The organism is Duganella sp. LjRoot269 (assembly GCF_964254095.1).
Taxonomy (GTDB): Bacteria; Pseudomonadota; Gammaproteobacteria; order Burkholderiales; family Burkholderiaceae_D; genus Rugamonas; species Rugamonas hordei.
The window spans coordinates 5,176,540-5,404,333 of sequence record NZ_CAXUSL020000001.1 but is presented as its reverse complement, the minus strand read 5'-3'; the positions used below and the strand labels follow the sequence as shown (position 1 = coordinate 5,404,333).

The following is a 227,794-nucleotide window of genomic DNA, read 5'->3' as shown; positions in this document are numbered from 1 at the left end:
CACGCTGGCATAACGCACCTGCGCCGCCGGCCTGCCGAAGGTGCTGAGGATGGTTTGCTTGTTGTCCTTGCGCGGCCGCACGGTGGCGAACTTCTCGCTGCTGAGCACCTGCTCGAACGAGACCAGCTTGCCGTCGGGACCGATGCGCGCCATATACGTGTATTGGCCGAACGGCCCCCTGGCGTATTCCAGCATCGTGTCGGTACCGCTGGCATAGGTGCCGGTGGGCTGGCCCAGCTTGGCCTTGACGGTTTCCACCGGCTCGCCGGGCGTCACGGGTGGGGCGCCGAGGCTGGCGCAAGCGCCCAGCAATACGGAAAAAATTGCCATAAATATCATTTTTTTCATCGCAAACCCTTGAAATTGGTCCGGTTGGTGGAAGAATTGTAGCCAACACAGGATACATCCGGCGCTTTTTCCGCTATACTTCCGGGTCTGGTCTTCGGATCAGTTTTTTTTGAAGTTCACGATGTGCAGGGTTACGACTCCGCGCACCGCATGTTAAAGGTAAATATCATGACCGTAGAAAACATCAACAAAGCCGCGATCATCGCGGACAACGCCCGTGGTCAAAAAGACACCGGCTCGCCAGAAGTTCAAGTTGCGCTGCTGACCGCACGCATCAACGAATTGAACGGCCACTTCAAGGCACACAGCAAGGATCACCACTCCCGTCGTGGTCTGATCATGATGGTTAACCGTCGTAAGAGCCTGCTGTCCTACCTGAAGGGCAAAGACGCTACCCGTTATCGCGATCTGATCGCCAAACTGGGCCTGCGTAAGTAATTTTTTTGCGTCATCCAGCTTAATCGAAATGCCTGCGCCAGTTTGCTGACGCGGGCATTTTGTCATTTTGCCGGTGTTAGTTGCAGCATGGAATTCCTGGTTTTTCAGCAGTAAGAAGCAAGCGTAGTAAAGGTGGCCGCACGGCTGCCTGTGGTGAGGTGAACGACAGCCCCTGAAAATCTGTCGGCAAATAGAAAGGGATTACCCATGTTTAATAAAGTTACGAAAACCTTCCAGTACGGTCAACACACCGTGACGCTGGAAACCGGCGAAATCGCTCGCCAGGCCTCCGGTGCAGTCATGGTATCGATTGAAGATACCGTGGTGCTGGCAACTGTCGTGGCGCGCAAAGACGCCAAGCCAGGCCAGGACTTCTTCCCGCTGACCGTCGACTACGTTGAAAAAACCTATGCTGCCGGTAAAATCCCGGGCGGTTTCTTCAAGCGTGAAGGTCGTCCTTCGGAAAAAGAAACACTGACATCCCGCCTGATCGACCGTCCTATCCGCCCTCTGTTCCCAGAAGGCTACCTGAATGAAGTGCAAGTGATCATTCACGTGTTGTCGGTCAACCCGGAAATCGATCCAGACATCGCCGCCATGATCGGCGCATCGGCCGCCCTGTGCGTGTCGGGCGTGCCGTTCAACGGCCCGGTCGGCGCGGCACGCGTCGGCTACGCCAACGGCCAGTACATCCTGAATCCTACCGTCGAACAACTGAAAACCTCGCAGATGGACCTGGTTGTCGCCGGTACCGAAACCGCCGTGCTGATGGTGGAATCGGAAGCGCAGCAGCTGTCCGAAGAAATCATGCTGGGCGCCGTGGTGTTCGGCCATACCGAAATGAAAGCAGTCATCGACGCGATCCACGACCTGGTGCGCGACGGCGGCAAGCCGGAAGTCGAGTGGGTTCCACCGGCGAAGAACGAAGCGCTGATCGGCCGCGTGGCGCATTTCGCCGCCAGCAAGATCAACGAAGCGTATCAGACCAAAGACAAGCAGGAACGTACCGCCAAGCTGAAGGCCGCCACCAGCGAAGTGCTGGCCGACCTGTCCGCTGAAGCGGCGGCATCCGGCGCCGCGCCGGTCGACGCAGCCGAAGTGAACAACATCCTGTTCGACATCGAAGCCAAGATCGTCCGCACCCAGATCCTGGACGGCGAGCCACGCATCGACGGCCGCGACACCCGCACCGTGCGTCCGATCTCGATCCGCACCTCGGTGCTGCCACGCACCCACGGTTCGGCGCTGTTCACCCGCGGCGAAACGCAGGCGCTGGTGGTTGCCACCCTGGGCACCGCACGCGACAGCCAGAAGATCGACGCGCTGATGGGCGAGTTCACCGACTCCTTCATGCTGCACTACAACATGCCACCGTTCGCCACCGGCGAAACCGGCCGCGTCGGCACGCCTAAGCGCCGCGAAATCGGCCACGGCCGTCTGGCCAAGCGCGCGCTGATCGCCGCGCTGCCATCGGCTGACGAGTTCAGCTACGCCGTGCGCCTGGTGTCGGAAATCACCGAATCGAACGGTTCGTCGTCGATGGCTTCGGTCTGCGGCGGCTGCCTGGCGCTGATGGACGCCGGCGTTCCAATGAAAGAGCACGTCGCCGGTATCGCGATGGGCCTGATCAAGGAAGGCGGCAAGTTCGCCGTGCTGTCGGACATCCTGGGCGATGAAGATCACCTGGGCGACATGGACTTCAAGGTTGCCGGTACCCGCAACGGTATCACCGCGCTGCAGATGGACATCAAGATCATGGGCATCACCAAGGAAATCATGCAAGTGGCGCTGGCGCAAGCCAAGGAAGGCCGCGAGCACATCCTGGGCGAAATGCAAAAAGCCATGCCGCACGTGAAGACCGAACTGTCGGACTTCGCACCGCGCCTGATCACCATCAAGATCAATCCTGAGAAAATCCGTGACGTGATCGGCAAGGGCGGCGCAGTCATTCGCGCGCTGACCGAAGAGACCGGCACCCAGATCGATATCAGCGACGAAGGCGTGGTCACCATCGCTTCCGTCGACGCTGCCGCCGGCCAGGAAGCCAAGCGCCGCATCGAAGAGCTGACCGCATCGGTCGAAGTAGGCAAGACCTACGACGGCGTGGTGCTGAAGCTGCTGGACTTCGGCGCGATCGTCCAGGTCATGCCGGGCAAGGATGGCCTGCTGCACATCTCGCAGATCGCCAACGAGCGCGTGAACGCCGTTGCCGACTACCTGAAAGAAGGTCAGGCAGTGCGCGTCAAGGTTCTGGAAACCGACGACCGCGGTCGCCTGAAACTGTCGATGAAAGCCGCCGCTGAAGAAGCCGCTGCCGCCGCCGTACAGTAATCTCGGACTAGTCTGATCGAAGCCGCACTGTGTGCATGCGATGGCCAAGGCCATCGCATTGCCACAGGGCGGCTTTTTTTCGCCTGAGCTTTCCGCGCTGTGCCCGGTCCAACCACATCATGGGCACCCTATACGAAGACGATTGACCACTGCCCAAAGCGCGCGAACGGGCTTTGAGCAGTTATATCGACGAATTATTTTCCGTCGTAAGTGACGCGATAAACACGTCCGCCGTAGTCGTCCGACACCAGCATCGACCCGTCGGCCAGCGTGGCCACGTCGACCGGGCGGCCCACCACTTCCTCGCCGCGCAGGAAGCCGTCGATGAAGGCGGTGTCGGTGACGACCTTGCTGTTGTACAGCGTAATCAGACGCACGCTGTAGCCGCTCTTGGTGCTGCGGTTCCACGAACCATGCTCGGCGATGTAGACGTTGTTGCGATACGCTTCAGGGAACTGCTTGCCGGTGTAGAACGTCAGTCCCAGCGGCGCCACGTGCGGGCCCAGCTTGGCGACCGGCGGTTCAAATTCCTCGCAGGTGCGGCCCTTGGCAAAATCCGGATCCGGCACCACGCCGCCGTGGCAGTAAGGGAAGCCGAAATGCATGCCGGCTTTGGGCGCCACGTTCAGCTCGCATGACGGCGTGTTGTCGCCCATCTCGTCGCGGCCGTTATCGGTGAACCACAAGACCTTGGTGGTCGGATGGAAGGCGAAGCCCACCGTGTTGCGCACGCCGCGCGCATACTCTTCCAGCTGGCTGCCGTCGGCGTTCATGCGGTAGATCTTCGAGCTCTTGGTGTCCTCGGTGTCGCAGACATTGCACGGCGCGCCGACCGGGATGTACAGCTTGCCGTCCGGCCCGGCCTTGATGACCTTCTCGCCATGCCACTTGTCGTTCGGCAGGCTGACCTTGACCACGTCATACGACGGCTTTTGCGCATAGCGCTTGTCGATATTGTCGAAGCGGATCACGCGGCCGATCTCGCCCACATACAGCGCGCCGTTCAGCAGCGTCACGCCGATCGGGTTTTCCAGGCCTTCGACGATGGTGACCACGTCGGCCGTCTGCTTGTCGGCGCGCGGCACCAGCGCGTAGACCTTGCCGGCCTTGCGCGAGCCGACATAGACGATGCCGCTGTCCGACACCACCATGCTGCGCGCGGTCGTGACCTGGTTGGCGTAGACGCTGATGTGGAAGCCCTTCGGCAGCTTGAAGCCGCTCAGGTCCGGCACGTTCTGCTGCGCCTTGGCCGCGGCCGCCGCAGCGGCTGCCGCCGGCGTCAGGGCGGGGGCGGCGGGCTTGCCGGCGTTGGTCGCGATCAGTTCAGCCAGCGACGCGATCTGCGCCGCGCTCAGGGTCGGCGACCAGGCCGGCATGTCCTTTTCCGGCACACCCTTGCTGATGACCTTGATCAGGTTGGCCTTGGTCGGCGCACCGTGCAGCCAGTTGTGCGCGCCGAGGGTCGGACCGACGGCGCCTTCCATCTTGGCGCCATGGCAGACGGCGCAGTTGGCCTGGTAGAGTTTTTCAGCGGCGGACAGCGCAGGCTCGGCCGCCTGGGCGGCTAGCGACGCGATGGCCAGGCACGCCAGGGCGGCGATGCGAAGGGCAGGATGTTTCATGGACGTTTCCTTTTGGTGGCGAATTAGTGGACTGTAACGCTTAAATCGGTAGCGCCTGCCGCGCAGGCAACGCGCATGGCTGCGTTGCAAATGCTCGCGATAGCTCGCTATCGCTGCGCTTTGCGCCTTGCCCTGCACGCCGCCTGCGCGTCCTTCGCTCCCAATTTAAACGTTACAGTCCACTGGTATTGTGCCAGTCTCTGCCGTGGATGGCCACGTTGCCAGGCACTATCCATGAAAAAAGCTTAGCGCGCCCCTATCCGCAGGCGCGGTTCGGACCCTGTGGTGCGCTGCGCCGCAGCCGGGCGCTGCCGCGCCGTAGTGATGGAACGCACGCCAGCCGTGTGGACCGGACCGTCGACCTTGAACACGCTGACCAGTTCGGCCAGATGGCTGGACTGGCCCTGCAGCGATTCCGCCGCCGCCGCGGCCTGTTCCACCAGGGCCGCGTTTTGCTGCGTCACGCCGTCCATTTCGATGATGGCCCGGTTGATCTGCTCGATGCCGGCTTCCTGCTCGGCGCCGGCGTGCATGATCTGCTGCATGATGTCGCTGACGCGCTTGACGCTGGAGACCATGTCGGTCATCGTCAGGCCGGCCTCGTCCACCAGCATGGCGCCGTTGGCGATGGTGTCGACCGACACGCCGATCAGGTGCTTGATGTCCTTGGCGGCGCTGGCCGAACGCTGCGCCAGGTTGCGCACCTCGGTGGCGACCACGGCAAAGCCGCGTCCCTGTTCGCCGGCGCGGGCTGCTTCCACCGCCGCGTTCAGCGCCAGGATATTGGTCTGGAACGCGATCCCGTCGATGACGCCGATGATGTCGACGATCTGCTTCGACGAAGCGGTGATCGATTCCATCGTCGTCACCACTTCCGCCACCACGTCGCCGCCGCGCGCGGCCACGCCGGAGGCGGCCGACGCCAGCTGGTTGGCCTGCCGCGCGAACTCGGCGTTCTGCTTGACGGTGGCGGTCAATTCCTCCATCGACGACGCCGTCTCCTCCAGAGAACCGGCCTGCTGCTCGGTGCGGGAGGACAGGTCCATATTGCCGCTGGCAATTTCGTCCGACGCGGTGGCGACGGCCTCGGTACCGGTGCGCACCTCGCTGACGATGGCCGCCAGCCGTTCGCGCATCGCGGCGATGCTGTGCAGCAGGCTGGAGCGGTCGCCAGGCAGCAGGTCGACCTGCACGGTCAGGTCGCCGGCGGCGATGCGGTCGGTGATGCCGGCGGCATAGGCTGGCTCGCCGCCCAGCTGTTTCAGCAGCGAACGGCTGATCAGCCAGCCCAGGCCCAGCGCCAGCAGCACAGAAGCCGTGCTCAGCACCAGGATGGTCCATGCCGAACCGGTGCTGCGGACATGGATGCCGGTGCCGATCTCATCGATCACAGCCTTCTGGCGCTCGATCAGCGCCGTCATGCCGGCCAGGTAGGCTTCGCTGGCGGGCATGAATTCCTGTTCGATGATCTGGCGGGTCTTGTCGGCGTCGCCGCCGGCTTTTTCCGCCAGCACGCGTTTGCGCACCGCCTGATATTGCAGGCGCTTTTCCAGGGCGGCGGCGAACAGCGTCTTGGCCGTCGGGTCCGTCAACAGCTCGCCGATTTGCCGCTGGTCTGCCTCGGCCTGTTTGGCGCTGCGGGCGATGCCGTCCTCAAAAAAACGCTGCACGGCCGGATCGCCCGCCTTGGCCGCCGCCAGCCCGCGCTGCAGGTTGGCCTCGACGATGGATTTCCAATGGGTGATCAAGCGTTCGACCTGCAGGCGCCGGGTCAGCAGGTTGTCGGTGTCGGCGGCGGTGCTGCTGATGCTGAGCCAGCTGGTGAGCGCTATCGCCAGCAGCAGTAGCAAGGTGGCGCCGAAGCCGATAGCCAGCCGCGTGCCGACCTTCATATCAGAAAATTTCATAGTTCATCCTTGCTTTAAACGGGACAGGCCGGGAAGGCGGGTAATGCGCGAGAACGTTGGATTGGATTGTAAGCAATATTAGTTTCGTTAATGCATTTTAATCTCTTTGATGAAAATGCGTTGGGGGCCGCCAGTTTTTTGATTTTGCAGATGTACAATGCCGTGCCAGCGTCTGGCGGAGGAGAAGAAGTGATCGTTGATTTTGATGTGGCGTTTGAAGACCATGTGCTGAAGGGCGACCAGTTTGTCGGCAGCGGCAGCAATCGCATCCTGTACCTGCACGGCGCGGGCGCGAGCAGCCGCCACGGCCATCGCCTGTTGCGCGGGGCATTGCAGCAGCGAGGCCTGGGCAGCACCTGCTTCGACTGCATCGGCCACGGCGAGACCGGCGGCGCGCTGGCGCAATCGTCGGTGGCCAGCCGCACGCGCCAGGCGCAGGCGGTGGCCGATGCGCGCGGCTTGCCGCAACCGCTGGCGGTGTTCGGCGCCAGCATGGGCGCCTACAACGCCATCCGCATGACGCAAAGCCATCGTGTCGATGCGCTGGTGCTGATCGTCCCCGGCGTCTACACGCCGGATGCGTACGAGGTGCCGTTCGGTCCCGCATTCTCGGCGGTGATACGGCGCGAGCGCAGCTGGGCCGACAGCGACGCGTGGGATATCCTGTCGCGCTTCGAAGGCCGGCTACTGGTTATCGCCGCCGAGAACGACGCCACCATCCCGCTCGAGATTCCCGAACGCCTGGTCGCCGCCGCCACGCGCGCGCAATCGCGCCAGCTGCACGTGGTGCAGGGCGCCGAGCACAATCGACTGTGGTCGCTGCTGGCGGAAGAGCCTTCCCGCTTCGAGAGCGCCGTCGATATGGTGGCTGCTATGCTTACGTAAGATCAATCCGCTGGTCGGGAAGCCGCTCTATTGTCGAGGGAATTCGTTTGTAAAACCTCGCTGGATAGGCTACTTTTACCATGATACGTTCGTTTGCGAGCCGAGAGACTGAAATGCTGTTTTTCAGCCGCCAAGTTCCGCGCTTCAAGAATATAGAGCGGGTGGCTCGTCGAAAACTTCAGATGCTACATGCCTCCAGCAGGCTGGAGGAGTTGCGTGTCCTGCCAGGGAGCAGGCTGGAGACGTTGTCGGGTGACCGGATTGGGCAGTTCAGTATCAGAGTTAGCGACCAATGGCGGATTTGTTTTCATTGGGTAGATGATGACGCCTACGACGTCGAAATCGTCGACCATCACTAGGAGGTTGATATGGATTCGCAGCCTCAAGAAATTCATCCCGGTGAAGTGCTGCGCGAGGAATTCATGCGCCCGCTGGCGTTGTCCGATGCGGAACTGGCGGTCGGCCTTGGGATTCCACTGCTACAGATTAGCGCAGTCATCGAAGGACGTGCACCGATCACCATGAATCTGGCAAGCCGAATGGCTGCTTATTTCAAAGTCAGCGCTCAGTTCTGGTTGAATCTGCAAACCGAGTATGACGCCCGGATGGCGGCGAAGTCTGCATCGAGATAAATGGCGGAAGGCAGTAGGAGTCGAACTTACAGGGGAGCGTCTGACGCCCCCCACCGGGTTTGAAGCCCGGCCCCATCACCGGATGGGTATGCCTTCCCTGGAACTAGTCGCCACTGTACGACCACACGGCGTTCGGTCGTATCAAGTGGATGTTACCCACGCGCCGAGTATAGCCGACGCGATCGAAGAACTCCAATATCTGTATAGCCCGCTTTCGACCCAGCCCGGTGGCGTCGCGGAACGATGACGCCTGTACTTCGGGCAGCGTCGCCACCAGCCGCGCCAGCTGATCCAGCGGCTGTGGATGATAAAACAGGTCCGGCACCAGCTGGCTGATCTCTCCCGTCTTGGAGAGCTTTAGCAGCAGGCGCCGCACCTCGGCTTCCGCTATGCCATGGTCGCGCGACAGATCGCGTACCCACGGCGGATCGAAGGCGCCCGCGAGCAGGGCGGCCAGCAATGGCGCGACCTGCGCCTTTTCTGTTTCGCTCAGCTCCACGCTGTGCGACGGCAGATGCAGGCTGCGTCCGCGCTGCTTCACCTGCCCGGCGGCGATCAGCGTCTCGATCAGGCGGCTCCACAGGCGGTCTTCCATCTCCGGCGCGACGATGCGCTTCAGTCGCCACAGTTCCGGGCCGGCGTCGTCCGGCGCGCGGGCGTGGAATTCGGCCAGTCCTCCGAGGATGCGTGTTTCCAGTACCCGCACTTCGGCAGCGGCGATCAGCAGCGCGTCGCCGCCTTGCAGCGCGACTTCGATGGTCTCCGCCGGCAAGGTGATTTGTTCCGCCGGCAGCTGCGACAAGCGCACCAGCGCCGACATGCGCAAGCCCAGCGGACTGCTTGCCAGCAGGGACGCGATGTCGCCGCTGGCGATGTATTCGGATAGCGCCTGCAGCCATGCCAGCCGCGCCGCGCTGCGCCGCTTGCGCGCCGGGCCGAACGGATCGATCACCATGCCACCGCCGATGGTGGCCGTCGCTTGCGCGTTGCGGATGACGAAGCGGTCGCCCGGCACCGCGTGCACCGGCGCATCGAGCACCAGTTGCACGCGGCCGGTCTGACCCGGCGTCAGCACGTCACCGTCCAGCATCACGACGTTGGCGGTATGGTGCGCGGCCCCCAGATGGACGTGCAGCGGCGACCAGGGCTTGAGCGTCTGGCCGCAGTCCGGCATCAGCGTCAATTCGGCGTCGAAACGCTCGGAGCACGCGACGAGGGCGGGAGCGACCACCCATGTACCGCGCTCGATCTCTTCTTTTGCGGCGCCGCCCAGGTTGAGCGCCAGGCGCTGTCCGGCGCGGCCGCTGTCGGCGTTGCGGTTCTGGGCGTGGATGCTGCGCACCCGTACCTGCTGACCGCCCGGCGCCAGCTGCAGCATGTCGCCGACGTGCACGCTGCCCGCCAGCGCGGTACCGGTCACGATGGTGCCCTGGCCGGATAGCGTGAATACGCGGTCCACGCCCAGCCGGAACAGGCGCCGCTCGACGCTGGACGGCAGCGCGGCGGCCATCTGCGATAGATGACGCAGAAGTGCCTTCACGCCGGCATCGCTCCCGTCGCTGGCGTTGGTGCGGAAGATCTGCGCACTGTGGAAATCGGTAGGCGCCAGCAGCGCGCGGATGTCCTGCTCCACCTGTTCGATGCGCGGCGTATCGACGCGGTCTATCTTGGTTAGCGCCACCGCGCCGCGCCGCACGCCCAGCAGGCGCAGAATGGCCAGATGCTCCAGCGTCTGCGGCATGATGCCGTCGTCGGCGGCGATCACCAGCAGCGCGGCGTCGATGCCGGTGACGCCGGCGGCCATCGTGCGGATGAATTTTTCGTGGCCGGGAACATCGATCACGCCGAGAATGTCGCCATTTTCCAAAGGCGCGTAAGCGTAGCCCAGTTCGATCGAGATGCCGCGCGCTTTTTCTTCCTTGAGCCTGTCGGTGTCGACGCCGGTGAGCGCGCGCGTGAGCGTGGTCTTGCCGTGGTCGATGTGGCCTGCGGTTCCGACGATCATATGGCCAGTAGCGCCAGTTGATCGGTGAAGTGCTGGCGCTGGTGGCCGTCCAGGCAGCGCAGGTCCAGCCACAGCGCATCCTGCGCAACGCGGCCTATCACCGGCAGCGGCAACGCGCGCAGGCGCTGCTCAAGAACGCCCAGTGCGTTGCTGATGCGGCCAGTGGCTGCGGCGCGTATCACCAGTCCGTGGCTGGGCAATTGGTCGACGGGCAGGGCGCCGCTGCCGATCTGGCTCATCATCGGTTCGGAGGCGACTTCGTAGCCGGTACCGAGCACCGCTTGCAGCTGCGGCTGCAACGCCTGTGCCAGCTCGCGCATGGCGGCGGCGGGACGAGTCAGCAGTTTCAGGGTGGTCAGGCGTTCCGGCAACAGGTCCGGTGCGCGGTATAGCGCGAGCACGGGCTCCAGAGCGGCCAGCGTCAGTTTGCCGACGCGCAGTGCGCGCTTCAGCGGGTTTTTCTTGATCTGCGCGATCAGGTCCGCACGGCCGACGATGATGCCGCATTGCGGGCCGCCGAGCAGCTTGTCGCCGCTGAAGGTGACCAGGTCGGCGCCGCCGGCGATGGTTTCGCGCACCGTGGTTTCGTGCGGCAGGCCGTATTGTTCAAGGTCGACCAGCGTGCCGCTGCCCAGATCGACGGCCAGCGGGATGCCATGCTTCTTCGACAGCGGGCCGAGCTCCGGCAGCTCGACGCTTTTGGTGAAGCCGGTGATGGCGTAGTTGGAGCAATGGACCTTCATCATCAGCGCGGTCTGCGGGCCAGCCGCTTCGGCGTAGTCCTTCAGGTGCGTGCGGTTGGTGCTGCCCACTTCGCGTAGCACCGCGCCGGCACGGGTCATGATGTCCGGAATGCGGAAGGCGCCGCCGATTTCCACAAGCTCGCCGCGCGAGACGATCACCTCCTTGCCTTGCGCGACGGTGTTCAGCATCAGCAGCACGGCGGCGGCGTTGTTGTTGACGATGGTGGCCGCTTCGGCGCCGGTCAGTTCCAGCAGCAGTTCCTCGATCAGGTTGTCACGGTCGCCGCGCTTGCCGGTGTCGATGTCCCACTCCAGGTTCATCGGCCAGCGCAGGGCTTCGGCCACGGCTTGCACGGCGCTGTCGGGCAGCAGGGCGCGGCCAAGGTTGGTGTGGAGGACGGTGCCGGTCAGGTTGAAGACGGGCCGCAGCGGTGAACGGTTGCGGTCGCGCAGACGGTCGTGCAGCATGGCCAGCAAGGCGGGGATGCCGGTGTCGATCGCCGGGGCGACTGGCACGCCGTCGCGGCGGCTTGCCAGCATGATGCCGCGTAGTTCGGCCAGCAGGACGCGGGCCGCTTCCAGCGTTTGCACGCGGCCGTATTCGGCGATCAGCGGCTCGCAGGCGGGAGCGGACAAGATCAGGTGGACGGCGGGGAGGTGGATGGCGCCTGCACCGGCAGCCGCGACTCCCGCATCGGCTGGCTGGGTGCTCATTCGGCGTTGAACCACAACAGGGGATTGCCGCTGGCGCGGGAATAGCCGGCTTCGCCGACCAGCAGGTCCAGCGCCAGGCTGGCCAGGTCGTCGGCCAGCGGTTCGACGTTGTAGTCATGCTCCTGGTTGAATATCTTGCGATAGGTATGGCAGTCGTCGCAGGTTTCGGCGCGCGCGACCTTGCTCGGATCGTTGGCCTTGTTAACCACCTCGGGCGCGGTGGTCGTCTCGTCGGATGGCGTCAGGCTCTGGTAGGCGATCTTCGACGTATGCTCGCAGCACGAGCACTTCACCCGCACCATATGCCACTCGCTGGCGCAGCAGCTGCATTGCAGATAGCGATAGCCTTGCGACTGCCCGCCGATGCGGATCACGCTCGCCACCGGATGCGCGCCGCACACCGGGCACAGGGTATTGGTCACCAGCGGCTGCACGCGTTGCGCATCCAGCTGGCTGGCGCGCATGGTCCAGACCACCTGCAGCGCCGCGGCCACAAACGGTGCATGCAATGGATTGACGCCATCGGTCAGTTCCGACAGCACGGCGTCGGCGCAGCCTTCCAGCTGCGCGCTTTCGAGCCCGCGCAGTTCGGCCAGCACGGCGGCGATCTGCGGCTGGTTCTCCACCACCGGCTCCAGATGATCGAGCAGCGCCGCGAACACCGAGCGCCACGACGGCGGACGCGCACCGCTGACCGGCAGCGGCGGCATATTGTGTTCGAGCGACAGCGCGATGTCGGCATCGTCCGGCAGCGCGAACGTCTGCTCCGGCAGCGAGCGGGTGGCGGCAGCCTGCGCGTCGACCAATGCCGCCATCAGCAGCAGATAGCCGCTCAGCGTTTCGCCGACGGGAATTCCCTGGATTTCGTTCTTGGCAAGCTGACGCAGGCGCGCGGCGCGCGCGGGGAAAAGACTGCGCGCTTGCGGCAGCAGCAGGCGGGGAATGGCGTTGTGATCGAGCGATTCGATCTCGCCGGGGGCAAGCAGGCGTTGTACCAAAAATGTCTCCCAGAGTACCGGCGGCGGGAGGGCCGCCGGCTCGGGAGCTATTTTAATCCTAAATGGCTGAGTCAATCACGCGATTTACGCGCCACTTCCTCGAACCACCGCTGATGATGTTTGCGCGCCCAGCCATACGTCACCGTGCCGCGCACCATCGCGCCGATCGAGCCCTTGACCCACAGGCCCGCATAGATGTGAACCACGATGGAGCAGATGATGACGAACGCGCAGAACGCGTGCAGCAGCGCGGCGAAGCGCACGATCTCGATCGGGAAGTAGAACGAGAAATAGGCGCGCCAGATCACCACGCCGGACAGCAGCAGGCCGCACATGCAGAAGATCAGCACGAAGAACAGCACCTTCTGCCCCGCGTTGTAGCGACCCACTTTCGGCAGCTTGTCTTCGCGGTTGTTGACGACGTCGCCGATCTGCTCCAGCCACTGCTTGTCGCCCGGTTCGAACTTGTTGTGATGCCAGAAGCGCAGCACCAGCAAGGCGAACGACACAAACATCACCAGCCCGATAAAAGGATGAAGGATGCGGGTCCACTGGCCGCCGCCCAGGAATACGGCCAGCCAGGCGGTCGCCGGATGGAACATCGCCAGCCCGGACACCGCCAGCAGGACGAAGCAGATGGCGGTGATCCAGTGGTTGCTGCGCTCATTGGGCGTGTAGCGTTCGATGAGCGGGTTGCCGTCCTTGTCGCGAAGATGGTTCATTTTTCGCCCTCCCTGATCCGGTTGGCCTCATGCAGCGCCTCGGCTTCCTCTTCCTTGCTGACCTCATTCGGGCCGACGCGGGAATAGTGGAACCATCCGGCCAGGGCGGTGACGGCGATGCCGGCCAGCGCCAAAGGTTTGGTCAAGCCCTTCCACAGTCCGACCATAGGACTGATGCTCGGATTCGCTTTCAGCCCGTGGTACAGGCCCGGCTGGTCCGCGTGGTGCAGCACATACATGACGTGGGTGCCGCCGACGCCGGCCGGATCGTACAGGCCCGCGTTCGCATAACCGCGCGACTTCAGGTCTTCGATACGTTCCGCCGCGTGTTCCTTCATGTCCTCCTTGGTGCCGAAGACGATCGCGCCGGTCGGGCAGGTCTTGACGCAGGCCGGTTCCTGGCCCACGGCGACGCGGTCCGAGCACAAGGTGCACTTGTAGGCGCGGTCGTCCTTCTTGGAGATGCGCGGCACGTCGAACGGACAGCCCGCCACGCAGTAGCCGCAGCCGATGCAGTTCTCCTGGTGGAAATCGACGATGCCGTTGGTGTACTGGACGATGGCACCCGGCGAGGGACAGGCCTTCAGGCAGCCCGGATCCTCGCAGTGCATGCAGCCGTCCTTGCGGATCAGCCATTCCAGGTTGCCGTCGTTGGTCTCGTGCTCCGAGAAGCGCATCACGGTCCACGACTGCGGCGACAGGTCGATCGGATTGTCGTACACGCCGGTGGTCTCGCCTACGTCGTCGCGCAGGTCGTTCCATTCCATGCAGGCCGTCTGGCATGCCTTGCAGCCGATGCACTTCGAAACGTCGATCAGCTTGGCCACGGTACCGGTGACCGGCGTGCGCGCCACCGGTTCCTGCACCGTGGTGGCCGACATGCGCTTGATATCAAGTGATTGCAGTGCCATGTTTTATTCTCCCCGGGCCGTCATGCTTTTTCCACTTTCACCAGGAAGGACTTGAATTCCGGTGTCTGCGAATTGCCATCACCAACCGTCGGCGTGAGGGTGTTGATCAGGTAGCCCGGTTTGGTGACTCCCTTGAACCCGAAGTGAATCGGCAGCCCGACCTGGTGGGTCTTCTTGCCGTCGATGGTCAATGCCTTGATACGCTTGGTCACCACTGCTTTCGCCACGATGACGCCGCGCTTGGAGCTGACCTTGACCCGGTCGCCGTGCGCCACGCCGATTTCCTTGCCCAGTTCCTCGCCGATCTCGACGAATTGCTCCGGCTGGATAATGGCGTTCAGGCGCGCGTGCTTGGTCCAGTAGTGGAAGTGTTCCGTCAGGCGGTAGCTGGTCGCCACGTGCGGGAAGTCCGCCGCCTTGCCCAGCTTGGCCCGATCGTTGGGGAACATGCGGCCGGCCGGATTGCTGGTGGCGCGCGGATTGGACGGATGCAGCGGGTTGTGGCCGATCGGCGTCTCGAACGGCTCGTAGTGCTCGGGGAAGGGGCCCTCGGCCATGGCGTCGCGCGAGAAGAAGCGCGCCACGCCCTCGGCCAGCATGATGAAGGGGCCCATGCCGTTTTCCGGCGGCTCGTCCGCCTTGAAGTCGGGGACGTCCGCGCCGCCCCAGGTGGTGCCGTTCCAGCTCACCAGCTTGCGGGTCGGGTCCCACGGCTTGCCTTTCGGGTCGCACGAGGCGCGGTTGTACAGCACGCGGCGGTTGGCCGGCCAAGCCCAGGCCCAGTTCAGCGTCTGGCCGATGCCGGTCGGATCGCTGTTGTCGCGCCGTCCCATCTGGTTGCCCGCCGCGGTCCAGCAGCCGGCGAAGATCCAGCAACCGCAAGCAGTGCTGCCGTCGTCGCGCAGCTGCGCGAAGCCGGCCACCTGTTCATTCTTCTTCAGGATGATCTTCGTCGCATCCTTTGGATCGGCGAGCTCCTTCAGCGCCTTGCCGTTGTACTCCATCGCCAGTTCTTCCGGCGTAGGGCTGAACGGCTTGGCGTAGGGCCAGGTCAGGTTGACGATCGGATCGGGGAACTTGCCGCCGTCGGTCTGGTACATTTTTTTGATGCGCAGGAAGATGCCGGACATGATCTCCAGGTCGCTCCTGGTCTGGCCCGGACCGTCGGCCCCTTGCCAGTGCCACTGCAGCACGCGCGAGGAGCTGACCAGCGAGCCGCGCTCCTCGGCAAAGCAGGTGGTCGGCAGGCGGAACACCTCGGTCTGGATCTTGGTCGGGTCGACCTGGTGGAACTCGCCGAACGGCCGCCAGAACTCGGCGGTTTCCACCGCCAGCGGGTCCATCACCACCAGGAACTTCAGCTTGGACAAGGCTTCCGTGATCTTCTGCTTGTCCGGCGCCGACGCCAGGATGTTGAAGCCCTGGCAGATGTAGCCGTTCATTTTCCCCTGATGCATAAGCTCGAAGGCCTGCATCATGTCGTACGGCTTGTCCAGCTTGGGCAGGTAGTCGAAGGCCCAGTTGTTTTCCTCCGTGGCTGCGTCGCCCCACCAGCACTTCATGAAGCTGACCAGGAACTTCTTCGCATTGCTGTAGTAGCTCAGCTGGTTCGGACGCAAGGGTTTCAGCGCGCGCTTGGCCGCATAAGCCTCGAAGTCCTGTTCCGCTTCGCCCGGCAAGGTCAGATAGCCCGGCAGCATATTGGTCAGCAGCCCCAGGTCGGTCAGGCCCTGGATGTTGGAGTGGCCGCGCAGCGCGTTCATGCCGCCGCCGGCGATGCCGATGTTCCCCAGCAGGAGCTGCACCATGGCGCCGGTGCGCAGCGTTTCCGCGCCGGTGGAGTGCTGCGTCCAGCCCAGCGCATACAGGATGGTGGCTGCGCGGCCCGGCACGGCGGTCGATGCCAGCATCTCGGCGACCTTGTGGAATTTCTCCGGCGGCACGCCGCAGGCTTTCTCCACCATCTCCGGCGTGTAGCGCGAGTAGTGCTTCTTCATCAGCTGGTAAACGCAGCGCGGATGTTCGAGCGTGGCGTCGATCTTGGCAAAGCCGTCATCGCCCATCTCGTAGTTCCAGCTGCTCTTGTCCGCGTACTTGCCGGCCTTGTCGTCCCAGCCCGAATACAGGCCGTCGTTAAAGGCGAAGTCCTCGCGGACGATGAACGGCATATCCGTGTAATTGCGGACGTACTCGTGCTGTATCTTGTCGTTCGTGAGCAGGTAGTTGATGATCCCGCCGAGGAAGACGATGTCCGCACCGGTGCGGGTAGGGACGTAATAGTCCGCCACCGAAGCGGTCCGGGTAAAGCGCGGGTCGACCACAATCAGCTTGGCGCCGCGATGCGCCTTCGCTTCCGTCACCCATTTGAATCCGCAGGGGTGTGCTTCCGCCGCGTTACCGCCCATGACCAGGATGACATCAGCGTTCTTGATGTCCACCCAGTGATTCGTCATCGCACCACGTCCAAATGTCGAGGCAAGACCTGCCACCGTCGGACCGTGTCATACACGCGCTTGATTGTCGAATGCCAGCATGCCCAGACTGCGCATGGTTTTATGGGTTAAGTAGCCTACCTCGTTGGTGGACGCCGACGCGCACAGCATGCCGGTCGTGGTCCATCGGTTGACGGTTTTTCCGTCCGCCGTCTTGTCGATGAAATTGGCGTCGCGGTCGGCCTTCATCAACTTGGCGATGCGGGTGAGCGCGTCGTCCCACGACATGGGGCTCCATTCCGTGGCGCCGGGCGCGCGGTATTCCGGCACCATCAAGCGATTTTCGGAGTGGATGAAGTCGATCAGGCTGGCGCCTTTCGGGCACAGCGTGCCGCGATTGACCGGATGGTCGGCATCGCCCTCGATGTGGATGATGCTGGCCTTGGCGTTTTTCGCGCCGTCGCCCAGACCGTACATGAGAATACCGCAGCCGACGGAGCAGTAGGGGCAGGTGTTGCGGGTTTCGGTGCTGCGCGCCAGCTTGTACTGACGGACTTCGGCCAGGGCCGATGCCGGCGCAAAGCCGAGGAGCGCGATGCTCGAACCCGCGATGGTTGCGCCAGTCACCCGAAGGAACTGTCGCCTGGACATCTGGTTCATGGGATAAGCCTCTCATCATATGAAAAGACCTACCAAGTCTATCACTATAAAAACCGAAGTTCCGTAACGAATTGAATTAAACGTTGTGTTTACAGCCAGTGCAATACCTACGGTATAGATCAATTGGCAATGTTGTAGCAACTGCGCAGGCGGGCGTAGTCATAGAAATGGCTGCCTGGAGCGACTTTCGCGTGGTCGCATGCCGGCTTGAAGTCGGTTTCCTTCTCGTTATAGAGCATGCGGAGCAGCGTGCGTTGGCCGTTTGTATAAACGTCCCACTGGATGTTGGCAGCCATCGGTGCGACGGCCGCGCCACGCCATGGGCTGTTTTCATAGCTGTAGGCTGTGGCGCGCGGCAGCTGTTCGGACATGCCGCGCAGGCCGAGGATGGCGGCCATTGGAATGACGATTTCAGCGTGGGCGAAGCGCAGCTTGGCGGCGTGGGACAGATCGCCTTTGGCGACGGCGTCCACCTCGCTGAAGAAATCATCGAGCAGGGTTTGCGCCATACGGTAATTGACGTCGCCGTTCTCGCGAATGCCGGGGCCCTTGGTGTAGAAGGCGATGGCGTCTTCGGTGGCGGCGAATACCGCCGCCTGCGGTGCAGGCATGTACGCGGCGAAGTCGGCTTGCAGCTCCACGCGCATGTCGGCGGCCGCCGCGTACAGTTCATACAGCGCTTGCGCCGCATCGACGGAGGACTGGATGACGGTGTCGCCGTCGCCGGTCAGCTTGTTGGTGAATTTGCCGTCGGCGCTGGTATAGCTGTATGTGCCGCTGTTGGCTGCGCGGTAGCGGCCTTGATCCAGTCCGGCGATGAAGGCCGGCGTAAACAAGCGCTCCATTACTGACCTGGCGGCCGCCGCGACTTGCGGCTGCGCCAGCACGACGGCCTCGCGCTTGCTCAGCTCATCGCTTTTGGCCCAGGCTTGGTAGGCCTGGCTGGCCTGGTAGGTGCCGTACAACGGGTCGCCACGGTCCGCCACCAGATCCTGCCTGGCACTCAGCTTGTGGAAGTAGAGCAGGAAGCGGTCGGTGCCGGCAGGACGGCTGTCATGGATCGTTTCAGCGCGTGGCGCCTTTGAAGGAGGGCGGATTATCAGTGGCTGCAGGTTGGGCTGCCGCGCCGCCAGCGCGCCGGCGAAGTAGTCGCCGCTGTCGACCGCGCGGTCCTTGCCTGACGTGACGAGGACGATCCGGCGCGGTGGACTCGCCGGGCCCCCGGGGGCGTCGCGGAACAACTCGGGTAGTCGACGTATCATGCGCTCGGCAAGCTGCTGGTGCTCGGCCACGCCCTGCATGGTCTCGTTGCCGTATCCGGGTTTGCCGATGCCGGCCACGCCGTAGCCGAGCAGCGCGTTGGCCCTCATCATCTGCAGGATGTCGGCACCCAGCTGCGTGCCGAGCGGCGTCAGCGCGCCTTCCTTGTCGGCCATCTGCCACAGCTTATACAGCGCCAGATCGGTCTTCATGCTGCTCAAGCCGCGCGAGCCGTGCCGCGCCAGTAGCTGGGTATGGATCGCATGGTAGCCTTGCGGCGGCGCTTCATAGCTGGCGCTGGTTTGCTGCGGTTGATACGGCGTCTTGGTCTGGTAAAACTGCTCGCCGAAAGCGTTCAACAACAGCAGGGACAGCGCGGCGCCAGCCGCAAGGCGTGGTGGTTTCATACCTTAGAAGTCTACCCGAACATTGACGCTCGCGGTGCGCGGCGAACCGACGTTCAGGTAGTTCTCCTGGTAGTAGGTCCAGTATTTGCGGTTGGCGATGTTCGAGATGTTGGCGCGTACGCTGACCATCTTGCCGAAGTAGCGGTGGCGGTAGTTGAAACCGGCGTCGAACAGCGTGGCGCCCGCCAGCGTGTTAACGTTGGCCGCATCCATCGGCAGCTCGCCCAGGTACTGGCTGCCGGCATGCAGCGCCAGGCCTGGCAACACTTCGCGCCAGGTCGCCTGCACCGACATCTGGCGGCGCGGCGCACCGACGGCGCGCTTGCCGCTGTATCCTGCGGCCGCGTTTTCCAGCGTCGCGTCCAGCAGCATGAGGCCACCTTCGATCGACAGGTTTTTCGCCGCCTGCACCACGGTGTTGAATTCGAAGCCCTGGTACTTGGTCTCGCCGTCTTCCACGAAGACGTTGGCGGCATTGGTGTATTGGGCGCCGCGCTTGATGTTGAACAGCGCCGCGCTGGCGTTCCAGAAGCTGCGCTCTGTCTTGATGCCAAATTCGGCCTGCTTGCTCTTGATCGGTGCGAAGGTCTGGTTGGCGTTGACGGTCGACGTAGGCGCGCTTGCCGCCTGCTCCATCGCTTCCACGTAGCTGCCGTAAATGGTGGTGTCGGCGGCCGGCTTGAACATCAGCGCCACGGTTGGCGTGGTTTTCTGTGCAGGCCAGTTGGCGGTGACCACGCCCTTGGTCGAGTAGGCGTTGTCGTTGTAACGGTTGTAGCGCGCGCCGGCCAGCACCGACCAGCTGTCGCTCAGCTTGACGGTATCGCTGGCGAAGGCCGCTTCCTGGCGCGTGGCTTCGTCGCGGTAGGTGCCGCCGCTCCAGTTGGTGGTCCAGACGTTGATGATGGTCGGCGCATACAGGTTGCCGGTGCCCAGGTAGACCTTCGGTGTGACAACCGACGAAGTCGATACCAGGTTCTGCGACATCACGCCTGCGACCACATCGTGCTCCAGGCCGAACGCCTTGAGATTGCCCTCGAAGCTGGCCTGCACCTGGTCGAAATGATAGCCGTGCAGCTCGGACGTCACGCGGTCCTTGTAGTCGGCCTTGTTGTTGGTGATGTAGTACTGGTCTTTCTTGTAGACGCGTGTCGAGTCCGAAGTGCGGTAGGACAGGTTGGCGATCCATTCCGGGTTCAGGCGGATCTCCATGCCGAGCGTGGACAGCGTGTATTCCACGTCGCTGCCGGCGCCGATGCTATTGAGTTTGCTATCGCCCGCTATCGGCGCAGGAATAGCGAACGACGGTGCAATCACCACGTCGGTGCCGCCCACGCTGCGGCGGCGCTGGTAGATCGCGTCGTAGGTCAGCGCCACGTCGTTGGTGATGCGCCATTCCAGGTTCAGGCCTGCGGCGTTGCGCTTGATCGAGCCGCTTTCCTCCTTCACGCCTCCATCTTCGTGCAGCAGGTTCAAGCGGTAGCCGAAGCCGCCTTCGTCACCCATGCGGCCGCCCATGTCGATGTGCTCCTTGATCGCGCCGCCCTCCTGGTAGCCCAGTGCAGCGCTGAAGCTCTTGTCCGTGGTCGGACGCTTGCTGACGTAGTTGACGACGCCGCCCGGCGAACCGAAGCCGTACATAAAGCCGCTCAAGCCTTTCAATACCTCGACGCTCTCGAACATCTCCAGCGGCATTTCTGTGCCGCGGTTGATGTTGGCCAGGCCGTTGACCTTGTAGCCGTTAAGGTCGTCGAGACGCAGGCCGCGCATCTGGATGGTGGCCGGATGGGTGCTGATCGGCGGGCTGATGGAGGTCACCGATGCGTCGTATTTCAATACTTCGGAGATGCTGGTGGCCAGCCGGTCCTCGATTTCGTCGCTGCTGACGGCCTTGGTGGAGAAAGGCGTATCCAGTTCCGACTTGCGGCCCAAAGCGCCGCCGCTGACGCTGTCGCCGAGCTTCTTCTTTTCGACCGTGGCCTTGATGACGACCTTGGACAGCGCGCCTTCGGCGGCATCTTCAGCGAAGGCGGCGCCGTGCAACGCGCACAGGCCGACGGCCGCGAGGGCCAGGTGCAAACGGGATTTGACGAAAGGAGTGGTCTTGGACATGTGAGCCTGAGTAAGAGTGCGGTGTAAAACCCGCAATCTTATCGGCTTGATATGACAAGGGTATGACGTTGCTACGGCAGCAGCGCTTCGATTTTCTCCAGCGACGGCGGCGATGCGCCAGGCGCGAGGCAGGCGGCTGCGCCGGCTGCCACGGCAAACTGCAGATGCTGCAAAGGCTGGTGCTGCGGGCGATGCATCATGCTCCACGCCAGTGCGGCGATGCTGGCGTCGCCCGCGCCGACGGTGTCGACGACGGCGATCTCCGGCGCAGCCAGGTGCCATTCGTCATCGCCAATATGCAGCGACGCGCCGTCGCCGCCCTTGGTGTACAAGTAGACCGCCGACGGATTCCAGCCGCGCAGCGTGGCAAAGGCGGACTCGATCTCGTCGGTGCGGAACAGGCCCGCGAGGTCCTCCTCGGATACCTTGACCACATCGGCCAGTTCGGTCATGCGGCGCAGCGTGGCGTCGTAGCGCTCATCCATCAGCAGCCGGTAGTTCGGGTCGTAGCTGATGCGCACGCCGTCCTGCTTGAGTTGTTCGGCCAGCGCCACCAGCTTGTCCGCCAACGGCCGGCGCGCCAGGCTGATGCCGCCAAAGTGCACCCACTTGCAATGCGCGCGCCAGCCTTGGGGCAGGGCCGCCGCATCGAACTGCAGGTCAGCGCTGTCGTCCCCGACGAAGAAGTAGGCCGGCGGATCGGTGCGGTGCACGATCGCCAGCAGCGGCGACTTGTCGGAACGCTGCAGGAAGCGCAGGTCCAGGCGCGCGGCCTCGCTGGCCTGCCACAGCGCGTCGCCGAAGACGTCGTTGCTGATGGCGCCGGCGAAGGCGGTCGGCACGTCCAGCTTCGCCATCGTGCGCGCCACGTTCCAGGTCGAGCCGCCGACCTGGCTGAGCCACTGGGTCTGCGCCGCGTCCCGCACGATCATGTCGGTCAGCGCTTCGCCTGCCGCGACGAATAGTGGAAAGGCAGCCATCTCAGTCCTTCAAAACGTTGAGCACTTCATAGCAGGCGCCCATGGTGTGGTAGTCCACTTTGCCGGCCGGGCTTTTCTCGTCGGTCAGCTTGCTGTTGTCGGCGCCGAGGATGCGGTACCACGCGCCGTGCCGGTGGTCGACGAAATGCTCCCAGCTGTAAGCCCAGATCTTGTCGTACCAGGTCCAGTAGCGCGCTTCGCCGGTGCGGGCGGCCAGCAGCGCGGCGGTGGCCAGGCTCTCTGCCTGTACCCAGAAGTATTTGAGGTCGTCGCAGATGCTGCCGTCCGGCGCGAAGCCGTAGTAGATGCCGCCGTGTTCATGATCCCATGCCTTGGCCAGCGCCGCGTCGAACAGTTCGGCGGCGCGCGGCAGCAGCCAGTTGGTGCCGCCCTCCAGCTGCGCACCGTGGCGTTCCAGCAGCAGCAACAGCTTGGCCCATTCGGTCAGGTGGCCCGGCTGATAGCCCCAGGGACGGAAGATATTGCTCTTGTCGTGGCGGTTGTATTCGGTGTCCACCGACCAGTCGGCATGGTAGTGCTCCCAAATCAGGTTGCCGGACAGCGCGGCCTGGCGCTGCGTGATATTGCGCGCCAGCGTTTCGGCGCGCAGCAGGTAGGCGCGCTCGCCGGTCGCCTCGAATGCGGCGATCAGCGCTTCGCAGGCGTGCATGTTGGCGTTCTGGCCGCGATACGGCGCCAGGTACGACCAGTCGGAGCTGGCTTCGTCGGCGTACAGGCCGTAATCCGGTTGCCAGAAGCGGCGCTCCATCAGCGCGAAGGTTTCGGCGATCCACTCGCGGGCCTGGATTTCGCCGGCCATCACGGCGTGGCTGTAGGCCAGCAGCACGAACGCCAGGCCGTAGCAGTGGTTGGTGCCATCGGTGACGCTGCCTGCGCCGTTGTTCCAGTCCAGTTGCCAGGCGTAGCCGCCGGTGTCCGGATTGCGGTGCGCATCGCGCAGGAAGGTCAGCGCGTGGCGCAGGCGCTGCTGGTCCGCGGCGTCGCCGAACTGGCGCCATGCCATCGCGTAGTTGAACACGAAGCGGGTGCTGCTGACCAGGTGGCGGGTATGCGTGTCATAGATTGTGCCATCGTCCTTGTAGAAGTGATACAGGCCGCCGCTGGGATCCGTGCAGCGGCTGTCGTAGAACTGTTTGGTGTGGCGGATGTGATCCAGCAGGGTGCTGCGCGATTGAAAATCTGGGGCCATTGTCAGGTCCGTTTATAAGTTGCGGGGTTCTTAGGGCGCCAGCCGTCAAACACGGTGCTGGCGCGTATGATTAATTCCACCGGTGCGATTTTCTCGACCGGTTCTTCGTGCGGGCCGTTGAGCAGCAGTTCCACGCCCAGCGCGCCCAGCGCCTTTTTATCGATGCGCAGCGTCGTCAGCGGCCGGTGTCCCAGCACGGCGGTCGAGATGTCGTCGAAGCCGACGATCGCGATATCGTGCGGTACCTTCAGCCCCTTGGCGAGGCAGCAGCGCATGGCCACCAGCGCCGCGCTGTCGTTGTAGCAGAACACCGCGTCCGGCGGATGGGGCAGGGCCAGCAACTGCTCCATCGCTTCCCACGCGCCGGTCTCCAGGTCGACGCCGTCCGGCAGACCGGCCTCCAGGCGTGGATCGGCGAGGATGCCCTCCTCGAACAGCGCCTGCCGGTAGCCGCGCGCGCGTTCGCGGATGCTGTAGTGAGACAGCGGGCCGGAGATGAATCCCACCCGCGTGCGGCCGGTGTCGATCAGGTGTTTGGTCGCCAGGTAGCCGCCCATCATATTGTCCGGGTTGACCGAGCTGTAGCCGCGCAGCTGCATATCGATCAGCACCAGCTGCTTGCCGGTCGAGCGCAGTGCGCTCAGCGTCTCCGGTTCGAAAAAGCCGGCGCAGACGATGCCGTCCGGCGCATGCATGCGAATCTGGTCGATCAATCCGTCCGCCGGTCCCACAGCCATGAACGACAGCACGATGCCTTGCTTGCGGCAAGCCTCCTCGGCGCCATGCAGCACCGGCGAGAAGAACGGGCTGCTGGACGCGGTGTTGTGCTGGCGATGGAGCAGGAACGTGAGGCGGCGCAGCCGCTTCGGCCGCAGTTTGCAAAAATCGTAGCCCAGTTCCCGTGCCGTCCCCAGCACCATCTGGCGCGTCGCTTCGGTCAGTCCGGGCTCGTTTTTCAGTGCGCGCGAAATGGTCCCAGCCGATACGCCTGCGACGCGGGCGATATCCCTTATCGTGACATTCGTGCCCATTCCAGTCTCCTTTTGTTATGAATGCAGTCTTGCATAGACGTCCAGCCATGGTCAAACGACCTGGCGACTTTCCTGAAAAGTTTAGCTCAATTTACTAAACATGCTAGTTTTAGCGGACGGTAAACCCGCCCGGGTGGTTGCATACCTGTATCGGCTTGTTTAGTGAAGATGGCTAAACTGAGGTCCAAAAACGCTTGTTGTTTGACCCGTTGGCGCCGGCCATGCAGAATCTTTTCATTAATATAAAACCATCCATACAGGAGACAGACCTATGGAACACGTTGCATCGGCAGCTTTGCGCCCCCACGACCATGCGGAACGGGGCAGCAATACCGTCCCGCTGGTCATCATTACGCTGCTGTTCTTCATGTGGGGCCTGCTAACGTCGCTAAACGACGTGCTGATTCCCCATCTTAAATCGATTTACACCCTTAACTACGTGCAGGCGATGCTGGTGCAGTTCTGCTTCTTCGGCGCCTATTTCATCGTCTCGCTGCCGGCTGGGATGCTGATCAAGCGGATCGGCTACCAGCGCGGCGCGGTCAGCGGCCTGGTACTGGCGGCGGGCGGCTGCGCGCTGTTCTACCCGGCGTCGATGAACGGCTATGCCCTGTTCCTGCTGGCGTTCTTCGTGCTCGCCAGCGGCATCACGATCCTGCAGGTAGCGGCCAATCCCTACGTGACGGTGCTCGGCGCGCCGGCCACAGCGTCCAGCCGGCTGACGCTGACGCAGGCCTTCAACTCGCTGGGCACCACCATCGCGCCGGCGCTGGGCGGCATGCTGATCCTGTCGGAGGGCGCGCCAGCCGTCGCCAACCTGGTCAAGACCAAGGCCGAGGAAGCCGCCGCGGTACAGGGGCCGTATCTGGCGCTGGCCGCCGCGCTGCTGGCGCTGGCGATCCTGTTCGCCCTGGTGCGCTTGCCGAAGATCGTCCACGCGGATGAGGAGGGCGGTGTCGCCGCGACCGTCGGCAAGTCCGTCCTGGCGCACCGCCACCTTGTGCTGGGCGCCATCGGCATCTTCGTGTACGTTGGCGGTGAAGTCAGCATCGGCAGCTTCCTGATCAATTTCCTCGGCGACGCCAATGTCGCCAGCCTGCCGGCAAGTACCGCCGCCCACTACGTCAGCTATTACTGGGGCGGCGCCATGATCGGCCGCTTCATCGGCTTCGGCGTGATGCGCTATGTCAGCCCGGGCAAGGCGCTGGCCTTCAATTCGGCCGCTTCCATCGTCCTGATACTGACGGCGATCTTCGGCAGCGGTCCGCTGGCGATGTGGTCCATCATTGCGGTCGGCCTGTTCAATTCCATCATGTTCCCGACCATCTTCAGCATGGCGCTGCACAAGCTGGGCAAACAGACCGGCCAGGGCTCCGGCATCCTGTGCATGGCCATCGTCGGCGGCGCGCTGGTGCCTTTCGCGCAAGGCCTGCTGGCCGATACCATCGGGTTGCAGTGGTCGTTCTTCGTGCCGGCCGCCTGCTACACCTTCATTCTTTACTTCGGCGTGAAGTATGCCGGCATGTATGCAACCGCAGAAAAGGGCTCAGTATGAATACCGGTTTGAAAATGCGCCCGCTGGCGATCGCGCTGGCACTGGCCACGGCATTGCCGTCGCACGCGGCTGAAACCGAGGCCGCGCCCGTGCCGCTTGCTGCCCGCACCTGGATGAATACCTCGCTGAGCGCCGACAAGCGCACCGAACTGGCGCTGCAAGCGATGACGCAGCAGGAAAAGCTGACCTGGGTGCTGGGGCACTTCGGCACCGACTTCGGCACCAAGACGAAGAAGCATCCCGCCGCGCTGCCGTCATCTGCGGGTTACGTTGCCGGCGTGCCGCGTCTCGGCCTGCCTGCCCTGTTCGAGACCGATGCCGGCTTGGGCGTCGCGACGCAGGCCACGAAGACGCCGCGCGAGCGGACATCGCTGCCATCCGGCCTGGCCACCGCCGCCACCTGGAACCGCGACCTGGCCTGGAAGGGCGGCGCCATGATCGGTGCGGAAGCGCGCGCTTCCGGCTTCAACGTGATGCTGGCCGGCGGCGTCAACCTGCTGCGCGAACCGCGCAACGGCCGCAATTTCGAATACGCCGGTGAAGATCCCCTGTTGGCCGGCACCATGGTGGCGCAGCAGGTCAAGGGCATCCAGTCCAATAACGTCATCGCGACGATGAAGCACTTCGCCGTCAACGACCAGGAGACGGGGCGCTTTGTGCTCGACAGCCGTATCGACGACGCCAGCAATCGCATGTCGGATCTGCTGGCCTTCCAGTTCCTGCTGGAGCAGGCCAATCCCGGCTCCGTCATGTGCTCCTACAACCGCCTGAACGGGGTCTACGCCTGCGAGAACGACTACCTGCTCAACCAGGTGCTGAAGAAGGACTGGGGCTTCAAGGGCTTTGTGATGTCCGACTGGGGCGCAACGCACAGCACCGTCGAAGCGGCCAACGGCGGCCTCGATCAGCAATCAGGCTGGGAGTTCGACAAGTCGCAGTACTTCGGCGGCGCGCTGGAGGAGGCTGTCGCCAACGGCCACGTGTCGCAGGCGCGTCTGGACAACATGGTGTTCCGCGTGCTGCGTGCCATGTTCGACAAGGGCGTGGTCGATCATCCGGTGGCCGAAGGCGGCGCCATCGATTTCGTCGCGCACACGCTGGTCAGCCGCGCCGATGCCGAGGAGGGCATCGTGTTGCTGAAGAATGCCGGCAACGTGCTGCCGCTGAAGGCCGGCGCGAAAAAGATCGTCGTCATCGGTGCCCACGCGGACGTCGGCGTGCTGGCCGGCGGCGGCTCGTCGCTGGTGTATCCGATCGGCGGCAACGCGGTGCCGGGCATCGTGCCAACCAGTTGGCCGGGTCCTGTGGTCTACCATCCATCCTCGCCGATGAAGGCGATCCGTGCGCGCGCGCCCGGCGCCACCGTGGTCTACAACGACGGCGCCGATCCGGCTGCCGCGGCGAAGCTCGCCGCCGGTGCCGACGTGGTGCTGGTGTTCGCGCAGCAGTGGGTGGGTGAAGCGCTGGATGCGGTGTCCCTGACGCTGCCGGACCAGCAGGACGCGCTGATCGCCGCAGTGGCCAAGGCCAATCCGAAGACGGTGGTGGTGCTGGAAACCGCCGGTCCCGTATTGATGCCGTGGGTGGAGCAGAGCGCCGCCATCCTGCAGGCCTGGTATGCCGGCAGCGGCGGCGGCGAGGCAATCGCCCGCGTGCTGTTTGGCGAAGTCAATCCGTCCGGCCACCTGCCAACCACTTTCCCCGTGTCGGAAAGCCAGCTGCCGCGTCCCAAGCTGGATGGCGATCCTAAGAACGAGGCGGTGCGCTTCGACGTCAACTATCACGAAGGTGCGGCCGTCGGTTACAAGTGGTTCGACCTGAAGGGCCTCAAGCCGCTGTTCCCGTTCGGCCACGGCCTGTCGTACACGCAGTTCTCGTATTCCGGACTGGCGGCCGACCAGAAGGATGGCAAGCTGCGCCTGAGCTTCAAGGTCACCAATACGGGCGCCGTCAAAGGCAAGGACGTGCCACAGTTGTACGTTGCGCCGCAAGGCGCAAGGTGGGAGGCGCCCAAGCGCCTGGCCGGCTGGGATAAGGTCGAGCTGGCGCCGGGCGAAAGCAAGGATGTCAGCGTGACCGTCGATCCGCGCCTGCTGGCGATGTTCGACAGCCGCAGCAAGACCTGGCGCATCGCCAAGGGCGGCTACAAGGTGCTGCTGGCGCATGACGCGGCGGATGCCAAGGCCGCCAGCATCACGGTACAGCTGCCGGCGCGCACGCTGGACGTCAACGGAAAATAAATAGAAAAGGAACGAGACAAATGAAGCAACTGTACAAATTCTGCGCCGCCGCCCTGATGATAGGTGCCTGCGGCATCGTCGAGGCGGCGCCTGCCGCCGGCAGCGATTTCGTCACCGTCAAGCATACCCACTTCGCCCGCAAGGGGCAGGCCTATTACATCGCCGGCGCCAACTTCTGGTACGGCGGCTACCTGGGCGCCGCCAGCGGCGTTGGCGAACGCGCCCGCCTGCTGAAGGAACTGGACAACATGCATGCGCTGGGCATCAACAACCTGCGTGTGCTGGCGGTGTCGGAAAAGACCGAGATGAAGAGCGCCGTGCGCCCCGCGACCACGTCGGCGCCGGGCCAGTACGACGAAGACCTGCTGGCAGGCCTGGACTTCCTGATGGCGGAAGTGGCCAAGCGCGACATGACCGTGGTGCTCTACCTGAACAACTTCTGGCAGTGGTCGGGCGGCATGACGCAGTACCTGAACTGGTTTGAAGGAACGCCTGCGCTGGACCCGAACGTCACTGGCGACTACGACACTTATATGCAAAAGACCGCCGGCTTTTACCGCAACGCCGCGGCGCAGACAGAGTACCGCAACGTCATCGCCAAGATCGTCAAGCGCGTGAACACCATCACCGGCAAGCCGTACTTCGAGGACCCCAACATCATGTCGTGGCAACTGGCCAACGAGCCGCGTCCTGGCAACGGCAAGGCTACGCCTGAAGAAAAGGCGGTATACGTCAAGTGGGTGGACGAAGTGGCTGGCTATATCCATAGCCTGGACAAGAACCACCTGGTCAGCAGCGGCAGCGAAGGGCTGGCCGGTTCCGCGCAGGACGCGCAACTGTATCTGGACGCGCACCGCACCAAGAATATCGACTACCTGACCTATCATCTGTGGCCGAAGAACTGGGGCTGGTTCGACTCCAAAAAACCGACCGGCAGTTGGGATGGCGCCATCGCCAAGAGCCGCGACTATCTGAACTCGCACATCGAGCTGGCCAAGAAACTGGGCAAACCCATCGTGCTGGAGGAGTTCGGCCTTGACCGTGATGGACCTTCGTTCAGCATCAAGGCCACCACCAAGATCCGCGACCGCTTCTACCGCGAAGTGTTCGACATCGTCGTCACCCGCGCCGCCAAGGGTGATCCTGTCGCCGGCTTCAATTTCTGGGCATGGGGTGGCGCCGGTCGCGCCGCCAACGCGGACTACTGGTGGAAACCGGGTAACGACTTCGTCGGCGATCCGCCGCAGGAAGAGCAGGGCCTGTACTCCGTGTTCGACTCCGATGTCAGCTCGCTGCTGCTGATCAAGGAATACGCCGACAAGTTGCACGCCATCAAACGCTAAGGAGCCCGCCGTATGAAACGCTTATGGCTGATTTTATTGGCGGTTGCCGCCTGCGTGAACGCCAATGCGCAGAAGTACGAAGGCCTGGCCGCCACGCCACAGATGGGCTGGAACAGCTGGAACACCTTCGCCTGCGACATCAACGAGCAACTGATCCGCGATACGGCGGATGCGATGGTGAAGCTGGGCCTGAAGGACGCCGGCTACGAATACGTCAACATCGACGACTGCTGGCACGGCAAGCGCGATGGGCAGGGTGTGATCCATCCCGACCCCGTGCGCTTCCCGTCCGGGATGAAGGCGCTGGCCGACTATGTGCACGGCAAGGGCCTCAAGCTGGGTATCTATTCCGACGTCGGCGCGACCACTTGCGGCGGCCATCCGGGCAGCCGTGGCCATGAGTACCAGGACGCCACTACCTATGCGGGATGGGGCATCGACTATGTCAAGTACGACTGGTGCGACAGCAAGGGCCTGAGTGCGGTCGGCGCCTACACCACCATGCGCGATGCCATCCGCAGCGCCGGGCGGCCGATGTTGTTCAGCATGTGCGAGTGGGGCGACAACAAACCTTGGGAATGGGCGGGCGATATCGGCCACTCGTGGCGCACCACGGCCGACATCTATCCGTGCTGGGATTGCGAGCTGAGTCACGATTCGTTTTCGCGTCTTGGCGTGATGCGTATCGTCGACAGGCAGGCCGGCCTGCGCAAGTACGCCGGACCGGGGCACTGGAACGACATGGACATGCTGGAAGTCGGCAATGGCATGACGGAGGACGAGGACCGCGCCCACTTTTCCTTGTGGGCGATGCTGGCGTCGCCGCTCATACTGGGCAATGACCTGCGCAATATGCCGGACGCCACGCGTCGTATTCTGAGCAACAGGGATGTCATCGCCGTCAGCCAGGACAAGCTGGGTATCCCGGCCTGGCGTTTCCTGGCGACGGGGCAGCTGGAGTATTGGGCCCGGCCGATGGCGGACGGCGAGTGGGCGCTGCTGGTGCTGAATCGCGGCGAGCAGGCGGTGACGCTGAACTACGACTGGAAGGCGCACTCCATCAGCGATGACCTGAGCAAGCGGGAGGTGGATTTCAAGAAGGCGGTCTACAACTGGCGCGAGATCTGGGGCGGCAAGTCCGGCGATACCAGCAGAAAGCTCGATGCCAAACTCGCGCCGCATAGCGTACTGTTGTTGCGCCTGAAGGCGCGTGGATGAGTGGGCATATGGCTTGTCGATTGTGGGCTGCGGGCGCTTTGTTCGCCGCCGCATTGCCGGCGGTGGCGGCGCCGATTACGGCGGCCGACGCGCATGTCGCCCGCATGGGGCGTGGTGAGCTTGCCGCCGATGGCAACGTGCGATTCGGCTATCCTGGCGTGAGCTTCTTCGTGGATTTCGAAGGCTCGCGCCTGAGCGCACAGGCCGACGCAAGTGGCGACAACAGCTACTTCGATGTGATCGTCGATGGCGGCGAGCCGCGCAAGCTGCATCTGGCAAAAGGCCAGCAGACGCTGGTTTTGCTCGAAGCGGGCAAGCCGGGAGGACACCGTGTGGAAATCGTCAACCGTTCCGAGACCTGGCACGGCACCGCCGCGCTGCGCAGCTTCGATACGGATGGCTCATGGCGGCCAGCACCCATGCTCCCGCAGCGCAAGCTGCTGGTGCTGGGCGACTCCGTCACCTGCGGCGAAGCCATCGACCGTGTTCCGGGCGCGAAGAAGGAACCGTCGTGGTGGAATCCCCGCGCCTCCTACGGCATGCTGATGGCGCGCGAGTTGAAGTCGCAAGTGCAGCTGGTCTGCTACGGCGGTCGCGGGCTGGTTCGCACCTGGGAGAACAAGACCGATGATCTCAACCTGATCGACTATTACCAGCTGGCGATCGCGGACAGGCAGCATCCGGTGCGATGGGATCAAAAGGACTACCAACCCGACGCGATCGTCAGCGCCATCGGCACCAACGACATGGCGCCCGGCGTTCCCGAGCGCGAACCTTACGTGGCGGCGTACGTCAAGCTGGTGCAAACGCTGTTGAAGGATCATCCGCACGCGCAGATCATGCTGACCGAGGGCGGCATCCTGAGCGGTGAGAAGCAGGCCGCGCTCACCGGCTACATCGCCGAGACGGTGCGCCGCGTCGGCGACCCGCGCGTGCACGCCATCGCCTCAACCGGCTATCCGGGCGACGCAATCGACGGTCATCCGACCAGGGAGCAGAACGTCAGGATGGCCAACGACCTGCTGCCGCAGATCCGCGCCATCATGCACTGGTAAGCAGGGTTCCAAGCAGGGGCGCCAGCAGCACCATCAGGATGCCGCTAAATATCATCGTCAGGCTGGCGACCGCACCTTCCTGTGGGCCGATCAGGCGCGCCTTGCTCAAGCCGAAACCGTGGGCCGCAGCACCGAGCGGCGCGCCCTTGGCAATGCGCATCCGCAGCGGCAGCAGGCCAAGCAGCAGCTGGCCGAGCAGGATGCCGAAGATTCCCGTGATGATGACAAACAGGCCGGTCAGCTGCGTCGAGCCGCCCAGGTGCTGCGTCGCCTCCAGCGCGAAGGGCGTGGACACCGAGCGCGCCAGCAGGCTTTGCGCCGTGCTGCCGTGGAGACCCAGCAGCCGGTCCAGCACCAGCGTACTGGCCAGCGATGCCGCGATACCCGCGCAACTGCCTATGCCGAGCGCCAGCCAGTGCTTGCGCACCAGTTCCCGGTATTGGTAGATCGGCAGCGCGAAGGCCACCGTCGCCGGGCCCAGTAGCCAGGACAGCCAGCGCGTATCGCCGAAATACTGCGGAAACGGCGTGGAGGACAGCTGCACCACGGCGATCAACAGCGCCGAGGTGGCGATCGCCGGCGTCAGCCAGAAATACGGAAAGCGCTTGTACAAGGCCTGGTTGGCATAGAACAGGCCCAGTGTCAGCAACAGGAAAAGCAGCGGCTTCACAGCGCGGCTCCGCGCAACGCGCGCAGACGGCGCAACCGCAGGCCGCGCTCCAGGCGGCATACCCACTCGACAGTGAATGCCGTCGCCATCAGCACGCAGATGAAGCCCAGCCCTATCGCGGCGCACAGCCGCAGGCCGTCGCTCTTCAACAGGCCGGTGAACTGCACCACCGACACCACCAGCGGCACGAAGAACAGCAGCATGTTCGACAGCAGCCAGTCGGCGCCATGCTCGATGGCGGCCGGACGCAGCACTCCGCCCAGCAGCAAGGCGACCATCACCAGCAGGCCGACCACACCGCCGGAGAAGGGCAGGTGCAGCCAGGCGGCCGCGCGGTCGGCAGCGTACCAGGTTGCGATCAGCCCCAGCACCTGCATCAGAGTGGAAAGAATGCGTTTCATGGGACCATTCTAGGCTGCGGTGGATAAAAGATAAAATGAATTAAAATTATGAAAATCATTCGAATTTGGAATAGATCATGGATATCCGCGCCTTGCGTTATTTCGTCGCTGTCGTCGAGCAGCAGAGCTTCAGCCGCGCCGCCGGGAGCCTGCATGTCACGCAGCCCACCGTCAGCAAGATGATCCAGCAGCTGGAACAGTCGCTCGACCTGGTGCTGCTGGACCGCGTCGGCAAGCGCTTCACGCTGACCGACGCCGGCAACGTGGTGCTGCAGCGCGGGCGCGCCTTGCTGGCGATGCACGAGGACATGGGCGTGGAGCTGGCGGATTTGCAGCAGCTGCGGCGCGGCGACTTGCGCATCGGCGTCACCCAGCAGGCGCATGCTCCGCTGGCGCCGCTGCTGGCGGCCTACCACCGCCGCCATCCGCAGATCGAACTCAAACTGTTTGAAGGCGGATCGCAATCGATCGAGACCGACCTGCGCAACGGCACGCTGGAAATGGGCACCATGCTCGATCACCCGGCCAATGCCGGCATCTGGCAGGAATTCGATTCCTTCCCGCTGGTGCGTTCGCCCCTATGCCTGCTGGCGCCCAAGGATTCTGCATGGCGCGGCCGCCGCAGCGTGGCGCTGCGCGAACTGGCGGAGAGCTCCTTCATCTTCTATGGGGAATCGTTCGCGCTGAACGAGATCGTCACCGATGCCTGCCTGCGCGAAGGCTTCACTCCGCGTATCAGCAGTCGCAGCGGCCAATGGGATTTCGTCGCTTCGCTGGTGAGGCTGGGCGTGGGTATCGCACTGCTGCCGAAGATCTTTTGCGACACCCTGCCCAAGGGGCAGTTTTCCGTGGCCACGCTGGAGCAACCGGCATTGGACTGGAACCTGATGCTGGCCTGGCGGCGCAGCGGACATCTTTCGTTCGCCGCGCGCGCCTGGCTGGAACTGGTCCGTACTGCGGTCTAGTAGTTGGCGCCCACGCGCACACCGAACATGCGCGGCTCGACGAAGTAAGACCGCATGAAGCCACCGAAGGCCGAATCGGTGCTGGTCTTGGCGTGGCTGTCGGAGATGTTACGCACATACAGCTCGGCGTGCCATTTGTCTTCCGGCGCTTCGAGGCGGATCGACGCATCGCCCATCGCATAAGCCTTCTGGTAACGGCCGACGTGGGCGAAGTCCGAATTCAGCAGGTCGAAGTAAGCCTTGCCGCGCCAGTTCACCTTCACGTACGGGATCACCTTGTAGCCGTTCTCCATCGCGAACTCCTGCGAGAAGTTGATGTTGAACTGGTACTTCGGCGTGTTCGGCAGGTGGTTGCCTTCGATGTTGGCCAGGCGGCGGCCCAGCAGCGTCTTGTCCGTGCCGTTGTAGACGGCGGGACAGGCCGGCAGTCCCAGCTCGGTGCGGACATCGCACTGGTAGTCGTCGCTGTACGAGTTGAAGTCGTGCACGCTGGTGTTGATGTAGGCGAAGCCGCCGCCGATGCGGCCGCCGCGCCACGGTTTGTAGTCCCATTCCAGTTCCAGGCCCGGGATGTTGACCTTGCCGACGTTGATGGTGCGCCAGGTTTCATACACGTCGCACTTGGGCTGGTCGGCCGGGCAGGGCAGGCCGTTGTCCGGGATGATCTGGTTGACGAAGTAGGTGCCGGTCAGCTGCATGCCCTTGTACTTCATGAAGAAGGCGGTGGCGGAAAGGCTCAGCCTGTTTTCCAGGAACTTGCCCTTGAATCCCAGCTCGTAGTTGGTCACGGTCTCCGGATCGTAAGGCAGGAAGGTCACCACGCCAGGCTTGCCGTCCGCGCACTTGTGGTAGTTGCAGCTGTCGGTCTTGTCGGCGAAGCCGCCGGCCTTGTAGCCGGTCGAGATGGAGCCGTACACCATCTTGTTGTTGTCGATCTGCTTTTGCAGGCCGAGGCGCCACGTGACCTTGTTCCACGTCTGCTTATGATCGTTCGAGGTCGGCGCGCCATACAGGCTGTAGGCACCGACGCTGCCGCCCATGCCCGGCGCCAGGTCGGTGCCGTCGTGGACGTGGAAGCCGGGTGTGCCCGGCGTACCTTGCGAGTACCAGCCGTTGTAGTAGGCCGGATTGCCGATCCAGTTGGCGCCATAGACTTCACCGCCCTTGTCCTCCTTGCTGTCGACACTGTAGCGCGCACCGGCGGTCGCGGTCCACGTCGGGATGAACTTCCAGTCGGCCTGCGCGAAGGCGGCCTTGGCGTCGACCTGGCGGTTAGGCTGGTGATACAGCACGCTGCCCACGTCGCCGTACGGCTTCTGGATGGTGTTGGTGATCTCGTAGTCGATGTTGTTCCGCTCGTGCATCCAGAACAGGCCGCCCACGTACTGCAGGTTGCCCAGTTGCTGCTTGAGCTGCGCTTCATGCACGGTCGACAGGTAGCGCGAATCGAGCGTGCGATGGAAGGAATCTGTCAACGGCCAGGTACCCCAGTTGCCGTCCACCGTGTTCGGATAGGAGCCGTTGATCTGGAACGGCGCCGCGTTCTGCAGGCCCTTGTCGTCGTCGGTGATTTCCGAGCGGCGCTGGTCGGCTACCTGGAAGGTGTAATCCAGGCTGGTGTGGTCGTTCAGATTCCAGTTCAAGCCAGTGCGCAGCGTGCGGATCTTCATGTCGATATGGCCAGGCACGTTGACGTTGATGTCCCATTTGCCCTGGTTGGTACAGGCATAGCGCGTGCCGGCACCGGCTTCGCAATCGCGGAAGGCGGCGCCGCCGGCGCTCGAATCCTGGAATTCCTCATAGGCCGCTTTCGCGGTCAGGTCCTTGTTCACCTTCAGCAGGGCGGAGATGCGTCCGGCCCATTCGTTCTGGTTGGTGTAGTACTCGCTGGGGCCGACCGCCTTGTTGAAGCGCTGGTCGACGTCCGGCTTGCCGTTCGGGATCCAGCCCAGAGCCGGCGCGTTTGCTTCGCTGACGTCGCGGGTTTGATGCGCGTAACCGTCGCGCTTCACTTTCATATAGGTGGCGCGCAGGGCCAGCGCGTCGTTGACGACGACGTTCTGCACCAGCGAGACCTGCTTCTTGTTGTAGTTGCCCAGGTCCAGATCGGCCTTGCCGTAATTGCCGGTCCAATCGGGCTTGGCCGGAATCACGTTGATGCTGCCGCCGGTGGAGTTACGCCCGAACAGCGTGCCTTGCGGGCCGCGCAGTACCTCGACCTGGTCCAGGTCGAACATCAGCGCCTGCGCGCCCTGCGGACGCGGCGAGTACATGCCGTCCACGTGGAAGCCAACCGCCGGGTCGCCGGTCTCGGTGAAGTTGGTCGAGGTGATGCCGCGGATGGTGATCTGCACGGCCGAATCGAGACCGGTGTTTTCAATGACCACGTTCGGCATCTCGCCGCTCAAGTCGCGCAGGCTGGTGGCGCCTTTCCGGGTCAGCTGGTCCTGGCTCAGCGCAGTGACGGCGAGCGGAGTTTTCAGCAGCGAGGTCGAATAGCGGGTCGCGGTCACCTTGATTTCGGGGATCTGGTCCGGATTGGTGATCACCGGTGCTGCGGCCGCAGCGGTGGTCGCGGTTGGGGCATCGCCGATTGCGCTGTCGCTTGCTTGTGCATGGGCGGCCATGTTCATGAAACCGCAGGCGCTGGCGACGGCCAGACTCATCAGAGTTCGTCTCGTTGGGTGCAGCATTTTGTCTCCTTGGATTTTTGGAATGGTGCGCAGTTGCCACGCCCCGAAGGCGGCCGCACTTCGGGTGTAGCAATCTGACAACTTCAGTATTGCACCCGAAAAGTTTGAGGGTCAAACGAATCCAAATCCGGCGCCGCAGTTTATTCAGCTTTACTAAACATGCCCTGCATGCTGCGCTTCCGTGTCTGCCAACAACAACGGCCGGACCTTTTTGTTAAGTTTTGTAAGCATTTCTTGCGAAGCGTTGCAGAGTGTCTTCGCCGCGCGCGGCCGCGTGCCCCGGCGCAGCCCGAACGGGGTTAGGAAATGTAACATCTCACGATGGAGGTAAAAACTTATCTGAATAAAATCAATGGCTTGGATGATAGTTTCTATTGGGTAACTTACTTGTCTGTCACAGAAAACCCGGTGCTAGAATCATTTCATCGTTGTAAATATAGCCATAAGGACTACACATGCAAGTACGCCGGATTGTTCGCCACGCCCTGTTGATGGCCATGTTTTCCGCCCAGGCTGCGCAGGCCGGTACGCTGGTGATCGAAAGCTGGCGGGTCGACGACAAGACGCTGTGGGAAAAGGTGCTGCTGCCGGCATTCGAGAAAAACCATCCCGGCATCGAGGTCAAGTTCGCACCGACCGCGCCCACCGAATACGACTCGAGCCTGGCCGCGCGGCTGGCCGGCGGCACGGCCGGGGACTTGATCGCCTGCCGCCCGTTCGACGTCTCGCTCTCGCTGTACAAGAAAGGCCACCTCGAAAGACTGGACGGCAAGCCGGGCATGCAGAACTTCGCGCCGACGGCTACTGTCGCCTGGCAGACCGACGACGCGAAGGAGACCTTCTGCATGCCGGTCGCCTCCGTGATCCACGGTTTTTTGTACAACAAGAAGATCTTCAAGAAGCTCAATTTGCAGCCGCCGAAAACGGTCGATGAATTCTTCGGCGTGCTCGATGCGCTGAAGCAGGGCGGGATCACTCCTCTGGCGCTGGGCACCGCAGATCAATGGGAATCGAGCCAAATGGTTTATACCAATATTGGCCCGAACTTCTGGCGCGGCGAGGAAGGGCGCAAGGCGCTCATCGCCGGCAAGGCCAAGCTGACCGACGCGCCGTTCGTCGAAGCACTACAGTTCGAGCAGAGGATGGGCACCTATTTGAGCAAGGGCGCCAGCGCCCAGACCTACGGCGACAGCCAGAACCAGTTCGCGCTGGGCCGCGCCGCCATCTATCCGACCGGCTCCTGGGACATCTCCTACTTCAGCCAGACGCCGGGCCTGGAACTGGGCGCGTTCCCGCCGCCGGTGCGCAAGGCGGGTGACCCCTGCTTCATCTCCGACCATATGGACATCGGCATCGGCATCAACAAGAAATCGAAGAACAAGGACGACGCCTACAAGTTCCTGGCCTGGGTCGGCTCGCAGGAGTTCGCGGACATTTACACCAACCGTGTGACCGGATTCTTTTCGCTGTCGAATCACTTGATCTCGGTGCGCGATCCGGTGGCCAAGCAGATGGCGGAATGGCGCGGCAGTTGCGCCTCGACGATACGTTTCAACGCACAGGTGCTCAACCGCGGCCGTCCGAGCATGGAGAGCGAACTTTGGAATGTCAATGCCCAGGTGTTGAACGGCAAGCTGGCCCCGAAGGATGCGGCGGCCAAGCTGCAGAATGGTTTTGCGAAGTGGTACAAGCCACCGCAAAAGTAGCATCACACTAATCCCTCCCCTTGATTGTGTGATTCTTTTTGGCCGGCGCCGGGCGCGGTGCCGGCCCTTTTTTTAGCCCGAATCTGGAGGCAGTCTTGAAACATGTAGTGAATACGGTGCGGCCCTGGCAGTTGATGCTGTTCCTGGCGCCAGCGGTACTGGTCTACTCGCTGTTCAGCGCGCTGCCGCTGCTGCAGACGCTGGGGCAGGGATTCTTCAGCGCCGACGACGGCGGCAAGGCCGTCTTTGTCGGCCTGGAGAACTTCCGCACGATATTGCTCGATCCCGACTGGTCGGCCGGCTTCTGGAATGCGATGGCCAACAACGCCAAATTCTTCTGCATCCACATGCTGCTGCAGAACCCCATCGGGCTGCTGCTGGCGACCCTGTTCAGCCTCAAGGGCCTGCGCGGCGCCCGTACCTACCGCACGCTGATCTTCCTGCCGACGCTGCTGTCGGTGGTGATCATCGGCTTTATCTGGCAGTTGATCCTGTCGCCGCTGTGGGGCGTGGGCGAGAAATTGATGGGTTTTGCCGGCCTGGCCGATTTCTTCGCACCCTGGATGGGGCAGGAGGAAACCGCGCTGACCACGCTGTCGATGATCTCCGTGTGGCAGTACATCGGCATGCCGATGATGCTGATCTACGCCGCGCTGCTGGCGGTGCCGGAAGAAATCGTCGAGGCGGCGCACGTGGAGGGCGCCGGCGCGCTGCGCATCTTCTGGCAGATCAAGCTGCCGCTGATCTATCCGACGCTGGGCCTGGTCACCATCCTGACCTTCGTCGCCAACTTCAACGCGTTTGACCTGATTTATTCGATCAAGGGCGCGCTGGCCGGCCCTAACTATTCGACCGACATCCTGGGCACGCTGTTCTACCGCACCTTCTTCGGCTACCAGGCGCAGGTAGGCAACGCGTATCTGGGCTCCGCCGTCGCCACGCTGATGTTCCTGGTGATCCTGGCCGGCGTGGGCGTTTATTTTGTCGGTGTCCAGCGCAGGCTGACCCGCTTCGCACTGTGAGGACCGCGCCATGACCGCTATCGCCCTGTATCCTCCCGCCACGCTGCCGCAGCGCTTCGACTTGGGCCGCCTGATGGTGCACGCCACGCTGATCGCCTATGCGGTGCTGGCCCTGTTCCCGATCGCGCTGATCCTGATTAACTCGGTCAAGAGCCGCGCCGCCATCTTCGACGATCCGCTGGCGCTGCCGACGATGGAATCGCTGACCTTTGTCGGTTTCCAGAAGGTCCTGGCCAGCACCAACTTCCTGCTCTACTTCGGCAACAGCCTGACCGTGACGCTGGTGGCGCTGCTGTGCATCGTGCTGTTCGGCGCGATGGCGGCGTGGGCGCTGTCCGAGTACAGCTTCATGGGCAACCGCGTGCTGACGCTGTTCCTCGCGCTCGGCATCATGATCCCGATCCGCCTCGGCACCGTGTCGATCCTGGAAATGATGGTGCGGCTGGACCTGGTCAACACGCTGTCCGCGCTGATCCTGGTGTACACGGCGCAGGGCCTGCCGCTGGCGGTGATGATCCTGTCCGAATTCATGCGCCAGGTGCCGGCGGAACTGAAGGACGCGGCCCGCTGCGATGGCGTCGGCGAAATGCGCATCTTCTTCCAGGTGATCCTGCCGCTGATCCGCCCGGCGATTGCGACGGTGGCCGTGTTCACCATGATCCCGGCGTGGAACGACCTGTGGTTCCCGCTGATCCTGGCGCCTTCCGAACGCACCAAGACCGTCACGCTGGGTGTGCAGCAGTTCATCGGCCAGTACGTCACCGACTGGAATTCCGTGCTGGCGGCGCTGTCGCTGGCGGTGATACCGATGCTGATCCTGTATGCGGTCTTCTCGCGTCAACTGATTCGTGGTCTGACCGCCGGCGCGGTCAAATAGAGAAAGAGGAAAAGTAATGGCAAGTGTCAGCCTGAAGCAACTGCGCAAGTCCTACGATGGCAAGACCGACGTCCTGGACGGCATCGACCTGGATATCGCGCATGGCGAATTCGTAGTCCTGGTCGGACCGTCCGGCTGCGGCAAGTCCACGCTGCTGCGCATGCTGTGCGGCCTGGAGAGCATCACCGGCGGCGCGATGGAAATCGGCGGCGACGTGGTCAACCACCTGCCGCCGGCGGAGCGCGGCATCGCCATGGTGTTCCAGAGCTATGCGCTGTATCCGCACATGACGGTGTACCAGAACATGGCGTTCGGCCTGAAGGTGGCGGACAAGGACAAGGTGGCGATCAGGGCGCGCATCAACCATGCCGCCGCCACGCTGAAGATCGAACATCTGCTGGAGCGCCTGCCGCGCGAGCTGTCCGGCGGCCAGCGGCAGCGCGTGGCGATCGGCCGCGCCATCGTGCGGGAGCCGCGCCTGTTCCTGTTCGACGAGCCCTTGTCCAACCTGGACGCGGCGCTGCGCGTGCAGACCCGCCTGGAGATCGCCAAGCTGCATCGTCAGCTGGACGCGACCATCGTCTACGTCACGCACGACCAGGTCGAGGCGATGACGCTGGGCGACAAGATCATCGTCATGCACGAAGGGAAAATCCAGCAGTCCGGAACGCCGCTGGATTTGTATCAACAGCCGCGCAACCTGTTCGTGGCGGGGTTTATCGGCTCGCCAAAAATGAATCTGATGGCAGGCACTGTCGCCGAAGCCCATGCCAACGGCGTGAAGGTGCTGCTGCAGGGCGGCGAGTCCGTGCGCGCGGCGGTGGACGGCAGCGCGCTGCGAGTCGGTAGCAAGGTCACGCTGGGTCTGCGGGCGGAGCACATCAGCGAATCGCGCGATGGTTCGGAAGTTTTTCACGGCGAGGTCAGTGTGGTCGAACACCTGGGCGAAGCCAATTACATCTACGTCAGCCGCAAGGGTGGCGAAGACGTCGTAATACGCGGGGACGGCGAACGTCATGTCGGGATCGGACAGTCCATCGTCTTCTCGGCCGACAGCACGGCTTTCCACGTGTTTGATGAAAAGGGCCAGGCGCTGCGGCGCCTGCGCCCCGGAAATATGGTGTCGGCCGCGCGCGGCATGATGCGCAGCGTTTGACACGAGTTGGACAACACGCGGTTCTTTACTTTTTAAAACAGGGGGAATTGAATGAACAAGCCGGTACTTAAGAAAAAAATACTACCTAACCTGATCGCGCTGGCGCTGGGTGGAGCGATTGCTCCGCACCTGTATGCGGCGGATCCGGCGACGGCCGACGCACAGACCAGCGAAGCTGTACCGGCTGGAGACACCGCAACCGTTGAAGTGCGCGGCATCCGCGAGCGCCTCAAGCGCAACCTGGCGGAGAAACGCGATGCCGGCAACGTCATCGACACCGTCACTGCCGAGGAAGTCGGCAAGTTCCCGGACAAGAACGTGGCCGATTCGCTGCAGCGCGTGCCGGGCATTTCGGTGGACCGCACCTGGGGCGAGGGCCGCGACATCTTCGTGCGCGGCACCGACAAGAACCTGAACCTGACGCAGCTGAACGGCCAGGCCGTGGCCTCCGGCTACTGGTGGAAGAACGACTCGCAAAGCCGCGGCTTCAACTACGACATCCTGGCGTCGGAACTGGTCGGCAGCATCGACGTCTACAAGAGCCCGTCGGCGGACCTGGACGAGGGCAGCATCGGCGGCCTGGTCAACGTCAAGACCCGCAAGCCGTTCCAACTGAAGCCGCTGGTGATACAGGGATCGGTGGAAGAGACCTACAGCGAACTGCCGAAGAAGACGGACCCGCAGTTCTCCGGCCTGCTGAGCTGGACCAACGACCAGAAAACCTTCGGCGCGCTGCTCGCCGTCAGCAAGCAGAAACGCACAATGCGCCGCGACGGCCTGGAGAACTTCACCGACGCGACCAAGTACAACATCGTCGACCAGAACGGCGCGGTGACGCCGGGTGCCTATGCATCCTGGGGCGGCGGCTCGGCGATCTTCCGCCAGGACCGCGAGCGCACCACCGGCAACCTGACCTTGCAGGCGCGCCCGAACGCCAATACCGACATCTCGCTGAACTACATGAACTCCGATATGAGCATGGACAACAGCAACCAGAACTACCTGTGGGAAGCGGGGGGGCTGGCGGATGCGAAGGGCAATATCCAGGTGACCAATCCAAAGTTCATCACCACCTCGGACGGCACCAAGGCGCTGGTCGGCGGCACCGTAGGCCCGACGGGCGGCGTGTCGTTCGAGCCTATCTTCCGCCAGTCCTACATCAAGTCGGAAGTGCTGGACCTGGAAGGCACCTACGATGCGGACACCTGGAAGTTCCACGGCCAGGCCGGCACCACCAAGGGTTCGGGCGGCAGCGACCATGACCGCAACTTCTGGTTCGTCGGGAACACCCGCACCACGTTCAACATCGCGCCGGACACCTACGAGGTCAAATACCTGGACATCAATCCGCTCGATCCGAAGGCGCTGACGCTGCAAAGTTCGCGCGACTGGATCCGCCGCATGGAGACCAAGGAGAACTACGCCCAGGGCGACCTGACCATCGACATCAACAACAACTTCTTCAAGGCGGTCAAGGTCGGCGCCAAGGTGCGCGACACCACGGTGCAGAACCGCCGCATCATCGGCACCGACGGCCCGGGCAATCCGGGTTGGCAGTCGTTCTCGCTGGCCGAGCTGTCGACCGGTCCTTCGCCGCTGCTGAGCCAGGAGGCCGCAACGGCGGGCTCGCTGACCCAGTATGCATGGGTGAACGACGGCCTGGCCTACTCGAAGGGCTTCCCGATGTACGACAAGGGCATGGTCTACGCGGAAGCGAAGGGCGAGTACTACAAGATCAAGGAGAAGATCTACGCGACCTATGCCCGCGCGGACTTCGCCACCGGTCCATGGCGCGGCGACTTCGGTGCCCGCATCGTCAAGACCGACCAGACCTCGGAAGCCTACCAGGACCTGAGCGGCAACGGCAACTACGTGCTGGGCAGCGTTTCGCGCAGCTATACCGACGTGCTGCCCAACCTGAACGCGGTCTACTCCGTCAACAAGGATCTGCTGGTGCGCGGCGCCGTGGCGCGGGTGATGGCCCGCAACACCTACAGCGATTTGAGCGCCAGTACGGAAGTCAGCGGCACCACCAATGCCGCCACGGCGGGCAATCCGCTGCTGAAGCCTTACCACGCCAACCAGGCCGAACTCGGCGCCGAGTGGTACTACGCCGATGCGTCGCTGTTGTCGGCCACCGTGTTTGCGAAGAAGCTCGATACCTTCATCTACACGCAAACGCAGCTGGAGAACGTGGCGGGCGTGATGCGTCCGGTCACCCGTCCGTACAACGCCAACAACGGCGAGACCGTCAACGGCCTGGAACTGCAGTGGCAGCAGGCGTTCAGCAGCGGCTTCGGCGCCATCGTCAACTACACTTACACCGATGCGAAGACCGGCGCCAACGCCAATGGCCAGAAGCTGAACGTGATCGGCAATTCGCGCAACCAGGCCAACCTGACCGGCTTCTTCGAGAAGAACGGCTACAGTGTGCGACTGTCGTACAACTACCGCTCCAAGTCCTACGGTGCGCTGGATGAGGGCGGCCAGGACGTGACCAGCGCCTACGGCCAGTGGGATGCGTCGGCCAGCTGGGACGTGACGCCGAAGGTCAGCGTCTACTTCACCGCCGTGAATATCGGGAATGAAGTCATCCGCACCAATACCACGGATGGCTTGCCGGTCGGCGTGTATGAAAACGGTGCCCGCTACAGTGTTGGGGTGAAAGCCAAGTTCTGATGCGCCACGAGGGGCGGACTTCGTGCGAAGTCTGCCCCTGCGGAGGCGGGGCACGGATCGAGAACCCTTGAGTGTCGCGGTGACGGATGCGGCCTTCTCCGTTATAATCATGTCACTGTTTTCTCCGGGATATTGAGTGATTGCGTCGATAGAAAAAGTAGCCTGGCCGCTGTTGGATTGGTTACCCTTTCGTTCGACAGCCCGCCGCTCGCCAACGGCACGCGCCTGGTCCTTCGGACTGCTGGCGGCGGCCTGCGCCTTCAATTGCGGCGCATTGTCGGCCACGACCTCGCCCGTGTCCCAGGCGCCATCCCCCCAGCAAGGCGCAGCCGCGCCGCAAGCGCCCCTCACCACGCTGCAGGTACTGCACTGGTGGACCTCCACCAGCGAACGCAAGGCCGCCAACGTGCTGGCGACGCGCATGGCCGACGAGGGCCTCGAATGGAAGGACGCCGCCATACCCGGCGGGGCGGGGCTGGGCGCCGGCAAGGTGCTGAAAAGCCGCGTGCTGGCCGGCGACGCGCCGGAAGTCACGCAGATCATCGGCGTCTCCGTCGCCGAATGGGCCGAACTTGGCCTGCTGCTGGAGATCGACAACGTGGCCAGCGCCGGCAACTGGAGCAGCATCCTGTTCCCGACCATACAAACGCTGATCCAGCACCGCAAGCACACGGTGGCGGCGCCGCTCGGCATCCACCGCGTCAACACGCTGTACTACAACCGCGCGCTGTTCGCTCAGCTCAAATTGACGCCGCCGCAAACCTGGGCGGACTTTCAGAACGTCGCGCTCAAACTCAAGGCGGCCGGCATCCAGCCGCTGGCGCAAAGCAGCGAAGCGTGGCAGGTCGCGGCGCTGTTCGAGAACCTGGTGCTGGCCGAAAGCGGTCCCGAGTTCTACCGCGAGCTGTTTGTGCGCCGCAGTCCCGCCGCCGCCGCCGACCGCCGCACCGCCGAGGCGCTGGAGCGGCTGCGCATCGTCAAGGGATGGATAGGCGGGCAGCTGGACGAGCGTCCGTGGCCGGAAGTGGTGCGCCAGTTCTCGCGCCGCGAAGCCGGCATGATGATCATGGGCGACTGGGCCAAGCCCGAACTGGCGGAGCGCGGCATGTCGCTGGACGACGATTATTCCTGCGGCACGGCGCCCGGCACCGGCAAGTACCACCTCTACAGCGTCGACACGCTGACCATGTTCGCCGGCGACTACCGCCATATGCCCGCGCAGGAGAAGATGGCGCGGCTGCTGGTGTCGCAGCCGGTGCAGGCGGAATTCAACGCGCAGAAGGGCGCGGTGCCGGTGCGGCGCGACGCCGACCCGTCGAAGATGGACAGCTGCGCGCGCGCCTCGTGGACTACCTTCGGGCAGGGCGCGGCGGTGCAGGCGCCCAGCCTGGTGCACCGCATGGCCACCGACGAGGCGAGCCGCGATGCCATCATCGCCGAGATTCACCGTTACTTTCTAGACGACAGGGCCACGCCGGCCGAGGCGCAGCGCCGCCTTGGCGCGTTGTTCCGACTGTTTAACCTCAGAAGCCAAGGAGCACCCGGTGCGCAAGATACTGATCGTAGACGATGACCAAAAGACCCGGGTGCTGCTCAAGACCTACCTGGAGAAAAACCAGTACGAGGTGATCTTGTCGCACAACGGCGAAAGCTTCCTGGCCGAGCTGCACTCGCACGCCGAGCAGCTGTCGCTGGTGATACTCGACGTGATGCTGCCCGATACCGACGGCTTCGCGCTGTGCAAGCAGGTGCGCCAGCGCTCCAACGTGCCGATCATCATGCTGACGGCCAGCTCGGACGAGACCGACCGCATCGTCGGCCTGGAACTGGGTGCCGACGACTACATCGCCAAGCCATACAGCCCGCGCGAACTGCTGGCCCGCATCAAGGCCATCCTGCGCCGCACCGCGCTGGAAACGCCGTCCACGCGCTACTACCGCTTTGTCGGCTTCACGCTGGACCTGATGGAGCGCAAGGTGCTGGACAGCGACGGCAACGTGGTCGCGCTGACCGGCCTGGACTTCCAGCTGCTGAAGTATTTTGTCGAGCATCCGGGCGTGATCCTGGACCGCAGCGTGCTGTGCGAGGAAACGCGCGGCCGCGACGCGGGCCCGCTGGACCGTTCGCTGGACGTGCAGATCAGCCGTCTGCGCGTGCGCCTCAACGACGACGGCAAGCAGCCGGCCCTGATCAAGACGGTGCGCGGCGCGGGATATGTGTTCTCGGCCGACGTCAGTACTTCCCATGCCTAGGCGGCTGCTGGCGCGATTGAGCAGGATCTGGCCGCAGTCGCTGCTGGGGCGTTTGTCGCTGGTGATGGTGGCGGGGCTGCTGGTGACGCAGCTTGCGGCCAGCGCCATCTGGGCCGGCCAGCTGCGCGCCAAGGCGCAGGTGGAGGCGCAATCGGCGTCGCTGTACGTGGCGCACAGCGCGTCCGGCGCGATCCGCTTCTTCCGCAGCCTGCCGCCGAACTACCGCCTGCTGCTGATCCAGCAGCTGCGCGAAATGGGCGGCACGCGCTTCTTCGTCAACCTGAACCAGGCCTACGTGCCGGTCAAGGAGATCGCCCCGCATCCGCTGGCGCGCAGCGTCATCGCCAGCGTCGGCGCCACGCTGAAAAGCGACCTGCCGCATTCGCCGGCCATCCACCTGGCCTTCGCCTGGCCGGACCAGCTGGTGGTGTCCGAAAACGACATCCACCTGAGCGACCTGCCGGACTCGTGGGTCCAGCACATCCTGCTGCTGCAGCCGGATCCGGCGCCGATACTGGTGATCCAGACCGAGATCGAGCCGGGCAACTGGCTGTACATGGCGGCGCTGATGCCCAATCCTTACTTCTTGAGCAGCAACGATCCGCTGGCGTGGGACCGGCTGGCGCTGCAAGGGCTGTCGCTGGCGGCGGTGCTGCTGCTTTGCCTGCTGGTGGTGCGCTGGATCACGCGCCCGCTGGCCGCCTTGTCCGACGCCGCCGCCGCTTTCGGCCAGGGCCAGGACGACCGCGCGCCGCCGCTGCCGGAGACGGGCAGCCGGGAATTCATCAACACCGCGCGCGCCTTCAGCGCGATGCGCGAACGCATACAGCGCTATATCGAGGACCGTGAGCGGCTGTTCATCTCGATCTCGCACGACCTGCGCACGCCGATCACGCGCCTCAAGCTGCGCTCCGAGCTGCTCGACGACGAGGCGCTGCGCAACGAGTTCGAGGAAGACCTGGATGAGCTGGACATGATGGTCAAGGGCGCGCTGCAATGCGTGAAGGACAGCGACATCCACGAGAACCCGGCCGAGGTCAAGCTCGATGCGCTGCTGGGCCGGCTGGTGCGCAGCGCGCGCCTGGCCGGGCACGAGGTGGGCTACCAGGACAGCGGGGTGACGGTGCGCGCCAAGCCGCTGGCGCTGAAGCGCGCCATCGGCAACCTGCTGGACAACGCGCTGTTCTACGGCGACCGCGCCGAGATCAGCGTCGGCAGCGAGCCGGGCGCCGTCACCATCGCCGTGCGCGACCACGGTCCCGGCGTGCCGGAAGACGCCTTCGCCAGCCTGTTCGACCCCTACGTCCGGCTGGAGCACGGCCGCGAGCAGAACGACGGCGGCATGGGCCTCGGCCTGGGCATCGCCCGCAGCGTGATCGAGGCCCACGGCGGCCAGCTGGTGCTGGAAAACCATCCCGAGGGCGGATTGAACGCCACCATCCGCCTGCCGGCCTGAGCAAGACGCCTCGCGCAGCGCCTCCATTCCCGGTTTTTTGTCGCCCAGTCGCCAAATTGTGCAGTTCGTCGCAATCCGCATGATCGTCAGGGAGGTGATCGATATAGTGATCACATACCGAAACGCATTCAAGGAGAGCAAAATGAACATCGCAAAAAACATGGAAGCCATCTTCGTCACCGCCGCCGTCCTGCTGGGCGCTTCCGCCTATGCCGGCGCGGCCGCCCAGGCGACCGTGGCCCTGCAGCCGACCATCCAGGCTGCCGCCGTCCAGGCTCCGATGCAAGTTGTGGTAATCAAGGGCAAGCGCCAGTCTTGATCGACTATTGGTAGCACCGCAAAGATTGCTAGAAAGCTTAGTCCGCTGCTACATTAGGACTGAGAACAACATCAGAGGAACCCAGACAATGAACAAGCTTTTCCAATTTGGCCTGCTGTTTGCCGCTTTCTGTGCGCTGTTTGGCCGCGCCGAGGCTGCCGACGAGGGCAATGAGACACGGGTCATCGCCATCGATGCCCGCGTGGTGCGAGTCAAGCTCGACGGCGTAATCGACCTGAAGCTGCGACAAGGTACGACGCCGTCGCTGACGATCATTGCGGAAAAGCGCTACATGGACAAGGTGACCGCGTCGGCCACCGGCGACACGCTGCACCTGGAGACCGAAGGCCGCGGCATCAAGATCGGCCGCTCCAGCGCCCGCGCCGAGCTGGTGCTGCCGATGTTGCGGGAAGTGGTGTCCGAGGGCGTGGGCACGACCGAGATCAGCGGCTTCAGCGGGGACGAACTGGAATTGACGATGGACGGCGCCGGTACGATGAAGGTGGTCTGTGACTACAAGAGCCTGAAGGCCAACCTGGGCGGGGTCGGCAGCATGCACCTGTGGGTTAGCGAGAACGAGAATGTCGACCTGGACCTGCGCGGCGCCGGCTACATCACCCTCGGCGGGCGCAGCAAGATGCTGCACGCGACGCTGGGAGGCCTGGGCGGGCTCAATGCCCAGCAGTTCCAGGCGGACTCGGTCAACGTCGAGCTGAGCGGGCTGGGCAACGCCACCGTCAACGCCAAGACCAATGCGACATTGAACTTGAGCGGCCTGGGATCGGTCACTGTCTATGGCAAGCCCCTGAACCGCAACGTCAGCGTTGACGGCCTGGGCAAGGTAAGTTGGAAGTAAAACCAATACACACCTATGTATAAATAACGGGATATGAAAAAATTCATACTAGCGATCGCTATCGCACTGGGCCTGCAACAGGCCGCGACAGCCGGATTCGCCGAAGGCGCCACCGCCTACAACAACAAGAACTATGCGGTGGCTTTGAAAGAGATAGCGCCACTTGCCCGAGCCGGCAACGCCGATGCCCAGCATTTGCTGGGCTTGATGTATTACATGGGACGCGGCGTCGCGCAGGACTACAAGCAGGCGCTGGAATGGCACCGCAAGGCCGCGCTGCAGGGCAAGGCCGACGCGCAGTATGTGGTCGGCGCCATGTATTACACCGGCAATGCCGTGATCCAGGATCACAAGCAGGCGGTGACGTGGTTCCGCAAGGCCGCCGAGCAGGGCCATCCGGACGCGCAGCAGGTGCTGGGGCTGATGTACCGCTATCACATGGCGGGCATGCCACAGGACAACGTGATTGCCTACATGCTGTGGAACCTGGCCGCCGCCAACGGCTCGATGAACGCGGCCGAGCAGCGCTCGGCCGTGGTCAAGAGCATGACGCCGGAGCAGATCGAGGAAGGGCAGGCGCTGTCGGCCGCGTGGAAGCCGAACACGCCGCTGCCGCGCCAGTCGCGCACCGGCGGCGGCTAAAGCGCCGCTGGCGTACAATCGCCCTTTTCTAAGCAAGGGGCGAGACTATGCGCGCGATTGAAATTACCCATCCCGGCCCGGCCGATGTGCTGAAACTGTGCGAGCGTCCGATGCCGGTGGTGAAGGCCGGCGAGGTGCTGATCAAGGTGCATGCGGCCGGCGTCAACCGTCCGGACGTGTTCCAGCGCATGGGCAACTATGCGCCGCCGCCGGGCGCCTCCGACCTGCCGGGCCTGGAGGTGGCCGGCGAGATCGTCGACGGCGACCTCGACTACACCACCTTCGATATCGGCGACAAGGTCTGCGCGCTGGTGCAGGGCGGCGGCTATGCCGAATACTGCGTGGCGCCGGTCGAGCAGGTGCTGCCGGTGCCCAAGGGCTGGAGCATGCTCGAGGCGGCCACGATCCCGGAAAACTATTTCACCGTCTGGAGCAATGTGTTCGACCGCGCCCACCTGAGCGCCGGCGAAACGCTGCTGGTGCAGGGCGGCAGCTCGGGCATCGGCGTGACGGCGATACAGCTGGCCACGGCCATGGGCCACCGCGTGTTCGCCACCGCCGGCAGCGACGACAAGGTGGCCGCCTGCATGGCGCTGGGCGCCGAGCGCGGCATCAACTACAAGACCGAGGATTTCGGCCTCATCGTCAAATCGCTGACCAACGACCGGGGCGTCGACGTCATCCTCGACATGGTGGGCGGCGACTATATTCCCCGCGAAATCAGCTGCCTGGCCGACGACGGCCGCATCGCGCTGATCGCCACGCTGGGCGGCGGCAAGGCCACGGTGGACCTGGGCCAGGTGTTGCGCCGCCGGCTGACCATCACCGGTTCCACGCTGCGCCCCCGTTCGGCCGCCTTCAAGGGCGCGGTCGCCAAGAAGCTGCTGGACAAGGTGTGGCCGATGATGGCCGCGCAAAAGCTCAAGCCGGTGATTTACGAGGTGTTTCCGCTGGAGCAGGCCGCCGCCGCGCATGCGCTGATGGAGAGCAGCAACCACGTCGGCAAGATCATGTTGCAGGTGATTTAGGTCAAGATCCGGGCAGAACCGTAGTATTTTTGCCATTTTAAGGGCGGTGCGGCCGCCCGCTGGTTTGACCGGGGTTACAGCCTCGCGTTAAAATAGCGGGTTATTGAATTTTAGGCTACTATGCGTCGCAAACTCGTCATCGGCAATTGGAAAATGAACGGCAACCGCGCCGGCAATACGGCGTTGTTGTCCGGGATCGTCGCCGGATTGAACGACTTCGGAGCCGACTGCGCCGTCTGCGTGCCGGCGCCTTACCTGGCTCAATGCCAGGCCGAGCTGCAAGGCACCCCGGTCGCCTGGGGCGGGCAGGATGTGTCGGCCCACGCCAGCGGCGCCTACACGGGCGAAGTGTCGGCCGGCATGCTGGTCGACTTCGATTCCCGCTACGTGCTGTGCGGGCACTCCGAGCGCCGCGCCTATCACAAGGAAAGCAGCGAGCTGGTGGCGCAAAAGACCGTCGCGGCATTGGCCGCCGGCCTGACGCCGGTGGTCTGCTGCGGCGAAACGCTGGCGCAGCGCGAGGCAGGGGAGACCGAAGCCATCATCTGCGGCCAGCTGCAGGCGGTGCTGGATGTGATTTCCGCCGACGACGTGGCCAGGCTGGTGGTGGCTTACGAGCCGGTATGGGCGATCGGCACCGGCAAGACGGCGACGCCGCAAATTGCCCAGGACGCCCACAGCTTCCTGCGCGCGCGCCTGGCGCAGAAGAATGCACCGGCCGCGGCCGGTGTGCAGATTTTGTACGGCGGCAGCATGAAGCCGGACAATGCAAGAGAATTGATGGCCCAGCCGGATATCGACGGCGGCTTGATCGGTGGCGCCGCATTAAAGGCGACTGATTTCCTCGGGATTATCCAGGCCGTCTAAGTTTTAGAAACAAAACGATACAAAACTTTTATTTTTGAATGGAATAACATGAACTCCTTGTTCAATCTGGTTATCGTAGTGCAGGTCATTTCCGCAATCGCCATTATCGGCCTGGTATTGCTGCAGCATGGCAAAGGCGCCGACATGGGCGCGGCCTTCGGTTCGGGCGCCTCGGGCAGCCTGTTCGGCGCGACCGGTTCGTCGAACTTCATGTCGAAATCGACCGGCGTTGCCGCCGCGATCTTCTTCAGCGCCACGCTGGCCCTGTCGTACATCTCGACCCAGCACGGCAGCGGCGCCGTCAGCGGCGGCGTGATGGACAAGGCGCTGCCGGCGGCCCCGGCCCCGGCGCCAGCCACCGGCGCGGCAGCGATTCCTACCGCTCCGGCGGCGGCGCCAGCGGCCCCGGCGGCCTCGGCGCCAGCGCCGACTGCGGCAGGCTCTGCAGCTTCGATCCCAAAGTAATATAATAATGAACTAAGTTGTGAAAAGTTGCGAAGTAAAGCAGGTTCATTGGCAATTTTTTAAGTTGTTTGCTCATTGTTTTGGCAGTACATTAGCGCTGCAAGCTAGAAAAACAATTCAGAGTAGAAGGAAGTAAAGATTTATCGTTTTTCTTCTTGTTTTGGCGCAATACGGATTAACAACCGCGTGAAAACGAAGTAGAATAGCGGCCTTACGCCGACGTGGTGAAATTGGTAGACACGCTATCTTGAGGGGGTAGTGGCGCAAGCTGTACGAGTTCGAGTCTCGTCGTCGGCACCAGAAATCAGAGGCCAGCAAGGGAGTACCTATAAAGTACCTGAGCTGGCTTTTTTACGAGGATGTGTCGTTCGATCCTGGTCTAAGTAGTTTTACGATTGGGGCGAACGTTAAGAGCACCGCATAACACCGCAGTGTGTCCTTTTAACCGACCGTTCAATATAAGCTCATCAATCGTGAACCTCGAAAATTATCTCCCCGTCCTGTTGTTCATCCTCGTCGGTCTCGGCGTAGGCATCGCTCCCCAAGTCCTGGGCCACATTCTCGGGCCTAACAAGCCTGACGCAGCAAAACTGTCCCCGTATGAATGCGGCTTCGAAGCGTTCGAAGACGCGCGCATGAAATTCGACGTGCGTTACTACCTCGTCGCAATCCTCTTTATTTTGTTCGATCTGGAAACGGCATTCTTCTTCCCGTGGGGCGTCTCCATGCGCGAACTGGGCTGGAACGGGTTCCTGGTGATGATGAGCTTCATCGCTGAATTCGTCGTCGGTTTTTGGTATATCTGGAAGAAAGGTGCCCTTGATTGGGAATAAGCCATGGCTATTGAAGGCGTATTAAACGAAGGTTTCATCACCACCTCGGCCGACAAGCTGATCAACTGGGCGCGCACGGGTTCGATGTTCCCGATGACGTTCGGTCTGGCCTGCTGCGCGGTCGAAATGATGCACGTGGGCGCGGCCCGTTACGACATGGACCGCTTCGGCGTGGTGTTCCGTCCGTCGCCGCGTCAGTCCGACGTGATGATCGTGGCCGGCACGCTGTGCAACAAGATGGCACCCGCGCTGCGCAAGGTCTACGACCAGATGCCGGAACCGCGCTGGGTCATCTCGATGGGTTCCTGCGCCAACGGCGGCGGCTACTATCACTACTCCTACTCCGTGGTGCGCGGTTGCGACCGCATCGTACCGGTGGACGTCTATGTGCCGGGCTGCCCGCCGACGGCTGAGGCTCTGCTGTACGGCATCATGCAGCTGCAAAACAAGATCAAGCGCACCAATACGATCGCACGCTAACGGGGCCGCTTCAAGAATATGACTACACATCTGGAACAACTGCAAACCGCCCTCGGCACCGCCCTGGGCGATCGCGTTACTACGACCGTGGCGTTGGGCGAGATCACGCTGGTCGTGAAAGCCGCCGACTACTACGGCGTGATGCAAACGCTGCGCGACGACAAGTCGCTGGGCTTCGATCAGCTGATTGACCTGGCCGGCGTCGACTACCTGAACTACGGTGAAGGCACCTGGGACGGCCTGCGTTTCGCAGTGGTCGTCCATTTGCTGTCCGTGAAGAACAACTGGCGCGTGCGCGTGCGCGCGTTCTGCGCCGACGACGATATGCCGCTGCTGCCGTCGCTGGTGCCGCTGTGGCGCGCCGTCAACTGGTACGAGCGCGAAGCGTTCGACATGTTCGGCATCCTGTTCGAAGGCCACAACGACCTGCGCCGCATCCTGACCGACTACGGTTTCATCGGCCATCCGTTCCGCAAGGACTTCCCGGTATCGGGCTATGTCGAAATGCGCTACGACCCCGAGCAGAAGCGCGTGATCTACCAGCCGGTCACCATCGAGCCGCGTGAAAACGTGCCGCGCGTGATCCGCGAAGAAAACTACGGGAAGTAAACAATGGCTGAAATTAAGAACTACACCCTGAACTTTGGCCCGCAACACCCGGCCGCGCACGGCGTGCTGCGCCTGGTGCTGGAGCTGGACGGCGAAGTGATCCAGCGCGCCGACCCGCACATCGGCCTGCTGCACCGCGGCACCGAGAAGCTGGCCGAGCAGAAGACCTACCTGCAGTCGGTGCCGTACATGGACCGCCTCGACTACGTGTCGATGATGTGCAACGAGCACGCCTACGTGATGGCGATCGAGAAGCTGCTGGGCCTGGAAGTGCCGCTGCGCGCGCAATACATCCGCGTCATGTTCGACGAGATCACCCGCATCCTGAACCACCTGATGTGGCTGGGCGCGCACGCGCTCGACGTCGGCGCCATGGGCCCGTTCCTGTACTGCTTCCGCGACCGCGAAGACCTGTTCGACTGCTACGAGGCGGTGTCGGGCGCGCGCATGCACGCGGCCTACTACCGTCCGGGCGGCGTGTACCGCGACCTGCCGGACGCGATGCCGCAGCACAAGCCGTCGATCATCCGCTCGGCCAAGGCCGTGGCCGGCCTGAACGAACATCGCCAGGGCTCGCTGCTGGACTTCATCGAAGCGTTCACCAACCGTTTCCCGACCTACGTCGACGAATACGAAACGCTGCTGACCGACAACCGTATCTGGAAACAGCGTACCGTCGGCATCGGCGTGGTGGCGCCGGAAGATGCGCTGGCCATGGGCTTCACCGGCGCCATGCTGCGCGGCTCGGGCATCCAGTGGGACCTGCGCAAGCACCAGCCGTACGAAGTGTACGACCTGATGGACTTCGACGTGCCGATCGGCACCAACGGCGACTGCTACGACCGCTACCTGGTGCGCGTGGAAGAGCTGCGCCAGTCGAACAAGATCATCAAGCAGTGCGTCGAATGGCTGCGCAACAATCCGGGTCCGGTCATGACCGACAACCGCAAGGTGGCGCCTCCGGGCCGCGTCGACATGAAGACCAATATGGAATCGCTGATTCACCACTTCAAGCTGTTCACCGAGGGCTTCCACGTGCCGCCGGGCGAAGCGTACAGCGCGGTGGAGCATCCGAAGGGCGAGTTCGGCATCTATCTGATTTCCGATGGCGCCAACAAGCCGTACCGCATGAAGCTGCGCGCTCCCGATTACGCGCACTTGCAATCGCTGGATGAAATGGCGCGCGGCCACATGATTGCCGACGCCGTGACCATCATCGGTACGCAAGATATCGTGTTCGGCAGTATTGACCGCTAAGTCCGAGAGGCAGAAAAGTTATGTTGTTATCAGAGCAGTGCTACAAAAAAATCGACCGCGAGTTGGCCAAGTACCCGGCCGACCAGCGCCAGTCGGCCGTGATGGCCGCGCTGGCCCACGCCCAGGTTGAACTGGGTTGGATCTCGCCGGACGTGATGGCCGAAGTGGCCGACTACATCCGCATGCCGGCTATCTCCGTGCAGGAAGTCGCCACCTTCTACAATATGTACAACCTGAAGCCGGTCGGCAAGCACAAGATTTCCGTGTGCACCAACCTGCCATGCGCCTTGTCGGGCGGCGTGCGCGCGGCCAACCACCTGAAAGAAAAGCTGGGCATCGACTTCCGCGACACCACGGACGACGGCGCTTTCACGCTGGTGGAAGGCGAGTGCATGGGCGCCTGCGGCGACGCGCCGGTGATGCTGGTGAACGACCAGCGCATGTGCAGCTTCATGTCCAACGATAAAATCGATACCCTGGTGGAGGAACTGAAGAAATGACGTCACTCCACAATCGTCACATCGACCCGGTCATTCTGGCCGGCCTCGACGGCAAGAACTGGCACCTGGAAGATTACGTCAAGCGCGGCGGCTACAGCGCCCTGCGCAAGATCCTCGAAGAGAAAATCACCCCGGAACAAATCATCGCCGACCTGAAAGCGTCGTCGCTGCGCGGCCGTGGCGGCGCGGGTTTCCCGACCGGCCTGAAGTGGAGCTTCATGCCACGCCAGTTCCCGGGCCAGAAGTACCTGGTATGCAACTCAGATGAGGGCGAGCCGGGCACTTTCAAGGACCGCGACATCATGCGCTACAACCCGCATGCGCTGATCGAGGGCATGGCCATCGGCGCCTACGCCATGGGCATCACCGTGGGCTACAACTACATCCACGGCGAGATCTTCGAGGTCTACACCCAGTTTGAAGATGCGCTGGAAGAGGCGCGCGCCGCCGGCTTCCTGGGCGACAAGATCATGGGCAGCGAGTTCAGCTTCCAGCTGCACGCGCACCATGGCTATGGCGCCTACATCTGCGGCGAGGAAACCGCGCTGCTGGAATCGCTGGAGGGCAAGAAAGGCCAGCCGCGCTTCAAGCCGCCTTTCCCTGCGTCGTTCGGCCTGTACGGCAAGCCGACCACCATCAACAACACCGAGACGTTCGCGGCTGTTCCGTTCATCCTGAACATGGGTCCTGAAAAGTACCTGGGCATGGGACGTCCGAACAACGGCGGCTCGAAGATCTTCTCGATCTCGGGGGACGTTGAACTGCCGGGCAACTACGAGGTGCCACTGGGCACCCCGTTCGCCAAGCTGCTGGAACTGGCAGGCGGCATGCGCGGCGGCAAAAAGATCAAGGCTGTGATCCCTGGCGGCTCGTCCGCTCCGGTGATCCGCGGCGAACTGATGATGAACACCGACCTGGACTACGACTCGATCGCCAAGGCGGGCTCGATGCTCGGTTCGGGCGCCGTCATCGTCATGGATGAAACACGTTGCATGGTCAAGGCCATGGAGCGCCTGGCTTACTTCTACTTTGAAGAATCGTGCGGCCAGTGCACCCCATGCCGCGAAGGCACGGGCTGGATGTACCGCATGATCCACCGCATCGAAAACGGCCAGGGACGTCCTTCGGACCTGGACGTGCTGAACTCGATCTGCGACAACATCCAGGGCCGCACCATTTGCGCGCTGGGCGATGCCGCGGCGATGCCGATGCGCGCGTTCATCAAGCAATTCCGCGAAGAATTTGAATATCACGTCGAGCACAAGCATTGCTTAGTGCCCGCTTACATCTAAGCTGCGTCAGGTAACGATCACCATGGTTGAAATCGAAATAGACGGCAAAAAAGTCGAAGTCCCTGCTGGTAGCATGGTGATGGACGCCGCCAACAAATTGGGAACCTACATTCCGCACTTCTGCTATCACAAGAAATTGTCGATCGCCGCGAACTGCCGTATGTGCCTCGTCGAAGTGGAAAAGGCCCCCAAGCCTTTGCCAGCATGCGCAACGCCGGTTTCGGCAGGCATGATTGTGCGCTCCGCTTCGGACAAGGCCGTGCAGGCACAGAAGTCCGTGATGGAATTCCTGCTGATTAACCACCCGCTGGACTGCCCGATCTGCGATCAGGGCGGCGAGTGCCAGTTGCAGGATCTGGCGGTCGGCTACGGCAAGGGCGAATCGCGCTACGAAGAAGACAAGCGCGTCGTCGTGCCGAAAGATGCCGGCCCGCTGGTCTCCATGCAGGAGATGGCGCGCTGCATCCAGTGCACCCGTTGCGTGCGTTTCGGCCAGGAAGTGGCCGGCGTCATGGAGCTGGGCATGATCGGCCGCGGCGAACACTCGGAAATCACCGCGTTTGTCGGCCAGACCGTCAACTCGGAAATGTCCGGCAACATGATCGACCTGTGCCCGGTCGGCGCGCTGACGTCTAAGCCTTTCCGCTACAGCGCCCGCACCTGGGAACTGTCGCGCCGCAAATCGGTCTCGCCGCACGACGGCCTGGGCGCCAACCTGATCGTTCAGGTCAAGGGCGGCAAGGTCAAGCGCGTGCTGCCGCTGGAAAACGACGCCGTCAACGAGTGCTGGATTTCCGACAAGGACCGCTTCTCGTACGAAGGCCTGGACGCCGCCGACCGCCTGACCCAGCCGATGCTGAAGCAGGGCGGCGAGTGGAAGGAAGTCGACTGGCAAACCGCGCTGGAATACGTGGCGCACGGCCTGAAGAACATCAAGCACGAACACGGCGCCAACGCGCTGGCCGCTGTGGCCACGCCGCATTCGACGCTGGAAGAGCTGCACCTGCTGCAAAAGCTGACCCGCGCCATGGGCTCGGACAGCGTGGACACGCGCCTGCGCCACAGCGACTTCTCGCTGAGCGACGTCACCCCTTGGCTGGGCATGTCGATCGCCGAGTTCGGCCAGCTGAACCGCGCCTTCGTCATCGGCTCGTTCCTGCGCAAGGATCATCCGCTGCTGGCAACCCGTCTGCGCACGGCGGTGAAGGGCGGCGCCAAGCTGTCGATCCTGCACGCGACCGACGACGACCTGCTGATGAACGTCGCCAACAAGATGATCGTCGCTCCTTCGGAGTGGCTGTCGGCGCTGTCGCAAGTGGTGGTGGCCGTGGCCAAGGCCAAGGAAGTTTCGGCTCCAGCCGGCTTCGAAGGCGTCACCGCTTCCGACGCAGCCAACGCGATTGCCGCTTCGCTGATCTCCGGCGAAAACAAGGGTGTCTTCCTGGGTAACGCGGCGACGCAGCACCCGCAAGCCGCCGCGCTGCACGCCGCCGCACAATGGATCGCCGAACAGACCGGCGCCAAGCTGGGCTACCTGACCGAAGCCGCCAACACCGTCGGCGCTTACATCGTCAACGCCAACGGCGCCAAGGTGCCTGCGTTCTCCGAGCAGAAGCAAGCTTACGTGCTGCTGAACGCCGAGCCAGAGCTGGATGCACACAACCCGCAAGCCGCCGCCGCCGCGCTGAAGCACGCCGAGATGGTCGTCGTCATGTCGGCCTACAAGCACGGCATGGACTACGCCGACGTGCTGCTGCCGGTTTCGCCGTTCAGCGAAACGTCGGGCACCTTCGTCAACTGCGAAGGCCGCGCGCAAAGCTTCAACGGCACCGTCAAGCCGCTGCTGGAAACCCGCCCTGCGTGGAAGGTGCTGCGCGTGCTGGGTAACATCCTCGGCCTGTCCGGTTTCGACTACGACACTTCCGAAGCGATCCGCGACGAAGTGCTGGGCGCCGGCGTGACCGATTTGTCGGCCAAGCTGAACAACATCACCAGGCAAGCTGTCGTTGCTGCCTCCGCCGCTTCGACCGGTACCGAACGTATCGCCGACGTGCCTATCTACTTCGCCGACGCCGTGGTGCGCCGCGCCGAGTCGCTGCAGAAGATGGCCGATGCGGCTGCGCCGAAAGCGCACCTGTCGTCCGCGCTGGCGCAGCAGCTGGGCGTCGCCGCCGGCGACACCGTCAAGGTAACGCAAGGTTCCGGCAGCGCGATCCTGGTCGCCGCTGTCGACGCCAAACTGCCGGCCAACGCAGTCCGCGTGGCCGCCGCTCACGCGTCGACCGCCGCACTGGGCGGCATGTTCGGTTCCATCACCGTTGAAAAAGCAGGGGAGGGTAAATAATGGCTCTGCCTGAATTCGTCACTACCATTAACGCCATGGGCGCAAACAGCGTGCTGGCTCCGGCCTGGCCGCTGATCTGGGCGCTGATCCGCGTCATCGTCGTGCTGCTGCCGCTGATGGGCCTGGTCGCCTATCTGACGCTGTGGGAACGTAAGTTCATCGGCTGGATCCAGATCCGCGTCGGCCCTAACCGCGTCGGTCCCATGGGCCTGCTGCAGCCGATCGCCGATGCGCTGAAACTGCTGTTCAAGGAAATCATCACCCCGGCCAAGGCCAACCGCGGCCTGTTCGTCATCGGTCCTATCATGACCATCATGCCGGCGCTGGCCGCATGGGCGGTGGTGCCGTTCGGCGCCGAAGCCGTGCTGGCCAACGTCAACGCCGGCCTGCTGCTGCTGATGGCGATCACCTCGATGGAAGTCTACGGCATCATCATCGCCGGCTGGGCCTCGAACTCGAAGTACTCGTTCATGGGCGCGATGCGCGCCTCGGCGCAGATGATCTCCTACGAAATCCCGATGGGCTTCGTGCTGGTGGTCGTGCTGATGGTGTCCGGTTCGCTGAACTTCGGCGACATCGTCGCCGGCCAGCAAAAGGGCATGTTCGTCGAACACGGCCTGAACTTCCTGTCGTGGAACTGGCTGCCGCTGCTGCCGCTGTTCGTGGTCTACCTGACCTCGGGCCTGGCCGAATGTAACCGTCACCCGTTCGACGTGGTCGAGGGCGAGTCCGAGATCGTCGCCGGCCACATGGTCGAATACTCGGGCATGGCCTACGCCATGTTCATGCTGGCCGAATACGCCAACATGATCCTGATCGCGACCCTGGGTTCGATCATGTTCCTGGGCGGCTGGTCCGCACCGTTTGCCTTCCTCGAATTCTGGGGCGGTTTCGGCGGCTTCTTCTGGTTGTTCGCCAAGGCGTTCTTCCTGGTGTCCGTCTTCATCTGGGTGCGCGGTACTTTCCCACGCTACCGTTACGACCAGATCATGCGTCTGGGCTGGAAAGTGTTTATCCCTCTGACGCTGGTGTACCTGGTGTTCGTGGCCGGCTGGATGCAGACATCCTGGAATATCTGGAAGTAAGGACTGGAAAAAATGGAACGTTTAAAAGACTTCATCTGCAGCTTCATGCTGACCGAATTGATCAAAGGGATGGCGCTGACGGGCAAGTACATGTTCTCGCGCAAAATCACCGTGCAGTACCCGGAAGAGAAGACGCCGATGTCGCCGCGCTTCCGCGGACTGCACGCGCTGCGCCGTTATCCCAACGGCGAAGAGCGCTGCATCGCCTGCAAACTGTGCGAAGCGGTGTGCCCTGCGATGGCGATCACCATCGAATCCGAGCAGCGCGACGACGGCTCGCGCCGCACCACGCGTTACGACATCGATCTGACCAAGTGCATCTTCTGCGGCTTCTGCGAAGAGTCCTGCCCGGTCGACTCGATCGTCGAGACGCACGTGCTGGAATACCACGGCGAGAAACGCGGCGATCTGTACTACACGAAAGAGATGCTGCTGGCCGTAGGCGATCGCTATGAAAACGAGATCGCCGCAGCCCGCGCAGCGGACGCTCCTTACCGCTGATGACATGCGGCTGGTCTTTAACCTCGCCAAGGCGAGGCCAAGGCGCGCCGCATATCAATAGCGTGTCGATCAATAATGTACGTCTCTTGGGTTAGTTATGGAATTTAAAACTGCTTTGTTCTACGCCTTCTCAGCCATCATGATATTGGCTGCGACGCGCGTTATCACAGCCCGCAATCCGGTGCACGCCGCGCTGTTCCTGGTGCTGGCGTTCTTCTCGGCTGCCGGCATCTGGATGCTGCTCGAGGCCGAGTTCCTGGCCATCGTGCTGGTGCTGGTCTACGTCGGCGCCGTCATGGTGCTGTTCCTGTTCGTGGTCATGATGCTCGACATCGACACGGACAAGATGCGCGAAGGCTTCTGGGGCTACCTGCCGGTCGCTTCCTTCGTCGGCGTGATCATCGTGCTGGAAATGGCCGCCGTGCTGTGGCGCTCCTTCCTGTCGTTCGACCAGCAGGTGCCCAACACCGGCAACATCGGCGGCACCAAGGAACTGGGCATCCTGATCTACACCAAATACATCTACGGCTTTGAAATCGCCGGGGTGATCCTGCTGGTGGCGATCATCGCCGCCGTGGCGCTGACCCTGCGCAAGCGCAAGGACACCAAACATTTCGACCCAGCCGACGCGGTACGCGTCAAGCGCAACGACCGCCTGAAGATCATCAAGATCGATCCGGTGACCACACGCGGCCAGAATGCTGCTGGTTCGGCAGAAGTTAAGGAGGCACCATGACTTTATCGCTCGCTCACTACCTCGTTCTCGGCGCGATATTGTTCGCGATCTCGATCGTCGGTATTTTCCTGAACCGCAAGAACATCATTGTCCTGCTGATGGCCATCGAACTGATGCTGCTGGCGGTGAACATGAACTTCATCGCGTTCTCGCATTACCTGGGCGACGCGGCCGGGCAGATCTTCGTTTTCTTCATCCTGACCGTGGCGGCTGCTGAATCGGCAATCGGCCTCGCGATTCTGGTGGTGATGTTCCGTAACCTGGACACCATCAATGTGGAAGACCTGGATAGCCTCAAGGGCTAAGTTCTCACTCGAATAATAACGATTAAGGTTCATCATGGCGGTTACTCTTAACCCTAATCTCCTGCTAGCCGTACCCTTGGCGCCGCTGGCCGGCGCCGCGATTGCGGGCTTGTTAGGAACTAAATTCTTCGGCAACGTGGTAGGTCGCAAGACCTCGCACACGGCGACCATCCTGGGCGTGCTGGTGGCGTTCATCCTGTCGGCGATGACGCTGAACGATGTCGTCAACGGCGCCAGCTACAACGGCACCGTCTACAACTGGATGACCGTGGCCGGGCTGAAGCTGCAGGTCGGCTTCCAGATCGACGCGCTGTCGGCGATGATGATGTGCGTGGTGACCTTCGTGTCGCTGATGGTGCACATCTACACCATCGGCTACATGGCGGAAGATGAAGGCTACAACCGCTTCTTCGCCTACATCTCGCTGTTCACCTTCTCGATGCTGATGCTGGTCATGGCCAACAACTTCCTGCAGCTGTTCTTCGGCTGGGAAGCGGTGGGCCTGGTGTCGTACCTGCTGATCGGCTTCTGGTACACCCGCCCAACGGCGATCGTGGCCAACATGAAGGCGTTCCTGGTCAACCGCGTCGGCGACTTCGGCTTCATCCTGGGTATCGGCCTGCTGCTGGCCTACGCCGGTTCGATGGACTACCAGGAAGTCTTCGCCAAGAAGGAAGCGCTGGCTGCGCTGCACCTGCCGGGCACCGACTGGGCGCTGCTGACCGTCGCCTGCATCTGCCTGTTCATCGGCGCGATGGGCAAGTCGGCGCAGTTCCCGCTGCACGTCTGGCTGCCTGACTCGATGGAAGGCCCGACCCCGATCTCTGCACTGATCCACGCCGCGACCATGGTTACCGCGGGTATCTTCATGGTGACCCGCATGTCGCCGCTGTTCGAACTGTCGGACACCGCGCTGTCCTTCATCCTGGTCATCGGCTCGATCACCGCGCTGTTCATGGGCTTCCTGGGCATCATCCAGAACGACATCAAGCGCGTGGTCGCTTACTCGACCTTGTCGCAGCTGGGCTACATGACCGTGGCGCTGGGTTCGTCCGCTTACTCGGTGGCCGTGTTCCACCTGATGACCCACGCATTCTTCAAGGCGCTGCTGTTCCTTGGCGCCGGCTCGGTCATCATCGGCATGCACCACGACCAGGACATCCGCAACATGGGCGGCCTGCGCAAGTACATGCCGATCACCTGGATCACTTCCTTGCTGGGTTCCCTGGCGCTGATCGGCACCCCGTTCTTCTCCGGCTTCTACTCGAAGGATTCGATCATCGAAGCCGTCGCCGAGACCCACATCTGGGGCGCTGGCTTCGCCAACTTCGCCGTGCTGGCAGGCGTGTTCGTGACCGCGTTCTACTCGTTCCGCATGTACTTCCTGGTATTCCATGGCGAAGAGCGTTTCGGCAAGGCCCACGCGCATGACGATCATCATGCTCCGGCTGCCGCCCACGGCGCGCACGACGACCACGCTCACGACTCCGACGCGCATCACGAGGAAGAGGACGACCACGGCCATCATGGCCTGGAGCCTGGCCAGAAGCCGCATGAATCGCCATTCGTGGTCTGGTTCCCGCTGGCGATGCTGGCCATCCCTTCGGTCATCATCGGCTACCTGACCATCGGTCCCATGCTGTTCGGCGACTTCTTCACCGGCGTGATCGCCTTCGGCGAAAACCACAAGGCGATGGAACTGCTGAAAGAGGAATACCACGGCCCGATGGCCATGGCCATGCACTCGCTGACGTCGCTGCCGCTGTGGCTGGCGATCTCCGGCGTCGCCACCGCGTACTACTGCTACATGATCAATCCTCGCGTACCGGCCTGGTTCTACGAGAAGTTCAAGTTCCTGCACACGCTGCTGGACAACAAGTACTACATGGACAAGTTCAACGAGGTGGTGTTCGCCGGCGGCGCACGCCTGCTGGGCAACGGCCTGTGGAACATCGGCGACAAGACCCTGATCGACGGCTTTGTGGTGAACGGCAGCGCCAGGCTGGTGGGCTGGTTCTCGACGCTGACCCGTTTGGCGCAGACTGGTTATATCTACCACTACGCGTTCGTCATGATCCTCGGCATTCTGGGGTTCCTGGTCTACTTCCTGCCGTTTTGGCACGCTTAATTAGCTGATACGCATAGAGATAACGATAACCATGATGCAGTCAATTACAACTTATCCTCCGTTCCTGAGCCTGGCGATCTGGCTCCCGATCATATTCGGTCTGATCGTGCTGGCCCTGGGCCGCGACTCCAATGCGGGCCTGGTCCGCGTTGGATCGCTGATCGCTTCCATCATCAGCTTCGTCGCCACGCTGCCGCTGATCGTCCACTTCAACAACGCGGCCCACGGCATGCAGTTCGTCGAGAAGTCGCCGTGGATCGAGCGCTTCAACATCTACTACTCGCTGGGCATCGACGGCCTGTCGCTGTGGTTCGTGCCGCTGACGGCGTTCATCACCGTGATCGTCGTGATCTCGGCCTGGCAGGTGATCCAGAAGCGCGTGGCGCAGTACATGGGCGCGTTCCTGATCCTGTCCGGCCTGATGATCGGCGTGTTCTGCGCCATGGACGGCCTGCTGTTCTACTTCTTCTTCGAAGCCACGCTGATCCCGATGTACATCATCATCGGTATCTGGGGCGGCGAGAACCGCGTGTACGCGTCGTTCAAGTTCTTCCTCTACACCTTCTTCGGCTCGCTGCTGACGCTGATCGCCATCATCTACCTGTACAAGGTATCGGGCGGCAGCTTCGACATCCTGATGTGGCACAAGATCGCCCTGACGATGAAAGAGCAGATCTTCATCTTCATCGCCTTCTTCATGGCCTTCGCCGTTAAAGTGCCGATGTTCCCGGTCCACACCTGGCTGCCGGACGTCCACGTCGAAGCGCCTACCGGCGGTTCCGCCGTGCTGGCCGCGATCATGCTGAAGCTGGGTGCCTACGGTTTCCTGCGTTTCTCGCTGCCTATCGTTCCCGATGCGTCGCACTACATGGCGCCGTTCGTCATCACCCTGTCGCTGATCGCCGTGATCTATGTCGGCCTGGTCGCGCTGGTACAGAAGGACATGAAAAAGCTGGTCGCCTACTCGTCGATCGCCCACATGGGCTTCGTCACGCTGGGCTTCTTCATCTTCAATAACATCGGCGTGCAGGGCGCCATCGCGCAAATGATCTCGCACGGTTTCATTTCCGGCGCGATGTTCCTGTGCATCGGCGTGCTGTACGACCAGGCGCACTCGCGCCAGATCGCCGACTACGGTGGCGTCGTCAACAAGATGCCGAAGTTTGCCGCGCTGTTCATCTTCTTCTCGATGGCTAACTGCGGCCTGCCTGCGACCTCCGGCTTCGTCGGCGAGTTCATGGTGATCCTGGGCGCCACCCAGTACAACTTCTGGATTGGCCTGCTGGCCGCGACCGCGCTGATCCTCGGCGCAGCCTACTCGCTGTGGATGGCCAAGCGCGTCATCTTCGGCAAGGTCGCCAACCACCATGTGGCTGAACTGGTCGACATCAACGGCCGCGAATTCCTGATGCTGGGCATTCTGGCTGTCGCCGTGCTGTACATGGGCCTGTACCCAGCGCCATTCACCGACACGATGCAAACCTCGGTTGCAGACCTGCTGGCTCACGTTGCGCACAGCAAGCTGCCTTACTGAAAACGGAAACACATAAATGACTACTCCACTTCCACAAGCGGTTATCGACATGGTGCCGCTGTACGCTGAAATCGCTCTGCTGATCGGCGCCTGTGCGATCCTGTTGATCGATATGTTCCTGTCGCAGGGTAAGCGCTCGGTGACCTACGTGCTGTCGCTGGTGACGCTGCTGATCTGCGGCGCGCTGAGCTACCACGACTACACCGCCGGCACCACGGTCTACACCTTCAACGGCATGTTCGTCTCCGATCCGATGGCGAACCTGCTCAAGCTGTTCACCTACCTGGCCGTCGGCCTGACGCTGGTGTATTCGCGCCAGTACGCCGAAGACCGCGGCATGTTGAGCGGTAACCTGGGCGGCGAGTTCTACGTGCTGGCGCTGTTCGCCATGCTGGGCCAGATGGTCATGATCTCGGGCTCGAACTTCCTGTCGATCTACCTGGGCGTCGAGCTGATGTCGCTGTCGCTGTACGCGCTGGTGGCGATCCGCCGCGACAACCACAAGGCCACCGAAGCCGCGATGAAGTACTTCATCCTGGGCGCGCTGGCTTCCGGTTTCCTGTTGTACGGTATCTCGATGCTGTACGGCGCGACCGGCACGCTGGACATCGCCAAGGTGTCGGCCGCCGTCGCAGCGGGCACCATCAAGCCGACCATCCTGGTGTTCGGCATCGTGTTCCTGGTCGCCGGCCTGGCGTTCAAGCTGGGCGCCGTACCGTTCCACATGTGGGTACCGGACGTCTATCAAGGTTCGCCAACGGCAGTGACGCTGCTGCTGGGCGGCGCGCCGAAGATCGCCACCTTCGCCATCTGCATCCGCCTGCTGGTGGAAGGCCTGCTGCCGCTGGCGGTGGATTGGCAGCAGATGCTGATGGTGCTGGCTGTGATGTCGCTGGTCATCGGCAACGTGACCGCGATCGCGCAGACCAACCTGAAGCGCATGCTGGCCTACTCGACCATCGCGCAAATGGGCTTCGTGCTGCTTGGCCTGCTGGCCGGCGTCGCGGGCACCACCGACCGCACCGGCGCCGCCGCTGCCTACAGCGCCGCGATGTACTACACGCTCACCTACGTGATGACCACGCTGGGCAGCTTCGGCCTGATCATGCTGCTGGCGCGTTCCGGCTTCGAAGCGGAAGAACTGTCCGACTTCAAGGGCCTGAGCAAGCGTAACGGCTGGTTCGCGCTGGTGATGTCGCTGCTGATGTTCTCGCTGGCCGGCGTGCCGCCGATGATGGGCTTTGCCGCCAAGTTCTCGGTGCTGACCGCCGTGCTGGGCACCGGCCAGATCTGGCTGACCGTGGTCGCGGTGATGTTCTCGCTGATCGGCGCGTTCTACTACCTGCGCGTCGTCAAGATGATGTGGTTCGACGAGCCGGCGGATAATTCGCCTATCGTCATGAAGGCCGACATGAGCTTCGCCCTGAGCCTGAACGGCGTCGCCATCGTGCTGCTGGGCCTTCTGCCAGGCCCGCTGCTGGCGGCCTGCCTGAAAGCCATGACCCTGACGCTGAACACCTGATGGATGTTTCCGTCGCAAGCTGGTTGGTGATCGCGGTTGCAATCGCGGCCGCCAACCTGCCTTTTTTCAATGACAAGGTATTCGCGCTGCTGGCCACCAAATGGCCGCGCAAGCCGCTGATCGTGCGGCTGCTGGAAATGGCGGTGCTGTACTTTGTCGTTGGCGCCATCGGCTTCGGACTCGAAGGCCAGATCGGCAACCGCTTCCCGCAGACGTGGGAGTTCTACGCAATCTCCGCCTGCCTCTTCATCGTTCTCGGATTCCCGGGATTCATCGTTCGCTACCTGCGCAAGCGCCACGGCTGATACACTATCGTTCTTCAACGACGTGGAGCAGCTATGGACGAACATTTGACAGAAACCCGCATCGACGGCGAATTGGTCTACGACGGCCACTTCCTCAAAGTCCAGCGCGACACGATAGCGCTCCCCGACGGCAAGCGCACCGCACGCGAATACGTGCTGCATCCCGGCGCAGTTGTGATCCTGCCACTGCTCGACGACGGCACCGTGCTGATGGAGCGCCAATACCGCTATCCGCTGCATCAGGTCTTCATCGAATTCCCGGCTGGGAAAATCGATGCCGGCGAGGATCCGCTGCACAGCGCGCAGCGCGAACTGGAAGAGGAAACCGGCTATACCGCCGGCGAATGGCAATTCGTCACCCGTATCCACAACGCCATCGCTTATTCGGACGAGCATCTGGACCTGTACCTGGCGCGCGGCCTCAGAGCCGGCCCGCAAAAGCTGGACGACGGCGAGTTCCTCGAAATTTACACCACCACCATCGACGAACTGCTGCAAGGCGTACGCGAAGGGACGATCACCGACGTCAAGACCGTCATCGGCATCTTCTGGCTCGACAAGCTGCGCTCGGGCGACTGGAAGCTGTAATGATGCCGCGCGCCGCCATCGTCATCTGCACTGGTCTGCTGGCCAGCTGCGGCATGGCATGGGCGGCGGAGCGCACGCCATTCCAGGTCCGTTGCGAGGATACGATCGCGAAGACAGTCTCCGTGCTGTCCTCGAAGCAGAACGGCTACACCATCAACAACCAGCTGCCGTACCGCGCGATCACGGCGAAGGCCGGCAACATGGACAACAGGATGGCGACCCTGGGCCTGACGGTGACAAGAGGCCAGTATTCCGCAAGCTTGGGCGGCCCGATATTGCAGGACCCTGCGAGCGGCTACGAGTGCATCGCGCCGCAGGTGGACGTCAAGCTGAATTACTCGCCGGTGCTGATCTATGTCGGTAGCGAGTTCGCGCCGGGCACCTGCTCGTACAAGGCGATCCTGGAGCACGAGCAGCGGCATTTGCAGGCATACATGGAAAACCTGGCGCGGGTCGAAAACGTGGTACGCGAGGCATTGAACAAACGCTTTGAAGGCAAGCCGCTGTATGCGCCGTCCGGCACCGCGATGTCGGCGCTGGAACACGAGATCAACGGCACCTGGTTCCCCTTCATCCGCGACGAATTTGAAAAAGGCAAGGCGAAGCAGGACGCGATCGATACGCCGGAAGAATATGCGCGCCTCGGCAAGACCTGCGACGGCGAGATCGCCGACATCCTGCTGAAGCGCCGGAAAAATAACTGAAGACTATGACTGCATCGACCACTACTCTCCGCTACTTTGCATTGCTGCCAGCCGCCGGCGTCGGCGCGCGCATGGCGGCGGACGGACCCAAACAATACCTGACGGTCGGCGGCAAGCCGATGCTGCGCCACGCGGTCGACGCGTTCCGCGCCAGCGACCTGGTCGCCCACACCTACGTGGTGGTCAGCGCCGCCGACGGCCAGATCGACGCCGTGCTGCCGCCGGACCTGGAAGGCGTGACGGTACTGCGCTGCGGCGGCGCCACCCGCATGGACACGGTGCTGAATGCCTTGCGCGCACTGCATGGCGTGGTGGCCGATCACGACATGATCATGGTGCACGACGCCGCGCGTCCCGGCCTGACGCCGTCGCTGATCGCCAAACTGATACACGGCGTGGGCGACGATGCCGCCGGCGGGTTGCTGGCGCTGCCGGTGGTCGATACCGTGAAGCGCGTTGCCGCGGCTGCTGGCGAGGCGCGTTCCGGCGCCACCATCCCGCGCGACGGCATGTGGCTGGCGCAAACGCCGCAGATGTTCAGCTACGAGCTGTTGCTGCGGGCCCTCGGCAGCGCGCCGGACGCCAACGCCATCACCGACGACGCCAGCGCCGTCGAGATGCTCGGCCTGTCGCCGCGCTTGATCGAAGGCCATCCACGAAATTTGAAAGTAACGCTGCCGGCCGACATCCGCATCGCGGAGATGTACCTGGCGGCAGGTGAACAAGGATAAAACACTATGACCAAACTTCCATTCCGCATCGGCCAGGGCTACGATTGCCACGCGCTGGTTGAAGGCCGCAAGCTGATCATCGGCGGCGTCGACATCCCGCACCATGTCGGCCTGCTGGGGCACTCGGACGCCGACGTGCTGCTGCACGCGATCACCGATGCCATTCTGGGCGCCGCCGCGCTGGGCGACATCGGCAAGCACTTTCCGGACACCGATCCGCAATTCAAGGGGGCCGACTCGCGCACGCTGTTGAAGGAGGCGGCGCGCCGCGTGGTGGCCACCGGCTACAGCATCGGCAACATCGACGCCACGATCATCGCGCAGCGGCCGAAGATGGCGCCGCACATCGCCGCCATGTGCGCCAACATCGCCGAAGATCTGGGCGTGGCCGTCGGCCAGGTCAACATCAAGGCCAAGACCAACGAGAAGTTGGGCTATTTGGGCAGGGAAGAGGGCATCGCCGCCGAATCCATCGCCTTGCTGATTTCTTCGTAAGACAAAGATGCTTTCTGCACGCGGACTACGACTGCTTGCGCTGGCCGCCACGCTGGCGCTGCCGCTCTGCGCCAACGCCAACGCCAAGCCGCCCTGCGGCGCGCCGGTGGATGCCGGAGCCAATCAGAAAACCCGGACCATCTACGCCTATCTGTGCGGCATCTGGGGCAAGAGCGTCATTGCGGGACAACAGGACCTGACCTGGAAGGACTCGGTCGACATGGCTGAACGAGTTCACGCCGACACCGGCAAATATCCAGCGCTGATGGGCTACGATTTCATGAACTATGGGATGACCGCCAGCGGCACCAGCGGGCAGCACCAGACCGAGGAGGCGATCGCCTTTGCCAACCGGGGCGGCCTGGTGGCATTCGCCTGGCACTGGTGCGATCCCGCCCTGCTGAAGACGGCCCAGGTGAACCAGGCCCAGTTCTATGCTCATGACAGCGATGCCTCCAGATCCACCGCTTTCACGATCCCGATGGCCAACGGTGCGCTGGACCGCAACAGCCCGGCCTACCGTCAGATCGATGACGGCATCGATCTGGTCGCGGCCGAGCTGAAGAAACTGTCCGACGCGGGCGTCACTGTGCTATGGCGTCCGCTGCACGAGGCCTCGGGTAACAACGGCGATGGCTGGTTCTGGTGGGGCCGCGCGCGCAGCGACGGCGCGTCGCAGGCCCAGGCCTACATCCAGTTGTGGCGCCACATGTACGACCGGCTGGTGAACCTGCACGGTCTCCATAACCTGATCTGGGTCTGGAACGGCCAGGACCAGGCGTGGTATCCGGGCGACGACGTGGTGGACATCACCGGCTATGACATCTACGACGACACCGACAAGCAGAATTACCGCTCGCAAATCGCCACCTACCGGCAGGCGCAGCGCATCACGGCGGACCGCAAGCCGATCGCGCTGAGCGAAAACAGCTACATCCCGGATCCGGACCGGATCGCTGAGGATGGCGCCTGGTGGCTGTGGTTCATGGTCTGGAACGATGGCGACAGCGCGCCCGGTGTCACCGGTCCGAACAACTTCTGGACCGGCGAGTACTACAACACCAAGGCGCACAAGAACAAGGTCTACCACCATCCGAACGTGATCACCCTGGAGCGGCTGCCGAAATTCTGACGCCGGCTTGTTCCCCCAGCCCGGCGGTTGCCGTCTCTCGACTAGATCAACAGTGCGCCGCCGTCGACGATGTGGGTCTGGCCGGTGGCGAAGCCGCTGGTCATCAGGAACAGGTAGGCGGCGGCGACGTCTTCGGCCGAGCCTACGCGGCCCACCAGCAGTTCGTCGCTGGCGTCGTCGAACATCTGCCCGCGCTGCGCCTGCGTCATGTCCTGCCACAGGTTCGTCGCGATCAATCCCGGCGACACGGCGTTGACCCGCAGCGGCGCCAGCTCCACCGCCAGTGCGCGGGTCAGCGCCTCGACCGCGCCGCACACGCTCGCCACCAGCGTCCATCCGGCTTGCGGACGCGCCGCCGCGACGCCAGTCGTGAAGGTGATCGAGCCGCCCGGCCGGATATGCCGCGCCCCATGCTTCGCCGCCGCCAGCGCACCCCAGTAGCGCACGTCGAACGCCGACCGCGACGAGCCCAGGTTGGCCTCGGACAGCGCGCCGATCTTCAGCGTATCGCCCGCCGTATAAACCAGGTGATCGAATTCACCGGCGGTGCCGAAGAAGCGCTCAACCGCCCGTTCATCCAGCAGATCAAGCGCGCAGCCTTGCGCCTTGCTGCCCAGGTACTCCAGCGCCTTCTCCACCCGCGACATCTGGCTGGAGACGACCAGCACCTCGGCATCCTCGCGCAAGGCCTCGCGCGCCACCGCCAACCCGATGCCGGACGAAGCGCCGAGCACGATCACGCGCTGGCCGAGAAGGCGGCCGCTCATGCCGGCACCCGCTCGAGCAATGCGGCGATGGCCTGGTCCAGCGTCACCGATCCTTTACGCGAACCTTCGCGGCCGCCTTCAAACTCGATCCAGCCTTCGTTGAAGCCGTTCAGCATCTGGATGCGCGGCGTTGGATTCTTCATGCCGTGCGACGCGAACAGGTCGGCCCACGTATCGCGCGGCACCGCGGCCGCGCTCACGTCCTTGCCCAGCAGGCGGCTGAACGAGGCGGCGATATCGTTCGGGCTGACGCGCGCTGCGGCTTCCAGTTCCACCACGCGCACGCCGCTCCAGGTCTGCTGCAGCAGCTCAGCCGCCACGGTGGAAATGTCCCGGCAGGCGATCATCGGCACCGCGCGGTCCAGCGGCTGCAGGAAGCTCGGGATGGTGCCGCTCGCGCGCGCCGCCGCCACGTCCCACACGCTGTTCTCCATGAACCACGCAGCGCGCAGGAAGGTGACAGGCATGTCCAGCGTGCGCAGCTGACGCTCCATCTGGCCAAGTTGATTCAGCAGGTTGGGCTGCGTCGCCTGGGCTCCGACGGTCGACAGCGCCACCACGCGCGACGGTTTCGCCACCGACAGTGCCTTGTGCAGCGCATTGATCTGCGCAAGGGCTTCGGGGAAGCCGTCGGTCGGGTCGAAGGTCGGCGGCAGCAGTACGAACACGGCTTCGGCGCCGGCAAAGGCCTTGGCCAGCGCATCCGCATCGCTCATCTCGGCCAGCGCCACCTGCGCGCCGCGTGCCGACCATGCGGCGCCCTTGGCTGCGTCGCGCACCACCGCGCGAACCGGCAGGCCGGCCTCCAGCAGCAGCTTGCCCAGTTCCGAACCTACCTGACCAGTGATACCGGTAATTGCATACATGATGATCTCCTTGAATGAAGGCGGAAAGTCCGCATGCAAGAATTTTGATGCAAAACGACTGATACTCCGATAGCATGGAACTCATATCATTAATGACTAATTGGCATACATCATGGCATTCGACGAACGGGTGGTGAACGGCATGCGCGTGCTGGCGGCGATCGTGGACACCGGCAGCTTCGTGCGTGCCGGCGAAGTGCTGGACATGTCGCAGTCGGGCGTCAGCCGCGCCATCGCCAAGCTGGAGGCGCGACTCAATATCCGGCTGTTCGACCGCACCACACGCAAGGTGTCGCTGACGGACGAAGGCCACCGCTTCTACGCGCAGGTCGGGCCGTTGCTGGCGGGACTGGAGGAGGCCGTCGCCTCGGCGGGCGAGGGCGCCGTCACGGTGCGTGGACGATTGCGCGTCAATATCGAGCCGTTGCTGGGGCGCTTGCTGGTGGGCCCCAAGCTGGGCGGCTTCCTGAAGCGGCACCCGGAACTGGATCTCGACCTGGTATCGCGCGACCATCTGGGCGACATGGTCGGCGACGGCTTCGACCTGGCCATCCGCTTCGGCCATCCGCAGTCGTCATCGCTGATCGCCCGCAAGCTGATGGACACGCGCGTGCTGACGGTCGCCACGCCGGCCTACCTGCGCCGCCACGGCGTGCCGAAAAAGCCCTCCGACCTGGAGGGCGAAGAGCATGTGTGCATCCATTTCCGCGATCCGGCGACCGGCCGGCCGTACGAGTGGGAGTTTCATCGCGGCGGCAAGACCACGATCGTCAAGCCGCGCGGCCAGTTGACGCTGAACGACGCCGCCACCATGGAAAGCGTGCTGCTGGCCGGTTACGGCCTGGCGCAGGTGATCGATCTCGCGGTCGAGCCGCTGCTGCGTTCCGGCGCATTGACGCCGGTGTTGAGCGCATGGCCGGACGAACGCTTTCCGATGTATGCCTATTATCCGTCGCGTCACCATCCGCCGGCGAAGACGCAGGCCTTCCTGGAGTTCGTTGCGGGAGTGATAAACCAGCCATAAGCGATCTGCTAACATGGCGCTTTTGACGGCAAGGGATGAGCGATGGCGCGTGATATCTACGCATACCGGCAGGTGGCGGTGCATTCGGTGCAGCGTGGGAGCGGAGTGGAAATCCATCCGGTGCCGGGGCAGGCGTTTTCGCCGGAGCTGGCGGTGCAGTGTTCGCGCAAGATGAGCGATACGTCCTTGTACCCGCTGGGCACCTGCTTCCTGCTGGATGCCAAGCTGACCGATCGCCTTGGCGGCACGCCGTATCTCTACGCCTGGCACGGCGACGACGTCAAGGTGCTGTCAGCCAGGGAGACCAAGGCCTTCCTGGCTGAGTTCAAACGCGGACGAATCTGATCGCTTATCCGGTCAATGAACGGCGTGCAGCTTGCCCTGCACCTTGTCGTCTTCCTTGGCCCACAGCGCGATGACCGCCGCCATCGCTAACGCGAACAGGCCGCCGACCACCATCGCGCTCGATACGCCCAGGTAGTCCACCGACACGCCGCCCACCAGTGCGCCGCTGGCCAGCGAGATCTGCGCGGTGGCGACGAACACCGCGCCGCCGCTTTCCATCGCATCCGGCGCGGCCTTGAACATCCAGGTCTGCACCGAGATCGGCATCAGGCCGAAGGCCAGGCCCCAAATGATGATCAGCACCGTGGCGCCCGCCGCGGTGGCGCCGAACAGCGGCATCGCGGCGGCCGACAGGCCCATGATGACGCCGGTGGCGATCAGCGACTTCCTCACGCTCCTGGCGACGGCCCAGCCGCCGACCAGGTTGCCGACGAAACCTGCCGCGCCATAGATCAGCAGCAGCGCGCTGATGGTCTTGGCGCCCAGGCCGGCGACCTGGCTCAGGAACGGTGTCACATAGGTGTAGGCGGCGAACTGGCCGATGAAGATCAGCAGCGTGACCAGCATGCCCAGGCGCGCTTTCTTCACGCGCAGCAGCGCAGGCAGCTGGCCAAAGGTCAGCGACGTCGCCGTCGGCAGGCGTGGCAGCAGCCACATTTGCGCCAGCAGCACCAGCGTGGCGACGGCGCTGGCGGCGAAGAAGGCCATGCGCCAGCCGACCAGCTCACCGATCATGGCGCCGGCCGGCACCCCGGCCACGGTGCCCAGCGAGATGCCGGCGAAGATGATCGAGGTGGCCCGCGCCGCATGCGCTTCCGGCACCAGCCGGTTGCCCAGCGCGCCGCCGATGGCCCAGAAGCCGCCGACGCCTATGCCCAGCAGGGCGCGGCCGGCCAGCACCAGCGGGAACGAGTGCGACAGCGCGACGATCAGGTTGGAGACGATCAGCGTCGCGGTCAGGCCCCAGATGACGTAGCGGCGGTCGGTCTTGCCGACGCCGATGGTCACCAGGATGGCGGCGAAGGCGGCCACCAGGCCGGGGATGGTCACCATCATGCCGGCGATGCCTTCGGTGACGCGCAATTCGGCGGCGATGGACGGCAGCAGGCCGACCGGCAGAAATTCCGTCGTCACCAGCGCGAACGAGCCGACGGCAACCGACAGCACGGCCAGCCAGGCGGCACGGGTCGGCGCATGAGCGGGGGAGGGAAGTTCGTCCAGCAGGACGGGTTGGGTGTTGTTGGTTTGCATGAGTAGTCCTTGGAGGCGGTAAAAACACTTGAGTTTTTTACTGATCGGTTCATAATGACCGCATGAACGAACTATGTCAACGAATTTTTAACCGATCGGTATGAAAGAATCCGCACGCAAGACCGGCCGTCCACGTACTTTCGACGCCGACACGGCGCTGGACAAGGCCATGAAGGTGTTCTGGGAGAAGGGTTACGAGGGTTCCTCGCTGCCGGAACTGACCGAGGCGATGGGCATGAACCGGCCCAGCCTGTACGCCGTCTTCGGCAACAAGGAAAACCTGTTCCGCATGGCGCTGGAGCGCTACAGCGCCACCCACGATCCGCTGTTCAACGCGGCGCTGGAGCGGCCGACGGCGCGCGCGGTGGTCGAGCATTTCCTGCGCGGCAATGCCGACGCGCAGACCGAGTCCGAAAATCCACATGGCTGCCTGGTGATCAACGGCGCGTTAGCCTGCAGCGACGATGCGCTGCCGATCCGCAATTCTTTGATTGAACGCCGCGCCGTCAATGAGGCGCGTCTGCGCGACCGCTTCGAACGCGCCAAGGCCGAGGGCGACCTGCCCGCCGACAGTTGCTCCGGCCAGATGGCGCGCTATGTGATGACGGTATCCAACGGCATGGCGGTGCAGGCGGCGGCGGGTGCCAGCCGCAAGCAATTGCAGGAAGTGGTGGACCAGGTGTTGCGCGGCTGGCCTATGTAGGGTTGTTGTCACTCCGACACAATACATGTTCATAGTGAAATTTATGTTGTGTTTTAGGAATTGATAGGTAGAATGGCGTTATTGATGCGCCGTTGTCTCCTTTTTTCCGAAAGCACACCCATGAAAATGACCAAACTGATCCAGGCAGCAACCATTGCGGCAATGTTCGCGTCTGGCGCCGCTTCGGCTTCCGGAAACATCATCCTCAACGGCGACTTTGAAACCGTCAGCAACTTCCACGCCTACGACTACCTGGTGGTCGGCGCTGGTCAGGGCACGATCGCCGACTGGGCCGTCGGCGGCAATTCGGTCGACATCATCAACAACAGCTACAACTCGATCAGCGGCAACAGCATCGACATGCTGGGCACTCCGGGTCCAGGTTCGCTGTCGCAATCGTTCAGCTTTGCCGCAAACACCACCTACACGCTGTCGTTCGACCTGAACCGCAATCCAAACTCGCATGGCGCGGGCCTGGACGTGTTTGTGAACGGCGGCCATCACAGCTACGAAGGCACCAGCCTCACCACCAACTACAGCTTCAACTTCACCACCGGCAGCGTAGCCGGCTCGCAACTGCTGACCTTCAGCAGCGTTGGCGGCGACAACTATTCCGGCGCTGTGCTGGACAACGTCTCGCTGACCGCAGCGGTACCTGAGCCTGAAACCTACGCCATGCTGCTGGCCGGCCTGGGCATGGTCGGCTTCATGACCCGCCGCAAGGCCAAGAAAGCTGCGTAAGCAGTCTTCCCGCATATAAAAAACCCCCATCAGCCGGAGCGCGAGCTTGAGCGCTTTCTGGCTGATGGGGGTTTTTTAACGCCTGCCGATTCAGTCGGAACCGTCGTCGTCGTCGTCAATCTCCGGCGTGCCGTCCTTGACCGCGCGGGCGCGGGCGGCGTCGGCGCCGGACTTCAGCTTGGCGGCGTCGGCCATGAACTGGTCGATGCTGCGGTCTTCGCTGCGCCGCACTTCCGGCGGCAGCAGCACCGACATGTACAGTTCGTCCGAAGCGCGGCCCGTGCCTTGCAGGTTGGCCATCAGCATCAGGCCTGCGCCGGCCAGCAGCATCACCAGGCCGGTCACGGCGAAGCGGCGCGGATGGTGCGGCTTGATGGTGATCAGGTGGAAGAACAGCATGCCGCAGACGATGGCCAGCGTGGCCAGGTTGCCGTAGCGCGTCAGCACTTCGGCCGACCAGGCGTAGGCCATGATGATGCTGCCGGCGCGCCAGATGCCCACCACCGCCAGGCCGCAGCCGAGGATGAACAAATGCCGTCCCATGCGTGCGTGGCTGCCGAACAGCCGGTTGGCCAGCGCCCACACGCCGCTCCACAGCAAGCCGGCCGCCAGGCTGGAGGCCAGCACCAGCAGGTAGCGGATCAGCGCGAACGGCTCGACGTCGGACAGCCACGTTTCCATGCAGGAGAACACGGCGATCAGCACCAGGCCGATGGTGGCCGGCACCGCGCCTTCCCAGCCGTGCATGGTGGTGTCCGCCACTTCGGCGGGGACGGGGAAGTCGGCCGCGCGCACCCGCAGGCGCGTGTGGCCGAGGCGCACCACGCTGTCGCCGCCCAGCACCACGCTGGTCTGGCGCTTGCCCTTGAGGTAGGTGCCGTTCTTGCTGCCGAGGTCGCGCAGCACCAGCTGGCCTTGCTCGTCGGCGTCGACGATGGCGTGGCTGGCGGCGCTGTGGTGGTCGTCAAGGATGACGTCGTTGTCGTAGCTGCGGCCCAGGCGGATCGGCAGCCCGGCTATCTTGTGACGGTGCAGCACGTCGCCGTTGCGGGCCAGGATCTCGATGAAGTAGGGGGCTTTCATTGCGCGCCTCCCTTGGCCGGCTTGGCCGCGGCCGCGGTTTTCTTCGGCGCCAGCGACAGCGAATCGAGGAACACCCGCGACAGCCGCAGGCCGTTTTCATACGACACGCCGCGCGCGTCGAGCCGGCTTTGCAGGCTCATCAAGCCCTGGTCGGTGGTGGCGGTCAGCAGCGCGAAATCGTACAGGCCGGCGAACTTGCGGTAGGCACGCACGCACAGCACGGCGCGCAGCGGCAGGTTCTTGCTCTTGACGAAATCCTCGGTGCACTGCGGGCCGGTCAGGCGCGTGTCCTTGTTGTTGCCGAAATGTTCGTTCTTGAACGACGAGCTGGCCAGTTGCGCGAAGCGCGCCTTGTCCAGGCTGGTGCTGCGCAGGTACTGGTGACGGATGCTGAGCTGCCCGGTCTGCAGCGAGCCGCTGACGAAGATCGCCGACTCCATCGCGCAGCTGGCGTCGTCCACCGTGAACGGCTTGTCGGCCTTGACCGTGGAGCGGCCCCAGCAGCGCATCTGCTCGGACTCGCGCACCGGCACCTGGTACGGCCCCATGGGCTTCAGGGTCAGCGGGCTGGCCAGCAGCTGATCGACCATCGCGCGCTGGTGCGTCAGCAGCTGCGCGGCCACCACGCCGGTGAAATCGGTCGGCGGTTTTTTCTGGTCCTCGACGCGCTTGAGCAGTGCCTGCGCATACCGCGCCGGCACCAGGAAGCTGACCAGCTCACCGTCGAGGCGCTTGGAGACATTGACACCGGCCACCGCGCCGTCGACCGTCACGCTGGGGCCGCCGCTCATGCCGGAGTTGATCGGGCCGGTGAACATCAGCTGGTCGTAGAAGCTGCGCGCGATCACGCCGTTGTAGGCGCCTTCGGAAATGGCGAAGCCCAGGTCCAGCGGATTGCCCAGCGAGTACAGGTACTGGCCCTGCGTCAGCTTGGCCAGCTGCTCGGGAATCTTGAAGAAGCCGGTGCCGTTGCGGCTGACCCGCAGCACCGCCAGGTCATGCAACACGTCGACCGCCAGCAGCTCCACATTGCCGCGCTGGCCGCCGGTGTCCACCCATTCGCCGACGTAGGTGTCGGGATCGAGCGCGAACTGCGACACCACGTGGTAGTTGGTCACCACCAGGTTGCTGGTGCCGATCAGGAAGCCGGAGCCGACCGACGACTGCGTGCGACCGCTTTTCAGCAGCGAGCGCACTTGCAGGATGTCGTTCTTGGCGGAGCCGTACAGGTGTTGCGCCGCGCTCGATGGCGGCGGCAGCGGGGCGGTGTCGGCATTGGCGTCGGCGCTGCCGGCGCTGGCGGAGGCTGCGGGCCGGGCGGCAACCGGGGCGGCCGCTGCGGGTGGCGCGGGGGGATTATTGGCGGTCGAGGCTGCCAAGGCGCCGGCGCAGGCCCCGCTCAGGACAATTGAAGTAGCAACTGAAGTCGCAAACGCGGTGAATTTCATGCAGTCCTTGTGTTTAACGCTTACAGCGCGCCGTCCTCCACTGGAGCCGGCGTCAGCGGCGTCATCATGTGGCCCAGCTTGGCGGCCTTGGTGTTCAGGTAATGCTGGTTGAAGGCATTGCGGTTGACCAGCAGCGGCACCCGCTCGGCCACCTCGATGCCCAGTTTGGTCATGGCATCGATCTTACGCGGATTATTGGTCATCAGGCGCAGGCTTTTTACGCCGAACTGGGCCAGCATCGGCTGGACCAGGCCGTAGGTGCGCTGGTCCGGCTTGAAGCCCAGCTGTTCATTGGCCTGCACCGTGTCGGCGCCGGCTTCCTGCAGGCGGTAGGCGCGGATCTTGTTGATCAGGCCGATGCCGCGGCCTTCCTGGCGCAGATACAGCAGCACGCCGCGGCCTTCGGCGGCGATCTTCTTCAGCGCGCCTTCGAGCTGGGCGCCGCAGTCGCAGCGCTGCGAGAACAGCACGTCGCCGGTCAGGCACTCCGAATGGACGCGCGCCAGCACCGGCTCGCCGTCGCCGATATTGCCCAGCACCATGGCCAGATGTTCCTTGCCGGTTGCCTTTTCGACAAAAGCGTGCAACTGGAACTGCGCCCAAGGGGTCGGCAGGGCGCAGGAAGTCATGTAATCCAGTTCGTCTTTTGCCGGGGTTTCTGCGCTCTGCGACATAGCTATGCTCTTCAGTGTATTGAAATTCAAGGTAAAAAAGGCGCGCCGGGCTGTTCGAACAGACCCGGCGCGCCCTTCATGATACCAAAACTGGCGGAAATTTATTTTAGGCCAGCCTCTAGCTTGGGACGGAACCTCAGTTTGGCAAGTCAAACACCAGCACTTCGGCCGCTTTGGCGTCCTGCAAGGTCACCAGCGTCTCCGCGGTGATCTTCAGCGCATCGCCGCCTTGCAGCGCCACGCCGTTGACGCTGACCTCGCCACGGATCACGTGGACATACGCATTGCGCCCGGCGGCCAGCTCATGCTTCAGGCTGTCGCCCGCGGTCATGATGGTGGCGTAGATCGCCGCATCCTGGTGGATCAGCACCGAGCCTTCGCGGCCGTCGCTGGAGGCGATCAGGCGCAACTGGCCCAGTTTGCTCTCAGGCGTGAAGTTCTTTTCCTCGTAGCTCGGAGGAATGCCGGTCACGTTGGGCTGGATCCAGATTTGCAGGAAATGCACTTGCTCGCTGCGCGAATGGTTAAACTCGCTGTGACGCACGCCGTTGCCGGCGCTCATGCGCTGGACGTCGCCGTAGTGCAGCACCGAGCCGGTGCCCATGCTGTCCTTGTGCTCCAGCGCGCCGCTCAGCACGTAGGAGATGATTTCCATGTCGCGGTGGCCGTGGGTGCCGAAGCCCTGGCCGGCCTGCACCTGGTCTTCGTTGATCACCAGCAGCGGACCGAAGCCGACATGTTCCGGATCGTGATAGCTGCCGAACGAGAAGGTGTGGCGCGACTGCAGCCAGCCGTGGTTGGCGACGCCGCGTGCTTCACTTTTACGAATTTGCAACATGATGGGGCTCCGTTTCTAGTTTGTTAATGTGCGATAATTTCGCATCCATGAATCACAGTGTACGCCTGTGATTCGGAATGAAAAAACGGAAAATTTACCCTTTTACTATCGAAAAAATCGAATGCTAAGACTGAGCCTGGAAGCGCTGCAGATTGTCGATGCGATCGACCGCCGCGGATCGTTCTCGGCGGCCGGCAAGGAGTTGCACCGCGTGCCGTCGACGATTTCCTACACCGTCAGCAAGCTGGAGGACGACCTCGGCGTGCAGGTGTTCGAGCGCAACGGCCCGCGCGTCGTGCTGACGCCGGCCGGCGTCGAGCTGCTGAAAGAGGGGCGCTACCTGCTGAAGGCGGCGCAGGACCTGGAACACAGGGTGCGCCGCGTGGCCTCCGGCTGGGAGACCGAGTTGGCGGTCGGCATGGATTCGATGTTCTCGGCCTGCATGTTCCACGACGATATCAAGGCCTTCTACGACGTCGCCCAGCAGACCCGGTTGCGCATCGTGCAGGAGGCGCTGTCCGGCACCTGGGAGGCGCTGCTGGACCGGCGCGCCGATCTGCTGGTCGGCGTGGCCGGCGACGGTCCGGCCGGCGGCGGCTACGTGTCCCAGGCCATCGGCAAGATCGGTTTCGTGTTCGCGGTGGCGCCCGGGCACCCGCTGGCCGCCGTCGAAGGCAGCCTCGACCGCGTCCAGCTGCAGCAATACCGCGCCGTCAGCGTGGCCGATTCGGCGCGACAGATGGCGCCGCGCACCGTCGGCCTGCTGCTGGGCCAGGACACGCTGACCGTGCCCGACATGCGAACCAAGTTCCAGTACCAGCTGGCCGGCATGGGCTTCGGCTTCCTGCCCGAGCCCTGCGCCCGCGCCGCCATCGCCGCCGGCTTGCTGGTGGAAAAGCAGGTGGACGAGCCGAAACCGGCGGAAACCTTCTACCTGGCGTGGCGCAGCGGCGAAAACGGCGCCGCGCTGAAGTGGTGGATAGACCGCATGGCCCGGCCCGGCCTGTTCGAGCGGCTGGTGGGGCATTTGCCCCATCACCAGCTATCCGTTTGATACAGAACACGAATCCGGCGCTTGAATTGCGGGCTTACGCGGCATAATGTTGGCAAATGCCAATAATTTCGGAGTACCATAGCGGGATCGCAGATTGCTTTCGCTGGAACAATATCATGACCGCCTCGACCGCCATGCCACCTGTGTTCTTGCATCCCCTGGCCGACCGTCACGGTACTCCGGCGGCGCTGCTGTTCGATGTCGCAGGCCTGGAGCAGCCGGAAGCGGTGCCGCTGGCCGCCCTGCGGGAGCTGGCGGGCGGCAGCATGGGCTGCTACTACCGTGCCGGCCAGGCCGACGCCGTCCACCAGGTGCTTGACGAGGCCGGCTGGAAACCGCTGGCCGCCGACAAGATCCAACGCGTCGACAGCGCCTGGAGCGCCGACCTGCCGGCGGCGGTCGCCTGGGTCGAGGGCGACTGGTTCCTGGCGCCCCCGCCCAAGCCGGTCGGCAACCAGGCCGCCTCGCGCGCGCTGGCGATGAAGCTGGTGCAACTGGTCTCGGCCGACGCCGACACCCACGAAATCGAAGCGCTGCTGCGCCAGGATCCGACGCTGTCCTACCACCTGCTGCGGCTGGTTAATTCGCTGGGCATGGGCACCGGCCGCCGCGTCACCAGTTTTTCGCAGGCCATCCTGATACTCGGGCGTTCGCAGCTGCGGCGCTGGCTCAACCTGATGCTGTTCTCGTCGCGCGAAGCGGACCAGCGCTCGGCCATGCTGCTGGCGCGGGTGTCGGTGCGGGCGCGCGCCATGGAGCTGCTGGCCAAGGCGGCCGGGCAGGACAAATCGCATCAGGAGCAGGCTTTCATGACCGGCATGTTCTCGCTGCTGGGCGTGTTGTTCGGCATCCCGCTGGCCGAGGTGCTGCAGCCGCTGACCATCAGCGAGGCGGTGCAGCAGGCGCTGCTGACGCGCGACGGCGAACTGGGCCAGCTGCTGTGCGTGGTGGAGGCTGCCGAACGCGGCGACGCCGCCTGCCTGACCGAATGCCTGCAGGCGCTGCAGATCGAGCCCGACAGCTTCAACCAGATACTTGCCGACTCCTACCTGTGGATGCAGGGCGTGGCGGCCGGCAAGACGGGATCCGCCCATGCGTGACGCGATCGAGCGTTGCCTCGCACTGAGCCAGCAAGCCCGCAGCGAATCGGGCGAGGCGCTGACACGCACGCTGGCCGCGCTGGACGCCGCGCTGGCCGAGGCGCGCGGGCTGGCCGAGCCGGATGCCGACGCCGGCGACGCCGTGTTGGAACTGGACCTGACCGGCTACCTGACCGCATGGAGCCTTGGCGCGCAGCAGATGTTCGGCTACGCGGCCGCCGAGGCGCTGGGCCAGCACATCCTGTTCCTGTACGCCGAGGACGACGACGACGGCAATATCGCCGAACTGTTTTTCGAGGACGAGGGCAAGGAAGGTGGATACGGCGGCGCCCACACCGAAGTGCGGCGCCGCAAGAAGAGCGGCGAAATCATCTGGGTCCAGCTGCACATCACGCTGCGCCACGACGAGGCCGGCGATCCGGTCGGCATGCTGGTGCGGCTGGCGCAGGTGGACGAGGCGCTGTCCGATGCGGACAAGATCCACCTGCACGCCCGCATCATCGAAGACAGCGACCAGGGCGTGCTGATCACCGACGCGCATGAACGCATCGTCTCGATCAATTCCTCGTTCACCCGCATCACCGGCTACACGCCGGAAGAATCGATAGGCAAGACGCCCGACCTGCTGCGCTCCGGCGTGCACGACGCCGAGTTCCGCGCCAAGGTGCGCTCGGCGATGCAGGGCGAGGGTCCGTGGCGCGGCGAGATCATCGGCAAGCGCAAGAACGGCGAGCTGTTCCCGCAGTCGGTGACCATCAGCGTGGTGCGCGACGAGCAGGGCAAGATCAGCCATACCTTCTCGCTGTTTTCCGACATCAGCGTGCACAAGGACGCCGAGGCGCGCATGCAGCGCATGGCCAACTACGACTCGCTGACCGGCCTGCCCAACCTGTGCCTGCTGAACCAGCTGGTCAGCCAGGCGCTGACCGAGACCAAGCGCTCGAAGGAACACGGCGCGCTGCTGGTCATCGACATCACCCGCATCGGCGCCATCAGCGACACGCTGGGCCACGATATCGGCAACGACCTGCTGTGCGAGATCGGCCGCCTGTTCCGCCTGTCGCTGCGCGAGGCCGACGTGCTGGCGCGGCTCGACGGCCACAAGTTCGCCGTGGCGCTGCTGCATATCGAGAAGCGCGAGCACGCCGCCATCGTCGCGCAAAAGCTGCTGGCCGCGCTGGCGCAGCCGATCGTGCTGGCCTCGCACAGCCTGCAGGTGGGCGCGCACATCGGCATCACCGTGTACACCGAAGACGGCACCGACGTGCCGACCCTGATACGCTACTCCGACGTGGCGATGAGCAAGGCCGCGCAGAACATCGAGTCCGGCTTCCTGTTCTACAGCGAGGAAATGAACCAGCGCGCCAAGGAGCACCTGCGCATCGAGAGCGAGCTGCGGCAGGCGTTGCTCAACAACGAGCTGATGCTGTACTACCAGCCCAAGGTCAGCCTGCGCAGCGGCCGCATCGTCGGCGCCGAGGCGCTGCTGCGCTGGCGCCATCCGGTGCGCGGGCTGGTGTCGCCGGGCGTGTTCATCCCGGTGGCGGAGGAAACCGGGCTGATACTCGACCTGGGCACCTGGGTGCTGGAGGAAGCCTGCCGCCAGGTGCGCGAGTGGAAGGACGCCAACCTGATCATGCCGCCCATCGCCGTCAACCTGTCGGCGCGGCAGTTCGACAGCCAGCTGCCCAAGCGCATCGCGGCGGTGCTGGAGCGGCACGGCGTGCAGCCGGACCAGATCAACCTGGAAATCACCGAGAGCCTGCTGGTGCGCGGCACCGACAATGTGATCGCCATCATGAACGAGCTGGTGGCGATGGGGATGGCGCTGGCGCTGGACGACTTCGGCACCGGCTATTCAAGCCTGGCTTATCTGAAGAAGTTCCCGATCAGCACGCTGAAGATCGACCGTTCCTTCGTCATCGGCTTGCCTTACGAAGAAAACGATTGCGCGATCGCGCGCGCCATCGTCACCATGGCGCAGCAGCTGCGCCAGGAAATCGTGGCCGAGGGCGTGGAGACGGCCGAGCAGATGAGCTTCCTGCGCGAGCTCGGTTGCGACCAGCTGCAAGGCTATCTGTTCAGCCAGCCGATACCGGCGGCCGACTTCGCCGGCATGCTGCGCGAAGGCAAACGGCTGGCGTTCGGCGGCCGTTGAGCGTTGTGCGGCCCTCCCTAAGGCGGATGGACGCTGAGCGGAGCGGGTGCTAGGCTGGTCAAGCTGATTTTCGGCGACCACCATCGGAGGCTCACATGCAGCAGCTGGCTCGCACTCCCGTTTTTCTTTTCGTATCGCGGTTCATCCGGCGCCCGATAGCGACCCGTGCGGCGGCCGTGCTGCTGGCGGGCTGCGTGGCGGCCGCCGGCCATGCGGCGCCTGCCGCCATGCAGTCCGCCACCAAGCTCGCCTTCGGCGACGCCGGCACCCTGTTCGTGGCCGACTGGAAGGGTGCGCGCATCTACGCGCTGCCGGTCGCGGCGCCGGCCAAGGCGGCCGGCAAGACCTTCAACCTGATGGACGTGCAGGCGCCGATCGCCAAGGCGCTCTGCGTGGCGCCGTCGGCGCTGCGCTTCGAGGACCTGGTGGTGCAGCCCGACAGCGAGCTGGCCTTTGTCGCGCTGACGGTGCGCGGCGCCAAGGGCAAGTCGTCGCCGGCCATCGTCAGCATCGATGCTAGCGGCAAGGTGGCGCGGCTCGACCTGGCCAAGGCGGTCAGTAGCGCCAGCTCGGCCGCGATCACCGACGCGCCCTCGGCCGACCTGGCCTTCTGGCGCGACCTGCCGGCGCAAACGCTGACCGTCACGGACATGCGCTTCCACCAGAACAAGCTCTACGTGGCTGGCCTGTCCAACCGCAGCTTCGCCTCGACCCTGCGGGTGTACGACTACCCGTTCAGCGGCAAGGCCCAGGCCACCACCATCGAGATGTACCATCCGGTGCACAACGAGATCGAGACGCGGGCGCCGATCCGCAGCATGGCGGTGATGACCATCGCAGGCGAGCCGTCGCTGCTGGCCGCCTACACCTGCACGCCGCTGGTGATCATCCCGCTCAAGGACTTGAAGGACGGCGCCCACATCGTCGCCAAGACGGTGGGGGAGATGGGCTGGGGCAGCGCGCCGAACGGCCTGGTCACCTTCAGGCAGGGCGACGTCGAGTATGCGCTGCTGGCCAATTCCAGCCGCTCGGCCGACCTGATGACGGCGTCCGACCTGGGCGCTGCCGCCGGCGCGCCCGGCGTGACCACGCCGATCGACTGGCCGGCCAAGCCTTATCTCGGCGTGAAAGGGATGATGACGCCGCTGGCGCCGGTGATGCGCATCGATAACCTGAACGCCGGGTTGCTGCTGGCGCTGCGGCGCGAGGATGCGAGCGGCAATATGCAGCTGGTCTCTATCCCCAAGGGTGCCTATCTGCGCTTGAGCGACTTCGTCAACGAATACGACTTCCCCGACTACAAATATCCGGACGGCGACAAGTTCCGCGATTTCCACAAATATGCGCGCGGCCTGGAGGGCTATCCTGAGCTGGCGCGCTAGCGCCGGGATGCTGGCGCTGCTGCTGCCGGGACTGGTGGCGGCCGGCGTGCTGGTCACGCCGTCGGGGCCGGAAGTGGCGGAAAACCTGCTGCGCATCGAGCTGCATCTCGACACGCCGTTGTCCGCGCCGCTGGACATGCGGCGCGTGGTCCTGCTCGACAGCGCCGGCGTCCCCATCGACGGCGCCTTCCTCGACCTGCCGCTGGCCGACCCGGACGGCAGGGCGGTGGCGCTGCTGCTGCATCCCGGACGCATCAAGACCGGCGTCGGCCCGAACCTGGCGCTGGGGACGGCGCTGCACGCCGGCCAGGCCGTGCGCCTGCGCATAGCCGACGCGCAACTGGGCCGGGTGGTGGAAAAACAGTGGCGTGTGGCGCCACCTTTGCGGCAGCTCATCGATCCCCAGCGCTGGACGGTGCATGCTGTCAAACGGGGTAGCAGGCAGCCGCTGCGGGTCGCGTTTCCCACCGCGCTCGATGGCGATGCGGCGCCGCTGATCGCGCTGCAGGGACCGGATGGCCGGCGCGTGGCCGGTGCGGCGCGGCTGCTGTCCGGCGAGCGCGAGTGGCGCTTTACGCCGGCGCCGGCCTGGCGTCCCGGTACTTATCTGTTGCGCGTGCACCCGAGGCTGGAAGATCCGCAGGGCAATCGCCTGTGCTCGGCGTTCGAACAAGCCGGGCAGAGCAGTCAGGCGTGCGCTGAGGAAGGGCGACTCGAGTTTATAATCAATTAATAGTTTGCCACGCCGCAACTGCGGCACATTTTGGAGACTGCCATGCAAAAACGTACTTTCCTGCTTCGTTCCACGATCGCCCTGGCGCTTGGCCTGGGCCTCGGCGCCTGCACCACCACCACCACGTCCGGCAAGGCCGATTCCGCGGCGGTCCGCACGGAGATCGAGCAGGGCGCCCACAGCACGCTGGAGCGGCTGTATTCGGAAGTGAAGGGTTCGCGCGAGCTGGTGCGCAAGGCCAACGGCGTGCTGGTGTTCCCGCGCGTGCTGGCGGCCGGCCTGGTGGTGGGCGGCGAGTACGGCAAGGGCGTGCTGCATAGCGGCAGCCAGACGGTGGATTACTACAGCGTGGCGTCGGTGTCGGTCGGCTTCCAGGCCGGCGCGCAGTCGAAGGCCGTGGTGCTGTTGTTCATGACCAAGGATGCGCTGGATAAATTCCGCAACAGCAAAGGCTGGACCGCCGGCGTCGACGGCTCGGTGGCGCTGCTGAAAGTGGGTGCCAACGGCGAGATCGACACCACCACCGCCAACAATCCGGTGCAGGCGCTGGTGCTGACCAACGCCGGCCTGATGGCCAACCTGAATCTCGAAGGCACCAAGATCTCCAAGCTGGAGCTGTAATCCCGGCGGCCGGCGCGGAAAAGGCTTTGCCGTCGCGCCGGTTGCGGCTAACCTATGGTTTTTGACCACAGGGATACCCCGATGAGCCGTAACATCCTCGACGAAACACATATCCACCCGGCCGTACGCGACTATGTCAGCGGCTACCACCGCGACCTGGTGGCGGAAGTGCAGGCGGCCGTGGCGGCCAACACCGTCGTCGTGGTCGGCATGGGACTCAATCCGTTTCCGCGCAAGGCCCGCAAAATCCTCGACTGCTTGGGCACGCCTTACGCTTACCTCGACTACGGCAACTACTTCACCGAATGGCGTCCGCGCATCGCGCTGAAAATGTGGACCGGCTGGCCGACCTTCCCGATGATCTTTGTAAAAGGCACACTGATCGGCGGCGCCACCGACCTGCAGAAGCTGGTCGACCAGGGCGAATTCGCGCGCATGGTGGCGTGATGCAAACGCTGGCGCTGCGGCTCAATCCCGGCGACGACCTGCGCGCCTCGGTGGTGGCGGCCTTGCTGGCCAGCGGCCACGAGGCCGGCTTCGTGCTGCAGGGAATCGGCAGCCTGAACGTGGCGCAGCTGCGCTATGCGGGCGTGCCGCAGCCCGACGAATTGCGCGGCGACCTGGAAATCCTGACCCTGGCCGGATCGATCTCGGCCGACGGCGCGCATCTGCACATGTCGGTGTCGGATGCGCAGGGGCGGGTGCTGGGCGGCCACGTCTGCGCAGGCTGCGTTGTGCGCACCACGGCGGAGCTGCTGCTGGCGCTGCTGCCCGGCCAGCGCTTCACGCGCGAGCTGGACCCGCGCACCGGTTATCCGGAATTGAAGATAGCCTAGTCCGGATCGGTTTCGTTGATCTTTTCCGTCAGCTCCTTCAGCGGCGCCGGCGCTTCGTCCAGGTGATAGCGCACGCAGTGCGGCTGCTTGCCGTCTTCGCAGACTTCCAGGTCGTATTGAAAATCCCAGGACTTCGGCGCCGACTTGGTCAGCGTAGGCGGCAGCGCGAAAAAATCCGTCGCATGGATCAGGTTTTGCAGCTCGGCCGCCTGGTCTTTCGGCAGCCGGGCCAGGTCCAGCGTGCGCGTCTGCGCGCCGGCGGGGCCGGTAAATCCGCCGGTACATCGTAACTTCAACAGCATCTCATTCTCCTTAAACGACGCCCACCACTTTCCATGCGGCCTGTATCGCGTGCTGCTCGGCCGAATCGGCGCCGTACAGCAACGTGGCGGCCTGGGTGGTGGCCTTGGCCATGTCGGCAAACGTGGCGTTCGACGTTAGCAATCCCAGCGCCTTGTACCAGATCGGCGCCGCCTTGTCCCAGGAGTTGCCCTTGAGCGCGACGGCCGCCGCGTAAAACGCGTGGTTGGGTATGCCCGAGTTGGTGTGGACGTCGCCGCCTTCCACATATCCCGCCATGGTCTTGGGTTGATCGTCGCCGGACCAGGTTAGTTCCCGGTTGCCCGGATCAGCCATCGAGCGCAGCGCCTTGCCGACGCCGGGAGCCATCAGGCCGGCGCCGATCAGCCAGTCGGCCTGTTCGACGCTCTGTTTCAGCGCCCACTGCTTGACCACGCTGCCGAACACGTCGGAGATCGACTCGTTCAGCGCGCCGCTCTGGTTTTCGTAGACCAGGCCGCCCGGCACCGCGTACTGGGTGACGCCGTGCGTCAGCTCGTGGCCGATAACGTCGATGGCGCCGGTGAAGCCGAGGAACAGCTTGCCGTCGCCGTCGCCGTAGACCATCTGCTGGCCGTTCCAGAAGGCGTTGTTGAACTTGTTCTGGTAATGCACGGTGGAATCGATGCGCAAGCCCTTGTTGTCGATGGAGTTGCGCTTCAGTACTTCGCGGTAGAAGTCGTAGGTGGCGCCGGCGCCGTCATAAGCCTGGTTGACGGCGACGTCGGCCACGGCCGCCGCGCCTTCGCCGCGCACCAGCTTGCCGGGCAGCGTGGACTTGTGCCTGGCGTCGTAGACGGTGCGGCGCTTCTCGCCGGCGGAGGCGATACCCATCGCGACCGGCGTCACCGAGCGCTGGCCGCGCAGGTGGGCCGATATTTCGCACTGATCCAGCAGCAACTGACGTTCGGCAGGCGTCACGGCCGCAGATTCGGCCAGCTTGCGCAACATTTTCGACGGGATAATGAAGCAGGTGCAGTTGAGCGGCTGTGACGACATGGCGATCTCCTTCGCGAAAGCAATAGTGTCTTTATACACTTGTTTCCGCTGCTGGGATGTCACGATTCGGCAGAGCCGAAGACGATGCGGCACACCGCCTCGCATTTTGCGAGGTCGAACCGGTTTCCCGTGCGCACGCCGGACTCCATGTCTATCCAGTAAGCGGTGTCGGCGTCGAGCGGCAAGTGCGCCAGCACGGCGGCCACGTTGTCCGGATTCAATCCTCCCGAATAGCCGCAAAACGCCTGCCGTGCGCCGATGGCGGGCCATACCTCGGGCCGCTGACCGGTGCCGAACGAGACGTCGTAAAGCCAGTCGACGCGTGCATCCACGGGAAACCCCCCCTGGCACTGCAGCGCCGCGCGCACGCCGTTGCGGGCCGCGTACAACTGGCTGTTGCGGATCTCGCTGTCGCTGCTGCCGGAGCGGCTGTGGTTGATCTGTATGCGGGCGTAGCCGCTCAGGTCGAGGCCGGGATCGCCACCTTCCACGATGGCCCTGGCCGCCGCGCCGCACACGTGCGCCGACAGGCGCAGCGGCGCGCCTTGCAGGGCCCTGCGTACCGCCGGAAGCGGAAACAGCGGCGCTCCTTCTTGCGCCGCATCCAGCAACACGCCCCATTCGACCGGATAGCGCGCCGACAGCGCCAGCATGCCCGGCAGCAGGGTGCTGTCGTCGATACCGGTGAAGGTGACAAAGGATGGTGCCGTGAAAAGTGCTGTCATGATTGCCTTTTGTTTTTTATGGTACGTACCATTGTATTTGCAAAAATTCAAAAATCAAGAAATTTACTCAAAAAATACAATATAAAATAAATTTATTGATAATTGGTACGTACCATTATATAGTTTTTGTTGGGTGGCTATTTCGATCAATCAAACGACAACGAGGGGGGGGTGGGCATGACGATCTTGAGGCAAGCGTGGGGTATATGCGGGGCCGTGGCGGCGCTGGCGCCGTCCGGCCTGGTCCTGGCGCAGGATGCGGTGCCGGCAACTGCGCCGACGCCGGCGCAGTTGCAGACGGTGACGGTGAGCGCCGAGCGGCGTCAGGAAAATATCAAGAACGTGCCGGTGTCGGCATCCATCGTCTCGGACGAGGCGCTGGCTGCGCTGAATTCCGGCAACCTGGACATGCAGATGCTGGCGGGCCGCGTGCCCAGCCTGAACGTGGAGTCGTCGTTCGGCCGCTCCTATCCGCGCTTCTACATCCGCGGCTACGGCAACGTCGATTTCCATCAGAATGCGTCGCAGCCGGTATCGCTGGTCTACGACGACGTCGTGCTAGAAAGCCCGGTGCTGAAGGGTTTCCCGGCGTTCGACCTGGAACGCATCGAAGTGCTGCGCGGTCCGCAAGGGTCGCTGTTCGGCCGCAACACGCCGGCCGGCGTGGTCAAGTTCAATTCGGTCCAGCCCTCGTCCACACCGGGCGGCTATGTGACGATATTGGATGCCACCTATAACACCGCCAATCTGGAAGCGGCGCTGAATGTACCGATGGGCGACGGGCTGGCGGCGCGCATCTCGGTGCTGGGCGAGCACCGCGACAACTGGATCGGCAATCCTCATACCGGCGACGCCAAGGCCTACGGCGGCTACAACGACAACGCCGCGCGCTTCCAGCTGTCCTACAAGCCCGACGCCAATTTCAGCGCGTTGGCCAACCTGCACGGACGGACGCTGAACGGCAGCGCCTCGGTATTCCGCGCCAATATCATCCAGAAGGGCAGCGACGCGCTGGTGCCCGGCTTCGACGTGGCCAGCGCCGCCACCGACGGCGACAATGGGCAGCACCTGGAAAACTACGGCGGCAACCTGCGCCTGCAATGGCGCCTGGGCGGTGTGACGCTGCATTCGATCACCGGTTATGAAACCGTGCGGGTGTTCAGCCGCGGCGACATCGACGGCGGCGTGGGCGCCGCGTTCGCGCCGCCGTCCGGACCGGGCTTGATACCCTTTCCGGTCGAATCGGCCGACGGCACCTCGGGTCATCATCAGCTGACGCAGGAGCTGCGGCTGGAATCGAACCTGAAGGATGGACTGCGGTGGCAGGCCGGCCTGTTTTATTTCGATGAGCGCTACCGGATCGACAGCTACAGCTACGACTCGCTGAACCACGGCGTGCTGACCGCCGATGTCCGCTCGCATCAAAAGAACGACGCCTATGCCGCATTCGGCTCGTTGAACTACGATGTGAACGAGCGCGTCAACCTGCGCGCGGGCCTGCGCTACACGCACGACAAGAAAGAGCTCTACACCGAGCGCGCGGACAAGCCTGACGGAGGCAGCGACGTCGACGCATCCGCCGGCCTGGCCACCGGCACCAGCGTCTCCAAGGTCAACTGGGATGCCAGCGGCGTCTACAAGCTCAATGAGGACGCCAACCTGTATGCGCGCGTCGCCACCGGCTTCCGCGGCGCCACCATCCAGCCGGCGGCGACGTTCAATCCGATGTCGGTGGCGCAGCCGGAAACCATCACCTCGTATGAAGTCGGCTTCAAGTCGGACCTGCTGCAACGCCGGGCGAGGGTGGCGGTGGACGTCTACGACTACACGGTCAAGGGCCTGCAGCTGACGGCGGTGGGTGGCTCGTCGAATTCGGCGATCCTGCTGAACGCGCAGAAAAGCAAGGGGCGCGGCGTCGAACTGGATCTGGAAGCCTATCTCGCCGACGACCTACTGCTGACGTTCGGCGGCAGCTATAACTTTACCCGCATCGACGATCCCAATCTGACCGTCGGCGCCTGCGCCGCCTGCACCATACTCAATCCGACGGTGGTCGTGGGCGGTTCGAGGCTGGTGCGCATAGACGGCAATCCGCTGCCGCAGGCGCCGCGCTGGACCGGCAATGTCACGCTGCGCTACAGCCGCCCGTACCGCAACGGCGAGCTGTTTGCCTATACCGATTGGGTGTACCGCAGCGACGTCAATTTCACGTTGTACCGCTCGAAGGAGTTCGTCGGCAAGCCCTTGCTGACCGGCGGCCTGCGCGTCGGCTACAAGTGGGACAACGACCGCTACGAGGTGGCGCTGTTCGGCCGCAACATCACCAACCGCGTCCAGCTGATCGGCGGCATCGACTTCAACAACCTGACCGGCTTCGTCAACGACAGCAATCCGCGCATCGTCGGCCTCCAACTCAGCCGGCGCTTCTGACCCCGACGAAAGGACATAGCGATGATGACCACATTGCCCGAACTGGCCAGGCGCATGCCCAAGGCCGAACTGCATCTTCACCTGGAGGGGACGCTGGAGCCTGAATTGATGTTTGCGCTGGCTGCGCGCAATGGCATCGCTTTGGCGTGGGACTCGGTCGAGGCGGTACGCCAGGCCTATGCCTTCGACGACCTGCAATCCTTCCTCGATATTTACTATGCGGGTGCCAGCGTGCTGCTGACGGAGCAGGACTTCTACGACATGACCTGGGCCTATCTGCTGCGCGCGCGGGCCGGCAACGTGCTGCATGCCGAGATGTTTTTCGATCCGCAGACGCATACCGCGCGCGGCGTGGCTTTCGCTACCGTGGTGGAAGGCATCGGCCGCGCGCAGGACGACGCGGAAGCGGCATGGGGCATGAGCAGTGCGCTGATCATGTGCTTCCTGCGGCACCTGAGCGAGGATGATGCGTTTGCCACGCTGGAGCTGGCCATGCCGCACCGGCGACGCATCATCGGTGTCGGCCTGGATTCCTCGGAGCGCGGCCATCCACCGGAAAAATTCGCGCGGGTCTTTGCGCGCTGCCGGGAACTGGGACTGAGGCTGGTCGCGCATGCGGGCGAGGAGGGGCCTCCGGCCTATATCTGGAGCGCGCTCGACGTACTGAGGGTCGAGCGCATCGACCACGGTGTGCGCTGCCTGGAAGATGCGGCGCTGGTGCGACATCTGGCGGCGCAGCGCATACCGCTGACGGTTTGTCCGCTGTCGAACATCAAGTTGCGCGTATTTCCCGGCATGGCCTCGCATAACCTGCGCCGGATGCTGGACGCCGACCTGGCCGTGACGCTGAACTCGGACGATCCGGCATATTTCGGCGGCTATATCGAGGACAACTTCGCTGCCGCCTTCGAGGAACTGCCGCTCGATGCCAGTCACGCCTATCAGCTGGCCTGCAACAGCTTCGATGCCGCCTTCCTGCCTGCCGAGGTCAAGGCGCGCTTCCGCGCCGAAGTGGCGGTGTTCTTCGCCGGCCATATGTGGCCCGATCGTGACCACCTCATTTGTCGAACACCGGAAGGAATAGCTTCATGAACCAGTTGGACCAGCTCAAACAATACAGCGTTGTTGTCGCCGATACCGGCGACTTCCTGGCGATGCGGACCTACGCGCCGCGCGATGCGACCACCAATCCATCGCTGATACTGAAGGCCGCGCAGGCGCCGGCCTACCGCCCCCTGCTCGAGCGGGTTGTGGAAGCCAACCAGGGCCTGGCCTGCTCGGATCTGGCCGATCATCTGCTGGTGGCGTTCGGGGTGGAGATCCTGCGCATCGTCCCGGGGCGGGTATCGACCGAAGTCGATGCGCGCATGGCGTTCGACAGCGCCGGCACTGTGGAAAAGGGCAGGGCCTTGATTGCCCGCTATGAGGCGGCGGGCATCGCGCGCGACCGGGTGCTGATAAAAATCGCCGCCACCTGGGAGGGCATACGCGCCGCCGAAGTGCTCGAACGCGACGGCATACACTGCAATATGACGCTGGTGTTCGGGCTGGCGCAGGCGGCCGCCTGCGCCGAGGCCGGCGTCCGGCTGATATCTCCGTTTGTCGGCCGCATCAGCGATTGGTATCGGCAGCATACCGGCTTGACCTATGCCGCCGACGACGACCCGGGCGTGCTGTCGGTAAGGCGCATCTTCGATTACTACGCCAGGCATGGCCACCGCACCGAAGTGATGGCGGCAAGCTTCCGCAGCACGGCGCAGATTGCCGCGCTGGCCGGTTGCGACCTGCTGACCGTCAGTCCCGAGTTGCTGGGGCAGTTGGGGGAGTCGAAGGCGCCGCTGGCGCGCAGGCTCGATCGCGCTGCTTTGGACGCGGAAGCGATCGAGCGTGTGCCGGTGGACGAGGAGTCGTTCCGCCGCATGCTCGACGGCGACGCCATGGCCAGCGCCAAACTGGCCGAAGGCATACGCCAGTTTTGCGACGATACCGACCGGCTGGAGCGCCTGATCGGCGCCGTAGCCGGTTGAGTGGTCATGCCGGCTGGCCGATGCTCCACTTGCTGATGCGGGTCTTGTAGCGGTAGGACGGAAGATATTTCATCTCGCAGTATTCGACCGGCTCGCGCCGGCTCGACAGCATGATGCGTTCGCATACCAGAATGGGCGTGCCGGCCGTGATGCCCAGCAGCTGGACCTCTTCGGCGCCGGCGGGAATAGCGCCTATGCTTTCAAGGCTCTCCGACGGCTCGATGCCGAACTTGTCCACCAGCAGGCGATACAGCGAGCCGGCCCGCTCCAGGTCTTTGCGCGCCAGCTGTTCCCCAGGCGGCAGACGGACGTAGGAATCCTGGATGCCGATAGGCGCGCCATCCATCAGCCGCAGCCGCTTCAGGTGCAGGATGGGCGTCTCGCTGTCGATGTTGAGCAGGCTGGCGATGGCCATGCTGGCGATGATCTCCTCCATCACCAGGATCTTTTGTCCAGGTACGCCGCCGCGTTTGATGGTGTCCTCGGTAAAGCTGTCCAGGAAGCGTGACATCTTGCGCACCGCGGCGGGTGCGGCAAACGTGCCACGACCGTGGTCGCTGTACAGCACTCCCTGTTCTTCCAGTAGTTTGATGGCCTTGCGGACAGTGTCGCGGCTCACCTCGTGCGTGGCGGCCAGATCGCGTTCGGCCGGAATGGCGTCGTTGGGGGCGATATGGCCGGATTCAATTTGCATCCGCAGCATGTCGGCCAGCTGGCGGTAGATCGGTGTGGAATTTGAAAAGGCGGTCACGCTGTTCACCTTCATGTATGAGGGACGGTAGTTATTTTGCTCGGCATGTTAACACGAGACGCCGCCGTGTCACGCGGCGGTCATGATGGAATTATATCTTGGTTCGTACCATATTTTTGACCGCTGTGTTGTTTGTGTATGTGGCACAGCGATTTTATGAAACGTGTTACATTTTTTTATTGAAGAATGGTACGTACCACTATACAATTCAATGCATGGGGAAGCATTAGTTCAAAAACAGGTATTTGTCCATTACTCAGGGGGTATCGTGTATAGAAGAATCGGATTGCTGGCAGCCGGATCGGCCGCCATGCTGCAGTGGGGCGCTCCGGCGGCGGCACAGGAAGCCGCGGTCAGCACGGACGACAAGGCGCCGACCGTGATTGAAGTCACCGGCCACGTGATGGGCAAGGGCGAGGCGCGGGCCAATAGCGTCATCGACAAGGAAACCATACAGCAGCAGCCTGCGGGCCTCGATCCGCTCAAGCTGCTGGCGCGCGTTCCGGGCCTGCAGGTCAGCTCCAGCGACGCCTTGACGGGCAGCTTCTCTATGCGCTTGACCATGCGCGGCTTGAACAAGGAGCAGATCGGCATCTCCGTCGACGGCATCCCGAACGGATCGACGCTGTCCAACGGCGGCACCATGCCGAACCGCCTGCTCGAACCGGCCAACCTGGTGCGGGTCGACGCTTCGCAAACCGCCGGCGACCTGGGCACGCCGTCGAACCAGGCGCTGGGCGGCTATATCGACTACAAGACGCGCGATCCGGCCAAGGAGCGCGGTGGCGACGTGGAACTGTCGGCCGGCAGCTTCGGCTACCAGCGCGAATTCCTGCGCGTCGACAGCGGCAAGTCGGCGCTGGGGACCAGCGCCTATCTGGATTACTCTCACGAATACGTGCGCACCTGGCCCGGCGAGCAGGCCGGCCGCAACCGCCGCCAGCACGCCGACCTGCGCGTGCTGCAGGATCTGGGCGGCGGCTCCAGCCTGCGCGCCACCGTCAGCTACAACTCTTTTTCCGATAATGACTACGACGCGGTCGCGTTGCGCGCCGTCGCGGCGCCGTTCTACAAGGCCACGTTCGAAGGCAATCCGAACACCGACGCGCTGACCGACCGCTGGACCGGCGACCCGGCCATCGACCAGAACTACCGGGGCACGCGCGGCATCAACAGCGAGGATACGCTGGCCCACGTCGACTGGACCCAGCGCTTCGGCGAAACCGGCAAGTTCACGCTCAAGCCCTATCTGCACAAGCAGAACGGCAATGGCTGGTTCTACGTCCCGTATGAGCAGCTGCCCAGCAATGGCCAGCAATACAGCGTTGTCGCGGCGGGCGCCTCGCCGACGGCGGTGGTGCAGGAGTGCTACAAGAATCAATATCAGCGCACGGCCAGCGGCGCCCTGGTGCCGGTGGCGGCGGTGTCCATCCCGGCCGGGTCCAGCGCCGCGGCGCTGAAGACGGCGGGCTGCCCGGCGGCGGCCAAGTATGCGATGAATCCGGTCGGCGCGTGGGGCGCGCGCGAGGCGACCACCCGCCGCAGCGACAATGCGATCGACCGCAAAGGCACGCTGGCCGAAGTGGCGATGACCTTCGACGAGGTGCATCGCGTGCGCCTTGGCGGATGGTACGAGCACATCACGCGCGCGAAGGTGCGCAACTGGTTCGACGTCACCGATCCCAAGGTGAGCGGAGCCTATGCCGACAGCGCGCTGTATTCCGTCACACAGGACCGCCACTACACGTCCAACACCGCGATGGCCTATGCGCAGGACAAAATGAGCCTGATGGGCGACCGCGTCGAACTGGATGTCGGTGCGACCTTCCAGCGCTTCAGCGAGTCCTATATGTCGCCGGTGGAGTTCGCGGGTTCGCGTTCGCTGCGGGTATCGTCCAAGCTGCTGCCCAAGCTCGCCGCGCTGTACCGCATCACCGACGAGTGGGAAGTCTTCGCCAGCGGTTCGAAAAACTTCAGCGCCATTCCCGACAGCGTTTTCGAAGGCACGGCGGCGGTCGATTCCAAGAACGGCATCAAGCCTGAAACCTCGATCAACAAGGACCTGGGCCTGCGCTGGGTGCGCGACCGCTACGGCCTGGCGCTGACGGCGTATTCGATCGACTATCGCGACCGCATCTCCATCCAGAACGGCAATCCGAACGGCGACATCTTCTCGCGCGACGCCAAGACCACCTTCCAGAACCAGGGCGGCATCAGCTCGCGCGGGGTGGAGCTGACCGCGCGCGCCACCGGCGACACCTACGAGCTGTATGCCAACGCCGCCTACAACGATGCGCACTATGTCGCCGATACTGCGGCCGAAGGCATCAAGTCCGGCGATCCGGTGCTCGGCGCACCGCGCCACTCGGCCTTTGCGGAAGCGGTATGGAAACCGATGGCCGCGTGGCGCGCCGCCGTCAATGCCAAATATGTGGGCGAGGCCGCCGGCACCTACGGCGTCGTGCCGAATACCGTGGTCACCGGCGGACCTGCCACCTATCCGCGCGAGTACATGCCGGCCTACACGCTGGTGGGGCTGTCCCTCAGCTACCGTCCGCAGGGGCAGTTCCTGGGCTACTTCCGCAATGCCGAGCTGTCCTTCAACGTCGACAACCTGTTCGACAAGCGTTATCTGGGCGGCGTGGGGGCGGAGCTGACCACCTCCAATCCACTGACATCCGGCCGCTATTTCCTCGGCAGTCCGCGCACGCTTTTCTTCACGCTGCGCAGCCACTTCTGAGCTATCCCGGCTGGCGCCGCAGGAAGTCGCATAATATAGACAGGGACCACCTTTGGGAGGGGTTGTGAAGCAAGCCGGTTTTCTTTTGCTGCGGCAGTTGTGCTGGTTGGGCCTCCTGGTGCTGGCGCTGTATGCGCTGGCCTGGGCAGGGCGGCGCGCCTATGCGCCGGAGGCCGCCGGCGCACGGTTGCGGGTGGCGTTGTTCATCAACGGCACCCGTGGCGACAAGTCGATGTTCGACTCGGCCGCGCACGGCATGGTGCAGGTGGCGGCGGCGCTGCCGGTGCGGACCCGGGTGATCGAGGGCGGCACCGATCCCACGCGCTGGGAAGCGGCGCTCAGCGACCTGGCCGACAGCGGCGACTATGACGTGGTGGTGGCCGGCACCTTCACCATGGTTCCCTATGTGCAGAAGCTGGCCGCGCAATTCCCGGCGACCCGTTTCATCGTCTTCGACGCGGCGGTCGACTATGCGGCCTGCCAATGCGGCAATGTGTATTCAATGCTGTTCCGCCAGAACGAAGGCGCCTACCTGGCCGGCTACCTGGCGGCGCGCCTGATGCAGCAAGGCCTGCCCGGCGCTCCGGCGGGCAGCGCGCTGGGCGTGGTGGGCGGCATGCAGTTCCCCGTGATCGAGGATTTCATCATCGGCTTTGGCGCCGGCGCCAGGGCCGCCGTGCCGGGCATCGCGATACTGAGCCAGTACGCCAACGCCTTCTCCGATCCGGCCGCGGGCAAGGAGATCGCCAAAGCCCAGTTCGGACAGGGCGCGGGCCTGATCTTCCACGCCGCCGGCGCGACCGGCCAGGGCGTGACCGAGGCGGCGGCGGAGGCCAGGCGCTACGTGATCGGCGTCGACATGGACCAATACCAGCTTTACCGCACCAGCAATCCCCAGCGGGCCGCGGGCATCGTCACTTCGGTGCTCAAGGAAGTCGACGCCGGACTGCTGCGCGCGGTCGGTTTGCAGCTGGAGGGCCGGCTGCCGTACGGCCGCGCGGAATCGCTCGGCCTGGCCGAGGGCGGCATCCGGCTGGCGCGACATTCGCAGGTGATGGATGCGGCGGCGCCTGCGCTGTTGCGCGAAGTCGATGCGCTGCAGGACGCCATTGTGCAGGGCCGCGTGCGCGTGCCCGGCGCTTTCGCCAAGACGATGTGAGGACCGCAAAGAACATGAAGCACACGATGCACGACATTCAGCCGCCGCGCCTGGAATTGCGCGCGGTCTCGAAGCGCTACCCGAACGGCACGCTGGCCAGCGATGGCGTCAGCCTGCAGGTGCGGCGCGGCGAGATCCATGCGCTGGTGGGCGAGAACGGCGCCGGCAAGTCGACGGTGATGAAGATGCTCTACGGGCTGGAACAGCCGAGCGCCGGCAGCATCCTGCTGGACGGCCAGCTGCGGCAGCTGCGCGATCCCGGCGAGGCGATCGAGGCCGGCATCGGTCTGGTGCCGCAGCACCTGCAACTGCTGCCGTCGTTTACCGTGGCACAGAACGTGGTGCTGGGCAGCGAGCCGTCGCGCTTCGGCCTGCTCGACCGCCAGGCCGCCATCGACCAGGTGCGCGCCGTGTCGCGGCGTTTTGGCCTGGAAGTCGATCCGCAGGCGCTGGTGTCCGGCCTGTCGCTGGGAGAGCAGCAGCGGGTCGAGATACTCAAGACGCTGTACCGGGGCGCCAGCCTGATCCTGCTCGACGAACCGACCGCCGTGTTGACGCCGGGCGAAGCCGAGGCGCTGTTCGCCGCCTTGCGCGCGTTGACGGCCCAGGGCCTGACCGTGCTGCTGATCACCCACAAGCTGACCGAGGTGCTGGACGTGTCGGACCGCTTCACCGTGCTGCGCGGCGGCCGCGTGACGGGCCAGGACGACGCCGGCGCCGTCGATGCGGCGCGCCTGACCGAGATGATCGTCGGCCGTCCGCTGGCGCCGTTGACGGTGGAGCGAACCGGCAAGCGCGGCCCCGGCACGCCAGCGCTGTTCAGCGCGCGCGGCGTCGGCCTGCGCCGGCCCGACGGCAGGGCGCAATTGAACGGCATCAGCTTCGAGATCGCGGCCGGAGAGATACTCGGCATCGCCGGGGTCGAGGGCAATGGACAAGGCGCGCTGGCCGATGTGCTGAGCGGCCTGCGCTCGCCCGATCATGGCCAGGCGCTGCTCGACGGCCGCGTCGTCACCGGCGCCGGCGTGCGCGCGGCGCGTGCCGCCGGCGTGGCGGCCATCCCCGAGGACCGGCTGCACAACGGCGTCGCCGCGGACATGAGCATCGCCGACAACGCGATCGCCGGCGCCTACCACAGACAGCCCCTGTCGCGCATGGGCTGGTTGAGCGCCGCAGCCATCCAGGCCATGGCACAGCGCCTGATGGCGCGCTATGGCGTGGCCGCGCGCGGACCCGGCCAGGCGATCGGCGCTCTCTCCGGCGGCAATATGCAGAAGATCGTACTGGGGCGGGAGCTGGACGCCGCGCCGCGCTTCCTGATCGCCAGCCAGCCGACGCGCGGCGTCGACCTCGGCGCGGCGCAGGCGCTGCGCCGCTGCCTGGTCGAATTGCGCGACAGCGGCGCCGCCGTGCTGCTGATTTCGTCCGATCTCGATGAAGTGCTGGAGCTGTCGGACCGGATCGCCGTGCTGTCGCAGGGCGAGATCGTCGGCCACTTCAACGGCGGCGCCACCGCCGCGCAACTGGGCGCCTACATGACCGGCGCGCGGCGCCAGTCCGGCGCCGCCGCGCTGCTCGAATCCCCGTTCAGCGGCGAGGTGGCGGCATGACGGCCGAAACCCTGAGCCAGGCCGCGACGGCGCTGCCACCGGCCGCGCTGCCGCTGCCGCCACCCGAGTTGTCGCGCGGCTGGCGCCTGGCGCTGGCCGTGGTCGCCGCGCTGCTGGCCGGCCTGGCCATGACGGCGCTGGTCAGCCGCGAGCCGCTGCGCGCCTACCTGGTGCTGTTGACCGGCGCCTTGCCCGATGTCGACTGGAGCCGCGCGCACGGCTGGCAGCTGCACCGCATGGTGCGTTTCGGTACGGTCATCGAGGATGCCGTCACGCTGACCTTCCTCGGCCTGGCGGTGGCGCTGCCGTTCCGCGCGCGCCAGTTTTCGCTGGGTGCCGACGGCCAGATGTTCCTGGCCGCGCTGGCCGCCACCGCCACCAGCCTGTATTGGCTGCAACTGGGCGGTCCGGCGTGGCTGCTGCTGCCGGCCGCCGCCTGCGCCGCCGTGCTGACCGGCTTTGCCTGGGGCCTGCTGCCAGGGCTGCTGAAGGTCCGCTGCGGCGCCAACGAAATGGTCACCAGCCTGATGCTCAACCTGATCGCGCTGCAGTTCTACCGGCTGGCCGTCGCCGACTGGCTGCGCGATCCGCATGCCGGCTATCAGGTGACGCCGCTGTTGCCGGCGGCGGCCGTGTTCTCGCCGCTGCTGGAGCACACCAACGTGACGACGCTGCTGTTCGCCGTGCCGCTGGCGGTGGCGGCGGCCGCGCTGCTGCTGACACGCACCACGCTGGGCTACGAGATCCGCGTCACCGGTTCGGCGCCGGCGTTTGCGCTGCAGGCCGGCCTGCCGGTCGGCCGCGCGGTGGTGCTGTCGATGGCTGCTGGCGGCGCCTTCGCGGCGCTGGCCGGCCTGCACATCAGCAACGGCCTGCTCAAGCGGCTGCCGGTCGACCTGTCGCCGGGCCTGGGCTACGACGGCCTGCTGGTGGCGCTGTTGGCGCGTAACGATCCGCGCGCCGTGCCGTGGGCGGCGCTGTTCTACGCCTGGCTGCGCACCGGCGCGCAGACCATGGAACGCAGCACCGACGTCTCGCGCGAGACGGTGCTGGTGATCCAGGCGCTGATCATCCTGTTCGTGGTGGCCGAGCGCCTGCTGCCGAAGCGCGTCAGCGATGTGCTGGCGCGCTGGACCGGAGGTGCGCGATGAGCGCCGACATCACCGCCGCCGGCGGCGTGGCCGGCATGGGCGCGGTCCTTCTGCTGATTGCGCTGCTGCGCGCGGCCACTCCCATCCTGCTGGCGGCGCTGGGCGGCCTGGTATCCGAACTGGCCGGGTGCGTCAACGTGGCGCTTGAAGGCATCATGCTGATCGCCGCCTTCTTCGGCGTGATCGGCGCCTTGTATGCCGGGCGCTGGTTCCCGGGACTGGCGCCGTGGCTCTATCCCTGGCTGGGCTGTGCCGCCGGCCTGCTGGCGGCGCTGCTGCTGACGGCGTTGCTGGCGGTGTTCCATCTGGAGCTGGGTGCGGACCTGATCGTCGGCGGCATTGCGATCAACCTGCTGGCGGCCGGCCTGACGGTGTTCCTGCTGGTCTCCCTGATCGGCGACAAGGGTTCGACGGCCGGCATCAACACGCCGTTGCTGCCGTCGGTCCACGTGCCCGGCCTGGCCGGCTGGCCCCTGGCCGAGTTGCTCGTCAACGGCGAGGCGGGACACGGCCAGCATGTGCTGCTGATCGCCGCCTTCGCGCTGGTGCCATTGCTGTCGCTGTTCCTGTCGCGTACCCGCTACGGCGCCTGGCTGCGCGCCGTCGGCGAAAACCGCGCCGCCGCGCTGGGGGCCGGCATCCCGGTGCGCCGCATGCAGTATGCGGCGTTGCTGCTCAGCGGAGCGCTGGCCGGCATGGGCGGCATTTATCTGAGCATGGGCTATCTGTCGCTGTTCCAGGCCGACATGACAGCCGGCCGCGGCTTCCTGGCGCTGGCCGCGGTGTTCCTCGGCGCCCGCAAGCCGCGCGGCGTGCTGGCGGCCGCGCTGCTGTTCGGCGCCGCCAGCGTGCTGGCCACGCGGCTTGGCGCGCTGAACTGGCCGACCCAGGTCATCTACATGCTGCCGCCGTTGGTCACCATCCTGGCACTGATGCTGGCCGGCCGGCGGCGCACGCAAACCTCATTATGAAAGAAGGATACAAGTGAATTACGATATGGTGAATCCCGATCAACTGCAAGACCGCATCCACGCCTCGCTGGCGCTGGCCGGCATGGGCGACGCCCTCGGTGCGCCCACCGAACAATGGACGATCGATGAAATCGCGGCCAAGTACGGCGGGCTGGTGACGGCCTTCGACGATCCGCCGGAGGACACCTTCGCCGGCGCCAACCAGGGGCGCCGCGCTGAAGTGACCGACGACGCCAGCCAGATGTACTATCTGGTGCGGGCGATGCTTGCCGCCGGCGGGGAATTGGACCGCCAGCAGTGGGTGGCGTGCCTGCTGGACTGGGTGGCGCACAGCCCCAAGGCCGGCTTCATGGGCCCGAGCACGGCCGGCATCGTCAAGGCTTTGCAGGAAGGCAGCGACACCGCTCTGGTGGGCGTTATCGGCCGCTCACGCCGCAAGATGACGACGGTCGGCACCACCAACGGCGCGGCGATGCGGGTGGCGCCGGCGGGCCTGCTGTACCCGGGCGACATCGATGCGGCCTGCCGCTTTGCGCTGGTCACCTGCCTGCCGTCGCACGATACGGACGTGGCCATTTCCGCCGCCTGCTCGGTGGCGGCCGCCACGGCACAGGCGCTGGCGACCGATGACCTGGGCCAGGTGCTGGAGGCGGCGGTGCAGGGCGGACGGCAGGGCGAACAGCTGGCGCGGCGGCACGCGCGCCTGGTCGCCGGCCCCAGCTACCTGGCGCGGTTGGAGATGGCCTTGCGCATCGCGCGCGAATCGCACAGCGACGATGCCTTCCTGCGGCGTATGGAGCGGGAGGTCGGCAATTCGGTATTGGCGGCGGAGTCGGTGCCGGCGGCGCTGGGTGTGGTGGCATATGCGCAGGGCGACCCGCTGCGCACCATCGCCTTGAGCGCCTCGATCGGCAACGACACCGATTCGATCGCCACCATGGCCGGCGCCATCGTCGGCGCGCTGCGCGGCACGGCGGCCTTGCCACAGCAACTGCTGGCTGAATTCAAGCGCACCAACGGAGCCGAATTCGATCTCGATGCCATGTCCGCCGGCCTTGCCGCACTGGCCATACGCAATGCAAACGTTGCATGCACGGAGGATGCACCCCAATGAAGCCGGATATCTCACAAGGCTGCGCGCGGCGCTGGCAGCTGCTGTCGTTCGGCGATCCCGTCGCCGATATCGTTATCGCCGCCAACCAGCCGCCGCCGCTGGGCGAAAAAGTGGTGGGCCGTCCGCTGGGCATGCTGGCCGGCGGCACCACCGCCAACGTCGCTTGCGCGGTGGCGCGGCTGGGCATGTCCAGCGCGGTGTTCGGCCGCACCGGCGACGACGCGGCGGGCCAGCTGCTGCGCGATTCGTTCGCCGATTTCGGTGTCGACGCCGGCTATCTGCGGCGTGAACAGGGGGCGGTGTCGGCATCGGCGATCGTCATCGTGACGCCGGGAGGCGAAAAGTCCATCATCTACCAGCCGATGGATACCGTGACGCCGGACCGGCAGGCGCTGGCAACTGCGCTGGGCGAATCGCGGGTGGCTTACGCGATGCCCTACGATATCGAGGAGTTCGACGTACTGAGCACCATCGCGCGCGAGCAGGGCGCGCTGGTGGCGATCGACCTGGAGTCGGCGGTGGCGCCCGACGTGGCAGCCATGCGCGCACGCGTATCGCGCGCCGACATCGTGTTCTTCAACCAGTCCGGTTTCGAGGCGGGCGCCGGCTGCGCGCCGTCGTTCGATGCGATGCGCGCCTTGCTGGCGCTGGGGCCGCGGCTGGTGGTGGTGAGCCTGGGCGCCGCCGGGGCGATGGCGGTGACGGCCGGCGAGGAAGCGGCGCAGGTGGCGTTTCCCGCAGCGGTGGTCGATACCGCCGGCGCCGGCGACAGCTTCAACGCGGCCTTTCTGGTGGCCTGGCTGGAAGGCAGAAGCCTGCGCGCATCGCTGGGCTTCGCCTGCGCCGCGGCCAGTTGCACCGTGGCCGCGATGGGCGCCCGCACCGCGTTGCCGGACCGCGCGACCGTCGAGCGCCTGCTGGCGCGCCATCAGTCGGGGAGCGGGCGATGATCACGGTATTCGGTTCGATCAATGTCGACATCAGCGTTGCGGCACAGCGCCTGCCGCAACCCGGCGAGACGGTGCTCGGCGGCCAGTCCCTGCTGTCGCCCGGTGGCAAGGGAGCCAACCAGGCCCACGCCGCGCGCCGCTTCGGCGCCGAGGTGCGCATGGTGGGCGCGGTCGGCGACGATGCCTTTGCCGCATCGGGCCTGCAATACCTGGCCGGGGCCGGCGTCGATATCGGCGGCGTCGCAAGCATTCCGGGACAGAGCACCGGCATGGCCCTGATCGTGCTCGATGCGGCGGGAGAGAACACCATCGTGGTGGCGCCCGGCGCCAACCTGCTGGCCAGCGCGGATCAGGTGTCCGAGCAGGAGTTGCGCGGCAGCGGCGCCTTGCTGCTGCAGCTGGAAACCGATGCCGGCGCCAGCATGGCGCTGGCGCGGCGTGCCAGGAGCATGGGCTGCAAGGTGATCATGAATGCGTCGCCGCTGGACCAGGGCGCGCAGCTGGATCCGCATGCCATCGATACGCTGATCGTCAACCACGACGAACTGCGGCAGCTGGCGCAACGTGCCGGAGTCCAGGGCGCCACGCCGGCGGCGCTGGCGACGGCGCTGGCAAGGCGCTATGCCAACGAGGTACTGGTCACGCTGGGAGCGCAAGGCGCGCTGCTGGCGGGCGCCGACGGCGGCGTGCTGTCGGTGCCGGCTTTCGACGTGAAGGTGATCGACAGCACCGGCGCCGGCGACACCTTTGCCGGGGTGTTCGCGGCCGCCGTCGCCGACGGCGCCGGACGCCGGCAGGCGCTGACCTATGCCAGCGCGGCGGCGGCGCTAGCCTGCACACTGCGCGGCGCGCAGGCCGCGCAGCCGGACCGGCGGGAAATCGAGCAGCTGCTGGCTCGCCAACAACAAGGAGTATCCACATGAAGCACATCATTATCGACTGCGATCCGGGTATCGACGATGCCCTGGCCCTGCTGCTGGCGGCCGGCAGCCCGTCGCTGCGGGTGTTGGCGGTGACCACCGTGGCCGGCAACCGGCCGGTGGCCACGACGGCGGTCAACGGCAGGAAAATAATGGACCTGGCCGGACAGCGCCAGGTGCCGGTCTACGCCGGCGCCGCGCTGCCGCTGGGTTATGCCGAGGCCCGGTGCAATCTGGTGCATGGCGAAGACGGTTTGGGTGGCGTCGATGTCGGCGCCGCCTCGCCGGTGCAGGACGGGCATGCTGCCAACCGCCTGATCGAGCTGCTGCTTGAACATCCGCCGCACACCATCGAACTGGTGGCGACGGCGCCGCTGACCAACCTGGCCCTGGCCGAGAGCCTGTCGCCGGGCATCCTGCGGCGCGCACGGCGGCTGCTGATCATGGGCGGCGCGCTGCGTTTCCCCGGCAATATCACGCCGGCGGCGGAGTTTAATTTTTACGCCGATCCGATAGCGGCAGGGATGGTGCTGGCGGCCGGCGCCAACACGGTGCTGTTCCCGCTGGACGTCACCAGTTCGGCCATCATGACGCCGGCATGGATAGACTCCTTCCATCAACTGGGCAGCGCCTGCGGCCGCGCCGCCGCCGGCATGCTGCAGGCCTATGCGGAACTGGACCCGCTGCTGCACGACGCCTGTCCGGTCGCTCACCTGCTCGACGAGACGCTGTTCACCGGCGAGCCTTGCCGCGTCGAAGTCGACTGGCGTCCGGGGCCGACGGCGGGCCACGCGCTGGCCTGGTTCGGCGAGCAGGTCGGCGCCGCCCATCCGCCGAACGTGCTGGCGATGACGGCGGTGCGCAACGACGCCTTGCTGGCACTGGTGCGCGGCGCGATCGCGACCTTGCCGTGAGGGCAGGGTGGGCGCTGGCCGCCGCCCGGGTCCTCGCGCTGGCGGCCGCGCTCAGCGCCTGCGCCAGCGTGCCGATGGGCGCCTCGGCGCCGTCGCGGCATGCGTCCGGCGCCAGCCTGCGCTTCATCGGCGAACAGCGCCTGGCCTGGCGCCAGCCGTTCGAAGGCACCATCGTCGGGGGCCTGTCCGGCATCGACTACAGTCCGCGCAGCGGCCAGTGGATCATGGAAAGCGACGACCGCTCGGAGATCAATCCGGCGCGCTTTTACACGGCCCTGCTCGACTATGACGAAAGCGCCTTCCGCTCAGTCACGCTGACCGGCGTGCACTTTTTCCGACAACCGGACGCCAGCCTGTATCCCGGCGCGACGACGCTTGCGGCGGGCGGCGAGGTGCCCGACATCGAGACCATACGCTACGATCCACTGGACGACAGCGTCTGGTATGCCAGCGAAGGCGACCGCAAGCTGGGCTTCCATCCCTTCGTGCGGCACGCCGCCGTCGACGGCCGCTATCTCGGCACGCTGCCGATGCCGGCCATGTTCCGTGTCTGGCCGGAGCGCGAATACGGGGTGCGCAACAACCTGGCGTTCGAAGGGATCAGCTTTGCGCCGGATGGCCGCTCGCTGTGGCTGGGCATGGAGGCGCCGCTGTACCAGGACGGTCCGCTGCCCACGATCGCGGCGGGCGCCTTTGCGCGCATCAGCCGCTTTGGCCGCGACGGCGGCTTGCTGGCGCAGTACGCCTATCCGGTCGATGCCATTCCGCAGCCGCCGGCGCCGGGAAAGCTGGCCGACAACGGCGTGTCGGAGATCCTGGCGGTCGATGCCCGGCACCTGTACGCCATCGAACGCTCGGGCGCGCAGGACGCCGGCGGGAACTTCAGTTTCCACATCCGGCTGTATGAGATGGACGTGGCCGGCGCCACGGATGTGTCGCAGCTGCCGGCCTTGCAGGGCGCCAGCTATGTGCCGGCCCGCAAGCGCCTGGTGCTGGACTTCGATACGCTGCCATTGCCGCGCATCGACAATATCGAAGGCATGGCCTGGGGCGCCAGGCTGGCCAATGGACACGATACGCTGGTGCTGGTCTCCGACGACAACTTCAACCAGGCGGAAGTGACGCAGTTGCTGCTGTTCGAGGTCGTGCCGGATTGAAGGCTAGCGGCTTGCGCGCAGGGGATCGAGCAGGGCGCGCAGGTTGTTGTGATCGAGCTCGTACATCAGCGCGATCAGGCCGCCCAGCTCGCCGGAGGGAAAACTCTCGCGCGCAAACCAGCCCAGGTAGTGGCCGGGCAGGTCGGCGATGAGGCGGCCCTTGTATTTCCTGTAAGGCATTTCGCGGGTCAGCAGCAGGGCAAGTTTTTCGGAATTCATGGGATAGGAGCGCACACAATCGGATTACTGATGCAGCTATCTTACCTTTCGCCACATCGAAAAGATTTACAAAATTCTCTAGACGACTGGTCTAATCGTTGATATATTACAGTCCATGAGTACAGCGACTACATCCCAACCCGTAGATGTCCGGGAGAACATCATTGCCACCGGCCAGCGCATCATGGCTGGCAAGGGATTCTCGGCCGTCGGCCTGAACGAGATATTGACGGGTGCCGGAGTGCCCAAGGGTTCCTTCTACCATTATTTCGGGTCGAAGGATGCGTTTGGCGAGGCGCTGCTGGATAGCTACTTCGATAATTACCTGGCAGAGATCGACGCCACGCTGGCGCAACCCGGCCTGACGATGGCGCAACGGCTGATGAACTACTGGCAGGCGTGGCAACAGGCGCAATCGTTTTTCGATTGCCAGGGCAAATGCCTGGCCGTGAAACTGGCGGCCGAAGTGGCGGACTTGTCGGAGGCAATGCGGCTGGCGCTCAAGCGGGGGACTTCGGGCATCGTCACCCGTCTGGCGCGGGCGATCGAGGCCGGGGTGGCCGAGGGATCGCTGTCCATCGACGATGACGCGGACAGCACGGCGCACAGCCTGTATCAGCTGTGGTTGGGCGCCAGCGTGATGGTGAAGATAGGGCGCACTATGGAACCATTCGAGACGGCCTTGTCGACCACCCGCAGGATTCTTCATCTTCCCCCTGATTAAGGAGGGGGATCATGGCATTTCTGTAGAGATGCTTTTTTTTGCCAGTCATCTAGACGACTGGTCTACTAGTAATACTTATTTTTAATCATTCAAGGAGAAACAACATGAAAAAAGTACTGATGGTTCTGACTTCGCACAGCGAACTGGGCAACACTGGCCGCAAGACCGGCTTCTGGCTCGAAGAGCTGGCCGCGCCATATTACGCTTTCAAGGATGCCGGCTTGCAGGTGGTGCTGGCCTCGCCGCTGGGCGGACAGCCTCCGCTGGACCCGAAGAGCAACGAGCCGTCGTTCCAGACCGACCTGACGCGCCGCTTCGAAGCGGATGCGGCGGCGACCGCGCAGCTTGCCGCCACCGTGCGCCTGGACAGCGTGACGCAGGCCGATTTCGACACCATGTTCTACCCGGGCGGCCACGGCCCGCTGTGGGACCTGGCCGAAGACAAGAACTCGATCGCGCTGATCGAATCCTTCATCGCCGCCGACAAGCCCGTCGCGCTGGTGTGCCATGCGCCTGGCGTGCTGCGCCACGTCAAGACGCCGGCCGGCCGTCCGCTGGTCGAAGGCAAGAAGGTGACCGGCTTTACCAACACCGAGGAGGAAGCCGTCGGCCTGACGAACGTGGTGCCGTTCCTGGTCGAAGACGAACTCAAGGCCAAGGGCGGCGTGTATTCCAAGGGCGAGGACTGGGGTTCGTACGTGGTTCGCGACGGTCTGCTGATCACCGGCCAAAACCCGGCATCGTCGGCCGCCGCGGCAAGCCTGCTGATGCAACGGATCGCCTGAGCGACGGCCCGTCACGCTAACGAACAAGGAAAGGGCAGTGCCATGCTGGAACATATCAAGTCCTCAGGTTGGTTGCGGGAGGCAAACTTCATCAACGGCGCCTGGGTGGCGGCCGACGATCGCCGCGTCCATGGCGTGGATGATCCGGCCAGCGGCAAGTCGCTGGGATCGATAGCCTGGTCGGGCGCCGCTGAAGCGCGGCGCGCCATCGACGCCGCGCGAGCCGCGTTCGCCGATTGGTCGGTGACGACCGCCACCGAGCGGGCCGGTTTCCTGCTGAAGATCGCCGCCATCGTCCGCGAGAACCTGGATGACCTGGCTGGCCTGCTGACCCTTGAACAGGGCAAGCCGCTGGCGGAGGCGCGCGCCGAGATGAAGCTCGGTGCCGACTACATCCAGTGGTTTGCCGAGGAAGCCCGCCGCATCAATGGTGAAATCATCCCGTCGCCATGGAAGGGCCGGCAAATCCTGGTGACGTGCGAGCCGGTCGGCGTCGTCGGCGCCATCTCGCCCTGGAATTTCCCGTTCTCCATGTTGGCGCGCAAGATCGCTCCGGTGCTGGCGGCAGGCTGCACCGTGGTCGCCAAGCCGTCGGAGTTCACGCCGTATTGCGGCCTGGTGTGGGGCGTGCTGGCCGAAAAGGCCGGCTTGCCTGCCGGCGTCGTCAACGTGGTGACGGGCGACGCTGCGGCGATCGGCGGCGCGCTGGTGGCGGACGCCAGGGTGCGCAAGCTCACCTTCACCGGCTCGACCCGCGTCGGCAAGCTGCTGTACGCACAGTCGGCGGCGACGATGAAAAAACTGTCGCTGGAATTGGGCGGCAACGCACCGTTCATCGTGTTTGACGACGCCGACATTGAGCAGGCGGTCGAAGGCGCCGTCGCCGCCAAATTCCGCAACAGCGGGCAGACCTGCATCTGCGCCAACCGCATCTACGTGCAGGACGGCATCTACGACGAATTTGCGCGGAGGCTGAGCGAGCGCGTGGCGGCGCTGAAGGTGGGCAACGGTTTCGTTGCCGGCGTCCAGCAGGGGCCGTTGATCAACGCGGCCGTCGTGGAAAAAGTCGAGGCGCACGTCGCCGACGCACAGGCCAAGGGCGGGCGGATCCTGGCCGGCGGCCGGCGCCATGCATTGGGCGGCACCTTCTTCGAACCGACCGTCATCGCCGATGCCACGGCCGGCATGTTGATTGCGCACGAGGAAACCTTCGGCCCCGTCGCCGCCTTGTTCCGCTTCCATGACGAACAGCAGGTCATCGACGCTGCCAATGCGGAACCGTTCGGCCTTGCCGCCTATTTCTACAGCCGCGACCTGGCCCGCGCCTTCCGCGTCGCCCGCGCGCTGGACAGCGGCATGGTCGGCGTCAACGAAGGCCTGGTAACGACCGAGGTGGCGCCGTTTGGCGGCGTCAAGGACAGCGGCATAGGCCGCGAAGGATCGAGCCACGGCATCGACGAATACCTAAGCCTGAAGTACGTCAGCCTCGGCGGTCTGTAATCACCTCAAGTTTGTTGATCTGGCAGCAAATATGTTTGCGATTTTCGTGTCTTTTTCTCAGTAAAGAAAGTCCCGATACTGCATGACATCAACTTTTCAGGAGTTAAGTCATGCCTATTGCCTTGCTGGCGCTGACCATCAGCGCGTTTGCCATCGGGACCACCGAGTTTGTCATCGTCGGCCTGCTGCCGACCATCGCCGCCGATCTGGGCGTGAACCTGCCGTCGGCCGGCCTGCTGGTCAGCCTGTACGCACTGGGCGTGGCCATTGGCGCGCCGGTGCTGACCGCGCTGACCGGCAAGGTGCCGCGCAAGGCGTTGCTGGTGTCGCTGATGGTGCTGTTCACCCTCGGCAACCTGCTGGCCTGGAAAGCGCCCAGCTATGAATCGCTGGTGATCGCCCGCATCCTGACCGGGCTGGCGCACGGCGTGTTCTTCTCGATCGGCTCGACCATCGCCACCTCGCTGGTGCCGAAGGAAAAGGCGGCCAGCGCGATCGCCATCATGTTCACCGGCCTGACCGTGGCGCTGGTGACCGGCGTGCCGCTGGGTACCTTCATCGGCCAGCACTTCGGCTGGCGCGAGACGTTCCTGGCCGTGTCCGCGTTGGGCGTGCTGGCCTTCGTCGGCAGCCTGCTGTTCGTGCCGTCGTCGATCAAGCACAACAAGCCGGCCTCGCTGCTGCAGCAGGTCAAGGTGCTGGGCGAGCCGCGCCTGTTGCTGGTGTATGCGATCACGGCGCTGGGCTACGGCGGTTCCTTCACCGCCTTCACTTTCCTGGCGCCCATCCTGACCGACATTTCCGGCTTCAGCGCCAACACGGTCGGCCTGGTGATGCTGGTGTACGGCGTGTCCGTCGCGGTCGGTAATATCTGGGGCGGCAAGCTGGCGGACCGGCGCGGTCCGATCGGGGCGCTGAAAATCATCTTCCTCGGCCTGGCCGCGGTGCTGCTGGTGGTGACCTTCGCCGCGCCGTACAAGTGGCTGATGGTGGCGACCGTGTTGGCATGGGGCGCCGTGGCCTTCGGCAACGTGGCCGGCCTGCAAGTGTATGTGGTGCAGCAGGCCGAGCACTACACGCCGCGCGCCGTCGATGTGGCCTCGGGCCTGAACATCGCCGCCTTCAACCTCGGCATCGCCGGCGGCGCCTGGGGCGGCGGCCTGATCGTCGAACGCCTGGGCCTGCTGCACACCGGTTGGATCGGCGGCCTGGTGGTGCTGGGCGCGCTGGGCCTGACCGCGCTGAGCGGCCGCCTCGACCGTTTGAGCCCGCGTCCGGCCAGCGCCGGCGGCGAAAAGTCGATTCATGCCGTGGCGCACTGAGCAGTGTATATTGGCGGCGAATTGAATCACTCGCCGCCGGAATACCCTTCATGTCTGCTGTTTCCCTGTTCTGCCTCGTCGTCGCTTATTTCGCCTTGCTGCTGGCCGTGGCCTGGCGCACTTCCCGCAACGCCACCAACGACAGCTTCTTCATCGGTAACAAGAGCAGCAACTGGATGCTGGTGGCGTTCGGCATGGTCGGCACCACGCTGAGCGGCGTCACCTTCATCAGCGTGCCCGGCGCCGTCGGCCGCGACGGTTTCGGCTACCTGCAGGTGATCCTCGGCTACGTGCTTGGCTACATCGCCGTCGCCGCCATCCTGCTGCCGCTGTACTACCGCCTCAAGCTCACCTCGATCTACCACTATCTCGACATCCGGCTGGGCCGCCGCTCGTACCAGAGCGGCGCCGCCTTCTTCATCCTGTCGCGCACGCTGAGCGCGTCGGCGCGGCTGTACCTGGTCGTCAACATCCTGCAGGCCACCATCCTCGACAGCTTCGGCGTGCCGTTCTGGCTGACCACGCTGGCGATCCTGGCCATGATCCTGCTGTACACCTACGAAGGCGGCGTCAAGACCATCGTCTGGACCGATACGCTGCAAACCGCCGGCATGCTGCTGGGCCTGGTGATCTGCGCCGGCTGGCTGCTGTCGCAGCTGGACCTGAGCCTGCCCGCCAGCCTGGCGCAAATGCAGGCGCAGGGACTGGCCCGGGTCGTCACCAGTTCGGTCGACAGTCCCGCCTATTTCTGGAAGCAGGTGCTGGCCGGCTTCTTCATCGTGCTGGCGATGACCGGCATGGACCAGGAAATCATGCAGAAAAATATCTCGGTGCGGACGCTGCGCGATTCGCAAAAGAACATGCTGCTGCTGACCGTCGTGCTGACGGCGGTGCTGGTACTGTTCATGTTCCTCGGCGGTCTGCTGACCCTGTACGCGCCCACCGTCGGCCTGGCCGCCACCGGCGACAAGCTGTTCCCGGCCGTCGTCATGGGCCATATGCCGGCCGCCGTGCAACTCGTGTTCTTCATCGGCCTGGTGTCGGCGCTGTTCCCGAGCGCGGACGGCGCCATGACCGCGCTGACGTCCACCTTCTGCATCGACATCCTCGGCATGCAGCGCCGCGCCGATCTGGCGGCCGAGGCCCAGGTGCGCCTGCGCCATCGCGTGCACCTGGGCTTCTGCCTGCTGTTCCTGCTGCTGGTGCTGCTGTTCAAATGGGTGGACAACGCCAGCATGATAGGCCTTGTATTGAAGCTGACCGGCTATACCTATGGGCCATTGCTTGGCCTGTTCGCTTTCGGCATCCTGACCCGCCGCGCGCTGCGCGACCGCTGGGTGCCGCTGGTGGCGCTGGCTGGCCCTTGCTTGTGCTATGTCATTGATATCAATCAGAAATTGCTTTTTGGCAGCTACCGGCTGGGCCTGGAGCTGCTTATCATGAATGGCTTGCTGGTGTTTGCCGGCCTGCTGCTGATTTCCCGACCAAGCCAAGCACGCTAAGCACAGCAAGCGCGTCATGCGCTATTATTCTTGCAAATTACGCAATCACCTGGAGTATTGATGAGCAGATCCCCGTTTTCCTATATCCGCAGCGGTTTTGTTTTCTTTTGGCGGGCGCTGGACACCGGCCGCCGCACGATACTGAACCTGCTGTTCCTGGCGCTGTTGATCGTGCTGGCTTACGCGATCTTCGGCGGCGGCGCCAAGCCGCTGTCGTCCAAGACCACGCTGGTGCTGGACCTGAAAGGCCAGCTGGTCGAGCAGTCGAGCGCCAACGCGCGCGACGCGCTGGTCAACAGCGTGCGCGGCGGCGAGACCCACAAGATGATGCAGCTGCGCGACGTGCTGGCCGTGCTGGAAACGGCCGCCAAGGATCCCGACATCAGCGGCGCCGTGCTGCTGACCGACGAGATGGAGGGCGGCGGCCAGGCCATGCTGCGCGAAGTGGCGGCCGGCATCGACCGCTTCAAGGCCGCCGGCAAGCCGGTGGTGGCCTGGGGTTCCAGCTACGACCAGCGCCAGTACCTGCTGGCCGCGCACGCCAGCGAGGTCTATCTGCATCCGATGGGCATGGTGCTGCTGGAAGGCTTCGGCCGCTACCGCAATTATTACCGCGACGCGCTCGACAAGCTGGGCGTGACGGTCAACCTGCTGCGCGTGGGCACCTACAAGAGCTTCGGCGAACCGTACATCGCCAACGGCCCGTCGCAGGCCGCCACCGAGGCGGAATCGTATCTGAACAACGCGCTGTGGACGTCCTACACCGGCGACGTCGAGAAGGCGCGCAAGCTGCCGGAAGGTCAGATCATGAAGACCATCAACGACCTGCCGGCCAAGGTGGCCGAGGCCAATGGCGACCTGGCCAAGGTGGCGCTGTCGGCCAGGCAGGTCGACGGCCTGAAGACCAAGGATGAAATCCGCCAGATGATGATTACGCGCGGCGCCCGCGACACCGACGGCAAGACCTTCCGCCAGATTAATTTCGACGACTACCTGGCCCGCGTTCATCCGAAGCTGACCGGCGACGCCATCGGCGTGGTGGTGGCGCAGGGCGAGATCAGCGACGGCACCGCCGGTCCGGGCTCCATCGGCGGCGACTCGACCTCCAAGCTGATACGCGCCGCGCGCGAGGACGACCGCATCAAGGCCATCGTGCTGCGCGTCGATTCGCCCGGCGGCAGCGCCTTCGCCTCGGAGCTGATCCGTCGCGAACTGGAACTGACGCGCTCCGCCGGCAAGCCGGTGGTGGTCTCGATGGGCAATGTGGCCGCTTCCGGCGGCTATTGGATCTCCATGTCGTCCGACGAAGTGATCGCCGACCCGAACACCATCACCGGTTCGATCGGCGTGTTCGCCATCCTGCCGACCGCCGACAAGGTGATCGACAAGCTGGGCATCCACACCGCCGGCCAGCCGACCACATGGCTGGGCGACGCCACCAATCCGCTGCGCCCGCTGGACCCGCGCTTCGGCCAGGTGATCCAGGGCAGCATCAACCACGTCTACGCCGAGTTCACGACGCGCGCGGCCAAGGCCCGCAAGACCACGCCGGAAAAAATCGACGCGGTGGCGCAGGGCCGCGTGTGGACCGGGGCGCAAGCGAAGGATCGCGGCCTGGTCGACACGCTGGGCGGCTATCGCGACGCGCTCAAGTCGGCCGCCAAGCGCGCCAATCTGGGCGACGACTACCGCGTGGTCTACATCGAACGCGAGACCAGCAAGTTCGACCGCTTCATCGAGATGATAGGCGGATCGACGGCGCAGGCTGTGGCGCAGGGCATAGGCGCGCAGATCGGCGCCCAACTGCGTCTCGGCGCAGTCGCCAGCACCGGCCTGCCGCCTAGCGTGGCGAGCGGCATCGTCAACGACCTTGGCTGGCTGTCGGATATCACGGTGGCGCACAAGCCGTTCACCGCGATCACGCACTGCCTGTGCGAATCGCCTTGATGAACGGCGAAATCGGCATCCGCGCCGCCGCGCGCGGGGACGAGGATGCCTTGTCCGCGGTGGGCAAGGCCAGCTTCCTCGAAGCGTTCGCCGGCATCCTCGATGGCGGCGACATCATCGCCCACTGCGAGCGCCAGCACGCGCCGACTGGCTGGCCGACGCCGGCATGCGCATCTGGCTGGCGGAAGCCACGCCGGGCAGGGCGCCGATAGGCTACCTGGTGCTGGCGCCGGCCAAGCTGCCGGTGGCCGAACCGCGCGCGGATGACCTTGAGATCAAGCGCATCTACCTGCTGCACCGCTTTCACGGACAGCGCGTCGGCAAGCGGCTGATGGATGCGGCGCTGGACCATGCGCGCGCACGCGGCGCGGGCCGCGTGCTGCTGGGCGTCTATGCGGGGAATGTCGATGCGCTGGCGTTTTACCGGCGCTGCGGCTTTGCGCAAATCGGCCAGCGCACCTTCCGCGTCGGCGACACCGATTACGACGACGTCATTTTGGCGCTGGAGCTGGGGCCTGCAATAACGGCAGCGTAATCTCGAAGCTGCTGCGGCCATCGTTCATCATGGCGCAGCGCGCTTCGCCGCCGTGGCGGCGGGCGATCTGGCGCACCAGCGCCAGGCCCAGTCCCGCGCCGCTGTTGTCGCGCGTCGAACGCCGGCGGTAGAACGGCTCGAACACCCGCTCGTATTCCGTCTCCGGTATGCCGTGGCCCAGATCCCATACGGTCAGTTTCGCCATGCCGTCCTTGCTGGCGATGCGTACCTGCGCCGGCGGTATGCCGTGGCGGTGCGCGTTTTCCAGCAGGTTGCGCAGCAGCCGGCGCAGCAGGCGCGGATCGCCGTTGACGACGGCCGATTCGCCTTCCAGCACGGCACCGTCGTAGCGCGCGCATTCCTCCGCGGCCAGCGCCAGCAGGTCCACTTCTTCCAGCTCGGTGTCGTCGGCCACCGCGTCCAGCCGGCTGGCCAGCAGGATCTCGTCGAGCAGGTCATTCAGTTCGGCGATGTCCTGTTCCAACCCGGCGCGGCGCTTCGGATCGATGCCGTCCTTGATCAGCTCCAGCGCCAGGCGGATGCGCGCCAGCGGCGTGCGCAATTCGTGCGAGGCGTTGGCCAGCAGCGTCTTGTGCGCGCCGACCAGTTCCTCGATCTGGTCGGCGGCGCGGTTGAAGCTGCGCGCCAGCCGCGCCACCTCGTCCTTGCCCTCGATCTGCACGCGCGCCTTCAAGTCGCCGGCGCCCAGCGATTCCACGCCTGTCTGCAGCCGCTCCAGCCGCTTGGTCAGGCGCCGCACCAGCGGGAAGGCAGCCATGCCGATGCCCAGCGCAAGCAGCAGCAGGGCGTTGTGCAGCATGGCCTTGGGCCGGGTGAAGCCCAGCGGTTCGCTCGACAGCAGGCGCCGGCCGTCCGGCAGCCGCACATACGATTCGGGCGGCGGACCGGCTACGTCCTGATGACGCCAGTGACGCGCCGGGATCTGCTCGCCGACCACCGCCAGCGGCGTCCAGTCGCGGCTGTACAAGGTCATGTGCGCATCCAGCCTGCCGACCACGCGTTCCAGCGCGGCCTGCTGCTCCGCAGGCGGCGCGTCGGCCGGCGCCAGCATGTTCTGCATGACCACCGCCAGCGTGGCGTTCGAGCGTTCCAGCGGGCCGCCGGTTCGGTGCCACAGCATCAGCACGGCCATCGCGAACAGCGCAAGGCTCAGCAGCAGCGCCACGTAAAAGCTGAAGTAAAGGCGCGGCAGGCCAAAGTCCAGCCTTGCCAGCCAGCGTGGACGGGCCTTCAATCCTGCACCTTGGCGAACAGGTAGCCGGCGCCGCGCACGGTGATGATGCGGCGCGGTTTTTTCGGATCGTCTTCGACGGCGGCGCGGATGCGCGACATGTGGACGTCGATCGAACGGTCGAAGGCTTCCAGCGGTTCACCCTTCAGCAGCTCCATCAGGCTGTCGCGCGACAGTACGCGGCCGGCGTGGCGCGCCAGCACCAGCAGCAGGTCGAACTGGTAGGCGGTCAGTTCGCAGGGCGTGCCGTCGAGCCGGGCGGCGTGGGCCGCCGTATCGATCTCCAGGCGGCCGAAGCGCAGGAAGTCGGCGTGGTGATGCATGGCGCCGTGCTGGGCGTTCTCCGGCTGCGGGCGATGCTCGACGCGGCGGCGCAGGATGGCGCGCAGCCGCGCCAGCAGCTCGCGTGGTTCGAACGGTTTGGGCAGATAGTCGTCGGCGCCGATTTCCAGGCCGATGATGCGGTCGATGGCATCGCCGCGCGCGGTCAGCATCAGCACCGGAATGTCGGACACGGCGCGCAACTGGCGGCAGACATCGAGGCCGTCCATATCGGGCAGCATCAGGTCGAGCACCACGGCGTCGATCTGGCCGGTGGCGATGTGCGTCAGCGCCTCGCGGCCGTTGGGCGCGTGGGTCACGTGGAACGACGCCTGGCCGAGATACTCTACGAGCATCTCGGCCAGGCGCGGATCGTCTTCGACCAACAGAATGCGGTCGTTGGTGCGGTCGGCTGCAGTATTCATGCGGCCCATTCTACGGTCAGGCTGCCCGCTTCACAAGGCGCCCGGACCGCCGTGCATGCCGCGTCCATGCATCTTCGACAGGTGATCGGCCAGCTTCTGACGCTGGGCTGGCGTAAGGGTATCCCCTACGTCGGCCATCAGTTGCACCAGCCGTTTGGAAGCCTGGTCGGCCAGCGCGATGCCTTGGGCGCGGGTGGTTTCCAGCGCGGCGCGGTCGATGGTTGGCGCGCCCATCTGCTGCGCCAGCTGTTTGTGGAGTTGCCCCAGCTGCTCATGCAGCGGCTTGATATCGTCCATGGCGGCTTTCACCAGCGGTTCGATCTTGGCCTTTTGCGCGTCGGTGGCGTCCACTTCCACGTACAGGTGCTTGAGCATATGCCCTGCATGGGCGCCGTCCATGTGGCGCTCGACGGCGAAGGCGCCGGCGCCGGCAAAGATGGCTGCGCCCAGCAGGAAGGCGGCGGTGGTCTGGCGGTTGAAGATACTCATGTTCGGTCCTCGTTTGGTTGATTTGGGAGACAACGAGGCCAGTGTGCGCCGCAATCATGAAGCAACGATGTGGGCGAGGTAAAGATATGTAAAGGCAGTTTAACGAAAGGTACGCAAAGTCCTTGATTTGTAGCGAGTTTGTATCGGCGTGGGCGGGTTAACTGACAGCGGCGCGGGCCCTGTGCTAGAGTCCACGGATTGATCGCCATGGTGTTTTTGCCATGGGCACGCACGCCTAAAAAGGACAAAGATGGACACACAAGTCAAGCCGGCCCAGACTGCCAACCCACCGAAGCGCAGCCGCCGTTCCAGGATCGTCGGCAGCGTCATCGCCGTCGCCGCCATGGCGGGACTGGGTGGGCTGGCTTGGTATCTGACACACCAGCCGGCAAGCACCGGTGCCGGCGGCCCTCCCGGCGCGGGCGGCCCCGGTGGGCCTGGCGGTCCTGGCGGCGGTCGCCGCGGCGGCGGCCCCACCACCACGGTCGGCGTGGCGACGGCGGAAAAGGCCGACATCCCGGTCACGCTGGAAGCGCTGGGCACCGTGACGGCAGCAGCCACCACCACCGTGCGTCCGCAGGTGTCGGGCATCCTGCAGAGCGTATTGTTCAAGGAAGGCCAGATGGTCAAGGCTGGCCAGGTGCTGGCGCAGATCGATCCGCGCCAGTTCGAAATGGCGCTGCTGCAGGCTTCCGGCCAACGCCAGCGCGACGAGGCGCAGCTGGAAAACGCCAAGCTGACGCTGAACCGCTATCGCACGCTGCTGGGCCAGGACTCGATCGCCCGCCAGGACGTGGATACACAGGCGGCCCTGGTCAAGCAGCTGGAAGGCACGGTCATGACCGACCGCGCGCAGGAAGGCACGGCCAAGCTGAATCTGGGCTACACCAAGGTCATCGCGCCGATCACCGGCCGCGTGGGTCTGCGCGTGGTCGACATCGGCAACCTGGTGGGTTCCGGCGACGCCAACGGCATCGCGGTGATTACCCAGCTGTCGCCCATCGACGTGGAATTCTCGGTCCCGCAGGACAGCGTGCCAGGCGTGATGCGTCAGGTGAACGACGGCGCCTCGCTGAACGCGATCGCGCTCGACCGCACCCGCACCAATGCGCTGGATAACGGCAAATTCTCGGCGATGGACAACCAGGTCGACGTGCAGACTGGCACGGTGAAAGCCAAGGCACGCTTCGCCAACGCCAAGTTCTCGCTGTTCCCGAGCCAGTTCGTCAACGTGCGGCTGGAACTGCGCACCATCAAGGATGCGATCATGGTGCCGGTGACGGCGGTGCGTCATGGCACGAATGGCGATTTCGTCTACATCCTCAAGGCCGACAAGACCGTCACCATCCGTCCGATCACGCGCGGCCAGGCCACGGTGGACAAGGTGCAGATCGCCACCGGCGTGCAGGCGGGCGAGCAGGTGATCACCGAAGGCGCGGACCGCCTGAAGGAAGGTTCGAAAGTCACGCTGCCTGGCGCAGGCGGCGGCCGCCACGGCGCCAACGGTGGCGCCGCGGCCGATGGCGCTTCCGCGCCGGCCCCGGGCGAACGTCGTCACCGCAAAGAACAAGGCGCGGCACAACAATGAGTCCATCAGCACCATTCATCCAGCGTCCGGTAGCGACATCGCTGCTGATGCTGGCGATCGTCCTTGCCGGTATCGTCGGCTTCAAGTTCCTGCCGCTGTCGGCGTTGCCGCAGGTGGATTTCCCCACCATCCAGGTGCAGACGCTGTACCCCGGCGGCAGCCCTGAGGTGATGGGCCAGACCGTGACCGCGCCGCTGGAGCGCCAGTTTGGCCAGATGGCCGGCCTGCAGCGCATGAGCTCCACCAGCGCCGCCGGCGTTTCCATCATCACGCTGCAGTTCGGCCTGGGCCAGACGCTGGACGTGGCCGAGCAGGAAGTGCAGGCCGCCATCAACGCCGGCGCCTCGCTGCTGCCGACCGACCTGCCGGCGCCGCCGGTCTACGCCAAGGTCAACCCGGCCGACGCGCCGGTGCTGACGCTGGCCATCACCTCGGACACGATGCCGCTGACCGAGGTGCAGAACGTGGTCAACACCCGCCTGGCGCTGAAGATCAGCCAGGTCTCCGGCGTCGGCCTGGTCACGCTCAGCGGCGGCCAGCGCCCCGCCGTGCGGATCCAGGCGGACACCAACGCGCTGGCGTCCTACGGCCTGGGCCTGGACACGCTGCGCACCGCGATCACCGCCGCCAACGCCAACGGCGCCAAGGGTAGCTTCGACGGCCCGACCCGCGCCTACAGCATCAACGCTAACGACCAGCTGGTAACCGCCAAGGATTACAAGGAACTGATCCTGGCCTACAAGAACGGCGCCCCGGTGCGCCTGACCGACGTCGCCGTCGTCAAGGACAGCGCCGAAAACGTCGAGCTGGGCGCATGGTCCGGCAACAAGCAGGCGATCATCCTCAACGTGCAGCGCCAGCCCGGCGCCAACGTCATCGCCACGGTGGACGCGATCAAGGCCCGCCTGCCGGAACTGCAAGCCGGCCTGCCCGGCGCGATGCACGTCGAGGTGCTGAGCGACCGCACCACCGGCATCCGCGCCTCGGTCGAACACGTGGAGATGGAACTGATGCTGGCCGTGGTGCTGGTGGTGCTGGTGATCTTCGCCTTCCTGCACAGCCTGCGCGCCACCGTCATCGCCAGCCTGTCGGTGCCGATCTCGCTGATCGGCACTTGCGGCGTCATGTATTTGCTGGGCTACAGCCTGAACAACCTGTCGCTGATGGCGCTGACCATCGCCACCGGTTTCGTGGTCGACGACGCGATCGTCATGATCGAGAACATCGCCCGCTACATCGAAGAAGGCGAAGAGCCGATGGCCGCCGCGCTGAAAGGCGCCACGCAGATCGGCTTCACCATCATCTCGCTGACGGTGTCGCTGATCGCCGTGCTGATTCCGCTGCTGTTCATGGGCGACGTGGTCGGCCGCCTGTTCCGCGAATTCGCGATCTCGCTGGCGATCACCATCCTGATCTCCGCCGTGGTCTCGCTGACGCTGGTGCCGATGATGTCGGCGCGCTGGCTCAAGAGCCATGCCGAGGAAAAGCCGAGCCGCTTCGCCAAACGCTTCCAGCAGTTCTTCGACTGGGTGATCGGCCACTACGACCGTTCGCTGACCTGGGTGCTGAACCACAGCGGCCTGACCTTGCTGGTGGCGCTGGCCACGCTGGCGCTGACGGTGCTGCTGTACGTGGTGATCCCGAAAGGGCTGTTCCCGACGCAGGACACGGGCCAGCTGCAAGCCCGCCTGGAAACCGGCAAGGCCGTTTCCTACGCCAAGATGGCGGACCTGCAGCAGCAGGCCGCGCGCCTGATCCTGGAGGATCCGGACGTCGGCACGCTGAGCTCCGTGGTCGGCGTGGACGCCGCCAACAACACCATGCTTCATACCGGCAGCATGCTGATCAACCTGAAGCACAAGCGCATCGGCAGCCAGCAGGAGACCATGGACCGCCTGCGCCAGCGCGTGTCCACAATCGCCGGCCTGACGCTGTACCTGCAGCCGACGCAGGACTTGACCATCGACGCCGAATCCGGCCCGACCCAGTTCCGCGTGTCGATTGAAGGGGCGGACAACGCCACCGTCAACCAGTGGGCGAACAAACTGGCGGAGCAGATGCGCACCAAGCATGAGCTGCGCAACGTGGTGTCCGACGTCGGCGCCAGCGCCAACGCGGCCTACGTCAGCGTCGACCGCGACAGCGCCTCGCGCATGTCGATCACCGCCGCCTCCATCGACGACGCGCTGTACAGCGCCTTCGGCCAGCGCATCGTCTCGACCATCTTCACCGAGACCAACCAGTACCGCGTGATCCTGGAAGCGCGCCGCGACGACATCACCACGCCGGCCGACCTGGGCAACCTGCAGATACGCACCGGCTCCGGCAAGGCGACGCCGCTGTCGGCGGTGGCCACCATCACCGAGCGCGCCGCGCCGCTGCAGGTCACGCACGTGGCGCAGTATCCGGCCACCACGCTGGGCTTCGACACCTCGCCGGGCGTCTCGCTCGGCACCGCGGTCGACAGCATCAAGCAGGCCGCCGCCGAGATCAAGTTCCCGGCCTCGGTGACGATGACCTTCCTCGGCGCTTCCGGCGCCTACCAGGCGTCGCTGTCGAACCAGCTGTGGCTGATCCTGGCCGCCGTGATCTGCGTCTACATCGTGCTGGGCGTGCTGTATGAAAGCTATATCCACCCGCTGACGATCCTGTCGACGCTGCCGTCGGCCGGCGTCGGCGCCTTGCTGGCGCTGCTGGTCAGCGGCCAGGACCTGGGCGTGATCGGCATCATCGGCATCATCCTGCTGATCGGTATCGTCAAGAAAAACGCCATCATGATGATCGACTTCGCCATCGAGGCGGAGCGGGAGCAGGGCAAGCCGCCGCGCGAGGCGATCCACCAGGCGGCGCTGCTGCGCTTCCGTCCGATCCTGATGACGACGCTGGCCGCGCTGTTCGCCGCCGTGCCGCTGATGCTGGGCTGGGGCGAGGGCGCCGAATTGCGCCGCCCGCTGGGCCTGGCCATCTTCGGCGGCTTGATCGTCAGCCAGATGCTGACCCTGTTCACCACGCCGGTGATCTACCTCGGCTTCGACAGCCTGGCGCGGCGCTTCGGCCGCAAGACCGCCAATCCGCCGGCCCAGCCGCCGATGCAGCCTGAAGGTGGTGCGCTGTGAATCTGTCGTCGCCATTCGTCAAACGCCCGATCGCCACGGTCCTGCTGACCTGCGGCCTGGCGCTGGCCGGCATCGGCGCGTTCTTCGTGCTGCCGGTGGCGCCGCTGCCGCAGGTGGACTTCCCGGTGATCTCGGTCAACGCCAACCTGCCGGGCGCCAGCCCGTCGACGATGGCGACCAGCGTATCGACGCCGCTGGAGCGCCACCTCGGCGTGATCGCCGGCGTCAACGAGATGACGTCGCAATCGAACACCGGTTCGTCCAGCGTCACCTTGCAGTTCGACTTGAACCGCAACGTCGACTCGGTCGCGCGCGAGGTACAGGCTGCGATCAATGCAAGCCGCGTCGACCTGCCGGCCACGTTGCGCAGCAACCCGACCTACCGCAAGGCCAACACTTCCGGCATCCCGGTCATGATCCTGGCGCTGACGTCGCACACCCGCACGCCGGGCCAGATCTTCGACGCCGTCTCCAACACGGTGCTGCAACGCCTGTCGCAAGTGACCGGCGTCGGCGACGTCGAGCTGGGAGGCAGCTCGCTCCCTGCCGTGCGCGTGGAGCTCAACCCATATGCGCTGAACCGCTACGGCCTGTCGATGGAAGACGTGCGCGCGGCGGTCCAGGCCACCAACGCCAATCGTCCGCGCGGCGCCTTGCAGGGCAACGGACGCCGGCTGCAGATCTATTCCGTATCGGCCAACGCCAGCGGCGGCCGCAGCGCAGCCGACTACCGCAAGCTGGTGGTCGGTTGGCGCAACAACAGCGCGATCCGCCTGCAGGACGTGGCGGAAGTGGTCGATGGCGTCGAAGATCAGAACAACCTGGGCCTGTTCAACGGCCAGCCGGCGATCATCGTCGTGCTGCGGTCGCAGGCCGGCGCCAACGTCATCGAAACCGTCAACAGCGTGCGCGCGCAGCTGCCCCAGCTGCAGGCGCAGCTGCCGTCCGACATCAAGATCGACGTCGCCAGCGACAGCACCAATTCGATCCGCTCGTCGCTGCACGAAATCGAGATCACGCTGATCATCTCCATCCTGCTGGTGGTGCTGGTGGTAAGCGCCTTCCTGCGCAGCGTGCGCGCCACCATCGTGCCGGCGGTGGCGACGGTGGTGTCGCTGCTGGGCACCTTCGGCGCCATGTATCTGCTGGGCTTCAGTCTGAACAACCTGTCGCTGATGGCGCTGACGGTGGCCACCGGCTTCGTCGTCGACGATGCGATTGTGGTGCTGGAAAATACCACCCGCCACATCGAGGCCGGCATGGACCGCTTCGAGGCGGCGCTGCTGGGCGCGCGCGAGGTGGGCTTCACCGTGCTGTCGATCAGCCTTTCGCTGATCGCCGTGTTCATTCCGCTGCTGTTCATGGGCGGCCAGTTCGGCGCGCTGTTCAAGGAATTCGCCGTCACGCTGTCGGCGGCGGTGATGATTTCGCTGGTGGTCTCGTTGACCACCACGCCGATGATGTGCGCCTGGCTGCTGACGCCAGGCCACACCCCTGCCAAGCCGCCGGGGCGCATTGCCCGCTTCTTCGAGCGCGGCTTCGACATGGTGCTGAAGACTTACGAACATAGCCTGGACTGGGCGCTGTCGAGCGTGTGGCTGGTGATGCTGAGCCTTGTGTTCGTGATCGGCCTGAACTTCTACCTGTTCGCGGCGATACCGAAGGGTGGCTTCCCGCAGCAGGATACGGGCCAGATCAACGGCGGCATCCGCGCCGACCAGAGTATCTCGTTCCAGGCCATGCAAGGCAAGTTGCGCCAGCTGGTCAATATCATCAAGGACGATCCGGACGTGGCCACGGTGGTCGGCTTTACCGGCGGCCGCCGCGCCGGCGGTGGTTTCATGTTCATCAACCTGAAGCCGGCCAACCAGCGCACGGTGGCGGGGCAGGCCGTGATCGCGCGCCTGCGGCCCAAACTGGCCAGGGTGACCGGCGTGAGCCTGTTCCTCAGTCCCGTGCAGGACTTGCGGGCCGGCGGCCGCCAGGCCAATTCCAACTATCAGTACACGCTGAAGAGCGACAACCAGGCCGACTTGAAGAAGTGGGCCAGCCGTCTGGCCGAGGCGATGAAGAGCCAGCCCGCGATGACCGACGTCGATACCGACCAGGCGGACAACGGCGTCGAAACCTTCGTCACCATCGACAAGAGCAGCGCCTCGCGCCTGGGCCTGTCGGCGCGCGACGTCGACAACGCCTTGTACGACAGCTTTGGCCAGCGCCAGGTCGCCACCATCTACGATGAGCTGAACCAGTATCACGTCATCATGGAAGTGCCGCGCGAGTTCGCCAAGAGTCCGGAGGCGCTGAAGGACGTGTACGTGCCGTCGAAAGGCCTGCCTGCGCCTAGCGCCAGCAATCCCAACGGTGCTCCGGTGGCGGTGACTGTGGCGGCCACCGGCACCACCGGTACGACCACCAGCACCACCGGCACGACCAGCGGCACGAGCACCAACACCGCCAACGCCACGCCGGCCAACGTCGCCGCGCCGGCGGTCAGGGATGCGTCGTCCGGTTCGGCGCTGAGCACCCAGGCCACGACGATGGTGCCGCTGTCGACGCTGGCGTCGTTCGCCGAAAGCTCGGCGCCGACCTCGATCAACCACCAGGACGGCGAACTGGCGACCACCATCGCCTTCAATCTGCAGGAGGGAAAGAGCCTGTCCGACGCGGCCCAGCAGATCAAGGAGGCCGAAGCGCAAATCGGCATGCCGAACAATGTGCGCGGCAGCTTCCAGGGCTCGGCCAAGGCCGCGCAGGACAGCAACAAGTCGCTGCCGCTGCTGATCCTGGCCGCCATCGTCGTGATCTACATCGTGCTCGGCATCCTGTACGAAAGCCTGGTGCATCCGGTGACGGTGCTGACCACGCTGCCGTCTGCGGGCGTGGGCGCGGTGCTGGCGCTGCTGATCTTCAAGATGGAGTTCTCCACCATTTCGCTGATCGGCATCTTCCTGCTGATCGGTATCGTCAAGAAGAACGCCATCCTGATCATCGACTTCGCGCTGGAGGCGGAACGTTCGCGCGGCCTGTCGCCGGTCGAGGCGGTGCGCGAGGCCTGCCTGCTGCGCTTCCGCCCGATCCTGATGACGACACTGGCCGCCGCGCTGGGTGCGCTGCCGCTGGCGATCGGCTTCGGCGAAGGCTCGGAGCTGCGCCAGCCGCTGGGCGTCGCCATCATCGGCGGCCTGATCGCCAGCCAGGTATTGACCCTGCTGACCACGCCGGTGGTCTACATCCTGATGGACAAGCTGCGCCGCCGCAGCCCGTCCGAACAACATTTAAGCCGCATTCACAGCGAATCGCCGAGCACACCATGAGCAAATACGCACCATCCCCACGTTATCAACCGATCGCGCTGTCCGTGCTGGCCGCGCTGTTGGCCAGCGGCTGCGCGGTCGGCCCGGCCTACCAGCTGCCGTCCACGCCGCAGCCGGCGGCCTACAAGGAAACCGCCACCGACGCCGAGAAGGCCGCCGCCGGCTGGACCGCCGCCGCGCCGGCCGACACGCTGGAACGCGGTCCCTGGTGGCAGCTGTTCGGCGATCCGCTGCTGAACCAGATGGCCGACAGCATCGAAGTGTCGAACCAGAACGTCGCCGCCGCCGTCGCCAACTACGCGCAGGCCCGCGCGCTGGTCGAGCAGCAGCGCGCCGCGCTGTTCCCGACCTTCGACCTGAACGCCAGCGCCAACCGCTCCGGCGGTGGCGGCAACACGCCGACCGGCAACGCCTACCGCGCCAACATCGGCGGCAGCTGGGAGCCGGATGTCTGGGGCAAGCTGCGCGCCGGCGCCAGCGGCGCCAAGGCCAGCCTGCAGGCCAGCGCCGCCGACCTGGCCGCCGCGCGCCTGTCGGCGCAGGGCGAGCTGGCCACCAATTACTTCTCCCTGCGCCAGACCGACGCCCAGAAGGCGCTGCTGGACGCCACCACCGAAGGCTACGAGCGCGTGCTGCAGATCACGCAGAACCGCTTCGACGCCGGCATCGCCGCCAAGTCGGACCTGCTGCAGGCGCAAACCCAGCTGGCCAACGCCCGCATCGACCAGGTGACGCTGGTCCGCCAGCGCGCCACGCTGGAACACGCGATCGCCGTCCTGCTGGGCAAGGCCGCCAGCGATTTCAGCCTGCCGCCGGCGCCGTGGAAAGTGGTGGTGCCCGACGTGCCGACCGGCGTGCCGTCGACGCTGCTGCAGCGCCGTCCGGACATCGCCTCGGCCGAGCGCCGCGTGGCCGCCGCCAACGAGCAAATCGGCGTCGCCCGCAGCGCCTACTTCCCCAGCCTGAACCTGACCGGCTCCTTCGGCTACGGTTCCAGCTCGACTGGCGGCTTGTTCAACGCCTCCAACAACCTGTGGTCGCTGGGCTTGTCGGCTGCGCAGACGCTGTTCGACGCCGGCGCCACCAAGGCCCGCGTCAGCGGCGCCGTGGCGCAGCGCGACGCCACCATCGCCCAGTACCGCCAGACCGTGCTGGCGGCGTTTGCCGACGTCGAAAACCAGCTGGCCGCCACCCGCGCGCTGGCCCAGCAGCAGGACCTGCGCAAGCTGGCCTCCGAGGCGTCCGACCAGGTCGAGGCGCAGATGCTCAACCGCTACCGCGCCGGCCAGGTCAGCTACAGCGACGTGGTGACGGCGCAAAACACCGCGTTGGCCGCGCGCCGCGCGCTGGTACAGGCGCAGGCCGACCGCCAGACCACGGCGGTGGCGCTGATCCAGTCGCTGGGCGGTGGCTGGCACGCTGCGGGCGAATAGCCGAGTACGCTTGGTTTTTGGGCGTGACCTTTGTATAATCTTCTGGCAAGATGTAAACAAAGACTACTTTCCCGAAACGCCTGGTCGCCAGTGCGGGGTTGCTCCGGTAGGTTGCCGCGCCACGATGACAAAACGAACCGCCCCCGTTGCAGCTGCCGATGAGACGATCGCGGTCGTCGGCATCGGCGCATCCGCCGGCGGGCTCGATCCGATCTGCGAATTCCTCGCCAGCGTGCCGCCGGCCAGCGCCTGCGCCTATGTCGTCGTGCAGCACCTCGATCCGTTGCATAAAGGCATGCTGCCCGAGTTGCTGCAGCGGGTCACCCGCATGAAGGTTTGCGAAGTCGAAGACGGCATGGCGGTCGAAGCCAATCACGTCTACGTGATCCCGCCCAACCGCGATCTGGGTTTCGCCGGCGAGCGTTTCGCCGTGCTGCCGCCGGTGGGCGAGCGCGGTCACCGCCTGCCGATCGATAACTTCTTCCTGGCGCTGGCGGCGCGCTGCGGCGAGAAGGCGGTCGGCATCGTTTTTTCCGGCATGGGCTCGGACGGCACGCTGGGCCTGGCCGCGATCCGCGATGCCGGCGGGCTGACGCTGGCCCAGCTGCCGTCGTCGGCGCGCTTCGATCCGATGCCGGCCAGCGCCATCGCAGCCGGCGTGGTCGATGTCGTGGCCTTGCCGACAGACATGGCGCTGCATGTGGTTTCCTGGCGCGACACGCAGAACGCCGGGCTGCCGGCCCAGGCGACCGCGCAGCGCTACGCGCTGCAACAACTGTTCCATCTGTTGCTCCAGCAGACCGGCGCCAATTTTTCCGACTACAAGCTCAGTACCGTCATGCGCCGCATCGACCGCCGCATGAAGCTGTGCCAGTGCGCCTCGCTGCCCGCATATGTCGACTTCATGCACGACAACCCGATCGAGGTCGAGCTGCTGTTCAAGGAGCTGCTGATCGGCGTCACCAACTTCTTCCGCGATCCCAAGGTGTGGGACTACCTGATGGCGACGGCATTGCCTCAGCTGCTGGCGGAGCACCCAAACGGCGCCGCCTTCAAGGCCTGGGTGCCTGCCTGCTCGACCGGCGAGGAGGCGTATTCGCTGGCGATCGCGTTCAGCGAGGTGCTGGAGCAGCTGCGCCCGGCGGCGCAGTACACGCTGCAGATCTTTGCCACGGATATTGACGACGACGCCATCGAGCGCGCGCGCCAGGGGGTGTTCGGCGCCGGCATCGAGGAGCACGTCGGTCCGGCGCTGCTGCAGCGCTACTTCATGCCGGCCGAGAAGGGCGGCTACCGCGTCCGCAAGGACGTGCGCAACACCATCATCTTCGCGCGCCAGAACATCATTTCCGACCCGCCGTTCACCAAGCTCGATATACTGTGCTGCCGCAACCTGCTGATCTATTTCACGGCCAAGCTGCAGGAGCAGTTGATACCGCTGTTCCATTACGCCTTGAAGACCGGCGGGCTGCTGATGCTGGGCAGCGCCGATACGCCCGGCCATTTCAACGAGCTGTTCGCGCCGACCAGCGGCACGGGCCGCATCTACCGGCGGCTCGACGCCTCGATTCATCGTGTCGCCAATTATTTTCCTACGCGCGTCAGCAGCGTGTCGATTCCTCCAGCCAGCGAACCCAGTGATCCTTCCATGAACGGTAATCTTCAAACCCAGGTCGAGCAGATGCTGCTCAAGAAGCATGCGCCGGCCGCCGTGCTGCTCAACGTGAATGGCGACATCCTGTACATCCACGGCCGCACCGGCGCCTATCTGGAGCCGGCCGCCGGCAAGGCCAACTGGAACATCCACGCGATGGCGCGCGACAGCCTGCGGCACGAGCTGACCGACCTGCTGAAGCGGGCCTCGCAGTCCAGCGACATGATCGCGGCGCGCGGTCTGATCCAGCGCGACGAGAAGGGCAAGCCCTCGCAGGCGGTGGACCTGACCGCCGAGTCCATGACGGAAGGCGGCTCCCTGGCCGGCACCGTGCTGCTGACCCTTGCCACCGTGCCGCTGCCGCCGGCGAAGCGCCGTCCGCGCTCCAGCAATCCGCAGGTGCTGGAGCTGGAGCAGCAGCTGGCGCAGGCGCGGCTGGAGATCCAGGCGGTGCGCGACGAGATGCAGGCCTCGCGCGAAGAACTCAAGTCCGCCAACGAGGAACTGCAGTCGACCAACGAGGAGCTGCAGTCGACCAACGAGGAACTGACCACCTCCAAGGAGGAGATGCAGTCGCTGAACGAGGAGCTGTACACCGTCAACGCCGAGCTGCAATCGAAGGTCGACGACCTGTCGCTGGTCAACGGCGACATGAAGAATCTGCTCAACAGCACCGACGTCGCCACCATCTTCCTCGACAGCGCGCTGCGCATCCGCCGCTTCACCGACCAGAGCACCCAGATCTACAAGCTGATCCCCGGCGATGTAAACCGCCCGTTGAGCGACATCGTCAACGACCTGCAGTACCCGGACCTGGAGGCGGACGCGCGGGAGGTGCTGCGCACGCTGGTGTTCCGCGAGCGCCAGATCCCGACCCGCAACGGCGGCTGGTACACCGTGCGCATCATGCCCTACCGGACGGTGGAGAATGTCATCGACGGCGTGGTGGTCACCTTCATCAACATCACCGAATCGAAACAGCTGGAGGCGCAGCTGCGGTCGATGCAAAAGGGCGAGGACTAGCATGCCAAGGCGACCGCGTCCCGAACTCGATCCGGTCCAGCTGCGGCGCATCGCCGAGCTGACGGTATCGGCGCTGCCGACCGCCCAGCTGACGTCGGCGGACGCCGACAGCGATGAGCTGAGGCGCTGGCATGAACTGCAGGTCAGCCAGATCGAGCTGGACATGCAGAACACTGCGCTGCTCGAACTGCAGGCCGAGCGCGACCAGGCCGAAGCGGGACGCGACCGCTACGCCATGCTGTACGACCAGGCGCCGGCCGGCTACCTGTCGCTCGATGTCGAGGGCCGCGTGCTGCGTGCCAACCATGCGGCCGGCGAGCTGTTGGCTTGCCCGCGCGAGGAATTGCCGGGCAAGCGCTTCGAACAATTCGTCGCGCCGGAAGCGCAGGCGGCCTTGCGGCTGTTCCTGCGGCAGTTGTTCGAGCTTGGCGCGCGCGCGGTGCTGGAGGTGCCGCTGTTCGACCGCCATGCCGGCGCTGCCACAGGCGCGCCGGCCGAGCCGCGCCAGGTCCACATCGAAGCCAACCTCGATGCCGAGGCCCGCAGGTGCCGGGTGATCCTGACCGACATGGGCACGGCCGACCGGCGCGAGGCGGCGCGGCGGCGCGCCTTCCAGGTGCTCGACAGCATAGGCGAGGGCGTGCTGGTGTGCGACGCCGACAACAACATTGTCTCCGTCAATCCCGCCTTCACCGCCCTGACCGGCTACCCGGTGGAGGAGGTGCTGGGCCGCAATCCACGCTTCCTCGGGCGCCCGGGCGCCCATGCGGCCGGCTACCATGCGGAGGCGATGCGCTGCCTTCGCGCCTACGGCAAATGGCAGGGCGAGGTGCACAACCAGCGGCGCGACGGCACGCCGTACGTGGCGCACATGTCGCTGACGGTGATACGCGACGAGCATGGCGGCATCAATGCGTTCATCGGCGTGTTCTCGGATATCACCGCGCGCCAGCAGGCGGAGGCGGCGCTGCTGCAATTGTCGCGCGAACTCGATGCGCGCGTGGTCGAGCGGACCGCCGCGCTGACCGAGGCCAACCTGCGCCTGACGCAGGAGGTGGCGGAGCGCAAGCGCGCCGAGGCCGACCTGCAGGAATCGCGCGAGCAGCTGCGCAAGCTGGCCGAGCATCTGGAAACGGTCAAGGAAGACGAGCGCACGCGCATCGCCCGCGACATCCACGACGAGCTGGGACAGAACCTGATGGCGCTGCGCATCGACGTCTCGATGCTCAGCGCGCGCACCGGCGAGCGCCATGTGCGGCTGCACAACCGCGTCGAAGCGGTGCTGGAGAACGTCGACACCACCATCCGCAACGTGCGCGGCATCATGAACGAGCTGCGGCCGGCGGTGCTGGACCTGGGCCTGCAGGCGGCCCTGGAATGGCAGGCCGGCGAGTTCCGCAAGCGCAGCGGCCTGGCGTGCACGCTGATGCTTCCCTCCGAGCCGGTGTTCGCCGCCATCAAGCCTGAGATGGAGATCGTGCTGTTCCGCGCGCTGCAGGAGGCGCTGAGCAATGTGCGCCGTCACGCCGGCGCCAGCCGGGTCGACATCGCGCTGGCGGAGCAGGGCGGCCGCCTGCGCCTCACCATCGCCGACAACGGTATCGGCCTCGCGCCCCAGCATCGCGGCAAGAGCGAGTCCTTCGGCCTGATCGGCATGGCGCAGCGGGTGGCCGCGCTGGGCGGGAGCCTGGACCTGGGCCTCTACGTGCCGGGCGGAGGTTGTACGCTGACAATAGACTTGGACCTCGCATAAGGCATATACTGCCGCCAGCATTTATCCTGGGGGCGCTCTTGTTAAAATATCTAGTACTGCCGATGGCGCTGATCAGCGCCGCAGCGGCACAGGCCGACGAAGGCCAGTGGCAGCCGTACCAGCTGCCGCAACTGAAATCCGAACTGAAACGCGTCGGCATCACGATCCCGGCCGAAAAACTGGCGGACCTGTCCAAGCACCCGATGAGCGCCATCGTCGCGCTGCCCGGCTGCTCGGCCTCCTTCGTCTCCCCCGACGGGCTGGTGGTGTCCAACCACCACTGCGCCTACGGTGCGATCCAGCGCAACTCGACCCCCGAACATAACTACATCGTCGACGGTTACCTGGCCAGGACCCGCGCCGAAGAGCTGCCGGGCGGCCCGAACACGCTGGTCTACGTGACCGACAAGGTGGAAAACGTCACCGACCGCGTGCTCAAGGGCGTGACCGCCTCGATGAGCGGCAAGCAGCGCCACGACGCGGTGGAAAAAGCCGTCAAGGCGCTGATCGCCGAATGCGAGGCCGACAAGAGCTACCGCTGCTCGGTGCCGGCCTTCCATCGCGGCCTGGAGTACTACCGCATCCGCCAGATGATGATACGCGACGTGCGCCTGGTGTACGCGCCGGCCGACATGATCGGCAACTTCGGCGGCGACATCGACAACTACGAGTGGCCACGCCAGGGCGGCGACTATTCCTTCCTGCGCGCCTACGTGGGCAAGGACGGCCGTCCGGCCGACCCGTCGCCGGACAACGTGCCTTACCACTCGAAGGACTTCCTGGTGGTGTCGGCCGCCGGCTTGAAGAACGGCGATCCGGTGCTGCTGGCCGGCTATCCGGGGCGCACCAGCCGCTACAAGCTGCCGTCGGAAATCCGCGCCGCGCGCGACAGCGCCTATCCGGCCAAGGTGGCCGAGATCCAGGCCGACCTGGACGTGATCGCCGCCGCGGTCAAGGGCAATGCCGCCGCCGCCGTGCGCTATGCCAGCGTCGACAAGAGCATGAACAACGTGATGAAGAAAACCCAGGGCCTGCTGGACGGCTTTGCGCGCAAGGACATCGCCGCCATCAAGGACGTGCAGGACGCCGAGTTCCGCGCGTGGTATGCGAAGCAGCCGGGCGTGTCGAAAACCCTGCTGGCGGAACTGGACGCGGCGATCGCCGCCGACATCGCGCTGGCCGACGAGGAATTCGGCTACAGCGTGGCCACCACCGGCGACCTGCTGAAAAGCGCCGCCACGCTGTACCGCCTGGCGCGCGAAAACGCCAAGCCGGACGCGGAACGGGAAAGCGGCTACCAGCAGCGCGACCTGACCTTTATCAAGGCCCGCCTGAACCGTCTGGAGCAGTCTTACGTGGGCAGCGTCGACCAGGCGCGCTTCGCGGCCGCGCTGCAGCGCTACGCCAGGCTGCCGAAGTCCATGCACGTAGCCGGCATGGACGCATTGCTGCCGGCGGTTGACGCGGTGCCGGCGATGTACGGCAAGACGGAATTGGGCGATACCGCCAGGCGCCTGGCGTGGGTGGGCAAGGATGCCGCCACCATCGCCACTTCGGACGACGCCTTCCTGCAGTTGGCCGTCAAGCTGGACGATGTGACCGAGTCGCTGAAGGAGCGCCGCAAGGAACTGGACGGCAATCTGGAGCGCGTGATCCCGCAATACATGCAGGCCGTGATCGCGTGGAAGAAGTCGCAGGGTAAACCGGTGTATCCTGATGCGAATTCGACGCTGCGCGTGACCTACGGCACCGTGTCGCCGTACTCGCCGAAGGACGGCATCACCAAGGGCCCGTTCACCACGGTCGAAGGCATCGTCGAGAAGCATACCGGCAAGGATCCGTTCAACGCGCCGCAAAAGCTGCTCGATGCGATCAAGGCCAAGCGCTACGGGCAGTTCAAGGATCCGGTGCTGGGTACCGTGCCGGTCGATTTCCTGACCAGCGCCGATACCACCGGCGGCAACTCCGGCTCGGCGGTGATGAACAGGAACGGCGAGTTGATCGGCCTGAATTTCGATTCGACCTACGAGTCCATCACCAAGGACTGGTACTTCGACCGCGATATCACCCGCGCCATACACATGGATATCCGTTATATGTTGTGGATCATGAGCGAAGTGGATCACGCTGATAACGTGCTCAAGGAGATGACCATCAAATACCCGGCGCAAAAAAAATAATGAACGAGCTATCGGTTCTATTAGGTTACGCGAATACGCCCTGGCACCTGGCGGGCTTCGTCACGACTCCGCTGGAACTGGTCTCCTTCATCCTGTCGGTGGCCACGGTGTGGCTGAACATCCGCCAGAGCCACTGGGGCTGGCTGTTCGCCATCATCTCGTCGGCCACCTACGGCCTGGTGTTTTTCGGCTCGCGCCTGTATGGCGACATGGGCCTGCAACTGGTGTTCATCACCGTGTCCTTCTATGGCTGGTACCAGTGGCTGCACGGCGACGACAGCCATGACCGGCTGCCCGTCACCGCGCTCAATGCGCGCGGCCGCTGGAGCGCCGCCGCCGGCTGGCTGGTGGGCTTCGCGCTGCTGGCGTGGTTCCTCAAGTCGTACACCGATACCGACGTGCCGAACGCCGACGGTTTCCTGACCGCCGGCAGCCTGGTCGGACAGCTGCTGCTGTCGCGTAAAAAGATCGAGAACTGGCATGTATGGATCATCGTCGACGTGCTGTACGTGGCGCTATACCTGCACAAGCACCTGATGCTGACAGCGGTGCTGTACGCGGTCTTCGTCGGCATGGCGGTGATCGGCCTGCGCGCCTGGAACGAAGACGGCCAGGGTGCGGACGGCGGCGCCGGCCGGCGCATGGCGCTGGAATGAACGCGCCGCCGCTGCGGGTGGCGATACTCGGCCCCGAGTCGTCGGGCAAATCGACGCTGGCCGAGACGCTGGCCATGCGTCACCAGACGCTGTGGGTGCCCGAATACCTGCGCGAGTTTGTCGACACCGAGGGCAGGGTGCCGGTGGCCGCCGACCAGTTCCACATCGCCGCCACCCAGCGCGACCGCGAGGACGCGGCCGCAGCCAGTGGCGGGACCAACAGATATCTTTTCTGCGACACCGCGCCGCTGATGACGGCGGTCTACAGCCGCCACTATTTCGGCGGCATCGACGACCAGCTGGCGCCGCTGGCGGACCGCCATCCGCAGGATTACACCATGACGCTGGTGGCCTCGCCGGATATTCCCTGGGTGGCCGACGGCCTGCAGCGCGACAGCGAGGAAGTCACAGCCATCATCTATCGCATGCTGCTGGACGAACTGGCCGCGCGTGGGATACCCTATCTGCTGGTGTCGGGTGAACTCGATCAACGCTTATCCTGGGTGGAAAAACATTTATGAAAAGGCGGCTGGCGGCGTTATTGATGCTGGCGTCCCCGCTGGCGCTGGCCGATACCGGCTACTACCTGGTTTCCACCTACGATGTGGAAGGCCAGGCGTCCATCGACTACAAATACTGGAACGCCCACTACAAGGGATTTACCACCGCAGCGCCGGAAATCGGTTTCGGCTACGGCGTGACGTCGCGCTGGTACACGGAGCTGTACGCGCAGTGGTTCCAGTTCAACGGCGGCGGTAAAAAATGGGCGGAAACCGCCTGGCAGAACGACTTCATGCTGACGCAAGGCCAGTACGATTTCGACCTGGCGCTGCACACCAAGGTCACCAAGGCACGCGACAGCGCCGACGGTTATGCGCTGGAAGCGGGGCCGGTGCTGCAGACGGAAATCGGCCGCACGCAATTCAACGCCAACCTGTTCTTCCAGCGCGACGTCCGGGTCGAGGGCGGCGGCGAGCATCCGCTGGAGCTGACTTACCAGCTGCAGGTCAAGCATCACTGGAAGCCGTGGTTCCAGCCCGGCGTGCAGGCCTTCGGCGAAGTGGGGAAATGGAATGACTGGCTGCCTTACCGGCAGCAGTCGCACCGCGCGGGACCGGCGGTGCTGGGCCATGTGGATATCGGCAAGCAGGAACTGAAGTATGAATTCGCCTACCTGATCGGCAGGAATTCGGCGCGCGCGGCGAAGAGCTTCTCGATGCGCGCGCAGCTCATTTTCTAGAAGTCCAGCTGCGCCGAGACGCGGAAGGTGCGCGATGCACCCGGCATCAGGTAGCCGCCCAGGTCCGGCGTGACGTCGCGCCAGTAGAACTTGTCCAGCGCATTGTCGATGCCGGCGCGGAAGGTGGTGGCCATGCCGGCCACGCGCGTCGCATACGAACCGCTCAGGTTCAGCACATGGTAGGCCGGCACGAACACCGTGTTGGCCGCGTCGAACGCCTTCTTGCCCGAGTACTGCCAGTTGGCGCCCAGCTTCAGGCCCGCCAGTTGCGGTACGGCGTAATCCGCGTACACGGACGACTTGAAGGCGGCGACGTCGGTCACCCGCTTGCCGTCCATGTCTGCGTTGCCGGTGTCGCGCTGCTGCGTGTTGAGCGCGGTGGCCGATACGCCCACCGTCAGGTCGCGCGTCACTCGTCCGTTCAACGCCGTCTCCAGGCCGCGGTTCTGCGCCTGGCCGTTACGCACATAGAAGTTCTGCGCGTCGGTGTATTCCAGGCCTTTGCGGATCTGGAACAGCGCCACGGTGGCGCTCAGGTCCTGGCGGATGTCGGCCTTGATGCCCAGCTCCACCTGCTTGGATTTGCCCGGATCGAGCGCGCGGCGTTCGTTGCCGGTGCCGATAGGCGCCACGCCGCCATGCTCCAGGCCTTGCGCATACGACGCGTAGACGGAGACGTTGGGACGCACGCTGTACACCAGCGCCACGTTCGGCAGCCAGAAGCCGACGTCGGTGTGCGCGTACGGCAGCACCACGCCGTTGTCGTTGGTGCCGACGTATTCGTCGCGCTTGACCTGCACGTAGCGCGCGCCCGCGTGCAGCTTGAGCTGCCCGGTCAGGCTCAGGATGTCTTGTGCGAACACGGCCCGTTCGTTGTCGCGGCGGCGTTCGGAAACCGGACCGCTGGTGCCGGGCGCCGGCGCGACCACCACAGGATGGTAGATATTGCTGGTGCCCGACAGGTCGTACAGGTAGTCGCCCCATTTTTCACTGTTCTTGAACAGCGATGCGCCGCCGGTGAACTCATGCTTCAGCGAGCCGGTGGCGAAACGGCCCTGCACCAGCGCCTGCACCGTCAGCGGCGATTTCTTCTCGCCCAGGCTGATGTAGTTGTAGACGTCGTAGTCGCCGTTGCCGCAGAAGCCGGGATACAGGTCCTGGGCGCCGCAGCCGTAAGGGAAGGCGGTGTAGTCGTCGCGCTTGAAGGTGTGCTGGTTGGCGCTGAGCGTGGTGCTCCAGTCGGGCGTGAACTTGTATTCGAAGCGCGCGCCGACGTTGCTGCTGGTGGTCTCCACCGGACGGCTCCACGGCTGGTTGTTCAGCATGTTGTCCGCCTCGATATTGGGCAGGGTCAGGTTGTTCAGCAGCTGGAAGCCGGGAGCGGTGGTCTGCGATTTTTTCTGGTAGTCGGCATCGACCTGCAGCAGCGCCTGCGGCGAGATGCGCCAGTCGAAGGCGGCCGAGACGAACTTGCGGTTGCCGTCGGCGCCCTTGATGTAGGAGCGCAGGCGCTCGGCGGCGGCGTTGATGCGGTAGCCGAAGCGGGTGTCCTCGAAACGGCCGCCCAGGTCGACGGCGCCGTAGACGGTGCCGCGCTCGCGCTCTTCCAGCACCACCGTGCGCAGCGGCGTATCGGTCGGGCGCTTGGTGACGTAGTTGACGATGCCGCCGGGCGCGGCCACGCCTGCCTGCAGGCCGGACAGGCCTTTGAGCACTTCCAGACGCTCCTTGTTTTCCAGCGGGATCTGGGTGTCGCCGGGGATGGCCATGCCGTCCTTGCGGTAGCTGGAGGCGTTGTCGAGCTTGAAGCCGCGGATCGAGAACTGTTCCGAGTAGCCGACCGCGTTGTAGGCGTCGCTGATGCTGGCGTCGTATCGGGCGGCGTCGGTGGTGGAGCGGATCTGCAGGTCCAGCATCTGCTCGGCGGTCAGCACGCTGACCGAGGCCGGCGTTTCCAGCAGCGGCGCGTTGGAGAAGCCGGCGACGGAGGCGCGCGTGGCCTGCGCCTTGGCGGCGGTGATCACCACTTCCGTCATGGGCTGGTCGGCGGCGGTTTCGGCGATGGCGGCGCCAGGAAAAGCCTGCAACACCGCGAGGGCGATGGTGGATACTGCGAATTTTGGGTTGTACATTGTCTGCTCTCTTCTTGTTCGGCTGGGGCCGCGGAAGAGAGCCATCAAAGGAGGGGAGAACCACTTTGCGCTTTCCTTCGCTGGCATTATCCAGATCAGGTACGAAGGGTATCTCTCACCCGGAAACAATGTCCCAGGACCCCTAGCGAAGCGGTAGTTTAGCACAAACCTGGCGCAACCCCGGCCGTAGCGATGGCGTGCGACGTATTCCGCGCCGCGCCGCTACACTTGCGATTTGCGCCCCAGGGCGCCAACGAAGCAGTCACAGCCAATAGCGGAGGCGCCATCATGTCAGTGCATTTTGGTGAATCGTTACTGCATCGTGCAAGTGAAAGGGTAGGAATGAGGCAGTCGTATCAAGAGGGAAGCTGGTTTGCGGTGCCGCTGCTGGATGGCGGGTATGGCTGGGGACTGGTGGCGCGTTTGTCGCCGGGAAGTAAGATTATGCTGGCGTATCTGTTCGGCCCCAAGCTGACGCGCCTGCCGACGCTGGAGGAGCTGGGCACCCTGCAGCCGCAGGACGCGGTGAAGATATTGCGGGTGGGCGACATGGCGCTGGCCAGCGGCCACTGGCGCGTGCTGGGCGACGCGCCCGACTGGGATCCCGCGCGCTGGCCGGTGCCGCAGTTCCTGCGCCGCGCCGACGCCCTCAAGCGCGCCTGGCGCGTGACATATTCGGATGCCGACCCGAGCCGGTCGGAACGCGAGGAGTCCGTACCCTATGATACACAAGGGCTGGAAACGGATTCGCTGTACGGCTACGGTTCGGCGGAGTTATTGTTGACCAAGCTGCTCGAGCCGGCCGACCATCCGATCAACCGCAGCGTCAACCGCAGCTGACGTTCCAGGCCGTGTATTCGCCGCGGCTCTTGCGCACGGCGACGCGGGCCACGGTGTCGCGGTCGCTGCTGAACACCAGGCCGAACATCACCGGCGCACCGGGCGTCGGCGCCGCCGGTTCCAGCGCGCTGAGGCGGAAGGTCAGCGCGCGCTGGCGGGCGCATTGCGAGTTGCCGGCAAACAGCAGGCGTGCGCGCAGCAGCAACTCGCGGTGCTGGCGCAGCAGCGCCACCACGTCCGCCGGCGGCAAGGTCTTATCCATCAGCACGGTGTAGCGGGCGGCGGTGCAGGCGGTGGCCGGTTTCGCCAGCCACACATACCATTCCGGCGGCTGGGCCGACTCGGTCCAGCGCCGTCCCTTGGGCGCGCCGGCGTCATAGATGAAACTGGAGCGTATCTGCCGGCACAGGTCGACGGCCGAGTGGCGCGGCGCCGAATCGACGCGGGCGATCACCTGCCACGGCTTGCCGCGCTGGCGTTCGATGTCGAAGGCGGGCGCGAACAGCGGCAGCACCGGCTGCGCGCCGTGGGCTTCGGCGGCGGTTTTTTCGCGGAAATAGTCGTCGAAGGAATCGCGCTCCTCGGCGGTGGGCTGGCGCTGTTCGATGCGCGGCTGCGCGGCTGCGCTTGTTGTTGCTGCTGAGCTTGCCTGCGCGACGACCAGCAGCGCTGCGGCCATCGATAAAGCTGCGCGCATCATGCCGCCTTCATCACGATCTGGATCTGCAGGCCGCCGCCTTCGCGGTTGCGCACATGAAGCTCGGCGCCGTGGCGCAGCAGCACGCGGTCGACGATGGCCAGCCCGAGGCCGGCGCCGTTGGCCTGGCCGCGCGCCGTGTCCAGCCGCGTGAAGGGCTTGAGCAACTGCTCGATCTGGTCGTCCGGCACGCCGGCGCCGTGGTCCTGCACTTCGATGGTCACGCGCTTCGACGTGTGCATGCCTTTGACGCTGCACTTGATGTCGATTTCGGTGAACTCGGCGTCGGGCGTCCTGCCGTAGCGGCGGGCGTTTTCGATCAGGTTGTTGATGACGCGCTTGAGGTCGGTGGGGTTGCCCATCACGTGGGCGTTGGCGGCGATGTCGGTGCGGATGTGCACGTCGGGCAGGCGCTCCGCTTCGCGCGCGGTGTCGCTCAGCAGTTCGCTGATGTCGACGTTGGTGAAGCTCGACGCCTCGGTCGGCTTGGCATAGTCGAGGAACTGGCCGATGATGGCGTCCATCTGGCCGATGTCGGACTGGATGCCCTCGCGCGCGTCGTTGGACAGGTTGGCCATCTCCACTTCCAGCTGCATGCGCGCCAGCGGCGTGCGCAGGTCGTGCGAAATGCCGGCCAGGATCACGGCGCGGTCCGACTCCACCTGCTGCAGCTGGTCGACCATCTGGTTGAAGCTGCGGTTGGCCTCCATGATTTCCAGCGGGCCTTTTTCCGGCAGCGGATCGGGGCGCTTGCCCTGGGCGAAGGCGCGCGTGGCCTGCGTCAGCCGGCGCAGCGGCAGGTTGATCAGGCTGGAGATGAAGGCCGCGCCCAGCAGCGACACCACCGACACCACGCTGGCCCAGCCCAGCCACTGGATGCCGGTCAGGCCGCGGATGCGTTCGCGCTCCAGCATCAGCCAGTAGGCGTCGTCGTCGATCTTGAAGCTGACCCAGAAACCGGACACGCCGTTGACCTGGGCCGAGAAGCGCGTGTCCTCGCCCAGCTTGGCCTTGACCAGCTTCTGGATGTCGGGCATCAGCGCGTTATCGGGCGGCGGCTCGACCTTGTCGTCTTCCTCCAGCGGGAACACGCGGATGCCTTCGTTCGACACCAGGTCGAACAGCAACTCGCGCCGCAGTTCGGGCGCGGAGTGGGTCAGGGCGGCGTGGGTGATGGTGACCACCGAGATCACCTGCGAGGAGATCTGCTGCACCTGCGGCTCGTGCTGCACCACGCTGATCATGCCGACCCAGGCCGTCATGCTGGTGGTGGTCAGCGCCCCCAGCAGGAAGAAGGTACGCCAGAACAGGCCGCTTTTCAGGCTGGCCACGCGAAACGTGAAGGGGAACTTCGATGGAAACTTCATGTGCGCTTCCGCGCCTTAGCGCGGCTGCCCCTCCGGAATGAACACATAGCCCAGGCCCCAGACGGTCTGGATGTACAGCGGGCTTGACGGATCGGGCTCGATCAGCTTGCGCAGGCGCGAGATCTGCACGTCCAGGCTGCGGTCGAACACTTCGTATTCGCGGCCGCGCGCCAGTTCCATCAGCTTCTCGCGCGACAGCGGCTGGCGCGCGTGGCGGGCGAATACTTTCAGTACCGAAAACTCGCCCGTGGTCAGCGGCACGGTTTCGCCGTTCTTCTTCAGCGTGCGCGTGCCCAGGTCCAGCACGAACTGGCCGAACTCGAACGATTGCGGGGTTTCCGACGGCGCGCCGGGAATCTCGTCCGGACCGCGGCGGCGCAGCACGGCGCCGATGCGGGCCACCAGCTCGCGCGGGTTGAACGGCTTGGGCAGGTAGTCGTCGGCGCCCATTTCCAGGCCGACGATGCGGTCCACGTCCTCGCCCTTGGCGGTGAGCATGATGATCGGCGTCTGGTCGCCGGCGCCGCGCAGGCGGCGGCAGATCGACAGGCCGTCCTCGCCGGGCAGCATCAGGTCCAGTACCAGCAGGTCGTAGCGCTCGCGCAGCCACAGCTTGTTCATCGCTGTGGCGCTCTCGGCGGTGAAGACATTGAAGCCCTGTTCGGTCAGGTAGCGGCGCAGCAGGTCGCGCAGGCGGACGTCGTCGTCCACTACCATAATCTTGGCCTGGTGGCCATTTTGATTAACCGGGGTGTTGCCGGATTCTGTCGTTGTGCTAGTCATTTGCCTGCCAGATTTGTCATATTCATGTTGCTATGGTAACGTCATAATCGTCTTGCGAAAACGTCTGTGACCACCCATTACAAAGTGTTACAAACTTTACCCAATTCGTCTTACCCCCTCAGGTAAAGCATCATACACTCTGGGCATAGATTCAGCTTTTTAGGAACGCCATGGGCATCGATCACAAAAAAATACACGCGGCAGCAAGCGCATCTTTTTGCGTTCGATCCTCCATGGGCGCCGCGCTGTTGTGCTGCGGACTGCTGGGCGCATCGCTGGCCCAGGCCGATTCCGGTGAGGGGCCGCGCCGTGAAGAGCAGCGCAATGCCCCGGTCCGGGAGCATGTGCAGCAGCAGGCACAACCTCGCCAGCAGGCCGAGCGCCAGGCCGACCCGCGCCAGCTCGATCCGCGCAGCTACGAGGCGCGCGCCGAAGAGCAGCGCCGCGCGATGCAGGAAGCCGGCCGCAATGCGGAGATGAGCCGCCGCGTCGGCCGCCTGACTCCCGACGAGCGCCGCGACCTGCGCCGCCAGATCAATGAAGTGGGCCAGGACATCTACGCCAACCCGCCGCGTCATTAATGTTATTGATTCAATATTGATCTGTAGCAATAAGTTCACACTCACCCCGTTCACGACACGAATTTCGCTTCCATTCGGCCACTCTGCGTGTAATATTAATTAATTACACGTAATTGCCTTTTGGCATTCCTGTTGTCCGGAGGATAAGAGTGGCTCACGATGCGGTACCTGCCGTCCCAGTACCTGGACAGGAGTCCCCGGCTCCGGGACGCGGCTTGCCCGTCGGTTTGCTGAGCCGGCCGGACGGCATCTACATCGACCTGACGCTGTCGCCGCTGACGCTGACGGCGGCCATCAACGAAGTCTTCCACTCACACTATTATTTTGTCGGCCTGAACTATCCGGTGCTGATCAAGGCGCTGTACGGCGTCGGCCCCGACTTCGGCAACGCCAAGGTGGTGCGGCTGGCGGCCGAGATGCGCGCGATCGACGAGCAGCGCATCCCGCTGTACAAGAATCCCAAGATGGGACGCGGCTACGCCGAATACTATTTCGAGCCGCTGTTCCTGGACGAGATGGTGCTGCCCGACGGCACCGTGATACCGGAGCGCCAGACCCGGCTCGACGTCGACGAGTTTGTCGCCGAGATGTGGAACAAGGGCATCCTGTTCGGCATCGAGGTGGCGGCGGTGGCGGCGGCGATCGCCTCCACCAAGGCCGACCGCATCACCTTCGCCACCGACCTGGAACCGGCGGCCGGCCAGGACGCGACCGTGGTCGAGGTGTCGTCCGACCTGCACCGCAGCGACGCGCCCAAGGCCAAGGCCGACGGCCGCATCGACCTGCAGAGCTTCCAGAACCGCTTCCCGCAGATCAAGCCCAATGTGCGGCTGCTGAAAAAGCTGCCGCCGGTGCCGGGCCAGCCCGGCTTCGACCTGGCCGGCAAGATCACCGCGCCGGCGCCGCCCAAGGACCTGACGCTGCGCTTCTACGCCGGCGACGGCACCGAGGCCAAGATGCTGGAGGACGGCGAGTACCTGGTGTCGACCCGCGAGGGCTTCCTGAGCGTCGATCCGAAGTCCAGCCGCATCTCCATCACCGACAAAATCGTCAGCAAGGAAGGCGTCAGCGGGCGCACCACCGGCAACCTGCAGCTGGCCGGCGCCTACGAGGAATACGGCGACGTGCAGGAGCAGAAGGAAGTCACCGGCAGCGACATCACAGTGCACGGCAACGTCTACGGCCATATCAATTCGCGCGGCGGCACCGTGGTGCTGGACCAGAACCTGGTCAGCGGCAGCGTCAACAACGTGGCCGGCGACGTGACCGTGACCGGCGTCGCCTCCAATTCGGTGATCCACACCCGCAGCGGCAAGATCGTCATCGGCCGCGCCGAGAACTGCGTCATCTCCGGCACCAGCGTGACGGTGGGCGAGGCTTCCAACTGCGAGATCGTCGCCGACGAGATCCACATCGAGGTGGCCGAGGGCTGCGCGGTGGCCGGCCGCAATGTCGAAATCGAAAATGCCGGGCCGCGCCGCCGCACCGAGATGGTGGTCTACGTGCTGGTGCGCGACGTCAGCAAATTCGACGAGGAGATCGCCGAACTGGATCAGCGGGTCGCCGCTTTCGCGCAGGCCAACCAAGGCTTCCAGGAAGAGATCGACCGCATCGCCGCCGTGCCGGACGTGCGCCGCTACCTGGCGCTGGCCGCCAAGCTGCGCAACCAGGAACTGCAGCTGACGCCGGAGCAGGGTCTGCATCTGCGCAAGATCGCGGCGGCGGTTGCGGCCGAGCTGCAGGCCATCGCCAAGCTGCGCGAGGACCTGCAGGCCGGCCAGACCCAGCAAAAGCTGCTGGCCGACCGCCTGGCCCGCGTGATCGAACAGAAGCAGGAGGCGTCCGGCCATGCGCGCTGCGGCCTGCACATGGTCAGCGGCGAGACCACCGTGCGCACCATGCCTTATCTGGCCGACAGCGCCTCGCTGGCGCTGCTGCCGCCCAAGGACATCAAGCAGCGCCTGCGCGGCACGCCCAACGGCGGCGAGGTGCTGTTCTGCGACAGCGACGGCTCGCTGGACTGGCACTTGAGCGCGCGTCCGCAATGAGGCGCGCACAAGTTTCATGGTTCATGCTAATCTAGAATTAACATTAAAAAAGTGAAGGCGCGCCTGCTTGTTCATGCAATGAGCGTGCAATGCGCCGACGTACATTATCCTGGGGACTACTGTGTCAGACGACGCTACGGCGCTGGAACAAATTGCTGATGGCGAGCTTCCGTCGGCCATCGTCAAGCGTGCGGACGGAGTGTATTTCGAGACCGGCGCTTCGGCGGTATCCTGCCTGTCGGCGGTGAGCCAGATTTTTCTCAGCAGCGCCTATTTCTCCAACCTGGACTACGCGGTCTTCACCAAGCTGCTGTACAACTGCGGACCCGACCTGCCGGAGAACGTGGTCAACAAGCCGCTGATACGCTTCGCCAGCAGCATCGAGCCGTTCTATCCGCAGCGCCGGGGGCTGTACAAGTCCGTCAAGATCATCAACGGCGAGGCCGAATACTATTTCGAACCGGTGTTCTTCGAGGTGCCGGACATGCCGTCGCAGCCGGCCCGGCTCAACTTCGACGAATTCGTTTCCGACATGTGGGTCAAGGGCATACGCTTCGGCATCGACGCGCCGGTGGTGCGGGACGTCATCGTCACCGGCCGCGTGGCCCGCGTCATCGTGGCGCGGCGGCTGAACGCCACGCCGGGGCGCGACGCCACCATCGTCGAGGTGTCGCAGGACATCCATCGCAGCAACGCGCCGCGCGAGAAATCGGACGGCAAGCTCGATCTGCAGGCTTTCCAGAACCGCTTCCCGCAGGTCAGGCCCAACGTCAAGCTGTTGCGCAAGGTGCCGCGCACGGCCGGCGTGCGCGGCTTCGAGCTGTCGGGCATCGTGCTGGAACCGCCGGTCTCCAGGGACATCGAACTGAGTTCGGTGGCCGGCGAGGGAACGGTGATCGAGAACCTGCGCGACGGCGAGTTCCTGGTGTCGGCGGTGGAGGGCTTCCTCAGCGTGGATCCGGGCACCAAGCGCATTTCCATCGGCCCCAAGATCATCAGCCGCGAAGGCGTGAGCGCGCGCACCACCGGCAACCTGCTGCTGACTGGCGAGTACGAGGAGTTCGGCGACGTGCAGGAGCAGCGCTCCGTCGACGGCGGCAACATCACCATTCACGGCGACGTGTTCGGCATCATCAATTCACGCGGCGGCGATATCGTCCTGAGCCGCAACCTGATGGGCGGCACCTGCACCAACGTCGACGGCGGCATACGGGTGCAGGGCGTGGCCTCCGGCGCCGTGCTGCAGACGAAGCGGGGCGAGGTGACGCTGGCGCGCGCGGAAAGCTGCATCATCTCCGGCACACGGGTGGTCATCGGCGAAGCGAGCAACTGCGAAATCATGGCCGAGGAGGTGATCATCAAGGTGGCCGAGGGCTGCGCCATCGCCGCGCGCAAGATCGAGATCACCAGCGCCGGGCCGCGCAAGCAGCACGAGATGCTGCTCTATACGCTGGTGCCCGATACATCCAAGTTCGACAAGAAGATCGCCGAGCTGCAGCCCAGGGTGCAGCAGGCGGAGCGCGAGGCCAATCTGCGCAAGGCGGAGATCGACGCGATCACAGGCCAGACCGAGGTGCGCAACTACCTGACGCTGGCCACGCGCGTGCGCAAGCGCGAGGTCACGCTGACGCCGGAGCAGGAGCCTCTGTTCCAGAAGATGGCGGCGGCCGTGGGGCCTTCGCTGAAGGCGGTGGCGAAGATTTCGCTGGCGATGAAGGCGGCGCAGGTGCAGCAGGAGCAGGCGCAGGAAGAGGTCAACCAGGTGCAGCGGCAGAAGACGTCCGTGATGCGCGGTTCGCGCTGCGTGGTGCATATGCTGACCGGCGACGTGCTGCTGCGGACCATGGCCTTCGTGCCGGAAGGCCCGGCGGCGCACGACCGGCCCGCCAAGGAGGTCAAGGCCAAGGTGCGCACCACGGCGGCGGGCATGACGACGATCTTCTCCGGCAGTACCGGTCCGATCGAGTGGGCGCCGGAGACTGACTAAGGGGTGGCCTGCCGCAGCGCCGAGACCAGCTCGCGCGCATGGCGGGGCAGCGCGGCCAGGTCGCGCACGCAGACCAGCAGTTTGCGCTTCGCCCAATCATCGCTTACTTTCAACACCAGCAGCTTGTCGGCGGCGGCGTTCCTGCGCGCGGCCGTCTCCGGCATCAATGCCAGGCCAACGCCGCTGGCCGCCATGCGGCATACCGCCTCGAAGCTGCGCAGCCTGATTTTGCAATGCATGCGCAATCCCAGCCGGGAGGCCTGTTCCGCCGCGTAGCGCTGGAAGGCGCTGTCGCCGGCCAGGCCGATGAAGTCGTGCGCCAGCGCGTCGGCGTAGTTGATGCTGCGCCGGTTCCTGTTCTGCTTTGCCAGCGGATGGCTGCGCGCCATCACCAGCGCCAGCGCATCGTCGCGGAAAGCGAAGGTTTGCAGCGCCGAGGCGTCGACCGCGTCGCTGACGATGCCGATGTCGGCTTCGCCATCGGTGACGGCCTGCACGATGTCGCGGCTGAGGCGTTCTTCCAGGTCGATGCCGAGTTGCGGATGCGCGGCGAGGAAGGCGGCCAGCGCGTCCGGCAGGAATTCGGTCATCGCCGAGGTGTTGCACAGGAGCCGGATGCGGCCCTTCAGGCCCGACGCGAATTCCGCCAGGTCGGCCTGCATGCCGTCCACCTGGCGGGCGATGGCGCGGGCGTGGTGCAGCAGCGCGCGGCCGGCTTCGGTCGGTTCGGCGCCGCGCCGTCCACGCCGCAGCAGCGGCACTGCCAGCGCTTCCTCCATGCCGCGTATGCGGGCGCTGGCCGAGGGCAGCGCCAGATGCGCCAGCCGGGCGCCGGCGGTGATGCTGCCGCTTTCGGCGATATGGACGAACAGCCTCAGGTCGGTCAGGTCGAAGCGCATGATGTCAGCTTATGGTTTTACCTAAGTCTGACTGAGTATATTCCAGATTTTCAGGCGCCGCGCGCAAGGGCAGAATGGTGCCCATGGATACTTCGCTTATATTTGTCGCACTGGTGTTTGTGTTGGCCGGCATGGTCAAAGGCGTGACCGGCATGGGCTTGCCGACGGTCGCCGTGGCCTTGCTGACGCTGAAGATGTCGCCGCTGGAGGCCGCCGGCCTGCTGATTGTGCCTTCGTCGATTACAAATGTCTGGCAGCTGGCTGCGGGGCCGGCGCTGTATCCGCTGTGGCTGCGCATGCGGAACCTGCTGCTGGCGGTGTGCGCGGGCACCGCCGCCGCGGCATGGATCGCCACAGCGGTCCCGGCTGCGGAGGCATGGAGCGGGGCGGTGCTGGGGCTGGCGCTGGTGGGCTACGGCGTGCTGGGTTTGACCGGCTGGCGCTGGCATGTGGCGCCGCGCGCGGAAGCGTGGGCCGGGCCGCTGGCGGGCGCGGCGACGGGTGTGATGGCCGGCGTCACCGGGGTGTTCGTCATGCCGGCGGCGCCGTATCTGCAGGCGCTGGCGCTGGAAAAGGATGAGCTGGTGCAGGCGATGGGATTGGCCTTCACCGTCTCGACGCTGGCACTGGCCGTCATGCTGGCTTGCCGCGGCGAGTGGCACGCGTCGGTGGCGGGCAGTTCCCTCCTGGCGCTGCTGCCGGCGGGCGGCGGCATGCTGCTGGGGCAGTGGTTGCGCGAGCGCATGCCTCCCGCCTTGTTCCGCCGCTGTTTCTTCGTCAGCCTGCTGGCGCTGGGCGCCCATCAGTGCCTGCGGACTTTTACAAACTGACTTTGCCGCGCAGCTGTTTGCGCTCGCCGTCCTTGGTCTTGCCGTCGAGCCGCTTGCGCTGCGAGCTGCGGGTCGGCCTGGTGGTGCGGCGCACGGTTGGCAGCACGGCCACGCTGTCGACCAGCTCCTGCAGGCGGCGCAGCGCATCTTCCTTGTTGGCTTCCTGGCTGCGCGACTGCTGCGCCTTCAGCACCACCACGCCATCCTTGGTGATACGGCTGTCGCGCAAGGCCAGCAGGCGTTCCTTGATATGCTCGGGCAGCGAAGACGCCGCGATATCGAAGCGCACGTGCACCGCGTTCGACACCTTGTTGACGTTCTGACCGCCGGGACCCTGTGCGCGGATCGCGGTGAACTCCACTTCATTCACGTCGATCACGGCTGGAACCTCACCGGCTGCGCCAGCGCCCACGATTCGCCCTCGGTCTGGTGGCGATGGCGCGCCACCATGCCGCGCGCGGCGAACAGCGGATGCAGCAAAGCTTCTTCCGTGCGCAGCACCGGCGACACGCAGCAATCGGCCGGCGCGAACGCCTCGGTCCACTGCGCCAGCGTGCGGGTGGCGAAGATCGCCGACAATTCATCCTTGAGCGCCATCGCATCCTCGCCGCCGACCTGCTGGCCCAGTTGCCAGTGGCGCGTTTTCAAATCCGGCCGGCCCAGCACGTCGCAGCAACCCTGCCAGAATTTCAGCTCCAGCGCGCCAACGGCCATGTAGCGGCCGTCGGCGGTGCGGTAGACGTTGTAGCAGGGGACGCCACCGCTCAGCAGGTCGCGTCCGGGTTGCGCCGCCGCGCCATTGTTCACCGCCACCAGCGGCATCAGGTTGTGCGCCAGCACCGTGTCGGTCATCGAGACATCGACGAAGCGTCCGGCGCCGCCCATCTTCACCGCCACCAGCGCCGCCAGGATGCCCTGCAGCGCCGACTGCGCGCCGCCCAGCAGATCGCCCACCTGCAGGTTCGGCAGCACCGGCACGCCGTCCGCGCCGGCGTTCTGGTCCAGCATGCCGGCATAGCCGATGTAGTTGATGTCGTGTCCCGCCAGCTGGGCAAAGGGGCCGTCCTGGCCATAGCCGGAAATCGCGCACATCACCAGCTTCGGGTTGCGCTGTTTGAGCGTCTGCCAGCCCAGGCCCAGCTTGTCCATCACGCCGGGGCGGAAGCTCTCGACCAGCACGTCGGCGGTTTCCACCATCGCCAGCAGCTGCTCGCGATGGGCCGCGTCCTTCAGGTCCAGCCGCATCATCCGCTTGCCGCGATTGACGGCGACGAAGAACTGCGACACCTCGTTGCGCACCGGCCCCATGACGCGCGCGTAGTCGCCGGCGCCGGGATCTTCGATCTTGATCACCTCCGCGCCCATGTCCGCAAGGTGCATGGTGGCGACGGGACCGGGCAGCAGCCGTGTCAGATCAAGCACGCGTATGCCGTTGAGGGGGAGTTGAGGGTTCATGTGCTGATTGTAGCAAACCTGCAACCGCGCTCCCGGTGATTGTTGATAAGGGTCAACGCTGGGCAAAGGGGGCGAAGGTAGGATGGCACATGCCTGTTACCGCACGTCCTGGACGAAAGGATCATCATGCCGTCATCGAAAAACCAATGCGCCAGCGCGGATTTCGCCACCAACGCCGTCAGCAGCACCGGCCTGTGCGCGCCAGGCCAGTATCTGGTGTTCCGGCTCGGCGGTCTCGATTATGCGCTGGACTTCGGCAAGGTGCAGGAGCTGCGGCCGTTGAAGGCATTGGAGCGCTTCTCGTCGGAAGGCGAGATCGTTGAAGGGGTGGCGGTGTCGCGCGGTGTCATCATGCCGATCGTCGACATGCGTATCGCCTTCGGGCCGAGGCCGCCGCAGCACGATCCGCTGACGGACGTGATCATCCTCAAGCTGACCAGTTGCGTGATGGGGATGGTGGTGGATGGCGTGACCGACATCGTCTCGCTGTCGCTGGGGCAGATCCAGCCGATACCCGGTGCCGGCGCGGTGGATTACCTGCTCGGCATCGGGGAGGTGGACGGACGCCGTTTGATCGTGGTCGACATCGATAAGCTGATGTCGATCCGAAAGGTGCAATTCGGCGCCCGTCAGGCAGCTTAAGCCAGTGCTTCCAGCTGTTCCTGCAATTCCAGCCATTCCGCTTCCAGCTGGCCCAGGTCCTTGGCGAAGAAGGACTGGTCGGCCAGCAGCTGCTTCAGCTTGGCCTTGTTGGCCGCTTCGTAGATGGAAGACTCGCCCAGTTGGGCATCCACGTCGGCTTTCTGCGCGCTGCGCTTGGCGATCTGATCGTCCAGGCGCTTGATCTTCTGCTCCAGCGGCTTGCGCAGCGTGGCCAGGCGCTGGCGGTCTTCCGCCTGCTGGCGCTTCTGGTCCTTGCTGACCGCGACCGGCGCCGCGACGGTCGGCGGCGCGACCGGCGAAGTCACCGGGAAATCGGTCTTGTTGGCCTTGCCCGCAGCCGGCAGCACGTCGGTGCCTTTCCCCAGCTTGGTCTTGAACAGCCAATCCTTGTAGTCATCCAGATCGCCGTCGAACGGCTGCAGCTTGCCGTCGGCGACGATGATGAACTCGTCGGTGGTGGCGCGCAGCAAGTGGCGATCGTGGGACACGACGACCAGCGTGCCCTCGAACTGCGCCAGCGCCTCGGTCAGCGCCTCGCGGGTTTCCAGGTCCAGGTGATTGGTCGGTTCATCGAGCAGCAGCAGGTTGGGGCGCTGCCAAACGATCAACGCCAGCGCCAGGCGGGCCTTCTCGCCGCCGGAGAACGGCGCGATCGAGCTGGTGACCATGGTGCCGGGGAAGTTGAAGCCGCCGAGGAAGTTGCGCAGCTCCTGCTCGCGCACGGTCGGGGCGATCTTCGCCAGGTGCCACAGCGGCGATTCGTCGTGACGCAGCATCTCCACCTGGTGCTGGGCGAAGTAGCCGATGTTCAGGCCCTTGCCCATGGTGGCGTCGCCGGTCAGCGGCGACAGTTCGCCGGCGATGGTCTTGATCAGCGTCGATTTGCCGGCGCCGTTCACACCCAGCAGGCCGATACGCTGGCCGATCTGCAGCGAGAACTTGATTTTGTTGACGATGGTCTTGTGAGTGATTTCGCCGGTCGCGTCGTCTTCGATCTTGTAGCCGGCGTCGACGTTCTCCATCACCAGCAGCGGATTAGGAGCGCTGAGCGGCTCGCGGAATTCAAACGAGAATTCGGCCGCGGCGCGCAGCGGCGCCAGCTCTTCCATCTTGGCCAGCGCCTTCATGCGGCTCTGCGCCTGGCGGGCCTTGGAGGCCTGCGCCTTGAAGCGGTTGACGAACGATTCCAGGTGGGCGCGCTTGCGCTGCTGCTTTTCCAGCGCGCCGGCGGCCAGGATCATCTGCGCCGCGCGCTGACGTTCGAAGGACGAGTAGTTGCCCGAGTAGCGTTTCAGCTTGCGCTCGTCGATGTGCACCACCACGTTCACCACTTCATCGAGGAAGTCGCGATCGTGGGAAATGATCAGCAGCGTGCCGGCATAGCGTTTCAGCCAGTCTTCCAGCCAGATGATCGCGTCCAGGTCCAGGTGGTTGGTCGGTTCATCGAGCAGCAGCAGGTCGGAAGGGCACATCAGCGCCTGCGCCAGGTTCAGGCGCATGCGCCAGCCGCCGGAGAAGCTGGCGACGGGTTGCTGCATCTGGTCGATCGAGAAGCCAAGGCCCAGCAGCAGCTGTTCGCCGCGCGACTGCACGGTGTAGGCGTCGGCGTCGGCCAGCGCGCTGTAGATCTCGCCGATGGCGATGCCGTTCTCGGACGATTCGGGCTCCGCTTCCAGGCGCGCCAGTTCCGCTTCCAGCTTGCGCAGCGTGACGTCGCCGTCGATGGCGTAGTCGAGCGCCGCGCGGTCGAGCGGCGGGGTTTCCTGCGCTACGTAAGCGACGCGCCACTTGGCCGGGAAATCGATCTCGCCCTGGTCCGGGTGCAGCTCGCCGCGCATCATCGCGAACAGGCTGGATTTGCCGGCGCCGTTGGCGCCGATCAGGCCGATCTTGTCGCCGGGGTTGAGAGTGACATCGACCTGTTCCAGCAGCGGCTTAATACCGCGCATCAGGCTTACTTGAATAAAGCGAATCATTTGTTCTTGTTCTTTACAGAGGGGTTACAGCTTCAGCTGGTCGGCGGTCAGCAGGAAGACCATGTCGTCGCCATTGCTGGTGGTGAGCCAGGTCAGGCCCAGTTCACCGAAGGCGGCTTCGGCATATTCGCGCTCGTTGCCGATTTCGACGATCAGGATGCCGTCGTCGGTCAGGCGTTCGGCGGCGCCGGCGACGATCTTGCGCACCAGGTCCATGCCGTCCTTGCCGCCGTCGAGCGCCATTTCAGGCTCGGCGCGGTATTCCATCGGCAGCTTGCTCATCGACGCCGAGTTCACATACGGCGGGTTGGTGATGATCAGGTCGTACTTCTTGTCCGGCACGTTGGCGTACAGGTCGGACTGGATCAGCGTCAAACGGTCTTCCAGCTTGTAGGTGGCGACGTTCTTCTTCGCCACTTCCAGCGCGTCGGCCGACAGGTCGACCGCGTCGACATGGGCGTCGGGGAAGGCGTCGGCCAGCATGATGGCCAGGCAGCCGGAACCCGTGCACAGCTCCAGGATGTTGCCGACGTTTTCAGGCTCGTTGACCCACGGCGCGAAGTATTCCGGGATCAGCTCCGCGATGAAGGAGCGCGGCACGATGGTGCGCTCGTCGACGTAGAAGTTGTAAGTCCCCAGCCACGCCTCGTTGGTGATGTAGGCGGCCGGCACGCGTTCGTTGGTGCGGCGGTCGATCACGGCCAGGATGGACGCGACTTCCTCGGGCAGCAGGGTGGCGTCCAGGAACGGATCCAGGCGGTCCAGCGGCAGCTTGAGCGTGTGCAGGATCAGGTAGGCCGCTTCGTCGAAGGCTTCGACACTGCCGTGGCCGAAGAACAGCTTGGCGGTGTTGAAGCGGGTGACGGCGTAGCGCAACAGGTCGCGCGGCGTGGTGAAAGGAGTCGTGTTCATGGCTATCTCGGTAAAACAGTAATCGGTGTGCGCACGCCGCGCCGCTGGACCGCCGCCGGGCTTAGGCCAGCAGGTTTTCCAGCGTTCGGCGATAGATATTCTTCAGCGGATCGACAAAACGCAGCTCGATATGCTCGTCGATCTTGTGGATACTTGCGTTGGGAGGCCCGAATTCTATCACTTGAGGGCAGATCTGAGCGATAAAGCGCCCATCCGAGGTGCCGCCGGTGGTGGAAAGTTCGGTATCGACGCCGGTTTCGGACTTGATCGCGGCCGACAGCGCATCGCTCAACGTGCCGCGCGGCGTCAGGAACGGCAGGCCGCTCAGCGCCCATTTCAGGTCGTAGTGCAGGTTGTGCTTGTCCAGGATGGCGTGCACGCGCTTCTTCAAGCCCTCGTGGGTGCTGGCGGTCGAGAAGCGGAAGTTGAAGTCGATGATCATCTCGCCGGGGATGACGTTGTTCGCGCCGGTGCCGCCGTTAATGTTCGACATCTGCCAGGAAGTCGGCAGGTAGTACTCGTTGCCTTCGTCCCAGCGTTCGGCCACCAGCTCGGCCAGCGCGGGCGCGGCCAGGTGGATCGGGTTCTTGGCCAGCTGTGGATAGGCGATGTGGCCTTGCACGCCCTTGATCGTCAATTTGCCGGACAGCGAGCCGCGGCGGCCGTTCTTGATCATGTCGCCCAGGGTTTCGTCCGAGGTCGGCTCGCCGACGATGCAGTAGTCCAGCGTTTCGCCGCGTTCCTTGAGCATATTGCAGACGATGACTGTGCCGTCGGTGGCCGGGCCTTCTTCATCGCTGGTGATCAGGAAGGCGATCGAGCCCTTGTGGTCGGCGTGCGCGGCGATGAACTCTTCGCAGGCGACGACGAAGGCGGCGATCGAGGTCTTCATGTCGGCGGCGCCGCGGCCATACAGCTTGCCGTCGCGGTGGGTCGGATTGAAAGGCTCCGAGCGCCATTGGTCGACCGGGCCGGTAGGCACCACGTCGGTGTGGCCGGCGAATACCAGCACCGGCGAGGTCGTGCCTTTGCGCGCCCACAGGTTGGTCACGCCGTTCGATTCGATGGTTTCGCAGGCGAAGCCCAGCGGCGACAGCAAATCGATCAGGTGCTGCTGGCAGCCTTTATCGTCCGGGGTGACAGAGGAGAGGGCGATCAGCTTTTCGGTCAGCGCCAGGGTCTTGGAAGGAGTCATTGTTCAGAGGTCGAAGATTTGTTTGTACTGGGCGTCGGAGAAGGAAACGGCGAAGGTGCCGTCCTTGTCCAGCACCGGGCGCTTGATCACGGACGGATTTTCCAGCATCAGCGCGATGGCCGATTCGTCATCGACGATGGAAGCCTTGCGCTCGTCGGACAGCGCGCGCCAGGTCGTGCCTTTTTTATTGACCAGCACATCGCGCGACAGGTGCTGGAGCCAGCCGGCGACGATCTCGCGCGTCAGGCCCTGTTTTTTAAAATCGTGGAACACAAAATCCTGCTGCGCGCCGGCCAGCCAGACGCGGGCCTTTTTGACGGTGTCGCAGTTCGGGATGCCATAGAGGGTGGTAGTCATGTGCTTGAATTCGGATGAAGACGGCGGAAGGCCGACAGAATACCATGTCTGCGTCCCGAAATCCCGCCGGCAGCCCCATAACGGCCTCCAGCTATGTCGATTTGATATCTCTGCTGATCGAAATGGCATTGGTGGCTGCCGTCTCCATTGCCTACTATGGATTGGGCGGCTTGATCCTTGCAAGGGACTGATGGCAGCCTTACAAGACATTTACCATGATCAGGAGCCGCAGGATGGAATTGCAGAAGAAACCGACCAAGGAACAGATCCGTAACTACCTGGGCGAGCGACAGGCGCAACACTGCCCGCCGCCGTCCACTGTCGATATCCGCCGGCAGCTGGGTTGGGGATTGGTACAAACAGTGGAGGAGGAGCGGCGCGAGATTCCTGGCTAGGTATTTAACGTGAACTCGGTGAACGAGGCTTCGTCCGGCGAGGCCTTGGTTTCCGGCTCGGCCTGGGCGTTCTTGCTGTCCGGGCCATTATTGAGGAGCCACAGCAGGTTGGTGGCGGAATCGGCGTTGGCCAAGGCCTCGTCCTGGCTGATCAAGCCGTCCTGCACCAGCTTCAATAACGCCAGCTCGAACGATTGCGAGCCGGGCGACATGCTCTTCTCCATCGCTTCCTTGATCTGGCCGATTTCGCCTTTTTCGATCAGGTCCGAGATGTAGCGGGTGTTGACCATGATTTCCACCGCAGCCGTGCGGGTGCCGCCGTTGATCGAGCGGACCAGCCGCTGCGACACGATGGCCTTGACCGTCGACGACAGATCCTGCAGCAGCGCGGCGCGGTTCTCGATCGGATAGAAACTGATGATACGGTTTAGCGCGTTGTAGCTGTTGTTGGCGTGCAGGGTCGCCAGCACCAGGTGGCCCGACTGTGCGTAGGCCAGCGCCGCCGCCATGGTTTCCTTGTCGCGGATCTCTCCGATCAGGATGCAGTCCGGCGCCTGGCGCATCGAGTTGCGCAGCGCGGTGTAGAAGTCCTTGGCGTCGCTGCCGATCTCGCGCTGGTTGACGATGGATTTCTTGTTCTTGAACAGATACTCGATCGGGTCTTCCAGCGTCAGGATATGGCCGGAGCGCAGTTCGTTGCGGTGGTCCAGCATCGAGGCGATGGTGGTCGACTTGCCGGAGCCTGTCGAGCCGACCAGCAGCAGCAGGCCGCGCTTTTCCATGATCAGGTCCGCCAGCACCGGCGGCAGCTGCAGGTCGGTCAGCGCGGGGATGGTGGCCGGCACGAAGCGGAACACGGCGGAGATGGTGCCGCGCTGCTTGAACGCCGACAGGCGGAAGCGGCCCATGTTCGGCACCGATACGCCCATGTTCAGCTCATTGGTCGTGGCCAGTTCTTCCATCTGCTCGGGCGAGGCGATTTCCGCCAGCAGCGAGTGGATGTTTTCCGGTTCGAGCTTTTGCTGGTTGATGGGGATCAAGTTGCCGTTGATTTTGATGTGTACCGGCGAATTCACCGCGAAGAACATGTCCGACGCGTTTTTTTCCTTCATCAGCTGGAACAGGCGATCCATGGCCATGGCACTCTCCTCAAAATCAAAAAAAACGGGGACTGCGGCCAGTCCCCGGTTCCCGCCGCTTAGATACCGCGCAGCAGTTCGTTGATGCCGGTCTTGGCGCGGGTCTTGGCATCCACGCGCTTGACGATGACCGCGCAGTACAGCGAGTACTTGCCGTCTTCCGAAGGCAGGTTGCCCGACACGACCACCGAACCGGCAGGCACGCGGCCGTAGGTTACTTCGCCGGTGGCGCGGTCGTAGATCTTGGTCGACTGGCCGATGTACACGCCCATCGAGATCACCGAGTTTTCTTCGACGATGACGCCTTCGACGATCTCCGAACGGGCGCCGATGAAGCAGTTGTCTTCGATGATGGTCGGATTGGCCTGCATCGGTTCCAGCACGCCGCCGATGCCGACGCCGCCCGACAGGTGGACGTTCTTGCCGATCTGCGCGCACGAACCGACGGTGGCCCAGGTATCGACCATCGCGCCTTCATCGACGTAGGCGCCGATGTTGACGTAGGAAGGCATCAGCACCACGTTCTTGGCGATGAAGGAGCCGCGGCGCGCGACCGCAGGCGGCACCACGCGGAAGCCGCCCTTGGCGAAATCTTCGGCGGTATAGTTGGCGAACTTGGTCGGTACCTTGTCGTAGAACTGCATGGTGCCGTCGGAAGGCATCTGCACGTTGTTCTCCAGGCGGAACGACAGCAGCACGGCTTTCTTGACCCACTGGTTCACAACCCAGTCGCCGCTGGTTTTTTCGGCCACGCGGATGCTGCCGGCATCCAGACCCGCGATCACGTGCGAAACCGCGTCACGCAGTTCGGCGGTGCCGTTGCCCGGGTTGATGTTGGCGCGGTCTTCCCATGCCTGGTCGATGATGTTCTGAAGTTGTTGGCTCATGATGTTCGATCTATTTATTTGTTAAGGGACTTGCAGAATTGGACGATGCGCTGCGCAGCTTCCAGGCCTTCTTCCGTCTCGGCGACCAGCGCCATGCGGATGCGGTTGCGGCCCGGATTGGCGCCGTGGGCGTCGCGCGCCAGATAGCTGCCCGGCAGTACCGTGACATTATATTCGGCGTAGAGGCGCTGGGCGAATTCAGTGTCCGACAGGCCGGTCTGGCTGACGTCGGCCCACAGGTAGAAGCCGGCGTCCGGCAGTTCCACTTGCAGCACCTCTTGCAGCAACGGCGTGATGGCGTTGAATTTGGCGCGGTATTTTTCGCGGTTCTGTTCGACGTGGGTTTCGTCGTTCCAGGCCGCGATCGAGGCAGCTTGCACGGAAGGGCTCATGGCTCCGCCGTGATAGGTGCGGTACAACAGGAATTTTTTCAGGACGTCGGCGTCGCCGGCCACGAAGCCCGAGCGCATGCCCGGCACGTTGGAACGCTTCGACAGGCTGCTGAACACCACCAGGCGCGCGTAAGGCTTCTCGACCGTGGACAGGCCCAGCGTGTGGGCCGCTTCCATCGCGCCCAGCGGGGCCTGGTCGCCGTGGTAGATCTCGGAGTAGCACTCGTCGGCGGCGATGACGAAGTTGTAGCGCTCGGACAGGGCGAACAGGTTCTCCCAGTCGGTCAGCGTCAGCACGGCGCCGGTCGGATTGCCCGGGGAGCACAGGAACAGCAGCGATACGCGTTCCCACACCGAGGCCGGGATGCTGTCGTAGTCGCAGCCGAAATTGCGGGCTGGGTCGGAATTGACGAAATACGGCTCGGCGCCGGCCAGATAGGCCGCGCCTTCATAAATCTGGTAAAACGGATTCGGGCTGATCACCAGCGACTTGGCCGCCGGGTCGATCACGGTCTGGGCCAGCGCGAACAAGGCCTCGCGCGAGCCGTTCACCGGCAGCACCTGGGTGGCCGGATCCAGCTTGGGGATGCCGTAGCGGCGTTCCAGCCAGCCGGCGATGGCGCCGCGCAGCGCGTCCGAGCCGATGGTGGTCGGATAGCTGGCCAGGCCGTCGACATTGTCGATCAGCGCCTGCTGGATGAATTTCGGCGTAGGATGCTTCGGTTCGCCCATGCCAAGGCTGATCGCCTTGTGTCGCGGACTGGCGGTGACCTGCGCGAACAACAGGCGCAGTTTTTCGAACGGATAGGGTTGCAGCTTGTCGAGATGTGGATTCACGTGGCGGACCGGAGGCGGATCGTTGGAAAAAATGACGGTATAGCCTGTCATTATAGCGCCTCGGCCCGGGGAAGGGCAGGTAGTGGACAATGTCAAATTATCAAAGTAACCTGATTGATAATTGAGCCTATATAGAGTAAGGATGACCATGCAACCATCGGACGTGGACAAGGACGAACTGGCGCCGGGCGTGAGCCGGCGGGTGATGGCCGCGCGGCTGGCGACCGGCCTGGTGCAGGGCCTGCTGCTGTATTGGCTGTACAACGCCAGCAAGAGCGTGCTGTGGCCCGCCACGGCGCCCTACGTGATGGTGCCGTTGACGCTGCTGGCCCTGATCCTGCCGGTGCTGCTGATCTCCAGCCTGGGCCATCTGGCGCCCCGCAAGGCGGGAGCATGGCTGCTGGCGGCGCTGGCCGTGCTGCTGGTGATGTCGCTGCACGACGCCTGGCGCGGGCAGTATGCCCGTCCCTTCCTCGGCAACCTGGATGGCAAGGCGGTGTATTCGCCGTCGGAGATACTGGTGTTTTTCAGCGTGGTGTTCTTCTTCATCGCGCACGCGCTGGTGCTGTCCGGCGTGCAGGATCGCCGGCGCGTGGCGAGCTACAGCACCTATTTCGAGACCGCGTGGAAGCTCGGCATCCAGCTGATGTTCTCGGTGTTCTTCGTCGGCGCGATGTTCATGGTGCTGTCCATGGGGGCGGAACTGTTCATGCTGGTCAAGCTCGATTTCCTGCGCAAGCTGCTGCGGGAATCGTGGTTCGTGGTGCCGGTGGCTTGCTCGGCCTTCTCCTGTGCGATGCACATCACCGACGTGAAGCCTGCCATCGTGCGTGGCATCCGCAGCCTGGTACTGGTGCTGATGTCGTGGATTTTGCCGGTGGCCGTGATGATGGTGGCCGGCTTCCTTTGCAGCCTGCCCTTTACCGGGTTGACCGCGTTGTGGGAGACCCGTCATGCCACCTCGGTGCTGCTGGCCGCAGCCGCAGTTCTGGTGGCGCTGATCAACGCGGCGTTCCAGAACGGCGACGCCACCGTGCCCCTGCCGTTGCGGGTGAGCGCGCGCACGGCGGCGATCCTGATCTTGCCCATCACGCTGATCGGCATTTACGCGCTGGGCCTGCGCGTGGGGCAATACGGCTGGACCTCGGACCGCGTGATCGCCGCCGCCTGCCTGCTGGTGGCGTCGTGCTACGCGGTCGGCTACGCCTGGGCGGCCTACAAGTACGATACCTGGCTGCAGCCGATCGCCACGGTCAACGTCATCGCGGCATTCCTGGTGCTGGCCGTGCTGCTGGCGCTCTTCACGCCGGTTGCCGATCCGGCGCGCATCGCCGTCAACAGCCAGATGGCGCGGCTGGCGAAGGGCAAGACCAAGGCCGGCGAATTCGATTTCCGCTACCTGCGGTTTGAAGGCGGGCGTTATGGCCAGGCCGCGCTGGAAGAGCTGAAGCAGCGCACCACCGGGCCGGATGCCGAGCTGCTGCAGCGCGAGGCCGCGGCGGCGCTGGCCCTGGAGCAGAAAGATCGCTGGCGCAAGCCGGAACGCTTTACCGCGCCGGTCTCGATTGCCGACAATCTGAAAGTCTGGCCGGCCGGGGCGCAATTGCCGGCCAGCTTCCTGGAGCAGAAATGGGATGCCGTGGCGGACAATGAAAAGCCGGATTGCCTGACCAGGAAGGAAGGCAAATGCGATGCGTTCATCGTCGACGTGGACGGCGATGGCAAGCCGGAAATCCTGGTGGTGGAGTTGCAGCCCTCATATAGCGACGGCGTGCTGTTTTCTGAAAGCGCCGACGGCAAATGGGGCGTGATCGCGACCATGGCGCCTCACGATCCGAGCTGCAAATCGCTGATGGACAAGTTAAGGCAGGGCGAATTCAAGATCGCCGAGCCGCGCCTGCGGGAATTGGACATAGGCGGACGCCGGGTGGCCTTTGTGCCGAAGTTTTCCATGAAGGACGCCTGCGAGTCGATCAAGTAGCATCAAGCAGCCGGCGCGGCCTGCAGCGGACAGTCCTGCATGTTCTCGCCAAGGCGGCGCGCCAGTTCGCCGCGCAGCGCGTGCAGGCCCTCGATGCGCTGGTCGATGTCCTCCAGCTTGCGCTCCAGCGCCGCCCGCAGCTGGGGCGCGGAGGCTTCCGGCTCTGCCAGCAGCGGCAGGTCGGCCTCGATTTCGGCCAGGCTGAAGCCCAGCGTCTGCGCCAGGCGGATATAGCGCAGCCAGTCCACCGCCTCGGGCGGATAGTCGCGATAGCCGTTGGCGCTGCGCCGTGCGCGCAGCAGGCCGCGCTTCTCGTAAAAGCGCAAAGTGTCGCGGCTCAGCCCTGTGGCGCTGGCGATTTCCCCGATTTGCATGCTCCGGCTCCAAATATCGTTTGACCCTGGAGTGTACTCCAGGCTTTAGCATGGCGGTACCTTATCACAGGAGCCACCATGCTTGCAGCGACCACCTTCCGCAAAATCGTCCTCGGCAGCGCCATCTACGACCTGGTCGTGACGGCGCCGTTTGCCACGCCGTGGAGTTTCGCCTATGCCCACGCCCAGCTGGACGACATCAACCGGCAGCTGGGCGGCGCGGCGCTGCCCGCGTTCGCGCCGTTCCACGTGCTGTTCGCCTGCCTGCTGGGCAGCGTAGTGCTGGTGTGGGCGCTGCTGCGCATCACCGATCCGCAGCAGCGCTTCGGGCGTTTCGACGGCGTTGCGCGGCTGCTGTTCTCCACCTGGATGATCTGGACGCTGACCGTCACCGGCGCGCCGCTGCTTTGGCTGTTTATCGTGCCGGAGATGGCTTTTTGCGTGGCGCAGTGGCTGCCGGTACGCTCTCCGCCAGGAAGTCGATGAAGGCGCGCACGCGGGCCGGCTGTTGCTGGCGGCTCGGATAGTAGGCGTACAGGTCGGCCGGGGGGAGGGTATAGTCGCCCAGCACCACCTGCAGGCGGCCGCTGTCGAGGTACTTGGCCGCGTCCCACTCGGAACGCAGCAGGATGCCGTGGCCGTCCAGGGCCCAGCCCAGCACCACGTCGCCGTCGTTGCTGGACAGGCCGCCGTGCACCTTGACCGTTTCGGCCTTGCGGCCTTTCTCCAGCTTCCACGTGCTGTGGGTGTCGTTGTTCTGGCGGTGCAGGATGCAGCGGTGCTGCAGCAGATCCTGCGGCAGGCGCGGCACGCCGTGGCGCTTCAGGTAGGCCGGCGAGGCGCACAGGAAGCGCTGGTTCGACATGATCTTGCGCGCGCCCAGCCGCGTATCCGGCAGCTCGCCGAAGCGGATGCCGAGATCGTAGGCGTCTTCCACCAGGTTGATGGCGCGGTCGGTCAGCTGCAGCTGCACCTCCACATCCGGATAACGGCGCGCGAAGGCGGAAACCAGCGGCGCGATGGTCGTGCGGCCGAATCCCAGCGTGGCGTTCACGCGCAGCAGTCCCTTGGGCGCGGCGCGGCTGCTCGATACCGATTCCTCCATGTCGCGGATGTCGCCCAGGATGCGCGCCGCCTGCGACAGATAGGTCTCGCCTTCGCTGGTCAGGCTGACGCGCCGCGTGGTGCGGTTCAGCAGTCGCACGCCGAGGCGCTGCTCCATCAGCATCAGGCGCTTGGTGACCGCGGGCGGCGTGATGCCCAGCTCGCGCGCGGTGGCGGCCAGGCTGCCCAGCTTCGCCAGCAGCACGAAGAAGGACAATTCGGAGACGATGTCATTATTCACTTGAAGTATATAAAGGAATTAATATCGGTGAATTATACGACTGTATTTCAAGAGTAAGCTTGGGTTCATTCTTAGCCCACCGGAGACAGCAGCATGAAAATCGTCGAAATTCGCGAAAAGACCATTCCGATCAGTTCCCCTATCCGCAACGCCTACATCGACTTCAGCAAAATGACGCTAAGCCTGGTGGCCGTGATCACGGACGTGATCCGCGACGGCAAGCCTGTGGTGGGTTACGGTTTCAACTCGAACGGCCGCTATGGCCAGGGCATGCTGATGCGCGAACGCTTCATCCCGCGCATCCTGGACGCCGATCCGGTCTCGCTGATGAACGACGCCGGCACCAACCTCGATCCGCACAAGGTGTGGGACTGCATGTACACCAACGAAAAGCCCGGTGGCCATGGCGAACGCTCGGTCGCCATCGGCACCATCGACATGGCGATCTGGGATGCGGCGGCCAAGATCGAAGGCAAGCCGCTGTTCCAGTTGCTGGCGGACCGCTACGGCAACGGCACGCCGGACAAGAAGATCTTCGTCTACGCCGCCGGCGGCTACTACTATCCCGGCCAGAGTCACGACGCGCTGAAGGATGAAATGCGCAGCTATATCGACCGCGGCTACACGGTGGTGAAGAAAAAGATCGGCGGCGCCTCGCTGGACGAGGATTTGCGCCGCATCGACTCCATCCTCAGCGTGCTGGGCGACGGCCAGAAGCTGGCGGTGGACGCCAACGGCCGTTTCGATCTGGACACCGCCATCGCCTACGCCAAGGCGCTGTCGAAGTACGATCTGTTCTGGTACGAGGAGGCGGGCGATCCGCTGGACTTCGAGCTGCAGGCCACGCTACGCAACTACTACGACAAGCCGATGGCCACCGGCGAGAACCTGTTCTCGATGCAGGACGCGCGCAACCTGATCCGCTACGGCGGCATGCGCGCCGACCGCGACTGGCTGCAGTTCGACTGCGCGCTGAGCTACGGCCTGGTCGAGTACCTGCGCACGCTGGACATGCTGCACGAGCATGGCTGGTCGCGCAAGCGCTGCATCCCGCATGGCGGCCACCAGATGTCGCTGAATATCGCGGCCGGCCTGGGCCTGGGCGGCAACGAGTCGTATCCGGACCTGTTTCAGCCGTTCGGCGGCTTCCCGGACGGCGTGAAGGTCGACAACGGCTATATCACGATGCCGGACCTGATCGGCATCGGTTTCGAAGGCAAGGCCAACCTGTACGCCGAAATGAAGGCGCTCAGCGCCTGATCACAGCGCCGCCAGTACCTCGGCCGTACTTCGTACATGGCCGAGGATGGGGAATATGCCTTGCACCGAAAATTGGTGCATCTCCGCTTTGATGCTGGACATCGCGTCGTGCGCGAACACCAGCGCATAGCCCTGATCGGACGCCGCGCGCGCCGTCGATTCGACGCCGAAGTTGGTGGCGATGCCGCCCATGATGATGGTGCGGATGCCACGGCGGCGCAATTGCAGATCCAGATCCGTTCCATGAAACGCACCCCATTGGCGTTTGGCGATCACGATGTCTCCCAGTTGCGCGCCGGCCTGCGCCACCAGTTCCGAGGCTTCCGGTGGCAACGGCGGGGCGTTTGGATCGCGGGCCACCGAGATATCGGCCGGCAGGCGCAGTAGCTCGTTCACCAGCACCCGCACGTACACCACCGTGCCGCCCTTGGCGCGCAGCGCTTCCGCCAGCCTGGCGCTATTTTCCACTACTACCTGAGATGAATGCGGCGCCAGTTCGCGGCCGACGTTGCTGTTTTGCAGATCGATCAACACCAGCGCGGTGCTGGATGGGTGTATGGTCAACATGGTATTACTCCTAATGTGAGGATGCCCTCAGATAATTATAAATCGAATTCGGATATAATGTGAGGATGTCCTCAGATATTGAAAAAACCTCAAGGCGCAAGCCGCAGCAACTGCGCGGCGAGCAGCGCATGGCCGCCATGCTGGATGCCGCGGCTGGCGTCTTTGCCGAATCGGGGTTCGACGCCGCCACCATGACGGCCATCGCCGCGCGTTCCGGCTCGTCCATCGGCGCGCTGTACCAGTATTTTCCGAACAAGCTGACACTGGCGCGTGCGCTGCGGGAACGCTACGGTGACGAGATGTCGCGACGCTGGACCGGCCTGGTGGCCGATGCGGCGCAATTGAGTATCGTGGCGCTAGTGGATCGCATCTTTGATTTGATGATCGGCTTTTTCGACGAGCACCCTGCCTATTTCACGCTGTTGAACGCCACGCTGGGCTATCAGCGCGATGCCGGAGCGCGCCAGCGCCTGCGGGCTAAACTGGGCGCCGTGTTAAGGGAGAAGAAGCCCGAACTGGACGAGGCGGAGGCGCTGCGACTGGCGAACGTGTCGCTGCAGATCGTCAAGGGGCTCAATCCTCTTTACGAACAGGCCAGCCCCGCCGAACGGCGGGAACTGGTGGCCGAATTCAAGCTGGCGCTGGCCAGCTACCTGAAGGTCCGGTTGCACAGATAGCCGCAGCAACATCAGGCGGCTTTTTGCAGGGCCAGCGGCCGGCTCCACACCTGCTGCGCCACGCGCATCATGTTGCGGCCCATGACCAGCTCCGCCTCGGTGTCGGTCATGCCCACCTTGCGCAGCGCGGCGGCCAGCTGGCGCCAGACTTCCGGCGGCGTGAAGGTCGGCGGCCGGTCCGCGCTATAGCCGGCGGAGGCCGGCCACCAGTGGCCGGGATCGAAGTCGCCGGGCGGCGTGTCGTCCAGGGCCGGCTGCTGGAAGCAGATGTCGAGGCCGATGCCGGCGTGCGATACGCCGACCAGGTCGGCGATGTAGGCGGCATGGCGCGCCACGTCGTCGGCGCCGGGATTTTCCTTGCCGAGGAACCAGGACAGGCCCGATACGCACACCACGCCGCCGGTGGCGGCGCAGGCGCGGATTTGCTCGTCGGTGACGTTGCGGCCGTGCTCCACCAGCGTGTAGGGATTGGCGTGGCTGAAGATCACCGGCTGCGTGGAGGCGGCCATGATCTCAAGGCTGCACAGCCGGCCCGTGTGCGAGCAATCCATCAGGATGCCGGCATCGTTCACCGCCGCCACCATGCTGTGGCCCAGCGGCGTCAGGCCGCGCGGCACGTCGTGGCAGCCGCCTGCGACGCTGTTGTTGCGGTTGTAGGCGAAGTGAATCTGGCGCACGCCCAGCCGCGCGTAGAGCGCCACCATGTCAGGCTGGTCCAGCAGCGGCATCGAACCCTCGAGGTCGAACGTGATGGCGATGCGGCCATCGGCAGCGGCCTGGATGATGTCGTCCACGGTGGAGACCAGCACATAGCGGTCCGGGTCCGATTCGATGGTGGCGCGGTAGCCGGCGATCACCGACATCACCTGGGAAATGGGATTCATGTCGGCGCCGACGTTGAGCGAAACGTAGTTCACCCCGGCGGCATGCAGGCGCCGGACCGGCGTGAAATCGGCCTGCGGGTGTTGCGGCAGGCAGGCGTGGGCGTCCCAATTGATCATGTCATTTTTCTTTATCAAAAAAGCTATGTTCCCACGAATGGCTGTCCAGGGCAAATCCCGTTCGGTGCATGCTTTATACTGTCGGCAAATTCACACTATTAAGGCCGACATGTCTTTTTCTTCGCTGGGCCTTGCTCCCTCACTGATCAACGCCGTGACCGAAATCGGTTACCAGGAGCCGACCGCCATCCAGAGCGCCGCCATTCCCGCCATTTTGCGCGGAGAGGATGTGCTGGGCGCGGCGCAGACCGGCTCCGGCAAGACGGCCGCCTTCGCGCTGCCGCTGCTGCAATCGCTGCTGGATAACCGCAACGGCGCGCGCCAGCTGCATGGCCTGATCCTGGTGCCGACGCGCGAACTGGCGGCGCAGGTGGGCGAGTCGATCCGCAAGCTGGTGGCCCATCTGCCGATGCAGGTCAAGGTGTCCATCGTATTTGGCGGCGTGTCGATCAATCCGCAGATGATGGCCCTGCGCGGCGGCGCCGATATCGTGATCGCCACGCCGGGACGGCTGCTGGACTTGATCGACCACAACGCGCTGAAGATTTCGCGCACCGCGATACTGGTGCTGGACGAGGCGGACCGCCTGCTGGACCTGGGCTTCAGCGAAGAACTCAACCGCATCCTCGAGCTGCTGCCCAAGCAGCGCCAGAACCTGTTCTTCTCGGCGACCTTCCCGCCGGAGGTGCAGGCGCTGGCGGATGGCATGCTGCACCAGCCTGCGCGCATCGAGGTACTGTCTGAGCCGGTCAGCAAGCCGGACATCGCGCAGCGCGCGATCATGGTCGACGTGCCGCGCCGGACCATGCTGCTCAAGCACCTGATCCAGGAGCACAAGTGGAGCAGGGTGCTGGTGTTCGTGGCGACCAAGTATGCGGCCGAGCATGTGGCCGATAAGCTGAACCGCAACGGCATCCGCGCCGGCGCCTTCCATGGAGAGTTCAGCCAGGGGGCGCGCACCGAGGTGCTGGGCGACTTCAAGGCCAGCCGCCTGCAGGTGCTGGTGTCGACCGACATCGCCGCGCGCGGCATCGATATCGCCCGTTTGCCGGCGGTGGTCAATTATGATTTGCCGCGTTCGGCGGTCGACTACACGCACCGCATCGGCCGCACCGGCCGGGCCGGCGAGAGCGGCGTGGCGATCAGCTTCGTCAGCGCGGAGACGGAGCAGCATTTCCGCCTGATCGAGAAGCGCCAGGACATGCAGCTGCCGCGCGAGCAGATCGCCGGCTTTGAAGCGGTGGAGACGCTGCCGTCGGCGCCGGCCAATTCAGTCACCGATACCGTCAACGGCGGCATCAAGGGCAAGCGCAAGAGCAAGAAGGACAAGCTGCGCGAAGCGGCTGCAACCGGAAAATAAGGCGCCGCGCCGTCAATCCGGCGCGGCGGACCGGTACAGCTTGCGGTACTCCGACGGCGAGGTCCGCAGCGCGGCGCGGAAATGCTGTCGCAGCGACAGCGCCGATCCAAATCCAGCCTGCTGCGCCACCATCTCGATCGATACCTCGGTGCCCTCCAGCAGATGCTGCGCGTGCGTCAGCCGCTGATTGAGCAGCCATTGCTTGAACGAGGTGCCGGTAGCGTTGCGGAAGTGGCGGGTGAAATTCCGGCGGCTCATCAGCGCGCGTTCGGCCAGCGCGTCGATGCTGTGGTTTTGCGTCAAATCCTCGCCGACCCAGCCCAGCACCTGCGCGAAGCGGTCGTCGCTGCCGGTCACCGGCAGTGGGCGCTCAATGAACTGCGCCTGTCCTCCCTGCCGGTGCGGCGCGACCACCAGTTGCCGGGCCACGCGGTTGGCGACCTCCGCGCCGCACAGCTGGCGCAGCAGGTGCAGGCAGCAATCAAGCCCCGCCGCGACGCCGGCCGAGGTGACCACTTTCCCTTCATCGACATACAGGACTTCGCGGTCTACCTTGACCTTCGGATAGCGGGTGGACATCGTGTCGGCGCAGGCCCAGTGCGTGGTGGCGGTGCGGCCGTCGAGCAGGCCGGCTTCGGCGAGTGGAAATGCGCCTATGCAGAGCCCCACCACTTGCGCTCCGCGCTGATGCGCGCGCCGCAGCGCTTGCAACAGCGTAGGTGGCGCAGGTCGGCAGTCGGCATGCCAGGACGGCATGATGACGATGTCGGCGCGGCCAAGCGCCGCCAGGCTGTGGGTGGCGACGATGTCGAAGCCGGCGGTGGTGCTCAGCGATGTTGCTGGATCTTCCGCGCACACTTTGACGTCGAAGGTGGCGCTGTCGCAGTCGGCGCGCTGGGCGCCGAATACCTGGCACGGTACCGACAAATGAAAAGGGTTGATGCCGTCGAAGGCGATGACGGCGATGCGGTATTTCTGGATGGGAGATGCGCGCGTAGACATGGCCTGATTATATCGTATGGTGGCCTTCGGGCCACTTTTGGATAACGGCACGGCGACGGACAATATCCATCACCGGGCGCTTACGCCTTCATCCCACAGGAGAAAACCATGACCGCAACCCCACGCCGTGCCCTGATCGTCATCGACGTACAAAATGAGTACTTCACCGGCCAGATGAAGATTGAATATCCGCCGGTGGAGACCTCGTTGCCGAATATCGGCCGTGCCATGGATGCCGCGCGCGAGGCCGGCATCCCCGTGGTGGTGGTGCAGCATGATGCGCCGGAGGCCTCGCCGATATTTGCCCTGGGGTCGGACGGCTGGCAGCTGCACGCGCTGGTCGCGCAGCGGGCGGCCGACCATCGCATCAACAAAAAGATGGCCAGCGTGTTTGTCGGGACCGACCTGGCCGAGTGGCTGGCGGCGAACGCCATCGACACGTTGACCATCGTCGGCTACATGACGCACAACTGCAATGCTTCGACCATCTACGAGGCGATGCACCGCGGTTTGCAAGTAGAGGTACTGCAGGATGCCACCGGCGCGCTGCCGTATGAAAACGCCGCCGGCAAGGTCAGCGCGGAAGAGATCCACCGCGTTTTCAACACGGTATTCCATTCCAACTTTGGCGCGGTGGCGAGCACCGAAGAATGGCAGTCTGCTGTACGCGATGGCCGCAAGCTCGAGCGCGACAACATCTACCTGTCGAACCAGCGGACCCGCCGCTAACCGCCCGTGCGCTTGGGCTGGTGGCCCTGTTTCTTCAGGGCTTCCATCACCAGGTCGCAGTGGTCGCCCTGGATTTCGACGACGCCGTCCTTGACGGTGCCGCCGGAACCGCAGGCGCTGCGCAGCTGCTTGCCCAGCAGGGCGAGGGCGGTCGCGTCGAGCGCCAGGCCTTTCACCAGCGTGACGGTTTTGCCGCCACGCCCCTTCGACTCGCGCGAGACCTTCACCACGCCATCGCCGACAGGCTTGGTCTTGGCTGCGGCCTTGCAGCCGCAATCTGCGACCGGCAGGCCGCAGTCAGGGCACATGCGGCCGGTTTCGGTGGAATAGACGAGGCGTGTTTTCATATTGAGGCGAGATTCTAGCAGAAGCAAATCCGGGGTCAGATCTGACATTCGGACACGGCCTCTACCGTGGATGTCGTTGCGTGGCTGAGGTCGTGTCCAAATGTCAGATCTGACCCCGGATTACCGGATTATGGTTTCTCGCTGACGAGGTCAATGCGGCGCTTGAGGCGCTGGGCTTCGGCGGTGTCGCCGGATTTTTCGGCGCGCATCGCCTGGACGCCCAGCCAGGCCAGCAGCGGGCGGCGCCAGCCTTGGGCGGAGGCGGCGTCCACGGCGTCGCGAAGGACTTCCGGCGTGGCTCTGCCCGCGCGCAGCAGGACGCCGCTGGCCACCAGCTTGGACATGGGATCGGCGATCGCCTGCACGGCGCCGGTTGCGGCCGCGTCGCCGGACGCTGTGGCGACCGGCCGGTGCTGCGCCGGCAGCAGCGCGGCGTCGGCAGCAGTGGCACGGCCGGACAGGTAGGCGGCGTAGGCGCGATCGGCCGGGCCTGCGTCCTGCGACAGCTTGTCGTAGCCGGCGCAGTCTTCAAACACCAGCGAGGCGACGCGCGCGGCGCAGCGTATCAGTTCGGCGCGTATCATCAGATCGACTTTTCCGGTGCTGGCCAACGCCTCGCGGGCGCGCTGGTATTCGGCCGCCTCAACGCGGGCATTGCCGGACATGTAGGCGGCGGTCGAGCGTTCGATGGAGCTTTGCGCGTTCATCTGCCAGTCCGGCACCGGCGGGTTGTTGCCGCAGGCCGCGAGCAGCAGCGTAACGGACAGCGCGAACAGCGGGGCGATAGTCTTCATGGCAGCTTGATCTCCGTGTCGCGCTTGAACGGCCATTTGCGGTTGATTTCGTTGACCAGCTGTTCGACCCGGCGCAAGCTGCTTTCCACTTCGCCGCGCAAGGTGCCCAGGTCGGCCGTGGCTTCCTTGGCGTTGGCGCCGACGGCCTGCGCCTCGACCAGCACCGCGTCCATTTTCTTCAGGCTGCTGCGGGCATCGGCCAGCAGGCCGTTGAGCTGCACGATGGTCGCCTGCGCGTCCGTCATCACCCCTTGCTTGCCGAAGACTTGCGTGTCGGCGTGGCCGATCAGGCTGTCGGCCTTGGTGGCCAGCGCGTTCACGGTGATCAGCAGCTTGTTGGCGCGCTCGGTCAGCTCCTTCGCGTTCTTGTCGTCGCCGGCGATCAGGCCCATGGCGCCGCCGGGGCCATTCAGCTTGCCGGTCACGCCCTGCACGTTGGCCAGGCTGGCCGCCAGCGCGGAGTTTTCCGCCGTCAGCGTGCTCAGGTTGTCCAGCAGCTCCTTGGCCGAGGCCAGCAGGCGCGGTATCTCCGCTGCCGGATCGCCGACCAGTATCGGACGCAGCGCCCCGTCCTCCAGTGCAGGATCGGTGGGAATGCCGCTGAAGGCGCGCAGCTTGGCGCCTCCCACCAACCCCCGTTCCAGCGTGAAGATGCTGGAGCTGCGCAGCCAGTGCGCGTCCTTGCGCGGTACGTCGACGATGACGCGGGCCTTGCCGTCCTTGCCAAGTTCGATGAGGCGCACGCGCCCGATCGGGAAGCCGGCGAAGGTGACGTCCATGCCGACCACCACGCCTTCCGAATCGTCGGCCTGCAGCACCAGCGTCTGCGTCGCCTCGAAAGCGCCGCGCGCGTACATCAGGTACAACGCCGCTCCGGCGACCAGCACCACCATCAGTATCAGCAGCAGTGCCGCCTTGAGTTCCGCATTGCGCACCGGCGCCGCTTCGGTTGTTTGGTCTGCCATGTCAGTAGTAGTTACCCATGAGTGATGCGACTTCGATGAGGAGTATCACGGCAAACAGCCGTACCATGTCGTGCAGGCCGTGCGTGACCTTGTTGCGGTAGCTGGCGCCGAAGTAAAACGAGGACGCCATCGGGATCAGCCCGACCGCAAAACTGAAGAAGACGATTTTCAACACCAGTATCATCGCGACCGCCGGGTTGAAGACCTGGCCGACCACCCGCGTGTAGCCCTGCAACGCCCACGGCGTGAAGCCGTACAGCGACAGGTAGGCGAGGATCAGCGTCAGCACGCAGCTGACGGCGGCCAGCATCCAGACCGCGAACACGCCGGCCACCACGCGCGGGAAAAATTCCTGGTGCAGTTCGGCCTCGGTGACCGTGTTGCCGGCGCCGCGGCCCTGCGCGAACTCGAGGCCGGCCGGCAGCGTGGTGCGTAGCGCCACGAAGGCGGCCGCGCACAGCGGGACCAGTTCCAGCACCAGCACGCGCACCACCATCTCCAGCGCGAAGCGCGACAGGCCGTAGCTTTGCGAAGTGACGAAAACGATGCGGATCAGGACCACGCTCACCAGCGCCGACAGCACGGCGAACCATGCGAGGTTGGGCGCGGTGTCGCGCACGATGTGGCGCGCCAGCTTGTTGCGGTTGACGCGGCCGTAGCTGGCGGGCGTGACGGCGAGCGACAGCATCAGCACCGCGAACAGCAGCAGCCTCCACCAGCTATGCAGCCAGGCGAGGGTGGCTTGGTTCAGGCGCCGCAGCGCGGCGGGCACGGATGCTTCGAGGTTCATATTGCCATATTAGCACCGCGACCGCGCGGGCAGGCGTCCGGCTCGCCAGCCGCGACACTACTTGTCGGGGAAGCTGGCGATGATGGCGTCCGCCGCCGCGCGCACGCGGGCGCTGCGACTGAGGTCGCTGTGCATCACCAGCCAGACGTCGTAGTGGTCGACCCGCTCGGGCCAGATGCGCGTCAGCGCCGGATCGCCGTCGGCCATGTGGCAAGGCAGCTCGGCCACGCCCATGCCTTTGCGGGCGGCGTCGATCAGCAGCAGGCCGCTGTTGACTTCGATCGCCGCGCGCGCGTTGTGGATCGGTTCCAGGCACAGCTTCTCCTGGTGCCGCGGCGCGACGCTGGCCTGGTAGCGGACGATGTCATGGCCGGACAGGCCGTTGCCCGCCACCGGCATGCCGCGTTCGGCCAGGTAGGCTGGCGTGGCGTACAGCCCCATGCTGCGGCGGATCAGGTGGCGCGAGATCAGGTCGGGACTGGTCGGCTTGAGCGTGCGCACGGCGAGGTCGGCCTCGCGCCGCGTCAGGCTGGTGATTTCGGTGCTGGCGCTGAGGACGATGCGGATTTCGGGGTGCTGCACGTGCAGCCGCTGCATGGCGTCCAGCACGAAAGCGGCCGCCATGGTGTCCGAGGTGGTCACGCGCACGATGCCGGACAGGCGGTTGTCGATGCCCTGCATCTCGCGCTGGAACTGCAGCGCCGCCTGTTCCATCAGCTCGGCGGCGGTGACGGCCAGTTCGCCGGCCGGCGTGGCCAGGTAGCCGGACGGCGTGCGCAGGAACAAGCGCGCCCCCAGCGATTTTTCCAGCGCGTTGAGGCGGCGTCCGACGGTGGCCTGGTCGATATCGAGCAGCCCGGCGGCCGCGCGCAGCGTGCCCTTGCGGTAGATGGCGAGGAAGATCCTGGCGTTGTCCCAATCCATGCGGTTTCCCGGTGAAATGCATTTTTGCATCAGAGTGCCGATGTTATGCGTATTTACTGCATCGCGCAAGCGGCCTAACATCGCGTCATGAATACTCAAACCACTACCGCCGCCGTGCCTGCCCGCCAGGTGCCGCCCCTGCTGATGCTGATGACGCTGGCCATCGGCTTCGTGATGGCGATGATCGATGTCACCGCCGTCAATACCGCCTTGTCCGACATCTCCGTCAGCCTCGCCGTGCCGCTTGCCGGCCTGGTATGGGTGGTGGACGGCTACACGCTGACCTTCGCCGCGCTGCTGATGGCGGGCGGCGCGCTGGCCGACCGTTACGGCCCCAAGAACGTCTACCAGGGCGGCTTGAGCGTCTTCATACTGGGTTCGATACTGTGCGCGGTGGCGCCCAGCGGGAACGCGCTGATCGCCGCCCGCTTGCTGCAAGGCGCCGGCGCCGCGCTGTTCATGCCCAGCTCACTGAGCCTGATGACCCACGCCTACGAGAACCAGGCCACCCGCGCGCGCATGCTGGGCACCTGGTCGGCCATCGTCGGCTGTTCGTCGGCGGCCGGTCCGCTGGTGGGCGGCCTGCTGGTGCACGAATTCGGCTGGCGCAGCGTGTTCTGGGTGAACGTGCCGATCGGCCTGGCCGGCATCGTGCTGACGCAAGTGCTGGCGCCGGCCACGCCGCGCCATGAGCGCGCGCTGTCGATGTTCAGCCATCTGCTGAGCGTGGCCGCGCTGGCCGCGCTGAGTTTCGTGCTGATCGAAGGCCCGGTGCTGGGCTGGGGTTCGGTGCAGGTGCTGGGCGCCGCCGCCGCGGCCATCGGTGCAGCATTCCTGCTGGTGCGGCGCGAACGCACCGGCGCGCATCCCTTGCTGCCGCGCGCCTTGTTCGAGACGCCGGCTTTCGCCGCGGCCAACGGCGTCGGCTTCCTGATTAACTTCGCGGTGTTCGGCCAGTTGTTCCTGCTTAGCCTGTACATCCAGCAGTCCGGCGCCGACGCGCTGCATACGGGCTTGAAGCTGATACCGATGATGGCCGCTTTCGCCGTCGGCAATCTGACGTCGGGCCGTATCACGGCGCGCGTCGGCACGCGTCCGCCGATGATGTATGGTTTGCTGGTGGGGTTGAGCATGGCGGTGCTGATGCTGGCCGGCCTGTCGCCGCAGACGCCATACTGGCTGCTGGTGCTGGGCACCGTGGTGATGAACGTCGCCATCGGCATCGCGATTCCTGGCATGACGGCGACGGTGATGCTGGTCGCCGGCAAGGCCCACGCCAACAGCGCCGCAGCCGCGCTGAACGCCAATCGCCAGATCGGCGCGCTGGTCGGCGTGGCGATGATGGGCACCGTGCTGCACATGGTGCCCGACTGGGCCTGGCGCTTGCCGCTGGCCTTCGGCCTGATTACGTCGGCCTATGCAGGCGCCTTGTGCCTGGTGTACCGATACGTCAAGCTGGGCAAGCCGGTTTAGGAGTTGTGGCCTGCCGGCTGGCAGGCGAGGAAGGAATCTAGCCCAAATTAAGAATTTCGGTGTAAGGTAGCTCCCTCGTTCATTTTTACGCAACTTGTATGAAGCTGATGATTTCGCGTAGCGCCTCCGCCGCCATCCTGCTGGCGTGTTCCCTCATGGCGCAAGCCGATAATCCGCCGCCGCTGAAACTGAGCGATCCGATTCCGGTAGGTCCGCAGGTCAAGGTTGGCAAATTGGCCAACGGCCTGACCTACTACGTGCAGAAGAACGGCCGCCCCGAGAACAAGCTGGAACTGCGGCTGGTGGTCAAGGCCGGCTCGATCCTGGAGGACGAGGACCAACTGGGCCTGGCCCATTTCACCGAGCATATGGCGTTCAACGGCTCGACCCATTTCAAGCGCAACGAACTGGTGTCCTACCTGCAGTCGATAGGCGTGAAGTTCGGCGCCGACCTGAATGCCTACACCAGCTTCAACGAAACCGTCTACATACTGCCGATACCGACCGAAAAGCCCGAGATCGTGGAGCAGGGCTTCCAGGTGCTTGAGGACTGGGCCCACGGATTGTCCTTCAACGATGCCGACATCGACAGCGAACGCGGTATCGTGCTGGAGGAACTGCGCATGGGCAAAGGCGTGGACGACCGCATGAACAAGGTGCTGTTGCCCAAGGTGCTGAACGGCTCGCACTACGCGCAGCGGCTGCCGATCGGTAAAGAGGATATTCTCAAGAGCTTCAAGTACGACGCGATCAAACGCTTCTACCGCGACTGGTACCGCCCGGACCTGATGGCGGTGGTGGTGGTCGGCGACATCGAACCGGCCAAGGCGCAGGCGCTGATCGAGCAGCATTTCGGCATGCTGAAAAATCCGCAGAACCCGCGTCCGCGCGAGTACGCGACGATACCGGAACGCGCCGCGTCGGAAGGCGTGGTGTTCACCGATAAGGAAATCGGCGCCAACTCCATCTATATCCGCTACCCGATCCATCCATGGCCGGCCGGCACCACCGTCGCCGACTATCGCCAGAAGCTGATCGAGAACATGTACAGCTTCATCCTCAGCCAGCGCATGTATGAGCTGACGCAGCAGGCCAATCCGCCGTTCCTGCAAGGCGGCAGCGGCATGAGCGGCGTGGTGCGCGGCTATCGTTCGTTCGGCGCCGGCGCGGTGCTGGGCAAGGGCGGCGCCACGCCGGCCATCAACGCGCTGGTGCAGGAAGACCAGCGCGCGCGCCAGTACGGTTTTACCGCTTCCGAAGTGGAGCGCGCCAAGAAGGGCATATTGCGCAACTACGAACGCATGTACAACGAGCGTGACAAGTCCGATTCGAGCGGCTATGCGGCGGAATACATCCGCAACTTCCTGGAGCAGGAAACCATCCCCGGCATCGCGGCGGAGTACCGCTATGCCACCGAGCTGATTCCCGATATCTCGCTGTCCGAGGTGAATGCGGCGGCGCGCGTGGCGATTCCGGTCGATCAGAACAAGCTGGTGATCTACACCGGTTCGGACAAGGCCGGAACGCCGGTGCCGAAAGCCGACGAGCTGCTGGCCATCGCCAGCGCGGCGGAAAAAATCGGCGTCAAGGCGCAGGAAGAGAAGGTGTACGCCAGCCAGCTGATGCCGGTGCCGCCCAAGGCCGGCAGCATCGTCGGCCAGACCGTCAATGTCAAGCTGGGAACGACGGAACTGAAGCTCAGCAACGGCGTCAAGGTGGTGCTCAAGCCTACCGACTTCAATAACGACCAGGTGATGATGGGCGGCGTGCGTTACGGCGGCTGGTCGCTGTTCGGCGACCGCGATATCTTCAACGCGCACTACGCCAGCAGCATCGTCGGCCAGATGGGCGTGCTCAATTACACGCCCAACGACCTGGGCAAGGTATTGGCCGGGAAGAGCGTCAGCTCCACCGCCAGCGTCAGTTCGCTGAATGAATCCGTGGGCGGCAGTTCGGGCAGTTCGGACATCGAATCGATGTTCCAGCTGGCCTATCTGCAGATGACGCAGCCGCGCAAGGATGCGGCCATCTACAGCGCCTACGTCGACCGCCAGCGCGAACTGGCGCAGAACAATCTGGCGCGGCCGGAATCGGTGTTCTACGACACCGTCACCGCCACGCTGTACAACAACAATCCCCGCGTGCTGCGCGCGGCCAAGCCGGCCGACTTCGACCAACTGGGACTGGACCGGGTGCTGGATATCTACAGCAGCCGCATGTCCAGCGCGCGCGACTTCACGTTCTTCATCGTCGGCAGCTTCGACGTGGAGAAGATCAAGCCGCTGGTCGCCACCTATCTGGCCAGCCTGCCGACGGGCGAGATTCCCGTTGCGTTCAAGGACGAGGGCGTGCGTCCTGTGAAGGGCGTCGTCAAGAAGGAAGTGCATGCGGGTTCTGAGCCCAAGAGCACGATCTCGCTGTCGTTCACCGGCGACGTGGAATACTCGCGCACCGAACGCCTGCGCATGCAGGCGCTGGTCGAGGTGCTGAACATCAAACTGATCGAGGTGCTGCGCGAGAAAATGGGCGCGATGTACAGCGGCGGCATGAACGGCACGATGAACCGCATCCCCTACGGTAACTACACGATCAACGCCAACCTGCCGTGCGCGCCGGAGAACGTGGACAAGGTGATCGCCGCCACCTTCGCCGAGATCGACAAGATCAAGCAGAACGGCGCCGAGGAGGCGGACCTGAACAAGGTGAAGGCGGCCTGGGTCAAGAGCTACCGCAAGGGCCTGCGCGAGAACGGCTACTGGCTGGCGGTGCTGCAGAGCGCCTTCTTCAATAATTCCAATCCAGACGATATACTGACCTATGAGTCGCGTGTCGACGAGATCAAACCGGCCGACCTGAAAGCGGCGGCCAGGCGCTACTTCGACATGAACAACTATGTACAGGTCGTGCTGTATCCCGAGAAATAAGAGAGGTCAACCATGGCAAAGAAAAAAGAAGAACTGGATCCGGAAACCCTGGAATTGATCAACTGGTGCATCGAAGTCGAGGGCTTCCTGGTCAAGGGCGGCGCCACGCAGGAGCAAGCGCAGGAACATATCGAAGAACAGGTCGAGTGGTTCACCGACCAGTTCTACGAAGGCCTGACGCCGGAGGAAGCCGCGAAGGAAGCGCTGGCTTAAGATTGAACAGCACGCTCAAGCCTGTTCGGCGTCATGACAGACGACGCATAATTTATTCCCCTCCGGATCGCGGAAGTAGGCGCCGTAGTAGTTGGCGTGATAATGCGGCCGCAAGCCCGGGGCTCCTTCGCACTGGCCGCCATGCGCCAGCGCGGCCGCATGGGCACTGTCGACCGCCGCGCGCGATGGCGCCATGAAGGCGAACATCTGGCCGTTGCCGCATCCCGCTGGCTGGCCGTCATACGGTTTCCCGATCACGAACAAGGGCCGCGCGGTTTCCGCCGGCATCCACGCCGCCCAGGGCTTGCTGGCGTCCTTGAAGCGCGGCCGCGTGCCCAGCTCCGCCATCAGCGCGCTGTAGAAGGCGTAGGCCGGCTCAAAGTCGTTGATCCCTATGTAGACATGCGAAAGCATCAGCTTCTCCAATAAGTGAGTATAAAGTCAACATTTCGGGGTATAGTGTAAGCGGAGACCAAAATAAATGGGAAAAAACACGCTGCGCCGTATCGCCGATCTGCCCGGACCGAAGGGGCGCCCTTTGCTGGGCAATGTACGCGACATCAATGTCAGGCCCATGCATCAGGTGCTGGAGGGCTGGGGCCGCGAATTCGGGGCGATGTACCGCTTCCGCATCATGCGCAAGGAGTTCGTCGTGACGGCGGACCGCGACGTCATCGCCACCCTGCTGCGCGACCGTCCCGACGCGATGCGGCGTTCCAGCCGCACCGCCGAGATGCTGAACGAAGTCGGCACGCGCGGCCTGTTTACGGCCGAGGGCGAGGACTGGCGCCGCCAGCGCAAGCTGGTGATGCGGGCGCTGACGCCGGAGGTGATCCACAATTTCTTCCCGACGCTGACGATGCTGACCGAGCGCCTGCGCGCGCGCTGGGATGCCGCCATCGCCGCCGGCAAGCCGGTCGACGTGCTGCGCGACCTGAAGGCTTATACGCTGGACGTGACCATCGGCCTGGCGATGGGGCAGGACATCAACACGCTGGAGCTGGAGGAGCATCCGCTGCAGCGCGATATCGAATTCCTGTTCAAGCTGGTGGCCAAGCGCCTGACGTCGCCGTTCGCCTACTGGCGCGTGGGGCTGCTCAAGCGCGCCGACGACCACGAGGCCACCGCCGCCGCGGCGCGCATCCAGCGCGCCATCTTCGGCTTCATCGCCGAGGCGCGCAAGAACATCGAGCGCAATCCGGCGTTGCGGCAGAAGCCGTCCAACATGCTGGAGGCGCTGATCATCGCGCGCGACGAGCCCGACTCCGGCCTGACCGACGAGGCGGTGGTCGGCAACGCGATCACGATGGTGTTCGCCGGCGAGGATACGACTTCGAACACGGCCGCCTGGCTGATCGATTTCCTGTCCATGCATCCGCAAGCGGCGGCGCGCATGGCGGAGGAGGCCGGCCAGGTCCTCGGCGACGGTGCGGTGCTGTCCGACTACCATCTGCTGGACCGCCTGCAGTACATCGACGCCGCCACGCGCGAGGCCATGCGGCTGAAACCGGTCGCGCCCCTCATGGCGGCCGAATCGAACGAGGATGCGGTGGTCGGCGATCTCGCGGTGCCGGCCGGCACGGTGATTTTCCTGTTGCTGCGGCACGCGTCCGAGCGCGGTTGCGAGCTGGCGCAGCCGGAGCGCTTCCTGCCCGAGCGCTGGCTGGAGGCGGCCGGCGGCAGCGGCGACGATCCGGGCCGCAAGCAGTTTCCCTTTGGCGGCGGGCCCCGTTTCTGTCCCGGCCGTTATCTGGCGATGGCCGAGATCAAGATGGCGATGTCGATGCTGGTCAAGAACTTCACGCTGGTGCGCGAACCGGGCGCGCCGCAGGCCGAGGAGCGCTTCACCTTCACGATGACGCCAGACTCCTTGCCGGTGCGACTGATCAAAAAAACATGATAGGCTAGAGGCGCTTTTCACAAAACAGGGGATAAAACATGTTGAAGAAAATCGCAATCGGCGTTGTCGTACTGATCCTGATCGTCCTGGGCCTGGCCGCCATGCAGCCGGACAGCTTCCGCGTGCAGCGGAGCATCGCCATCAAGGCGGCGCCGGAGAAAATCCAGCCGCTGATCAGCGATTTCCACAACTGGCCCGCGTGGTCGCCGTGGGAGAAGCTGGACCCGGCCATGAAGCGCACCTATAGCGGCGCGCCCAAGGACCAGGGCGCCGTCTATGCGTGGGAGGGCGACGACAAGGTCGGCGCCGGCCGCATGGAGATCACCGGACTGGCGCAGCCGACCAAGGTCGACATCAAGCTCGATTTCCTCAAGCCGTTCGAATCGCACTGCCTGACCGAGTTCGCGCTGGAACCCAAGGGCGAGCTGACCACGGTGACCTGGACCATGTCCGGCCCGAGCAATTTCATGACCAAGCTGATGGGCCTGGCCGTCAGCATGGACAAGATGATAGGCAAGGACTTCGAGACCGGCCTGGCCAACATGAAGGCGGTGGCTGAAAAATAGCGGAGGCGGGCGATGAGGATGGGTCCAGTATTGTGCGCAGCGGCGTTGGCGATGGCGGCCGTGGCTCATGCCGCGCCGCTGAGGCACGACCATCCGGTCATCGGCACCTGGCAGGTCACGCTGCCCGACGGCTCCTGCAGCGAAACCTACCGCATCCGCGCCGACGGCAGCACGCTGGTGTTCAGCAACGAGGAGGTGGCCGAGTCCACCTTCTCGATCAGCGACCAGCCCGACAAGGACGGCTTCTATGAGGAAGTCGACACCATCGTCAAGGACAACGGCAAGCTCGATTGCCTCGGCGACGTGACCGAGGTGGGGCGCGCGGTCACCAGCTACCTGCTGTTCCATCCCACCGGCGACATGTTCCTGATGTGCGTCGAGCGGCGCATGGACAAGTGCATCGGCCCGTTCATACGGGTCAAGGGCAACGAGATCTAAGTCCGGTAGGCGCCGGGATTGACGCCGGCCCATTCCCTGAACGCGTGGTTGAAGGCGCTCTGCTCCTGGTAGCCCAGCAGGAAGGCGATGTCGACCAGGCTCAGTTCCGGCTGGCGCAAATAGTCCTTGGCCAGGGCAAAGCGCGCCTGGTCCAGTATCTGCTGGAAGGTGGCGCCGGCGTCGCTCAGCTTGCGCTGCAGCGTGCGCGGCGACAGCTTCAATTCTTCGGCGATGGACGCCAGCCGCACCTGCCCGTGCGCCAGGTTGCGGACGATGGCCGCGTGGACCTGCTGCGCGATCGAGTTGTCGCTTTGTACGCGCTGGCGCAGCAGCTGCTCCGCGTGCTGCTGCAGCACCGGATACAGGCTGACGTCGGCGTTGGGCACGGGCCACGCCAGCAACTGAGCGTCGAACGTGGCGACATTGGCCGGCGCGCCGAAGTCCGGCATCTCTCCCAGCACGCGGACATATTCATCGCGATTGGCCGGGTCGCCGCCGTCGTGGGTCAGCGCCAGCCGCGCGGCCGGCAGCGTCACGCCGGCCAGCCAGTTGCCGAACACGCGGATGCCGGCGAACACGCTGTCGGCGAGGTGGCGGTGGACGGGGCTGTAGTTGCTGTGCCAGGTGTAGCGGGCCACGCCGTCTTTCACAGTCAGCTCCGAGCGGCCCAGGTCGTGGGCCAGCTGCTCGTAGCGCATGGTTTGCTCGAAGGCCTGGCCGAAGTCGCGGCAGCTCAGCAGGATCAGGCCGTAGACGCTGTAGGTTCCCATCTTGACGCGCTCGCCCACGTGCAGGCCGAAGTGCGGGTCGGCCGCCAGCGCGGCGCCGGCATCGAGCAGGCGCACGTAGTCGTCGGCGGGCAGCGAATCGGGCGGCGGCTGCAGCGCACCGGCGGCCATGCCGGCGGCGCGCTCCAGGACTGCGGGCGTGACGCCGCGCGCCGCCGCCGCTTCCAGCAGGGGCTGCAGATACGACCCGGCGACGCGGCGCGACAGGTCAGCGTGCGGGCTTGGCATAATCGAACAAGGCGGTTGTCATGAAAGCGCAATACCTCTGGCGGGCGTTATCTTATTCTGATGTCATTGAAACTCGGTGCGCGCCAGTATAACAAGCGCTCCGCTACGCAGACAGGAAAACAATGAGACGCTGGAACGGTTGGGGTGACGATACGATAGAGTTTGCGCTGAACGAGGATGCGCTGGCGTTTCTGGCGCAGCGCATCGGGCACGGCTCGCCGGTGGCGGATGCGGCTTACGAGCAGGCTTGCGCGCAGATCGCGCCGTCCCGGCTGGCGCCGCATCCCCTGATCGATACGGCGCCGGAGGTCCGGCTGCGCAACGCGCTGGGCCAGAGCCTGCCGGATTGGCTGCGCCTGCGCCATGGCGTGATCGAGACGGCGCCGGACGGCGTGGCCTACCCGGAAAGCCCGGAGCAGGTGCGGGCGCTGCTGGAGTATGCGCGGCAGCACGGCGTGGTCGTCATACCGCAAGGCGGCGGCACCAGCGTGGCCGGCCATTTGACGGCGCCGGCCGGCGACCAGCCGGTGCTGGCGGTGAACCTGACGCGCCTGCGGCAGCTGCACTATCTGGATACCGAGTCGCAGCTGGCGACCTTCGGTGCCGGCGTGTTCGGTCCCGATCTGGAGGCGCAGCTGCGGGCGCGCGGCTATACGCTGGGGCACTTCCCGCAATCGTTTGAATATTCGACGCTGGGCGGCTGGGTGGTGACACGGTCGTCCGGCCAGCAATCGCTGCGCTACGGCCGCATCGAGCAGATGTTCAAGGGCGGCAAGGTGGAGACGCCGGCCGGCACGCTGGATATTCCAACCTTCCCGGCGTCCGCCGCGGGCACGGATCTGCGCGAGATGGTGCTGGGATCGGAGGGCCGCATGGGCATCCTGACCGAAGCCACGGTGCGCGTGACGCCGGTGCCCGAGTATGAGGCGTTTCATGCGGTGTTCTTCCCGGACTGGCAGGCGGCGGAGACGGCGGTGCGGCATGTCGTGCAGGCCGGCCTGTCGCTGTCGATGCTGCGCTTGTCCAATCCGCTGGAGACCACCACCATGCTGGCGCTGGCCGGCCACAAGAAGCTGATTTCGGCGCTGGAGCGCTACCTGGGCTGGCGCGGCTGCAAGGACGGCAAGTGCATGCTGATGATAGGCGTGAGCGGCCGCCAGGGCGCGGCGAAGGCGGCGTTGAAGGATGCGCTGGAATTGACACGGCCGCACGGCGGCGTGCATATCGGCCGCGCCATGGGCGACAAGTGGAAGCAGAACCGCTTCCGCAACGTCTACCTGCGCAATGCGGCGTGGGCGCACGGCTATGCGATCGACACGGTGGAGACGGCGGTGGACTGGCCGCGCGTGGGGACCATGATGCGGGCGGTGGAGGCCGCGGCGACGGCGGCGCTGGCCGAACACGGCGAGCAGGTACACACCTATACGCACCTGTCGCACCTGTATGCGCAGGGGGCGAGCGTTTATACGACGTTTGTGTACCGGCTGGCCGGCGGCTATGAATCCGACCTGGCGCGCTGGCGATCGCTGAAGCAGGCGGCCAGCATGGCGATTGTGGAGAATGGCGGCACCATCAGCCATCAGCACGGCGTCGGCAGCGACCATGCGCCTTACCTGGTGGCGGAGAAGGGCGAGCTGGGATTGGCGGCGATGCGCGCGATGTTTGCGTATTTCGATCCGCAGCAGATCATGAATCCCGGGAAGCTGCTGCCATGACGGCCTGGTGGCGCAGCGGCGGGCGGACAGGCTTGCCGGAACTGCTGGCGAGAGACTGGGATTTGATCGTGATCGGCGGCGGCATCACCGGCGCTGGCATATTGCTGGAGGCGTCGCGGCGCGGCCTGAAGGCGCTGCTGGTGGAGCAGCGCGACTTTGCCTGGGGCACGTCGAGCCGGTCGTCAAAGCTGGTGCATGGCGGCTTGCGCTATTTGAAGGAAGGGCAGTTTGCGCTGACGCGCGAGTCGGTGCATGAACGGGAGCACCTGTTGCAACGGGCTGCGGGATTGGTGGAACCGCAGAGTTTTGCCTTCGGCGAGTACGAAGGCCGCAAGCCGGGCAAGCGCATGTTCCTGCTCGGGCTGGCGATATACGACCGCATGGCGGGGCAGAAGGCGCGCCATTACTTCGGCCGCGAGGAGTTCGGGGCGCTGGCGCCGAACGTGTCGTCCGCTGGCCTGAAGGGCGGCATGGTCTACACCGACGCCAAGACCGATGACGCGCGGCTGGTGCTGCGCGTGCTGCAGGAGGCGCAGCGGCACGGCGGCGTCGCGCTGAACTACATGGCGGTGGAGTCGCTGCTGCGCGGGGACGCCGGGCCGGCGGCGGGCGGTGTCGTGCGCGGCGCGCGCTTGCGCGACGGTCTGACCGGTGAGTCGCACGAGGTACGCGCCCGGCTGGTCATCAGCGCCACCGGCGCCTGGGCCGACGGCCTGCGCATGCAGGGCAGCCGGGGGACGTCGAACGGCGCCAAGCCCCGGTTGCGGCCTTTGCGCGGCAGCCACCTCGTGCTGCCGGCCTGGCGCCTGCCGCTGGCGCAGGCCATCAGCCTGATGCATCCCGCCGACGGCCGTCCGGTGTTCGCGTTTCCATGGGAAGGCGTCACGCTGGTCGGCACGACGGATGTCGATCACAGGGAGGACATGGCGCTCGAAGCGTGCATCACCCGTGCCGAAGTCGATTACCTGATGGCCGCGCTGCACGACCAGTTCCCTCAATTGAACTTGAGCGAGAGCGACGTCATCGCCAGCTATGCCGGCGTGCGGCCGGTGATCGACAGCGGCAAGGCCGATCCGTCGAAGGAGGGGCGCGACCACGCCTTGTGGCTGGAGGAGGGCCTGTTGACGGTCACCGGCGGCAAGCTGACCACGTTCCGTGTCATCGCGCTCGATGCGCTCAAGCTGGCGGCGACGCTGCTGCCGGGTTGGCACGACAAGCTGGAGCCGCAGCCGGTGTTCGGGCCGGCAGCGGCGCTTATCTTCCAGCGCGGACTGCCGGCTGGCCAGGCGCAGCGCCTGCAGGGCCGCTATGGCGCGCTGGCGCGGCAGCTGCTCGATGCGGCGCAGCCGGGGGAGCTGGAACTGATCGCGGGGACGGAGACCATCTGGGCGCAGTTGCGCTGGGCGGCGCGTTGCGAATCGGTGCAAAAGCTGGAAGACCTGCTGCTGCGCCGCAGCCGCATCGGCATCCAGTTGCGCGGTGGCGGCATCGAGATCATGGACCGCGTGCGCGCCATCTGCCAGCCGGAACTCGGCTGGAGCGACCAGCGATGGGACGCCGAACTGGCCGCCTATCTGGCATTATGGAATACCCATTACAGTTTGCCCGCATAAGCACGGGCGGCATCAGGACACACATGGCTGACCAATACATCCTCTCCATCGACAACGGCACCCAGAGCGTGCGCGCCTTGCTGTTCGATTTGAACGGCAACCTGGCGGCCAAGGCGCAGGTCCATCTGCAGGCCTACTTCTCCGACTACCCCGGTTGGGCCGAGCATGACGCCGATGGCTATTGGCGGGCGGTTTGTTCTGCATGCCAGCAGTTGTGGGCCTCGACAGATATTCCGCGTTCCGCCGTCAAGGGCGTGGCGGTGACGACGCAGCGCGGCACTGTGGTCAACGTGGACAGCGACGGCAAGGTGCTGCGGCCCGCCATCACCTGGCTGGACCAGCGCCGCGTCGGCAAGCAGAAGCCCCTGAGTTTCCTGTGGCGCACCGCGTTCAAGCTGGCGCGCGTGTCCGGCACCATCGAATACTTCCGGCGCGAGGCGGAGATCAACTGGATCGCCGAGAACCAGCCCGGGATCTGGGCCAGGACCGACAAATACCTGCTGCTGTCGGGCTTTCTGAACTTCCGCCTGAGCGGACGACATGTCGACTCGATCGGCTCGCAAGTGGCCTATCTGCCGTTCGACTACAAGAAGCACCGGTGGGCCGGCGCGCGCGACTGGAAATGGGAGGCACTGGCCATCAGGCCGGACATGCTGCCGGAACTGGTTCCGCCGGGTACCGTGATCGGCGCGGTGACGGCTGCCGCGGCCGAAGCGACCGGCATCCCGCAAGGCACGCCGCTGGTGGCCGCCGCCGCCGACAAGGCTTGCGAGGTGATCGGCTCGGGCGGACTTGAGCCGCACATCGCCTGCCTGAGCTACGGCACCACGGCGACCATCAACACCACCACCAGGAAGTATGTCGAAGTCACGCCGCTGATACCGCCTTATCCGGCGGCCATTCCAGACGCCTACAACACCGAAGTGCAGATTTTCCGCGGCTACTGGATGGTCAACTGGTTCAAGGAGCAGTTCGGCCACCTGGAGCAGATGGCCGGCGCCGAGCAGGGCATGGCGCCGGAGGCGATGTTCGACCTGCTGGTGAATCAGGTGCCGCCCGGTTCGATGGGCCTGATGCTGCAGCCGTATTGGAGCCCCGGCATCAAGACCCCCGGTCCGGAAGCGAAGGGCGCGATGATCGGCTTCGGCGACGTCCACACGCGCGCCCATATGTACCGGGCGATACTTGAAGGCCTGGCCTACGCGCTGCGTGAAGGGAAGGAACGTATCGAAAAGCGCAGCGGCGTGCCGGTGACTGAACTGCGCGTGGCGGGCGGTGGCTCGCAAAGCGACGCGGCGATGCAGCTGACGGCCGACATCTTCGGCCTGCCGGCTGCGCGCGCGCACATCTACGAGACTTCCGGCCTTGGCGCCGCGATCGCCGTGGCCGCTGGACTGGGGTTGCACAAGGACTTCGACAGCGCCACGCGGGCCATGACGCGCACGGGCCGCGTGTTCCATCCGATCGCCGCCAACCAGCAGATCTACGACAGGCTGTACCGCCGCGTCTACCTCGGCATGTACCAGCGCCTGCAGCCGATGTACCAGGAGATCGCCGACATCACCGGCTATCCCGAGCAGCTGTAGACGCGTCTACAGGCTGCCCTTCAGTTCCAGGCCTATGGTGCGCGGCGGCGTCACGCTCGCATAGGGCATGCCGACCTGCTTGGTCTGTCCGTCCAGGTTGTAGACATAGCGCTTGTTGAACAGGTTGTTCACCAGCAGGCCCACGCCGAACTTGCCGCTGGCGTTGTCCCAGCCCAGCCTCAGGTCGGCCTTGCCGCCCGCTTCGCCCGTTCGGAAGGCCGGAGCGTTGAGGCATTGCAGTGCGCGCGTGTCGTCGTTGCAGCGGGTCTTGCTGTGATAGGTGCCTTGCAGCGTTGCGCTGATCCGGCCGTCGAGCGCTTCCCAGCTGGCGTTCACGCCCGCCATGCCGGTGAAGGAGGGCGTGCCGACCGGTTGGCCGGACAGGTCCAGCGTCGCACCACTGGTATCGGCGGTGCGATAGCTGCGGTAGGTCTGGTCGATCAGCTCCATGCCGCCGAACAGCGTCACGCCCGGCGCGATGCGCAGGCGGCCGTCGAGGTCCAGCCCCTTGGCCTGCTGGTCGCTGTTGATGACGTTGTAAGTCGCGATCGGGCCGGTGCCTCCCAGCTTGATGTCCTGAAGATTCTTGAAGCGATAGGCGAACAGGCTGCCGTTCAACGTGGCGCGGATGCCTGGGAAATACCATTTGAAGCCCAGTTCGAGGTTGGTCATCTTTTCCGGCGCGAAGCTCGGGTCGCGCTCCGCGGCGACTGCCGATGCGGCATTGGGCGGCGTGAAGACGTTGAAGCCGCCCGCCTGGTAGCCCTGCGACAGCGACGCGAACAGCAGCAGGTCCGGCGTCAACTTATGATCCAGCACCAGGCGCGGACTCCAGTCGCTCCAGCTGCGCGTGGCCCGGACCGGCGTGGCCGCCAGCCGGCCGGCCGCGTAGAAAATCTGGTTGGACGGCAGGGCCGCCGCACTCAGGCCGGCGGCGGCGCCGTAGGTGTCGAGCAGCGTGTCCAGTGCCGGCGAGCTGCGGCCGGGCACATACCACTCCATGTTTTTGCGGTCCCGGCTCCAGCGCACGCCGACGGTCAGGTTGGTGGCCGGCGTCATATGCCAGATCACGTCTTCATATAACGATACCGCGCGGGTTTGCAGATAGTTGTAGCTGGTCTCGCCCCAGCCAAAGCTGGATGCGCCGTCGACGCCGGGCACGCCCGCCTGTCCCAGCCCGCCGAACAGCGCGGCAAAGTCGGCGTTGCCGCCGCCGAGCAGGTTGATGGTGTCCAGCGTGGCGGTGTTGAGCAAGGCGGTCGAGGCCTGGCGCTCGCGGTTGTCGTAGAAACTGGCGCCGGCGATCCAGTCCAGCTGCGCGGTCCTGCCCGAAAGCTTGAATTCCTGCTGCCAGCTATAGGCGCGCTTTTGGTCCGTGTTGGACAGGGAGACATCGACGCGGGCGGTGCCGTCGTTGTCGGTCTGGTTGAACGAAGAGAAGGTGCGGTAGGCGGTGGTCGAGCGCAGCGTCATGCCGCCGAGCGGCAGCTCCGCGCGCAGCGTCACGCCGTCGAAATTGCGCCGCTCGCCGCCTGAGACGTCGTTTTCCAGCGGCGCCGTGCGCGGATCGGTGAAGTTCGCCACATAGGCCGCGTCGTAGACACCGCGATAGCCGGCCAGCGGCTGCGAACCATCCTTGACCACGCCGAAAGCCGGCCAGCCGGCCTGGCGCAGCTGCTCGTGCTCCCACGACAGGTTGAGCGTCGCGTCTCCCAGCTTGTGCTTCAGCGACAGCCGCGTCGCCCACGACTGGTCGCCGCCGGCATGGGCGCCGTTGGCGGCGTTGCGCACCCAACCGTCGCTGGCGGCGCGCACCACGACCAGGCGTGCCGCCGTGTCCTGACCCAGCGGCAGGTTGATCATCGCGTCCAGGTTGGCGCGGCCATAGTCGCCGACCTTGATATGGCCGGCCATGTCGAAGCTGTTTTCCGGCTCGTTGGTGACGACGGAGATCGCGCCGGCGGCGCTGTTGCGGCCGAACAGCGTGCCTTGCGGGCCTTTCAGCACCTCGACGCGTTGCAGGTCGATGAAGTTCATCAGCGCGCCGCCGGTCTTGCCGGTGTAGACGCCGTCGACGTAGATGCCGACCGGCGTGTCGGTGCCGATGCCGAAATCGCCGGGCTGCACGCCGCGTATGCCGAACACAGGCTGCGTCGGCTGGGTGGCGTCCACCTGCAGGCCGGGCAGGTATCCGGTCAGGTCGCCGAGATTCTTGGCCCCCAGGTTCTGGATGTCCCTGGCCGTTACGACCTCCATCGAGATCGGCACTTCCTGCGCCGACTGCGAGCGCGATTGGGCTGTGACGACCACTTTCTGGATGTCGTCGGCAGCGCTTGCGCCATAAGGAACGAGGGCCGCGCCGCCCGCCAGGGCGAGGGCGATGGATGTTGTCGTTGCTGGTGTCTTCATGATATCTCCCGGTGATTGTTTTGATCGAATGTAGTCGGGAGGTTGCGTGGAGCGGGGGCTGGATCGGACAGCGGAGGATGCCCGCGTGGCCAAACCGGCGCCGGTGTTGCGCTGCCGCCCGTCCGCGGCGCTTGGCCGGAATTGCTCCCCGCCTGTCCTTTTGGACCCCGTGCGCCGCCGTCTTTGTTTGCACAATGAACTCCGGATTTTCATAAAAATGGGAGAGTGAACATGTCATACCAACAGCAGGATGAAATTATCGATTGCGGCAACGCGGTATGCGTGGTGGGTGCCGGGCCGGGCGGCCTGTCGGCGGCGCGCGCATTGAAGGGCATGAAGCTGGCGTACGAGCAGTTCGAGCGCCATTCGGATGTGGGAGGAATCTGGGACATGAGCAATCCCGGCAGCCCGATCTACGAATCGGCCCACTTCATTTCGTCGCGCGACCTGTCGGGCTTTATCGGCTTCCCGATGCCGAAGTCCTTTCCCGACTACCCCACCAACAAACAGATACTGAGCTATGTTCGCAGCTACGCCGACGCCTTCGGCCTGCGCGACGCGATCCGCTTCAATACGTCGGTGCGGAACGTGCATAAGGAGGACAGCGGAAAATGGCTGGTGACGCTGGGCGATGGCAGCCGCCGGCGCTACCACGCCGTCATCTGCGCCACGGGCTGTAACTGGGATCCCAACATGCCGGAGGTGAAGGGCCAGTTCAATGGCGAGATCCGTCATTCCGTCACTTACAAGAGCAGCGACGAATTCGCCGGCAAGCGCGTGATGATCGTCGGTGTCGGCAACTCGGGCGCGGACATCGGTTGCGACGCGGCGGCGCGCGCCGACAAGGCTTTCATCAGCATGCGGCGCGGCTACCATTTCATTCCCAAGCATCTGTTCGGACTGCCGGCGGACCAGGTCGGGGAAAGCGGACCGCAGCTGCCGATGTGGATCGCGCGGCCGGTGATGGGACTGCTGCTCAAGATGTTCACCGGCGACCTGACCCGCTTCGGCCTGCCGAAACCGGACCATAAGCTGTTCGAAAGCCATCCGCTGCTTAATTCGCAGCTGCTGCACAATCTCCAGCACGGCAATATCTCCGTCAAGCCGGACATCGCCTATTACGACGGCGACGAGGTGGTCTTCAAGGACGGCAGCCGCGAGCGGCTCGACCTGGTGGTCTACGCCACCGGCTACAAATGGAGCTGCAAGTACGCGGCGGAATATTTCGAGTGGCGCGGCGGCAGACCGCAGCTGTACCTGTCGATGTTCAGCCGCGACCACCGCAACCTGTTCGGCATCGGCTATGTCGAAACCAACTCCAGCGCCTACAAGCTGTTCGACACGGAAGCGTTCATGATCGCCGCCTATCTGCGCGACCAGTTGAACAACCCCGGCGGCGGCAGCCGGTTCGACGCGCTGATCGCCAAGGACGACCCGGACCTGTCGGGCGGCCTGAAATTCGTGAAGTCGCAGCGGCATGAGGTCTATCTGGAGGCGCATGCGCTCAAGTCCTACCTGAAGCAGTTGCGCAGGAAGATGGGCTGGCCGGAGCTGAGCGAAACCTACTATGACCATCTGCGCACCGGTGCGGCGGCGCGGCCGTCGCCGGCGATGCGCGTGGCCGCTTGAGAGGAACCCCATGGACAAGACAGTGCAGTACTACCAGCAGCAGGCCGCGCGGCTCGATTTTGAAACCCGTGCGCTGATCGGCGGGCGCTTCGTCAACGCAATCTCGGCCGAGGAATTCGATTCCATCAATCCGGCCACCGGGCGAAGACTGACGGGCGTCGCCCGCTGCGGCGCCGTCGAGGTGGACGACGCGGTCAGCGCGGCGCGCCAGTCCTTCGAGCGCGGCGACTGGTCGGGCGCCTCGCCCAAGCACCGCAAGAAGGTTCTGCTGCGGCTGGCCGACCTGGTCGAGGCCAACCTGGAGACGCTGGCGCTGATGGAGAGCCTGGACTCGGGCAAGCCGATACGCGACGCGCTGTCCGCCGACCTGCCCGACATGATAGAGAGCCTGCGCTGGCACGCCGAGGCGGCCGACAAGCTGTACGACCAGATGGCGCCGACCGCGCCCGACGTGGTGGCGATGATCGTGCGCGAGCCGATCGGCGTGGTGGGCGCGGTCCTGCCGTGGAATTTTCCGCTGTACCTGGCCGGATGGAAGATCGGGCCGGCCCTCGCCAGCGGCAATTCGATGGTGATCAAGCCCGCCGAGCAGACTTCGCTGACGGCGCTGATGCTGGGTCGCCTGGCGCTGGAGGCCGGCGTGCCGGACGGCGTGCTGAATATCGTGCCCGGCTACGGCGAGACCGTGGGGCAGGCGATGGGGCGCCACCCGGGCATCGATTGCCTCAGCTTCACCGGTTCGGGCGAGGTGGGGCGCTTGTTCCTCAAGTATTCGGCCGAATCCAACCTGAAGCGGGTGGTGCTGGAGTGCGGCGGCAAGAGTCCTGCGCTGGTGCTGGCCGACGCGGCCGACTTGCCGCGCGTGGCGCAGCAGGTGGCCACCGGGGCGCTGTTCTGCCAGGGCGAGAACTGCAGCGCCGGCTCGCGCCTGATCGTGCACCGTTCGCGCAAGGACGAGCTGCTGGCGCTGCTGCGGCGCGAGTTCGACGCCTGGCGGGTCGGCGATCCGCTGGACCCGGCCACCCGCGTCGGCGCGCTGATCGAGCCGGGTCACATGCGGCGCGTGCTCGGCTACATCGCCGGCGGCGAGGCGCAGGGTGCGCGGCTGGCCCACGGCGGCGCGCAGGTGCGCCAGGATTCCGGCGGCAGCTTCGTGGAACCGACCATTTTCGACGGCGTGCTGCCGGCGATGACCATCGCGCGCGAGGAGATCTTCGGGCCGGTGCTGTCGGTGATGGAGTTCGACGACCTGCGGCAGGGCATCGCGATTGCCAACGACACCAATTATGGCCTGGCATCGTCGGTCTACACCAGCAACCTGGACGCGGCGCACGGCGTGGCGCGGGCGATCCGCGCCGGCACCGTGTCGGTCAACTGTTTTTCGGAGGGGGACACCGGCGTGCCGTTCGGCGGCTACAAGGAGTCCGGCTTCGGCGGTCGCGAAAAATCGCTGATGGCGCACGACCAGTACACCGAGACCAAGACCATCTGGATGCAACTGGGCGCGGCCAGTTTCGCCGCCAACACTTGAGGGAATGCATATGGCAACAACATCGAAAGGCGGCCGGGTCGCCATCGTCACAGGCGGAGCCGGCGGCATCGGGCGCGAGATCTGCAGGGGCTTCATCGAGCGCGGCATCATCTGCGTGCTGGCCGACCTGGATCAGAAGGCGCTGGACCGCGCCACCGCCGAACTGGGACCGGCTGCGGTGGGTGTGGCGATCGACTTGAGCGATTTCGGCAAACTGTCGTCACTGCTGGCGTTTGTGCAGGCGCGCTACGGCAGGCTGGATATCCTGGTCAACAACGCCGCGATCACCGGCACCGGCCACTTCGAGGAACGCTCGGTCGAGCATATCCTCGGGGAGCTGAACATCAATCTGCTGTCGCCCATCGTGTTGACGCGGCTGGCCTTTCCCGCCTTGCAGCGCTCCGGCGATGGCCGGGTGATCAACACGGTTTCACTGGGCGGGATTTTCCCGTTGCCGGAGACGGGCATCTATTCGGCCACCAAATTCGGCCTGCGCGGCGCCATGCTGTGCCTGGGCATGGACCGGGAGCGGCACGGCGTGCATGTCGGCAGCGTGCTGCCCTCGGCTACGGAGACGCCGATGTTGATGCGCGAGGCGGTCGAAGGCGGCAACACCCTGCAGTTCATGGATCCGCCGCAGCAGCCGGCGGACGTGGCGCGCCAGGTGATGCGCATGCTCGACAGTCCGTGCCTGGAGCGCTATCCGCGCTGGAGCGAGTCATGGTCGGTGCGGCTGGCGATGCTGGCGCCGAACTTCCTTCCCCGTTTGATACCGCTGTTCCGCAAAAAAGGAGTGCGCGGCCATGCGCGCTATCTGGAATCGCTGCGCAAGCGCGGGCTGGCGGTTTCGCGCGAAGGGAAGTGGGAGCTGTCCTGACGGGCGAAGTGAAAGTCCACTATCCCCAGGCGTTCAGGCGGGGTGCGGCGGCGCCTTGTCTTACCTGGTTCGGCAGCATGCCGGACCAGCGCTTGAACGCGCGGCGGAAGTTGCGCGCATCGGTGAAGCCGGTGGCCATGGCGATTTCCACCAGCGGCATGTCGCTGCGCTTGAGCAGGTCGAGCGCGCATTCATAGCGGACCTGATCGATCAACTGCTGATAGGACGTGTTCAGGTCCGACAAGCGGCGGCGCAGCGTGCGCTCGCTGAGATTGAGCGTCGCGCCGATAGCGGCCAGCCCGGGCACCTCGTCGACCGAGGCCCGCAGCAGGTTCATGATCGATTCCACCAGGTCGTTGCGCGGCTGGTCGACGGCCAGCAACTGGTCGATCTGCGCCTGCAGGGTGGCCTGCATGTAGCGGTCATAGGTCGGCAGCGGGCAGTGGAACCAGGGCATGTCGCAGATCAGCCGGTTCATCGGGGCGTTGAACGTCACGGGGCAACGGAAGTATTCGGTGTAGGCGCTGGCATAGGCGGGACGCGGATAGCGCAGCTCCAGCCGCGCCGGGCGGAAGTGCGAACCGACCAGGGCGCGCGACACCTGGACGCTGCTGACGAAAATCTCCTCGATGAAGAAGGGCTCCATTTCAGGATCGTGAAAACGGGTCGTTACCTCGGCGACGAAGTGATGCTCGTCGAGGACACTGAGCTCATTGACGGTGAAGGCGCCGGCCGCGCGCTGGTGCCGGATCAGATAGTGAAACGCCTCGCCCAGCGTGGCGCAGGTCAGCATGCCGAGGCCCGGCAGGCCGAAACAGACCACGGTCTGGCGGGCGCCGGTGGCGATGCCGATGGCCGGGTCGCCCCAGCGCTGCATGGCGCGCTTCACCAGCTGGCTGGTTTGGCGGTAAGAGACGCGGAAGTTGGCGTCGCACAGGTTCTCGGGCGTGAAGCCCAGCCCCTTGCACAGGCGCTCGGACGAATGGCCGGCGCTGGCCAGCAGTTGCAGGACCTGGCGGATCACATGGGGCGGCACGTCGGCATCGGCATCGGGGTGGTGGGATTTCTCCGTCACAGCTGCTCCTTTGGTAGATACGCGACAGCATAGTACGGTTTTGCGCGCATGGCGCATCCGGCGCGGAAATGGCCGCCTGGGTGTCTCTTTTTGGCCGTTTTTGACCTGTCTTGGCGCCGCGGCATCGTATGCTTGATTACGGCGCGCAGTGTCGCCGCATACCTCGGAGGACAGATGATCATCACGCCAGCGCAGCCCGCGCGACAAGCCCGTCCCGCCTTCATCCTGGCCTGCTGCTGGGCGCTGGGCATAGGCGGCACCACCATGATGCCGCTGCTGGTGACCAACGCGATGGCGCGCCTGCGGCTGGACGAGGGACAGGCCACCATGCTGGCCGGGGCGGAGATGGTGGGCATGCTGGCCGGCTGCGTCGTGCTGCCGGCGCTGGCCCGCCGCTGGCCGTCGCGGCTCACCGCCGGCGCGCTGGTGCTGCTGGCATGGAGCCAGATGCTGTCGGCGCTGACCGTGTGGGCGCCGGCGTTTGCCGTGGCGCGCCTCGTGGCCGGTTTCTGCGAAGCGCAGATGATCGTCATGGTCGGCATCTGCCTGGCCTGTCATCGCGACGCGGAGCGCCTGTGGGGCGTGGTGTTGCTGCTTTCCGGGCTGGCGGTGGCGGGTGTGTTCACGCTGCTGTCGCTGCTGCCCGGCGTGGCGGCCGGCCGCGAGATCTGGTTCGGCCTGGCGGCGTTGGCGGCGGTGCTGGGACTGGCGGCGGTGCGCGTGCCGGCGCTGATGCCGGCACGGCAGCCGGAAGTCCATGAGGGCCGGTCACGCGGACGGACGGACGTGTGGCTGGCCTGGGGCGTGTTCGTCGGCGTGTACAGCGTGCAGGCGGGCGTGTGGGCGGTGTCTGCCTTGCAGGGCACCCGTATCGGCCTGTCGTTGCCGACGACGGGAATCTTGCTGTCGCTGTCGTCGCTGCTGGGCTTTTTCGGCGCGGTGGTGCCGGCTATTCCGGCGCTGGCGGCGCGGCGCGGCCTGACGGTCATGGGGGCGCTGGTTGTGATGTCCGTGTCGGTCGCCGGCTTCTTTACGGCGCAAGGCGCGCTGGCGTTCTTCATCGCCCAGCTAGCGCTGAACGGGGCCTTCTATACCATCATGGCGATACTGAACAGTTTCATTTCGGCGCGCGACCGCAACGGCTCGCTGCTGTCGCAATCGGTGGTGGTGACGTTTGCCGCGGTGGCGCTGGGCACGGTCGGCGCCGGGGAGCTGTTCCAGGACACGGGCGGCCGGGGCGTGGTCCTGTTTTCGTTGCTGGCGCTGGCAGCCAGCGTGCCGCTCGGACTTAAGGCCTTGAAAGCGGGGTCAGTTCCGGCAACCGGCCACGCGTGACCGGTTGCCGGAACTGACCCCGCTTTTCTCTGACTCCGATGGTGGGTCAGCGCATTGCCAGCGCCTTGACGGCTTCCAGCGCGGCGGTGCCGGCCTTGGTGGCTTGCACCTGGTTGCGGCCGCCTTCCTTGGCCACGTACATGGCGCGGTCGGCGGCGACGAACAGCGATTCGGTGTTCTCCAGCTGGTGCGGGTAGATCGTCGCCACGCCGATGCTCACCGTCAGCCACGCCGAGGTGGTCGAGCGCGGATGCGGGATCTGCAGCGACTCGACGTGGGAACGGATCGACTCGGCCAGCAGGTAGGCGGAGTCGCTGTCGGTCTCGGCGAACAGCAGCACGAATTCCTCGCCGCCGTAGCGCGCCGCCAGGTCGGTCGCGCGCAGCGCATGCGAGTCGATCGCCTGGGCGACCTGCTGCAGGCAGGCGTCGCCGGCGGGGTGGCCCAGCGTGTCGTTGTACAGCTTGAAGTGGTCGACGTCCAGCACCACCAGCGACAAGGGCTGACCGCTGCGCATGGCGCGCTGCCATTCCTTTTCGAGGAAGGTGTCGAAGTGGCGGCGGTTGGCGATCTTGGTCAGCGGATCGACCATCGCGGCGCGCTGCAGCGCGTCTTCCGATTGCTTGTGGTGGGTGATGTCGTGCAGCAGGCCGATGAACAGCGGCTGGCGCAGATACATCGGCGTCAGCGTCAGGTCCATGCACACCGAGCTGCCGTTGCGGTGGCGGATGATCACTTCGCGCGTGCCGTGGCTGTGCGCCGATTCCGGCGCGGCGGCGTAGCGGTCGAAGTAGTCCAGGTATTCCTGCGCCACCAGTGGATTGAGCAGGTCGGAAATGGCGCTGCCGGCCAGTTCGTTTTCCTGGTAGCCCAGGTATTTGTCGCAGGCCGGATTGGTGAACTGGATGCGGCCGTCCGCTTCGATGATCAGCAGCCCCTCGGCCATGTTGTTGACGATGGTGCGCAGGCGCTCGGCCTGTTCTTCCTGGTTTTCGCTGTTGCTGCGGATTTGCAGCTGCGTGCGCACGCGCGCGCACACTTCGGCCATGCGCAGCGGTTTGCTGATGTAGTCGACCGCGCCGAGGTCGAAGCCGGCCACCACGTCCTCGGTGGAGGTCCGGGCGCTCATGAAGATGACGGGAATGCGCTGGGTGGAGGCGTGGCGTTTCAGTTCGCGGCAGGTTTCATAGCCGTCCATGCCGGGCATGACGATGTCGAGCAGGATCAGGTCGGGATGGACGCGGCGGGCGATCTTCAGCGCGCGCTCGCCGCAGTTGGCGACGAAGGTTTGATAGCCCTGCTCGACCATCAGCTTGCGCAGCGCGCCGAGGTTCTCGGGAGCGTCGTCGACGATGAGAATCGCGGCATCGCGCCGCATGGCAGGAATGGGATTTTGAACTGGGTTGTACAAAGTCTGGCCTGATCTGAAAAGTAACTATCCGTTCAAATCATAACGCTTTGCAACGTCGCCATGTGAAAAAAAACCGCTGATTTTTGCGGATGCCACGCCCATGGGCATATGTTGCCATTAATGTTAATCCGATGTTATTGTTTCATCGGTTTTCGTGACTTTTGGTGATGAAATCTTTATAACAGTGTTGTATTTTGTCCGAGACAAAGAGGGCGCTTGTGGGCGGCGAGTGCCGCCCACGGAGGTACGACAACTTGGGCCGCTTAGATCTTGGCGGCGATCAGTTTGCCGAGGATCTCGATGCCGGCGCGGATGCGTTCCGGCGGCACGGTGACGAACGACAGGCGCAGCGTGTTGGTCTCGGCGTCGTTGGCGTAGAACGGCGAGCCGGGCACGAAGGCGACTTTCTGGGCGATCGCTTCGTCCAGCAGTTTCATGGCGTCGATGTGCTTGGGCAGCGTGACCCAGATGAACATGCCGCCTTCAGGCTTGGTCCACTGGACGCCGGCCGGGAAGTGCTGCGCCATCGCGTCCAGCATGACCTGGCACTGGTCGCCGTACAGCGTGCGGATTTTCGGGATGTGGCGCTGCAGGAAGCCGTCCTTGATCACTTCGTGCACGACCATCTGGGTCAGCTGCGAGGTGTGCAGGTCGGCCGCCTGCTTGGCCAGTTCCAGGCGGCGCACCAGCGGCAGCGGGGCCACCACGTAGCCGAGGCGGATGCCAGGGGTCAGCACCTTGGAGAAGGAGCCCATGTAGATCACGCCTTCCGGATTCATCGCGACCATCTTCGGCAGCGGATCGCCTTTGTAGCTCAGGGCGCCGTACGGATCGTCCTCGATCAGCGGCAGGCCGAGGCGGGCGCAGGTCTCCACCAGTTCCTGGCGGCGCTCGACGGACAGCGTGCGGCCGGTCGGGTTCTGGAAGTTCGGCAGCGCGTACAGCAGGCGCGCGCCGGCGGCGACCTTGTCGATCGACGACGGCACCAGGCCGTGGTCGTCGGTGTCGACCGATTTGAATTCAGGACGGTAGACCGAGAACGCCTGCAGCGCGCCCAGGTAGGACGGGGTTTCGACCAGCACGCGGCTGCCTTCGTCGATCAGCACCTTGCCCAGCAGGTCCAATGCCTGTTGCGAGCCGGAGGTCATCAGCACCTGTTCCGCCACGATCTTGGCGCCGTTGACGGACAGCGAATCGGCGATCCACTGGCGCAGCGGCAGGTAGCCGTCGGTCGGGCCGTACTGCAGGGCGACCTTGCCGTTTTCGCTCAACACCTTGTCGAAGGCGATTTTCATTTCGTCGACCGGGAAGGTCAGCGGCGACGGCAGGCCGCCGGCGAAGGAGATGATCTCAGGCTGCTGGGTGATCTTCAGGATCTCGCGGATGAACGACGATTGCAGCTGGTCTGCGCGTTCCGAGAAGCGCCACTGGATCGGATTGGGGTTTTCGATTTTCATGCTGGTCTCACTGGATAGGTATTGTTTTGGGCGAAGCTCAGGCGACTTCCGCGATCAATTCGATTTCGACGCAGGCGCCGAGCGGGATTTGCGCCACGCCGAAGGCCGAGCGGGCGTGCTTGCCGGCGTCGCCGAAGACTTCGCCCAGCAGCTCGGAGCAGCCGTTGGTGACCAGGTGCTGCTCGGTGTAGTCCGGCGTGGAGTTCACCAGGCTCATGACTTTGACGATGCGCTTGACGCGGGTCAGGTCGCCGCCGACGGCCGCCTGCAGGGTGCCGATCAGGTCGATGGCGATGGCGCGCGCGGCGGCCTTGCCTTCGGCGGTGTCGATGTTCTTGCCCAGCTGGCCCACCCACACGCTGCCGTCGGCGCGCTTGGCGATGTGACCCGACAGGAACACCGTGTTGCCGGTTTGAGCGTACATGACGTAGGCGGCGGCCGGCGTTGCAGGTGCTGCCAGGGTGATATCGAGCGCTTTGAGTTTTTCGTAGACAGACATGTGGTTATCCAATTAATAAGTTGGTAATGCATAGCTAAGACCGATATTGTACCCGCCGCGCAGGGCGTGCTCACAATTGAGGCGAAATCAAGATACTCTACGGTTTTAGACCCGTTTCACCTGCATTTTGCGGCCGGCACCCACCACGGCGATGACGGCGATTGCAAATATCACGGTGGGCCATTCCAGCGATTCGCCCAAAACCAGGGTCGCGCCCAGCAGCGTGAGGAAGGGCTGGACCAGCTGCACCTGGCCGACCCGGGCCACGCCGCCCAGCGCCATGCCGCGGTACCAGAAGAAGAATCCGATGAACATCGAGAACACCGACACGTAGGCGAAGCCGGTCCAGGCGGCGGCCCCGGCCCGGGCGATCTGCGCGGCCTCGTCCCGGCACAGCCAGGCGACCGCCGGCAGCAGCACCGGCGCGGCCATCACCAGCGCCCAGCAGATGGTTTGCTGGCCGCCCAGCGTTTGCGACAGGCGGCCGCCGGCGGCGTAGCCCATGGCGGCCAGCAGCACGGCGGCGAAGATCGCCAGGTCGGCCGGGTGCAAACTGCCGCCGCTCTGACGCAGCGCAAAGCCGGCCACCAGCGCCGAGCCCAGCATGGCCATGATCCAGAAGCCGGCCGACGGTTTTTCGCCGGCCAGCACGGCGGCGAAGACGGCCGTGGCCAGCGGCAGCACGCCGACCAGCACGGCGCCGTGCGCGGCGGGCAGCGTGCGCATGGCGATCGAGGTCAGCCAGGGGAAGCCGATGATGCAGCCGATGGCCACCATGGCCAGTGGCGCCAGCGCGGAGCGGGGCGGCAGCGGCGCGCGCTTCCACAGCAGCCAGCCGCTTGCCAGCGCGGCCGCGACCAGCGCGCGGCCGAGGGCGACGAAGGTGGGCGACAGGCCGGGAGACAGGCCGCCGGCGCCGACGGCCAGCCGGGTGAAGGGCAGCGTCAGGCTGAAGATGGCGACGCCGATCAGGCCGAGCAGCATGCCGGCGGTTTCGTCGCTCACGCCCGAGCGGGTGGGTATGGCGGCGATGGCGGCTGGCGGGGCGCTGTGGGTCATGCGGTTCTCCTTGTCGATGGATATATCGTACGTGACAAAACCAGTACAGTGCCAGTACACTTGTCAACATAATTTCTTATACTGTGACGGTAATATGACCAATACACGTGCGCGCACTTCGCTGTTAGGGGCAGCCGCTTCCGCCGCCGCGGAGGCGGTGGCCGAGGCTTTGGCGGCGGCCGAGGCGCGATCGGCCGCCGGGACCGGGCACCCGCCGCGGGCGGTGGCGGCTGCCGCGCCGGGACCCGCGGTGGCGTCGGTTGCGGCGGGGCGGGCGGCGGGCAAGCCGGCGGGCGGGGGCAAGGCCGGGGGTAAGACGGGAACCAAGGCCGCGCCGGCCGGCGGCCTGCTCGGGCTGCTGTCGCGCGAATCGGGCGAGACGCTGATCGACCAGATCGTGCGTTCGGTGGCGGCGCGCATCGACGACCGGCTGCTGCGGGGCGGGGCGCGCATGCCGTCGATCCGGGCGTTTGCGGCGGCGCACGGGGTGTCCGCCTTCACGGTGGTGGCCAGCTACGACAAGCTGGTGGCGACCGGCTACCTGGAATCGCGCCGGGGCGCCGGCTTCTTCGTGCGCGAAAAGGCGTCGATGGAGCTGCTTGCCGCCGACGGCCGCCATGCAGCGCCGCGCGACGGCGCAGGGCCTGGCGGACGCTCGGGCTTCGAGGGCAAGGCCATCGACGTGGTCTGGCTGGTGCGGAACATGTTCCGCCAGCTGCCGTATGCGCAAATGCCCGGCACCGGCGTGCTGCCGCCGGACTGGCTGGACGGCGTCGCCGTGGCCAACGCGCTGCGCGCGGTCAGCCGGCAGAATGCGAACCTGTTGTTGAGCTACGGCGTGCCGCAAGGCTTCCTGCCGCTGCGCCAGCAACTGCAGCACAAGTTGGCCGAGCTGGAAATCGCCGCGGCGCCGGAGCAGATCGTCACCACCGCCGGCGTGACGCAGGCGCTGGACCTGGTGGCGCGCGAGTTCACGCGGCCCGGCGACACCATCTTTGTCGACGATCCGGCGTGGTTTTTGATGTTCGGCTCCTTCGCCGCGCTGGGCGCCAAGGTGGTCGGCATTCCGCGCCTGGCCGACGGTCCGGACATCGCCCGCCTGGCCGAGCTGGCGGCGCTGCACAAGCCCAAGCTGTACATCATCAACTCGGTGCTGCACAACCCGAGTTCGACCTCGCTGTCGGCGGCCAAGGCGTTCCAGGTGCTGCGGCTGTCGGAGGAGCACGACTTCGTCATCGTCGAGGATGACATCTATTGCGACCTGCATCCGGGCAGCGCGGTGCAGCCGGCCACGCGGCTGGCGGCGCTGGACCAGCTGCGGCGGGTGATCTACCTGGGCGGTTTTTCGAAGACGATGGCGGCCAACCTGCGGGTGGGCTATATCGCCACGTCGCCGGAACGGGCCGAGCGCCTGGCCGACCGCAAGATGCTGACCATGCTCACCACCAGCGATATCGGCGAGCGGGTGGTGTACAAGGTGCTGTCGGAGGGCTCGTTCCGCAAGCACTCGGACCGGGTGCGCACGCGGCTCGACGGCATCCGCGCCAAGACCATACGGCAGATGGAGCGCGTCGGCCTGAAGGTGGACCTGGCCTCGCCGGCAGGGATGTTCGTCTGGGCCGACGCCGGCTGCGACACCAATGTGCTGACCGAGCGCGCCATGGCGCACAACCTGCTGCTGGCGCCGGGCAGCCTGTTCTCGCCCAAGCAGCTGCCGTCGACCCGCATGCGCTTCAACGTGGTGGCGATGCAGGAGCCGGCCGTGTGGCGCTTCCTCGAACGAGAGCTGGGCAAATGAAGCGGGCAAATGACGGGCGGCTCTTGAAAACCCTCTTATAATCCCCATTTTCTTGAAACCCTTGCGTTTTTTACATTACTAACCACAAGACTATTATTAGAGGCTCTTAAAAAATGGCAGATACCGATAAGCAAACCCTTGGCTTTCAAGCGGAAGTGAAACAGCTGTTGCAGCTGATGATCCACTCGCTGTACTCGAACAAGGAGATTTTCCTGCGCGAGCTGATCTCGAACGCGTCCGACGCGTCCGACAAGCTGCGCTTCGAAGCGATCGACAACGATGCCCTGTACGGCAACGATCATGAACTGAAGATCAAGGTCTCGTTCGACAAGGCCGCGCGCACCATCACCATTTCCGACAACGGCATCGGCATGAGCCGCGACGAGGCGATCTCGCACCTGGGCACCATCGCCAAATCGGGCACCAAGGAATTCTTCGGCAAGCTGTCGGGCGACCAGCAGCAGGATGCGGCCCTGATCGGCCAGTTCGGCGTGGGCTTCTACTCGGGCTTCATCGTCGCCGACAAGATCACCGTCGAGACCCGCCGCGCCGGCGCGGCCGCCACCGAAGGCGTGCGCTGGGAGTCGGCGGGCGAGGGCGATTACTCGGTCGAGCAGATCGAGAAGACCGGCCGCGGCACCGACATCATCCTGCACCTGCGCGAAGGCGAGGACGAGCTGCTGTCGTCGTGGAAGATCAAGTCCATCATCCGCAAGTACTCGGACCATATCTCGCTGCCTATCGTGATGGCGAAAGAAGAGTGGGACGAGGAGAAGAAGGAAACCGTCGTCAAGGACGAACTGGAAACCGTGAACCAGGCCAGCGCGCTGTGGGCGCGCAACAAGGCGGACATCACGCCGGAGCAGTACGAGGAATTCTACAAGCACGTGTCGCACGACTTCCAGGCGCCGCTGACGCACACGCACAACCGCGTCGAAGGCCGCAGCGAATACACGCAGCTGCTGTACATCCCGGCCAAGGCGCCGTTCGACCTGTGGGACCGCAACAAGCGCGGCGGCATCAAGCTGTACGTCAAGCGCGTGTTCATCATGGACGATGCCGAGCAGCTGATGCCGGCCTACCTGCGCATGGTCAAGGGCGTCATCGACTCGGCCGATTTGCCGCTGAACGTGTCGCGCGAGATCCTGCAGGAGTCGCGCGATGTGAAGGTGATCCGCGAAGGCTCGACCAAGCGCGTGATCGGCATGCTGGAAGAACTGGCGAACGCCGACGAGCAGGAGAAGAAGGACAAGTACGTCACCTTCTGGAAGGAATTCGGCCAGGTGCTGAAGGAAGGCATCGGCGAGGACGCGGGCAACAAGGACCGTCTGGCCAAGCTGCTGCGCTTCGCGTCGACCGCCAATGAGAACGACGAGCAGAGCGTGTCGCTGGAGCAGTATGTGGCGCGGCTGAAGGAAGGTCAGGACAAGATTTATTACGTCACCGCCGACAACTACGTCGCCGCGAAGAACAGCCCACACCTGGAGATCTTCCGCAAGAAGGGCGTGGAAGTGCTGCTGCTGACCGACCGTGTCGACGAATGGATGCTGTCGTTCCTGACCGAGTTCGAAGGCAAGGAGCTGGTGTCGGTGGCCAAGGGCGGCCTGGATCTGGGCGCGCTGGAAGACGAGGCCGAGAAGAAGGAACACGAAGAGACCGAGACCTCGTACAAGGACCTGGTCGGCAAGATGAAGGAAGCCTTGTCGGACAAGGCCAAGGACGTGCGCGTGACGTTCCGCCTGACCGATTCGCCAGCCTGCCTGGTGGCGGACGAGCATGAGCTGTCGGGCAACCTGCTGCGCATGTTGAAGGCAGCGGGCCAGAACGCGCCGGAGTCCAAGCCCATCCTCGAGATCAATCCGAACCACCCGCTGGTGACGCGCCTGAAGTACGAAGAGTCGGGCACGGCGTTCGGCGACTGGGCCAACATCCTGTTCGACCAGGCGCTGCTGGCCGAAGGCGGTTCGCTGAGCGATCCGGCCACCTTCGTCAAGCGCCTCAATGAAATGCTGCTGAGCGGCGCCAGCAAGTAAAGTCTATCCGCAATCCGGGGTCAGATCCGACATTCGGACACGAGCTCTACCGTAGCGTCGCTACGGTAGAGCTCGTGTCCGAATGTCGGATCTGACCCCGGTTGTGTTACTGTAATGTTTCGCAGAACACAACTCTTGGGATGGACATGAATAAGATCGGTTTCAAGCTGGCGGCGCTCGCCGGTGCTCTTCTTTCCGTACAAATCGCCCTGGCGCAGAATGCGCTGCCCGCCTCGACGCCCGGCGTCGCGGCCACTCCCCTCTATCCGGCACTGCCGAGCGAAACGCCCGATGAATTCAAGGCGCCGGTCGACAGTTTCGACTACGTCAAGCGCAGCGTGATGGTGTCGATGCGCGACGGCGTCAAGCTCAATACCGTCATCATCGTGCCGCGCAAGGCCAAGGGCGCGCCCATCCTGTTGACGCGCACGCCGTACAACGCGGCCGAACTGACGTCGCACTCCGAGAGCTCGCAGATGGAATCCATCCTGCAGGGCTATGACAATGCGTCCGATGTGATCGTGCAGGGCGGCTATATCCGCGTGATCCAGGATGTGCGCGGCAAGTACGGCTCCGAGGGCGATTATGTGATGAATCGTCCGCTCAGCGGCAATGCCTTCAATCCGACGCCGGTCGATCATTCGACCGACACCTGGGATACCATCGAGTGGCTGACCAAGAATATCCCCGAGTCGAACGGCAAGGTCGGCATCATCGGCATTTCCTACGACGGCTATCTGCCACTGATGGCGCTGGTCAATCCGCATCCGGCGCTGAAGGTGTCGGTGCCGATGAATCCGATGGTCGACGGCTGGCGCGGCGACGACTGGTTCCACAACGGCGCATTCCGCCAGATCAATCTGTCCTACATGCTGGAGCAGGTGGTCACGCGCCGCAACGAGGCCAAGTGGTACACCAGCCACTACGACGACTACGATATGTATATGCGCGCCGGATCGGCCGGCGAGCTGGCGCGCCAGCGCGGACTGGAGCAAAGCGGCTTCTGGCGCAAGCTGTCCGCGCATCCGGCCTATGACGAGTTCTGGAGCTCGCAGGCGATGGACAAGATCCTGGCCAAACAGCCCGTCACCGTGCCGACCTTGCTGGTACACAGCCTGTGGGATGCGGAGGATATCTATGGCGCGGTCGCGGTCTACAAGGCGATCAAGCCCAACGACAAGGACAACAAGGTGCACCTGGTGCTGGGACCGTGGAACCACGGCGGTGGCATCGGCGAGGGCAGCAAGCTGGGCGCGTTGCACTTCAGCAGCGACACGGCGCTGCACTTCCGTCAGGAGATTCTGCGTCCCTTCCTGGACCGCTATCTGAAGGACGATGCGCCGGCGGCCGAGGTGGCGACGGTGTCGGCGTTTGAAACCGGCACCAACAAATGGCGTTCGCTGGACGCGTGGCCGAGCGGCTGCAACAGCGGCTGCGCGATCGCGCCCGCTACGCTGAAGCTGGCGGCCAATTCCAAACTGAGCCTGACCAACACGGCCAGCGCGCCGGTGTCGGCGCCGGCGCAAAAGAATGCGTACGACGAATATGTGTCCGATCCGGCCAAGCCGGTGCCGTTCCGTGCGCGTCCGATTCCGCCGTACGGCTACGACGAAGCCAAGGGCCAGACCTGGCCGCGCTGGCTGACCGACGACCAGCGCGAAGCGTCGGGCCGCACCGACGTGCTGAGCTACACCACCGACGTGCTGACGGCGCCGGTGAAGATCAGCGGCGAGCCGGTGGCGCACCTGCTGGCCTCCACCAGCGGCACCGACGCAGACTGGGTGGTCAAGGTGATCGACCTGTATCCGGACCAGGTGGCGGCGCAGCCGGAAATGGGCGGCTATCAGCTGATGATCTCGGCCGATATCTTCCGCGGCCGCTATCGCGAAAGCTTCGAGACCGCCAAGCCGGTCGCCGCCAATACGGCGTTGGCGTACAACTTCAAGCTGCCGACCGCGAACCACGTGTTCCTGCCGGGCCATCGCATCATGGTGCAGATCCAGTCCAGCTGGTTCCCGCTGTATGACCGCAACCCGCAGACCTTCGTGCCGAACATCTTCTTCGCGAAGCCGTCCGACTACAAGAAGGCGACCCAGCGCATCTACCACGACAGCTACATCGAGCTGCCGCTGGTAGGGGCCACGGCCGGCAAGTAGCGGGCAAATAAAGCCGCGCCAGCCGGGTCAGGCTTTGCGGCGGCGCCGCGCCATCAGCAGCACGGCCGGGATGCCCAGCCCCAGCATGCCGATGGTGGCCGGCTCGGGTACGGCCGCCGCCACCAGGAAGCCGCGTATCTCGCCGCCGGGATACGCGCTGCTGTGGATGTTGAGATAGGCTTCGCCGCTGGCCAGGGCGGCCGCCAGCGCCGCTTCGGCGCCGGCCGTGGTGCCGCCGTGGTTGGTGATGAAGACCGGGTTCCAGCTGGCCGCCAGCGAGGTGTTGTACATATTGCTGTAGGCGCCGTTGGTGACGCCCAGCGGGAAGCCGCCGAAAGTGGGCGTTTCCGTGGCGACGCCGGCGGTGCCGACGTTCGGCACGTCGGTGCAGCAGTGGATGTGCGAGGCGGTGGTCGGGCCGAGCAGACTGCTGAAGGCGACGTTGACTTCCAGCACGTGGCTGGTGGTGTCGAACTTGACGACGGCGGCGCCTATGCCCGGCGAGCTGTTCGCCGGTGATTCCTTGGCGCCGGTGAGGATGGCGGCGTAGTCGGCGGCATGGGCCGCCGTCATCGCCGTCATCGCCGACAGCAGCAGGCCGGTGGCCGCCGCGTAACTGCGCAAACGCTGGTTCATCTTTCTTCCCTCCTTGTTCTTGGTATCTGGTTAGAGGGGTTGCCGGCGCGGGAGTTCCGTCAGCGCTGGACCTGGGCGCAGAAGTCGAGCAGCAGCCGTTCGCCTTCCGGCCAGGGGCCGTAGCCGGCGTCGCCGTTGATGTGGCCGGCGTCGGCTATCTCGATGTATTCGCTGCCCCAGGCTTGCGCGAACTGGCGGGCGCGGGCCGGGCTGACGTAGGGATCGTCGCTGCTGGCGACGACGATGCTGGGGAAGGGCAGGCGTTCCAGCTGCATGGGCTGGAAGCCGGTGGTGCAGTCCGGGTAGCCGGGGGCGTCGGTGTCGCTGGGGCCGACCAGGAAGGCGCCGGCGATTTTCAGCGGCGAAGCGGAGGCGACCCAGCGCGTGACCAGCGAGCAGCTCAGGCTGTGGGCGGCCAGCACCGGCGGGCGCTTGCATTGCGCGATGGCGGCCTCCAGTTCGGCCACCCATTCGTCGCGCTCCGGAGTTTCCCAGTCGCGGTGCGGCACGCGCAGCCATTGCGGGTGCTTGCGTTCCCATTGCGTTTGCCAGTGGGCGGGGCCGGAATTCCACAGGCCGGCCAGGGTCAGGACTTCATATTCCACGCATGCTCCTTGCTGAGTAAGATGCGGCCATCTTACTGCGGCGGCGGCTGAAATTTTGCGGGCAAGGGCAGTTTGCGCAATCCTGGACAAATGTCTTCAGTCGAAGGCAACGTCTTCGATGCGGAAACGGTACTTGCGGCGTTCCGGTTCCGTCCAGCCTTGGCCTGGCGCGGTGTTGCGGATTGTGGGCGGTGGTGCATTGTCGGCTGCCCGGGCCTCGGTCGTTGGTTCGCGAGGCGACGTTGCGGCGGGAGCGACAGCTATGACCGTAGTCGTGGCGCGCGCCAACTCCTTGCGCCGCAGGTCGGCTCTCTTCCAGTTTTTTTCTCCTGGCATGCGGAGCGAGATGTCTTGCCAGGCGTTGCGCACGCTGTCGGCGTAAGCGCTGGCAAACTGGTTGGGTGAGACGGCCCGGTAGCCGCGCGGTTCGACAGGTGGTGTGCCGGGCGATGTCGCGAGCCAGTGGCGGATCGCGGCATCGACGGCTTCGGCCGGATCGGCCGGCGAGCCGGTTTCGCGCAGCCAATCCATCAGGGCGAGCAGGGTGGAGGGTGCGACATTCACACTTACTGTAGCAAACATGCTGTTCTCCTTACTGAGATCTACTGAAATTTTCTGATTCTTACTGAGTTAGACCAGCTCAGTAAGGCAAAGCTCAATTCAGTGGATTTCAGTAGAAATTTCAGCAGGTTTGCTAGAGGGCGCGTGCGGGAATACCCGTGGTGTGTATTCCTGCGGCAAGTTCAGAGTTCGGTGCGCAGCGCGAACAGTTCGGGGAATAGCACCACGTCGAGCATCTTGCGCAGGTAGCTGACGCCGGCGGTGCCGCCGGTGCCGGTCTTGAAGCCGATGATGCGCTCGACCGTGGTGACGTGGCGGAAGCGCCAGAAGCGGAACGCGGTCTCCAGGTCGACCAGCTTTTCGGCCAGCTCGTACAGGCCCCAGTAGCGGGTGGTGTCGCCGTAGACCTGCAGCCACGCGGCCTTGACCGACTCGTCGGCCACGGTCGGCTGGGTGCAGTCGGCCGCCAGTCGCTCGGCCGAGATCGGCAGGCCGTTGCGGGCCAGCAGCTGGATCGCCTCGTCATACAGCGACGGGGTGCGCAGCGCCTCTTCCAGCAGCTGGTGCGCGTCGGGCGCGCTGCCGTGCACGGCCAGCATGTTGGCGTTCTTGTTGCCGAGGATGAATTCGATCTCGCGGTACTGGTGCGACTGGAAGCCGGACGAGGCGCCCAGGTAGGGGCGGATCGCCGTGTATTCGGGCGGCGTCATCGTCGCCAGCACGTCCCAGGCGTGCACCAGCTGGTCCATGATGCGGGCCACGCGGGCCAGCATCTTGAAGGCCGGCGGCAGGTCGCCCGCGCGCATGTGCACGCGCACGGCGCGCAGCTCGTGCAGCATCAGCTTCATCCACAGTTCGCTGGTCTGGTGCTGGACGATGAACAGCATCTCGTTGTGGTTGGGCGACAGCGGATGCTGGGCGTTGAGGATCTGGTCCAGGCCCAGGTAGTCGCCGTAGCTCATCTTGTTGCTGAAGTCCATCTGGGCGCCATGCCATTCGGCATCGCCGGCGGCGGGCGCGGTATGCAGCGGGCAGCCGCTGGCCGGTTGTTTGGTATCGCTCATATTGTTTGCCTCGTTTTCAGGTCACGCGTTCAGGTTACGGCGTCGCGCTTGGCGTCGACGTTGTAGTCCTTGCGGTCCAGGATGTCGCGCAGGATCTCGACGGCGTCCCATACGTCGGCAAAGCTGGTGTACAGCGGCGTGAAGCCGAAGCGCATGATGGCCGGCTCGCGGTAGTCGCCGATGACGCCGCGCGCGATCAGCGCCGACATCACGGCGTAGCCATGGGGATGGGTGAAGCTGACCTGGCTGCCGCGCCGCGCATGCTCGCGCGGCGTCACCAGCCCCAGCGGATGATCGGCGCAGCGCTGCTCGACCAGCTCGATGAACAGGTCGGTCAGCGCCAGCGACTTGGCGCGGACGGCCGCCATCGTGGTTTGCGCAAACACATCCAGCCCGCATTCGACCAGGGCCAGCGACACCACCGGCTGCGTGCCGCACAGCGCGCGGCCGATGCCGTCGACCGGCGCGAAGTCCGGCGCCATGGCGAACGGGGCGGCATGGCCCCACCAGCCGGACAAGGGCTGGCGGAAGCGCGCCTGGTGCCTGGCCGGCACCCAGATGAAGGCCGGCGCGCCGGGGCCGCCGTTCAGGTATTTATAGGTGCAGCCTACCGCCAGGTCGGCGCCGTCGGCGTTCAGGTCGACCGGCAGCGCGCCGGCCGAGTGCGCCAGGTCCCAGACGATCAGCGCGCCGGCCGCTTGGGCCAGGGCGCTGGTGGCGCGCATGTCGTGCTGGTAGCCGGTGCGGTAGTTGACGTGGGTGAGCATGACCACGGCGGTGTCGGCGCCGATGGCGGCCGGCAGCTGGTCGACGCTGTCGATCAGCTTGACGGTGTAGCCGCGATCGAGCCAGGCGCTCAGTCCCTGCGCCATGTAGATGTCGGTCGGGAAGTTGGAGCGCTCGGTGACGATGGTGCGGCGCTCGGCGCCGGCCGGGTCGGCGGCCTGCATCTGCAGCGCGGCGGCCAGCGCCTTGAACAGGTTGACCGAGGTGGTGTCGGTGACGACGACTTCTCCGTCGGCGCCGCCGATCAGCGGGGCCAGGCGGTTGCCCAGGCGCTTGGGCAGGTCGAACCAGCCGGCGGTGTTCCAGCTGCGGATCAGGTCGTGCCCCCATTCCTGGACGATCAGCTGCTGCGCGCGGGCGAGGGCGGCCTTGGGACGGGCGCCCAAAGAGTTGCCATCGAGATAAATCACGTTGGGCGGCAGGTCGAACTGGTCGCGCAGGGAGGCGAGCGGATCTTGCGCGTCGCGTTCCAGGCAGTCGTTGCGAGTTGTCATTGTGTAACTTTCCGGCAAGTGGTTGGATGCTTTAGATGTCAATAAGTTGCTAGTGTAACCCGGAAAGCGCGCCCCAGAAGCGCCGTCGGGGCCAGTGCCATACCCCGCAAACCCGCATGAATGCTGGGTTTGCGGACTTTTTTAAAATATTTTCGATTTTTTTCAAAAAAACCCTAAAGTTCCCGAAACCGCTGCCGTTACCAGTTTCATGATGAGCGGAAAAGCGCCATCAGGTGGCAAGAGGGAAGTCGAAAATACTTAAAAATATTTTTGCGGAAACCCTAAAGTTCCCCGAATTGCTGCCGTAACCGGGTTAGATGTAGCAAAAAAGAGTCGCGTCGAGCACTATTTTTCGTTTCATGACAGGACTTTTTTGAAGATTCTGGACCTAAAAATTTCTACGCCGCAAGGGCGTAGGCCATCGATCTGCGAGTGTTTGTAAGACAAACACCGACGGGTCGCGTTCGCTATTCTCCGGTGAAAAATACGGAGCTCATCCTCTACTCCGTTTTTTGTTGCTCACGCAGAATGTATCTCACTGGAAACGCAAATGTGTTCCGCAGTGCAGATAACGGACTAGGAGATGGAAATGACCGCTAACGATATGATGGCCGAAATTCGCGACGCCAACCTGAGCTATTTGATGCTGGCTCAGCAGATGATCCGCGCCGACAAAGTCACCGCGATCTTTCGTCTTGGCATCGCCGCCGACATCGCCGACCTGATCGAAGGCATGAGCAACGCGCAAATCCTGAAGCTGGCAGGCGGCAACATGATGCTGGCCCGCTTCCGCTTCGACGACGGCGCCATCCTGTCGATGCTGACCAGCTACAACAAGGACCGCGTGCTGGCCCAGTCGCACGCCGCCATCCTGATGGCCGGCCAGGCCGTCGAAGAAATCGCTTAATCAACCTCACGGCGCGGAGCGGAAACCATGACCAAGAAAAGCGTAGTGTCGGAAGCCCAGGAAATCCAGCTGGCGATCGAACTGATCCAGCTTGGCGCCCGGCTGCAACTGCTGGAATCGGAAGTGTCGCTGTCGCGCGAGCGCCTGCTCAAGCTGTACAAGGAGTTGAAGGGCGTGTCGCCGCCCAAGGGCATGTTGCCGTTCTCGACCGACTGGTTCCTGACCTGGCAGCCGAACATCCACTCTTCGCTGTTCATCAATATTCACAAGTTCCTGACCGAGCACGCCGGCGCCACCGGCATCGAGGCGGTCATGAAGGCCTACAAGCTGTACCTGGAGCAAATGCCGCCGGAAGCGGGCGAAGAGCCGCTGCTGTCGCTGACCCGGGCCTGGACCCTGGTGCGTTTCTTCAGCAGCAAGATGCTGGAAACAGCCCCGTGCGGGCGCTGCCAGGGCAAGTTCGTGGTCAACTGCATGGACCTGAACGGCAGCTATGTCTGCGGCCTGTGCCACATGCCTTCGCGCGCCGGCAAGACCAAGAAAGCCCGCGACGCCGACGCCCTGGCCGCGTGACCCGGCCCGCCGCCCGCGAACCCTACCTGTTGCGCATCGTCCGCGCGCCCGCCGTGCGGGCGCTGCTGATCCAATGCGGCGCCGCGCCGCTGACCTTGGCCATCGTGTATCTGCTGGCCAGCGCGCATTTTCCCATGAGTTATCTGACCGTCGCCGTGGTGCAGGGCGCGCTGGCGGCCGCCATCACGTGGCGGCTGGGGCTGGCCGTCTGGTGGCGCGGCATCCAGCTGCTGTTCCCGCCGGCGGTGCTGGCGGCGCTGGCGCTGCAGCTGCCGTCGTGGCTGTTCCTGGCCGTGTTCCTGGTGTTGCTGGGTTTGTATTGGTCGACGTTTCGTACGCAAGTGCCGTATTACCCGTCCGGCCCCGCGGTCTGGCATGCGGTAGGTCAAGCGTTGCCGCCGGGGCGGCCGCTGCGGCTGATCGATATCGGCAGCGGCCTCGGCGGACTGGTGCTGTATCTGGCGCGGCTGCGGCCGGACGCCGACTGCGGCGGCATCGAGCTGGCGCCGCTGCCATGGCTGGTCAGCCGGCTGCGCGCGCGCCTGGCCGGCAGCGGCGCCCGGTTTTTGCTGGGCGACTACGAAAACCTCGACTTCTCCCGTTACGACGCCGTGTTCGCCTACCTGTCGCCGGCCGCCATGGCCGGATTGTGGCGCAAGGCGGCGGCCGAAATGCGGCCCGGGTCCATGCTGATCAGCTACGAATTTGCTATCGACGCCCGCGCGCCCGATCAGACCATCCACGCCACACAGGGTGGCGACGCCCTCTACATTTGGTACTTTTAAGCATCATTTGGCGTTATTCACTTGCCCGTCCCCCCCGACTCACGCTATTGTAGTTCTACATGTAAATTTATTGAAATCGGCTGTTTGTTAGTCTGGATTGCGCCGGGACAGCCACCGATTTCGCTCTGGGGAGTCAGCGCACTTGTTAGTCATCATTGGATATGTAATCGTCTGCGTCGGCGTGTTTGGCGGTTTCGCGTTGAACGGCGGGCATCTGGCCGCGCTGTTGCAGCCGCTGGAGCTGCTGATGATCGGCGGCGGCGCGGCCGGTGCTTTCCTGGTCGGCAATAACAGCAAGGCGCTGAAAGCCACGCTGGCCGCCATTCCGACGCTGTTCAAGGGTTCGCGCTACACCAAGGATCTGTACATGGAAATGATGTCGCTGCTGTTCGACGTCCTGTCCAAGGTGCGCAAGGAAGGCCTGATGTCGATCGAGGGCGACATCGACGGCCCGGACCAGAGTCCGCTGTTCAGCAAGTATCCGAGCGTGCTGGAAGACCACCACATCGTTGAATTCATGACGGACTACCTGCGCCTGATGGTGTCGGGTAATATGGATGCGTTCCAGATCGAAAACCTGATGGACAACGAGATCGAGACCCATCACCACGAAGGCGCCGTGCCGGTGCACGCGATCGCCAAGCTGGGCGACGGCATGCCGGCGTTCGGCATCGTGGCGGCGGTGATGGGCGTGGTGCATACGATGGAATCGGTGGGCTTGCCGCCGGCCGAGCTGGGCATCCTGATCGCGCACGCGCTGGTCGGCACCTTCCTCGGCATCCTGCTGGCCTACGGCTTTGTCGGTCCGCTGTCGACCCTGCTGGAGCAAAAGCTGGAGGAATCGACCAAGATGTACCAGTGCGTCAAGGTCACCCTGCTGGCCAGCCTGAACGGCTACGCGCCGGCGCTGGCGGTCGAGTTTGGCCGCAAGGTGCTGTACTCGACCGAGCGGCCGTCGTTTGCCGAGTTAGAGGATCACATCAAGAAATCGAAGTCCAAGTGAGCGCGGTAGCCGGTATCATGCTCGCCATTGTCTACGCATTGAGGAAACGTCATGGCTGAAGAAGGCTTGCGGCCGATCATCGTCAAACGGATCAAGAAGGGCGGCGGCGGCCACCATGGCGGCGCGTGGAAGATCGCGTATGCCGACTTCGTGACGGCGATGATGGCGTTTTTCCTGCTGATGTGGCTGCTGGGCTCGACCACCAAGGGCGACCTCAACGGCATCTCCGAATATTTCAAGACGCCGCTGAAGGTGGCCATGCAGGGTGGCTCGGGCAGCGGCGACAGCTCGTCGGTGATCCCCGGCGGCGGCAAGGACCTGACCCGGCGCGACGGCCAGGTCAAGGCCAGCGACGATCCGACCATCCAGAAAACCTTCAACCTGACGGCCGCCAAGGCCGCGCTGGAGGCCGAGGAGGCGCAGCGGCTGAAGGCGCTGAAGGAAAAGATCGAGGCCAAGATCGAGTCGAACCCGCTGCTCAACAAGTACAAGAAGCAGCTGCTGCTCGACATCACCAGCGAGGGCTTGCGGATCCAGATCGTCGACGAGCAGAACCGGCCGATGTTCGCGCTGGCCAAGGCCGAGCTGCAGCCGTACACGCGCGAGATCCTGCACGAGATCGGCTTTGTGCTGAACGACGTGCCCAACAAGATCGGCCTGTCCGGCCACACCGATTCGACGCCCTACCTGAGCGACGCCGGCTACAGCAACTGGGAATTGTCGGCCGACCGCGCCAACGCCTCGCGCCGCGAGCTGATCGCCGGCGGCATGGCCGACGCCAAGGTGCTGCGCGTGGTGGGGCTGGCCTCGGCCGCCAACCTCGACAAGGCCGACCCGTTCAACCCGATCAACCGCCGCATCAGCATCATCGTGATGAACAAGCGCACCGAGGAAAACGTCATGCGCGACGGCGTGCGGCAGATGGAGGTGGGCGCCGACGACGGCGCCGCGGCGCCGGCCGCGGCAACGGCGCCGGCCGGACCGCCGGTGCGCAAGTAAGACAGTAGAAGAGTAGAACGACGAGAGTGTTATGACGAGAAAAAAAATCCTGGGCTCCCATGTCAAGCGCCTGCTGTCGGGCGTGTCTGACCATGGGCGCAAGCATTTGACCGAAGTCGAGACCGATCTGATCCAGACCGGCCTGCTGCTGGAGGAGGCGATTGAAAAGCTGTCCTTCAACTTCATGGCCATCCACCAGGCGGTCGAGGCCGAGCAGGCGACGATCAAGCTGCTGCTCGAGGGCGGCACCGCCACGCCCGAGCAGCGCGAGCAGCTCGAGGCCTTGCAGGGCAACGTCGGCGCCTATGTCAACGCCGCCATCACCAGCCTGCAGTTCCAGGACATGACGAGCCAGCTGATCGACCGCACCTTGAAGCGGGTGACCGGCCTGCGCGAGTTCCTCGGCACGCTGGGCGCGCACGGCGCCGAGATGCTGCCCGAGAGCGACAACGAGGAAATCGTCGCCCTGCTGGGCAAGGTCAGCATGGCGCTGGCGATCCAGAGCCTGGAGCTGCGCAGCGTGCTGCGCAAGGCGGTCAGCCAACAACACCTGGAGAGCGGCGACATCGAACTGTTCTGACGCCGCAACCTACCGATTGTTTTAAAGACGGACAGCGTGTCCGGCATATATAGAGTGAGAGCAAAGATGGCCAAGACAATACTTGCAGTTGATGATTCCAGTTCCCTGCGCCAGATGGTCGCCTTCAGCCTGAAGGCGGCCGGCTACTTGGTGGTCGAGGCGGTGGATGGCCAGGACGGGCTGGAAAAAGCCAAGCTGCAAAGCGTCGACCTGGTGCTGACCGACCAGAACATGCCGCGCATGGACGGCCTGCAGCTGATCAAGCTGCTGCGCGAGCTGCCGGCGTATCAGAAGACCCCGATCCTGATGCTGACCACCGAGTCGTCCGACGAAATGAAAGCCAAGGGCCGCGCCGCCGGCGCCAACGGCTGGCTGGTCAAGCCCTTCGATCCCCAGCGGCTCATCGAGGTAGTGAAGAAGGTCATCGGCTGATAGGGCGCATGCAATGACGCTGAGCGAACTTTACGGAGTATCACCATGACCATCGATATAAGCCAGTTTTTCCAGGTCTTTTTCGATGAGGCCGAGGAATTGCTGGCTGAAATGGAGCGGCTGCTGCTGGCCGTCACCGTCGACCATCCGGACCCAGAGGATCTGAACGCGATCTTCCGCACCGCCCATTCCGTCAAGGGCGGCGCGTCGACGTTCGGCGTCACCGACATGACCGAGGTGACCCACATCCTGGAAACGCTGCTCGACCGCATCCGCAAGGGCGAGATGGCGCTGACGTCCGAGCACGTCGACGCCTTCCTGGCGGCCAAGGACATCCTCAAGATGCAGCTGGACGGCCACCGCCACGGCGCCGCGGTCGACCAGGACGCGGTCGGCGACGTGCGCATGATGCTGCAGTCGCTGGCGCAGGACATGCCGCTGGCGGCGATGGCGCATGTGGCGCCGTCGTTCCAGGCGGCCGAGACCAGGGCGGTCGACCACAGCGGCGGGCGCCGCTACCGGCTCGAGCTGCCGGCCATGGCGCACCGCGAGGTCACCGCGCTGGGCGCCGAGCTGGGCCTGATGGGCCACGTCTCGATCACGCCGCTGGACAAGGAGCGCAACGCGATGGTGGTCACCACGCACGAGAGCCTGGACGACATCATCGCCATCTGCTCGTTCGTGCTGAACCCGGACGACATGGTGGTGACCGAGCTGCCGGCGCTGGACGCCAAGCAGGCGCGGCTGGAAAACGCCGAGCGCTCGAAAGTCGAGAAAGACCTGGGCTACGGCTTCTTCGACGAAGCCGAGCTGCACCCGGCCGCCAGCGGCAGCGGCGAGGGCTACGGCTTCTTCCAGCCGCTGGACGAGATCCGCGCCAACGCCGACGCCGGCGCCGACGACGCCCGCGGCTACGGCTTCTTCCAGCCGGTCGAGCAGATCCGCGCGGCCGCCGGCATCGTCGCCGAGGCGGCGCCGGCGCAGGCCGTCGTCGAAGAGGAAAAGAAGGCCGCCAAGAAGGAAGAGAAGGAAAAGGGCGGCCCCGGACCGGGCGCCGAATCGTCGTCGATCCGGGTGTCGATCGAAAAGGTCGACCAGCTGATCAACCTGGTGGGCGAGCTGGTGATCACGCAGGCGATGATCGAGCAGCGCGTCGACACGCTGGACCCGATGGTGCACGAGCGCCTGTTGAACAGCGTCAGCCAGCTGACCCGCAACACGCGCGACCTGCAGGAAGCGGTGATGTCGATCCGCATGATGCCGATGGACTTCGTGTTTTCGCGCTTCCCGCGCATGGTGCGCGACCTGGCGGCCAAGCTGGGCAAGAAGGTCGATTTCATCACCAACGGCGCGGCCACCGAACTGGACAAGGGCCTGATCGAGCGCATCGTCGACCCGCTGACCCACCTGGTGCGCAACTCGATCGACCACGGCATCGAGATGCCCGACGTGCGCCGCGCGGCCGGCAAGAGCGACTCGGGCCGGCTGTTCCTGTCGGCCTCCCACCAGGGCGGCAACATCATCATCGAGGTGTCCGACGACGGCGGCGGCCTGAACCGGGAGAGGATCCTGGCCAAGGCGCAGCAGAACGGCTTGCCGCTGAGCGACAACATGAGCGACGCCGACGTCTGGCAGCTGATCTTCGCGCCCGGCTTCTCGACCGCCGAGCAGGTGACCGACGTGTCCGGCCGCGGCGTGGGCATGGACGTGGTCAAGCGCAACATCACCGCCATGGGCGGCGTGGTCGACATCCGCTCGGCCAAGGGCTTCGGCACCACGATCTCGATTTCGCTGCCGCTGACCCTGGCGATCCTGGACGGCATGTCGATCCGCGTCGGCGAGGAGGTCTACATCCTGCCGCTGGGCTTTGTCATCGAATCGCTGCAGCCGGCGCCGGAAGACGTCAAGGAAATTTCCGGCAAGGGCCGCGTGATCAAGGTGCGCGGCGAATACCTGCCGCTGGTGCCGCTGTACCAGATGTTCGACATCACGCCGCGCTTCACCGACCCGTGCCAGGGCATCGTCGTCATCATCGAGACCGACGGCCGCAAGGCCGGCCTGTTCATCGACGACCTGGTCGGCCAGCAGCAGGTGGTGGTCAAGAACCTGGAATCGAATTACCGCAAGGTGGCCGGCATCTCCGGCGCCACCATATTGGGCGACGGCGGCGTGTCGCTGATCCTCGATGTCGCCGCATTGATACGCTCATCCCGTCAGCTCGCCGACGAGCAGATTTTTAGCTAATCCACCAAGGAAACCATCATGGCAGAGGTACTAACCACCGGAGCAAACGAGATCGCCGGCCACGAATACCTGGCGTTCACGCTGGGCTCGGAGGAATACGGCATCGACATCCTCAAGGTGCAGGAGATCCGCGGCTACGAGGCGGTGACCCGCATCGCCAACGCGCCGGAGTTCATCAAGGGCGTGATCAACCTGCGCGGCATCATCATCCCGGTGGTCGACATGCGCATCAAGTTCAACCTCGGCTCGCCGGTGTACGACCAGTTCACCGTGGTCATCATCCTCAACATCAGCGGCCGCATCGTCGGCATGGTGGTGGACTCGGTGTCGGACGTGACCACCCTGACGCCGGAGCAGGTCAAGCCGGCGCCGGAGATGGGCACCGCCTTCAGCACCGACTACATGATTGGCCTGGGCACCATCGATGAGCGTATGCTGATCCTGGTCAACATCGACAAGCTGATGTCAAGCGCCGAGATGGGCTTGATGGAGCAGATCGCGGCCTAAGCCACGCCGCCGTCAGTACCAAGGCAGCGCCCAGAGAGTGCGCGCCAGTGACCACACACATCCGGGGTTCGCGAGCAGGTCCCGGCGAGCAAGCATAGACAGCATAGGGGAGAACAAGATGAATTTACGCGACTTCAAAATCGGCGCCCGCCTCAGGATAGGCTTCGGCAGCATACTGCTGATCCTGGTGGCGATGGTCCTGATGACCAATTACCTGAACTACAGCAACAAGAGCAAGCTGACCAAGGGCCTCGAGCTGTCGACCGCGAAGAACCTGCAGGCCGGCGCCATGAAGAGCGCGATGCTGGAGACCGGCATCGCCATGCGCAACATCGGCCTGCAGTCGGACGTCAGCCTGATGCAGAAGGAAGAACAGAAGGTCAAGGACCAGCGCGCCCGCTACGACAAGGCGCAGGTCGACCTGAAGGCGCTGGGCCTGAACGACGCTGAAAAGAAGGCGCTGGCCGACATCGCCGCGCTCGACGTCGACGTCGACAAGGCGTTCAAGGAGGCGATCGGCCAGGTGCTGGCGTTTAACAGCGAAGGCGCGGCCAAGGTCATTTCCGGCCGCATCGATCCGCTCAACCAGCAGACGCTGGCGCTGATCAACAAGCTGGTCGACATGCAGCAGGCCAACGCCAAGGAAGTGATGGACGGCTCGGTCAGCTCCGACCGCAGCCTGATGATGATGCTGTTCGGCCTGGGCGCGGTGGCGGTGGTGCTCGGCATCGCCTGCGCGGCCGTCATCACCGGCTCGATCACCGGCCCGCTGGCCGGCGCCGTCGAGGTGGCGCAGAAAGTGGCCGCCGGCGAGCTGACCTCGCAGGTCCAGGTCGAAGGCAAGGACGAGACCAGCGAGCTGCTGCAGGCGCTCAAGGACATGAACGACAGCCTGTCCAAGACCGTCGGCGACGTGCGCAACGGCACCGAGATGATTTCCACCGCGTCGCAGGAGATCGCCTCCGGCAACGCCGACCTGTCGGCGCGCACCGAGTCGCAGGCCAGTTCGCTCGAAGAGACGGCGTCGTCGATGGAAGAGCTGACCTCCACCGTCAAGCAGAACGCCGACAACGCGCGCCAGGCCAACCAGCTGGCCGTATCGGCCTCGTCGGTGGCGGAGAAGGGCGGCACCGTGGTGTCGCAGGTGGTCGAAACCATGGGCTCGATCAAGGCCAGCTCGAGCAAGATCGTCGACATCATCGGCGTCATCGACGGCATCGCGTTCCAGACCAACATCCTGGCGCTGAACGCGGCGGTCGAGGCGGCCCGCGCGGGCGAGCAGGGCCGCGGCTTCGCCGTGGTGGCGTCCGAGGTGCGCAACCTGGCCCAGCGCTCGGCCGGCGCGGCCAAGGAAATCAAGGAACTGATCGGCGATTCGGTCAACAAGGTCGACGCCGGCAGCAAGCTGGTCGACGAGGCCGGCCAGACCATGGACCTGATCGTGACGTCGATCCGCCAGGTGGCCGACATCATGGGCGAGATCACCGCCGCCACCCAGGAACAGAGCAACGGCATCGAGGAAGTCAACCAGGCCATCACGCAGATGGACGAGATGACGCAGCAAAACGCCGCGCTGGTGGAGCAGGCCGCCGCGGCGGCCGAGAGCATGCAGGAACAGGCGCAGATGCTGGCGCAGGCGGTCAGCATCTTCAAGCTGGCCGATGACGAGGCGCATCGTTCGTCCGCCCGCGCGCCGGCACCGCGGCCGGCGCCGCGTGCGGCGGTGGCCGCACCGGCACCGGCGCCGGCGCCGCGCGTGGCCGCCGCGGCCCGTCCGGCCGCGCCGAAAAAACTGGCCACCCCGGCGCCGGCTGCCGGCGAGGAGTGGGAAGAGTTTTAAGAAGACGCCGCCGCGGGCATTGTTAGTGGATACAAATAAAGGTTTTAACATATGCCGCAAACCAAAGACACCGTCAAAGAGTTTGATTTCAACGCCAAGGACTTCGAACGCGTCCGCGGCCTGATCTACAAACGGGCCGGCATCTCGCTGGCTGACAGCAAGCAGGAGATGGTGTACAGCCGTCTGGCGCGGCGTTTGCGCGCCACCGGCATCGGTTCGTTCGGCAAATACCTGGACGAGCTCGAGGCCGGGCGCCTGGGCGAGGAATGGGAGTCGTTCACCAACGCGCTGACCACCAACCTGACCTCGTTCTTCCGCGAGGCGCACCACTTCCCGCTGCTGGCCGAACATATCAAGGGCAAGCGCGAGACCCTCAACATCTGGTGCTCGGCCAGCTCGACCGGCGAGGAGCCGTACTCGATCGCCATGACCGTCTGCGAGGCGTTCAACACGTTGACGCCGAACTGCCAGATCATCGCCACCGACATCGACACCAATGTGCTGGCCACGGCCGCCAACGGCGTCTACACCATGGACCGGCTGGACAAGATGTCGCCCGAGCGTTCGCGCCGCTTTTTCCTCAAGGGCAAGGGCGACCGCGAAGGCATGGCGCGCGTGCGGCCGGAGTTGCGCAACATGATCACTTTCAAGCAGCTGAACCTGCTGGCCGACAACTGGCCGATCAGCGGCCAGTTCGATGTGATTTTTTGCCGGAACGTGATGATTTACTTTGACAAGGCGACTCAGCGTAAAATACTGTCCCGCTTTGTCCCATTGATGAAACCGGACGCCCTGTTGTTCGCGGGCCATTCGGAGAATTTCCTCTACGTGTCGGAGTCGCTCAAACTACGCGGCAAGACGGTGTACGAGCTGGACGATCAACACCGTGGTGCTGCCCAAAAAGCATCGCAACGCACATGAGAATAAAAAATGGATCTCGAACAATTTGCCACGAACGTCTATTACGATAGAACGTTCGACTGCGAAGCCGCCAAGATACTGCCGGGCGAGTACTACTTCACCAACAAGGATATGTTGATCGTGACGGTGCTCGGCTCCTGCGTGTCGGCCTGCATCCGCGACCGGGTCACCGGCCTGGGCGGCATGAACCACTTCATGCTGCCCGACGGCGGCGGCGACAACGGCAGCCCGGTGTCGGCCTCGGCGCGCTATGGCACGTATGCGATGGAAATCCTGATCAACGACCTGCTCAAGGCCGGCGCCAAGCGCGAGAACATGGAGGCCAAGGTGTTCGGCGGCGGCGCCGTGCTCAAGGGCTTCACCGCGATCAACGTCGGCGAGCGCAACGCCGCCTTCGTGCTGAACTTCCTCAAGGTCGAGAAAATCCGCGTGGTGGCCGAGGACCTGAACGACATCCACCCGCGCAAGGTGTATTTCTTCCCCCGCACCGGCAAGGTGCTGGTGAAAAAGCTGATGCAGACCCACAACGACACGCTGGCCAAGCGCGAGATCGAGTACGCCAGCCGCCTCAAGGTGGCGCCGGTGGGCGGCGAGATCGACCTGTTCTGACCGAATTGAGGGCATAGGGCCCGGAAAGTAGTGTTTTATGAAGATCAAAGTCCTGATCGTCGACGATTCCGCGCTGATCCGCAGCGTGATGAGCGAGATCATCAACAGCCAGCCCGACATGGAAGTGGTGGCGGCCGCCCCCGATCCGCTGGTCGCGCGCGAGCTGATCAAGCAGCACAACCCCGACGTGCTGACGCTCGACGTCGAGATGCCGAAGATGGACGGCCTCGACTTCCTGGAAAAACTGATGCGGCTGCGGCCGATGCCGGTGGTGATGGTGTCGTCGCTGACCGAGCGCGGCTCGGAGATCACCATGCGCGCGCTGGAACTGGGCGCGGTCGACTTCGTCACCAAGCCGAAGATCTCGATCCAGGCCGGCATGCGCGAGTACACCGACCTGATCACCGACAAGATCCGCGCCGCCTCCAAGGCGCGGGTGCGCGCGCGCGTGCTGCCGCAGGCCGGCGCCGACGGCCAGGGCGGACAGACCCAGCTGCCGCAGCTGCGCAATCCGCTGACCTCGTCGGAAAAGCTGATCATCATCGGCGCCTCCACCGGCGGCACCGAGGCGATCCGCGAGTTCCTGATGCAGATGCCGTCCGACTGCCCCGGCATCCTGATCACCCAGCACATGCCCGAAGGCTTCACCACCTCGTTTGCCAAGCGCCTCAACAGCCTGTGCAAGATCTCGGTGCAGGAAGCGCAGGGCAACGAGCGCGTGCTACCGGGCCACGCCTACATCGCCCCCGGCCACTCGCACCTGTACCTGACCCGCAGCGGCGCCAACTACATGACCCGCATCGACCAGGCCGAGCCGGTCAACCGCCACCGGCCGTCGGTGGACGTGCTGTTCCGTTCAGCCGCGCAGTGCGCCGGTAAAAACGCGGTTGGGGTTATCCTGACCGGCATGGGCAAGGATGGCGCGGCCGGCATGCTGGAGATGAAGGGCGCCGGCGCGTATAATTTCGCCCAGGACGAGGCCAGCTGCGTGGTGTTCGGCATGCCGCGCGAGGCGATCGCCATCGGCGCCGCCCACGAAGTCGGCGCGCTGCAGGCGCTGCCGGGCATGGTGCTGGGTTACCTGGCGGCCCACGGCATGCGGGCTTTGCGGGTATAAAGGGTATAAATGCCCCTGTTTGACGTTTTACTGCTACTTTGTTCGCCTTAAAGCAACGAAAATGCTATCCTACAACTTGCTGGCACGTAGATACTATTAACAACCACCGCGTAGAGAAACAACGGAGTAATTCATGGCTGATCCAAAGATGAAATTTTTAGTTGTTGACGATTTTTCGACGATGCGCCGCATTGTCCGGAATCTGTTGAAAGAACTGGGTTATGCCAATGTCGATGAGGCGGAAGACGGCGTGATGGCGCTGGCCAAGCTGCGCGCTGAATCGTTCGACTTCGTCGTGTCCGACTGGAATATGCCGAACATGGACGGCTTGACGATGTTGCAAAACATCCGTGCCGATCCCGCGCTGGCCAAGCTGCCGGTGCTGATGGTGACCGCCGAGGCGAAAAAGGAAAACATCATCGCGGCTGCCCAGGCAGGCGCCAACGGCTATGTGGTTAAACCATTCACCGCAGCAACGCTGGATGAAAAGCTGAACAAGATCTTCGAGAAGCTCGGAGCTTGATAATGGTTGAGCAACACAGCGGATCCGCCGCGGTCGCGATGGATCCGAATGAGGAGTTTTTGTCGCGTATCGGTCACATGACGCGGGCCTTGCATGAAAGCTTACGCGGGCTGGGCCTGGATAAATTGATAGAAAAAGCGGCATCCGACATCCCGGACGCCCGCGACCGCCTCGATTACGTCGCCCGCCTCAGCGAAGACGCGGCGCAGAAAGTGTTAAACGCCACCGATGCCGCCAGTCCGCTGCAGGACCGGATAGGCGGCGACGCCAGGCAGCTGAGCGCCTCGTGGAACGGCCTGCTGGCGGCCGGCGCGCCGGACCCGCAGTGGCAGGCGCTGGCGCAGCAAACCGTCGCCGCGCTGGACGGCGCCGCCGACGGCGCGACGCAGACCAAGGCCCATCTGATGGACATCATGATGGCGCAGGATTTCCAGGATTTGACCGGGCAGGTGATCAAGAAGGTCACCTCGATCGCACAAAACCTGGAAAAGCAGCTGGTGCAGATGCTGATCGATTTCGCGCCTGAACAGATGAAGAAGGAGCTCGACAACGGCTTGCTGAACGGACCGCAAATCGATCCGACCGGCGAAGGCGTGGTGGCCGACCAGGAGCAGGTGGACGATCTGCTCGATAGCCTGGGTTTCTGATCCGCTGTCTTTCATAGATAACCATGCACCAAACCAATTTCCTCGTCCGTGAACCGCTGCTGGACGCCAAGCAGAGGGTGGTTGGCTATGAACTGTCCTGGCAGCGGCCCGGCGGTGCGCCGTCGACGCCGGACGAACTGGAATTGCTGATCGGCTTCGTGGCCGAGCAGGTCAACGACGAGGACCAGGGCTGGCTGCTGCGCGACAAGATCCTGTTCCTTGAAGCGGTGCCGGCGATGCTGTCGACCGACGCCCTGCATCAGCTGCCGCCCGAGCGCACCGTGCTGTCCATCCGTACCGCCGAGCTGGCCAATCCCGACACCATGGCCGCCGTGCAGGCGCTGCGCGCCGGCGGCGTCGGCATCCTGCTGCGCGAGGCCGACCTGACCCGCATCGGCAGCCGCCTGCCGACCATCGCCTCGTATGTGGAAGTGCGCTTTTCCGGCGCCGACGTCGGCGCCCAGGCGCGCACCTATGCGGCGCTGAAGCAATCGTCGGTGGGCATGGTCGCGCGGCCGGTCAGCAACTGGGGCGATTTCGACGCCTGCGCCGCGCTGGGGCTGAACGCCTTCGTCGGCAAGCTGCACCTGACGCCGCGCCCCAGCAGCGACTCCAAGGGCTTGAATCCGGCGCAGACCATCATCATGCAGCTGATGCAGATGGTGCGCCAGAACGCCGACATCGTCCAGCTCGAGGCCGTGCTCAAGCGCGATGCGACCCTGTCGTACAAACTGCTGCGCTTCATCAACTCGGCCGGCTTCGGCGCCGGGCGCGAGATCCAGTCGCTGAAGCAGGCGCTGACCCTGCTCGGCTACACACCGCTGTACCGCTGGCTGACCTTGCTGCTGGCCACCGCCAGCACGTCCGGCTACTCGCCGGTGCTGCTGGAGACGGCGGTGGTGCGCGGCCGCCTGGCCGAACTGCTGGGGCAGGCCGCGCTGGGCAGGAGCGAAGCGGAAAACATCTTCGTGGCGGGCATGTTTTCGCTGCTGGACCGGCTGCTGGGCATCACCATGCAGGAAGTGCTGGCCAATATCCAGCTGTCCGACGACGTGGTCGCCGCATTGCTCACCCGCAGCGGCAAATACGGCCCCTACCTGGCGCTGGCCGAAGCGTGCGAACTCAATTCCGACCTGGTCGCCTCGCTGGCCGCCTCGCTCAAGCTGAGCCCGGAAGACGTCAACAAAGCCCACCTGTCCGCGCTGGCCTGGGCGCAAAACGTCGCAGCCTGATCCGCGTCAACCGTCACGCGTGCGCACATTGACACCGCCGATTGTGAGGCGGATCATCGGCCTATGAATGCGAATTCCGACAAAGACTATATCGATGCCAAGGTGGATGGCATCCGGGCTGTGCTTGACGAGCGCACGGAGGCGATACGCGAGTCCATGCGCGAGATGCGCGTGGCGGTGGAAGCCAAAATCGTCAGCACCGTCGAAAGCGCGGTGTCGCAGTTGGTCAAATGGATGGTGGGCACCTTCATCGCCACGATCGCGATTTTCATCACGGTGATGACCTTTGTGCTGAACAACGCGGTGCCGAAGACGCCGGCGCCGGCAGCGACCGTGCCGGCCGTGATCATCCAGGTCACGCCGCAGGGCGTCAGCGTGCTGCCGGTGGCGCCCGCTGTGCCGCCTAAGCCTTAAATTTCCAGGTTGTCGATCAAACGGGTCGAGCCCAGCTTGGCGGCGGCCAGCACCACCAGTTGCGCGCCTTGCGCCAGGTCGCCGGCGTTGGGCGGCTGCAGGTCGTTGCGCTTGCGGATCGAGATGTAGTCCGGTTTCCAGCCGCGCTTGGCCAGGTCGTCCATCGCCTTGTGCTCCAGCTGGAACACGTCCAGATGGCCCGAGCGCATTTCATTGGCCACGAAATTCAAGGTCTGGTACAGCGCCGGCGCTTCCGCCCGTTCCGTTTCCGACAGATACATATTGCGCGACGACAGCGCCAGGCCGTCGTCGGCGCGATACGTCTCGGCCGCGATGATCTCGGTCGGCATGGCGAACTGGCGGCTCATGTTACGCACGATCATCAGCTGCTGGTAATCCTTTTTGCCGAACACGGCCACGCGCGGCTGCACGCACGAGAACAGCTTGGTCACCACCGTGCACACGCCGTTGAAGAAGCCCGGGCGGAATTCGCCCTCCAGCGTGTTGCCCAGGCCGTCCGGCGGCTGCACACGGTACTCCTGCGGCTCCGGGTACAGATCCTTCTCGGTCGGTGCGAACAGCACGTACACGCCTTCCTTCTCCAGCTTCTCGACGTCGGCCTGGAAGGTGCGCGGGTACTTGTCGAAATCCTCGTTCGGGCCGAACTGCAGGCGGTTGACGAAGATCGACGCGACCACCGGGTCGCCGTGCTTGCGCGCCAGCCGCATCAACGACAAGTGGCCCTCGTGCAGATTGCCCATCGTCGGGACGAAGGCGGTGCGCAGTTGGCCGCTGAGTTGGTCGCGCAATTCTTCTATGGAAGTGATGATTTTCATGACATGTGTTCGCTATGAGCGGTAATGGGAATTCGGGGGAGGGCGGCCGTTCAGGCCGGCGAGTACGCGAGCCGCACGTAGATGGGCGCGAACGGCTCGGCCTGGGTAATTTCAATCAGCGTTTCCTTGGCCAGCTCCAGCAGCGCGACAAAGTTCACCACCACCACCGGCACGCCGCCGGCGATGTCGAACAGGTCGGCGAACTCGACGAAGCGGCTCGATTGCAGGCGCCGCAGGATGCCCGTCATGTGCTCGCGCACCGACAGTTCCTCGCGGCTGATCTTGTGGTGCTGGGTCAGCTTGGCGCGCTTCATCACGTCCAGCCAGGCTTGCTGCAGGTCGATCGGCGCCACGTCCGGCCAGGTCGGCACCAGGCTTTGCTCGATGAATATCTGCGTGCGCACGAAGTCGCGATCGACCTGCGGGATCGTGTTCAGGTCGTAAGCGGCCAGCTTGATCTGCTCGTATTCCAGCAGGCGGCGCACCAGTTCGGCGCGCGGGTCGTCGCTTTCGATTTCCAGGTCCGACTGGCGCTGCGGCAGCAGCATGCGCGACTTGATCTCGATCAGCATCGCCGCCATCAGCAGGTATTCGGCCGCCAGCTCCAGGTTGGACAGGCGGATCTGGTCGACATATTTCAGGTATTGCAGCGTCAGCTGCGCCATCGGGATGTCGAGGATGTTGAAGTTTTGCTTGCGGATCAGATAGAGCAGCAAGTCCAGCGGGCCTTCGAAGGCGTCGAGGAAGATTTCCAGCGCGTCGGGCGGGATGTACAGGTCGGTCGGCATTTTCAGCATCGGCTCGCCGTACAAGCGGGCCAGG

The 227,794-nt window shown here is 64.7% G+C and carries 205 protein-coding genes, 2 tRNA genes and 1 riboswitch (2 of these 208 running past the window's edge); of the genes, 135 read left to right on the top strand and 72 right to left on the bottom strand.

The features are described from left to right. Nucleotides 1-330: the 5' portion of a hypothetical protein gene (locus ACSQ3S_RS24180; protein WP_436144014.1), read on the bottom strand. 141 nt of this gene lie to the left of the window's left edge; 330 of the gene's 471 nt are visible here — the first part of the coding sequence; its start codon is at nt 328-330; the stop codon falls past the left edge of the window. Nucleotides 331-516: 186 nt separating this feature from the next. Between ACSQ3S_RS24180 and rpsO the strand changes: the two genes are divergently transcribed. Next, nucleotides 517-786, top strand: a complete 270-nt coding sequence (rpsO, locus tag ACSQ3S_RS24175) for a 30S ribosomal protein S15 (RefSeq protein ID WP_008450438.1) — start codon at nt 517-519, stop codon at nt 784-786. A gap of 207 nt (nt 787-993) precedes the next feature. Beyond that, a complete protein-coding gene (gene pnp, locus ACSQ3S_RS24170; protein WP_353402888.1) occupies nt 994-3,117 on the top strand; it encodes a polyribonucleotide nucleotidyltransferase in 2,124 nt (707 codons plus the stop codon). Nucleotides 3,118-3,311: 194 nt separating this feature from the next. Here pnp and ACSQ3S_RS24165 read toward each other — a convergent pair whose 3' ends face one another. Both ACSQ3S_RS24165 and ACSQ3S_RS24160 read right to left on the bottom strand, forming a co-directional pair. After that, a complete protein-coding gene (locus ACSQ3S_RS24165; RefSeq protein WP_436144013.1) occupies nt 3,312-4,739 on the bottom strand; it encodes a PQQ-dependent sugar dehydrogenase in 1,428 nt (475 codons plus the stop codon). Nucleotides 4,740-4,984: 245 nt separating this feature from the next. Beyond that, the gene (locus ACSQ3S_RS24160) at nt 4,985-6,646 is read right to left on the bottom strand and encodes a methyl-accepting chemotaxis protein (RefSeq protein ID WP_176651848.1); all 1,662 of its coding nucleotides are present in this window, start codon (nt 6,644-6,646) and stop codon (nt 4,985-4,987) included. Nucleotides 6,647-6,835: 189 nt separating this feature from the next. On the opposite strand from ACSQ3S_RS24160, the gene ACSQ3S_RS24155 reads away from it, so the two are divergent. The 3 genes from ACSQ3S_RS24155 to ACSQ3S_RS24145 all read left to right on the top strand — a co-directional run bounded on the left by ACSQ3S_RS24155 (nt 6,836) and on the right by ACSQ3S_RS24145 (nt 8,163). Next, nucleotides 6,836-7,531 carry an alpha/beta fold hydrolase gene (locus ACSQ3S_RS24155; protein ID WP_436144012.1) on the top strand — a complete coding sequence of 232 codons (696 nt, stop codon included), beginning with the start codon at nt 6,836-6,838 and terminating at the stop codon, nt 7,529-7,531. A gap of 80 nt (nt 7,532-7,611) precedes the next feature. After that, complete coding sequence (locus tag ACSQ3S_RS24150) at nt 7,612-7,890, top strand: type II toxin-antitoxin system RelE/ParE family toxin (protein WP_176651846.1); 279 nt, start codon at nt 7,612-7,614, stop codon at nt 7,888-7,890. A gap of 9 nt (nt 7,891-7,899) precedes the next feature. Continuing rightward, nucleotides 7,900-8,163, top strand: coding sequence for a HigA family addiction module antitoxin (locus tag ACSQ3S_RS24145; RefSeq protein WP_176651845.1), 264 nt, complete (start codon nt 7,900-7,902; stop codon nt 8,161-8,163). A gap of 1 nt (nt 8,164) precedes the next feature. Here the strand turns inward: ACSQ3S_RS24145 and ACSQ3S_RS24140 are convergent. The 12 genes from ACSQ3S_RS24140 to ACSQ3S_RS24085 form a co-directional block, all read right to left on the bottom strand. Next, nucleotides 8,165-8,260 (bottom strand) — tRNA-Sec (locus ACSQ3S_RS24140). Nucleotides 8,261-8,266: 6 nt separating this feature from the next. After that, nucleotides 8,267-10,168 carry a selenocysteine-specific translation elongation factor gene (gene selB, locus ACSQ3S_RS24135; RefSeq protein ID WP_436144011.1) on the bottom strand — a complete coding sequence of 634 codons (1,902 nt, stop codon included), beginning with the start codon at nt 10,166-10,168 and terminating at the stop codon, nt 8,267-8,269. Next, entirely contained in the window at nt 10,165-11,625 is a 1,461-nt protein-coding gene (selA, locus tag ACSQ3S_RS24130; protein ID WP_436144010.1) for an L-seryl-tRNA(Sec) selenium transferase, read from the bottom strand. The genes selB and selA overlap by 4 nt, the downstream gene beginning before the upstream one ends. After that, nucleotides 11,622-12,623 carry a formate dehydrogenase accessory protein FdhE gene (gene fdhE / locus ACSQ3S_RS24125; RefSeq protein ID WP_436144009.1) on the bottom strand — a complete coding sequence of 334 codons (1,002 nt, stop codon included), beginning with the start codon at nt 12,621-12,623 and terminating at the stop codon, nt 11,622-11,624. The genes selA and fdhE overlap by 4 nt, the downstream gene beginning before the upstream one ends. Before the next feature lie 71 nt (nt 12,624-12,694). Next, on the bottom strand, nt 12,695-13,345 hold the full coding sequence (locus ACSQ3S_RS24120; RefSeq protein ID WP_176651841.1) for a formate dehydrogenase subunit gamma: 651 nt from the start codon (nt 13,343-13,345) through the stop codon (nt 12,695-12,697). After that, entirely contained in the window at nt 13,342-14,256 is a 915-nt protein-coding gene (gene fdxH / locus ACSQ3S_RS24115; RefSeq protein WP_176651840.1) for a formate dehydrogenase subunit beta, read from the bottom strand. Before fdxH ends, ACSQ3S_RS24120 begins: the two co-directional genes overlap by 4 nt. Before the next feature lie 20 nt (nt 14,257-14,276). After that, nucleotides 14,277-17,348, bottom strand: coding sequence for a formate dehydrogenase-N subunit alpha (gene fdnG / locus ACSQ3S_RS24110; RefSeq protein ID WP_176651839.1), 3,072 nt, complete (start codon nt 17,346-17,348; stop codon nt 14,277-14,279). 119 nt (nt 17,349-17,467) lie between these two features. Then, entirely contained in the window at nt 17,468-19,015 is a 1,548-nt protein-coding gene (locus ACSQ3S_RS24105; protein ID WP_436144008.1) for a histidine-type phosphatase, read from the bottom strand. Between the two features lie 3 nt (nt 19,016-19,018). Next, nucleotides 19,019-21,127 carry a TonB-dependent siderophore receptor gene (locus ACSQ3S_RS24100; protein ID WP_436144007.1) on the bottom strand — a complete coding sequence of 703 codons (2,109 nt, stop codon included), beginning with the start codon at nt 21,125-21,127 and terminating at the stop codon, nt 19,019-19,021. A 71-nt stretch (nt 21,128-21,198) separates the two neighbouring features. Beyond that, on the bottom strand, nt 21,199-22,107 hold the full coding sequence (locus ACSQ3S_RS24095; protein ID WP_436144006.1) for a carbohydrate kinase family protein: 909 nt from the start codon (nt 22,105-22,107) through the stop codon (nt 21,199-21,201). 1 nt (nt 22,108) lies between these two features. Next, on the bottom strand, nt 22,109-23,317 hold the full coding sequence (locus ACSQ3S_RS24090) for an AGE family epimerase/isomerase (protein WP_353402900.1): 1,209 nt from the start codon (nt 23,315-23,317) through the stop codon (nt 22,109-22,111). A 2-nt stretch (nt 23,318-23,319) separates the two neighbouring features. Then, the gene (locus ACSQ3S_RS24085; RefSeq protein ID WP_176651834.1) at nt 23,320-24,348 is read right to left on the bottom strand and encodes a LacI family DNA-binding transcriptional regulator; all 1,029 of its coding nucleotides are present in this window, start codon (nt 24,346-24,348) and stop codon (nt 23,320-23,322) included. A 271-nt stretch (nt 24,349-24,619) separates the two neighbouring features. Between ACSQ3S_RS24085 and ACSQ3S_RS24080 the strand changes: the two genes are divergently transcribed. From ACSQ3S_RS24080 to axe2C, 5 genes are read left to right on the top strand one after another with little or no spacing between them, the layout of a single operon-like run. Beyond that, the gene (locus tag ACSQ3S_RS24080) at nt 24,620-25,903 is read left to right on the top strand and encodes a sugar MFS transporter (RefSeq protein WP_176651833.1); all 1,284 of its coding nucleotides are present in this window, start codon (nt 24,620-24,622) and stop codon (nt 25,901-25,903) included. Continuing rightward, nucleotides 25,900-28,143, top strand: a complete 2,244-nt coding sequence (locus tag ACSQ3S_RS24075; RefSeq protein ID WP_436144005.1) for a glycoside hydrolase family 3 C-terminal domain-containing protein — start codon at nt 25,900-25,902, stop codon at nt 28,141-28,143. The genes ACSQ3S_RS24080 and ACSQ3S_RS24075 overlap by 4 nt, the downstream gene beginning before the upstream one ends. 20 nt (nt 28,144-28,163) lie before the next feature. Then, nucleotides 28,164-29,486, top strand: coding sequence for a glycoside hydrolase 5 family protein (locus ACSQ3S_RS24070; protein WP_436144004.1), 1,323 nt, complete (start codon nt 28,164-28,166; stop codon nt 29,484-29,486). A gap of 12 nt (nt 29,487-29,498) precedes the next feature. Then, the gene (locus ACSQ3S_RS24065) at nt 29,499-30,704 is read left to right on the top strand and encodes a glycoside hydrolase family 27 protein (RefSeq protein WP_436144003.1); all 1,206 of its coding nucleotides are present in this window, start codon (nt 29,499-29,501) and stop codon (nt 30,702-30,704) included. An 8-nt stretch (nt 30,705-30,712) separates the two neighbouring features. Then, the gene (axe2C, locus tag ACSQ3S_RS24060; protein WP_436144002.1) at nt 30,713-31,759 is read left to right on the top strand and encodes a bifunctional acetylxylan esterase/glucomannan deacetylase AxeC2; all 1,047 of its coding nucleotides are present in this window, start codon (nt 30,713-30,715) and stop codon (nt 31,757-31,759) included. Here axe2C and ACSQ3S_RS24055 read toward each other — a convergent pair. Both ACSQ3S_RS24055 and ACSQ3S_RS24050 read right to left on the bottom strand, forming a co-directional pair. Then, the gene (locus ACSQ3S_RS24055; RefSeq protein ID WP_353402906.1) at nt 31,746-32,429 is read right to left on the bottom strand and encodes an LrgB family protein; all 684 of its coding nucleotides are present in this window, start codon (nt 32,427-32,429) and stop codon (nt 31,746-31,748) included. The two genes, axe2C and ACSQ3S_RS24055, sit on opposite strands and share 14 nt — an antisense overlap. After that, nucleotides 32,426-32,830, bottom strand: coding sequence for a CidA/LrgA family protein (locus ACSQ3S_RS24050; protein ID WP_436144001.1), 405 nt, complete (start codon nt 32,828-32,830; stop codon nt 32,426-32,428). The genes ACSQ3S_RS24055 and ACSQ3S_RS24050 overlap by 4 nt, the downstream gene beginning before the upstream one ends. Nucleotides 32,831-32,907: 77 nt before the next feature. On the opposite strand from ACSQ3S_RS24050, the gene ACSQ3S_RS24045 reads away from it, so the two are divergent. Continuing rightward, nucleotides 32,908-33,795 carry a LysR substrate-binding domain-containing protein gene (locus ACSQ3S_RS24045; RefSeq protein ID WP_436144000.1) on the top strand — a complete coding sequence of 296 codons (888 nt, stop codon included), beginning with the start codon at nt 32,908-32,910 and terminating at the stop codon, nt 33,793-33,795. Here the strand turns inward: ACSQ3S_RS24045 and ACSQ3S_RS24040 are convergent. After that, nucleotides 33,792-36,461, bottom strand: a complete 2,670-nt coding sequence (locus tag ACSQ3S_RS24040; protein WP_436143999.1) for a TonB-dependent receptor — start codon at nt 36,459-36,461, stop codon at nt 33,792-33,794. The two genes, ACSQ3S_RS24045 and ACSQ3S_RS24040, sit on opposite strands and share 4 nt — an antisense overlap. Nucleotides 36,462-36,943: 482 nt before the next feature. Between ACSQ3S_RS24040 and ACSQ3S_RS24035 the strand changes: the two genes are divergently transcribed. The 35 genes from ACSQ3S_RS24035 to ACSQ3S_RS23865 all read left to right on the top strand — a co-directional run bounded on the left by ACSQ3S_RS24035 (nt 36,944) and on the right by ACSQ3S_RS23865 (nt 70,894). Next, nucleotides 36,944-38,194 (top strand): ABC transporter substrate-binding protein, encoded by a 1,251-nt coding sequence (locus ACSQ3S_RS24035; RefSeq protein WP_436143998.1) that lies wholly within the window; start codon nt 36,944-36,946, stop codon nt 38,192-38,194. Nucleotides 38,195-38,301: 107 nt separating this feature from the next. After that, nucleotides 38,302-39,216: a carbohydrate ABC transporter permease gene (locus ACSQ3S_RS24030; protein WP_353402976.1), complete on the top strand. Its 915-nt coding sequence runs from the start codon at nt 38,302-38,304 to the stop codon at nt 39,214-39,216. A 10-nt stretch (nt 39,217-39,226) separates the two neighbouring features. Next, a complete protein-coding gene (locus tag ACSQ3S_RS24025) occupies nt 39,227-40,093 on the top strand; it encodes a carbohydrate ABC transporter permease (RefSeq protein ID WP_176651825.1) in 867 nt (288 codons plus the stop codon). A gap of 16 nt (nt 40,094-40,109) precedes the next feature. Beyond that, nucleotides 40,110-41,249 (top strand): ABC transporter ATP-binding protein, encoded by a 1,140-nt coding sequence (locus ACSQ3S_RS24020; protein WP_436143997.1) that lies wholly within the window; start codon nt 40,110-40,112, stop codon nt 41,247-41,249. A 51-nt stretch (nt 41,250-41,300) separates the two neighbouring features. Continuing rightward, nucleotides 41,301-43,928, top strand: a complete 2,628-nt coding sequence (locus ACSQ3S_RS24015) for a TonB-dependent receptor (protein WP_353402912.1) — start codon at nt 41,301-41,303, stop codon at nt 43,926-43,928. Nucleotides 43,929-44,100: 172 nt separating this feature from the next. Next, nucleotides 44,101-45,501 (top strand): ABC transporter substrate-binding protein, encoded by a 1,401-nt coding sequence (locus tag ACSQ3S_RS24010; protein WP_413446460.1) that lies wholly within the window; start codon nt 44,101-44,103, stop codon nt 45,499-45,501. Beyond that, nucleotides 45,473-46,180 (top strand): response regulator, encoded by a 708-nt coding sequence (locus ACSQ3S_RS24005; RefSeq protein ID WP_176651821.1) that lies wholly within the window; start codon nt 45,473-45,475, stop codon nt 46,178-46,180. Before ACSQ3S_RS24010 ends, ACSQ3S_RS24005 begins: the two co-directional genes overlap by 29 nt. Next, nucleotides 46,173-47,636, top strand: a complete 1,464-nt coding sequence (locus ACSQ3S_RS24000) for an ATP-binding protein (RefSeq protein ID WP_176651820.1) — start codon at nt 46,173-46,175, stop codon at nt 47,634-47,636. The genes ACSQ3S_RS24005 and ACSQ3S_RS24000 overlap by 8 nt, the downstream gene beginning before the upstream one ends. 142 nt (nt 47,637-47,778) lie before the next feature. Beyond that, nucleotides 47,779-47,955: a hypothetical protein gene (locus tag ACSQ3S_RS23995; RefSeq protein WP_176651819.1), complete on the top strand. Its 177-nt coding sequence runs from the start codon at nt 47,779-47,781 to the stop codon at nt 47,953-47,955. 88 nt (nt 47,956-48,043) lie between these two features. Next, nucleotides 48,044-48,811, top strand: a complete 768-nt coding sequence (locus ACSQ3S_RS23990; protein WP_176651818.1) for a GIN domain-containing protein — start codon at nt 48,044-48,046, stop codon at nt 48,809-48,811. 33 nt (nt 48,812-48,844) lie between these two features. After that, nucleotides 48,845-49,453, top strand: a complete 609-nt coding sequence (locus ACSQ3S_RS23985; protein ID WP_176651817.1) for a tetratricopeptide repeat protein — start codon at nt 48,845-48,847, stop codon at nt 49,451-49,453. Nucleotides 49,454-49,500: 47 nt separating this feature from the next. Continuing rightward, on the top strand, nt 49,501-50,481 hold the full coding sequence (locus tag ACSQ3S_RS23980) for an NAD(P)H-quinone oxidoreductase (protein WP_176651815.1): 981 nt from the start codon (nt 49,501-49,503) through the stop codon (nt 50,479-50,481). A gap of 120 nt (nt 50,482-50,601) precedes the next feature. Beyond that, nucleotides 50,602-51,348, top strand: a complete 747-nt coding sequence (gene tpiA, locus ACSQ3S_RS23975) for a triose-phosphate isomerase (RefSeq protein WP_353402915.1) — start codon at nt 50,602-50,604, stop codon at nt 51,346-51,348. A 48-nt stretch (nt 51,349-51,396) separates the two neighbouring features. After that, entirely contained in the window at nt 51,397-51,813 is a 417-nt protein-coding gene (gene secG, locus ACSQ3S_RS23970; protein WP_176651813.1) for a preprotein translocase subunit SecG, read from the top strand. Nucleotides 51,814-52,028: 215 nt separating this feature from the next. After that, nucleotides 52,029-52,113 (top strand) — tRNA-Leu (locus ACSQ3S_RS23965). A 173-nt stretch (nt 52,114-52,286) separates the two neighbouring features. Further along, nucleotides 52,287-52,646 (top strand): NADH-quinone oxidoreductase subunit A, encoded by a 360-nt coding sequence (locus tag ACSQ3S_RS23960; RefSeq protein ID WP_116988038.1) that lies wholly within the window; start codon nt 52,287-52,289, stop codon nt 52,644-52,646. Nucleotides 52,647-52,649: 3 nt separating this feature from the next. Continuing rightward, nucleotides 52,650-53,126 carry a NuoB/complex I 20 kDa subunit family protein gene (locus ACSQ3S_RS23955; RefSeq protein WP_008450353.1) on the top strand — a complete coding sequence of 159 codons (477 nt, stop codon included), beginning with the start codon at nt 52,650-52,652 and terminating at the stop codon, nt 53,124-53,126. Between the two features lie 18 nt (nt 53,127-53,144). Continuing rightward, on the top strand, nt 53,145-53,735 hold the full coding sequence (locus tag ACSQ3S_RS23950) for an NADH-quinone oxidoreductase subunit C (RefSeq protein ID WP_176651812.1): 591 nt from the start codon (nt 53,145-53,147) through the stop codon (nt 53,733-53,735). 3 nt (nt 53,736-53,738) lie between these two features. Then, nucleotides 53,739-54,992 (top strand): NADH-quinone oxidoreductase subunit D, encoded by a 1,254-nt coding sequence (locus ACSQ3S_RS23945; RefSeq protein ID WP_176651811.1) that lies wholly within the window; start codon nt 53,739-53,741, stop codon nt 54,990-54,992. Nucleotides 54,993-55,012: 20 nt separating this feature from the next. Beyond that, the gene (gene nuoE / locus ACSQ3S_RS23940) at nt 55,013-55,492 is read left to right on the top strand and encodes an NADH-quinone oxidoreductase subunit NuoE (RefSeq protein ID WP_436143996.1); all 480 of its coding nucleotides are present in this window, start codon (nt 55,013-55,015) and stop codon (nt 55,490-55,492) included. After that, a complete protein-coding gene (gene nuoF, locus ACSQ3S_RS23935; RefSeq protein ID WP_008450345.1) occupies nt 55,489-56,784 on the top strand; it encodes an NADH-quinone oxidoreductase subunit NuoF in 1,296 nt (431 codons plus the stop codon). Before nuoE ends, nuoF begins: the two co-directional genes overlap by 4 nt. 22 nt (nt 56,785-56,806) lie before the next feature. Then, nucleotides 56,807-59,128, top strand: coding sequence for an NADH-quinone oxidoreductase subunit NuoG (gene nuoG, locus ACSQ3S_RS23930; RefSeq protein ID WP_413446464.1), 2,322 nt, complete (start codon nt 56,807-56,809; stop codon nt 59,126-59,128). Beyond that, the gene (nuoH, locus tag ACSQ3S_RS23925) at nt 59,128-60,213 is read left to right on the top strand and encodes an NADH-quinone oxidoreductase subunit NuoH (RefSeq protein ID WP_176651807.1); all 1,086 of its coding nucleotides are present in this window, start codon (nt 59,128-59,130) and stop codon (nt 60,211-60,213) included. Before nuoG ends, nuoH begins: the two co-directional genes overlap by 1 nt. 12 nt (nt 60,214-60,225) lie before the next feature. Beyond that, nucleotides 60,226-60,714 (top strand): NADH-quinone oxidoreductase subunit NuoI, encoded by a 489-nt coding sequence (nuoI, locus tag ACSQ3S_RS23920; RefSeq protein ID WP_436143995.1) that lies wholly within the window; start codon nt 60,226-60,228, stop codon nt 60,712-60,714. A gap of 97 nt (nt 60,715-60,811) precedes the next feature. Further along, complete coding sequence (locus ACSQ3S_RS23915; protein ID WP_176651806.1) at nt 60,812-61,450, top strand: NADH-quinone oxidoreductase subunit J; 639 nt, start codon at nt 60,812-60,814, stop codon at nt 61,448-61,450. Next, nucleotides 61,447-61,755 (top strand): NADH-quinone oxidoreductase subunit NuoK, encoded by a 309-nt coding sequence (gene nuoK, locus ACSQ3S_RS23910; RefSeq protein ID WP_008450334.1) that lies wholly within the window; start codon nt 61,447-61,449, stop codon nt 61,753-61,755. The genes ACSQ3S_RS23915 and nuoK overlap by 4 nt, the downstream gene beginning before the upstream one ends. Nucleotides 61,756-61,789: 34 nt before the next feature. Then, complete coding sequence (nuoL, locus tag ACSQ3S_RS23905) at nt 61,790-63,883, top strand: NADH-quinone oxidoreductase subunit L (RefSeq protein WP_176651805.1); 2,094 nt, start codon at nt 61,790-61,792, stop codon at nt 63,881-63,883. Nucleotides 63,884-63,914: 31 nt separating this feature from the next. Further along, a complete protein-coding gene (locus tag ACSQ3S_RS23900; protein ID WP_436143994.1) occupies nt 63,915-65,417 on the top strand; it encodes an NADH-quinone oxidoreductase subunit M in 1,503 nt (500 codons plus the stop codon). Between the two features lie 16 nt (nt 65,418-65,433). Beyond that, on the top strand, nt 65,434-66,939 hold the full coding sequence (gene nuoN, locus ACSQ3S_RS23895) for an NADH-quinone oxidoreductase subunit NuoN (protein ID WP_176651803.1): 1,506 nt from the start codon (nt 65,434-65,436) through the stop codon (nt 66,937-66,939). Beyond that, entirely contained in the window at nt 66,939-67,244 is a 306-nt protein-coding gene (locus tag ACSQ3S_RS23890) for a DUF2818 family protein (RefSeq protein ID WP_176651802.1), read from the top strand. The genes nuoN and ACSQ3S_RS23890 overlap by 1 nt, the downstream gene beginning before the upstream one ends. A 33-nt stretch (nt 67,245-67,277) precedes the next feature. Continuing rightward, nucleotides 67,278-67,832: an NUDIX hydrolase gene (locus tag ACSQ3S_RS23885; RefSeq protein WP_353402918.1), complete on the top strand. Its 555-nt coding sequence runs from the start codon at nt 67,278-67,280 to the stop codon at nt 67,830-67,832. Continuing rightward, complete coding sequence (locus ACSQ3S_RS23880; RefSeq protein WP_436143993.1) at nt 67,832-68,536, top strand: hypothetical protein; 705 nt, start codon at nt 67,832-67,834, stop codon at nt 68,534-68,536. Before ACSQ3S_RS23885 ends, ACSQ3S_RS23880 begins: the two co-directional genes overlap by 1 nt. Nucleotides 68,537-68,541: 5 nt before the next feature. Further along, entirely contained in the window at nt 68,542-69,267 is a 726-nt protein-coding gene (gene ispD / locus ACSQ3S_RS23875; RefSeq protein WP_436143992.1) for a 2-C-methyl-D-erythritol 4-phosphate cytidylyltransferase, read from the top strand. A gap of 6 nt (nt 69,268-69,273) precedes the next feature. Continuing rightward, nucleotides 69,274-69,762, top strand: coding sequence for a 2-C-methyl-D-erythritol 2,4-cyclodiphosphate synthase (gene ispF, locus ACSQ3S_RS23870; RefSeq protein ID WP_176651799.1), 489 nt, complete (start codon nt 69,274-69,276; stop codon nt 69,760-69,762). A 7-nt stretch (nt 69,763-69,769) separates the two neighbouring features. Next, entirely contained in the window at nt 69,770-70,894 is a 1,125-nt protein-coding gene (locus ACSQ3S_RS23865) for a glycosyl hydrolase (RefSeq protein WP_436143991.1), read from the top strand. A gap of 41 nt (nt 70,895-70,935) precedes the next feature. On the opposite strand, the gene ACSQ3S_RS23860 is transcribed toward ACSQ3S_RS23865, so the two are convergent. Together ACSQ3S_RS23860 and ACSQ3S_RS23855 are read right to left on the bottom strand one after the other, a co-directional pair. Beyond that, entirely contained in the window at nt 70,936-71,661 is a 726-nt protein-coding gene (locus tag ACSQ3S_RS23860; RefSeq protein WP_436143990.1) for an SDR family oxidoreductase, read from the bottom strand. Further along, a complete protein-coding gene (locus tag ACSQ3S_RS23855; protein ID WP_413446469.1) occupies nt 71,658-72,527 on the bottom strand; it encodes an NmrA family NAD(P)-binding protein in 870 nt (289 codons plus the stop codon). Before ACSQ3S_RS23855 ends, ACSQ3S_RS23860 begins: the two co-directional genes overlap by 4 nt. A 112-nt stretch (nt 72,528-72,639) precedes the next feature. Between ACSQ3S_RS23855 and ACSQ3S_RS23850 the strand changes: the two genes are divergently transcribed. Beyond that, nucleotides 72,640-73,551, top strand: coding sequence for a LysR family transcriptional regulator (locus ACSQ3S_RS23850; protein ID WP_176651795.1), 912 nt, complete (start codon nt 72,640-72,642; stop codon nt 73,549-73,551). 42 nt (nt 73,552-73,593) lie between these two features. Beyond that, a complete protein-coding gene (locus ACSQ3S_RS23845; protein ID WP_353402925.1) occupies nt 73,594-73,896 on the top strand; it encodes a hypothetical protein in 303 nt (100 codons plus the stop codon). A 12-nt stretch (nt 73,897-73,908) separates the two neighbouring features. On the opposite strand, the gene ACSQ3S_RS23840 is transcribed toward ACSQ3S_RS23845, so the two are convergent. Further along, nucleotides 73,909-75,147, bottom strand: coding sequence for an MFS transporter (locus ACSQ3S_RS23840; RefSeq protein WP_436143989.1), 1,239 nt, complete (start codon nt 75,145-75,147; stop codon nt 73,909-73,911). Nucleotides 75,148-75,247: 100 nt separating this feature from the next. On the opposite strand from ACSQ3S_RS23840, the gene ACSQ3S_RS23835 reads away from it, so the two are divergent. Beyond that, a complete protein-coding gene (locus ACSQ3S_RS23835) occupies nt 75,248-75,850 on the top strand; it encodes a TetR/AcrR family transcriptional regulator (protein ID WP_353402927.1) in 603 nt (200 codons plus the stop codon). A gap of 120 nt (nt 75,851-75,970) precedes the next feature. Beyond that, a complete protein-coding gene (locus ACSQ3S_RS23830; protein WP_436143988.1) occupies nt 75,971-76,591 on the top strand; it encodes an FxDxF family PEP-CTERM protein in 621 nt (206 codons plus the stop codon). A 90-nt stretch (nt 76,592-76,681) separates the two neighbouring features. Here ACSQ3S_RS23830 and ACSQ3S_RS23825 read toward each other — a convergent pair whose 3' ends face one another. The 4 genes from ACSQ3S_RS23825 to ACSQ3S_RS23810 form a co-directional block, all read right to left on the bottom strand. Continuing rightward, nucleotides 76,682-77,674 (bottom strand): FHA domain-containing protein, encoded by a 993-nt coding sequence (locus tag ACSQ3S_RS23825; protein ID WP_176651790.1) that lies wholly within the window; start codon nt 77,672-77,674, stop codon nt 76,682-76,684. Beyond that, the gene (locus ACSQ3S_RS23820; protein ID WP_436143987.1) at nt 77,671-79,122 is read right to left on the bottom strand and encodes a S1 family peptidase; all 1,452 of its coding nucleotides are present in this window, start codon (nt 79,120-79,122) and stop codon (nt 77,671-77,673) included. Before ACSQ3S_RS23820 ends, ACSQ3S_RS23825 begins: the two co-directional genes overlap by 4 nt. Nucleotides 79,123-79,142: 20 nt before the next feature. After that, nucleotides 79,143-79,796, bottom strand: a complete 654-nt coding sequence (gene ribA / locus ACSQ3S_RS23815; RefSeq protein WP_176651788.1) for a GTP cyclohydrolase II — start codon at nt 79,794-79,796, stop codon at nt 79,143-79,145. Between the two features lie 136 nt (nt 79,797-79,932). After that, entirely contained in the window at nt 79,933-80,634 is a 702-nt protein-coding gene (locus ACSQ3S_RS23810; protein WP_176651787.1) for a pirin family protein, read from the bottom strand. Between the two features lie 121 nt (nt 80,635-80,755). On the opposite strand from ACSQ3S_RS23810, the gene ACSQ3S_RS23805 reads away from it, so the two are divergent. The 8 genes from ACSQ3S_RS23805 to ACSQ3S_RS23770 all read left to right on the top strand — a co-directional run bounded on the left by ACSQ3S_RS23805 (nt 80,756) and on the right by ACSQ3S_RS23770 (nt 88,518). Continuing rightward, entirely contained in the window at nt 80,756-81,688 is a 933-nt protein-coding gene (locus tag ACSQ3S_RS23805; RefSeq protein ID WP_353402931.1) for a LysR family transcriptional regulator, read from the top strand. Between the two features lie 116 nt (nt 81,689-81,804). Continuing rightward, a complete protein-coding gene (locus ACSQ3S_RS23800) occupies nt 81,805-82,788 on the top strand; it encodes an EAL and HDOD domain-containing protein (protein ID WP_436143986.1) in 984 nt (327 codons plus the stop codon). Beyond that, nucleotides 82,781-84,946, top strand: a complete 2,166-nt coding sequence (locus ACSQ3S_RS23795) for a putative bifunctional diguanylate cyclase/phosphodiesterase (RefSeq protein WP_436143985.1) — start codon at nt 82,781-82,783, stop codon at nt 84,944-84,946. The genes ACSQ3S_RS23800 and ACSQ3S_RS23795 overlap by 8 nt, the downstream gene beginning before the upstream one ends. Before the next feature lie 95 nt (nt 84,947-85,041). Beyond that, nucleotides 85,042-86,328: a hypothetical protein gene (locus ACSQ3S_RS23790; protein WP_436143984.1), complete on the top strand. Its 1,287-nt coding sequence runs from the start codon at nt 85,042-85,044 to the stop codon at nt 86,326-86,328. A 7-nt stretch (nt 86,329-86,335) separates the two neighbouring features. Then, entirely contained in the window at nt 86,336-87,061 is a 726-nt protein-coding gene (locus ACSQ3S_RS23785) for a hypothetical protein (protein ID WP_436143983.1), read from the top strand. Between the two features lie 42 nt (nt 87,062-87,103). Further along, a complete protein-coding gene (locus ACSQ3S_RS23780) occupies nt 87,104-87,682 on the top strand; it encodes a BPSL1445 family SYLF domain-containing lipoprotein (protein WP_176651782.1) in 579 nt (192 codons plus the stop codon). An 81-nt stretch (nt 87,683-87,763) separates the two neighbouring features. Next, on the top strand, nt 87,764-88,129 hold the full coding sequence (locus ACSQ3S_RS23775; protein WP_436143982.1) for a glutaredoxin: 366 nt from the start codon (nt 87,764-87,766) through the stop codon (nt 88,127-88,129). Then, nucleotides 88,129-88,518 (top strand): PPC domain-containing DNA-binding protein, encoded by a 390-nt coding sequence (locus ACSQ3S_RS23770; protein WP_436145071.1) that lies wholly within the window; start codon nt 88,129-88,131, stop codon nt 88,516-88,518. The genes ACSQ3S_RS23775 and ACSQ3S_RS23770 overlap by 1 nt, the downstream gene beginning before the upstream one ends. Here ACSQ3S_RS23770 and ACSQ3S_RS23765 read toward each other — a convergent pair. The 3 genes from ACSQ3S_RS23765 to ACSQ3S_RS23755 are packed head-to-tail and all read right to left on the bottom strand — an operon-like array spanning nt 88,515 to nt 90,581. Next, a complete protein-coding gene (locus ACSQ3S_RS23765) occupies nt 88,515-88,820 on the bottom strand; it encodes a protealysin inhibitor emfourin (protein WP_436143981.1) in 306 nt (101 codons plus the stop codon). The two genes, ACSQ3S_RS23770 and ACSQ3S_RS23765, sit on opposite strands and share 4 nt — an antisense overlap. Nucleotides 88,821-88,830: 10 nt before the next feature. Then, nucleotides 88,831-89,856 carry a M4 family metallopeptidase gene (locus tag ACSQ3S_RS23760; protein ID WP_176651779.1) on the bottom strand — a complete coding sequence of 342 codons (1,026 nt, stop codon included), beginning with the start codon at nt 89,854-89,856 and terminating at the stop codon, nt 88,831-88,833. A 59-nt stretch (nt 89,857-89,915) separates the two neighbouring features. Further along, nucleotides 89,916-90,581, bottom strand: coding sequence for a hypothetical protein (locus ACSQ3S_RS23755; RefSeq protein WP_436143980.1), 666 nt, complete (start codon nt 90,579-90,581; stop codon nt 89,916-89,918). A gap of 177 nt (nt 90,582-90,758) precedes the next feature. Here ACSQ3S_RS23755 and ACSQ3S_RS23750 point away from each other — a divergent pair, with 177 nt between their 5' ends. From ACSQ3S_RS23750 to tal, 3 genes are read left to right on the top strand one after another with little or no spacing between them, the layout of a single operon-like run. Then, nucleotides 90,759-93,011, top strand: coding sequence for a TonB-dependent receptor (locus ACSQ3S_RS23750; protein ID WP_436143979.1), 2,253 nt, complete (start codon nt 90,759-90,761; stop codon nt 93,009-93,011). Nucleotides 93,012-93,032: 21 nt separating this feature from the next. Continuing rightward, nucleotides 93,033-94,103 (top strand): adenosine deaminase, encoded by a 1,071-nt coding sequence (locus ACSQ3S_RS23745; RefSeq protein ID WP_436143978.1) that lies wholly within the window; start codon nt 93,033-93,035, stop codon nt 94,101-94,103. After that, on the top strand, nt 94,100-95,038 hold the full coding sequence (gene tal / locus ACSQ3S_RS23740) for a transaldolase (RefSeq protein WP_436143977.1): 939 nt from the start codon (nt 94,100-94,102) through the stop codon (nt 95,036-95,038). The genes ACSQ3S_RS23745 and tal overlap by 4 nt, the downstream gene beginning before the upstream one ends. Nucleotides 95,039-95,042: 4 nt before the next feature. Here the strand turns inward: tal and ACSQ3S_RS23735 are convergent, their stop codons facing one another. After that, complete coding sequence (locus tag ACSQ3S_RS23735) at nt 95,043-95,789, bottom strand: GntR family transcriptional regulator (RefSeq protein WP_413447973.1); 747 nt, start codon at nt 95,787-95,789, stop codon at nt 95,043-95,045. A 286-nt stretch (nt 95,790-96,075) separates the two neighbouring features. On the opposite strand from ACSQ3S_RS23735, the gene ACSQ3S_RS23730 reads away from it, so the two are divergent. The 10 genes from ACSQ3S_RS23730 (at nt 96,076) to ACSQ3S_RS23685 (ending at nt 108,475) form a co-directional block, all read left to right on the top strand. Then, nucleotides 96,076-98,529 (top strand): TonB-dependent receptor, encoded by a 2,454-nt coding sequence (locus ACSQ3S_RS23730; protein ID WP_436143976.1) that lies wholly within the window; start codon nt 96,076-96,078, stop codon nt 98,527-98,529. A 64-nt stretch (nt 98,530-98,593) separates the two neighbouring features. Continuing rightward, nucleotides 98,594-99,688, top strand: a complete 1,095-nt coding sequence (locus tag ACSQ3S_RS23725) for a BMP family lipoprotein (RefSeq protein ID WP_436143975.1) — start codon at nt 98,594-98,596, stop codon at nt 99,686-99,688. A 14-nt stretch (nt 99,689-99,702) separates the two neighbouring features. Beyond that, nucleotides 99,703-101,298, top strand: coding sequence for an ABC transporter ATP-binding protein (locus ACSQ3S_RS23720; RefSeq protein WP_413447976.1), 1,596 nt, complete (start codon nt 99,703-99,705; stop codon nt 101,296-101,298). Next, nucleotides 101,295-102,449, top strand: coding sequence for an ABC transporter permease (locus tag ACSQ3S_RS23715; RefSeq protein ID WP_436143974.1), 1,155 nt, complete (start codon nt 101,295-101,297; stop codon nt 102,447-102,449). Before ACSQ3S_RS23720 ends, ACSQ3S_RS23715 begins: the two co-directional genes overlap by 4 nt. Further along, nucleotides 102,446-103,420: an ABC transporter permease gene (locus ACSQ3S_RS23710; RefSeq protein WP_176651771.1), complete on the top strand. Its 975-nt coding sequence runs from the start codon at nt 102,446-102,448 to the stop codon at nt 103,418-103,420. Before ACSQ3S_RS23715 ends, ACSQ3S_RS23710 begins: the two co-directional genes overlap by 4 nt. Before the next feature lie 13 nt (nt 103,421-103,433). Further along, the gene (locus ACSQ3S_RS23705) at nt 103,434-104,534 is read left to right on the top strand and encodes an ADP-ribosylglycohydrolase family protein (protein ID WP_436143973.1); all 1,101 of its coding nucleotides are present in this window, start codon (nt 103,434-103,436) and stop codon (nt 104,532-104,534) included. Next, entirely contained in the window at nt 104,531-105,484 is a 954-nt protein-coding gene (locus ACSQ3S_RS23700) for a carbohydrate kinase family protein (protein WP_436143972.1), read from the top strand. Before ACSQ3S_RS23705 ends, ACSQ3S_RS23700 begins: the two co-directional genes overlap by 4 nt. After that, a complete protein-coding gene (locus tag ACSQ3S_RS23695; RefSeq protein WP_436143971.1) occupies nt 105,481-106,407 on the top strand; it encodes a ribokinase in 927 nt (308 codons plus the stop codon). The genes ACSQ3S_RS23700 and ACSQ3S_RS23695 overlap by 4 nt, the downstream gene beginning before the upstream one ends. After that, nucleotides 106,404-107,318, top strand: a complete 915-nt coding sequence (locus ACSQ3S_RS23690) for a nucleoside hydrolase (protein ID WP_436143970.1) — start codon at nt 106,404-106,406, stop codon at nt 107,316-107,318. Before ACSQ3S_RS23695 ends, ACSQ3S_RS23690 begins: the two co-directional genes overlap by 4 nt. Beyond that, entirely contained in the window at nt 107,315-108,475 is a 1,161-nt protein-coding gene (locus ACSQ3S_RS23685; protein ID WP_413447982.1) for an esterase-like activity of phytase family protein, read from the top strand. Before ACSQ3S_RS23690 ends, ACSQ3S_RS23685 begins: the two co-directional genes overlap by 4 nt. Nucleotides 108,476-108,478: 3 nt before the next feature. Here the strand turns inward: ACSQ3S_RS23685 and ACSQ3S_RS23680 are convergent, their stop codons facing one another. Beyond that, nucleotides 108,479-108,694, bottom strand: a complete 216-nt coding sequence (locus ACSQ3S_RS23680) for a DUF3820 family protein (RefSeq protein WP_436143969.1) — start codon at nt 108,692-108,694, stop codon at nt 108,479-108,481. A 115-nt stretch (nt 108,695-108,809) separates the two neighbouring features. Here ACSQ3S_RS23680 and ACSQ3S_RS23675 point away from each other — a divergent pair, with 115 nt between their 5' ends. The 8 genes from ACSQ3S_RS23675 to ACSQ3S_RS23640 all read left to right on the top strand — a co-directional run bounded on the left by ACSQ3S_RS23675 (nt 108,810) and on the right by ACSQ3S_RS23640 (nt 117,009). Then, complete coding sequence (locus ACSQ3S_RS23675) at nt 108,810-109,418, top strand: TetR/AcrR family transcriptional regulator (protein WP_436143968.1); 609 nt, start codon at nt 108,810-108,812, stop codon at nt 109,416-109,418. Between the two features lie 104 nt (nt 109,419-109,522). Beyond that, nucleotides 109,523-110,203 (top strand): type 1 glutamine amidotransferase domain-containing protein, encoded by a 681-nt coding sequence (locus ACSQ3S_RS23670; RefSeq protein ID WP_436143967.1) that lies wholly within the window; start codon nt 109,523-109,525, stop codon nt 110,201-110,203. Between the two features lie 42 nt (nt 110,204-110,245). Next, nucleotides 110,246-111,703: an NAD-dependent succinate-semialdehyde dehydrogenase gene (locus tag ACSQ3S_RS23665; RefSeq protein ID WP_436143966.1), complete on the top strand. Its 1,458-nt coding sequence runs from the start codon at nt 110,246-110,248 to the stop codon at nt 111,701-111,703. A gap of 110 nt (nt 111,704-111,813) precedes the next feature. Further along, on the top strand, nt 111,814-113,025 hold the full coding sequence (locus ACSQ3S_RS23660) for an MFS transporter (protein WP_176651763.1): 1,212 nt from the start codon (nt 111,814-111,816) through the stop codon (nt 113,023-113,025). Nucleotides 113,026-113,075: 50 nt separating this feature from the next. Further along, nucleotides 113,076-114,527, top strand: coding sequence for a sodium:solute symporter (locus ACSQ3S_RS23655; protein WP_436143965.1), 1,452 nt, complete (start codon nt 113,076-113,078; stop codon nt 114,525-114,527). Nucleotides 114,528-114,587: 60 nt separating this feature from the next. Further along, nucleotides 114,588-116,474, top strand: coding sequence for a signal peptide peptidase SppA (gene sppA, locus ACSQ3S_RS23650; RefSeq protein ID WP_436143964.1), 1,887 nt, complete (start codon nt 114,588-114,590; stop codon nt 116,472-116,474). Further along, entirely contained in the window at nt 116,459-116,686 is a 228-nt protein-coding gene (locus ACSQ3S_RS23645; protein WP_436143963.1) for a hypothetical protein, read from the top strand. The genes sppA and ACSQ3S_RS23645 overlap by 16 nt, the downstream gene beginning before the upstream one ends. After that, nucleotides 116,641-117,009 carry a GNAT family N-acetyltransferase gene (locus ACSQ3S_RS23640; RefSeq protein ID WP_436143962.1) on the top strand — a complete coding sequence of 123 codons (369 nt, stop codon included), beginning with the start codon at nt 116,641-116,643 and terminating at the stop codon, nt 117,007-117,009. The genes ACSQ3S_RS23645 and ACSQ3S_RS23640 overlap by 46 nt, the downstream gene beginning before the upstream one ends. Here the strand turns inward: ACSQ3S_RS23640 and ACSQ3S_RS23635 are convergent. Genes ACSQ3S_RS23635 through ACSQ3S_RS23625 form a run of 3 tightly spaced genes read right to left on the bottom strand, consistent with a single transcriptional unit; the run spans nt 116,966 to nt 119,496 of the window. Beyond that, nucleotides 116,966-118,264, bottom strand: coding sequence for a sensor histidine kinase (locus ACSQ3S_RS23635; RefSeq protein ID WP_436143961.1), 1,299 nt, complete (start codon nt 118,262-118,264; stop codon nt 116,966-116,968). The genes ACSQ3S_RS23640 and ACSQ3S_RS23635 overlap by 44 nt on opposite strands. Beyond that, the gene (locus tag ACSQ3S_RS23630; RefSeq protein WP_176651759.1) at nt 118,261-119,007 is read right to left on the bottom strand and encodes a response regulator; all 747 of its coding nucleotides are present in this window, start codon (nt 119,005-119,007) and stop codon (nt 118,261-118,263) included. The genes ACSQ3S_RS23635 and ACSQ3S_RS23630 overlap by 4 nt, the downstream gene beginning before the upstream one ends. A 30-nt stretch (nt 119,008-119,037) precedes the next feature. Further along, nucleotides 119,038-119,496 carry a Spy/CpxP family protein refolding chaperone gene (locus tag ACSQ3S_RS23625; RefSeq protein ID WP_176651758.1) on the bottom strand — a complete coding sequence of 153 codons (459 nt, stop codon included), beginning with the start codon at nt 119,494-119,496 and terminating at the stop codon, nt 119,038-119,040. Between the two features lie 250 nt (nt 119,497-119,746). On the opposite strand from ACSQ3S_RS23625, the gene ACSQ3S_RS23620 reads away from it, so the two are divergent. The 10 genes from ACSQ3S_RS23620 (at nt 119,747) to ACSQ3S_RS23575 (ending at nt 137,456) form a co-directional block, all read left to right on the top strand. Continuing rightward, nucleotides 119,747-121,084: an efflux RND transporter periplasmic adaptor subunit gene (locus ACSQ3S_RS23620; RefSeq protein ID WP_436143960.1), complete on the top strand. Its 1,338-nt coding sequence runs from the start codon at nt 119,747-119,749 to the stop codon at nt 121,082-121,084. Further along, the gene (locus tag ACSQ3S_RS23615; RefSeq protein ID WP_436143959.1) at nt 121,081-124,200 is read left to right on the top strand and encodes an efflux RND transporter permease subunit; all 3,120 of its coding nucleotides are present in this window, start codon (nt 121,081-121,083) and stop codon (nt 124,198-124,200) included. The genes ACSQ3S_RS23620 and ACSQ3S_RS23615 overlap by 4 nt, the downstream gene beginning before the upstream one ends. Beyond that, nucleotides 124,197-127,517, top strand: coding sequence for an efflux RND transporter permease subunit (locus tag ACSQ3S_RS23610; RefSeq protein ID WP_436143958.1), 3,321 nt, complete (start codon nt 124,197-124,199; stop codon nt 127,515-127,517). Before ACSQ3S_RS23615 ends, ACSQ3S_RS23610 begins: the two co-directional genes overlap by 4 nt. Beyond that, nucleotides 127,514-128,950 (top strand): efflux transporter outer membrane subunit, encoded by a 1,437-nt coding sequence (locus ACSQ3S_RS23605; protein ID WP_436143957.1) that lies wholly within the window; start codon nt 127,514-127,516, stop codon nt 128,948-128,950. Before ACSQ3S_RS23610 ends, ACSQ3S_RS23605 begins: the two co-directional genes overlap by 4 nt. A 124-nt stretch (nt 128,951-129,074) precedes the next feature. Next, complete coding sequence (locus ACSQ3S_RS23600) at nt 129,075-131,627, top strand: chemotaxis protein CheB (RefSeq protein WP_436143956.1); 2,553 nt, start codon at nt 129,075-129,077, stop codon at nt 131,625-131,627. A 1-nt stretch (nt 131,628) separates the two neighbouring features. Then, on the top strand, nt 131,629-133,380 hold the full coding sequence (locus ACSQ3S_RS23595) for a PAS domain S-box protein (RefSeq protein ID WP_436143955.1): 1,752 nt from the start codon (nt 131,629-131,631) through the stop codon (nt 133,378-133,380). A 38-nt stretch (nt 133,381-133,418) separates the two neighbouring features. After that, the gene (locus ACSQ3S_RS23590; protein ID WP_436143954.1) at nt 133,419-135,560 is read left to right on the top strand and encodes a S46 family peptidase; all 2,142 of its coding nucleotides are present in this window, start codon (nt 133,419-133,421) and stop codon (nt 135,558-135,560) included. Further along, a complete protein-coding gene (pnuC, locus tag ACSQ3S_RS23585; RefSeq protein ID WP_436143953.1) occupies nt 135,560-136,216 on the top strand; it encodes a nicotinamide riboside transporter PnuC in 657 nt (218 codons plus the stop codon). Before ACSQ3S_RS23590 ends, pnuC begins: the two co-directional genes overlap by 1 nt. After that, nucleotides 136,213-136,737: an AAA family ATPase gene (locus ACSQ3S_RS23580; RefSeq protein WP_436143952.1), complete on the top strand. Its 525-nt coding sequence runs from the start codon at nt 136,213-136,215 to the stop codon at nt 136,735-136,737. The genes pnuC and ACSQ3S_RS23580 overlap by 4 nt, the downstream gene beginning before the upstream one ends. Then, a complete protein-coding gene (locus ACSQ3S_RS23575) occupies nt 136,734-137,456 on the top strand; it encodes a hypothetical protein (RefSeq protein WP_353402951.1) in 723 nt (240 codons plus the stop codon). Before ACSQ3S_RS23580 ends, ACSQ3S_RS23575 begins: the two co-directional genes overlap by 4 nt. Here the strand turns inward: ACSQ3S_RS23575 and ACSQ3S_RS23570 are convergent. Further along, nucleotides 137,453-139,588 (bottom strand): TonB-dependent siderophore receptor, encoded by a 2,136-nt coding sequence (locus ACSQ3S_RS23570; protein WP_436143951.1) that lies wholly within the window; start codon nt 139,586-139,588, stop codon nt 137,453-137,455. The two genes, ACSQ3S_RS23575 and ACSQ3S_RS23570, sit on opposite strands and share 4 nt — an antisense overlap. A gap of 55 nt (nt 139,589-139,643) precedes the next feature. Continuing rightward, a riboswitch (TPP riboswitch) is annotated at nt 139,644-139,742 on the bottom strand. 188 nt (nt 139,743-139,930) lie between these two features. Here ACSQ3S_RS23570 and ACSQ3S_RS23565 point away from each other — a divergent pair. Next, entirely contained in the window at nt 139,931-140,428 is a 498-nt protein-coding gene (locus tag ACSQ3S_RS23565) for an Imm26 family immunity protein (RefSeq protein ID WP_176651746.1), read from the top strand. On the opposite strand, the gene ACSQ3S_RS23560 is transcribed toward ACSQ3S_RS23565, so the two are convergent. From ACSQ3S_RS23560 to ompR, 3 genes are read right to left on the bottom strand one after another with little or no spacing between them, the layout of a single operon-like run. After that, the gene (locus tag ACSQ3S_RS23560) at nt 140,415-141,128 is read right to left on the bottom strand and encodes a hypothetical protein (protein WP_436143950.1); all 714 of its coding nucleotides are present in this window, start codon (nt 141,126-141,128) and stop codon (nt 140,415-140,417) included. The genes ACSQ3S_RS23565 and ACSQ3S_RS23560 overlap by 14 nt on opposite strands. Then, nucleotides 141,125-142,492: an ATP-binding protein gene (locus ACSQ3S_RS23555; RefSeq protein WP_176651745.1), complete on the bottom strand. Its 1,368-nt coding sequence runs from the start codon at nt 142,490-142,492 to the stop codon at nt 141,125-141,127. Before ACSQ3S_RS23555 ends, ACSQ3S_RS23560 begins: the two co-directional genes overlap by 4 nt. A 15-nt stretch (nt 142,493-142,507) precedes the next feature. Further along, complete coding sequence (gene ompR / locus ACSQ3S_RS23550) at nt 142,508-143,209, bottom strand: osmolarity response regulator transcription factor OmpR (RefSeq protein ID WP_353402978.1); 702 nt, start codon at nt 143,207-143,209, stop codon at nt 142,508-142,510. Nucleotides 143,210-143,445: 236 nt separating this feature from the next. Between ompR and ACSQ3S_RS23545 the strand changes: the two genes are divergently transcribed. The 3 genes from ACSQ3S_RS23545 (at nt 143,446) to ACSQ3S_RS23535 (ending at nt 147,891) form a co-directional block, all read left to right on the top strand. Beyond that, nucleotides 143,446-143,856, top strand: a complete 411-nt coding sequence (locus tag ACSQ3S_RS23545; protein WP_413448000.1) for a hypothetical protein — start codon at nt 143,446-143,448, stop codon at nt 143,854-143,856. Between the two features lie 215 nt (nt 143,857-144,071). Continuing rightward, complete coding sequence (locus ACSQ3S_RS23540) at nt 144,072-145,904, top strand: flagellar assembly protein A (protein WP_436143949.1); 1,833 nt, start codon at nt 144,072-144,074, stop codon at nt 145,902-145,904. Between the two features lie 121 nt (nt 145,905-146,025). Further along, the gene (locus ACSQ3S_RS23535) at nt 146,026-147,891 is read left to right on the top strand and encodes a flagellar assembly protein A (protein WP_436143948.1); all 1,866 of its coding nucleotides are present in this window, start codon (nt 146,026-146,028) and stop codon (nt 147,889-147,891) included. On the opposite strand, the gene ACSQ3S_RS23530 is transcribed toward ACSQ3S_RS23535, so the two are convergent. After that, a complete protein-coding gene (locus tag ACSQ3S_RS23530; protein ID WP_436143947.1) occupies nt 147,888-148,790 on the bottom strand; it encodes a LysR family transcriptional regulator in 903 nt (300 codons plus the stop codon). The two genes, ACSQ3S_RS23535 and ACSQ3S_RS23530, sit on opposite strands and share 4 nt — an antisense overlap. 83 nt (nt 148,791-148,873) lie before the next feature. Between ACSQ3S_RS23530 and ACSQ3S_RS23525 the strand changes: the two genes are divergently transcribed. Continuing rightward, the gene (locus tag ACSQ3S_RS23525; protein ID WP_436143946.1) at nt 148,874-149,620 is read left to right on the top strand and encodes a sulfite exporter TauE/SafE family protein; all 747 of its coding nucleotides are present in this window, start codon (nt 148,874-148,876) and stop codon (nt 149,618-149,620) included. On the opposite strand, the gene arfB is transcribed toward ACSQ3S_RS23525, so the two are convergent. Then, nucleotides 149,610-149,999 (bottom strand): alternative ribosome rescue aminoacyl-tRNA hydrolase ArfB, encoded by a 390-nt coding sequence (arfB, locus tag ACSQ3S_RS23520; RefSeq protein ID WP_436143945.1) that lies wholly within the window; start codon nt 149,997-149,999, stop codon nt 149,610-149,612. The two genes, ACSQ3S_RS23525 and arfB, sit on opposite strands and share 11 nt — an antisense overlap. Further along, complete coding sequence (locus ACSQ3S_RS23515) at nt 149,996-151,075, bottom strand: CaiB/BaiF CoA transferase family protein (RefSeq protein WP_436143944.1); 1,080 nt, start codon at nt 151,073-151,075, stop codon at nt 149,996-149,998. Before ACSQ3S_RS23515 ends, arfB begins: the two co-directional genes overlap by 4 nt. Nucleotides 151,076-151,201: 126 nt before the next feature. Between ACSQ3S_RS23515 and ACSQ3S_RS23510 the strand changes: the two genes are divergently transcribed. Next, complete coding sequence (locus ACSQ3S_RS23510; RefSeq protein ID WP_436143943.1) at nt 151,202-151,717, top strand: chemotaxis protein CheW; 516 nt, start codon at nt 151,202-151,204, stop codon at nt 151,715-151,717. On the opposite strand, the gene ACSQ3S_RS23505 is transcribed toward ACSQ3S_RS23510, so the two are convergent. From ACSQ3S_RS23505 to ACSQ3S_RS23490, 4 genes are all read right to left on the bottom strand, one after another. Continuing rightward, nucleotides 151,714-153,687, bottom strand: coding sequence for an ATP-binding cassette domain-containing protein (locus tag ACSQ3S_RS23505; protein WP_436143942.1), 1,974 nt, complete (start codon nt 153,685-153,687; stop codon nt 151,714-151,716). The genes ACSQ3S_RS23510 and ACSQ3S_RS23505 overlap by 4 nt on opposite strands. A gap of 51 nt (nt 153,688-153,738) precedes the next feature. Continuing rightward, nucleotides 153,739-154,626, bottom strand: coding sequence for a 50S ribosomal protein L3 N(5)-glutamine methyltransferase (gene prmB / locus ACSQ3S_RS23500; RefSeq protein WP_176651737.1), 888 nt, complete (start codon nt 154,624-154,626; stop codon nt 153,739-153,741). Between the two features lie 61 nt (nt 154,627-154,687). Beyond that, nucleotides 154,688-155,821 (bottom strand): succinyl-diaminopimelate desuccinylase, encoded by a 1,134-nt coding sequence (gene dapE / locus ACSQ3S_RS23495; protein WP_436143941.1) that lies wholly within the window; start codon nt 155,819-155,821, stop codon nt 154,688-154,690. A 3-nt stretch (nt 155,822-155,824) separates the two neighbouring features. Then, nucleotides 155,825-156,178, bottom strand: a complete 354-nt coding sequence (locus tag ACSQ3S_RS23490) for an arsenate reductase (protein WP_176651735.1) — start codon at nt 156,176-156,178, stop codon at nt 155,825-155,827. Between the two features lie 233 nt (nt 156,179-156,411). Between ACSQ3S_RS23490 and ACSQ3S_RS23485 the strand changes: the two genes are divergently transcribed. Then, the gene (locus ACSQ3S_RS23485) at nt 156,412-156,573 is read left to right on the top strand and encodes a hypothetical protein (protein WP_176651734.1); all 162 of its coding nucleotides are present in this window, start codon (nt 156,412-156,414) and stop codon (nt 156,571-156,573) included. Here the strand turns inward: ACSQ3S_RS23485 and ACSQ3S_RS23480 are convergent. Genes ACSQ3S_RS23480 through dapC form a run of 3 tightly spaced genes read right to left on the bottom strand, consistent with a single transcriptional unit; the run spans nt 156,570 to nt 159,828 of the window. Then, complete coding sequence (locus ACSQ3S_RS23480; protein WP_176651733.1) at nt 156,570-157,712, bottom strand: PilT/PilU family type 4a pilus ATPase; 1,143 nt, start codon at nt 157,710-157,712, stop codon at nt 156,570-156,572. The genes ACSQ3S_RS23485 and ACSQ3S_RS23480 overlap by 4 nt on opposite strands. 59 nt (nt 157,713-157,771) lie before the next feature. Beyond that, nucleotides 157,772-158,599: a 2,3,4,5-tetrahydropyridine-2,6-dicarboxylate N-succinyltransferase gene (dapD, locus tag ACSQ3S_RS23475; protein ID WP_176651732.1), complete on the bottom strand. Its 828-nt coding sequence runs from the start codon at nt 158,597-158,599 to the stop codon at nt 157,772-157,774. 14 nt (nt 158,600-158,613) lie between these two features. Continuing rightward, nucleotides 158,614-159,828, bottom strand: coding sequence for a succinyldiaminopimelate transaminase (gene dapC / locus ACSQ3S_RS23470; protein WP_176652130.1), 1,215 nt, complete (start codon nt 159,826-159,828; stop codon nt 158,614-158,616). 142 nt (nt 159,829-159,970) lie between these two features. Between dapC and ACSQ3S_RS23465 the strand changes: the two genes are divergently transcribed. Beyond that, nucleotides 159,971-161,809: a DUF4153 domain-containing protein gene (locus ACSQ3S_RS23465; protein ID WP_436143940.1), complete on the top strand. Its 1,839-nt coding sequence runs from the start codon at nt 159,971-159,973 to the stop codon at nt 161,807-161,809. Nucleotides 161,810-161,811: 2 nt separating this feature from the next. On the opposite strand, the gene ACSQ3S_RS23460 is transcribed toward ACSQ3S_RS23465, so the two are convergent. Further along, nucleotides 161,812-162,183: a MerR family transcriptional regulator gene (locus ACSQ3S_RS23460; protein ID WP_436143939.1), complete on the bottom strand. Its 372-nt coding sequence runs from the start codon at nt 162,181-162,183 to the stop codon at nt 161,812-161,814. A 78-nt stretch (nt 162,184-162,261) separates the two neighbouring features. Between ACSQ3S_RS23460 and ACSQ3S_RS23455 the strand changes: the two genes are divergently transcribed. Continuing rightward, a complete protein-coding gene (locus tag ACSQ3S_RS23455) occupies nt 162,262-162,669 on the top strand; it encodes a hypothetical protein (RefSeq protein ID WP_176651730.1) in 408 nt (135 codons plus the stop codon). Here the strand turns inward: ACSQ3S_RS23455 and ACSQ3S_RS23450 are convergent. After that, complete coding sequence (locus tag ACSQ3S_RS23450; protein ID WP_176651729.1) at nt 162,599-163,528, bottom strand: LysR family transcriptional regulator; 930 nt, start codon at nt 163,526-163,528, stop codon at nt 162,599-162,601. The two genes, ACSQ3S_RS23455 and ACSQ3S_RS23450, sit on opposite strands and share 71 nt — an antisense overlap. Before the next feature lie 93 nt (nt 163,529-163,621). On the opposite strand from ACSQ3S_RS23450, the gene ACSQ3S_RS23445 reads away from it, so the two are divergent. Beyond that, nucleotides 163,622-164,788, top strand: a complete 1,167-nt coding sequence (locus ACSQ3S_RS23445) for a mandelate racemase/muconate lactonizing enzyme family protein (RefSeq protein ID WP_436143938.1) — start codon at nt 163,622-163,624, stop codon at nt 164,786-164,788. On the opposite strand, the gene ACSQ3S_RS23440 is transcribed toward ACSQ3S_RS23445, so the two are convergent. Beyond that, the gene (locus ACSQ3S_RS23440; RefSeq protein ID WP_176651727.1) at nt 164,789-165,355 is read right to left on the bottom strand and encodes an isochorismatase family protein; all 567 of its coding nucleotides are present in this window, start codon (nt 165,353-165,355) and stop codon (nt 164,789-164,791) included. Nucleotides 165,356-165,420: 65 nt separating this feature from the next. On the opposite strand from ACSQ3S_RS23440, the gene ACSQ3S_RS23435 reads away from it, so the two are divergent. Next, nucleotides 165,421-166,032 carry a TetR/AcrR family transcriptional regulator gene (locus ACSQ3S_RS23435; RefSeq protein WP_436143937.1) on the top strand — a complete coding sequence of 204 codons (612 nt, stop codon included), beginning with the start codon at nt 165,421-165,423 and terminating at the stop codon, nt 166,030-166,032. Between the two features lie 11 nt (nt 166,033-166,043). Here the strand turns inward: ACSQ3S_RS23435 and ACSQ3S_RS23430 are convergent, their stop codons facing one another. Then, a complete protein-coding gene (locus ACSQ3S_RS23430; RefSeq protein ID WP_436143936.1) occupies nt 166,044-167,033 on the bottom strand; it encodes a dipeptidase in 990 nt (329 codons plus the stop codon). Between the two features lie 109 nt (nt 167,034-167,142). Here ACSQ3S_RS23430 and ACSQ3S_RS23425 point away from each other — a divergent pair, with 109 nt between their 5' ends. Next, nucleotides 167,143-168,393, top strand: a complete 1,251-nt coding sequence (locus ACSQ3S_RS23425; RefSeq protein ID WP_436143935.1) for a DEAD/DEAH box helicase — start codon at nt 167,143-167,145, stop codon at nt 168,391-168,393. A gap of 12 nt (nt 168,394-168,405) precedes the next feature. Here ACSQ3S_RS23425 and ACSQ3S_RS23420 read toward each other — a convergent pair whose 3' ends face one another. Then, entirely contained in the window at nt 168,406-169,395 is a 990-nt protein-coding gene (locus ACSQ3S_RS23420) for a GlxA family transcriptional regulator (protein WP_436143934.1), read from the bottom strand. Between the two features lie 108 nt (nt 169,396-169,503). On the opposite strand from ACSQ3S_RS23420, the gene ACSQ3S_RS23415 reads away from it, so the two are divergent. Next, nucleotides 169,504-170,124 (top strand): cysteine hydrolase family protein, encoded by a 621-nt coding sequence (locus ACSQ3S_RS23415; RefSeq protein WP_436143933.1) that lies wholly within the window; start codon nt 169,504-169,506, stop codon nt 170,122-170,124. On the opposite strand, the gene ACSQ3S_RS23410 is transcribed toward ACSQ3S_RS23415, so the two are convergent. From ACSQ3S_RS23410 to ACSQ3S_RS23390, 5 genes are all read right to left on the bottom strand, one after another. After that, entirely contained in the window at nt 170,121-170,471 is a 351-nt protein-coding gene (locus ACSQ3S_RS23410; protein ID WP_176651721.1) for a translation initiation factor Sui1, read from the bottom strand. The two genes, ACSQ3S_RS23415 and ACSQ3S_RS23410, sit on opposite strands and share 4 nt — an antisense overlap. A 128-nt stretch (nt 170,472-170,599) precedes the next feature. Continuing rightward, on the bottom strand, nt 170,600-171,265 hold the full coding sequence (locus tag ACSQ3S_RS23405; protein WP_436143932.1) for a hypothetical protein: 666 nt from the start codon (nt 171,263-171,265) through the stop codon (nt 170,600-170,602). After that, nucleotides 171,262-172,230, bottom strand: coding sequence for an MlaD family protein (locus tag ACSQ3S_RS23400; protein WP_176651719.1), 969 nt, complete (start codon nt 172,228-172,230; stop codon nt 171,262-171,264). Before ACSQ3S_RS23400 ends, ACSQ3S_RS23405 begins: the two co-directional genes overlap by 4 nt. A 1-nt stretch (nt 172,231) precedes the next feature. Next, on the bottom strand, nt 172,232-173,020 hold the full coding sequence (locus ACSQ3S_RS23395; RefSeq protein WP_436143931.1) for an ABC transporter permease: 789 nt from the start codon (nt 173,018-173,020) through the stop codon (nt 172,232-172,234). A 57-nt stretch (nt 173,021-173,077) separates the two neighbouring features. After that, entirely contained in the window at nt 173,078-173,944 is an 867-nt protein-coding gene (locus tag ACSQ3S_RS23390; RefSeq protein WP_436143930.1) for a LysR family transcriptional regulator, read from the bottom strand. Between the two features lie 87 nt (nt 173,945-174,031). Between ACSQ3S_RS23390 and ACSQ3S_RS23385 the strand changes: the two genes are divergently transcribed. From ACSQ3S_RS23385 to ACSQ3S_RS23375, 3 genes are all read left to right on the top strand, one after another. Beyond that, entirely contained in the window at nt 174,032-175,417 is a 1,386-nt protein-coding gene (locus tag ACSQ3S_RS23385; protein WP_436143929.1) for an MFS transporter, read from the top strand. Between the two features lie 98 nt (nt 175,418-175,515). Beyond that, the gene (locus ACSQ3S_RS23380) at nt 175,516-178,341 is read left to right on the top strand and encodes a M16 family metallopeptidase (RefSeq protein WP_436143928.1); all 2,826 of its coding nucleotides are present in this window, start codon (nt 175,516-175,518) and stop codon (nt 178,339-178,341) included. A gap of 12 nt (nt 178,342-178,353) precedes the next feature. Further along, nucleotides 178,354-178,554, top strand: coding sequence for a hypothetical protein (locus ACSQ3S_RS23375; RefSeq protein ID WP_072780462.1), 201 nt, complete (start codon nt 178,354-178,356; stop codon nt 178,552-178,554). Between the two features lie 15 nt (nt 178,555-178,569). On the opposite strand, the gene ACSQ3S_RS23370 is transcribed toward ACSQ3S_RS23375, so the two are convergent. Continuing rightward, entirely contained in the window at nt 178,570-178,968 is a 399-nt protein-coding gene (locus tag ACSQ3S_RS23370) for a VOC family protein (RefSeq protein ID WP_436143927.1), read from the bottom strand. Between the two features lie 67 nt (nt 178,969-179,035). Here ACSQ3S_RS23370 and ACSQ3S_RS23365 point away from each other — a divergent pair, with 67 nt between their 5' ends. Genes ACSQ3S_RS23365 through ACSQ3S_RS23355 form a run of 3 tightly spaced genes read left to right on the top strand, consistent with a single transcriptional unit; the run spans nt 179,036 to nt 181,458 of the window. Continuing rightward, on the top strand, nt 179,036-180,454 hold the full coding sequence (locus tag ACSQ3S_RS23365; RefSeq protein WP_436143926.1) for a cytochrome P450: 1,419 nt from the start codon (nt 179,036-179,038) through the stop codon (nt 180,452-180,454). 38 nt (nt 180,455-180,492) lie between these two features. After that, entirely contained in the window at nt 180,493-181,020 is a 528-nt protein-coding gene (locus ACSQ3S_RS23360) for an SRPBCC family protein (RefSeq protein WP_176651712.1), read from the top strand. A gap of 18 nt (nt 181,021-181,038) precedes the next feature. After that, complete coding sequence (locus tag ACSQ3S_RS23355) at nt 181,039-181,458, top strand: hypothetical protein (RefSeq protein ID WP_353402987.1); 420 nt, start codon at nt 181,039-181,041, stop codon at nt 181,456-181,458. On the opposite strand, the gene ACSQ3S_RS23350 is transcribed toward ACSQ3S_RS23355, so the two are convergent. Beyond that, on the bottom strand, nt 181,455-182,474 hold the full coding sequence (locus ACSQ3S_RS23350) for an AraC family transcriptional regulator (RefSeq protein ID WP_413448021.1): 1,020 nt from the start codon (nt 182,472-182,474) through the stop codon (nt 181,455-181,457). The two genes, ACSQ3S_RS23355 and ACSQ3S_RS23350, sit on opposite strands and share 4 nt — an antisense overlap. A gap of 122 nt (nt 182,475-182,596) precedes the next feature. Between ACSQ3S_RS23350 and ACSQ3S_RS23345 the strand changes: the two genes are divergently transcribed. From ACSQ3S_RS23345 to ACSQ3S_RS23335, 3 genes are read left to right on the top strand one after another with little or no spacing between them, the layout of a single operon-like run. Next, nucleotides 182,597-184,189, top strand: a complete 1,593-nt coding sequence (locus tag ACSQ3S_RS23345) for an FAD-binding oxidoreductase (RefSeq protein ID WP_436143925.1) — start codon at nt 182,597-182,599, stop codon at nt 184,187-184,189. Then, nucleotides 184,186-185,802 carry a glycerol-3-phosphate dehydrogenase/oxidase gene (locus tag ACSQ3S_RS23340; protein WP_436143924.1) on the top strand — a complete coding sequence of 539 codons (1,617 nt, stop codon included), beginning with the start codon at nt 184,186-184,188 and terminating at the stop codon, nt 185,800-185,802. The genes ACSQ3S_RS23345 and ACSQ3S_RS23340 overlap by 4 nt, the downstream gene beginning before the upstream one ends. A gap of 23 nt (nt 185,803-185,825) precedes the next feature. After that, nucleotides 185,826-187,388, top strand: coding sequence for an FGGY-family carbohydrate kinase (locus tag ACSQ3S_RS23335; protein ID WP_176651707.1), 1,563 nt, complete (start codon nt 185,826-185,828; stop codon nt 187,386-187,388). Nucleotides 187,389-187,394: 6 nt separating this feature from the next. On the opposite strand, the gene ACSQ3S_RS23330 is transcribed toward ACSQ3S_RS23335, so the two are convergent. After that, nucleotides 187,395-189,797 (bottom strand): TonB-dependent receptor, encoded by a 2,403-nt coding sequence (locus ACSQ3S_RS23330; protein ID WP_436143923.1) that lies wholly within the window; start codon nt 189,795-189,797, stop codon nt 187,395-187,397. 231 nt (nt 189,798-190,028) lie between these two features. Between ACSQ3S_RS23330 and ACSQ3S_RS23325 the strand changes: the two genes are divergently transcribed. Genes ACSQ3S_RS23325 through ACSQ3S_RS23315 form a run of 3 tightly spaced genes read left to right on the top strand, consistent with a single transcriptional unit; the run spans nt 190,029 to nt 193,834 of the window. After that, nucleotides 190,029-191,426: a flavin-containing monooxygenase gene (locus tag ACSQ3S_RS23325; protein ID WP_176651705.1), complete on the top strand. Its 1,398-nt coding sequence runs from the start codon at nt 190,029-190,031 to the stop codon at nt 191,424-191,426. 10 nt (nt 191,427-191,436) lie between these two features. Further along, nucleotides 191,437-192,957, top strand: a complete 1,521-nt coding sequence (locus ACSQ3S_RS23320) for an aldehyde dehydrogenase (protein WP_353402993.1) — start codon at nt 191,437-191,439, stop codon at nt 192,955-192,957. A 10-nt stretch (nt 192,958-192,967) separates the two neighbouring features. After that, the gene (locus ACSQ3S_RS23315) at nt 192,968-193,834 is read left to right on the top strand and encodes an SDR family NAD(P)-dependent oxidoreductase (protein ID WP_436143922.1); all 867 of its coding nucleotides are present in this window, start codon (nt 192,968-192,970) and stop codon (nt 193,832-193,834) included. 19 nt (nt 193,835-193,853) lie between these two features. Here the strand turns inward: ACSQ3S_RS23315 and ACSQ3S_RS23310 are convergent, their stop codons facing one another. After that, entirely contained in the window at nt 193,854-194,909 is a 1,056-nt protein-coding gene (locus ACSQ3S_RS23310; protein WP_436143921.1) for an AraC family transcriptional regulator, read from the bottom strand. 174 nt (nt 194,910-195,083) lie between these two features. Here ACSQ3S_RS23310 and ACSQ3S_RS23305 point away from each other — a divergent pair, with 174 nt between their 5' ends. Beyond that, nucleotides 195,084-196,244, top strand: a complete 1,161-nt coding sequence (locus ACSQ3S_RS23305) for a hypothetical protein (protein ID WP_436143920.1) — start codon at nt 195,084-195,086, stop codon at nt 196,242-196,244. 46 nt (nt 196,245-196,290) lie between these two features. On the opposite strand, the gene ACSQ3S_RS23300 is transcribed toward ACSQ3S_RS23305, so the two are convergent. From ACSQ3S_RS23300 to ACSQ3S_RS23285, 4 genes are all read right to left on the bottom strand, one after another. Continuing rightward, nucleotides 196,291-197,622 carry a diguanylate cyclase domain-containing protein gene (locus ACSQ3S_RS23300; RefSeq protein ID WP_353402998.1) on the bottom strand — a complete coding sequence of 444 codons (1,332 nt, stop codon included), beginning with the start codon at nt 197,620-197,622 and terminating at the stop codon, nt 196,291-196,293. Nucleotides 197,623-197,918: 296 nt separating this feature from the next. Next, the gene (locus tag ACSQ3S_RS23295; protein ID WP_176651699.1) at nt 197,919-199,112 is read right to left on the bottom strand and encodes a PLP-dependent aminotransferase family protein; all 1,194 of its coding nucleotides are present in this window, start codon (nt 199,110-199,112) and stop codon (nt 197,919-197,921) included. A gap of 37 nt (nt 199,113-199,149) precedes the next feature. Then, nucleotides 199,150-199,611, bottom strand: a complete 462-nt coding sequence (locus tag ACSQ3S_RS23290; RefSeq protein WP_176651698.1) for a RidA family protein — start codon at nt 199,609-199,611, stop codon at nt 199,150-199,152. A 105-nt stretch (nt 199,612-199,716) separates the two neighbouring features. Continuing rightward, on the bottom strand, nt 199,717-200,670 hold the full coding sequence (locus ACSQ3S_RS23285) for a DMT family transporter (RefSeq protein WP_436143919.1): 954 nt from the start codon (nt 200,668-200,670) through the stop codon (nt 199,717-199,719). Nucleotides 200,671-200,764: 94 nt separating this feature from the next. Here ACSQ3S_RS23285 and ACSQ3S_RS23280 point away from each other — a divergent pair, with 94 nt between their 5' ends. From ACSQ3S_RS23280 to ACSQ3S_RS23270, 3 genes are all read left to right on the top strand, one after another. Then, complete coding sequence (locus ACSQ3S_RS23280; protein WP_436143918.1) at nt 200,765-202,468, top strand: PLP-dependent aminotransferase family protein; 1,704 nt, start codon at nt 200,765-200,767, stop codon at nt 202,466-202,468. A gap of 113 nt (nt 202,469-202,581) precedes the next feature. Next, nucleotides 202,582-204,501: a molecular chaperone HtpG gene (gene htpG / locus ACSQ3S_RS23275; RefSeq protein ID WP_436143917.1), complete on the top strand. Its 1,920-nt coding sequence runs from the start codon at nt 202,582-202,584 to the stop codon at nt 204,499-204,501. Between the two features lie 146 nt (nt 204,502-204,647). Then, nucleotides 204,648-206,657, top strand: coding sequence for a CocE/NonD family hydrolase (locus ACSQ3S_RS23270; RefSeq protein ID WP_436143916.1), 2,010 nt, complete (start codon nt 204,648-204,650; stop codon nt 206,655-206,657). A gap of 27 nt (nt 206,658-206,684) precedes the next feature. Here ACSQ3S_RS23270 and ACSQ3S_RS23265 read toward each other — a convergent pair whose 3' ends face one another. The 5 genes from ACSQ3S_RS23265 to kynU form a co-directional block, all read right to left on the bottom strand. Then, nucleotides 206,685-207,293, bottom strand: coding sequence for a CHRD domain-containing protein (locus ACSQ3S_RS23265; protein ID WP_176651695.1), 609 nt, complete (start codon nt 207,291-207,293; stop codon nt 206,685-206,687). 59 nt (nt 207,294-207,352) lie between these two features. Continuing rightward, nucleotides 207,353-207,898 (bottom strand): RBBP9/YdeN family alpha/beta hydrolase, encoded by a 546-nt coding sequence (locus ACSQ3S_RS23260; protein WP_436143915.1) that lies wholly within the window; start codon nt 207,896-207,898, stop codon nt 207,353-207,355. Nucleotides 207,899-207,994: 96 nt separating this feature from the next. Next, nucleotides 207,995-208,480, bottom strand: coding sequence for a hypothetical protein (locus tag ACSQ3S_RS23255; RefSeq protein ID WP_436143914.1), 486 nt, complete (start codon nt 208,478-208,480; stop codon nt 207,995-207,997). 161 nt (nt 208,481-208,641) lie between these two features. Then, entirely contained in the window at nt 208,642-209,523 is an 882-nt protein-coding gene (gene kynA, locus ACSQ3S_RS23250; RefSeq protein ID WP_176651693.1) for a tryptophan 2,3-dioxygenase, read from the bottom strand. Nucleotides 209,524-209,552: 29 nt separating this feature from the next. Then, entirely contained in the window at nt 209,553-210,803 is a 1,251-nt protein-coding gene (kynU, locus tag ACSQ3S_RS23245) for a kynureninase (RefSeq protein WP_436143913.1), read from the bottom strand. 589 nt (nt 210,804-211,392) lie between these two features. Here kynU and flhD point away from each other — a divergent pair. From flhD to ACSQ3S_RS23160, 17 genes are all read left to right on the top strand, one after another. Further along, complete coding sequence (gene flhD / locus ACSQ3S_RS23240; RefSeq protein ID WP_176651691.1) at nt 211,393-211,710, top strand: flagellar transcriptional regulator FlhD; 318 nt, start codon at nt 211,393-211,395, stop codon at nt 211,708-211,710. Between the two features lie 27 nt (nt 211,711-211,737). After that, nucleotides 211,738-212,283, top strand: coding sequence for a flagellar transcriptional regulator FlhC (gene flhC, locus ACSQ3S_RS23235; protein ID WP_176651690.1), 546 nt, complete (start codon nt 211,738-211,740; stop codon nt 212,281-212,283). 62 nt (nt 212,284-212,345) lie between these two features. Beyond that, nucleotides 212,346-213,068, top strand: coding sequence for a class I SAM-dependent methyltransferase (locus ACSQ3S_RS23230; protein WP_413449168.1), 723 nt, complete (start codon nt 212,346-212,348; stop codon nt 213,066-213,068). Between the two features lie 142 nt (nt 213,069-213,210). Further along, nucleotides 213,211-214,071, top strand: coding sequence for a flagellar motor stator protein MotA (gene motA / locus ACSQ3S_RS23225; protein WP_176651689.1), 861 nt, complete (start codon nt 213,211-213,213; stop codon nt 214,069-214,071). Nucleotides 214,072-214,122: 51 nt separating this feature from the next. Next, on the top strand, nt 214,123-215,070 hold the full coding sequence (gene motB, locus ACSQ3S_RS23220) for a flagellar motor protein MotB (protein WP_176651688.1): 948 nt from the start codon (nt 214,123-214,125) through the stop codon (nt 215,068-215,070). A gap of 31 nt (nt 215,071-215,101) precedes the next feature. Continuing rightward, nucleotides 215,102-215,650 carry a chemotaxis protein gene (locus ACSQ3S_RS23215; RefSeq protein WP_176651687.1) on the top strand — a complete coding sequence of 183 codons (549 nt, stop codon included), beginning with the start codon at nt 215,102-215,104 and terminating at the stop codon, nt 215,648-215,650. Nucleotides 215,651-215,716: 66 nt separating this feature from the next. Then, nucleotides 215,717-216,082, top strand: coding sequence for a response regulator (locus ACSQ3S_RS23210; protein WP_008450079.1), 366 nt, complete (start codon nt 215,717-215,719; stop codon nt 216,080-216,082). A gap of 45 nt (nt 216,083-216,127) precedes the next feature. Next, nucleotides 216,128-218,326: a chemotaxis protein CheA gene (gene cheA / locus ACSQ3S_RS23205; protein WP_353403007.1), complete on the top strand. Its 2,199-nt coding sequence runs from the start codon at nt 216,128-216,130 to the stop codon at nt 218,324-218,326. Between the two features lie 18 nt (nt 218,327-218,344). Then, on the top strand, nt 218,345-218,833 hold the full coding sequence (locus tag ACSQ3S_RS23200; protein ID WP_176651685.1) for a chemotaxis protein CheW: 489 nt from the start codon (nt 218,345-218,347) through the stop codon (nt 218,831-218,833). Between the two features lie 118 nt (nt 218,834-218,951). After that, entirely contained in the window at nt 218,952-220,673 is a 1,722-nt protein-coding gene (locus ACSQ3S_RS23195; protein WP_436143912.1) for a methyl-accepting chemotaxis protein, read from the top strand. A gap of 51 nt (nt 220,674-220,724) precedes the next feature. Then, the gene (locus tag ACSQ3S_RS23190; protein ID WP_436143911.1) at nt 220,725-221,594 is read left to right on the top strand and encodes a CheR family methyltransferase; all 870 of its coding nucleotides are present in this window, start codon (nt 220,725-220,727) and stop codon (nt 221,592-221,594) included. A gap of 9 nt (nt 221,595-221,603) precedes the next feature. Next, nucleotides 221,604-222,203 carry a chemoreceptor glutamine deamidase CheD gene (gene cheD, locus ACSQ3S_RS23185; protein WP_176651682.1) on the top strand — a complete coding sequence of 200 codons (600 nt, stop codon included), beginning with the start codon at nt 221,604-221,606 and terminating at the stop codon, nt 222,201-222,203. Between the two features lie 37 nt (nt 222,204-222,240). Next, complete coding sequence (locus ACSQ3S_RS23180) at nt 222,241-223,320, top strand: protein-glutamate methylesterase/protein-glutamine glutaminase (RefSeq protein WP_176651681.1); 1,080 nt, start codon at nt 222,241-222,243, stop codon at nt 223,318-223,320. A gap of 133 nt (nt 223,321-223,453) precedes the next feature. Continuing rightward, nucleotides 223,454-223,843: a chemotaxis response regulator CheY gene (cheY, locus tag ACSQ3S_RS23175; protein WP_008450066.1), complete on the top strand. Its 390-nt coding sequence runs from the start codon at nt 223,454-223,456 to the stop codon at nt 223,841-223,843. 2 nt (nt 223,844-223,845) lie between these two features. Beyond that, entirely contained in the window at nt 223,846-224,490 is a 645-nt protein-coding gene (gene cheZ, locus ACSQ3S_RS23170) for a protein phosphatase CheZ (protein ID WP_176651680.1), read from the top strand. A gap of 23 nt (nt 224,491-224,513) precedes the next feature. Next, nucleotides 224,514-225,722 (top strand): EAL and HDOD domain-containing protein, encoded by a 1,209-nt coding sequence (locus ACSQ3S_RS23165; protein ID WP_436143910.1) that lies wholly within the window; start codon nt 224,514-224,516, stop codon nt 225,720-225,722. A gap of 63 nt (nt 225,723-225,785) precedes the next feature. Further along, the gene (locus ACSQ3S_RS23160; protein ID WP_436143909.1) at nt 225,786-226,136 is read left to right on the top strand and encodes a hypothetical protein; all 351 of its coding nucleotides are present in this window, start codon (nt 225,786-225,788) and stop codon (nt 226,134-226,136) included. Here the strand turns inward: ACSQ3S_RS23160 and panC are convergent. After that, the gene (gene panC / locus ACSQ3S_RS23155) at nt 226,133-226,972 is read right to left on the bottom strand and encodes a pantoate--beta-alanine ligase (protein ID WP_176651677.1); all 840 of its coding nucleotides are present in this window, start codon (nt 226,970-226,972) and stop codon (nt 226,133-226,135) included. The two genes, ACSQ3S_RS23160 and panC, sit on opposite strands and share 4 nt — an antisense overlap. 50 nt (nt 226,973-227,022) lie before the next feature. Further along, nucleotides 227,023-227,794 carry the 3' portion of a segregation and condensation protein A gene (locus tag ACSQ3S_RS23150; RefSeq protein ID WP_176651676.1) on the bottom strand. The gene runs 134 nt beyond the window's last position, so only the last 772 of its 906 coding nucleotides appear in the window; its start codon lies beyond the right edge, outside the window — the gene reads right to left on this strand; its stop codon occupies nt 227,023-227,025.

Excerpts from the sequence above, each read along its gene's own strand:
- ACSQ3S_RS24105 (WP_436144008.1), bottom strand. The coding sequence starts at position 19,015 with ATGAAACCACCACGCCTTGCGGCTGGCGCCGCGCTGTCCCTGCTGTTG.
- ACSQ3S_RS23915 (WP_176651806.1), top strand. The coding sequence starts at position 60,812 with ATGGAATTTAAAACTGCTTTGTTCTACGCCTTCTCAGCCATCATGATA.
- kynA (WP_176651693.1), bottom strand. The coding sequence starts at position 209,523 with ATGAGCGATACCAAACAACCGGCCAGCGGCTGCCCGCTGCATACCGCG.
- ACSQ3S_RS23300 (WP_353402998.1), bottom strand. The coding sequence starts at position 197,622 with ATGCGGCGCGATGCCGCGATTCTCATCGTCGACGACGCTCCCGAGAAC.
- ACSQ3S_RS23365 (WP_436143926.1), top strand. The coding sequence starts at position 179,036 with ATGGGAAAAAACACGCTGCGCCGTATCGCCGATCTGCCCGGACCGAAG.
- ACSQ3S_RS23340 (WP_436143924.1), top strand. The coding sequence starts at position 184,186 with ATGACGGCCTGGTGGCGCAGCGGCGGGCGGACAGGCTTGCCGGAACTG.
- ACSQ3S_RS23865 (WP_436143991.1), top strand. The coding sequence starts at position 69,770 with ATGCTTTCTGCACGCGGACTACGACTGCTTGCGCTGGCCGCCACGCTG.
- ACSQ3S_RS23265 (WP_176651695.1), bottom strand. The coding sequence starts at position 207,293 with ATGAACCAGCGTTTGCGCAGTTACGCGGCGGCCACCGGCCTGCTGCTG.
- cheD (WP_176651682.1), top strand. The coding sequence starts at position 221,604 with ATGGATCTCGAACAATTTGCCACGAACGTCTATTACGATAGAACGTTC.
- ACSQ3S_RS23990 (WP_176651818.1), top strand. The coding sequence starts at position 48,044 with ATGAACAAGCTTTTCCAATTTGGCCTGCTGTTTGCCGCTTTCTGTGCG.
- ACSQ3S_RS23390 (WP_436143930.1), bottom strand. The coding sequence starts at position 173,944 with ATGGATTGGGACAACGCCAGGATCTTCCTCGCCATCTACCGCAAGGGC.
- ACSQ3S_RS24100 (WP_436144007.1), bottom strand. The coding sequence starts at position 21,127 with ATGTCCAAGACCACTCCTTTCGTCAAATCCCGTTTGCACCTGGCCCTC.
- ispD (WP_436143992.1), top strand. The coding sequence starts at position 68,542 with ATGACTGCATCGACCACTACTCTCCGCTACTTTGCATTGCTGCCAGCC.
- ACSQ3S_RS24015 (WP_353402912.1), top strand. The coding sequence starts at position 41,301 with ATGAACAAGCCGGTACTTAAGAAAAAAATACTACCTAACCTGATCGCG.
- ACSQ3S_RS24090 (WP_353402900.1), bottom strand. The coding sequence starts at position 23,317 with ATGGCCCCAGATTTTCAATCGCGCAGCACCCTGCTGGATCACATCCGC.
- ACSQ3S_RS24020 (WP_436143997.1), top strand. The coding sequence starts at position 40,110 with ATGGCAAGTGTCAGCCTGAAGCAACTGCGCAAGTCCTACGATGGCAAG.
- ACSQ3S_RS23295 (WP_176651699.1), bottom strand. The coding sequence starts at position 199,112 with ATGAAAATCGAAAACCCCAATCCGATCCAGTGGCGCTTCTCGGAACGC.
- ACSQ3S_RS23750 (WP_436143979.1), top strand. The coding sequence starts at position 90,759 with ATGACGATCTTGAGGCAAGCGTGGGGTATATGCGGGGCCGTGGCGGCG.
- ACSQ3S_RS23820 (WP_436143987.1), bottom strand. The coding sequence starts at position 79,122 with ATGAAATTCACCGCGTTTGCGACTTCAGTTGCTACTTCAATTGTCCTG.
- ACSQ3S_RS23835 (WP_353402927.1), top strand. The coding sequence starts at position 75,248 with ATGAAAGAATCCGCACGCAAGACCGGCCGTCCACGTACTTTCGACGCC.
- ACSQ3S_RS23505 (WP_436143942.1), bottom strand. The coding sequence starts at position 153,687 with ATGCGCGGTATTAAGCCGCTGCTGGAACAGGTCGATGTCACTCTCAAC.
- ACSQ3S_RS24160 (WP_176651848.1), bottom strand. The coding sequence starts at position 6,646 with ATGAAATTTTCTGATATGAAGGTCGGCACGCGGCTGGCTATCGGCTTC.
- tal (WP_436143977.1), top strand. The coding sequence starts at position 94,100 with ATGAACCAGTTGGACCAGCTCAAACAATACAGCGTTGTTGTCGCCGAT.
- ACSQ3S_RS23790 (WP_436143984.1), top strand. The coding sequence starts at position 85,042 with ATGCAGCAGCTGGCTCGCACTCCCGTTTTTCTTTTCGTATCGCGGTTC.
- kynU (WP_436143913.1), bottom strand. The coding sequence starts at position 210,803 with ATGACAACTCGCAACGACTGCCTGGAACGCGACGCGCAAGATCCGCTC.
- ACSQ3S_RS23655 (WP_436143965.1), top strand. The coding sequence starts at position 113,076 with ATGTCTGCTGTTTCCCTGTTCTGCCTCGTCGTCGCTTATTTCGCCTTG.
- prmB (WP_176651737.1), bottom strand. The coding sequence starts at position 154,626 with ATGAACACGACTCCTTTCACCACGCCGCGCGACCTGTTGCGCTACGCC.
- ACSQ3S_RS24120 (WP_176651841.1), bottom strand. The coding sequence starts at position 13,345 with ATGAACCATCTTCGCGACAAGGACGGCAACCCGCTCATCGAACGCTAC.
- ACSQ3S_RS23305 (WP_436143920.1), top strand. The coding sequence starts at position 195,084 with ATGATCATCACGCCAGCGCAGCCCGCGCGACAAGCCCGTCCCGCCTTC.
- ACSQ3S_RS23840 (WP_436143989.1), bottom strand. The coding sequence starts at position 75,147 with ATGCAAACCAACAACACCCAACCCGTCCTGCTGGACGAACTTCCCTCC.
- ACSQ3S_RS23560 (WP_436143950.1), bottom strand. The coding sequence starts at position 141,128 with ATGATGCGCGCAGCTTTATCGATGGCCGCAGCGCTGCTGGTCGTCGCG.
- axe2C (WP_436144002.1), top strand. The coding sequence starts at position 30,713 with ATGGCTTGTCGATTGTGGGCTGCGGGCGCTTTGTTCGCCGCCGCATTG.
- ACSQ3S_RS23280 (WP_436143918.1), top strand. The coding sequence starts at position 200,765 with ATGACCAATACACGTGCGCGCACTTCGCTGTTAGGGGCAGCCGCTTCC.
- ACSQ3S_RS23995 (WP_176651819.1), top strand. The coding sequence starts at position 47,779 with ATGAACATCGCAAAAAACATGGAAGCCATCTTCGTCACCGCCGCCGTC.
- ACSQ3S_RS23700 (WP_436143972.1), top strand. The coding sequence starts at position 104,531 with ATGAAGCCGGATATCTCACAAGGCTGCGCGCGGCGCTGGCAGCTGCTG.
- ACSQ3S_RS23410 (WP_176651721.1), bottom strand. The coding sequence starts at position 170,471 with ATGAAAACACGCCTCGTCTATTCCACCGAAACCGGCCGCATGTGCCCT.
- rpsO (WP_008450438.1), top strand. The coding sequence starts at position 517 with ATGACCGTAGAAAACATCAACAAAGCCGCGATCATCGCGGACAACGCC.
- ACSQ3S_RS23480 (WP_176651733.1), bottom strand. The coding sequence starts at position 157,712 with ATGGCCATGGATCGCCTGTTCCAGCTGATGAAGGAAAAAAACGCGTCG.
- ACSQ3S_RS23435 (WP_436143937.1), top strand. The coding sequence starts at position 165,421 with ATGTCCTCAGATATTGAAAAAACCTCAAGGCGCAAGCCGCAGCAACTG.
- ACSQ3S_RS23665 (WP_436143966.1), top strand. The coding sequence starts at position 110,246 with ATGCTGGAACATATCAAGTCCTCAGGTTGGTTGCGGGAGGCAAACTTC.
- ACSQ3S_RS23460 (WP_436143939.1), bottom strand. The coding sequence starts at position 162,183 with ATGCAAATCGGGGAAATCGCCAGCGCCACAGGGCTGAGCCGCGACACT.
- ACSQ3S_RS23780 (WP_176651782.1), top strand. The coding sequence starts at position 87,104 with ATGCAAAAACGTACTTTCCTGCTTCGTTCCACGATCGCCCTGGCGCTT.
- ACSQ3S_RS23360 (WP_176651712.1), top strand. The coding sequence starts at position 180,493 with ATGTTGAAGAAAATCGCAATCGGCGTTGTCGTACTGATCCTGATCGTC.
- ACSQ3S_RS23795 (WP_436143985.1), top strand. The coding sequence starts at position 82,781 with ATGCGTGACGCGATCGAGCGTTGCCTCGCACTGAGCCAGCAAGCCCGC.
- ACSQ3S_RS23680 (WP_436143969.1), bottom strand. The coding sequence starts at position 108,694 with ATGAATTCCGAAAAACTTGCCCTGCTGCTGACCCGCGAAATGCCTTAC.
- ACSQ3S_RS24050 (WP_436144001.1), bottom strand. The coding sequence starts at position 32,830 with ATGAAACGCATTCTTTCCACTCTGATGCAGGTGCTGGGGCTGATCGCA.
- pnuC (WP_436143953.1), top strand. The coding sequence starts at position 135,560 with ATGAACGAGCTATCGGTTCTATTAGGTTACGCGAATACGCCCTGGCAC.
- ACSQ3S_RS23555 (WP_176651745.1), bottom strand. The coding sequence starts at position 142,492 with ATGAAGTTTCCATCGAAGTTCCCCTTCACGTTTCGCGTGGCCAGCCTG.
- ACSQ3S_RS23195 (WP_436143912.1), top strand. The coding sequence starts at position 218,952 with ATGAATTTACGCGACTTCAAAATCGGCGCCCGCCTCAGGATAGGCTTC.
- ACSQ3S_RS24045 (WP_436144000.1), top strand. The coding sequence starts at position 32,908 with ATGGATATCCGCGCCTTGCGTTATTTCGTCGCTGTCGTCGAGCAGCAG.
- ACSQ3S_RS23530 (WP_436143947.1), bottom strand. The coding sequence starts at position 148,790 with ATGCGCTTCGACCTGACCGACCTGAGGCTGTTCGTCCATATCGCCGAA.
- pnp (WP_353402888.1), top strand. The coding sequence starts at position 994 with ATGTTTAATAAAGTTACGAAAACCTTCCAGTACGGTCAACACACCGTG.
- ACSQ3S_RS24025 (WP_176651825.1), top strand. The coding sequence starts at position 39,227 with ATGACCGCTATCGCCCTGTATCCTCCCGCCACGCTGCCGCAGCGCTTC.
- motB (WP_176651688.1), top strand. The coding sequence starts at position 214,123 with ATGGCTGAAGAAGGCTTGCGGCCGATCATCGTCAAACGGATCAAGAAG.
- ACSQ3S_RS23760 (WP_176651779.1), bottom strand. The coding sequence starts at position 89,856 with ATGTCGTCACAGCCGCTCAACTGCACCTGCTTCATTATCCCGTCGAAA.
- ACSQ3S_RS23640 (WP_436143962.1), top strand. The coding sequence starts at position 116,641 with ATGCGCATCTGGCTGGCGGAAGCCACGCCGGGCAGGGCGCCGATAGGC.
- cheZ (WP_176651680.1), top strand. The coding sequence starts at position 223,846 with ATGGTTGAGCAACACAGCGGATCCGCCGCGGTCGCGATGGATCCGAAT.
- ACSQ3S_RS23670 (WP_436143967.1), top strand. The coding sequence starts at position 109,523 with ATGAAAAAAGTACTGATGGTTCTGACTTCGCACAGCGAACTGGGCAAC.
- ACSQ3S_RS23200 (WP_176651685.1), top strand. The coding sequence starts at position 218,345 with ATGGCAGAGGTACTAACCACCGGAGCAAACGAGATCGCCGGCCACGAA.
- ACSQ3S_RS23675 (WP_436143968.1), top strand. The coding sequence starts at position 108,810 with ATGAGTACAGCGACTACATCCCAACCCGTAGATGTCCGGGAGAACATC.
- ACSQ3S_RS23440 (WP_176651727.1), bottom strand. The coding sequence starts at position 165,355 with ATGTTGACCATACACCCATCCAGCACCGCGCTGGTGTTGATCGATCTG.
- secG (WP_176651813.1), top strand. The coding sequence starts at position 51,397 with ATGAACTCCTTGTTCAATCTGGTTATCGTAGTGCAGGTCATTTCCGCA.
- flhD (WP_176651691.1), top strand. The coding sequence starts at position 211,393 with ATGACCGCTAACGATATGATGGCCGAAATTCGCGACGCCAACCTGAGC.
- ACSQ3S_RS23415 (WP_436143933.1), top strand. The coding sequence starts at position 169,504 with ATGACCGCAACCCCACGCCGTGCCCTGATCGTCATCGACGTACAAAAT.
- ACSQ3S_RS24080 (WP_176651833.1), top strand. The coding sequence starts at position 24,620 with ATGGAACACGTTGCATCGGCAGCTTTGCGCCCCCACGACCATGCGGAA.
- ACSQ3S_RS23350 (WP_413448021.1), bottom strand. The coding sequence starts at position 182,474 with ATGCCAAGCCCGCACGCTGACCTGTCGCGCCGCGTCGCCGGGTCGTAT.
- ACSQ3S_RS23890 (WP_176651802.1), top strand. The coding sequence starts at position 66,939 with ATGGATGTTTCCGTCGCAAGCTGGTTGGTGATCGCGGTTGCAATCGCG.
- ACSQ3S_RS23455 (WP_176651730.1), top strand. The coding sequence starts at position 162,262 with ATGCTTGCAGCGACCACCTTCCGCAAAATCGTCCTCGGCAGCGCCATC.
- ACSQ3S_RS23465 (WP_436143940.1), top strand. The coding sequence starts at position 159,971 with ATGACCATGCAACCATCGGACGTGGACAAGGACGAACTGGCGCCGGGC.
- ACSQ3S_RS23395 (WP_436143931.1), bottom strand. The coding sequence starts at position 173,020 with ATGAACCTCGAAGCATCCGTGCCCGCCGCGCTGCGGCGCCTGAACCAA.
- ACSQ3S_RS23755 (WP_436143980.1), bottom strand. The coding sequence starts at position 90,581 with ATGACAGCACTTTTCACGGCACCATCCTTTGTCACCTTCACCGGTATC.
- ACSQ3S_RS23850 (WP_176651795.1), top strand. The coding sequence starts at position 72,640 with ATGGCATTCGACGAACGGGTGGTGAACGGCATGCGCGTGCTGGCGGCG.
- ACSQ3S_RS23425 (WP_436143935.1), top strand. The coding sequence starts at position 167,143 with ATGTCTTTTTCTTCGCTGGGCCTTGCTCCCTCACTGATCAACGCCGTG.
- ACSQ3S_RS23345 (WP_436143925.1), top strand. The coding sequence starts at position 182,597 with ATGAGACGCTGGAACGGTTGGGGTGACGATACGATAGAGTTTGCGCTG.
- ACSQ3S_RS23290 (WP_176651698.1), bottom strand. The coding sequence starts at position 199,611 with ATGTCTGTCTACGAAAAACTCAAAGCGCTCGATATCACCCTGGCAGCA.
- ispF (WP_176651799.1), top strand. The coding sequence starts at position 69,274 with ATGACCAAACTTCCATTCCGCATCGGCCAGGGCTACGATTGCCACGCG.
- ACSQ3S_RS23600 (WP_436143956.1), top strand. The coding sequence starts at position 129,075 with ATGACAAAACGAACCGCCCCCGTTGCAGCTGCCGATGAGACGATCGCG.
- ACSQ3S_RS23355 (WP_353402987.1), top strand. The coding sequence starts at position 181,039 with ATGGGTCCAGTATTGTGCGCAGCGGCGTTGGCGATGGCGGCCGTGGCT.
- selA (WP_436144010.1), bottom strand. The coding sequence starts at position 11,625 with ATGAGCACCCAGCCAGCCGATGCGGGAGTCGCGGCTGCCGGTGCAGGC.
- ACSQ3S_RS23625 (WP_176651758.1), bottom strand. The coding sequence starts at position 119,496 with ATGAGTATCTTCAACCGCCAGACCACCGCCGCCTTCCTGCTGGGCGCA.
- ACSQ3S_RS23325 (WP_176651705.1), top strand. The coding sequence starts at position 190,029 with ATGTCATACCAACAGCAGGATGAAATTATCGATTGCGGCAACGCGGTA.
- ACSQ3S_RS24165 (WP_436144013.1), bottom strand. The coding sequence starts at position 4,739 with ATGAAACATCCTGCCCTTCGCATCGCCGCCCTGGCGTGCCTGGCCATC.
- ACSQ3S_RS23165 (WP_436143910.1), top strand. The coding sequence starts at position 224,514 with ATGCACCAAACCAATTTCCTCGTCCGTGAACCGCTGCTGGACGCCAAG.
- ACSQ3S_RS23330 (WP_436143923.1), bottom strand. The coding sequence starts at position 189,797 with ATGAAGACACCAGCAACGACAACATCCATCGCCCTCGCCCTGGCGGGC.
- nuoE (WP_436143996.1), top strand. The coding sequence starts at position 55,013 with ATGTTGTTATCAGAGCAGTGCTACAAAAAAATCGACCGCGAGTTGGCC.
- ACSQ3S_RS23945 (WP_176651811.1), top strand. The coding sequence starts at position 53,739 with ATGGCTGAAATTAAGAACTACACCCTGAACTTTGGCCCGCAACACCCG.
- tpiA (WP_353402915.1), top strand. The coding sequence starts at position 50,602 with ATGCGTCGCAAACTCGTCATCGGCAATTGGAAAATGAACGGCAACCGC.
- ACSQ3S_RS23430 (WP_436143936.1), bottom strand. The coding sequence starts at position 167,033 with ATGATCAATTGGGACGCCCACGCCTGCCTGCCGCAACACCCGCAGGCC.
- ACSQ3S_RS23885 (WP_353402918.1), top strand. The coding sequence starts at position 67,278 with ATGGACGAACATTTGACAGAAACCCGCATCGACGGCGAATTGGTCTAC.
- ACSQ3S_RS23985 (WP_176651817.1), top strand. The coding sequence starts at position 48,845 with ATGAAAAAATTCATACTAGCGATCGCTATCGCACTGGGCCTGCAACAG.
- ACSQ3S_RS23580 (WP_436143952.1), top strand. The coding sequence starts at position 136,213 with ATGAACGCGCCGCCGCTGCGGGTGGCGATACTCGGCCCCGAGTCGTCG.
- ACSQ3S_RS24095 (WP_436144006.1), bottom strand. The coding sequence starts at position 22,107 with ATGGCTGCCTTTCCACTATTCGTCGCGGCAGGCGAAGCGCTGACCGAC.
- ACSQ3S_RS23525 (WP_436143946.1), top strand. The coding sequence starts at position 148,874 with ATGGATACTTCGCTTATATTTGTCGCACTGGTGTTTGTGTTGGCCGGC.
- sppA (WP_436143964.1), top strand. The coding sequence starts at position 114,588 with ATGAGCAGATCCCCGTTTTCCTATATCCGCAGCGGTTTTGTTTTCTTT.
- ACSQ3S_RS24085 (WP_176651834.1), bottom strand. The coding sequence starts at position 24,348 with ATGGGCACGAATGTCACGATAAGGGATATCGCCCGCGTCGCAGGCGTA.
- ACSQ3S_RS23405 (WP_436143932.1), bottom strand. The coding sequence starts at position 171,265 with ATGAAGACTATCGCCCCGCTGTTCGCGCTGTCCGTTACGCTGCTGCTC.
- ACSQ3S_RS23805 (WP_353402931.1), top strand. The coding sequence starts at position 80,756 with ATGCTAAGACTGAGCCTGGAAGCGCTGCAGATTGTCGATGCGATCGAC.
- ACSQ3S_RS23980 (WP_176651815.1), top strand. The coding sequence starts at position 49,501 with ATGCGCGCGATTGAAATTACCCATCCCGGCCCGGCCGATGTGCTGAAA.
- ACSQ3S_RS24070 (WP_436144004.1), top strand. The coding sequence starts at position 28,164 with ATGAAGCAACTGTACAAATTCTGCGCCGCCGCCCTGATGATAGGTGCC.
- ACSQ3S_RS24040 (WP_436143999.1), bottom strand. The coding sequence starts at position 36,461 with ATGAGTCTGGCCGTCGCCAGCGCCTGCGGTTTCATGAACATGGCCGCC.
- ACSQ3S_RS23605 (WP_436143957.1), top strand. The coding sequence starts at position 127,514 with ATGAGCAAATACGCACCATCCCCACGTTATCAACCGATCGCGCTGTCC.
- ACSQ3S_RS23380 (WP_436143928.1), top strand. The coding sequence starts at position 175,516 with ATGAAGCTGATGATTTCGCGTAGCGCCTCCGCCGCCATCCTGCTGGCG.
- ACSQ3S_RS23900 (WP_436143994.1), top strand. The coding sequence starts at position 63,915 with ATGATGCAGTCAATTACAACTTATCCTCCGTTCCTGAGCCTGGCGATC.
- cheY (WP_008450066.1), top strand. The coding sequence starts at position 223,454 with ATGGCTGATCCAAAGATGAAATTTTTAGTTGTTGACGATTTTTCGACG.
- ACSQ3S_RS23515 (WP_436143944.1), bottom strand. The coding sequence starts at position 151,075 with ATGAACCCTCAACTCCCCCTCAACGGCATACGCGTGCTTGATCTGACA.
- ACSQ3S_RS23715 (WP_436143974.1), top strand. The coding sequence starts at position 101,295 with ATGACGGCCGAAACCCTGAGCCAGGCCGCGACGGCGCTGCCACCGGCC.
- ACSQ3S_RS23695 (WP_436143971.1), top strand. The coding sequence starts at position 105,481 with ATGATCACGGTATTCGGTTCGATCAATGTCGACATCAGCGTTGCGGCA.
- nuoI (WP_436143995.1), top strand. The coding sequence starts at position 60,226 with ATGGAACGTTTAAAAGACTTCATCTGCAGCTTCATGCTGACCGAATTG.
- ACSQ3S_RS23335 (WP_176651707.1), top strand. The coding sequence starts at position 185,826 with ATGGCTGACCAATACATCCTCTCCATCGACAACGGCACCCAGAGCGTG.
- ACSQ3S_RS24035 (WP_436143998.1), top strand. The coding sequence starts at position 36,944 with ATGCAAGTACGCCGGATTGTTCGCCACGCCCTGTTGATGGCCATGTTT.
- flhC (WP_176651690.1), top strand. The coding sequence starts at position 211,738 with ATGACCAAGAAAAGCGTAGTGTCGGAAGCCCAGGAAATCCAGCTGGCG.
- selB (WP_436144011.1), bottom strand. The coding sequence starts at position 10,168 with ATGATCGTCGGAACCGCAGGCCACATCGACCACGGCAAGACCACGCTC.
- ACSQ3S_RS24145 (WP_176651845.1), top strand. The coding sequence starts at position 7,900 with ATGGATTCGCAGCCTCAAGAAATTCATCCCGGTGAAGTGCTGCGCGAG.
- nuoH (WP_176651807.1), top strand. The coding sequence starts at position 59,128 with ATGGCTCTGCCTGAATTCGTCACTACCATTAACGCCATGGGCGCAAAC.
- nuoF (WP_008450345.1), top strand. The coding sequence starts at position 55,489 with ATGACGTCACTCCACAATCGTCACATCGACCCGGTCATTCTGGCCGGC.
- panC (WP_176651677.1), bottom strand. The coding sequence starts at position 226,972 with ATGAAAATCATCACTTCCATAGAAGAATTGCGCGACCAACTCAGCGGC.
- ACSQ3S_RS23710 (WP_176651771.1), top strand. The coding sequence starts at position 102,446 with ATGAGCGCCGACATCACCGCCGCCGGCGGCGTGGCCGGCATGGGCGCG.
- nuoN (WP_176651803.1), top strand. The coding sequence starts at position 65,434 with ATGACTACTCCACTTCCACAAGCGGTTATCGACATGGTGCCGCTGTAC.
- ACSQ3S_RS23320 (WP_353402993.1), top strand. The coding sequence starts at position 191,437 with ATGGACAAGACAGTGCAGTACTACCAGCAGCAGGCCGCGCGGCTCGAT.
- ACSQ3S_RS23860 (WP_436143990.1), bottom strand. The coding sequence starts at position 71,661 with ATGAGCGGCCGCCTTCTCGGCCAGCGCGTGATCGTGCTCGGCGCTTCG.
- ACSQ3S_RS23720 (WP_413447976.1), top strand. The coding sequence starts at position 99,703 with ATGAAGCACACGATGCACGACATTCAGCCGCCGCGCCTGGAATTGCGC.
- ACSQ3S_RS23855 (WP_413446469.1), bottom strand. The coding sequence starts at position 72,527 with ATGTATGCAATTACCGGTATCACTGGTCAGGTAGGTTCGGAACTGGGC.
- ACSQ3S_RS23785 (WP_436143983.1), top strand. The coding sequence starts at position 86,336 with ATGCTGGCGCTGCTGCTGCCGGGACTGGTGGCGGCCGGCGTGCTGGTC.
- nuoK (WP_008450334.1), top strand. The coding sequence starts at position 61,447 with ATGACTTTATCGCTCGCTCACTACCTCGTTCTCGGCGCGATATTGTTC.
- ACSQ3S_RS23880 (WP_436143993.1), top strand. The coding sequence starts at position 67,832 with ATGATGCCGCGCGCCGCCATCGTCATCTGCACTGGTCTGCTGGCCAGC.
- ACSQ3S_RS23745 (WP_436143978.1), top strand. The coding sequence starts at position 93,033 with ATGATGACCACATTGCCCGAACTGGCCAGGCGCATGCCCAAGGCCGAA.
- ACSQ3S_RS23215 (WP_176651687.1), top strand. The coding sequence starts at position 215,102 with ATGACGAGAAAAAAAATCCTGGGCTCCCATGTCAAGCGCCTGCTGTCG.
- ACSQ3S_RS23445 (WP_436143938.1), top strand. The coding sequence starts at position 163,622 with ATGAAAATCGTCGAAATTCGCGAAAAGACCATTCCGATCAGTTCCCCT.
- ACSQ3S_RS23285 (WP_436143919.1), bottom strand. The coding sequence starts at position 200,670 with ATGACCCACAGCGCCCCGCCAGCCGCCATCGCCGCCATACCCACCCGC.
- ACSQ3S_RS23485 (WP_176651734.1), top strand. The coding sequence starts at position 156,412 with ATGGAATTGCAGAAGAAACCGACCAAGGAACAGATCCGTAACTACCTG.
- ACSQ3S_RS23270 (WP_436143916.1), top strand. The coding sequence starts at position 204,648 with ATGAATAAGATCGGTTTCAAGCTGGCGGCGCTCGCCGGTGCTCTTCTT.
- ACSQ3S_RS23620 (WP_436143960.1), top strand. The coding sequence starts at position 119,747 with ATGGACACACAAGTCAAGCCGGCCCAGACTGCCAACCCACCGAAGCGC.
- ACSQ3S_RS23490 (WP_176651735.1), bottom strand. The coding sequence starts at position 156,178 with ATGACTACCACCCTCTATGGCATCCCGAACTGCGACACCGTCAAAAAG.
- dapD (WP_176651732.1), bottom strand. The coding sequence starts at position 158,599 with ATGAGCCAACAACTTCAGAACATCATCGACCAGGCATGGGAAGACCGC.
- ACSQ3S_RS23510 (WP_436143943.1), top strand. The coding sequence starts at position 151,202 with ATGCCGTCATCGAAAAACCAATGCGCCAGCGCGGATTTCGCCACCAAC.
- ACSQ3S_RS23210 (WP_008450079.1), top strand. The coding sequence starts at position 215,717 with ATGGCCAAGACAATACTTGCAGTTGATGATTCCAGTTCCCTGCGCCAG.
- ACSQ3S_RS23830 (WP_436143988.1), top strand. The coding sequence starts at position 75,971 with ATGAAAATGACCAAACTGATCCAGGCAGCAACCATTGCGGCAATGTTC.
- ACSQ3S_RS23950 (WP_176651812.1), top strand. The coding sequence starts at position 53,145 with ATGACTACACATCTGGAACAACTGCAAACCGCCCTCGGCACCGCCCTG.
- ACSQ3S_RS23375 (WP_072780462.1), top strand. The coding sequence starts at position 178,354 with ATGGCAAAGAAAAAAGAAGAACTGGATCCGGAAACCCTGGAATTGATC.
- ACSQ3S_RS23180 (WP_176651681.1), top strand. The coding sequence starts at position 222,241 with ATGAAGATCAAAGTCCTGATCGTCGACGATTCCGCGCTGATCCGCAGC.
- nuoG (WP_413446464.1), top strand. The coding sequence starts at position 56,807 with ATGGTTGAAATCGAAATAGACGGCAAAAAAGTCGAAGTCCCTGCTGGT.
- ACSQ3S_RS23255 (WP_436143914.1), bottom strand. The coding sequence starts at position 208,480 with ATGTTTGCTACAGTAAGTGTGAATGTCGCACCCTCCACCCTGCTCGCC.
- ribA (WP_176651788.1), bottom strand. The coding sequence starts at position 79,796 with ATGTCGCAGAGCGCAGAAACCCCGGCAAAAGACGAACTGGATTACATG.
- ACSQ3S_RS23575 (WP_353402951.1), top strand. The coding sequence starts at position 136,734 with ATGAAAAGGCGGCTGGCGGCGTTATTGATGCTGGCGTCCCCGCTGGCG.
- nuoL (WP_176651805.1), top strand. The coding sequence starts at position 61,790 with ATGGCGGTTACTCTTAACCCTAATCTCCTGCTAGCCGTACCCTTGGCG.
- ACSQ3S_RS23545 (WP_413448000.1), top strand. The coding sequence starts at position 143,446 with ATGGGCATCGATCACAAAAAAATACACGCGGCAGCAAGCGCATCTTTT.
- ACSQ3S_RS23690 (WP_436143970.1), top strand. The coding sequence starts at position 106,404 with ATGAAGCACATCATTATCGACTGCGATCCGGGTATCGACGATGCCCTG.
- ACSQ3S_RS23595 (WP_436143955.1), top strand. The coding sequence starts at position 131,629 with ATGCCAAGGCGACCGCGTCCCGAACTCGATCCGGTCCAGCTGCGGCGC.
- ACSQ3S_RS23955 (WP_008450353.1), top strand. The coding sequence starts at position 52,650 with ATGGCTATTGAAGGCGTATTAAACGAAGGTTTCATCACCACCTCGGCC.
- ACSQ3S_RS23800 (WP_436143986.1), top strand. The coding sequence starts at position 81,805 with ATGACCGCCTCGACCGCCATGCCACCTGTGTTCTTGCATCCCCTGGCC.
- ACSQ3S_RS24150 (WP_176651846.1), top strand. The coding sequence starts at position 7,612 with ATGATACGTTCGTTTGCGAGCCGAGAGACTGAAATGCTGTTTTTCAGC.
- ACSQ3S_RS23770 (WP_436145071.1), top strand. The coding sequence starts at position 88,129 with ATGCAAACGCTGGCGCTGCGGCTCAATCCCGGCGACGACCTGCGCGCC.
- ACSQ3S_RS23810 (WP_176651787.1), bottom strand. The coding sequence starts at position 80,634 with ATGTTGCAAATTCGTAAAAGTGAAGCACGCGGCGTCGCCAACCACGGC.
- ACSQ3S_RS23565 (WP_176651746.1), top strand. The coding sequence starts at position 139,931 with ATGAGGCAGTCGTATCAAGAGGGAAGCTGGTTTGCGGTGCCGCTGCTG.
- htpG (WP_436143917.1), top strand. The coding sequence starts at position 202,582 with ATGGCAGATACCGATAAGCAAACCCTTGGCTTTCAAGCGGAAGTGAAA.
- ACSQ3S_RS23825 (WP_176651790.1), bottom strand. The coding sequence starts at position 77,674 with ATGAAAGCCCCCTACTTCATCGAGATCCTGGCCCGCAACGGCGACGTG.
- ACSQ3S_RS23315 (WP_436143922.1), top strand. The coding sequence starts at position 192,968 with ATGGCAACAACATCGAAAGGCGGCCGGGTCGCCATCGTCACAGGCGGA.
- ACSQ3S_RS23190 (WP_436143911.1), top strand. The coding sequence starts at position 220,725 with ATGCCGCAAACCAAAGACACCGTCAAAGAGTTTGATTTCAACGCCAAG.
- ACSQ3S_RS23765 (WP_436143981.1), bottom strand. The coding sequence starts at position 88,820 with ATGCTGTTGAAGTTACGATGTACCGGCGGATTTACCGGCCCCGCCGGC.
- dapE (WP_436143941.1), bottom strand. The coding sequence starts at position 155,821 with ATGACTCCTTCCAAGACCCTGGCGCTGACCGAAAAGCTGATCGCCCTC.
- ACSQ3S_RS23400 (WP_176651719.1), bottom strand. The coding sequence starts at position 172,230 with ATGGCAGACCAAACAACCGAAGCGGCGCCGGTGCGCAATGCGGAACTC.
- ACSQ3S_RS24075 (WP_436144005.1), top strand. The coding sequence starts at position 25,900 with ATGAATACCGGTTTGAAAATGCGCCCGCTGGCGATCGCGCTGGCACTG.
- ACSQ3S_RS24000 (WP_176651820.1), top strand. The coding sequence starts at position 46,173 with ATGCCTAGGCGGCTGCTGGCGCGATTGAGCAGGATCTGGCCGCAGTCG.
- ACSQ3S_RS23385 (WP_436143929.1), top strand. The coding sequence starts at position 174,032 with ATGAATACTCAAACCACTACCGCCGCCGTGCCTGCCCGCCAGGTGCCG.
- ACSQ3S_RS23570 (WP_436143951.1), bottom strand. The coding sequence starts at position 139,588 with ATGTACAACCCAAAATTCGCAGTATCCACCATCGCCCTCGCGGTGTTG.
- ACSQ3S_RS23630 (WP_176651759.1), bottom strand. The coding sequence starts at position 119,007 with ATGAATACTGCAGCCGACCGCACCAACGACCGCATTCTGTTGGTCGAA.
- ACSQ3S_RS23420 (WP_436143934.1), bottom strand. The coding sequence starts at position 169,395 with ATGTCTACGCGCGCATCTCCCATCCAGAAATACCGCATCGCCGTCATC.
- fdxH (WP_176651840.1), bottom strand. The coding sequence starts at position 14,256 with ATGGCACTGCAATCACTTGATATCAAGCGCATGTCGGCCACCACGGTG.
- ACSQ3S_RS23775 (WP_436143982.1), top strand. The coding sequence starts at position 87,764 with ATGAGCCGTAACATCCTCGACGAAACACATATCCACCCGGCCGTACGC.
- ACSQ3S_RS23845 (WP_353402925.1), top strand. The coding sequence starts at position 73,594 with ATGGCGCGTGATATCTACGCATACCGGCAGGTGGCGGTGCATTCGGTG.
- ACSQ3S_RS23615 (WP_436143959.1), top strand. The coding sequence starts at position 121,081 with ATGAGTCCATCAGCACCATTCATCCAGCGTCCGGTAGCGACATCGCTG.
- cheA (WP_353403007.1), top strand. The coding sequence starts at position 216,128 with ATGACCATCGATATAAGCCAGTTTTTCCAGGTCTTTTTCGATGAGGCC.
- ompR (WP_353402978.1), bottom strand. The coding sequence starts at position 143,209 with ATGGTAGTGGACGACGACGTCCGCCTGCGCGACCTGCTGCGCCGCTAC.
- ACSQ3S_RS23370 (WP_436143927.1), bottom strand. The coding sequence starts at position 178,968 with ATGCTTTCGCATGTCTACATAGGGATCAACGACTTTGAGCCGGCCTAC.
- ACSQ3S_RS23660 (WP_176651763.1), top strand. The coding sequence starts at position 111,814 with ATGCCTATTGCCTTGCTGGCGCTGACCATCAGCGCGTTTGCCATCGGG.
- ACSQ3S_RS24065 (WP_436144003.1), top strand. The coding sequence starts at position 29,499 with ATGAAACGCTTATGGCTGATTTTATTGGCGGTTGCCGCCTGCGTGAAC.
- ACSQ3S_RS23160 (WP_436143909.1), top strand. The coding sequence starts at position 225,786 with ATGAATGCGAATTCCGACAAAGACTATATCGATGCCAAGGTGGATGGC.